The 174,739-nt window shown below is 63.6% G+C and carries 146 protein-coding genes and 4 pseudogenes; 79 read left to right on the forward strand and 71 right to left on the reverse strand.

From position 1 onward, the window contains the following. Positions 1-11,084 (forward strand): non-ribosomal peptide synthetase (locus NCS00_RS31135; protein WP_502801615.1); only part of this gene is annotated, 11,084 nt, incomplete at its 5' end. Between the two features lie 103 nt (positions 11,085-11,187). Here the strand turns inward: NCS00_RS31135 and NCS00_RS31140 are convergent. Beyond that, entirely contained in the window at positions 11,188-11,847 is a 660-nt protein-coding gene (locus NCS00_RS31140; protein ID WP_250442089.1) for a hypothetical protein, read from the reverse strand. 154 nt (positions 11,848-12,001) lie between these two features. Between NCS00_RS31140 and NCS00_RS31145 the strand changes: the two genes are divergently transcribed. From NCS00_RS31145 to NCS00_RS31155, 3 genes and pseudogenes are all read left to right on the forward strand, one after another. Further along, positions 12,002-12,877 carry an alpha/beta fold hydrolase gene (locus tag NCS00_RS31145; protein ID WP_250442090.1) on the forward strand — a complete coding sequence of 292 codons (876 nt, stop codon included), beginning with the start codon at positions 12,002-12,004 and terminating at the stop codon, positions 12,875-12,877. Continuing rightward, positions 12,877-14,568, forward strand: coding sequence for a cyclic peptide export ABC transporter (locus NCS00_RS31150; protein ID WP_250442091.1), 1,692 nt, complete (start codon positions 12,877-12,879; stop codon positions 14,566-14,568). Before NCS00_RS31145 ends, NCS00_RS31150 begins: the two co-directional genes overlap by 1 nt. 131 nt (positions 14,569-14,699) lie before the next feature. Further along, a pseudogene (locus NCS00_RS31155) lies at positions 14,700-14,857 on the forward strand (NAD-dependent epimerase/dehydratase family protein); the annotation flags it as partial. A 15-nt stretch (positions 14,858-14,872) separates the two neighbouring features. Here the strand turns inward: NCS00_RS31155 and NCS00_RS31160 are convergent. Then, complete coding sequence (locus tag NCS00_RS31160; RefSeq protein WP_250442092.1) at positions 14,873-16,426, reverse strand: methyl-accepting chemotaxis protein; 1,554 nt, start codon at positions 16,424-16,426, stop codon at positions 14,873-14,875. A gap of 1,000 nt (positions 16,427-17,426) precedes the next feature. Between NCS00_RS31160 and NCS00_RS31165 the strand changes: the two genes are divergently transcribed. The 3 genes from NCS00_RS31165 (at position 17,427) to NCS00_RS31175 (ending at position 21,854) form a co-directional block, all read left to right on the forward strand. Then, positions 17,427-18,605: a porin gene (locus tag NCS00_RS31165; protein ID WP_250442093.1), complete on the forward strand. Its 1,179-nt coding sequence runs from the start codon at positions 17,427-17,429 to the stop codon at positions 18,603-18,605. 1,122 nt (positions 18,606-19,727) lie between these two features. Then, positions 19,728-20,795: a hypothetical protein gene (locus NCS00_RS31170; RefSeq protein WP_008345468.1), complete on the forward strand. Its 1,068-nt coding sequence runs from the start codon at positions 19,728-19,730 to the stop codon at positions 20,793-20,795. A gap of 804 nt (positions 20,796-21,599) precedes the next feature. Beyond that, positions 21,600-21,854 (forward strand): hypothetical protein, encoded by a 255-nt coding sequence (locus NCS00_RS31175; protein WP_081851829.1) that lies wholly within the window; start codon positions 21,600-21,602, stop codon positions 21,852-21,854. A gap of 72 nt (positions 21,855-21,926) precedes the next feature. On the opposite strand, the gene NCS00_RS31180 is transcribed toward NCS00_RS31175, so the two are convergent. The 3 genes from NCS00_RS31180 to NCS00_RS31190 are packed head-to-tail and all read right to left on the reverse strand — an operon-like array spanning position 21,927 to position 26,373. Then, positions 21,927-23,861 carry a putative bifunctional diguanylate cyclase/phosphodiesterase gene (locus NCS00_RS31180; protein WP_008345467.1) on the reverse strand — a complete coding sequence of 645 codons (1,935 nt, stop codon included), beginning with the start codon at positions 23,859-23,861 and terminating at the stop codon, positions 21,927-21,929. After that, positions 23,858-24,379 carry a YfiR family protein gene (locus NCS00_RS31185; protein WP_250437712.1) on the reverse strand — a complete coding sequence of 174 codons (522 nt, stop codon included), beginning with the start codon at positions 24,377-24,379 and terminating at the stop codon, positions 23,858-23,860. Before NCS00_RS31185 ends, NCS00_RS31180 begins: the two co-directional genes overlap by 4 nt. Before the next feature lie 2 nt (positions 24,380-24,381). Then, positions 24,382-26,373, reverse strand: coding sequence for a TonB-dependent receptor plug domain-containing protein (locus NCS00_RS31190; protein ID WP_008345465.1), 1,992 nt, complete (start codon positions 26,371-26,373; stop codon positions 24,382-24,384). Positions 26,374-26,717: 344 nt separating this feature from the next. Here NCS00_RS31190 and NCS00_RS31195 point away from each other — a divergent pair, with 344 nt between their 5' ends. Then, positions 26,718-29,117, forward strand: a complete 2,400-nt coding sequence (locus tag NCS00_RS31195) for a hybrid sensor histidine kinase/response regulator (protein ID WP_250442094.1) — start codon at positions 26,718-26,720, stop codon at positions 29,115-29,117. Between the two features lie 176 nt (positions 29,118-29,293). Here NCS00_RS31195 and NCS00_RS31200 read toward each other — a convergent pair whose 3' ends face one another. Further along, complete coding sequence (locus tag NCS00_RS31200; RefSeq protein ID WP_250442095.1) at positions 29,294-30,661, reverse strand: LLM class flavin-dependent oxidoreductase; 1,368 nt, start codon at positions 30,659-30,661, stop codon at positions 29,294-29,296. 211 nt (positions 30,662-30,872) lie between these two features. On the opposite strand from NCS00_RS31200, the gene NCS00_RS31205 reads away from it, so the two are divergent. The 5 genes from NCS00_RS31205 to NCS00_RS31225 are packed head-to-tail and all read left to right on the forward strand — an operon-like array spanning position 30,873 to position 36,791. Further along, positions 30,873-31,307, forward strand: a complete 435-nt coding sequence (locus NCS00_RS31205) for an SDR family NAD(P)-dependent oxidoreductase (RefSeq protein WP_250442096.1) — start codon at positions 30,873-30,875, stop codon at positions 31,305-31,307. Positions 31,308-31,347: 40 nt separating this feature from the next. After that, the gene (locus tag NCS00_RS31210) at positions 31,348-33,012 is read left to right on the forward strand and encodes a rhodanese-like domain-containing protein (protein ID WP_250442097.1); all 1,665 of its coding nucleotides are present in this window, start codon (positions 31,348-31,350) and stop codon (positions 33,010-33,012) included. Beyond that, positions 33,009-34,202 carry an LLM class flavin-dependent oxidoreductase gene (locus NCS00_RS31215; RefSeq protein ID WP_008345460.1) on the forward strand — a complete coding sequence of 398 codons (1,194 nt, stop codon included), beginning with the start codon at positions 33,009-33,011 and terminating at the stop codon, positions 34,200-34,202. Before NCS00_RS31210 ends, NCS00_RS31215 begins: the two co-directional genes overlap by 4 nt. After that, positions 34,199-35,536, forward strand: coding sequence for an LLM class flavin-dependent oxidoreductase (locus NCS00_RS31220; RefSeq protein ID WP_250442098.1), 1,338 nt, complete (start codon positions 34,199-34,201; stop codon positions 35,534-35,536). Before NCS00_RS31215 ends, NCS00_RS31220 begins: the two co-directional genes overlap by 4 nt. Before the next feature lie 22 nt (positions 35,537-35,558). Beyond that, on the forward strand, positions 35,559-36,791 hold the full coding sequence (locus NCS00_RS31225) for an SfnB family sulfur acquisition oxidoreductase (RefSeq protein WP_250442099.1): 1,233 nt from the start codon (positions 35,559-35,561) through the stop codon (positions 36,789-36,791). Between the two features lie 49 nt (positions 36,792-36,840). Here NCS00_RS31225 and NCS00_RS31230 read toward each other — a convergent pair whose 3' ends face one another. The 3 genes from NCS00_RS31230 to NCS00_RS31240 form a co-directional block, all read right to left on the reverse strand. Further along, entirely contained in the window at positions 36,841-37,809 is a 969-nt protein-coding gene (locus NCS00_RS31230) for an ABC transporter substrate-binding protein (protein WP_235366136.1), read from the reverse strand. 61 nt (positions 37,810-37,870) lie between these two features. Then, positions 37,871-38,644 (reverse strand): ABC transporter ATP-binding protein, encoded by a 774-nt coding sequence (locus NCS00_RS31235; RefSeq protein WP_250437720.1) that lies wholly within the window; start codon positions 38,642-38,644, stop codon positions 37,871-37,873. Then, positions 38,631-39,539, reverse strand: coding sequence for an ABC transporter permease (locus tag NCS00_RS31240; RefSeq protein ID WP_175982464.1), 909 nt, complete (start codon positions 39,537-39,539; stop codon positions 38,631-38,633). The genes NCS00_RS31235 and NCS00_RS31240 overlap by 14 nt, the downstream gene beginning before the upstream one ends. 443 nt (positions 39,540-39,982) lie before the next feature. Here NCS00_RS31240 and NCS00_RS31245 point away from each other — a divergent pair, with 443 nt between their 5' ends. The 11 genes from NCS00_RS31245 (at position 39,983) to NCS00_RS31295 (ending at position 51,309) form a co-directional block, all read left to right on the forward strand. Next, positions 39,983-41,680, forward strand: a complete 1,698-nt coding sequence (locus tag NCS00_RS31245) for a 5-guanidino-2-oxopentanoate decarboxylase (protein WP_250442100.1) — start codon at positions 39,983-39,985, stop codon at positions 41,678-41,680. Then, on the forward strand, positions 41,677-43,152 hold the full coding sequence (locus NCS00_RS31250) for an aldehyde dehydrogenase family protein (RefSeq protein WP_250442101.1): 1,476 nt from the start codon (positions 41,677-41,679) through the stop codon (positions 43,150-43,152). The genes NCS00_RS31245 and NCS00_RS31250 overlap by 4 nt, the downstream gene beginning before the upstream one ends. Positions 43,153-43,311: 159 nt before the next feature. After that, positions 43,312-44,409, forward strand: a complete 1,098-nt coding sequence (locus NCS00_RS31255) for an ABC transporter substrate-binding protein (RefSeq protein ID WP_250442102.1) — start codon at positions 43,312-43,314, stop codon at positions 44,407-44,409. A gap of 5 nt (positions 44,410-44,414) precedes the next feature. After that, a complete protein-coding gene (locus NCS00_RS31260; protein ID WP_250442103.1) occupies positions 44,415-45,335 on the forward strand; it encodes an ABC transporter permease in 921 nt (306 codons plus the stop codon). Further along, on the forward strand, positions 45,332-46,174 hold the full coding sequence (locus tag NCS00_RS31265; protein WP_250442104.1) for an ABC transporter permease: 843 nt from the start codon (positions 45,332-45,334) through the stop codon (positions 46,172-46,174). Before NCS00_RS31260 ends, NCS00_RS31265 begins: the two co-directional genes overlap by 4 nt. Before the next feature lie 13 nt (positions 46,175-46,187). Continuing rightward, entirely contained in the window at positions 46,188-47,270 is a 1,083-nt protein-coding gene (locus NCS00_RS31270; protein WP_250442105.1) for an ABC transporter ATP-binding protein, read from the forward strand. Between the two features lie 39 nt (positions 47,271-47,309). After that, positions 47,310-48,122 carry a transporter substrate-binding domain-containing protein gene (locus tag NCS00_RS31275; protein WP_250442106.1) on the forward strand — a complete coding sequence of 271 codons (813 nt, stop codon included), beginning with the start codon at positions 47,310-47,312 and terminating at the stop codon, positions 48,120-48,122. Positions 48,123-48,165: 43 nt separating this feature from the next. Further along, on the forward strand, positions 48,166-48,930 hold the full coding sequence (locus NCS00_RS31280; protein ID WP_008345443.1) for an amino acid ABC transporter permease: 765 nt from the start codon (positions 48,166-48,168) through the stop codon (positions 48,928-48,930). Beyond that, on the forward strand, positions 48,927-49,583 hold the full coding sequence (locus tag NCS00_RS31285) for an amino acid ABC transporter permease (protein ID WP_008345442.1): 657 nt from the start codon (positions 48,927-48,929) through the stop codon (positions 49,581-49,583). The genes NCS00_RS31280 and NCS00_RS31285 overlap by 4 nt, the downstream gene beginning before the upstream one ends. A gap of 44 nt (positions 49,584-49,627) precedes the next feature. Further along, positions 49,628-50,353, forward strand: coding sequence for an amino acid ABC transporter ATP-binding protein (locus NCS00_RS31290; protein ID WP_250442107.1), 726 nt, complete (start codon positions 49,628-49,630; stop codon positions 50,351-50,353). 65 nt (positions 50,354-50,418) lie between these two features. Beyond that, positions 50,419-51,309 carry a LysR substrate-binding domain-containing protein gene (locus tag NCS00_RS31295; protein ID WP_250442108.1) on the forward strand — a complete coding sequence of 297 codons (891 nt, stop codon included), beginning with the start codon at positions 50,419-50,421 and terminating at the stop codon, positions 51,307-51,309. 61 nt (positions 51,310-51,370) lie between these two features. On the opposite strand, the gene NCS00_RS31300 is transcribed toward NCS00_RS31295, so the two are convergent. Both NCS00_RS31300 and NCS00_RS31305 read right to left on the reverse strand, forming a co-directional pair. After that, positions 51,371-52,072, reverse strand: coding sequence for a sterol desaturase family protein (locus NCS00_RS31300; protein WP_250437727.1), 702 nt, complete (start codon positions 52,070-52,072; stop codon positions 51,371-51,373). Positions 52,073-52,972: 900 nt separating this feature from the next. Beyond that, complete coding sequence (locus NCS00_RS31305) at positions 52,973-54,286, reverse strand: Gfo/Idh/MocA family protein (protein ID WP_008345437.1); 1,314 nt, start codon at positions 54,284-54,286, stop codon at positions 52,973-52,975. Positions 54,287-54,459: 173 nt separating this feature from the next. Here NCS00_RS31305 and NCS00_RS31310 point away from each other — a divergent pair, with 173 nt between their 5' ends. Next, positions 54,460-54,834, forward strand: a complete 375-nt coding sequence (locus tag NCS00_RS31310; RefSeq protein WP_008345436.1) for an ester cyclase — start codon at positions 54,460-54,462, stop codon at positions 54,832-54,834. Here NCS00_RS31310 and NCS00_RS31315 read toward each other — a convergent pair. The 6 genes from NCS00_RS31315 to NCS00_RS31340 all read right to left on the reverse strand — a co-directional run bounded on the left by NCS00_RS31315 (position 54,831) and on the right by NCS00_RS31340 (position 60,420). Then, positions 54,831-55,601, reverse strand: coding sequence for an ABC transporter ATP-binding protein (locus NCS00_RS31315; protein WP_033535709.1), 771 nt, complete (start codon positions 55,599-55,601; stop codon positions 54,831-54,833). The two genes, NCS00_RS31310 and NCS00_RS31315, sit on opposite strands and share 4 nt — an antisense overlap. A gap of 13 nt (positions 55,602-55,614) precedes the next feature. Further along, complete coding sequence (locus tag NCS00_RS31320) at positions 55,615-56,397, reverse strand: ABC transporter permease (protein ID WP_008345434.1); 783 nt, start codon at positions 56,395-56,397, stop codon at positions 55,615-55,617. 9 nt (positions 56,398-56,406) lie between these two features. Further along, positions 56,407-57,180, reverse strand: coding sequence for an ABC transporter permease (locus tag NCS00_RS31325; RefSeq protein ID WP_239295339.1), 774 nt, complete (start codon positions 57,178-57,180; stop codon positions 56,407-56,409). Positions 57,181-57,231: 51 nt separating this feature from the next. Further along, positions 57,232-58,317: an ABC transporter substrate-binding protein gene (locus NCS00_RS31330; RefSeq protein WP_250442109.1), complete on the reverse strand. Its 1,086-nt coding sequence runs from the start codon at positions 58,315-58,317 to the stop codon at positions 57,232-57,234. A 66-nt stretch (positions 58,318-58,383) separates the two neighbouring features. Next, positions 58,384-59,322: a TauD/TfdA dioxygenase family protein gene (locus NCS00_RS31335; protein WP_008345425.1), complete on the reverse strand. Its 939-nt coding sequence runs from the start codon at positions 59,320-59,322 to the stop codon at positions 58,384-58,386. Between the two features lie 267 nt (positions 59,323-59,589). Further along, complete coding sequence (locus NCS00_RS31340) at positions 59,590-60,420, reverse strand: CmcJ/NvfI family oxidoreductase (RefSeq protein WP_008345423.1); 831 nt, start codon at positions 60,418-60,420, stop codon at positions 59,590-59,592. Between the two features lie 322 nt (positions 60,421-60,742). Here NCS00_RS31340 and NCS00_RS31345 point away from each other — a divergent pair, with 322 nt between their 5' ends. From NCS00_RS31345 to NCS00_RS31370, 6 genes are read left to right on the forward strand one after another with little or no spacing between them, the layout of a single operon-like run. Beyond that, positions 60,743-61,987, forward strand: a complete 1,245-nt coding sequence (locus NCS00_RS31345; protein WP_175982452.1) for an acyl-CoA dehydrogenase family protein — start codon at positions 60,743-60,745, stop codon at positions 61,985-61,987. Between the two features lie 27 nt (positions 61,988-62,014). Then, the gene (locus NCS00_RS31350) at positions 62,015-63,412 is read left to right on the forward strand and encodes an LLM class flavin-dependent oxidoreductase (protein WP_250442110.1); all 1,398 of its coding nucleotides are present in this window, start codon (positions 62,015-62,017) and stop codon (positions 63,410-63,412) included. Further along, entirely contained in the window at positions 63,409-65,115 is a 1,707-nt protein-coding gene (locus NCS00_RS31355) for an ABC transporter ATP-binding protein (RefSeq protein WP_250442111.1), read from the forward strand. Before NCS00_RS31350 ends, NCS00_RS31355 begins: the two co-directional genes overlap by 4 nt. After that, a complete protein-coding gene (locus NCS00_RS31360; protein ID WP_250442112.1) occupies positions 65,051-66,772 on the forward strand; it encodes an ABC transporter substrate-binding protein in 1,722 nt (573 codons plus the stop codon). Before NCS00_RS31355 ends, NCS00_RS31360 begins: the two co-directional genes overlap by 65 nt. Positions 66,773-66,777: 5 nt before the next feature. Beyond that, positions 66,778-67,770 carry an ABC transporter permease gene (locus tag NCS00_RS31365; protein ID WP_008345414.1) on the forward strand — a complete coding sequence of 331 codons (993 nt, stop codon included), beginning with the start codon at positions 66,778-66,780 and terminating at the stop codon, positions 67,768-67,770. Then, positions 67,767-68,645 carry an ABC transporter permease gene (locus NCS00_RS31370; RefSeq protein WP_008345413.1) on the forward strand — a complete coding sequence of 293 codons (879 nt, stop codon included), beginning with the start codon at positions 67,767-67,769 and terminating at the stop codon, positions 68,643-68,645. Before NCS00_RS31365 ends, NCS00_RS31370 begins: the two co-directional genes overlap by 4 nt. Before the next feature lie 23 nt (positions 68,646-68,668). Here the strand turns inward: NCS00_RS31370 and NCS00_RS31375 are convergent, their stop codons facing one another. Next, positions 68,669-69,481, reverse strand: coding sequence for a MetQ/NlpA family ABC transporter substrate-binding protein (locus tag NCS00_RS31375; protein WP_175982446.1), 813 nt, complete (start codon positions 69,479-69,481; stop codon positions 68,669-68,671). 179 nt (positions 69,482-69,660) lie between these two features. On the opposite strand from NCS00_RS31375, the gene NCS00_RS31380 reads away from it, so the two are divergent. The 3 genes from NCS00_RS31380 to NCS00_RS31390 all read left to right on the forward strand — a co-directional run bounded on the left by NCS00_RS31380 (position 69,661) and on the right by NCS00_RS31390 (position 72,084). After that, positions 69,661-70,836, forward strand: coding sequence for an acyl-CoA dehydrogenase family protein (locus NCS00_RS31380; RefSeq protein WP_175982445.1), 1,176 nt, complete (start codon positions 69,661-69,663; stop codon positions 70,834-70,836). A gap of 16 nt (positions 70,837-70,852) precedes the next feature. Continuing rightward, positions 70,853-71,146, forward strand: coding sequence for a peptide ABC transporter substrate-binding protein (locus NCS00_RS31385; RefSeq protein ID WP_008345409.1), 294 nt, complete (start codon positions 70,853-70,855; stop codon positions 71,144-71,146). A 119-nt stretch (positions 71,147-71,265) separates the two neighbouring features. Continuing rightward, positions 71,266-72,084, forward strand: a complete 819-nt coding sequence (locus NCS00_RS31390; protein ID WP_250442113.1) for a MetQ/NlpA family ABC transporter substrate-binding protein — start codon at positions 71,266-71,268, stop codon at positions 72,082-72,084. 297 nt (positions 72,085-72,381) lie between these two features. On the opposite strand, the pseudogene NCS00_RS31395 reads toward NCS00_RS31390, so the two are convergent. Beyond that, positions 72,382-73,818, reverse strand: a pseudogene (locus tag NCS00_RS31395) (MFS transporter). 24 nt (positions 73,819-73,842) lie between these two features. Continuing rightward, entirely contained in the window at positions 73,843-74,316 is a 474-nt protein-coding gene (locus NCS00_RS31400) for a nuclear transport factor 2 family protein (RefSeq protein ID WP_250437739.1), read from the reverse strand. Between the two features lie 234 nt (positions 74,317-74,550). Here NCS00_RS31400 and NCS00_RS31405 point away from each other — a divergent pair, with 234 nt between their 5' ends. The 3 genes from NCS00_RS31405 (at position 74,551) to NCS00_RS31415 (ending at position 77,066) form a co-directional block, all read left to right on the forward strand. Beyond that, entirely contained in the window at positions 74,551-75,177 is a 627-nt protein-coding gene (locus NCS00_RS31405) for a TetR/AcrR family transcriptional regulator (RefSeq protein ID WP_250437740.1), read from the forward strand. Positions 75,178-75,638: 461 nt separating this feature from the next. After that, entirely contained in the window at positions 75,639-76,520 is an 882-nt protein-coding gene (locus NCS00_RS31410; RefSeq protein WP_250442151.1) for an NmrA family NAD(P)-binding protein, read from the forward strand. Between the two features lie 84 nt (positions 76,521-76,604). After that, complete coding sequence (locus NCS00_RS31415; RefSeq protein WP_008345403.1) at positions 76,605-77,066, forward strand: MarR family winged helix-turn-helix transcriptional regulator; 462 nt, start codon at positions 76,605-76,607, stop codon at positions 77,064-77,066. A 75-nt stretch (positions 77,067-77,141) separates the two neighbouring features. Here NCS00_RS31415 and NCS00_RS31420 read toward each other — a convergent pair whose 3' ends face one another. Beyond that, complete coding sequence (locus tag NCS00_RS31420) at positions 77,142-78,323, reverse strand: MFS transporter (protein ID WP_250442114.1); 1,182 nt, start codon at positions 78,321-78,323, stop codon at positions 77,142-77,144. 144 nt (positions 78,324-78,467) lie between these two features. Between NCS00_RS31420 and NCS00_RS31425 the strand changes: the two genes are divergently transcribed. Next, a complete protein-coding gene (locus NCS00_RS31425; protein WP_284508234.1) occupies positions 78,468-79,337 on the forward strand; it encodes a LysR family transcriptional regulator in 870 nt (289 codons plus the stop codon). 34 nt (positions 79,338-79,371) lie between these two features. On the opposite strand, the gene NCS00_RS31430 is transcribed toward NCS00_RS31425, so the two are convergent. Continuing rightward, positions 79,372-80,178 carry a phytanoyl-CoA dioxygenase family protein gene (locus tag NCS00_RS31430; RefSeq protein ID WP_250442116.1) on the reverse strand — a complete coding sequence of 269 codons (807 nt, stop codon included), beginning with the start codon at positions 80,176-80,178 and terminating at the stop codon, positions 79,372-79,374. Between the two features lie 103 nt (positions 80,179-80,281). Between NCS00_RS31430 and NCS00_RS31435 the strand changes: the two genes are divergently transcribed. From NCS00_RS31435 to NCS00_RS31460, 6 genes are all read left to right on the forward strand, one after another. After that, positions 80,282-81,190, forward strand: a complete 909-nt coding sequence (locus tag NCS00_RS31435; protein ID WP_008345399.1) for a LysR family transcriptional regulator — start codon at positions 80,282-80,284, stop codon at positions 81,188-81,190. A 234-nt stretch (positions 81,191-81,424) separates the two neighbouring features. Further along, positions 81,425-82,324, forward strand: a complete 900-nt coding sequence (locus tag NCS00_RS31440; RefSeq protein ID WP_175982437.1) for a LysR family transcriptional regulator — start codon at positions 81,425-81,427, stop codon at positions 82,322-82,324. 186 nt (positions 82,325-82,510) lie between these two features. Then, complete coding sequence (locus NCS00_RS31445) at positions 82,511-83,857, forward strand: MFS transporter (protein ID WP_033535663.1); 1,347 nt, start codon at positions 82,511-82,513, stop codon at positions 83,855-83,857. Next, positions 83,854-84,894: an amidohydrolase family protein gene (locus tag NCS00_RS31450; RefSeq protein ID WP_250442117.1), complete on the forward strand. Its 1,041-nt coding sequence runs from the start codon at positions 83,854-83,856 to the stop codon at positions 84,892-84,894. Before NCS00_RS31445 ends, NCS00_RS31450 begins: the two co-directional genes overlap by 4 nt. Then, a complete protein-coding gene (locus tag NCS00_RS31455; RefSeq protein WP_008345394.1) occupies positions 84,891-85,559 on the forward strand; it encodes an RraA family protein in 669 nt (222 codons plus the stop codon). Before NCS00_RS31450 ends, NCS00_RS31455 begins: the two co-directional genes overlap by 4 nt. Positions 85,560-85,624: 65 nt before the next feature. Further along, positions 85,625-86,017 carry a hypothetical protein gene (locus NCS00_RS31460; protein ID WP_033535664.1) on the forward strand — a complete coding sequence of 131 codons (393 nt, stop codon included), beginning with the start codon at positions 85,625-85,627 and terminating at the stop codon, positions 86,015-86,017. Between the two features lie 52 nt (positions 86,018-86,069). On the opposite strand, the gene NCS00_RS31465 is transcribed toward NCS00_RS31460, so the two are convergent. Beyond that, positions 86,070-87,641: a S53 family peptidase gene (locus NCS00_RS31465; RefSeq protein ID WP_250442118.1), complete on the reverse strand. Its 1,572-nt coding sequence runs from the start codon at positions 87,639-87,641 to the stop codon at positions 86,070-86,072. Positions 87,642-87,734: 93 nt separating this feature from the next. Further along, positions 87,735-88,058: a DUF4148 domain-containing protein gene (locus NCS00_RS31470; protein ID WP_250442119.1), complete on the reverse strand. Its 324-nt coding sequence runs from the start codon at positions 88,056-88,058 to the stop codon at positions 87,735-87,737. Positions 88,059-88,253: 195 nt separating this feature from the next. Between NCS00_RS31470 and NCS00_RS31475 the strand changes: the two genes are divergently transcribed. From NCS00_RS31475 to flhC, 4 genes are all read left to right on the forward strand, one after another. Further along, on the forward strand, positions 88,254-89,189 hold the full coding sequence (locus tag NCS00_RS31475) for a cation diffusion facilitator family transporter (protein WP_033535665.1): 936 nt from the start codon (positions 88,254-88,256) through the stop codon (positions 89,187-89,189). Between the two features lie 195 nt (positions 89,190-89,384). After that, complete coding sequence (locus NCS00_RS31480) at positions 89,385-91,745, forward strand: putative bifunctional diguanylate cyclase/phosphodiesterase (protein WP_250442120.1); 2,361 nt, start codon at positions 89,385-89,387, stop codon at positions 91,743-91,745. 193 nt (positions 91,746-91,938) lie between these two features. Continuing rightward, positions 91,939-92,256 carry a flagellar transcriptional regulator FlhD gene (flhD, locus tag NCS00_RS31485; protein WP_250437747.1) on the forward strand — a complete coding sequence of 106 codons (318 nt, stop codon included), beginning with the start codon at positions 91,939-91,941 and terminating at the stop codon, positions 92,254-92,256. Then, positions 92,253-92,822, forward strand: coding sequence for a flagellar transcriptional regulator FlhC (gene flhC, locus NCS00_RS31490; RefSeq protein ID WP_008345386.1), 570 nt, complete (start codon positions 92,253-92,255; stop codon positions 92,820-92,822). Before flhD ends, flhC begins: the two co-directional genes overlap by 4 nt. Positions 92,823-92,832: 10 nt before the next feature. Here flhC and NCS00_RS31495 read toward each other — a convergent pair whose 3' ends face one another. From NCS00_RS31495 to NCS00_RS31525, 7 genes are all read right to left on the reverse strand, one after another. Next, complete coding sequence (locus tag NCS00_RS31495) at positions 92,833-93,735, reverse strand: type VI immunity family protein (protein ID WP_250442121.1); 903 nt, start codon at positions 93,733-93,735, stop codon at positions 92,833-92,835. A 17-nt stretch (positions 93,736-93,752) separates the two neighbouring features. Next, positions 93,753-94,280 (reverse strand): SMI1/KNR4 family protein, encoded by a 528-nt coding sequence (locus NCS00_RS31500; RefSeq protein ID WP_144403556.1) that lies wholly within the window; start codon positions 94,278-94,280, stop codon positions 93,753-93,755. Positions 94,281-94,289: 9 nt separating this feature from the next. Next, the gene (locus NCS00_RS31505) at positions 94,290-95,273 is read right to left on the reverse strand and encodes a PAAR-like domain-containing protein (protein WP_051078947.1); all 984 of its coding nucleotides are present in this window, start codon (positions 95,271-95,273) and stop codon (positions 94,290-94,292) included. 15 nt (positions 95,274-95,288) lie between these two features. Further along, a complete protein-coding gene (locus NCS00_RS31510) occupies positions 95,289-96,359 on the reverse strand; it encodes a beta-ketoacyl synthase N-terminal-like domain-containing protein (RefSeq protein WP_250442122.1) in 1,071 nt (356 codons plus the stop codon). Beyond that, entirely contained in the window at positions 96,356-97,354 is a 999-nt protein-coding gene (locus tag NCS00_RS31515) for a DUF2169 family type VI secretion system accessory protein (RefSeq protein WP_250442123.1), read from the reverse strand. Before NCS00_RS31515 ends, NCS00_RS31510 begins: the two co-directional genes overlap by 4 nt. A gap of 61 nt (positions 97,355-97,415) precedes the next feature. Then, the gene (locus NCS00_RS31520; RefSeq protein ID WP_250442124.1) at positions 97,416-98,705 is read right to left on the reverse strand and encodes a TIGR02270 family protein; all 1,290 of its coding nucleotides are present in this window, start codon (positions 98,703-98,705) and stop codon (positions 97,416-97,418) included. A gap of 11 nt (positions 98,706-98,716) precedes the next feature. After that, positions 98,717-99,184 carry a DUF6484 domain-containing protein gene (locus NCS00_RS31525; protein ID WP_250442125.1) on the reverse strand — a complete coding sequence of 156 codons (468 nt, stop codon included), beginning with the start codon at positions 99,182-99,184 and terminating at the stop codon, positions 98,717-98,719. Positions 99,185-99,354: 170 nt separating this feature from the next. Between NCS00_RS31525 and NCS00_RS31530 the strand changes: the two genes are divergently transcribed. From NCS00_RS31530 to NCS00_RS31540, 3 genes are read left to right on the forward strand one after another with little or no spacing between them, the layout of a single operon-like run. Then, positions 99,355-99,924, forward strand: a complete 570-nt coding sequence (locus NCS00_RS31530) for a hypothetical protein (RefSeq protein WP_250437753.1) — start codon at positions 99,355-99,357, stop codon at positions 99,922-99,924. A 26-nt stretch (positions 99,925-99,950) separates the two neighbouring features. After that, on the forward strand, positions 99,951-100,529 hold the full coding sequence (locus NCS00_RS31535) for a hypothetical protein (RefSeq protein WP_250442126.1): 579 nt from the start codon (positions 99,951-99,953) through the stop codon (positions 100,527-100,529). A 33-nt stretch (positions 100,530-100,562) separates the two neighbouring features. After that, positions 100,563-101,102, forward strand: a complete 540-nt coding sequence (locus NCS00_RS31540; protein ID WP_008345376.1) for a hypothetical protein — start codon at positions 100,563-100,565, stop codon at positions 101,100-101,102. A 6-nt stretch (positions 101,103-101,108) separates the two neighbouring features. Here the strand turns inward: NCS00_RS31540 and NCS00_RS31545 are convergent, their stop codons facing one another. The 5 genes from NCS00_RS31545 to NCS00_RS31565 form a co-directional block, all read right to left on the reverse strand. Further along, positions 101,109-101,996: an ABC transporter permease subunit gene (locus tag NCS00_RS31545; protein WP_200889158.1), complete on the reverse strand. Its 888-nt coding sequence runs from the start codon at positions 101,994-101,996 to the stop codon at positions 101,109-101,111. A 10-nt stretch (positions 101,997-102,006) separates the two neighbouring features. Then, positions 102,007-102,822 carry a taurine ABC transporter ATP-binding protein gene (locus NCS00_RS31550; protein WP_008345374.1) on the reverse strand — a complete coding sequence of 272 codons (816 nt, stop codon included), beginning with the start codon at positions 102,820-102,822 and terminating at the stop codon, positions 102,007-102,009. A 49-nt stretch (positions 102,823-102,871) separates the two neighbouring features. Next, the gene (gene tauA, locus NCS00_RS31555; RefSeq protein ID WP_008345373.1) at positions 102,872-103,948 is read right to left on the reverse strand and encodes a taurine ABC transporter substrate-binding protein; all 1,077 of its coding nucleotides are present in this window, start codon (positions 103,946-103,948) and stop codon (positions 102,872-102,874) included. 209 nt (positions 103,949-104,157) lie between these two features. Next, entirely contained in the window at positions 104,158-105,405 is a 1,248-nt protein-coding gene (locus tag NCS00_RS31560; protein ID WP_502801616.1) for an ABC transporter substrate-binding protein, read from the reverse strand. Positions 105,406-105,445: 40 nt separating this feature from the next. Continuing rightward, a complete protein-coding gene (locus tag NCS00_RS31565) occupies positions 105,446-106,696 on the reverse strand; it encodes a DUF1479 domain-containing protein (protein ID WP_250442127.1) in 1,251 nt (416 codons plus the stop codon). 93 nt (positions 106,697-106,789) lie between these two features. On the opposite strand from NCS00_RS31565, the gene NCS00_RS31570 reads away from it, so the two are divergent. From NCS00_RS31570 to NCS00_RS31620, 11 genes are all read left to right on the forward strand, one after another. Next, positions 106,790-107,731, forward strand: a complete 942-nt coding sequence (locus NCS00_RS31570) for a helix-turn-helix domain-containing protein (protein ID WP_008345370.1) — start codon at positions 106,790-106,792, stop codon at positions 107,729-107,731. A gap of 353 nt (positions 107,732-108,084) precedes the next feature. Beyond that, the gene (locus NCS00_RS31575; protein WP_250442128.1) at positions 108,085-108,759 is read left to right on the forward strand and encodes a PIG-L deacetylase family protein; all 675 of its coding nucleotides are present in this window, start codon (positions 108,085-108,087) and stop codon (positions 108,757-108,759) included. Continuing rightward, positions 108,752-109,699: a glycosyltransferase family 2 protein gene (locus tag NCS00_RS31580; protein WP_008345368.1), complete on the forward strand. Its 948-nt coding sequence runs from the start codon at positions 108,752-108,754 to the stop codon at positions 109,697-109,699. The genes NCS00_RS31575 and NCS00_RS31580 overlap by 8 nt, the downstream gene beginning before the upstream one ends. Positions 109,700-109,883: 184 nt before the next feature. Next, a complete protein-coding gene (locus NCS00_RS31585) occupies positions 109,884-111,155 on the forward strand; it encodes a glycosyltransferase family 4 protein (protein WP_008345367.1) in 1,272 nt (423 codons plus the stop codon). Beyond that, positions 111,152-111,730 carry a D-glycero-alpha-D-manno-heptose-1,7-bisphosphate 7-phosphatase gene (locus NCS00_RS31590; protein ID WP_008345366.1) on the forward strand — a complete coding sequence of 193 codons (579 nt, stop codon included), beginning with the start codon at positions 111,152-111,154 and terminating at the stop codon, positions 111,728-111,730. The genes NCS00_RS31585 and NCS00_RS31590 overlap by 4 nt, the downstream gene beginning before the upstream one ends. Next, positions 111,727-112,887, forward strand: coding sequence for a glycosyltransferase family 9 protein (locus NCS00_RS31595; RefSeq protein ID WP_502801617.1), 1,161 nt, complete (start codon positions 111,727-111,729; stop codon positions 112,885-112,887). The genes NCS00_RS31590 and NCS00_RS31595 overlap by 4 nt, the downstream gene beginning before the upstream one ends. 3 nt (positions 112,888-112,890) lie before the next feature. Beyond that, positions 112,891-114,636, forward strand: a complete 1,746-nt coding sequence (locus NCS00_RS31600) for a carbamoyltransferase family protein (protein ID WP_033535668.1) — start codon at positions 112,891-112,893, stop codon at positions 114,634-114,636. Between the two features lie 32 nt (positions 114,637-114,668). Next, positions 114,669-115,685: a glycosyltransferase family 2 protein gene (locus tag NCS00_RS31605; protein WP_250442154.1), complete on the forward strand. Its 1,017-nt coding sequence runs from the start codon at positions 114,669-114,671 to the stop codon at positions 115,683-115,685. Beyond that, the gene (locus NCS00_RS31610; protein ID WP_250442129.1) at positions 115,682-116,737 is read left to right on the forward strand and encodes a glycosyltransferase family 9 protein; all 1,056 of its coding nucleotides are present in this window, start codon (positions 115,682-115,684) and stop codon (positions 116,735-116,737) included. The genes NCS00_RS31605 and NCS00_RS31610 overlap by 4 nt, the downstream gene beginning before the upstream one ends. Next, a complete protein-coding gene (locus NCS00_RS31615; protein WP_008345361.1) occupies positions 116,724-117,683 on the forward strand; it encodes a glycosyltransferase family 4 protein in 960 nt (319 codons plus the stop codon). Before NCS00_RS31610 ends, NCS00_RS31615 begins: the two co-directional genes overlap by 14 nt. A 27-nt stretch (positions 117,684-117,710) precedes the next feature. Continuing rightward, complete coding sequence (locus NCS00_RS31620; protein ID WP_250437773.1) at positions 117,711-118,703, forward strand: UDP-glucuronic acid decarboxylase family protein; 993 nt, start codon at positions 117,711-117,713, stop codon at positions 118,701-118,703. Positions 118,704-118,764: 61 nt separating this feature from the next. Here the strand turns inward: NCS00_RS31620 and NCS00_RS31625 are convergent, their stop codons facing one another. The 3 genes from NCS00_RS31625 to NCS00_RS31635 form a co-directional block, all read right to left on the reverse strand. Continuing rightward, complete coding sequence (locus NCS00_RS31625; RefSeq protein ID WP_008345359.1) at positions 118,765-121,428, reverse strand: ATP-binding cassette domain-containing protein; 2,664 nt, start codon at positions 121,426-121,428, stop codon at positions 118,765-118,767. Further along, positions 121,425-121,724, reverse strand: a complete 300-nt coding sequence (locus NCS00_RS31630) for a hypothetical protein (protein WP_008345358.1) — start codon at positions 121,722-121,724, stop codon at positions 121,425-121,427. Before NCS00_RS31630 ends, NCS00_RS31625 begins: the two co-directional genes overlap by 4 nt. A 397-nt stretch (positions 121,725-122,121) precedes the next feature. Beyond that, positions 122,122-122,391, reverse strand: a complete 270-nt coding sequence (locus NCS00_RS31635) for a hypothetical protein (RefSeq protein WP_250442130.1) — start codon at positions 122,389-122,391, stop codon at positions 122,122-122,124. 353 nt (positions 122,392-122,744) lie between these two features. Here NCS00_RS31635 and NCS00_RS31640 point away from each other — a divergent pair, with 353 nt between their 5' ends. Together NCS00_RS31640 and bamA are read left to right on the forward strand one after the other, a co-directional pair. After that, positions 122,745-123,134: a hypothetical protein gene (locus NCS00_RS31640; RefSeq protein ID WP_008345356.1), complete on the forward strand. Its 390-nt coding sequence runs from the start codon at positions 122,745-122,747 to the stop codon at positions 123,132-123,134. Between the two features lie 36 nt (positions 123,135-123,170). Beyond that, a complete protein-coding gene (gene bamA / locus NCS00_RS31645; protein ID WP_250442131.1) occupies positions 123,171-125,465 on the forward strand; it encodes an outer membrane protein assembly factor BamA in 2,295 nt (764 codons plus the stop codon). A gap of 54 nt (positions 125,466-125,519) precedes the next feature. Here the strand turns inward: bamA and NCS00_RS31650 are convergent, their stop codons facing one another. After that, on the reverse strand, positions 125,520-126,272 hold the full coding sequence (locus NCS00_RS31650) for a winged helix-turn-helix domain-containing protein (protein ID WP_250442132.1): 753 nt from the start codon (positions 126,270-126,272) through the stop codon (positions 125,520-125,522). 2 nt (positions 126,273-126,274) lie between these two features. Beyond that, the gene (locus NCS00_RS31655; RefSeq protein WP_051078953.1) at positions 126,275-126,568 is read right to left on the reverse strand and encodes a DUF2866 domain-containing protein; all 294 of its coding nucleotides are present in this window, start codon (positions 126,566-126,568) and stop codon (positions 126,275-126,277) included. A 206-nt stretch (positions 126,569-126,774) separates the two neighbouring features. On the opposite strand from NCS00_RS31655, the gene NCS00_RS31660 reads away from it, so the two are divergent. Further along, positions 126,775-128,382: an ATP-binding protein gene (locus NCS00_RS31660; RefSeq protein WP_250442133.1), complete on the forward strand. Its 1,608-nt coding sequence runs from the start codon at positions 126,775-126,777 to the stop codon at positions 128,380-128,382. A 3-nt stretch (positions 128,383-128,385) separates the two neighbouring features. Continuing rightward, positions 128,386-129,078, forward strand: coding sequence for a response regulator (locus NCS00_RS31665; RefSeq protein WP_250442134.1), 693 nt, complete (start codon positions 128,386-128,388; stop codon positions 129,076-129,078). A gap of 8 nt (positions 129,079-129,086) precedes the next feature. Here NCS00_RS31665 and NCS00_RS31670 read toward each other — a convergent pair whose 3' ends face one another. Next, the gene (locus NCS00_RS31670; protein ID WP_034471160.1) at positions 129,087-130,391 is read right to left on the reverse strand and encodes an ATP-binding protein; all 1,305 of its coding nucleotides are present in this window, start codon (positions 130,389-130,391) and stop codon (positions 129,087-129,089) included. A gap of 11 nt (positions 130,392-130,402) precedes the next feature. After that, positions 130,403-131,122, reverse strand: coding sequence for a response regulator (locus NCS00_RS31675; RefSeq protein ID WP_008345349.1), 720 nt, complete (start codon positions 131,120-131,122; stop codon positions 130,403-130,405). Positions 131,123-131,509: 387 nt separating this feature from the next. On the opposite strand from NCS00_RS31675, the gene NCS00_RS31680 reads away from it, so the two are divergent. Beyond that, positions 131,510-132,655 carry a porin gene (locus NCS00_RS31680; RefSeq protein WP_008345348.1) on the forward strand — a complete coding sequence of 382 codons (1,146 nt, stop codon included), beginning with the start codon at positions 131,510-131,512 and terminating at the stop codon, positions 132,653-132,655. Between the two features lie 63 nt (positions 132,656-132,718). Here the strand turns inward: NCS00_RS31680 and NCS00_RS31685 are convergent. The 3 genes and pseudogenes from NCS00_RS31685 to NCS00_RS33760 form a co-directional block, all read right to left on the reverse strand. Then, positions 132,719-133,117 (reverse strand): annotated as a pseudogene (locus NCS00_RS31685) (fumarylacetoacetate hydrolase family protein); the annotation flags it as partial. Then, a complete protein-coding gene (locus tag NCS00_RS31690) occupies positions 133,060-133,611 on the reverse strand; it encodes a shikimate dehydrogenase family protein (protein WP_250442135.1) in 552 nt (183 codons plus the stop codon). The pseudogene NCS00_RS31685 and the gene NCS00_RS31690, both read right to left, overlap by 58 nt. Beyond that, positions 133,608-134,799 (reverse strand): annotated as a pseudogene (locus tag NCS00_RS33760) (CoA-transferase); the annotation flags it as partial. The gene NCS00_RS31690 and the pseudogene NCS00_RS33760, both read right to left, overlap by 4 nt. A 146-nt stretch (positions 134,800-134,945) precedes the next feature. On the opposite strand from NCS00_RS33760, the gene NCS00_RS31700 reads away from it, so the two are divergent. Together NCS00_RS31700 and NCS00_RS31705 are read left to right on the forward strand one after the other, a co-directional pair. Further along, positions 134,946-135,287, forward strand: a complete 342-nt coding sequence (locus NCS00_RS31700) for a helix-turn-helix transcriptional regulator (RefSeq protein WP_250442136.1) — start codon at positions 134,946-134,948, stop codon at positions 135,285-135,287. After that, positions 135,287-136,618 carry a type II toxin-antitoxin system HipA family toxin gene (locus NCS00_RS31705; protein ID WP_250442155.1) on the forward strand — a complete coding sequence of 444 codons (1,332 nt, stop codon included), beginning with the start codon at positions 135,287-135,289 and terminating at the stop codon, positions 136,616-136,618. Before NCS00_RS31700 ends, NCS00_RS31705 begins: the two co-directional genes overlap by 1 nt. Before the next feature lie 9 nt (positions 136,619-136,627). Here NCS00_RS31705 and NCS00_RS31710 read toward each other — a convergent pair whose 3' ends face one another. The 10 genes from NCS00_RS31710 to NCS00_RS31755 form a co-directional block, all read right to left on the reverse strand. Continuing rightward, positions 136,628-137,935, reverse strand: a complete 1,308-nt coding sequence (locus NCS00_RS31710) for a chloride channel protein (protein ID WP_250442137.1) — start codon at positions 137,933-137,935, stop codon at positions 136,628-136,630. A gap of 48 nt (positions 137,936-137,983) precedes the next feature. Further along, positions 137,984-138,382, reverse strand: coding sequence for a MarR family winged helix-turn-helix transcriptional regulator (locus tag NCS00_RS31715; protein WP_008345341.1), 399 nt, complete (start codon positions 138,380-138,382; stop codon positions 137,984-137,986). Positions 138,383-138,431: 49 nt separating this feature from the next. Then, entirely contained in the window at positions 138,432-138,833 is a 402-nt protein-coding gene (locus NCS00_RS31720) for a hypothetical protein (RefSeq protein ID WP_250442138.1), read from the reverse strand. An 11-nt stretch (positions 138,834-138,844) separates the two neighbouring features. Further along, positions 138,845-142,105, reverse strand: coding sequence for an adenylate/guanylate cyclase domain-containing protein (locus NCS00_RS31725; protein ID WP_250442139.1), 3,261 nt, complete (start codon positions 142,103-142,105; stop codon positions 138,845-138,847). 70 nt (positions 142,106-142,175) lie between these two features. After that, positions 142,176-142,940, reverse strand: coding sequence for a bestrophin-like domain (locus NCS00_RS31730; protein ID WP_008345338.1), 765 nt, complete (start codon positions 142,938-142,940; stop codon positions 142,176-142,178). A 10-nt stretch (positions 142,941-142,950) separates the two neighbouring features. After that, positions 142,951-143,385, reverse strand: coding sequence for a hypothetical protein (locus tag NCS00_RS31735; protein WP_250442140.1), 435 nt, complete (start codon positions 143,383-143,385; stop codon positions 142,951-142,953). Positions 143,386-143,565: 180 nt separating this feature from the next. Then, positions 143,566-145,104: a purine-cytosine permease family protein gene (locus tag NCS00_RS31740; protein WP_250442141.1), complete on the reverse strand. Its 1,539-nt coding sequence runs from the start codon at positions 145,102-145,104 to the stop codon at positions 143,566-143,568. Between the two features lie 85 nt (positions 145,105-145,189). After that, a complete protein-coding gene (locus tag NCS00_RS31745) occupies positions 145,190-146,140 on the reverse strand; it encodes a LysR family transcriptional regulator (protein ID WP_250442142.1) in 951 nt (316 codons plus the stop codon). A gap of 10 nt (positions 146,141-146,150) precedes the next feature. Next, the gene (locus NCS00_RS31750) at positions 146,151-147,617 is read right to left on the reverse strand and encodes an NAD(P)/FAD-dependent oxidoreductase (RefSeq protein ID WP_250442143.1); all 1,467 of its coding nucleotides are present in this window, start codon (positions 147,615-147,617) and stop codon (positions 146,151-146,153) included. A gap of 33 nt (positions 147,618-147,650) precedes the next feature. Beyond that, positions 147,651-147,998: a cupin domain-containing protein gene (locus NCS00_RS31755; protein ID WP_008345333.1), complete on the reverse strand. Its 348-nt coding sequence runs from the start codon at positions 147,996-147,998 to the stop codon at positions 147,651-147,653. A gap of 201 nt (positions 147,999-148,199) precedes the next feature. On the opposite strand from NCS00_RS31755, the gene NCS00_RS31760 reads away from it, so the two are divergent. The 3 genes from NCS00_RS31760 to NCS00_RS31770 all read left to right on the forward strand — a co-directional run bounded on the left by NCS00_RS31760 (position 148,200) and on the right by NCS00_RS31770 (position 151,595). Then, a complete protein-coding gene (locus NCS00_RS31760; RefSeq protein ID WP_008345332.1) occupies positions 148,200-149,045 on the forward strand; it encodes a helix-turn-helix transcriptional regulator in 846 nt (281 codons plus the stop codon). Between the two features lie 113 nt (positions 149,046-149,158). Continuing rightward, positions 149,159-150,109, forward strand: a complete 951-nt coding sequence (speB, locus tag NCS00_RS31765) for an agmatinase (RefSeq protein ID WP_175982400.1) — start codon at positions 149,159-149,161, stop codon at positions 150,107-150,109. Between the two features lie 16 nt (positions 150,110-150,125). Beyond that, positions 150,126-151,595 carry an aldehyde dehydrogenase family protein gene (locus NCS00_RS31770; protein WP_250442144.1) on the forward strand — a complete coding sequence of 490 codons (1,470 nt, stop codon included), beginning with the start codon at positions 150,126-150,128 and terminating at the stop codon, positions 151,593-151,595. Between the two features lie 69 nt (positions 151,596-151,664). On the opposite strand, the gene hfq is transcribed toward NCS00_RS31770, so the two are convergent. Together hfq and NCS00_RS31780 are read right to left on the reverse strand one after the other, a co-directional pair. Further along, positions 151,665-151,943: an RNA chaperone Hfq gene (gene hfq, locus NCS00_RS31775; RefSeq protein ID WP_008345329.1), complete on the reverse strand. Its 279-nt coding sequence runs from the start codon at positions 151,941-151,943 to the stop codon at positions 151,665-151,667. Between the two features lie 225 nt (positions 151,944-152,168). Further along, entirely contained in the window at positions 152,169-152,834 is a 666-nt protein-coding gene (locus NCS00_RS31780; RefSeq protein WP_008345328.1) for a TetR/AcrR family transcriptional regulator, read from the reverse strand. 188 nt (positions 152,835-153,022) lie between these two features. Between NCS00_RS31780 and NCS00_RS31785 the strand changes: the two genes are divergently transcribed. From NCS00_RS31785 to NCS00_RS31795, 3 genes are read left to right on the forward strand one after another with little or no spacing between them, the layout of a single operon-like run. After that, positions 153,023-154,150: an HlyD family secretion protein gene (locus NCS00_RS31785; protein ID WP_008345327.1), complete on the forward strand. Its 1,128-nt coding sequence runs from the start codon at positions 153,023-153,025 to the stop codon at positions 154,148-154,150. Continuing rightward, positions 154,143-155,717: an MDR family MFS transporter gene (locus NCS00_RS31790; RefSeq protein WP_250442145.1), complete on the forward strand. Its 1,575-nt coding sequence runs from the start codon at positions 154,143-154,145 to the stop codon at positions 155,715-155,717. The genes NCS00_RS31785 and NCS00_RS31790 overlap by 8 nt, the downstream gene beginning before the upstream one ends. Before the next feature lie 3 nt (positions 155,718-155,720). After that, positions 155,721-157,190, forward strand: a complete 1,470-nt coding sequence (locus tag NCS00_RS31795) for an efflux transporter outer membrane subunit (protein ID WP_372492611.1) — start codon at positions 155,721-155,723, stop codon at positions 157,188-157,190. Here NCS00_RS31795 and NCS00_RS31800 read toward each other — a convergent pair. The 7 genes from NCS00_RS31800 to NCS00_RS31830 all read right to left on the reverse strand — a co-directional run bounded on the left by NCS00_RS31800 (position 157,187) and on the right by NCS00_RS31830 (position 161,854). Further along, complete coding sequence (locus tag NCS00_RS31800; RefSeq protein ID WP_008345324.1) at positions 157,187-157,357, reverse strand: hypothetical protein; 171 nt, start codon at positions 157,355-157,357, stop codon at positions 157,187-157,189. The genes NCS00_RS31795 and NCS00_RS31800 overlap by 4 nt on opposite strands. 20 nt (positions 157,358-157,377) lie before the next feature. After that, the gene (locus tag NCS00_RS31805) at positions 157,378-158,127 is read right to left on the reverse strand and encodes an IclR family transcriptional regulator (protein WP_008345323.1); all 750 of its coding nucleotides are present in this window, start codon (positions 158,125-158,127) and stop codon (positions 157,378-157,380) included. A gap of 18 nt (positions 158,128-158,145) precedes the next feature. Further along, the gene (locus NCS00_RS31810) at positions 158,146-158,898 is read right to left on the reverse strand and encodes an amino acid ABC transporter ATP-binding protein (RefSeq protein WP_350029747.1); all 753 of its coding nucleotides are present in this window, start codon (positions 158,896-158,898) and stop codon (positions 158,146-158,148) included. Beyond that, complete coding sequence (locus NCS00_RS31815) at positions 158,895-159,539, reverse strand: amino acid ABC transporter permease (RefSeq protein WP_008345321.1); 645 nt, start codon at positions 159,537-159,539, stop codon at positions 158,895-158,897. Before NCS00_RS31815 ends, NCS00_RS31810 begins: the two co-directional genes overlap by 4 nt. Positions 159,540-159,560: 21 nt before the next feature. Then, a complete protein-coding gene (locus NCS00_RS31820) occupies positions 159,561-160,277 on the reverse strand; it encodes an amino acid ABC transporter permease (RefSeq protein WP_008345320.1) in 717 nt (238 codons plus the stop codon). A gap of 51 nt (positions 160,278-160,328) precedes the next feature. Then, on the reverse strand, positions 160,329-161,183 hold the full coding sequence (locus NCS00_RS31825; protein WP_250442146.1) for an ABC transporter substrate-binding protein: 855 nt from the start codon (positions 161,181-161,183) through the stop codon (positions 160,329-160,331). A gap of 362 nt (positions 161,184-161,545) precedes the next feature. Continuing rightward, entirely contained in the window at positions 161,546-161,854 is a 309-nt protein-coding gene (locus tag NCS00_RS31830) for a hypothetical protein (protein WP_372492612.1), read from the reverse strand. A 116-nt stretch (positions 161,855-161,970) separates the two neighbouring features. Here NCS00_RS31830 and NCS00_RS31835 point away from each other — a divergent pair, with 116 nt between their 5' ends. After that, positions 161,971-162,426, forward strand: coding sequence for a YaiI/YqxD family protein (locus NCS00_RS31835; RefSeq protein WP_250442147.1), 456 nt, complete (start codon positions 161,971-161,973; stop codon positions 162,424-162,426). Between the two features lie 10 nt (positions 162,427-162,436). Here the strand turns inward: NCS00_RS31835 and NCS00_RS31840 are convergent, their stop codons facing one another. The 3 genes from NCS00_RS31840 to NCS00_RS31850 all read right to left on the reverse strand — a co-directional run bounded on the left by NCS00_RS31840 (position 162,437) and on the right by NCS00_RS31850 (position 164,739). After that, on the reverse strand, positions 162,437-163,081 hold the full coding sequence (locus NCS00_RS31840) for a DsbA family oxidoreductase (RefSeq protein WP_008345316.1): 645 nt from the start codon (positions 163,079-163,081) through the stop codon (positions 162,437-162,439). 39 nt (positions 163,082-163,120) lie between these two features. Further along, positions 163,121-163,288, reverse strand: coding sequence for a hypothetical protein (locus NCS00_RS31845; RefSeq protein ID WP_160172928.1), 168 nt, complete (start codon positions 163,286-163,288; stop codon positions 163,121-163,123). A gap of 71 nt (positions 163,289-163,359) precedes the next feature. Beyond that, positions 163,360-164,739 carry a replication initiation protein gene (locus NCS00_RS31850; RefSeq protein WP_175982394.1) on the reverse strand — a complete coding sequence of 460 codons (1,380 nt, stop codon included), beginning with the start codon at positions 164,737-164,739 and terminating at the stop codon, positions 163,360-163,362. Positions 164,740-165,510: 771 nt separating this feature from the next. Between NCS00_RS31850 and NCS00_RS31855 the strand changes: the two genes are divergently transcribed. Then, positions 165,511-166,719 carry a ParA family protein gene (locus tag NCS00_RS31855; RefSeq protein WP_033535672.1) on the forward strand — a complete coding sequence of 403 codons (1,209 nt, stop codon included), beginning with the start codon at positions 165,511-165,513 and terminating at the stop codon, positions 166,717-166,719. Beyond that, positions 166,716-167,687 carry a ParB/RepB/Spo0J family partition protein gene (locus NCS00_RS31860; protein ID WP_008345313.1) on the forward strand — a complete coding sequence of 324 codons (972 nt, stop codon included), beginning with the start codon at positions 166,716-166,718 and terminating at the stop codon, positions 167,685-167,687. The genes NCS00_RS31855 and NCS00_RS31860 overlap by 4 nt, the downstream gene beginning before the upstream one ends. A 1,637-nt stretch (positions 167,688-169,324) precedes the next feature. Here NCS00_RS31860 and NCS00_RS31865 read toward each other — a convergent pair. Then, entirely contained in the window at positions 169,325-170,068 is a 744-nt protein-coding gene (locus NCS00_RS31865) for a hypothetical protein (RefSeq protein WP_175982393.1), read from the reverse strand. Between the two features lie 273 nt (positions 170,069-170,341). On the opposite strand from NCS00_RS31865, the gene NCS00_RS31870 reads away from it, so the two are divergent. Continuing rightward, positions 170,342-172,843 carry a glycogen/starch/alpha-glucan phosphorylase gene (locus tag NCS00_RS31870; protein WP_250442148.1) on the forward strand — a complete coding sequence of 834 codons (2,502 nt, stop codon included), beginning with the start codon at positions 170,342-170,344 and terminating at the stop codon, positions 172,841-172,843. Here NCS00_RS31870 and NCS00_RS31875 read toward each other — a convergent pair. Together NCS00_RS31875 and NCS00_RS31880 are read right to left on the reverse strand one after the other, a co-directional pair. Beyond that, a complete protein-coding gene (locus NCS00_RS31875; RefSeq protein ID WP_008345310.1) occupies positions 172,840-174,246 on the reverse strand; it encodes a sugar porter family MFS transporter in 1,407 nt (468 codons plus the stop codon). The two genes, NCS00_RS31870 and NCS00_RS31875, sit on opposite strands and share 4 nt — an antisense overlap. Positions 174,247-174,547: 301 nt before the next feature. Next, positions 174,548-174,739: hypothetical protein (locus NCS00_RS31880; RefSeq protein WP_250442149.1), on the reverse strand; the 192-nt coding region annotated here is incomplete at its 5' end.

Raw genomic sequence — 174,739 nt, forward strand, 5'->3', positions numbered from 1 at the left:
CGGGTCTCGCGAGCGGCTATCTGCGGCGCGCGGCGCTCACCGCGCAGCGCTTCGTCGCCGACCCCTTCACTTCTGGCGATCGCATGTACCGCACAGGCGATCTCGCACGTTATCGTGCCGATGGCAACATCGAGTTCCTCGGCCGCAACGATCATCAGGTGAAGGTGCGCGGCTTCCGTATCGAGCTCGGCGAGATCGAAGCGCAACTCGTGGATCATGCCGCCGTGCGTGAAGCGGTCGTCATCGCGCGGGCCCGCAGCGAAGCCTCCCAGGATCAGCAACTCATCGCTTATGTCACGCTGCTCGCCGATGTCGATGCCAGTGTCTTGCGCGAGCATCTCGCCGAGCGCTTGCCCGATTACATGGTGCCCTCAGCGATCGTCATGCTCGATGCACTGCCGCTCACGCCCAACGGCAAGCTCGACCGTCACGCGCTGCCCGATCCGCACGCCGATGCCTTCGCGTTGCGTCCCTTCGAAGCGCCTTTGGGCGAGACCGAATCGTCGCTCGCCGATCTGTGGGCCGAATTGCTGGGCCTCGATCGCGTCGGCCGGCAGGATAACTTCTTCGCGCTCGGCGGCCATTCGCTGCTGGCCGTCACGCTCATCGAACGCATGCGCCGCATCGGCCTGCACGCCAATGTGCGCGATCTCTTCGCCACGCCCGTGCTCAGCACGCTTGCCGCATCGATCGAGCGCGGTGCGATTGCGCACGATATCGTCGTGCCGCCCAATGTCATCACGCGCGACACGACCGCGCTCACCCCTGCCATGCTGCCGCTCATCGCCTTGACGCAAGCGGATATCGACTCCATCGTCGAACAAGTCCCGGGCGGCATAACGAACGTGCAGGACATTTACGCGCTCGCACCGCTGCAGGAAGGCATTCTGTTCCATCACATGCTGAGCACCGAGGGCGACCCGTATCTGCAAACCGCGCGCATCGCCTTCGATAGCCGCGAGCGTCTGGATGCCTGGCTCGATGCGCTGCAACGGATCATCGCACGGCACGACATCCTGCGCACCGCCTTCATCCACGACGGCATCAGCACGCCCGCGCAAGTCGTCTGTCGCCAAGCGCCTGTCACCATCGATGAGATCGAGCTCGATCCCGCACACGGTCCGGCTGTCGATCAACTCGCGCGTCTGTTCGATGCGCGCTCGCAACGCCTGCCTCTGCATCGGGCGCCCCTGCTTCGGCTCACCATCGCGAAGGAACACGATTCGCCGCGCTGGCTCGCGCTGCTCGTGTGGCATCACCTGATCGGCGATCACGTTACGCTCGAAGTGATTCAGAAAGAGATCAGCGCATTGCTCGAGGGCCATGCCGATGCGCTCGATGTGGCGCAACCGTTTCGCGATCTGGTCGCGCAGGCGCGGCTCGGCGCCACTCAGCAGGAGCATGAAGCGTTCTTCCGCGACATGCTCGCCGCGCTCAGCGAGCCCACGCTGCCCTTCGGCTTCACCGATGTGCATCACGACGGCTCCTCGGTCGCCGAAGCTCGCGTGACGTTGCCCGCGGCGTTGAACACGCGTCTGCGCACGCAGGCGCGAGAACTCGGCGTCAGTCTCGCCAGTCTCTGTCATCTCGCATGGGCGCGTGTGCTCGACGCGGCAAGCACCGGCGATGGCCGCATCGTCTTCGGCACCGTGCTGCTCGGGCGCATGCAGGCAGGTGTCGATCAGGCGCTCGGGCTGCTCATCAACACCTTGCCGATTCGCCTCGATGTGAACGATGTCTCTGTTGTCGATAGCGTGCGTGACACGCATCAGCGTCTCGCGGCCTTGCTGCAGCATCAGCATGCCCCGCTCGCACTCGCTCAGCGATGCAGTGGCGTGGCCGCGCCCGCGCCGCTCTTTAGCGCGCTGCTGAACTATCGCCACAACCAGGCCGTCGCCGATGAACAATATGCCTTCGAGGGGATCGAGCTGCTGGGCGCCGAAGAGCGCACCAACTATCCGCTCATGCTCGCTGTCGAAGACAACGGCGAGAGCCTTGGCTTGACCGCGCAAACGCTCGCGCCGCTCTCGCCCGATCAGTTGTGCGGGTACATGGAGCAAGCGTTATCGAGCCTCGTGCAGGCACTCGAGCAGGCACCGCAGACGCCCGTCGACCAACTCGATGTGCTGCCGCCCAAGACGCGTCAGTTACTGGTCCAGACGTGGAACGATACGGCTGCGTCGTACCCTGTCGATCTGTGCATTCATCAGTTGTTCGAGCAGCAGGTCGAGCGCACGCCCGATGCGATCGCGCTGATCTTTGGAGATCAGACGCTCACGTATGCGCAACTCAATGCGCGCGCCAATCGGCTCGCGCATCATTTGATCAAGTTGGGCGTGCGTCCGGAAGATCGCGTGGCGCTGTGCGTGGAGCGTGGCATCGGCATGGTGGTGGCGTTGCTCGCGATACTCAAAGCGGGCGGCGCCTATGTGCCGCTCGATCCGGCTTACCCCGGCGAACGCCTGACTCACATCCTCACTGACTCGACGCCGCGCCTCTTGCTCGCCGATGCCATCGGCCGTGAAGCACTCGGCGATACGGGTACGTTGAGCGTGCTCGATCCGGATGCATCGCTCGATGCATCAGAGGACAATCCTCAAACCAGAATCGAACCACATCATCTCGCATACGTGCTCTTTACATCGGGCTCCACAGGCAAGCCCAAAGGCGTGATGATCGAGCATCGCCAGATGCTGAACTTCCTGTGCTCGATGCGCGATATCACCTCGATGAACGCCGCCGACACACTGCTCGCTGTCACGACGATATCCTTCGATATCGCGGGCCTGGAGTTGTATTTACCCTTGAGCGCCGGCGCGCGCATCGTGCTCGCATCGCGCAACGATGCAGCCGATCCGCTCGCGTTGCAAGCGCTCATCGATGCACACGCCATCAGCTTCATGCAGGCGACCCCGGCCACCTGGCGCATGCTGCTCGACACGCAGTGGAACGGCAGCGCGAAGCTTACCGCGCTGTGCGGCGGCGAAGCGTTGTCCGCGAACCTCGCGGCGCGTCTGAACGAGAAGGTCAAGGCGCTGTGGAATCTCTACGGTCCGACTGAAACGACGGTCTGGTCCTCGTGCTATCGCACGGGCCGCGACGCGCATAGGTCATCCACGGTATCGGTCGGCCGGCCGATTGCCAACACGCGTCTGTACGTGCTCGATGCGCACTACCGGCTCGTGCCGCCGGGTGCCGTGGGCGAGTTGTATATCGGTGGCGCGGGGGTGGCGCGTGGTTATCTCAATCGTGCCGAGCTCACCGCCGAGCGCTTCCTCGACGATCCGTTCATTGCCGATGCGCGCATCTATCGCACGGGCGATCTCGCGCGCTATCGCGCCGATGGCAATCTCGAGTTCCTCGGACGCAACGATCATCAGGTCAAGATTCGCGGCTTCCGGATCGAACTCGGCGAGATCGAAGCGCAGCTCGCGAGTCATCCGGCCGTGCGCGAGGCCGTCGTCATCGCACGGGCGCGGCGTGAAGAGACGCAGGACCAGCAGCTCATCGCCTATGTCACTGGCGCCACCGCTATCGATACGAACGCGCTTCGCGAGCATGTGACTGCGCGCTTGCCGGATTACATGGTGCCATCGGCGTTCGTCACGCTCGATGCGCTGCCGCTCACGCCCAACGGCAAGCTCGATCGGCGCGCATTGCCCGATCCGCAGTGGCAGGATCTCGCCGCTTATGTCGCGCCGCGCACCTCGCTCGAACATACGCTCGCGCAGTGCTTTGCCAGCGTCCTCGGACTCGAGCGCGTGAGTGTCTTCGACAACTTCTTCGCGCTCGGCGGGCATTCGTTGCTGGCCACGCAACTCGTATCGCGCTTGCGTCAGGCGCTTTGCATCGAATTGCCATTACGAACATTGTTCGATGCGCCGACCGTGGCTTCGCTCGGCGAAACCTTACAGCAGGAAACGGGTCGCGTGAGCGCAATCCCGACACTGCAAGCACGCACGCCGCCGCAGCATTTACCGCTGTCTTTTGCGCAGGAACGCTTGTGGTTCCTCGAACAGCTCAACCCCGGACAGTCGGCCTATAACATTCCGGTAGCCGTGCGCCTGAGCGGGTCGCTCGATGTTCCGGCGCTCGACACTGCGTTGAATGCCCTCGTGGAGCGTCACGAAAGCCTGCGTACTTCCTTCGTGCAACAAGACGGGCAGGCGGTTCAATGTATCGCGACGCAATTGCGGATCGCACTGCCTCTCGTCGAACTCGGCACGCTCGCCTCCGACGCGCAAGCCGCCGAAGTCCGCCGGATCACGCAAGCCGAAGCCACGCGAGCCTTCGATCTTCAGCACGGGCCGCTTCTTCGCGCGCGGCTGCTTCGCCTCGCCGAAGACGAGCATGTGCTGCTCTTCGCGATGCATCACATCATCTCCGATGGCTGGTCCATCGGCGTGCTCGTGCGTGAACTCGGCGCGTGCTATGAGGCCGCGTTGCATGACGAAGCGCTCGCTTTGCCGCCATTGGCCGTGCAGTATGCCGACTTTACGTTGTGGCAGCGCGATTGGCTCACCGGCGCGGAACTCGATCGACAGACGCAATACTGGCGCACTCAGCTCGCCGAACTCGCACCGCTCGATCTGCCGACTGATCGCCCTCGCCCTGCGCGGATCAGCGGACGTGGCGCAACATTGCCCTTTTCGCTGAGTCCCAACCTGTCGGAGCGCGTGACCACGCTCGCGCATCGAGAAGGCGTGACGCCATTCATGGTGCTGCTCGCCACACTCCAGACGCTTCTTGGTCGTCTCTCCGGGCAATCGCAAGTGGCAGTCGGCTCGCCGATCGCCAATCGCACGCATGCACAGATCGAACCGCTCATCGGTCTGTTCGTCAATACGCTCGTATTGCGTGCGGATCTGTCGGGCGCGCCCAGCATGCGCGAATTGCTCAGGCAAGTGCGCGATACGACGCTCGCCGCTTACGCACATCAGGACCTGCCTTTCGAAAAACTCGTCGAAGCCCTCGCGCCGGCGCGCGACACGAGCCGTACGCCGCTCTTTCAAGTGATGCTCGTCTTGCAGAATGCGCCGCTCGAGGCGCTTGCTTTGCCCGGTCTCACGCTGGAACTTCTGCCCCCGGCCGAAGCCGGCGCCAAGTTCGACCTCACGCTGAACCTGACTCACACGCACGACCGCTTCGCGGGCAGCATCAGCTACGCAAGCGATCTTTTCGATAGGCAGACTATCGTGCGTTTCGGCGAACGCTTCACGCGCTTGCTGGATCAGGCGCTCGCGCGGCCCGATGTACCGTTACATGCGCTCGAACTCGTGTTGCCTGAAGAGTATGCGCTGTTCGATCGATGGAACGACACGGCAGCCGCCTACCCCGAGCACCTCTCCATGCATCAGCTTTTCGAGCAACAGGTTCGACGCACGCCCGATGCCACCGCGCTCATCTTCGAAGACGAATCCCTCACGTATGCGGAGCTGAATGCGCGTGCTAATCGGCTTGCTCATCGACTGATCGCGCTGCGCGTGCGTCCGGAAGATCGCGTCGCGTTATGCATGGAGCGGCGCGTCGGCATGATCGTCTCGTTGATAGCCACGCTCAAGGCGGGCGGCGCATACGTGCCACTCGATCCTGCGTATCCGGGTGAACGGCTGAATCACATTCTTGCCGATGCCGCGCCTCGATTGCTGATCGCCGATGCAGCCGGCCGTCATGCGTTGGGCGACACGGGCACTCTGACGGTACTCGATCTTCATACATCCGACGACGAAACGCTCTCGCAGGCCGATCCGCAAGCACCGGTCGCGCCGCACAACCTCGCGTATGTGATCTATACGTCGGGATCGACGGGCAAGCCGAAGGGCGTCGCCATCGAACATCGAAACGCCGTCAACTTCCTGAACTGGGCGCAGAACGCCTTTACATCGAAAGAGCTTTCACACACGCTGTTTGCCACATCGATCAATTTCGATCTTTCGATCTATGAATGCTTCGCACCGTTGACCTGCGGCGCCACCGTGCATCTCGTCGACAACGTCCTCGCACTTTCCAGAAAGCCGCACGATGTGAGCCTCGTCAACACGGTGCCTTCGGCGATCACTTCCCTACTCGATGCAGGTGCATCGCTCGCATCCGTCGAGACTATCAACCTTGCGGGCGAGCCGCTCAGGCTCGCGCTGATGAAACGCATCTTCGCCGAGACCGATATCGAACGATTGTGCAATCTGTATGGCCCGTCCGAGACGACCACTTACTCGACGTGGATCGAGATGCATAGGGGCGATCACCTGAAGGAGACCATCGGCAAGCCGATCGCCAACACCCGCGTCTATCTGCTCGATGCGCGATGCAAGCCGGTGCCGCTCGGCACGGTGGGCGAAGTGTATATCGGCGGCGCGGGTCTCGCGAGCGGCTATCTGCGGCGCGCGGCGCTCACCGCGCAGCGCTTCGTCGCCGACCCCTTCACTTCTGGCGATCGCATGTACCGCACAGGCGATCTCGCACGTTATCGTGCCGATGGCAACATCGAGTTCCTCGGCCGCAACGATCATCAGGTGAAGGTGCGCGGCTTCCGTATCGAGCTCGGCGAGATCGAAGCGCAACTCGTGGATCATGCCGCCGTGCGTGAAGCGGTCGTCATCGCGCGGGCCCGCAGCGAAGCCTCCCAGGATCAGCAACTCATCGCTTATGTCACGCTGCTCGCCGATGTCGATGCCAGTGTCTTGCGCGAGCATCTCGCCGAGCGCTTGCCCGATTACATGGTGCCCTCAGCGATCGTCATGCTCGATGCACTGCCGCTCACGCCCAACGGCAAGCTCGACCGTCACGCGCTGCCCGATCCGCACGCCGATGCCTTCGCGTTGCGTCCCTTCGAAGCGCCTTTGGGCGAGACCGAATCGTCGCTCGCCGATCTGTGGGCCGAATTGCTGGGCCTCGATCGCGTCGGCCGGCAGGATAACTTCTTCGCGCTCGGCGGCCATTCGCTGCTGGCCGTCACGCTCATCGAACGCATGCGCCGCATCGGCCTGCACGCCAATGTGCGCGATCTCTTCGCCACGCCCGTGCTCAGCACGCTTGCCGCATCGATCGAGCGCGGTGCGATTGCGCACGATATCGTCGTGCCGCCCAATGTCATCACGCGCGACACGACCGCGCTCACCCCTGCCATGCTGCCGCTCATCGCCTTGACGCAAGCGGATATCGACTCCATCGTCGAACAAGTCCCGGGCGGCATAACGAACGTGCAGGACATTTACGCGCTCGCACCGCTGCAGGAAGGCATTCTGTTCCATCACATGCTGAGCACCGAGGGCGACCCGTATCTGCAAACCGCGCGCATCGCCTTCGATAGCCGCGAGCGTCTGGATGCCTGGCTCGATGCGCTGCAACGGATCATCGCACGGCACGACATCCTGCGCACCGCCTTCATCCACGACGGCATCAGCACGCCCGCGCAAGTCGTCTGTCGCCAAGCGCCTGTCACCATCGATGAGATCGAGCTCGATCCCGCACACGGTCCGGCTGTCGATCAACTCGCGCGTCTGTTCGATGCGCGCTCGCAACGCCTGCCTCTGCATCGGGCGCCCCTGCTTCGGCTCACCATCGCGAAGGAACACGATTCGCCGCGCTGGCTCGCGCTGCTCGTGTGGCATCACCTGATCGGCGATCACGTTACGCTCGAAGTGATTCAGAAAGAGATCAGCGCATTGCTCGAGGGCCATGCCGATGCGCTCGATGTGGCGCAACCGTTTCGCGATCTGGTCGCGCAGGCGCGGCTCGGCGCCACTCAGCAGGAGCATGAAGCGTTCTTCCGCGACATGCTCGCCGCGCTCAGCGAGCCCACGCTGCCCTTCGGCTTCACCGATGTGCATCACGACGGCTCCTCGGTCGCCGAAGCTCGCGTGACGTTGCCCGCGGCGTTGAACACGCGTCTGCGCACGCAGGCGCGAGAACTCGGCGTCAGTCTCGCCAGTCTCTGTCATCTCGCATGGGCGCGTGTGCTCGACGCGGCAAGCACCGGCGATGGCCGCATCGTCTTCGGCACCGTGCTGCTCGGGCGCATGCAGGCAGGTGTCGATCAGGCGCTCGGGCTGCTCATCAACACCTTGCCGATTCGCCTCGATGTGAACGATGTCTCTGTTGTCGATAGCGTGCGTGACACGCATCAGCGTCTCGCGGCCTTGCTGCAGCATCAGCATGCCCCGCTCGCACTCGCTCAGCGATGCAGTGGCGTGGCCGCGCCCGCGCCGCTCTTTAGCGCGCTGCTGAACTATCGCCACAACCAGGCCGTCGCCGATGAACAATATGCCTTCGAGGGGATCGAGCTGCTGGGCGCCGAAGAGCGCACCAACTATCCGCTCATGCTCGCTGTCGAAGACAACGGCGAGAGCCTTGGCTTGACCGCGCAAACGCTCGCGCCGCTCTCGCCCGATCAGTTGTGCGGGTACATGGAGCAAGCGTTATCGAGCCTCGTGCAGGCACTCGAGCAGGCACCGCAGACGCCCGTCGACCAACTCGATGTGCTGCCGCCCAAGACGCGTCAGTTACTGGTCCAGACGTGGAACGATACGGCTGCGTCGTACCCTGTCGATCTGTGCATTCATCAGTTGTTCGAGCAGCAGGTCGAGCGCACGCCCGATGCGATCGCGCTGATCTTTGGAGATCAGACGCTCACGTATGCGCAACTCAATGCGCGCGCCAATCGGCTCGCGCATCATTTGATCAAGTTGGGCGTGCGTCCGGAAGATCGCGTGGCGCTGTGCGTGGAGCGTGGCATCGGCATGGTGGTGGCGTTGCTCGCGATACTCAAAGCGGGCGGCGCCTATGTGCCGCTCGATCCGGCTTACCCCGGCGAACGCCTGACTCACATCCTCACTGACTCGACGCCGCGCCTCTTGCTCGCCGATGCCATCGGCCGTGAAGCACTCGGCGATACGGGTACGTTGAGCGTGCTCGATCCGGATGCATCGCTCGATGCATCAGAGGACAATCCTCAAACCAGAATCGAACCACATCATCTCGCATACGTGCTCTTTACATCGGGCTCCACAGGCAAGCCCAAAGGCGTGATGATCGAGCATCGCCAGATGCTGAACTTCCTGTGCTCGATGCGCGATATCACCTCGATGAACGCCGCCGACACACTGCTCGCTGTCACGACGATATCCTTCGATATCGCGGGCCTGGAGTTGTATTTACCCTTGAGCGCCGGCGCGCGCATCGTGCTCGCATCGCGCAACGATGCAGCCGATCCGCTCGCGTTGCAAGCGCTCATCGATGCACACGCCATCAGCTTCATGCAGGCGACCCCGGCCACCTGGCGCATGCTGCTCGACACGCAGTGGAACGGCAGCGCGAAGCTTACCGCGCTGTGCGGCGGCGAAGCGTTGTCCGCGAACCTCGCGGCGCGTCTGAACGAGAAGGTCAAGGCGCTGTGGAATCTCTACGGTCCGACTGAAACGACGGTCTGGTCCTCGTGCTATCGCACGGGCCGCGACGCGCATAGGTCATCCACGGTATCGGTCGGCCGGCCGATTGCCAACACGCGTCTGTACGTGCTCGATGCGCACTACCGGCTCGTGCCGCCGGGTGCCGTGGGCGAGTTGTATATCGGTGGCGCGGGGGTGGCGCGTGGTTATCTCAATCGTGCCGAGCTCACCGCCGAGCGCTTCCTCGACGATCCGTTCATTGCCGATGCGCGCATCTATCGCACGGGCGATCTCGCGCGCTATCGCGCCGATGGCAATCTCGAGTTCCTCGGACGCAACGATCATCAGGTCAAGATTCGCGGCTTCCGGATCGAACTCGGCGAGATCGAAGCGCAGCTCGCGAGTCATCCGGCCGTGCGCGAGGCCGTCGTCATCGCACGGGCGCGGCGTGAAGAGACGCAGGACCAGCAGCTCATCGCCTATGTCACTGGCGCCACCGCTATCGATACGAATGCGCTTCGCGAGCATGTGACTGCGCGCTTGCCGGATTACATGGTGCCATCGGCGTTCGTCACGCTCGATGCGCTTCCGCTCACGCCCAACGGCAAGCTCGATCGGCGCGCATTGCCCGATCCGCAGTGGCAGGATCTCGCCGCTTATGTCGCGCCGCGCACCTCGCTCGAACATACGCTCGCGCAGTGCTTTGCCAGCGTCCTCGGACTCGAGCGCGTGAGTGTCTTCGATAACTTCTTCGCGCTCGGCGGGCATTCGTTGCTGGCTGTTCAGTTGATGGCATCGATTCACGCGAAGCTCGGCCAGGACATTTCGATTCGCGTTCTCTTCAATGCGCCATCGGTCGCGGAACTCGCCGATCAACTGAACGCCGCGCCTTCGAACAACGAATTCGATCCGATTCTGCCTATCCGGGCATCGGGGAGCGGCGCACCGCTCTTCTGCATTCATCCGGTCGGCGGACTGGCGTGGAGCTATGCGGGTCTCGCGAAGATCATCGATGACGACCGGCCCCTCTACGCCGTCCAGACGCCGGCGTTGAAGGAGCCCGGCTACCGTCCCGCGAGCATCGTCGACATGGCGGCGGACTATATCGCGCGCATCCGCACGGTTCAGCCTCACGGTCCCTATCACCTCCTCGGCTGGTCCTTCGGCGGACTGCTCGCGTACGAAATGGCGACGCAACTGCAAAACCTTGGCGAGAAGATCGGCGAGCTCGTGTTGCTGGATTCGCGTCTTCCGGACGGACTCACTGCATCCGAAGTCGATGAATGGGCGCTGTTCGCCGCGACGTTCCCGGACATGTCGCCCGATCTCACGCTCACGCTTCAGGCAATGCAATCGACCACCGAGCGCGTGGTCGCGCTGCGTGAGCATCGGCTGATACCGGCGTATATCACGGACGAGCACGTCACAACGCTGATTGGCACGACGCAACGGAACATGCAGTTGCAATCGATGTACACGCCCCGGTCGTTCCATGGCGATATCGTCTATTTCACGGCGACGCGCTCCGAAGCGCCCGGACAACCCCGACGTAGCGCGCAATGGCGAGCGTGTGTGAACGGTTCGATCGTGAACTACGACATCGACTGCATGCATGGCGAGATGTGCCTGCCATCGTCGCTCGCGTTGATCGGACAGAACCTCGCATCGATGAATGTGATTGGTGCATCAGCGAAGTAGAGAACGAACAGCGCCACGGGCTTATAGGCCGGTGGCGCTGCCATCTAACGAAGCAATGGAAGGAGTGAAAAGAGTGCGCCGAGGCCGCCGATATGACGATCGCTCAACCTGCGCGCCGCTGCTTGCGATCGGTATGCTTGCGCACGTTGCTGGCGAGTTCCGAAATGATTTCGGTGGCTGCGCCGATGATCTGACCGAAGTCGAATCCCGCGCGCGTCATCTCCCGATAGAACGATCGTGCAAGCATCTTCGAGAGCTGGCTCGGGTTTTGTACGGATTGCGCGACGATGTCGCCGATCGTCTGATCCGAGGATCGCTTGATCGTTGCCTGAGCGAACGGCGAGGCGACGAGCTTCTCAAGCCGGTCCGCCTCGACGGATCGCGTGACGAACGTGCCGAGAATGCGAAGCAGCTTCAGATCATGTTCATCGAATTGCCGTCCGAGCCGCGGTCCCGATACTTGCACGACGCCTATCGTCTTTCCGTTCAGCGCGAGGACGGCGAACATCTTGTCGCGCGCGTCCGAGTATTCGACGATGGCCGTCTTCTCCCCGATATGCACTTCGCCGAATGCCTCCGTGCGGGCCGCGCACAACTCGACAACGCGATCGTCGACGGGTATCGAAACGACGCATCGCTTCACGCGCATTGCCTCGGCGACCATCGCTGCGAGTGCTTCCGGCGATACGTCGGTCGTCTCGGTGTCCGCAAACTCGACGAGCAGCGAATCCTGCGCTTCATAAACATGTTCGGCGCTTTTCATGAGCACTCCACCGGTAGGTTTGGATGTGCGTCAGGGTATGCGTCGAGAGTTAGTTCGCAGTTAGCCCATGACCGTGATTCGAACCGATCCGCGTCCTCATCCCACGCTAACTTTCGAAAGACACACTAAGCGTCATTCCTGACAGGTGCTCACGATGAAACGTCCCTTATTCATGCAGCGTCGCAGCATCAAGGTTCGCGACGGCCGTCTAAATATTTCCGTCGAAGAGTCCGGAAGTATCGGCACGCCCTGCGTCTTGCTGCACGGCCGCGGCGAGTGCAGCGGCGTATGGCGAACATTGACCGACGCAGCGTCGGCCGAACATCGTTTCGTGTCGATCGATCTGAGGGGCCACGGAGATTCGAGCTGGGACCCGGAGCGCGCTTACGATTCGCCAACCCTCGCGGGCGATGTATTGCAGGTTCTGCTTGCAATGAACATAAGAAAGCCCGTTCTTATCGGTCATTCGCTCGGCGGCAGTGTCGCACTGCAATTGAACGCACTGCTCGGACACCATGTTTCCGGACTGGTCATGGTGGACTTCGGACCGGAATCCGATGCATCGGGTTCACAACGCGTTCGTGCCGACATACGCGAGACGCCGGCTACATTCGACACGGTCGACGGATATGTCTCGTGGTTGCTCGAACGGCGTCCGCTGGCCAACGGCCGTGCGCTTCGCAATCTCGCGCTGCATGCGTTGCGCCGCACGCCGGCCGGAGTGTTCGAGCCGAAGCTGGACCGGCGCGTCGCCGATGAGTCGCCGCAAAAGAGGGAGCCGCAGGCGGAACAACTGTGGCAGATGCTGGCGTCCGTGCGCTGCCCGACGCTCGTCGTGAGAGGCGTCGGGTCAGCGGTGCTAAAGCCGCAGGTTGCGCAACGCATGGCGCATCACGCGCTATGTGAAGGGCAACTCGCCACGATATCCCGCGCCGGCCATGCGGTGATGACCGATAACCCCGACGAATTCAATCGTACGATCGACGCCTTCCTTGCTTCGCTGCCGGATGCCGTGAGCCGAGGTCAGTGATGTTCTCGATCATTCCCGCGCAGCTTCGCCGACAGTCGATGCCGCGACTGGTCATTGCAGTCATCGCCGGGTTCGCCGGGGCGCTGTGCAGCGCGGAGATCGCGCGTCTCATCGGCCAGGTCGCCGCCGGCCAGATCGAAACGCGCGGACTGGTAATCGTTTTCTTCGCGGTGTGCGCGGCGCAATTGCTGTTCAGAACGAGTTCGCAGATCATCGTGCTCGATTTCGGTCAGCAGGTGATCTGCAGTCTTCGAATCGAGCTATGCCGCAAGATCCTGCGCACGCCCTACAAGAAGCTGCAATCGCTCGGGAAGCCGCGCCTGCTTGCCATTCTTACCACGGACATCAACACGTTCGCGCAGGCATCGCAAATGCTGCCGCTCGCGTTCGGCAACGTCGTGCTCATTGTCGTATGCCTCGTGTATATGGCCTGGCTTTCGTGGCAGGCGTTCGCGTGCTTTTTCGTCTTTCTCGTCGTCGGGGGGGCGATCTATCACAGTATCGAACGCTGGCCCTTGCGCGAAATGCAAGCGGTGCGAGATCAGCTCGATGTCATCTTCCGGCACTTTCGTTCCTTGCTGGAAGGGACGCGGGAATTGCAACTCAACGACGCGCGAGCCCGATACTTCACCGAACACGTCGTTCATTCGACCGCACACGCATTCCGCCGATCGTTCACCCGCGCGATGCTCATCTACTCGCTCGTCGCCAACGCCGGTGGCATGCTCTTCTATGTGGCGATCGGCCTGATCCTGCTCGTCGTGCCGCACTGGTTTCCACAATCCCACGGCGTGCTCGTGACGCTCACCCTCCTGCTTCTTTTCCTGATCCATCCGGTCAGCGAAGTCATGACGATCTTGCCGATTCTTCGTCAGGCGTCGATTGCGCTTCAGCGCATCCGCATTCTCGATGCCGAGCTCACGCAGCAAGCGGACGATGACGGTCATGGGTCCGCAGACGATCCCTTCGGGGCCGCAGTCGAAGGCGTGCCGCTGATCCGGTTTTCCGCCGTATCGCATCGCTATCCGGGGCTGACGGAAGATCATCCGTTCACACTCGGACCGATCGATCTGTCGATTCGTCAGGGCGAAGTCGTTTATCTGATCGGCGGAAACGGCAGCGGCAAGACCACGCTCGCGATGCTGCTGCTCGGACTGTACGAGCCCGAGCAAGGGCACGTAGAACTGAACGGTGTAAAAGTCGAGAGAGACAACCTTGCGCATTATCGCGAGCGCTTCTCGGCCGTGTTCGCCGACTTTCATCTGTTCGATGAAGTGCTGTGTGAAGACCAGTCGCAAATCGCGAAGCAGGCGGCACAGTATCTTCACAAGCTCGAACTCGACCACAAGGTCAGCATGAAGGGCAACCGGTTCAGCACGGTCAATCTCTCTTCCGGACAACGCAAGCGCATGGCGCTCATAGCGTCGTATCTGGAAGACCGCCCGATCTATCTCTTCGACGAATGGGCCGCCGACCAGGATCCCGTATTCAGGCGCGTGTTCTACACGCAGTTGATTCCCGAGCTCAAGCGCAAGGGCAAGACGGTCATCGTCATTTCTCACGACGATGCCTATTTCGAATGCGCCGATCGTCTCGTTCAGGTTGCGAACGGGCGCCTCATCGACGTCTCTTCCGAAGCACTGAAAGAAGGCCTCTTCGCCGGACGCAGCGGCTCGGAAGTGGCCGAATAACTTCGCCGTTCGCTCGAACAAGACGTCCCCACCTACGGCGTTCGACAGCGACGCCGGCAAAGTCAGCGCCGACCAAGCAAACGTTTGGCGCGTAATTCCTTCCGGAAAAACTTAGGGTTGCGCAACCAGTGGAAGGCAAGCGCGCCGCGGAACGCTGTGCTTCGCCTATCGCCGCATGTACGGCACCGATGTGCGCGTCGCGCGCATCTTCAACACCTACGGTCCGCGCATGGACCCTCAGGACGGACGCGTCGCGTCGAACTTCATCGTGCAGGCGCTGCGCGGCGATCTAGGACCGCGCGGCTCACTCCACTTGAAACACCGCGACCGCCCGACGCAACGCTTCGGCCTGCTCGGCGAGCGATTGAGCGGCGGCGGACGCCTCTTCGACGAGTGCCGCGTTCTGCTGCGTGACCTCGTCCATCTGCGCGACGGCCACATTCACCTGATCGATGCCCATGCGCTGCTCGCCAGATGCCGCCGCCACTTCGCTCATGATGGCCGTCACGCGATTCACTGACGCGACCAGGCCTTCGATCGTGCCGCCGGCATGCTCGACGAGCGCCGAGCCGTTCGACACGCGCGCGTTCGAAGCATCGATGAGCGTCTTGATCTCCTTGGCGGCCACGGCGCTGCGTTGCGCCAGTGCGCGCACTTCGCCGGCGACGACCGCGAACCCGCGGCCCTGATCGCCTGCCCGCGCGGCCTCGACGGCCGCATTGAGCGCGAGGATGTTGGTCTGAAAGGCGATGCCTTCGATCACGCCGATGATGTCGGCCATCTGCGACGAAGCCTGCGCGATGCTGCGCATGGTCGCGACCACGTCGTTGACCGTGTCGCCGCCCTGAGTCGCGTCGCCGCATGCTTTCGTCGCGGCGTGCGTGCCCTCGGCGGCGTTGTCGGCATTCTTCGCGACCGTGCTCGCGAGTTCTTCCATGCTCGCCGCCGTTTCTTCGAGCGATGCCGCCTGAGACTCCGTGCGTTTCGACAGATCGACAGTGCCCTGCGCGATTTCGCTGGCCGCTTCGGCAATCGCCATGCTCGATGATTGAATGCCAACCACGATCGTGTTCAGACGCGCGCGCATCGTCTCGAGCGAGACCATCAGGCTGTCGGGGCTGCGGCCTTCGAGCGGGATCGCATCGCGTAGATTGCCTTGAGCGATGCGTGCCGCAAGCGCCATCGCTTCGCCCGGTTCGCCGCCGAGCGCGCGTGTAAGACCGCGCGTGATGACAAGCGCGGCTACGATGCCGGCAAGCAAGGCTGCTACGCCGAGCGCGAGCATGATCGCTTGGGCGCGGGCGTAGGCGGCGTCGGCGTCGCGGTTGGCGATATCGTTCTGTTCATCCTGCAGCGCGATCATGTCCTTCGTGGTACTCATCCAGTCCCGTTGCACAGGCCGCAACTCGTCGATCAGCACGCGAATTGCCGCCTGTTGCTCGCGCGCTTCGGCAAGCGAGATCGCCTTTTCGATGATCGGCGCGGCGGCGGCTTCGTTCGCGCGAAGCTTCTCGAATACCGCGCGTTCGCTTGCGGAGGTCTGATCGCTTTCCTTGAAGCGCGTGCCGAGTGCGTCGTAAGCCTGCGCGTAGCCTTGCGCCTGCGTACGGATGCGCGCTTTCTCCGTCTCGACCGCGGCCGCATCGGTCAGGAGCGCGATGTTGCGCAGTGCAATCATCCGGTCGCTCACCGACAGGCTCAGCACGTGCGCGAGCTTCGCCTCCGCATTGTTGACTTCGACCACTTCATCGAAGCGCGCCTGGATTTGCGACATGCTCACGAGACCGAAGACGAGCACGGCGAACAACGTTGACAGCACGATGCCGAAGCCCAGACCCAGTTTGGTGACGACCTTCATGGTTGTGATTCTCCGTAGACAGATGCGAGCGGGTTTCCCAGGATGAGAAATCCACTGCTTTCATACTGTTTACGGATAGCATTCGGTTTACTTTACGGTGCTTTCGGCGTCTTTTGACGAGTGTGCCGCGCAAAGCAACGGGCTAGCGCATCGCCTTGGTTTTGCCGTCGCTTGTACTTCCTCATTCGGGCAAATCACACCCTCAGGCATCGGGCGTCTCAAGTCTTGCGCTTCCACTGCCGATATGGCGAGATCGCTTTCGCCTCTTTAGCTCCGGACGCCACCGCTGCGCGCGAAGTAGAAACTCGAGAAGATAACTGAATGCGCTACAAAATATGCGATACATGCGGCGCCGAAGTAAGCGCTATGGCCTCTCTATGCAAACGCTGCCAGACACATTTGCCGCCGAATCCGCCTCCGGATGAAGCGACAGGAGAATCTCTGACGTCCTCGTCACAAAGCGTCAGCCGGCAGATGTTGCTCGCGTCGAGCATCGCCATCATCGGCGCGATCGCTGTTGGAGGGGTTCTCGCAACCGCTCCACGCGACGGGAGTCGAACGCAGCACAGAGCCGACGCGACCTCGGTAAGCGGTCGTGTGATTCCGGCTGAGCAGGCCGAACACCCGTCTTCGGAAAGCACATCGAAGTGAAGTCGGACCACGACGACGCAGGCCGACGCCCACCGTGTCGTGACGTTACGGAATGACGGTCCCGATCGTACGAAGCTCGTCGGATTGCCCATCTGCGCAGTAGTCAGTCCGTTGGTCGCGGGCGTTAGTTAGCTGCGTGCCTGTTGTTCCAGAACGGATGTCCCGACATCTGTGTCTGCGTAGGTTTTGAGTTGGCAGATCTGACCGCGATCGCATAAAGTCAGGTAAAGCACATCGCGCCTTTTCGTATCGATGACTCGCAAGGCTAAGCACCCGTAAGACATCTAGCTCCGTGTAGAAAGCGTTCCCAGAGAATGTATCTCCCGGTCTTGGCTGCTGGAGCAGGCACATGAACAAGATGCTTAAGATAGGTGCGACGACGATCCTCACACTCGGCGGGGCAGCGCATGCGCAAAGCAGCGTCACGCTCTACGGGCTAATCGATGCGGGTTTGACCTATACGAACAGCCAGATCAGCGGGACGGGCGGCGGGCACAGCAACTGGGAAATGACGAGCGGCGCGGTCCAGTACAGCCGCTGGGGTTTGCGCGGGGCCGAGGACCTCGGCGGGGGCGTGAAGGCAATCTTCACACTGGAAAGCGGCTTCAATTTGAATACCGGGCAGTACTCGGCAAACATGCGCCTCTTCAATCGCCTGGCGTATGTCGGCTTGTCGAGCCGCGATTACGGCGCGCTCACGCTAGGCCGCCAGACCGACAGCATGGTCGATTTTGTCGCGCCGCTTTCATTGACGGGTACCGAGTTCGGGGGCACGCACTTCGCGCATCCGCTAGACAACGACAATCTGAACGACTCGTTTCAGATCAACAACGCGGTGAAGTACCTGAGCCCGAACATCGCAGGCTTTCGTTTCGGTGGGCTGTACGGCTTCTCCAATCAGGCGGGCGGATTCGCGAACAATCGTGCGTATAGCTTCGGCATCTCATACGTCGCGGGCGCGTGGAACTTCGGTGCGGGTTATCTCGCGCTCAGCAGTTCTGCGCGCACGCCGGCACAGTTGAATACGAACGGCGCAGTCACCGATACAACCGGCGCGTCCCTGCAAGGCGCGCTGACGCCGACGGGTGTGCCTTTGGGCGTGCTGGCCAGCAGTCAGAAGACCTTCGGCGCCGGTGTGAACTACACCTTCGGTCCGGCTGTGGCCGGCTTCGTGTACTCGCAGACCAAGCTCTCCCAATTCTTTCAGACTGGGCTGAGCGGAACTTTCCAGAACTTCGAAGGAAACATTCGGTATGCGCTGACGCCGGCGGTCGAACTTTCGGGCGCGTACACCTATTCGCGCGCAGGCGGAAACGGCGGCGGCGGCATTCCACATTGGAATCAGGTAAGCGCGATGGCCGATTACCGCTTCTCTCGGCGCACCGATGTCTACATTCAGGGCGCGTGGCAACGGTCGAGCCCGAGCGGCACTTCGCCCTTGGGCGTGGCATGGATTAACGGCGTGACCGCCCCGGCTTCCACGACGAATCAGCTCGAAGCGGCCGTCGGCTTGAAGCATCGCTTCTGACGCCCTCGAAACAGCCTTAAGCGTCAAACCGGACGAAGGACACTATCCAACGATGAATCTATCGATGACGGATGACCGCGCAAAGCGGTCCTCCCGGTCGTGTGCGGCCACCGATCGCCAAGAACGGTGGAACAACGGCGCACTGTGCGCTAATTGCATCGTCGCGCGCGGAGCCACTAACACATTGCGAGGCCGCATCGTAGCGATCGGAACGGATGAAGAACAGCCGCGCGCCTTTAGGCCCCATCCTTGTCGCCACCGGCACCTGAATAAAGCGGCGTGACGCTCAAAAGAAGAGAGACCACAATGTCGAGCAAGCGACGCATGCGTATCTCCTTCGAATGACAGCGCCGCGTATGGCGCGCGGCTCACCTTCAGTTAAGGAGAGCAGATTCGCAATGCGTCCAATTCAAGAAGCGTCGGTCGACGTCAAGAATACAGCGGCGAAACCTCTATCGCGCCGGACCCAGGAAGCCACGAAAGCCGGCGCCACTTTATTTATTAGGATCGCTTACTTGATACTCGACGGTGGCGCCGCCTTATTTGCAGGCCAGGCCAGGCCCGGCCGACTAGTCACATTCAGATCTGACGTGTAGTGCACCACTTCCCGCGCTGCTTCCGCGACCGTCGGCTGAGTCATTGCCAGGCTGGCGTCGATCCGCGGAATGTGCAATAGATTTCCCGGCGCATCAGCAATTATTACCTCTTACGCAGATTCAAAGCGACTGCGTTTCGGTATCCCGTTCCGAATAACCTAAAGAACGCACAAAGCTTGCCGTAAAACTGTTTATAAGGCTCATCCATTCGGTAATTTTGGCTAGCCCTTATGCGTCCTCAAAGGTCGACGGGGTAGCAACATCGCGGAGCGACATTGCGGCCGATTTGCGAACCCGGCTCCCTTGCCGTGCAAGTCGTCCTCATTAATCCCCTAACGCTCCGGTCCATACAGCGTACCGACCGAACTGCAGCAACCGGGCGTTTCAGTCCGAAACCTGCATTCCATCGCGGTCTGACTACCGACTTAGAGAAATAGGCGTCATCAGTCCGCACGCCCACGGCTTCGGAACACATCAATTCGTATTGCTAACTACCATGACAAACCACAGAAAACCTGGCCATTGCTTGCGTGACCGTTTCCGCCTCGTCAATATCTCGGCGGCCGTCGTTGCCGTCGCCACGAGTCTGATGCTCGCGGCATGCGGCGGCGGCGGCGAAGGCGCCGTCGAGGCCGCCACGGCGAAAGCCACCGATATGCCGGAGGCGACCGCAAAGGCGGCCACCACGGCTTCAATCTTTTACGGCATGAACGGTCACATTACCAACGGCGGCGCCTATGACAACACGCCCTACGCGACACAGCTCTCGCAGCTCCAAGACCTTGGCGTGAAGATTTTCCGCAACGACGTGTACAACTTGGCATCCGCCAAAGTGCTCGCTACCGTTGCCAAACAGTTTGCGGCAGGAGGGGTTCAGGTGTATCCGGTGATGCTGCTCGGGCTGGGTTTTGACAGCGAGGAAGCGGCTTACAATGCGGGCTTCGTAATGGGTCAGCAAACGGCACAGACTTATAAGTACACGTACTACGAAGTCGCCAACGAATTGGATTCTGCCGCGCTGGCCGGAAACTACGACGGCAACATCTGGTGGCAATACAGCAACCGGCCGTTCACGATCGCGCGCGGCGTGATCCGTGGCATGATCGCGGGTGTGAAGTCGGTCGACAGTTCAGCGAAGATTATCGTCGATGGCACATGGAAGCACATTGCGTTTTTTCAGATGCTTCTCGACGGCTCACAGCCCGACGGAACACACGGTCACCCGACCGTCAGCTGGGACATCACCGCATGGCACTGGTACTCCGACCAGGGCGACATGACGAATGCGTGCGGGGGCACGGGGTGTCACGACATTCTCGGTATCATCAGTTCCTTTGGCAGGCCCGTCTGGATCAACGAGTTCGGCGTGCGTCCGGAATATGGCGCGAATGACACTATCGCTTCTTACCTGACCGGTAACCTGATGATGCAGCAGTACTACACCCAGGCGTCGAAGTACAACATCCAGTCGATTCAAGGTTTCGAGTTGTACGACTCCCAGGAAGGCAACTACGGCATGCTGCAAAGCGATGGCAAGACGAAGAAGGCCTCGTACATGGCAGTCAAGAATTTCATTGCGAGCCACCCGAAGTAATAAGCGGCAGGGCGGTCGCCAGCTGAAATTCGCCGCGTCGGGGCTTTCGATGACGCGGTCATCGAAAAACCCGGCGAACAAGGGAATCGCTCACTTCGAAAGATATTCGATTCCCTCGGATCCTCCACCGACTATTAACGGCTCGAGTTGGCCGGCTAAGACCGTCTAGCAAAACCTCTCGATCTTTCGCCAAGGCAACCATCGGTCCAGCGCTTACGAACCGGCGACAACAACCTCGGCGACATCCCACTGTCGAGGCGTCTGCGGTCTCAACAACATTCTCCGAGTGGGCAAGGACGTCTGGCGCACAAGTGCCCCTCAGCCCCCTTTGCGGTATCACCGATTCCACTCAAGAACTGCCGATGCGATCGGAAGAATTTCGCAGACTCGTGCAAGCGCGCTCACCACGGGCTTAGCGCCGCAGCGGTCCACGCGCCGTTTCCATCACTTCCCGACCGTCGGGCCTCGGCGCGGCGAGCAGGAATCGCCTATGCCGCGAAATACTGGTTTTCCCGTATTAACTCGTCTCGTCAAATTGCCGTTATCCGCTGCAAGCAACAGGCCATAACGCCACGCAAGAGCGCCAACGTTTGCGTGACCAGGCGTTTCGAGCAGCCGTACATGGCGCTTTGATGCGTCGCATAGCCCGAATTGGGATTGCAGAAGCCGGTCCGAATCGATGCGCCGGACTTGGCAAAAAGATGACTGATTCGATGAGAAAAGTACCGCTTTCCGATGCAAACGCTACCTCGGTAGTACGTTCGGGGACGCGGTTTGAGTTCATGCACATGGCAGGAGGCCGGGGTGATCCTCGAAAATGAAATTCGGCAACTTGAACGGTCCGTCAACACCCTGATATGCCGACCCACATTGATCCGCCGTGAATACTGGGCTGCTCAGACGGAAAAGCTTCTGGTGTTTCCGGGACTGTCCGCCCGCGATCGCCGTCGCTTGATCGCGTTACTGGATCTTCTTGGAATTTCAACCCGCGAAGAAGTCGCTCCGTTAGGCCCGCCGTCGATGGTCTTCAGTATGTCCGGAGAGCCGACTGCGACGTGATTGATCCGCTTGCACCCTCTTCCGGTCTCTCAACGAAACGACAAGACGGACAATTCTCCTGAGCTGCCCGTGTTATGCCGATTGCGGGTGTTCATCATTGGCGATGATCCCGGACGTACCTGTCTGTTGCGCCAATGCATGCTCTCGTAGAAGGGCACGAAATCTGTCGATCGACATGGGCGTGCCGGTGAAATAACCCTGGACGACGTCGCATCCCGCCTCCATCAGCCACGCGAGCTGTTTCGCGTCTTCCACCCCCTCGGCAACCGCGTCAAGCCCGAAGCTATGAGCCATCGACAGGATCGCCGTCACGATGGGCTGTCCATGTTCTGGAAGCCTTTCGATGAATGAACGGTCGATCTTGATCGTATTGACAGGGAAGGCATGCAGATACGAGAGCGACGAATACCCTGTGCCGAAGTCATCGATGGATAACAGCACACCCGCAGTGCGCAGACGATTCATCACGTCGAGCGCCGTCTCGCGGTTGGCAATGAGGTGGCTCTCGGTAAGCTCGAGCTCGAGCAGCCCGGGTGCGAGGCCGCTCGCCGCGAGCGCCGCGAGGACGTCGTCGACAAAGGCCGGATGCCGCAACTGCCGCGCCGACACGTTCACCGCAACGCGAACGCTCACGTTCTGATGGTCGGCGCACCACGTCGCCGCTGCAACGCACGCGCGCTGCAGCACCGAACGCCCGAGCCGCACGATCAGATCGCTGTTCTCTGCGATCGGAATGAACTCTGCCGGCGATACGACGCCTTCGTCCCTATGCGTCCACCGCGTCAGCGCTTCTGCACCGACGAGCGAACCGTTGCGGCAGTCGAACTGCGGTTGATAGACGAGATCGAGCGCACCGCCGTCGACGGCCTTGCGCAATTCCGCTTCGAGATACGCACGGCGATGCGCTGCATTCATCAGTTCACGAGAGAATCCCACGACCATGTTCTTGCCGCGCGTTTTCGCTTCGTATAACGCGATGTCCGCGCTGGCGACAAGGCTTCCGCTGTCGTGCCCGGCCTCCGGAAAGCTCGCATAGCCGATGCTCGCCGTCACGCTGATCTCGTCGCCGTCGATTATCGCGGGCTGGCAGAGTGCGTGTCCGACTTCATTCGCGACTTCCTCAACCGCGCTCCGTTTCCAGGAGCACTCTACCGTTACGGCGAATTCGTCGCCGCCCATCCGGCTCACGATCCCACGACCGCGCACGGCACTCGTCAGCACGCGCGCCACATGCTGCAGCAGTTCGTCGCCGGCCCCGTGACCGAGCGTGTCGTTCACCGTCTTGAAGTCATCGAGATCGATCAGCACGAGACCAAGATGGCGATGCGGGTCCTTTGCCGCCCCGAGCCGCGCCTCCAGCGTTTCATAGAACGTACGCCGGTTCGACAGGCTCGTGAGCGGGTCCGTGCGCGCCAGGTGCTCCAACTCGCGTTCCGCTTCCGTCACTCGTCGCCGCATCCGGCGCATGACGAGTGTCGAAACCCAGAGCGCACCCAGACACGCGACGCCGAGAAAGCACGCATATTGCAGGAGTTGTCGACGCACCAGGTCGCTCGTTGCTACGAGCACCACATGTCCCAGCTTGTGGCCTTTATGCTCGATCGTCGCGCGCACGTAGACGTCACCGAGCGAGAGTGTCGTGCGATGCTCCGTCGACGCGAGCGTACCCTCGTCGATGTGCTCCGCGCTAATTCCTGCGCGCGCGTAGCGAGTGAAGATCCGGTTGTCGTCGCGATATACGCTGACACTCTCGACGTAGGGAACCCGGCGCAGCGATCGCAAGACGTCTGTCATCGACGCTTCGTCATCGAACATCAACGATGCGCTGACGTTCTCTGCGATGACGGACGCTTGCAGCGACGCATCGTCATAGAGAGCGCTGCGGAATGCCACCGCCTGGTACACGAGAAGCACGATGCTCGCGACCACCAGCGCAATGCCGACGCTCACGAGATTCGCGTGCACCGTCAGACGCTCGGCGCTCCGACTGCTGCTCCGCATGGTCATTTGAGTCTCCTTGCAAGCCGCAGCAGTTTCGAGCTAAGAACCAGCTTTCGGCGTAAGGCCTCGGTGTTGCTGATGTCGAAGCGCAAATGTTCGTCCTCCGCGATCAGCTTGATGACCGCCTCACCAGGTGCGGTCGCGCCGGCGCCAGCGATGACGAGCACTGCATCGTCCGACCGCAATGCCTCGCGCATCTCCGCGCTCGTGCTGTCGCCGTCGTCCAGGGCAAGCACGTCGCATTCGCCGGCCCCCTTGCTGCCCACGGTCATAAAACGCCACACGCGCGCACCCACCAGTCGCCCATTGAGTCCAGCCAGCGCGTCGCGCAACGAACTGCGCTCGCTCGCACAGACGCGCAATTCGACACCGCGAGCGCGCTCAGCCGGCCATTGCGTGAATTGCGTGAAGTTGAAGATGTAGGCGCTCTCGAGCTTTGGCAGATCTACCTGCGCGTGCGCACACCATGCCGCGAGCGAACCGGCCGTGCACAAACAGAGCGCTATGCCTCGACGGATCCACATCTTCAGAACCCGTAGACCATTTTCGCCAGCAGCGTGCGGCTCTGCTGCACGATGACGTTCTGAGCGAAGCCGGGGCCGGCCGGATCCGCATATCGGCGGTCGAAGACGTTATAAACCGACAGCGACACATCTGCCGGCGCGATAAGTTTCCGGCTGTGGAGCGACACGTTGACGACGCAGTAGCCCCCCGCCGAACCCGCTTGTGCGAGCCGGGACGACAGACACTGCGCTTCGGAACCTGCGCGCGCCGACATGGCAAACAGCGGGACGCTCACGTTGACCTTGGCCATGTGGCGCGGCGAGTTTTGAAGCGCGCCGCCCGACACGGAATCGCGCGAGAACTGATAGGCGTAACTGGCCCGCGCGCGCACGCCCGAGGCAAACTGCTGCTGCCATGAGAGTTCCGCGCCGCGTGCCTGCGCGCGATCGACGTTGCGAAACACATAGAGACCCGAATCCGGGTCGATGGACTCGGTGATGAGGTCCCGAAGCGAGTAACGGAACAACGAGAGGGTCACGCGTCCCGTGCCGCCCAATGCACGCTCGTAGACGAACTCCTGCGTGCCGATACGTTCCGACTTCAACCAGGGATTCGCAAGCTGCCCGCCTTCGCCGGGAATTGCGTAATACATCTCGTAGGCATTCGGCGCGCGATATGCGGTGCCGTAGACGAGCTTGAACGTATCGCTTGCGGTCGGCCGCCAGATCAACGCGATACGGGGACTGAAATTGCCGCCGATGCGCGTCTCGCTATCGAAGCGGCCGCCGATGTCGAGCGTCAGCGGCTCGGCGAGTTTGATTTCGTCATCGACATACACGCCGACGCGCTGACTGACGCGATGGTCGTCGAGCAGGCGCTCATACGGCCCAACGTTGTAGTTCCACTGGTCGCGTGCCGTGTTTATCGTGTAATCGACGCCGGCCACGATGCGATTGCGCGGCACCGTGCGCACGGTCGCATGCACATCGCCGCCGTACCACACGGCATGATCGCCATCGACGTTGCTGATGCCCGGCGCGGGCGAGACGAGCTGACGGCTCGTGTAGTCGTAACGCCCCGAATAAAGCTCATAGTCGATCGCAATGTCGTTGCGCAAATGATGCGTGTACGTGGCATCCACGAAGGAATGCGTGTCCGTTACGCTGAAGGGTGCGTTGAAGACAGCGTCGTAAGGCGCGCCCGGAACGTCCTTCGTGCGGTTGCCGTAGCCCGCGCTGATGCGCAAGCCGCCGATGCCGAACTTCGCGAACAACTTCTGGTTGCGCTCGCCATCGAGTCCGTTTGCTACGCCGTTGTTGTTGTCCGGCGTATCGAACTCGGGAAAAAAGAGGTCTTGGCCGTGGCGCTCGTAGGCCGTCGCGGACAGCACGAGGTCCGCGCCGTGCGCGCCATGCCAACCATACGTCGCTCGAGCTTGTTTCTCACCGAAGCTGCCGACAGCGCCGGCGAGTTGAACGCCACCGATCTCGCTGCCCTTCTTTGTGATTACGTTGATGGTGCCAAGCAACGCATTGGAACCATACACGGCCGAGCCGGGGCCGGGTATGTATTCGATACGCTCGACGAGATCCATGTCGATCGGAAAGTCGGAGCCGACGGGCGCCTGATCATAGACTCCGTCGTTCAAACGCATTCCGTCGACGAGCAGCAGGAAGCGGCTGTTGTAATCACCCGGGCGCTGGAAACCGCGCGCGCCGAGATACGAGTACATGCGATCGGAGGTGATATACAGTCCCGGCAGCGTTGCAAGCGCATCGGCCAGCGTGCGCCAGCCGTAGTCGCGTATGTCACGGGCGGTCAGAACGATGACGGCGGCAGGCGCGCTCGCCGCGGACTGTGCGACCCGCGTCGCACCACTCACGGTCATGCTCATCAGCGACTCGAGCGGCATCGAAGCAAGGTCTTCGTTCTCCGGTTGGAGCGATGCGCGCGCGAGCGACGGAGCGGTAGCCGCACACGCGGGCGTCACGCACGCGCCGACGAACGCGGCCATGAAAAGTCCGGCGACAAAGTGCAGCGGTGCATCAGCGGAACAAAGACTTGGCGGCTGGGTGAAGATCGACATCTGTACGGCATGTTCTAATGAATTCGAGGGTTCTTTTCTTATCGGCATCCGCACCCGGCCGCTTGAGTCGGACTCCATGCGTCGGCGCGCTTCAGCGGCCGCGTGTCGGTAATATTTTCGCGGCACCCCGCACCGCGCTGTGTGCCGGCGTGAGCGCACGCCAGCGCCGTCGTCTGATTGCTTACCCGGAAGCATGGCGGCACGGATGTTGCGCAACTGCCTTCTCCATCCTCCGGAGAATTCAAGGCGTCTCGTGCCGCGCCTCCGTCCCCATGGCCTCCCCTGAGATCTTCGCAGAAATTTTCAACACGGCGCCCGTCGGGAGCTACTTGCTCTCCCCCACACGGGACGCAATCATCCTTGCGGTCAACGATGCTTTCCTCAAGGCCTCGACGCTTCGCAGAGAAGAGATGGTCGGACGGAGCCTTTTCGATGTGTTCCCCCACAATGAAGCTGATCCGGAAGACACAGGGGTCGAAGCGCTGCGCCAATCGATTGCTCGTGCAATCGAGACGGGTGAACCTCAGACATTGCCGCTACAGCGATTCCCGCTCTGGGTGACCACCGACGACGGGAAGACACGTTACGAAGAACGCTTTTGGAGTGCTGTCAACACGCCGATTTTCAATTCAGAGGGCACGCTGCTCTGCGTCTCTCATACCACGACCGATGTCACGAATGCGCATTTGACCCGGCAAGCGCTCGCCGCAAGCGAACAGAGATTCCGAAGCCTCTTTGATGCGATCAACCAGGCGTTCTGCGTCATCGAGCTATCGTTCGATGAGGGCGCGGAGCCAATGGACTACAAGTTCGTCATGGTGAATCCCGCATTCCAGGCGCACACGGGGTTGGTGGACGTCGTGGGAAAGAACGTTTCCAAAGTGATTCCCGGCCACGACCGCCACTTCTTCGATATCTATGGCGCCGTCGCCAGGAATGGCCTCCCGATTCACGCACAGAGGGAGGCGTCGCAGCTAGGACGCTGGTTCGACATCTATGCATTCCGCCCTGACGCTGCAACGCCTCATCAGGTGGGAGTCCTCTTTTCTGACATTACCGAGCAGCGAGAAGATGAGCAACGTCTGGTCGCCAGCGAGCGGAACGCAAGAAGCGCCGCGCGCGAAGCACTGGACGCTACCCGCCGCCTGGACGCAGTATTGGAAGCCGCGCCGATCGGCATTGTCGTCAGCGACAAAGGCGGTGCGATCGAACGAGTGAATCGATCGTTTGCTCAGTTTTGGGGCGAGAATCATCCGCGCCCACAAAACATCGAAGACTTCGAGATGTGGAAAGGACGCTGGGCCGATCATTCAGACAGACACGGTCATCCACTCACCGCCCATGAGTGGACTACGGCGCGCGTTTTAAACGGTGAAGCCGCCGCCAGGGATATCGTCTCCATCGAAAGCTTCGATGACCCGCCCAATCGACGGACATTACTGAGCACGGGGGCCCCCATCAGGGACGATCATGGCGCCATCGTCGGCGCCGTTGTCGCACAGTTGGACATCACCGATCGCGTCAACGCCGAAGAGGAGTTGCGTCTCGCCGATAGACGGAAGGACGAATTCCTCGCCATGTTGTCACATGAACTCCGCAATCCGCTCTCGCCTATCGCAAGCGCGGCAGAACTGATGAGGGTCGCACCTAACGATGCGCGACGGGTCAGCAAGTCGTGCGAAATCATCTCGCGACAAGTAAAACACATGACGGGACTCATCGATGACCTTCTCGATGTGTCACGGGTAACGCAGGGACTGATCAACCTCAACGTCGAGGTGCTCGACGCAAATCGGGTTGCGGCTGACGCAATCGAGCAGGTCAGACCGATCATCGAGAGGAAAAGGCATCGTCTTTCGCTGCGTACGTCGTCGACGGCGGCGCTGGTACGGGCAGACGAGAAGCGGCTGACGCAAGTCTTCGTCAATCTGCTCAATAATGCAGCCAAGTACACGCCGGAAGCAGGCGTTATCGACTTAACCGTGAGCTTGAACGACGACTGTGTCAAAGCCGTCGTAGCTGACAACGGCATCGGGATGACGCCGGAAATTGCCGCGCGCGCCTTCGACTTGTTCGCGCAAGGCGAACGCAGTTCCGATCGCTCTCAAGGTGGACTGGGGATAGGACTCGCACTCGTCAAGAGTCTGGTCCAACTCCATGGAGGTACCGTCACCGCGTACAGCGCAGGTCCCGGCGAAGGCAGCACGTTTGTTGTATGCATGAAGCAGGCTGAAACCTCGAATGTCCAACGAAATGACAAGACGGACAATTCTCTTGAGCTGCCTGTGTTATCCCGATTGCGGGTGTTGATCGTTGACGATAACCCGGACGCGTCGGAGACGCTTGCCATGCTGATGCAAACCTTGGGAAATGAAGTACGTGTCGCGGCAAACGGCAATGGAGCCCTGAAGGAAGTCGAACAGTGGAATCCCGACGTATGCCTTCTCGACATCGGCTTGCCCGACATGGACGGATATCAGTTGGCGTCCAAACTCAGGTGCCGCCCCGAGACCGCGCGCAAAGTTCTCATCGCAGTAACTGGATACGGCTTGCAACAGGACAAAGAGAAGGCGATCGCCGCCGGGTTCGATCATCACTTTGTCAAGCCCTTGGACGTGCGGAGACTTTTTTCCCTGCTTGGCGATGTCGCTTCGCGCGCGGATCGCGAATAGAACACCATCGCCCGACAGGCGAATTGCGTTGACAGGCAGGCGTCTGCCGACCCGTAATGGCGGATCTGGCGAAGTTGGTAGATCAAGTCCTGCGCTCCTCCCGATAACGCTGTGCGGAGTTCGGTACTCGGCCCATGCTGTCTATGAAATCGGCACCGCATCGCGGGCGGCGCTTCTCAGCCCGCGCGATAACGCGCGCCGGGATGCGTGTCACGCAGATGCGGCCCGCGTCCCGCGAACAGCTTCTCGCGCAGGGTGCCGTCCGCATACGCCGTGCGGTATCGGCCACGGTTCTGCAACTCCGGCACGACCAGATCGACGAACGCATGCAGGCTCTCCGGCATGACCGTGCGACGCAGATTGAAGCCATCGACGCCGGTTTCATCGGCCCACGCGACGAGTTGATCCGCCACTTCTGCGGGATCGCCGACAATGAACGGCCCGCGCCCGCCGATCTGATCGAAGCGCGTCATGTCGCGCGGCGTGATCGGCCGCCCGGCGCGCTTCGTCAGGTTTTCGACGGTCGATTGCAGCGCATTGCTTTTGACATAGCGGATCGGTTCGTCGAGATCCATCGCCGCGAAGTCGATGCCGGTCCATCCCGACACGAGCACGAGCTGGCCGAGCGTGTCGACATATTCCGCGTATTCGGCGTGGAGTGCCCGAGCTTCCCTGGACGTGCGCGCCACCACGACGGTCGCGCCGAGATAAAACAGCACGTCGTCAGGCGCGCGGCCGGCATCGACCGCATGCTTGCGGATGTCACGCGCCGCCGCCGCGACGATGGCAGGCGTCTGGCCTTCGAGGAACACGCATTCGGCATGCTTGCCGGCGAACGCCTTGCCGCGTCCCGATGCGCCGGCTTGATACAACACCGGCGTGCGTTGCGGCGACGGCTCCACGAGATTGAAGCCATCGACGCGAAAGTACGGCCCTTCGTGCAACACGCGGCGGATCTTCGACGGGTCCGTGTAAGGCTTGCCCGCGCGCCTGTCATGCACGACCGCGCCCTCCGTCCAGCTTCCTTCCCATAACTTGTAGACGGCTTCGAGGAAATCCTCCCCCGCCGCATAGCGCTCGTCGTGCTCGCGCGCCTTCTCCAGTCCCATGCCCCGCGCCGCGCTCTCCAGATATCCAGTGACGACGTTCCAGCCAGCGCGCCCGCCCGTCAGATGATCCAGCGTCGAGAAACGCCGCGCGAACTGATACGGATGCTCGTACGTCAAATTGGCGGTCACGCCGAAGCCTAGGTGCTTGGTCGCATGCGCCATCGCGGGCACGGTCAGCAGCGGATCGTGCGATGGCGATTGCGCGGCGGAGAACAGCGTCGCGTCGACGCCACCGCCGTAGACATCGTAGATGCCGAAGACATCGGCCAGAAAAACGCCGTCGAACAGGCCGCGTTCGGCAGTCTGCGCAAGTTCGATCCAGTAGCCGAGCGTGTTGTGTTCGAGAGAACGGTCGCGCGGATGCCGCCAGAATCCGGCCCACGAATGCGCGGGCGCGTTCATGTGGAACGCGTTGAAATGCAGAAGTCTGTTCATGGTGCGCGCGCTTTCTCGCGGCCGGCATTTCGGAGCGATACACACTAGGAGAGAGGCCGCGTCGCGCCAACCAAGTTAATCAGCTAAGCAAATTGACCGGTCGCTGGCAAGCCCATTACGCCCATTGTGCAGAGCTTTCGCGAAATGATCCGTTCGTCCTGACGACACGAGGAATCAACATGGAGAGCTTCCATCCCATGTGCATCCTTCCATGTCCAGTCACGATCAGTTCAATGACCGGGTTTTCTGGGTCACAGGCGCATTCGGCGCGCTCGGCGCGGCCGTCGTGCGAAGACTCGCTTGCGCAGGCGCGCATGTGGTCGCGTCCTCGCGCAACATCGATAATCATTTCCCCGGTTCGAGCGTCAACGCCGCGCTGGACCTGCTCGTGCAAGGTCTCGGACGCAAGTACGGGCCGCATGGCGTGCGCGTCAACGCGGTCGCGCCCGGTCTGATCGAATCGCCGCGCTTCGCGTCGATGACGACCGGCCAGGTCGATGCCGAACCCACGCGTCTCACCGCGCTCGACGGCCCCGGCACGCCCGACGACGTCGCGGCGGCGGTCACGTATCTGCTCTCCGACGATGCCCGCTTCGTCACCGGGACGCGTCTCTATGTGGATGGCGGCGGCCCGCCGTACGCCTGATTTCTCGATTCCGCTTCCTACTTTCAAGGACTTCTCTCTCATGTCCCGTTCCGTATCCGCCTCGCAGTTGCGCACGCTCATCGCTCAACGCTCGGAACTCGCCGTGCTCGACGTGCGCGAGGAAGGCGTCTCCGCGCGAAAGCGTCTGTTCTATTCGTCGGTTGCGCCGGTGGGCCGGCTCGGACTGCTGATCGATCGCCTCGTGCCGCGCCGCGGCACACCCATCGTTCTCCTCGATACCCACGGCGAGTACACGCCGCGCGCAGCCGCCTTGCTCGAACGCTGGGGTTATACCGACGTCGCAATCCTCGAAGGCGGCGTCGAAGGCTGGGCGCAGGCGGGCTTCGAAGTTTTTTCGGGCACCAATGTGCCGGGCAAGGCATTCGGCGAAGTCATCGAGCACAAGCTGCATACGCCCAACATCGACGCCTCGACGTTGAAGGCCCGCCAGGATGCCGGCGACGATCTCGTCGTGCTCGACTCGCGTCCGTTCGGCGAATTCAACACGATGAGCATTCCCGGCGGCATCGATTGCGCGGGCGCGGAACTCGTCTATCGCGCGCTCGCTGCCGTGCCGTCGCCGGATACGCTGATCGTCGTGAACTGCGCGGGCCGCACGCGCAGCATCCTCGGCGCGCAGTCGCTCATCAACGCGGGCGTGCCGAACCCGGTCGCCGCGCTCACTGGCGGCTCCATGTCGTGGCTGCTCGAAGGCTTCGAACTCGAACACGGCAAGATCCGCACCGCGCCGCGCCCCGAAGGCGAGGCGCTCGCGACCGCGCGCGAGCTCGCCGCCGCCGCCGCGCGCCGCGCCCGTGTGCCGGTCATCGACCGCGACACGCTCGCCGCGCTCGAACGCGAAAGCGGGGAACGCACGCTGTATCGCTTCGACGTGCGCGATCCGCTCGAATACGAAGCGGGTCATCCGGCAGGCTGGCAAAACGCGCCCGGCGGACAGCTCGTGCAGGCAACCGACGAATACGTCGGCACGCTGCATGCGCGCGTCGTGCTGCGCGACGACGACGGGGTGCGCGCGCGCATGACGGCGTCGTGGCTCAAGCAACTCGGCTATCTCGATGTCCGCGTGCTCGACGATGCGGGGAGCGCATCGCTCGTCGCCGAGCACCTGGAAGCCGGTTCGCAGGCCGTGCGCGTGCGTCCGCACGGCGCGCGCACGCGCTGGATAGAAGCCGATGCGTTGTTGCGCGAGATCGAAGCGGGCGCCGTGCAGACCATCGATATCGACAGCAGCCTCGCGTTCCGCCGCGCCCATGTGAAGGGAGCGCGCTTCGTCGCGGCGAGCGCCGTTCTCGCGCATCTGAGCGACTTGCCGCGCGACACGCCGATCGTGCTCACGTCAGAAGACGGCGTGCTCGCGGGACTTGTCGCGGCGGAAATCGCGCAGACGCGCGGCGGCGTATCCGCGCTCATCGGCGGCACGCGCCGCTGGCTCGCGCTCGGACTGCCCCAGGACGCCGGCGACGCGGGCAACCTGACCGGCGACGACGACGCGTGGTACAGCCCGTATCACGCAAAGGCGGATCAGGTCGCCGCGCAGATGAACGCGTATCTCGCCTGGGAGCTGCAACTCGTCGAACAGGTGGACCGCGATGCGATCGCGTCCATCGACGTGCTCGACTTCGAAACGCCCACCGCGCGGCGCAGCCGCGAACGGCTCGCCGACATCGCGGGGCGCGCGGAATGAGCCCCACGTTCGACGGCGCATCGAGCCCGGCGGACATCGAAGGCAGTCCGCTGCACGCGGCGTTCCAGCAACCGCTGATCCTCGGCCTCTTCCTGCCGATCCAGAACGGCGGCTGGTCCATTTCGACGCTGCCGCGCGGCACCGACTGGCGCTTCGACTACAACGCGCGTCTGACGAAGCAGGCGGAAGCGCTCGGCTTCGATCTCGTCTTCGGGCTCGCGCAATGGCTCGGCAAGAACGGTCACGGCGGCGAGATGAAGTATCGCGAGCAGTCGCTCGATGCATTCATCGCGACGAGCGCGCTCGCCGCGATCACCGAGCGCATCCTGCTGATCTCGACGGTTCATGCGCTCTATGGGCCGTGGCATCCGCTGCATCTCGCGAAGTTCGGCGCGACGCTCGATCACATTTCGAACGGGCGCTGGGGCATCAATCTCGTGACCGGTCACGTCTCCACCGAATGGGCGATGTTCGGCCAGCCGATGATCGAGCACGACGAGCGCTATGCGCGCGCGGCGGAATTCGTCGGCGTGCTCGACACGCTCTGGCGCAGCGACGCGAACCTGACGATCCGCACGCCGCGCTGGCAGCTCGACGATGCCTTCGTGAGCCCGCGCCCGCGCTATCGCCGTCCGGTACTCGTCAACGCGACCGGCTCCGATGCCGGCATCGACTATGCGGTGCGCCATTCGGACCTCGTCTTCATCACGAGTCCGGCGGGCGCGGATTTCGACGACGCCATCGGCGCCTTGCCCGCGCATACCGCAAAAATTCGCGAAGGCGCGGCGCGCGTCGAACGGCGCGTACGCACGCTCATTAACCCGACGATCGTATGCCGTCCGACCGAGCGCGAGGCGTATGCGTATCGCGACGCCATCGTCGCGCACGCCGATGAAGGGGCGCTCGACGGCTTCGTCGCGCAAGGCAGCCGCAGCGACGCGAAAGCGTGGTCGAAGCACAAGCGCGAGCAGCGCATCCTCGGCGGCAATCTGCATCTGATCGGTTCGCCCGAGCAGATCGTCGACAAGCTGCTCGCGCTGAAACGCGCCGGATGCGACGGCGTGCAACTGACCTTTTTCGACTTCGAACCCGATCTCGCCTATTTCGGTGAAGCGGTGCTGCCTTTGCTCGTCGAAGCGGGCCTGCGTCGCGACTTCGCCGGATCCAACTCTCCGCACACGACGACATGACCACCACGCGGCCACGGCAACTCCATCTGAACACGAACGTGACCGGCACCGGGCGGCATCCGGCGGGCTGGCGCACGCTCGACAATCCACGTTCGATCATCGATCTGAGCTTCTTCAAGGCGATCGCGGCGACGGCCGAGCGCGGCAAGCTCGATGCGGTGTTTCTCTCCGATACCCTGTCGCTGCGCAATCACGCCGAAGGCCCGTCGCAGGCGCTGGAACCGACCGTGCTGCTGACCGCGCTCGCGGGCGCGACGCAACATGTCGGCCTGATCGCGACGGCATCGACCACGTTCAACGATCCGTTCAATCTCGCGCGCCGCTTTGCATCGGTCGATCATCTGAGCGGCGGACGCATCGCGTTCAATGCGGTGACGACTTACGACACGCACGCCGCCGCGAACTTCAGCCACGAGATTCCGCTCTCGACCGAAGAGCGGTATGCGCGCGCACAGGAGTTCGTCGAGGTCGTGACGAAGCTCTGGGACAGCTGGGAAGACGATGCCTTCGTCGCCGACCGCCCGTCGGGCCGCTATACCGATCCCGCGCGCGTGCATACGATCGAGCATCGCGGCAAGTACTTCTCCGTGCGCGGGCCGCTGTCCGTGCCGCGCAGCCCGCAAGGGCGGCCCGTGCTCGTGCAGGCCGGCTCCTCGGAAGGCGGACGCGCGCTTGCCGCACGCTTCGCCGACGCCGTCTTTACCGCGCAGACGACGCTGCCGACGGCGCAGGCTTTCTACGCGGAGATGAAAGACCGCGTGCGCGCGCATGGCCGCAATCCCGATCATTTCCTGCTGCTGCCGGGGCTGTATCCGGTCGTCGGCGGAACCGAGCGCGAGGCGCGCGAACGCAAGGCCGAACTCGACGCGCTGCTCGATACCGATCGCGAAATCGCGCGGCTTGCAGGCGCACTCGGCCTCGCGCCCGACGATCTGTCGATCGATGCGCCCTTGCCCTACGAGCTCATCGGCAAGGTCGCGCGTTCGGACCTGCCGCGCGGTTTCATCGACTCGACGGTCGCGCTCGCGAAGAGCGGGAACCTCAAGGTGCGCGATCTGCTCGACCGCAACCCCGGCGCCCACCGGATGATCGTCGGCACGCCCGAGCAGATCGCCGACGATATCGAGCAATGGTTCCAGGCACGCGGCGCGGACGGCTTCAATCTCAACGCCGACGTGTTTCCTTCGGGCCTCGCCGCCTTCGTCGATCACGTCGTGCCGATCCTGCAGCGCAAAGGCATTTTTCGCCGCGACTACGAAGGCACGACGCTGCGCGACCATCTCGGCCTGCCGCGACCGGCCAGCCAGTATGCATCGTCGGCGCATGCCGCATGAACATCGAGAGGACAGGAACCGCATGACACAGGACAAGCAACTCACGCGCGCGGCGCTCATCCGCTCGGACGACGAAGCCCTCGACACCGCGCGGCGTCTGGCCGCCGAATTCGCCGTCGACGCCGCCGCGCGCGATCGCGATCGCCGGCTGCCGCTCGACGAGATCGAAGTGTTCAGCGCGAGCGGCTTATGGGGCATCGGCGTGCCGCGCGCATTCGGCGGCATCGATGTCTCCGTGCGCACCATCGCGCAGGTGTTCGATACGATCTCGGCGGCGGATTCGTCGCTCGGGCAAATTCCGCAGAATCACTTCGCGACGCTCGAACGTCTGCGACACGACGGCACGCCGAGTCAGCAGGACTTCTTCTTTTCACGCGCGCTCGCCGGAGAACGCTTTGGCAATGCGACCGCCGAACCGGGCGACCGTCTGCCCTCGGAGCACGAGACGCGCGTGCGCCGCCGCGCCAATGGCAACGGCTTCGTGCTGACGGGCCGCAAGGTGTATTCGACGGGCGCGCTTTTCGCCCACTGGATTCCTGTCGCCGCGCGCGATGACGACGGTCTTCCCGTGACCGCTTTCGTCGCACGGCATGCGCGCGGCGTCGAAGTCATCGACGACTGGTCGGGATTCGGTCAGCGCACGACGGCGAGCGGTCAGGTGCGGCTCGACGAGGTCGAACTCGATGCGCTGCAGATCGTCGCGCGCGGGCGCCGTCCGTATATCGATGCGGCCAATGCCGTGTCGCAGGTGCTCCATGCGGCGATCGATCTCGGTATCGGCCGGGCCGCGCTCGATGAGACGAAGCGCTTCCTGCACGCGTTCGCGCATCCCGCGCGCGGCAGCGGCGCATCGCATGCGACGGACGACCCGTACACGCTGCGCGACATCGGCGCACTGACGGTCGATTTGCATGCGGCCGAGGCGCTGACCGCACGCGCCGCCGAGTCGATCGACCGGGCGCGCGACCCAAACCCGCCGCGCGAGGCCGTCGCCGCTGCCATCGTCGCGACGGCGGAAGCGAAGATCGTCACGACGCGATTCGCGCTCGATGCATCGAACAAGCTGTTCGAACTCGCGGGGACGCAATCGACGCGCTCCGAACACAATCTCGACCGGCATTGGCGCAATGCGCGCACGCACACGCTGCACGACAGCGTGCGGTGGAAATATCACGCGGTCGGGCAGTATGCGTTGAACGATCTACTCTGCGATCCGTTCACTTACGCGAATCCTTATACGAAGCTCGACGTGTAAGTCAAACGGCGTGCCTTCAGCACGAAAGGCACGCCGTTTCCGCGAAGCTTCAGTGCGATGCGACGGCCTGCCTGTCGAACACCGGGTTGAACTCTACGTCCACCTTGATCTGATTCTTGATGTCGCCGGATTTATAGAGCGTGTCCGCGATCTTCTGCTCGCGCGCCACCAGTTCCTTGTCGAGCGGATAGAACCGGGAACGTCCGTTTTCGGCGGAGAATTTCGCGCGCGCCGGGCTTTGCTTCATCTTCTCGAGATAGATCTTCTCGACAGCCGGCACGTTCTGCGCCCACCACGTCCACGAGTTCTTCAGGCGGCCGAGGAAGTCGCCGAGCGCCTCGCTCTTCTTCGGATCGCGCAGCACGTCGGTGCGGGCGGTGAACACGGACAACGCCGGTATGTCGAGTTCGTCGCTCCTGATGATGACGCGCGCATCGCCCTTGTCCACCGTTTCCTTGACCGGGCCGTAGCCGCCCGAATAGACCGCGACCTGCCCCGCATTGAACGCGGACGCGGACACGTTGCCGTCGCCGAACTTGACGGCTTCGAAGTCCTTCGGCTTGAGTCCGGCCTTCACATACGAGAGCACGTATTGCAGATAGTTGAAGCCGCCGAAGTTATAGCCCCACGTTTTGCCCTTGAGATCGGCGAGGTCCTTGACGTCGGCGCTCTTGCGCACGACCGTGACGATAGGCGGATAGCTGCTATCCGGATTGCGCCAGCCCGCGATGATCTGCAAGGGCGCGGTGTCCGCGGTCCACGGCGTGCGTGCGTTGCCCTGTTCGATGATGAGCGACGTATCGCCCATCAGCCCGACATCGAGCACCTTCGAATACAGCGCGGACAGTTGCGCCGCCGGACCGGTCAGCACGGCCCATTTGACTTTGTACGGCGCGCCGTCGAGCACGTGCGACGCTTCGACGATCAATGGCCATGCGGCGTCCTGCGTGCCGATCGTGAGCGTCAGCGGTTCGCCTTGCGCGAACGATGCCGACGACCCCGCGACGAAACTCGTCACGAAAAAAGCGATGAAGCGTTTCCTGATGCGCATGAACGTGTGGTCTGAGTGAATGAAGTCTTCATGCCGCGTTTCGGGACGCGGCTTGCAATGCAGCGTCGTCGACGCCGAGTTCCGCGAGCAGCCGCGCGCGCAACGCGATGGCGTGCTCGTCGCCGCGCGAACGCGGACGCGGAGAATCGACCGTCACATCCGCGCTGATCTCGCCTTGCGATAGCACGACGATGCGATCGGACAGCAGAATCGCTTCGTCGATGTCGTGCGTCACGAGCACGACCGCAGGCGTATGCGCGCGCCACAGACGCGCGACGAGTTCGTACATGCGGATGCGCGTCAACGCATCGAGCGCGGCGAAGGGTTCGTCGAGCAACAAGAGCTTCGGCTCGCGCACGAGCGCACGCGCGAGCGCGACGCGTTGCGCCTCGCCGCCGGAAAGCGTCTTCGGCCAGCCTTGCGCGTGGCGCGACAAGCCGACTTCGTCGAGCGCGGCGAGCGCGGACTGCTTCGCCGCGCCCAGGCGGTCGTGGCCGATGACGACGTTTTCCCATACGCGCTTGGCGGGCACGAGACGCGGCTCCTGAAACACGACGGAACGCGCGCCCGCGACGCGCACGCGACCGCTGTCGGCGCGATCGAGCCCGGCGAGGATGCGCAACAGCGTCGTCTTGCCCGCGCCCGATGCGCCGAGCATCGACACGAACTGGCCGCGCCTGATGGTGAGCGAGACGTCCTTCAGCACCGCGCGCCCGGCGAACACGCGGCTCACGCGGTCGAGTTCGAGCGCGGCTTCGCGCTGTTGCAACGCGTCGAAGCGTTCGATGTCAGGCGAGTTCAAAACGCGGCCTCCACGGCAGGGCGAGATGTTCGAGCGCGCGCATCACGAGATCGGTGACGATGCCGAGCGCCGCATACACCAGAATGCCCGCGATGATGATGTCCGCGCGCTGATTCTGGTTCGCATTCACGAGGATGTAGCCGATGCCGTTCTGCGCGTTGATCTGCTCCGCGACGACGAGCGCGAGCAAGGCGACGGCGCTCGAATAGCGCACGCCGACGAGGATCGATGGCAGCGCCGTCGGCAGAATGATGCGCAGCGCCATCTGCCGGCTCGACAGCCCGAAAACGCGCGCCGCTTCGAGCAGCTTCGGATCGACGCCGCGCACGCCGGCATACGTGTTGAGATACATCGGAAAGATGGTGGCCGCGAGGATCACCGCGACCTTCGCGCCTTCACCGATGCCGAACCAGGTGATGAAGAGCGGAATCAGGGCAATGAACGGAATGGTGCGCAGCATCTGCAGCGGCGCATCGACGATCTCTTCGCCGACGCGCCACAGGCCCGCAAACAGGCCCGCCAAAAGACCGATGCCGCCGCCGATGGCCAAGCCCGTCGCCGCGCGCACGAGCGACACGCCGATCGCGCTTTGCAGTTCGCCGTCCGCGATCAGTTCCTTCAGTGCCGCGACGATGACGGTCGGCGGCGGCAAGGTTTCGGGCGCGACGAGTTGCAGCGAGGATGCGAGCTGCCACAACACGATCAACGCGAGCGGAACGCCGATGCGCAAACCCCGCGAGCGCAGCACGCTCAACGTGCGCGCGCGTGCCTGCGCCGCTTCGCGTGTGGGCAGGTCGACTAGCGCGCGCGTATCGTTTGTGCGCTTGTCGTCCCGTTCGGGGGGCGCGCCGGCATCGAGCCGTAGCGCGGCGGAAGGATAGCGGGGAACGTTCATGGGCAGGCGGGCGGGAATGACCGGGAGCGGGTTGAACGAATGATGGTACGTTCGCCCCCATTGCGAGCAAACGAAGCGTTTGCCGGATGCTATGCGCGCTTTCCCGAATAACTATTGCAGTCGAGGGACTATCCGGATCCGGCGAGCCGCGCTGTTCCACCTCTTCATCTGTCAGGCCGATGCGGATCGGTCCGCCGACCAGCGCGAGCGTCGCATTTCACGCAGCCGCGTGTCCCGAGCTGAAGATCCGCGATGCGCTTCCGAAGCACGGAGCACGAGCCCGCCGCGGGGCTGCCATCCATCCACGCGCGGCCTGCCTGACCCATGCCGAAATCTGATGCGCCTCATGAGATCTTTTCGATTGGCTTCGCGACGGAGCCGCGTCGAGAATGATTGCACCCCAGCCGCCTCCGCAGTCCAACCAATCAGGAATGCAACGACCGATGAACCTTCGTGAATCCACCAGGCACTTCGACGATCGCAACGTGAGAACGGCAAACGGCCAGGCCGGCTCGCGCCATCGAACCTGTGGCGAATCCCTCGTCACCTTGCTCGAGATTTACGGGGTCCAGTATGTCTTCGGCATCCCGGGGGTGCACACAGTAGAGCTCTATCGCGGTCTTGCGCGCTCGTCGATCCGGCACGTGACGCCCCGTCACGAACAGGGCGCGGGCTTCATGGCCGACGGATATGCGCGTGTCACCGGCAAGCCCGGCGTGTGCTTCATCATCACCGGTCCGGGCATGACCAATATCGCGACCGCGATGGCACAGGCCCATGCCGATTCCATCCCGATGCTCGTGATATCGAGCGTCAATGCGCGCAGCGAACTCGGCAGCGGCGACGGACGCCTGCACGAACTGCCCTCGCAGCGCGAAGTATTCAACGGGCTCGCCGCGTTTTCGCACACCTTGCTCGATGCCGCCGATCTGCCTCAGGTGCTGGCCCGCGCGTTCGCGGTGTTCGAGAGCGCCCGGCCGCGGCCGGTGCATATCGAGATCCCGCTCGACGTCATCGTGTCGCCGGCGGGCGTCATCGAGGCGTCGTGCGCCGTGCGTGCGGCGAAACCCGCTGCACACCCCGCCGCGCTCGCCGCCGCCGCGGAACTGCTCGCGGAGGCGCGCCGCCCGCTGATTCTCGCTGGCGGCGGCGCGGCCGACGCTGCCGCCGAACTGCGCGAACTCGCCGAGCGGCTGCAGGCGCCGGTCGCGCTCACGACCAATGCGAAAGGACTGCTGCCGTCCGGACAGCCGCTTCTCATCGGGTCCACGCAGTCGCTGCCGCACACCCGCGCGATGATCCGCGAAGCCGACGTAGTGCTCGCGGTCGGAACCGAACTGGGCGAAACCGATTACGACGTCGTCTTCGACGGCGGCTTTGCGATCGCAGGCAAGCTCATCCGCATCGATATCGATGCGCAACAACTGATGCGCAACGTTCGTCCGGATGTGGCCATCGTCAGCGACGCGCGCGAGGCGTTGAGCGAGCTGTCGACGAGACTGCACGAGCGTCCCGTTCGCCCGGCCGCGACGGACTGGGGCGCGGCGCGCGTCGCCGCGGTGCGGGCCGCCAACCTGGCCGGCTGCGACGCCGCGATGCGCTCGCAACAGCGCCTGATCGACACGATCGTCGGCACCTTGCCCGGCGTCGTCATTGCAGGCGATTCGACGAGCCCGGTCTACGCGGGCAACTTTCTCCACGATGCACCGGCGCCGCGCTCATGGTTCAACTCGTCGACCGGCTACGGCACGCTCGGGTATGGACTGCCCGCCGCCATCGGCGCGAAGCTCGCCGCGCCCAGGCGGCCGGTCGTCTGCCTGATCGGCGATGGCGGTCTGCAGTTCACGCTGCCGGAACTGGCGAGCGCGGTGGAGGCGCGCGTGCCCGTGATCGTGCTGGTGTGGAACAACTTCGGCCACGGCGAGATCCGCAAATACATGGCGCAACGCGATATCACGCCCGTCGGCGTCGATATCTACACGCCCGACTTCGCCGCGCTCGCCAAAGCCTTCGGATGCGAGGCCGCAAGAGTCGACGACCCGCGGACCCTCGAAGCCGAGCTGCGGCGCGCAGTATCGCGCGACGTCCCGACCGTGATCGAGGTCCGCGAAGCCGACTGGTTTGCACGGGTGCCGTCATGAACGCGAACGCACGCCCCGTCTTCGACTTGCCGCTGCGCACCCAGCTCTTCATCGACGGCTGCTGGTGCGCGCCCGAAACGCGGCAACGCTTGCCCGTCATCAATCCATCGACCGAAGAGACGATCGCCGAAGTGGACGCGGCCGGTCCCGCCGACGTCGATCGCGCGGTGCGCGCCGCGTCGCACGCATGGCGCGCCTGGAAACAGACTTCGGGCGCCGCGCGCGCCGCCTTTCTGCGAGCGATCGCACGCGGCGTGGAAGCCAGTGCCGAGCATCTCGCCGCGCTTCAGTCGCTCAACAACGGCAAGCCGATCGCCGAATCCCGCATCGATGTCGGCGACGTGGTCGCCACCTTCGACTACTACGCCGGGCTGGCCGAACGGCTGGATGAACCGGGCGAAGCGATCGCCATCCCGAGCGACCGGCATCGCGCGGTGATCCGCCGTGAACCCGCGGGCGTGGTCGGCCTGATCGTGCCGTGGAATTTCCCGATGGTGACCACGGCCTGGAAACTCGCGCCCGCGCTCGCCGCGGGATGCACGGTCGTGCTCAAGCCTTCCGAATTCACCCCGCTGCCGGAACTGGCGCTGGCCGCGATCGTCGAGCAGGCCGGCCTGCCACCCGGCGTGTTCAACATCGTGACCGGCACCGGCACCGATGTCGGCGCGGCGCTCACCACGCATCCGCTCATCGCCAAGGTCTCGTTCACCGGCAGCACGGCGGTCGGCGAGCAGGTCATGAAGGCGGCGGCGCAGTCCATCAAGGGCGTGAGCCTCGAACTGGGCGGGAAGTCGTCCATCGTCGTTTTCGCGGACGCCGACCTCGATCTCGCCGTCGATCTCGTCATCGGCGGTGCGTTCTTCAATGCCGGACAGATGTGCTCGGCCACGTCGCGCGTGCTGGTCGAACGGCCGCTCGCGCAGGCGCTGATCGCTCGCCTCGCCGACCGGGTCGCGCGCACCGTCGTCGGCGATCCGTTCGCCGCCGCCGTGCAGATGGGGCCGCTCACGAACCGCGCGCAGCACGAACGCGTGCAACGCTTCATCGCGCGGGGCAAGGCGGACGGCGCGAGCCTCGTGGTCCAGGGCCAGGCGCCCGACGGACCCGGATACTTCGTGCAGCCAACGATGTTCGTCGACGTGCCCGCCGGCAGCGCCGTGTGGCGCGAAGAGATCTTCGGACCCGTCTTGTGCGTGCGCAGCTTCGACACGGAAGACGAAGCGATCGCCACCGCCAACGACACCGAGTTCGGGCTGGTCGCAAGCGTCGTCACGCGCGACGCGGCACGCGGACAGCGCGTGGCGGCCGCGTTGCAGGCGGGCGTCGTCTGGATCAACGCGCCGCAACTGATCTTTCCTCAGACATCCTGGGGCGGCTTCAAGAAGAGCAGCATCGGCCGCGAACTCGGGCCGTTCGGACTCGCGGCCTTCCAGGAAATCAAGCAGGTGCTGACCGCGACCGATCCCGACTGAAAGCTTTTGTTAAGGCCGAGCCATGCGTTCGGCTCATGGCAACCATGCCGAGATTTCGATTGTTGCCGAAATTTTGCGTCCCTAGAGTGCTCTCACAACGCCGCTGTTGATCGACCGACCGCATTGACCGACTGCTGCACGTTCAGCGAGGAGTGAACCATGCATGACATCAAACGAGGCAGAAGGCAGGCCATCAAGACCATCGGCATGGCGCTCGCCGCATCGAGTCTGCCGATGCCGTTCATCAGCACCGCGAAGGCGCAGGAGAAGAGCTTCGCCGGCAAGACGCTGCGCCTGCTCACATGGTCCGACGACACCGGCGCGGCGGCCTTGCGCAACATTGCCGCGACGTTCAGCCAGAAGACCGGCGCGCAGGTCATCGCCGATCGCGCCGACGGCACCTCCGGCATGGTGGCGAAAGTGAAAGCGGCCGGAGACCGCCCGACCTACGACGTCATCACGCTCGCGGGCGTGGGCGCCTCGGGTCTCGCGGATGCCGGTCTGCTGATGAAGCCCGATCTGAACAAACTCCCCAACCTGAAGGATGTCGCCGCGCGGTATCAAACGGGCGCCAACGGCTTCGGCATCGGCTATCTGTTGTGGTCGGACGGTCTCGTCTACAGCACGTCGTCGGTCAAGACGGCGCCCACGACCTACGAAGCGCTTTGGGATCCCAAGTATGCGGGGCGGATTTTCCTGCCGCCGCCGGAATGGGCCGAAGCGGTCGATCTCGCGATCATCGCCGCCAAGATGGCGGGCGGCTCGCAGCAGAACATCGAACCGGGCTTCGCGAAGCTCGCGCAACTCAAGGACCGCGTGCTCACGCTCGGCGAGAATCCGAATCAGGTCGCCGACCTGTTCCGCACGGGTTCGCTGGATATCGGCGGCATCTACTCGCCGGCGTTCTTCCCCGATCAATTGCGCAAGCCCGAGTACAAGATGGCCGTCACGTATGGGATGAAGGAAGGCTTCGCCACCCAGCTGATGTTCACGGTCATACCGAAGGCGCACCCGGGCGACATCGACCTGATCCACGCGTTCATCAACCATTCGCTCGACGCAGGCGTGCAAGGCCGCATGGCCGCCGACGTGCTGAACGGTCCGGTGAACTCGAAGGCGGCGATTCCCGCCGAAAGCCGCGCGTTCGTGCCGTCTCCCCAGCAAATCGCGGAGAACGCCGTGCTGCACGACGACAAGGCATTGGCGGCGGTGCAACCGGCGTGGATCAAGCGCTATACGGAAATCTTCTCGGCCTGAGCTCCATGTCCGCACTCTCTTTCCGCCGCAGGACGGCAGCGCTGGCAGGCGCCGCCTCCGGACAGACGTCGGCTCCCGCGCTGCCCAGGGTGCCGCCGTGGGTGCTGCTCGCGCCGATCCTCGCGTTTCTCGCCGTGCTCGTCGCGGCGTCGCTCGCGGTGCTGCGCATGAGCTTCGGCGTGCCGGGGAACGAGTGGCGCGCACTCACGCTTCACAATTACGCGGACCTCGCCGATTCGTACTTCCTGCGTTCGCTCGGGCTGACGCTCAAGCTCGCGTTTGAGAGCATGGTCTGCGCGGTGGCGCTGGCGATTCCGGTGGCGCTCGCGATGGCGCGCACCGAATCGCGGCTCGCTCGCCGGCTCCTTCTTGCCGGCGTGCTGCTGCCGCTGCTCGTCAATCTGCTGCTGCAGGGTTACGGCTGGCTCGTGATGCTCGGGCCGGCGGGCATGCTGAATAACGCGCTGCTCGCGGCCGGCGTCGTGCGGCGTCCGGTGCAGTGGCTTTATCGCGAGAACGGCGTGCTGCTCGGCCTGATCCAGACCGCGTTCCCGCTCGCCGTGCTGCCGCTCGCGAGCGCCATGCGCGCCATCTCGCGCTCTTACGAGGAAGCGGCCGCTACGCTCGGCGCGACGCGCTCGCAGACGCTGCGCCACATCGTCCTGCCGCTCGCGATGCCCGGTCTCGTTTCCGGCGCGCTGCTCGTCTTCGCCTACAACGCGAGCGCGTTCGCCGTGCCGCTGCTGCTTGGCGGCCGCCGCGTGCCCATGCTCGCCGTGCTCGTGCACGACCAGGTGGCGCCGCTTCTGAACTGGCCCGCCGCGTCGGCATCCGGCGTGGTGCTGATGGTGGCGACGCTCGTCGTCATGTCGGTATCGCAACGGCTCGTACGCGGCATGCAAAGCACGGAGGAAGCCCGTTCATGAGCGCCCTGCGCCTTTCCGCGATCATGCCGGGACGCCTGAGCCGCGCCGCCAGCCTGCTCGCGACCGTCGTGCTCTTTCTCGCCGCCCTGCCGATCCTCACGATGGTGACGATGTCGTTCGGCAATTCGGATACGCTCCAATTCCCGCCGCCGGGCTTCGGGCTGCGCTGGTATCGGGCCGCGTGGCACACGTTCGTATCGCCCGACGCAAGCGATGTGCTCTCGATGGGCACGGCCCTCACGACGAGCCTCGTCGTCGCGGTATCGACGATGATCATCGCCACCGCCGTCTCGGTGCCCGCCGCCTACGCGCTCTCGCGCTATCGCTTCCGCGGCAAGGCGGTTATCGAGCAGCTCGTCGCGCTGCCGCTGGTCTATCCGCTCGTGATGCTCGGGCTCTCGCTGCTGCTCGTGTTCAACGTGCTGCCCGTCGAGCTCGGCATTCTGCGGCTCATCATCGCGCACGTGATCCTCGCCTTGCCGTTCACGGTGAAGAACTGCGCCGCCTCGGTCGCGGCGATCGGCCCGGAGTTCGAGGAAGCCGCGTGCCTGATGGGCGCGAGCCCGCGCCGCGCGATCGTCGATGTGGTCCTGCCGCTCATGCGGCCCGGCATTCTCGCCGGCATGCTGTTCGCCTTCATCGTCTCGTTCAACGAGTTCACGGTCACGTTCTTTCTGTACGGCATCGACACGATGACGCTGCCCATCTGGCTGTACAGCCGCACCGTGTCCTCGCTCGATCCGACCGTGTTCTCGTTCGCGGTCGTCATCGTGCTCATCGACTTTGCGTTGATCTGGCTGCTCGAAAAGCTGGTCGGCGACGAAGGCGTCGCGCTGTAACCGGGGAACCCTCATGACTCATCTGACACTTCAGGCGGTAACGAAGCGCTTCCACGCCGCATACGCCGTCGATCATGTCGATCTCGCCGTGCCCGACGGCAAGCTGGTGTGCTTTCTCGGGCCGTCCGGCTGCGGGAAGACGACGCTCTTGCGCATCATCGCGGGGCTGGAAACGGCGTCGTCCGGAACGGTCGCCTTCGCCGGCCGCGATCTGACTGACGTGCCCGCGAACCGACGCGATTTCGGCATGGTGTTCCAGTCGCTCGCGCTCTTTCCTCACATGACGGTCGCGCAGAACATCGCCTATCCGCTGCGTCTTCGCCGGGTCGGCAAGGAGGCGGAAGCCAGCCGCGTCGCCGAGCTGCTCGATCTGATCCGGTTGCCGCACATGGCGGACCGGCCGGTCTCGCGGCTGTCGGGCGGACAGCGCCAGCGCGTGGCGATTGCGCGCGCCATCGCGTCGTCGCCGAAGCTCTTGCTGCTCGACGAGCCGCTCTCCGCGCTCGACGCGAAGCTGCGCGAGGCGATGCAGGTCGAGATCCGTCTCCTGCAGCAGCGCCTCGGCATCACGACGATCATGGTGACGCACGACCAGCGCGAAGCCATGACCATGGCCGACGAGATCGTCGTCATGGAAAAAGGACGCATCGCGCAGGTCGGCAAGCCGCTCGACATTTATCGCAATCCCGTCAGCGAATTCGTCGCCGACTTCATCGGCCTCGGCAACATCCTGCCCGTCACGCTCGAAGGCGGAGACCGGATCGCGCTTCCGGGCGGCCAGCAGATCGTCGTCGATGCCGCACCGCCCGCGCGCGGCGCGGCGGGCGACGTCCGCCTGCTGATTCGTCCCGAAGACGTCTGCATGCGGACAGCCGTAAACGGCGCCGTCGATCCCGGGCCCAACGTGCTCGCCGGAAAGGTGGCGTTCATCCGGGATGTCGGCGCGTCGCTCGAAGCGACCATCGATTGCGCGGGCTTCACGCTCACCGCCGCCACGACGCCGCGCGAGACGCCGGACCTGCGAATCGGCATGCCCGTCTTCGCGGAACTTCCGCCGCACGCCTGCAAGCTCATCGCGGCACGCACCGCGCACTGAATTCACGCCGCCCACCGTATCGACACAGGAGAGACCTTCATGCACACGACGACTTCCGCGCAGCGCTTCCTCGCCCGCACCGCCGCCCTCCTCGCCTTCTCGGGCATCGCGGGCCTCGGCGCATTCGCGCCGCTGGCGCACGCCGACGCGCTCGACTCGATCAACAAGTCCGGCGTCGTCCGGATCGGCGTCTTCGAGGACTATCCGCCGTTCGGCTCGATCGGGCCGGACATGAAGCCGCAGGGCTATGACATCGACGTGTCCAGCCTGATCGGCAAGACCCTCAACGCGAAGGTCGAACTGATTCAGGTCACCGGCGACAACCGCATGGCGTATCTCGTCGACCATAAGGCCGACATGCTGCTCTCGGTCGGCAAGACGCCCGAGCGCGAAAAGGTGATCGACTTCTCGCAGGCCTACGCGCCGTACAACCTGGCCGTATTCGGTCCGAAGTCGCTGCCCGTGAAGAACGCGGGCGACCTTGCCGGCAAGAGCGTGGCCGTCGCGCGCGGCACGCTGGAAGACCTGAGCGTGAGCAAGGTCGCGCCGCCGTCCGCGTCGATCAAGCGATTCGACGACCCGAACGGCGCGATCTCCGCGTTTCTGGCCGGGCAGGCGCAACTGCTCGTGGTGGGCAACGACGTGGGCGCGACGATCATCGCCCGTCAACCGTCGAACGATCCCGAGCAGAAGTTCTCGCTCTTCAGCTCGCCCGATCACGTGGGCCTGAACAAGAACGAGCCGCGCCTCAAGCAGAAGGTCGACGAAGCCATCGCCGCGGCGAAGAAGGACGGCACGATGAACGCGATCTCGCAGAAGTGGCTGCGCGCACCGCTGCCGGCCGACCTGTGATGCGCGGAGCGCTCCGTTCACTCGCACGCGGGAGGATCGCTCGATGACCTACACGTTCGACTTCAGCGACGTCGGCCTCTATGTCGATGTGCTCGCGCATGGCGTCGCGGTGACGCTCGGCCTGACCGCCATATCGACGCTGCTGGGCGGCCTGGTCGGCATCGGCGGCGCGTGTCTCGCCGTGACGGGCCCGAAGCCGGTCCGCGCGGCGATCACCGCATATGTCGAGCTGATTCGCAACACGCCGTTTCTCGTGCAGCTCTTCTTCGTATTCTTCGGGCTGCCCAGCCTCGGCGTGCATATCGGCGAAATCGAGGCCGCCGTGCTGGCGATGACGGTGAACCTCGGCGCGTACGCCACGGAAATCGTCCGGGCGGGCATCGACTCGATACCGCGCGGACAGCTCCAGGCCGCGATGGCGCTCGGCCTGCGGGGACCGCACGTGTTCCGCCACGTCGTGTTGCCGCAGGCGCTCGCCAACGTGTTTCCCGCACTGCTCGGGCAGGTGCTGATCGTGATGCTCGGCTCCGCGGTCGTATCGCAGATTTCGGTGCCTGACCTGACGCACGCCGCCAGCTTCATTCAGTCGCGCAACTTCCGTTCGTTCGAGTGCTACGTGATCGTCACCGCGATCTATCTGCTGCTGTCGATCGTGCTGCGCATGCTGATCAACCGACTCGGCAAGCGGCTGTTCGCGGGACGGGCCGGCCGCGCGGCCGCGACCACTTCCCGGCGCGGTCTGCGCAACCTGTTGTCCCTGCGCATCGGCGCGGCCGAACCCGGCCTTCCGAAGGAGCGTTCACGATGATCGAGTTCACGCTGTGGGATATCGCCCGCAACCTGACGCTGGCCGCGCGCTGGACGGTTGTGCTTTCGGTGATCGCGTTCGTCGGAGGCGGCCTCACGGGACTGGCGCTGCTCGCCATGCGCGTGTCGCCGCTGCCGTGGCTGCGCCGGACGGTGGTGCTGTATGTCGAGGTGTTCCAGGGCACGCCGCTTCTGATGCAGCTTTTCCTCGGCTTCTTCGGCTTGCCGCTGCTGGGCGTCGAAGTGTCGCCCTGGGCTGCCGCGACCGTCACGCTCACGCTGTACACGGGCGCCTGTCTCGCCGACATCTGGCGCGGCTGCGTGGAGGCGGTGCCGCGCGGCCAGTGGAGCGCCGCGGCGAGCCTCGGCATGACGTGGACGCAGCAGTTGCGTTACGTCGTCTGGCCGCAGGCATGGAAGATCGCCGTGCCGCCCACCGTGGGATTTCTCGTGCAGGTCGTGAAGAGCACGGCGCTCACGTCGATCATCGGTCTCACGGAGCTGACCAAGACCGGCACCATGATCACCAACGCAGTGTTCCGTCCCTTCCCGATCTACGCCCTCGTCGCGTTGCTCTACTTCGCGATGTGCTTTCCGCTGACCTGGTATGCGCGCGCGCTCGAGCGCCGGTATCGCGTCGGCAGACATCGCTAAAAGCCGCGTCTCAATGGCTAACGCACTTTCAAAAAGGTTTGCGCATGATTTCCATCGGTAACGTGTCGAAGTGGTACGGCCAGTTCCAGGTTCTGGCCGACTGCACCACCACCGTCGGCAAAGGCGAAGTGGTCGTGGTCTGCGGGCCGTCCGGGTCCGGCAAGTCGACGCTCATCAAGACCGTCAACGGGCTCGAGCCGTTCCAGAGCGGCAGCATCACGGTCAACGGGGAGTCCGTCCACGACAGGCGCACCAACCTGTCGAAACTGCGCTCGAAAGTGGGCATGGTGTTTCAGCATTTCGAGCTGTTTCCGCACATGTCGATCACGGACAACCTCACGCTCGCGCAGACGAAAGTGCTGGGGCGCTCGAAAGACGAAGCGTCCGACAAGGCGCTGCGTCTGCTCCAGCGCGTCGGCCTGCGCGCGCACGCCGACAAGTATCCCGCGCAGCTTTCAGGCGGCCAGCAGCAGCGCGTGGCGATTGCGCGCGCACTGTCGATGGACCCGGTCGCGATGCTGTTCGACGAACCCACTTCCGCGCTCGATCCGGAGATGATCAACGAGGTGCTGGACGTGATGGTCGAACTGGCACAGGAAGGCATGACGATGATGTGCGTCACGCACGAAATGGGCTTCGCCAGAAAGGTCGCGCACCGGGTGATCTTCATGGATCACGGGCGCATCGTGGAAGACGACGATAAGGACGCGTTCTTTGCGCATCCGCGGTCCGACCGGGCGAGGGATTTTCTGGGCAAGATACTGCATTAGCACCGCGCCCGGCTTGCTACACTATTTCCGGCTGACGTGATTTTCATGATCGGAGACACGCCCCGATGCGACGACTTCCTCCGCTCAACGCACTGCAGATCTTCGAGACCGTCGCGCGTCACCGCAGCTTCACGCGTGCGGCGGAACATCTGTGCCTCACGCAGGGGGCGATCAGCAGACAGATTCTCGCGCTGGAGGAATACTTCGGCTTTCCCCTTTTCATCCGCGGCGCAAGGGGCCTGACCTTGACGGCGGAAGGCGACGTGCTGTTGCCCGTCGTGAGAGAGAGCTTCGGGCGCATCGAAGAGGTATCGCTGCGTCTCACGCGCCAGCGCACCGATCTCGCGCTGAAAGTGCCCACCTGCGTGATGCGATGGATGCTGCCGAGGATCATGCGCTTCCAGAGCGAGCATCCCGAACTGCAATTGCAGATCACGACGACCTGGCAGCACGATGTCGATTTCGAGGTCGAATCGTTCGATGCGGCGATCATCTACGGCTCGTCGCCCGGTGCGGACGTGCACGCCGTGCCGCTCTTCGACGAGCAGCTCACGCCCGTGTGCTCGCCCGAACTGCTCAATGAAAGTCCGCTCGCCGCCGCGGCTGATCTCGCGCATCATGCGTTGCTGCATCCGACGCGCGATCACCGCGACTGGAAGCTCTGGCTCGATTGCGCGGGTGCGAGCGAGATCGACGCGACGCTCGGACCGACATTCGAAACGCTCGATCTGGCGACCAACGCCGCCATGCAAGGGTTCGGCGTCGCGATCGGCGACCGGACGCTGGTCAGCGAAGACGTGGCGGCCCGGCGGCTCGTCATGCCGTTCGACATCGTGCTCGAAACGGGCTCACGCTATTACTTCGTCTATCCGGAGTGCGTCGCGAGTCAGCCGAAGGTCAAACTCTTCAGCGAATGGATCATGCGCAACCGTGAGGCGGCTGCGACGGCCGGGTAGTTCGAGGCCGCCGTACGCAACGCCACGTCGCGAGCGATTGTGTTTTGCGGAAACAAGCGCCTTAGTGGCCGCGTTCCAACGGTTCGCGCGCACGACCGGGAACGTCGCTGCGTGTGCCGAACAGCGTGTCGCAGATCGGGAACGTGAGGTTGAAATTCTGTGTCGCCATCACTTCGGGATCGTGGTGTGTAGCGTGCAGGCGCCGCACTGTGTTCACGAACGGAACGCGGTCGAGGAACGGGCTGTCGGTGACGTGCGAGAGCGTATGCAGGCCCTCGTACATCAGAAAGTATGCCGCCATCGTGAACAGCGCGATGTAGCCTGCGTTGCGGGAGAATACGAACCCGATCAGGAGCGCGAACGGCACGGCGGCCAGCACGAATGCAACCGGCGCGAAAGGCGGAAACAGCAGCGCGCGCCAGTGGCGGTGACCCTTGTATTCAAGCGTCACATGCGTGAAGAACCGGTGATGAACCGCGCAATGGCGCTTGTAGATCATGCTGAAATACTTCGTCGGACGATGCAGCACATAGCGGTGCGCCGCCCATTCCGCCCAGTTGCCGAACAGAAAGAGCGGAATGACGGCCATCCATTCGGCGAGCGTCGGCGCATGAAGCTGCATCAGGCAAAAGACGATCACGCCGCCCGTGAAGAGCAATGTGAAGCCGAGGTGCATTTCGCCGCGATACCACCATGGCGTGGCATCGACATACTCGTCGCGGAACTTGTAGGAACGCGCACGAACGTCATCTTCGTATTTCATCAATGTCTCCGGCTGTTGTGAAAGGCGTGTGCCCGTTGGCGTCCGCCGTTATGCGCAATGATTCGGGAGGGAGTCCGCGCGCAGCCGTCTTCGAGCTTGTCGAGCGTCTCCGACACCACGAATAACGCTGATCCCGAAGCCGATGCGCGCGCTCGTTCTGGAAGATCAGCACGGGCGCATGATCGGCGCTGCCGCGCGCGGACGACAACACCGGCTAGACGAATGCGGGATTGCCGTTCGCTGCGGCAGCGCGTGTTCATCAGCGTCTCCATCTGTGCGCGCCGACTGTGGTAAGCGAGCGCATTGGATGAAGCGTAGCGAGATCGCACCATAACGCCTAATACTGTTTATTGATGCGCCGGATAATTCGGGCTTATATCGGTGCTAGCCCGGATGACACCGTCCTTACGGTTCCGTATCAATGGGACGCGCGGGAATGGGCGGTTAAGCAGCAAGCCTGAATGAATGCCCGGCGCGCCCCGTCAAATCGATCTGATAACGGCGTCTTCGGCTATTAGCATCGCTGATGCCGCGAGGGACGGCTGATGTACCGCCCGTCTTTGCCGATCGTGCGAGAGTTGGCGCACGCGCGGGGCGGGCCACGGCGAAAGTGCTTCTTTTTCTGCGGGGGATCGACCTGTTGTTTCAGAGGGGCGCGTTCACGCCGAAGGACACCGTCGCTGTGACGAAACTGTTCCGCTGCGGACTCGCGAATCAGTTCGCGACCGAAACGCGCTATCGCATGATCTCTGAGGCTTCGCGGTTAAGATTCTCGCCAACGTCGTGCTGGCCAATCCTTACCGCGCACAAGGCGTCCACCTCGCGACGGGCGTCAACGCGGCGAGCGTGCTCGTGCGCTATCTCTTCCGCACGCGCCACATGCCACCCGTTCGCAACCGATCAGAAAGTCTCTTCCTGCGGCTCCGGCCCGCGCGTCGGCGCATCCGGCTGGGCGAGCTTCACGGCGCGGCCGGTGCGCGCCGATTCGTAGATCGCGTCGATGATCCGCTGATCCTGCAAGCCTTCCTCGCCCGGCGTGTGCGGCACGAGATCGTCCTTCACGCAGACCGACATGTGATCGATTTCGCGCGCGAACTGGTTCTGCGGATCGATCTGCACTTCGGTCGTCGCGCTCTTGCCGTCGACGAGCATGCCGTGACGCAAGCGCAATCCGTTATAGCCGAACGCCGGATCCATCTCGACCCAGCCTTGTGCGCCTTGCAGCCTGAAGAAACGCGATTCGTGGCTTGCATAACTCGACATGCACGTCGCCGTGAGTCCGCTCGGAAAGCGCAGGATGAAGTGCACCGATTCCTCGACCTCGGCAAAGCGCGGATCGCCTTGCGGGCGATGCACCGTCGCGACGACTTCCATCGGCTCTTCGTTCGACAGAAAGCGCGCCGCGTTGAGGCAATAGAGGCCGATGTCGGGCATTGCGCCGCCGCCCGCGAGCGCCTTCTTCAAGCGCCATTGCGATGGATCGCCCACATTCTGCGAATTTCCCGCGATGAACTCGCGCAATGTGCCGAGCTTCTTCTCCTTGACCATCTTCGCAACCATGCGATCCATCGGCTCGTACTGGCTGCGATACGCGATCATCAGCTTGCGATTGGCGCGCTTCATCGCTTCGACCATCGCCTCGCAGTCGGCGGCATTGTTCGCCATCGGCTTCTCGCAGAGCACATGCTTGCCGATCTTCGCCGCGCGCAGCGTGAACGCCTTGTGCATGCCGTTCGGCAACACGATATACACGACGTGCACGCGCGGATTGTCTGCAAGACGCTCGAAGTCCTGATAATCGTGGATGTCGGCATCGGCGATGCCGTATTGACGCGCGACGCGCCGCGCCTTTTCGCGATCGCCGGAAACCAGCGCCGCCACCTTCGAGTATTTGCATTGCGCGAGCGCGGGCAGAATCTGATTCAACGAAAGACGTCCGAGCCCGACGATCGCATAGCCGATGCGCGCGTCGGGCGGCAGATTCGCGTCGGGCGTTTCTTCCTTCTGCTCCGTGTTCGGATCTTGAATCAGCGGCAGCTTGACCTGATTGGCATCGGCACCTGAAGGACCGGCGGCCCATGCGCTGCCGGTTCCGGCCGCGAGCGCGACTGCAATGCCCGCGCCGCCGCGTGTCAGAAACGAACGGCGCCCCGCTTCCGGTTCGGCGGGCGCGGCGTTGGGCAAAAGCTGATCGGGTTGGCCGCGAAAAGGCATGGAGAACTCCGGCGGGGAAATGTGATCCCTGCGTTCAGCATTGCGCGTGCCATCCGAAGTAAGCTTGTTGGTTAGCGAGTCGTCGATGAGAATTGAGCGCTGCGCGCGTCGGTTCACCGCCGAACGCACAACGCTACGATAAGCGCATCACCATTCCTTTTGGAGCGCACACGATGCTTTCAGATATTTACAGGCAATACATCGCTTGCCTGAATGCGCGCGACTGGCCGAATCTCGGCGCGTTCGTTCACGATGCGCTGCAGTACAACGCGCGCGCGCTCACGCTCGATGACTATCGCGAGCTCCTGAAGAAAGATGTGCGCGAAATTCCGGACCTCCGCTTCGATATCGAGCTGCTGATAGCGGAGCCGCCGCGCGTCGCTTGCCGGTTGCGCTTCGAATGCACGCCGAAGGCTGACTTCCTCGGCCTGCATATCGATGGAAGACGCGTCGTGTTTTGCGAGAACGTCTTCTATGAGTTCCGCGATGGCAAGATCGAGCGCGTGTGGTCCGTTATCGATAAAGCGGCGATCGAAGCGCAGCTTTAGGCCGCTTCGGTGAAGAAGCTGTCCACGATATCGTCGCGCAACCTGGCGACCTTGCTATCTCCAACCTTTCGCGGCCGCGGCAGCGATACATCCACCACTTCCCCGATGCGTCCCGGCCGCGCCTGCATCACCACGATCCGGTCCGACAGCAGCACGGCTTCCTCCACATCGTGCGTGACGAGCACCATCGTGATCCGTTCATGCTCCCATATCCGCTGTAATTCGAGCTGCAAGCGGCTTCGCGTAAGTGCGTCGAGCGCACCGAAGGGTTCATCCAGCAACAGCAGACGCGGCCGGTTCACCAGTCCTCGCGCAATCGCAACGCGCTGCGCCATGCCGCCCGATAACTGATGCGGATAAAGCCGCTCGTAGCCCTTCAATCCGACGAGCTCGATATGCTCGGCCACCGCGCGCGCCTTCTCGGCCTTCGATAACGGCGCGTTGCGCAACGCGACCGCGACGTTCTGCGCGACATCGAGCCACGGAAACAGCCGATGATCCTGAAACACGATGCCGCGCGACAGATCCGTCGTCACGACGCGTTCGCCGCCGAAATCGATCTCGCCGTCGTAATCGCCATCGAGGCCCGCGATGAGCCGCAGCAACGTCGACTTTCCGCAACCGCTCGCCCCGACGATGCTCACGAACTCGCCGCTCGCAATCGACAGCTCGATGCGATCGAGCACCGGCGGCCCCGCATCGCCAGCGAAGCGCTTGCTCACGTGCCGCAGCGTCAGGCCACTGTCTTGCTCTATTTGCGTCGTCATATCCGGATTCTCCTCAAGCCGCGCGCGACGCGCCGAACCAGCGCCGCTGCACGCCGCGCGCGAAAGCATTCAACGCCCACCCCGTCAAACCGACCACGATCACGCCGAACACGACGAGATCCATACGAAACTGTTCGCTGCCATCGACGAGCGTATTGCCTATGCCGCTGCCCGCAACGAGCAGATACTCCGCGCCGAGCGTCGCGAGCCACGAATAGATGAGCGCCAGATACACGCCCGTGAAGATGGACGGCAACGCTGCGGGCACCACGACATAGGCCACGGTTTGCAGCCTGCCATAGCGATATGCGCGCGCCACGTCGAGCCAGTTCGCGGGAACGGCGCGGATGCCGTCGCTCGTATGCATCACGACGGGCACGAGCGCGGCAAGCGACAGGAACACGACCTTCGCGACATCGCCGAGTCCGAACCACACGGAGATCAACGGAATCCACGCGAACAGCGACACTTGCTTGAACGTGTTGAAGCTCGGTGCGATCGCGCGATTCGCGAGCTTCGATATGCCGAGCAATGCGCCGAGCGCGAGGCCGAGACTGGTGCCGATCGCAAAGCCCGTCAACTCGCGCGCAAGCGATGCCGACAACGCGCGCGCGAGCGCCCCGCTGCGGACCTGATCGACCGCCGTACTCCACACGTGTGCAGGCGAAACCATCACGCCTCGCCCCACTTGCGCATCGCGCGACACGTACCACCACACGGCGAGCGCGGCTATCGGCAGCACGAGTCCGCGCCACGATCCTTTGACTGTTCCCGCTTCCCAATCCAGAGTCGACATGGCTGATCCTCAATTGACGCGGCCGCGTTGCAGCTTGCGCTCGAATGCATCGAGCAGGCGATCTGCCGCATAGCCGATTGCGCCGACGATCAGCACCGCGGCCAGCACGAGATCGAGCTGAAAAAGCTGACGTCCATACACGATCAGATAACCCAGCCCTTCCGACGACGCGACGAGCTCGACGACGACGAGCGTCAGCCACGCTTTCGTGAACGCGAGCCGCACGCCCGTGCCGATGACCGGAATCGCGGACGGCAAAGTCACGCGCGTGATGACTTGCCAGCGCGTATAGCGATACACCGACGCAACTTCCTGCAACGCACGCGGCGTGCCGCGAAAGCCTTGCAGTGTCGAGAGCGTGACGGGCACGAGCGCCGCATGCCCGATCAGCAGATACTTCAGCGGCTCGCCGATGCCGACGACGATCATGAGAAACGGCAACCAGCCGAGCACCGGCACTTGCACGATCGCGTTGAAGCTCGGCAGGACGTAGGCTTCCAGCGTGCGCGACAGGCCGAGCAATCCGCCGAGCGCGATGCCGAGCAGCACGCCGCCGCCGAATCCGACAGCGGCGCGCGTCGTGCTCGCCAGCAGATGCGTCCACAACTCGCCGCTCTTCGCGAGTGCGCCGAGCGTTTCGAAGACGAGCGCGGGCGCCGGCAACACTTGCGCGGAGATCCAGCCGTAGTGCGAGCCGAGCACCCACAGCAACGCGCAGACGCTGGGCACGATCCACGGCAACGCAGTCCAGCCGATCGTGCGCCACGCATCAGTCGATGACATTCCGCGCGCACGATCCGCGGGCTGAAACACACGCGTCAGTGCATTGGCCATTTATCTGTTCTCCGCGAGACGTTCGCCGGAAGGCTTGCCCGTTGCATCGAAACGCGGCCAGTAGGCTTCGAGCTTCAGCGACTTCAGCGCCTGATCCAGATACTTCGGCTCGAACCATCCATTCACGCTGACGGGCTGACGAATCAGATTCAGACGCAACGCATCGTCGGCGACGGCCTGATAACGCGCGACCAGAAACGGATCGATGAGCGGCGACATGCGGTCCTTCATCGATTGATTCGCAAACTCGGACGACCACGATTCGACCGGCACGCCGCTCTTCGCCCACAACGCGAAGAGTGCATTGCGATGGGTTTCATCGGACGACCATTGCGCGGCCTGCACCACGGCGGTCACGACCTTCTGCACCGTGTCGGGATGCGCGCGCTCGTAGTCTTCGAGCACGAGAAGATGCGCCTGGCGCGTGAACTGCACGCCGTCATCGCGCGATGCATAGACGATCTTCGCGAGCCCCTGACGTTGCAGCTTGAAGAGCGAGTAGTCGAGGAACACCGCATCGACGCCCTTCGACGCCAGCGCGGCCTGCGAGGCAGCGGTATCGAGATTGATGACGCGCAGATCGCGTTCGCTGAGGCCGTTTTGCTTCAGCACGTTATCGGCGACGAGTTGCAGATTCGTCCCGCGAAAGATGCCGACGCGCTTGCCCTTCAGATCCTTGACGCTCTTGATGTCCGAATCGGGAGGCACCGCGAGGTACACACCCGTCCGGACGTTCGACGCCAGCAGCAGATGCGTCTTCAATCCGTTCGCGCGGCCGAGCACGGAAGGCAAATCGCCCTGATACGCGAAGTCGAGCTGTTTGTTCGCGAGCGCCTCGTTGACGGCGGGCCCCGCGCCCTTGAAGAAGATCCACTCGACCTTGATGTGCTCGGGCTGCAACGCATCTTCGACGCGATGCTGCAAAAGCGCGGTCGCCGCGGGCGAGCCGCCGAAAACGGGCGGATCGCCGGTTCCCTGCTGCGCGACGCCGATGCGCACCACGGCCGGATCGGCGGCCTGCGCGGGACCGATGAGCGCAGCGAACAGCGTCGCCGCGCCGACGAAGAGCTTGAATCGTAGTGTCATCGTGCAATGAGAAAGAGTGGATCGCCGGCGATGCGATCGCCGGTGCATGGGGTATCGCGCCACGCGTCAGGCGGTGCGCGTTTCCTGCTTGACGATGCGGCTCTTGCGCCCGTCGATGCCTACGGGCACATCGCCGTGCACGGTCGCGCGACGCACGACGCGATGCGCATCGGCGTAATCGGCCACCGCGTAATGCTGCGTCGCGCGGTTGTCCCAGATCGCGACATCGCCTTGCGTCCAGCGCCAACGCACGGTGTTTTCGAGGCGCGTGACGTGATCGTGGAAGATTTCGGCGAGACGGTCCGAATCGCGCTGCGAAAGACCGATGAAGCGCTGCACGAAGTGACCCAGTACGAGCGTGCGTTCGCCCGTTTCCGGATGCACGCGCACGACCGGATGCTCCGTTTCATAGAGCGTCGAGGTGAATTGCTTGCGGTACTCGCGCTCGGATTCCGTATCGGGCACGTTGCGCGTGGCGGCATAGTCGTAGGCGTTCGAATGCAGCGCCCAGAGTTTGTCGGCGAGATCGCGCAGCGCTTCCGGCAGGTTCGCATATGCGGCGGCCGTGTTGGCCCATACCGTGTCGCCGCCGGCGGGCGGGATCACGACGCCGCGCAGAATCGAAATCTTCGGATAAGCATCGACGAACGTGACGTCCGTATGCCATGAATTCGCGCGCGTGCCATGCTTCGAATCGAGTTCGAGCAGACGGCTTCCACTCGAAAGCGACGGCACGGTCGGATGCGCGACGGTCTCGCCGAAACGCGCGGCGAAGGCTTCCTGCGCGGCGTCGTCGAGATGCGACTGGCCGCGGAAGAACAGAACCTTGTGTTCGAGCAGCGCATTGTTGATCGCGGCGATGGCGTTATCGTCGAGATCGGCGGAAAGCGTCACGCCGCGCACTTCGGCGCCGATGCGCCCGCCGATCGGGCGCACCTGGAACGGTTCATTCGACGTGACGGGAGACAGCGTGGATTCGGCGGCGAGCGTGGAAAGTTCGGACATCGAAAATCTCCGTTGTGGTTTGCGTTTGTCGGATGCAGGCCGCATTCAATGCGACGGAACCATTGAAGCATCGACAAGACGCGTCGCCAACGAAGCGTTTCGACTATGCATATCGCTGCAATCCCGCGATGCTTTCCCGCAGCTCGCCCATTGCGCGCCGTAGCCGAATTCGTTCGTTGCTTTCGCGGCCGCGTGCGATGCCTTCCTCTGCGATACCGAGTTACCTTTTCGTATTTGCAGCGCGTACCAGGCTTGCTCGGCAGTACCTCAGAAGAACAGCAGGCTGCGCAACTCGATGCTGCGGCGTGGCCGTGCATCGGGCGGCGATGCGGGATCGTCGAAGGCCGTGTGCGCGGTGAAACGCGCGACGCCGTCGCCGGCCGAGTCGTAGATCTTGATGAGCAGCGCCTCGTCGGGCGACATCAGCGGGAAGTAGTACCAGCGATGCAGCGGGTTATGCACGAACGCGTAGGTTTCGCCCGTCATCGTCGGATAGATGAAGTCCTGCGCGACCGCATCGCGTTCGTCGATGCTGCGCGAATCGCACAGTGCGAGCGGTGACGATTCCACGACCTCGCCCACCGGCCGCCACAGATTGACGATCGCAAAGCGCCCTTGCAGCAGGCGGGCGGCTTCATCGGCGGGAAGATGATCGCGCACCCGGCGCGGCCCGGAAACGAAGGTCTGATCGTTGTGGATCAGATGCACCGGCTCCTTCACGCCGTTCGCGCGTGCCGCCGCGCCATCCCGCAGTGTGTGATCGAAGATGACGACGCGCTTCGCCCCCGTCCATTGCTTCAGCAGGCGCTCGGATTGCGGGTAGTAGACCGAACGAATCGCGGCATCGTCGGAGAAATCGCTGAGCGCGCTCGCTTCGCGATGCAACTCGAAACCATTCCGGTCCAGCGACAGGCCGCCCGGCGGCGGTCGCAGCCGCGCATTCGAAATCCTCACCGCGTGCGTGCGATATTCGCCGGTGCGGCGCGGCACGCCGGGCGGCGGATCGTAGGCGTAGGAGGCGGGCTTCACGCCCGTAGGCACGAGATAGTTCAACCCGGCCTCGACTTCGACCGGCTGCTCGATCACGACATCGCTCATGATTGCACGCCCCGCTGGCTAGGTTCGACAGATCGAATCTAGGCTCGCCGGAACGGTTCAACAACGAAGCTTTTCTGCAATGCATTGCACGCGAGGAACCCGCGGCATCGTCAGACGGTCGATCAGCCCGAGCGCAAGCGCGACCAGCGGTGGCTCGAGGTTATAGCTGCTCGCCTGGCCCACGCGCCTGCCGCGAAGATGGCCGTCGACACCAGATAACGGCGAATAGCGGCGATTGCGCTTAGCTTCTGATGATTCATCGTTTAGCGTTGGCGCACGGGTTGCAGATAATCGACGCTTTCACGAATCACATCGGAGCGCCATGCCTTTCGATCGCAATGCTCCCCTGCCTTCCGGCGTCGAAGTCGGCGCAGCGTGGGGTCCCGGTCCCACGGAACGGTACGCCGCGCTCGCCGCGCGCTTTCGGCCCGTGTTCGCTCGCATCCGCGCACAGAGCGTCGCGCGCGAGCTCGAACGCCGTCTTCCCACCGACGAAATCGCCTGGCTGCGCGACGCCGGCTTCACGTCCTTGCGCGTGCCGGCCGACTATGGCGGCCAGGGCATCCGCCTCGTCGAATTGTTCGAATTGCTGATCGAGTTGTCGGAAGCCGATTCGAACATCACGCAGGCGCTGCGCGCGCACTTCGGCTTTATCGAGCACGCGCTCGACAGTCCCGTCGAACGACGCGAGCGATGGCTCGCGCGGCTCGCGAAGGGCGTCATCGTCGGGGCGGCTTGGTCCGAGACGGGCGAAGCGCCGCGCAGCCAGTTCGCGACGCGTCTCACCCGCGACGCGAACGGCTGGCATCTGAACGGCACGAAGTTCTATACGACCGGCTCGCTCTTCGCCGACTGGATCCACGTCGGCGCAACCGATGCGGACGACGAGGCCGTGTCCGTCACGGTCGATCGTCGTGCGGACGGCGTCGAAGTGATCGACGACTGGGACGGCATGGGCCAGCGCCTCACCGCGAGCGGCACGAGCCGCTTCGACAACGTGAAGGTCGACGAACGCGAAATCGTCGCGGGCCGCGCGCCGTTCCCGTACTCCGAAGCGTTCTATCAGCTCGTGCATCTGGCGACGCTCGCGGGCATCGGCCGGGCCGTCGCGAGCGACGCGGCCGCCGCCATCGCCGCGCGCACGCGCAGTTACAGCCACGCGGTCAGCACGCGCGCCGCGGACGATCCGCAATTGCTGCAAGTAGTCGGCCGCGCCCGCGCGCACGCCTGGACGGCCGGCGCGATCGTCGCGCAGGCGGCGCGCGCGCTCGAACGCGCGGCGGCGTCGTTCGACAGGCCGGATGCGCTCGCCGTCATCGCGGAAACGGAGATCGAGATCTGGCAGGCGCAGACGGTCGCGTCGCAACTCGTTCTCGACGCGAGCGCGAGCGTGTTCGACGCGCTCGGCGCATCCGCGACGCTGCGCACCGCCGGGCTCGACCGCTACTGGCGCAACGCGCGCACCATCGCGTCGCACAATCCGCGCATCTACAAGGACCGGATCGTCGGCGATTTCGCCGTGAACGGCACGCTGCCGCCGGGCCAATGGCGCATCGGCGTGGCCTGACTTTTTCTTCGTTCGCCCCGCCCTTTCATGAGCAAGAAGCACATCATTCTGAACGCGTTCAACATGAACTGCGTCGGCCATATCAATCATGGCCTCTGGACCCATCCGCGCGACCGTTCGACGGACTATCGCAAACTCTCCTATTGGACCGACCTCGCGAAGCTGCTTGAGCGTGGCCTCTTCGACGGGCTGTTCATCGCGGATATCGTCGGCGTGTACGACGTTTATCAGCAATCGGTCGATGTCACGCTGAAGGAGTCGGTGCAGTTACCCGTCAACGATCCGATGATGCTCGTCTCCGCGATGGCCGCCGCGACGCAGAACTTGGGCTTCGGCATCACCGTCAATCTCACCTATGAAGCGCCGTATCTGCTCGCGCGGCGCTTCTCGACGCTCGATCATCTGACCGAGGGACGTATCGGCTGGAACATCGTGACCGGCTATCTCGACAGCGCCGCCCGCGCGATGGGCGCAACCGAGATGATCGCGCACGACGAGCGCTACGATCGCGCCGACGAGTATCTGGACGTGCTCTACAAGCTGTGGGAAGGAAGCTGGCAGGACGATGCCGTGCTGCGCGACCGCGAGGCGCGCGTGTTCGCCCATCCCGCGAAGGTGCGCAAGGTGCGGCATCGCGGCCGTTATTACGACGTCGACGGTTATCACCTGTGCGAGCCGTCGCCGCAACGCACGCCGGTGCTGTTCCAGGCCGGATCGTCGGGGCGCGGCCAGGCGTTCGCCGTGCGTCATGCCGAATGCGTGTTCGTGTCGAGCCAGAGCAAGGAAGGCACGCGCAAGCTCGTGAGCGCGCTGCGCGCGCAAGCCGTCGAAGCCGGACGCGATGCGGGCGATCTGAAGATCATCATGGGCTTCACCGTGGTAGTCGGCCGCACGCAGCGCGAAGCCGAAGAGAAGTTCGCCGAGTACGCGCGGTATGCGAGTCCTGAAGCGGGTCTCGCGCACTTCGCGGCGGGCAGCGGCATCGACTATTCGACCTACGCGCCCGATGACGAACTCGCGCCGCCCGGCGGCCACAAGGGACGCGGCATCGAATCGTCGGTGCAGCGCGTGACCGACGGCAAGCGCGGCGTCACCGTGCGGCATCTGCTCGACCAGATGCAACTGGGCGGCCGCTACACGACGATCGTCGGCGACCCGGTTCAGGTGGCCGACGCGCTGCAATCCTGGGTCGACGAGGCCGGCATCGACGGCTTCAATCTCACGCGGACCGTGACGCCGGAAAGCTACGAGGACTTCATCGATCTCGTCATTCCGGAATTGCAGTCGCGCGGCATCTACAAGACGGCGTATGCAGAAGGCACGCTGCGCGAGAAGCTCTTCGGCGGCGGCGCGCGGCTCGGCGCGCGTCACACGGCCGCCGGCTTCCGCGATCCGTCCGGGCCGGCCGACAGGCAGGCGACATGAGCGCCGCGACGCCCCTGCTCGAGATCGACCAGTTGAGCGTGTCCTTCGGCGGCCATGCGGCGGTTCGCCCGTTCGATCTGACGATCGCGCGTGGCGAGATCGTCGCGCTCGTCGGCGAATCGGGCAGCGGGAAATCGACCGTCGCGCTCGCGACGATGGGACTGCTGCCGGAACGTGCGCGCGTGCAAGGCGCGATCCGCTTCGAAGGGAAACCGCTCTTCGCGCAAAGCGAGCGTGAATGGAGCGCGCTGCGGGGCGATCGCATCAGCATGATCTTTCAGGAGCCGATGACCTCGCTGAATCCGCTTCAGCCCGTCGGCAAGCAGGTCGCCGAAGCGCTCACGCTGCATCGCCCGATGTCCGCTCAGGCCGCGCGCAAGGAAGCGCTCGAGCTGCTCGAACTCGTGCATCTGCCGGAGCCGCGCCGGCGCTTCGCGCACTATCCGCATCAACTGTCGGGCGGACAGCGGCAACGCGTGATGATCGCCATCGCGGTCGCGTGCCGCCCCGGCCTCCTGATCGCCGACGAGCCGACCACCGCGCTCGACGTCACCATTCAGGCGCAGATTCTGGCGCTGATCGACCGCCTGCGGCGCGAACTGTCGATGGCCGTGCTGCTCATCACGCACGATCTCGGCGTGGTCGGGCGCTGGGCGGATCGCGTGGTCGTGATGAAGGACGGCGCGAAGGTCGAGGAAGCATCGAGCCGGCAACTGTTCACGCAGCCCGCGCAACCGTACACGCGCGCGCTGCTCGGCGCGTCGCTGCATTTCGGCGCGGGACTGCATTATCGCGACGCGCGGCTCACCGACGCGCCGCGCGCCAAGCCGCGATCCACCGCCGAAACGCCCGCGCGCGTGTTGCTGGACGCCCGCGACGTGCGCGTCGACTACGACGGCGTGCGCGCCGTGGACGGCGTCAGCTTCGAGATTCGCGCGGGCGAGACAGTGGGCCTCGTCGGCGAATCGGGATGCGGGAAGTCATCGCTGTCGCGCGCGCTGACGCGTCTCGTGGAGCCCACGGGCGGGCGCATCGTCTTCGACGGCGACGATGTCACGCATCGTGGACGGCGTGCGTTGCGGCCCTATCGCCGCCGCGTGCAGATGATCTTTCAGGATCCGTACGGCTCGCTCAATCCGCGTCATACCGTCGAACGCACGCTCGGTCATGCGCTCGCCATTCACGGCGTCTCGAACCGGCGCGAACGGCACGACAGGATTCGCCGCATCGTCGATGCCGTCGGTCTGCCGGAATCGGCGCTGCGGCGCTATCCGCACGAGTTCTCGGGCGGGCAGCGGCAGCGCATCGGCATCGCGCGCGCGCTCGTGCTGCGGCCGGAACTCGTCATCTGCGACGAGCCCGTGTCCGCGCTCGACGTCTCCATTCAGGCGCAGATTCTCGACCTGCTCGCCGACCTCAAGCACGAGCTGGGCCTCGCGCTGCTCTTCATTTCGCATGACCTGTCGGTAGTCCGCTATATCGCCGACCGCGTGCTCGTGATGCAGGCGGGACGCATCGTCGAGAGCGGGGATCACGCTTCGATCTGGACTTCGCCGCAACACACCTACACGCGCGCGCTGATCGACGCGGTGCCGTCATCGCATGCGCCATTCTTATTCGATACAAGGAAAATTGATCGTGACTTTCAAGCGCAAGCCGCAGCCGACCTCGACCTCGACCTCGACGCTTCTGTTCCGCGATGATCCGCTGGGCGCCGCCGTGGCCGATCTGAAGCGGCGCAGGCTGCTCAAGGGCGCGGGCGCGCTCGTCGCGGGGGCGGCGACGCCGTTCGTGTTCACGGGCAACGCCTGGGCCACGACCGAAACGACGCCGATCACGCTGAACGGCGCGAAGCGCGGCGGCACGCTCACGGCGGTCATCCATCCGGAACCGCCGACGCTCGCCTTCTTCGTCAATTCCGCGACGATGATCGGCGCGGTCGCAAGCAAGATCTTCGACGGCCTCGTCGAATACGGCCCGGACCTCAAGCCGCGCCCGCAGCTCGCGGAGAGCTGGACCGTCTCGCCCGACGGCCTCGCATGGACCTTCAGGCTGCGCCGCCATGCGCTGTGGCACGACGGCCAGCCCTTCACGTCCGCCGACGTCAAATTCTCAGCCGAGGAAGTGTGGTTGAAGATCAGCCCGGCGTCGCGGCGCGTGCTGCAATACCTGACGAAGATCGATACGCCGGATGCGCATACGGTCGTGCTGCATCTGTCGAAATCGACGCCCGCGACCTTCGGCATTCTCGATTCGCTCGGCACGCCGATCCTGCCGAAGCATCTCTATGAGAATACGGACATCCGCAACAATCCGTACAACAACAAGCCGGTCGGCACGGGTCCGTTCAAGTTCACGGAATGGGCGCGCGGCGACCGCATCGTGCTCGACCGCTTCGACAGGTATTGGGCGCCGGGTCAGCCGTATCTCGACCGCATCACATGGAAAATCACGCCCGACGTTTCCGGCCGCGCGACCGCGCTGGAAACCGGCGCGGCGCAATATGGCGAACGCAATCCGGTGACTTTCGCCGATGCCGACCGGCTCGCGAAGCTGCCCCATCTCGTCGTTTCGCGTGCAGGCTATAACGGCTACGCGGCGTGGCTCTGGCTGGAACCGAATCTGCGCGATCCGATTCTCGGCAAGCTCGAAGTGCGTCAGGCGATCGCGCACGCGATCAACCGCGACGTGCTCGTCAAGACCGTGTGGGGCGGCTACGCGGTGCCCGCGACGGGGCCGGAGTCGTCGCTGGTGAAGTCTTTCTATACGGCGGATACGCAGCAGTATCCGTACGATCCGAAGCGCGCCGAGGTCTTGCTCGACAAGGCCGGATTCCCGAAGAAGGCGGACGGCTGGCGCTTCAAGCTCGATCACGATTTCATTCCCTACGGCGACGACTATCGGCGCACCGGCGAGTTCGTGCGTCAGGCGTTGCGGCGCGTGGGCATCGACGTGAATCTGCGCGGACAAGACTTGCCGACGTGGATCAAGAACGTCTTCACCGATTACAACTTCCAGCTCATCAGCAGTTGGGGCACGGACGGCCTCGATCCGCAGATCGGCATCGAGCAGCATTACTGGTCGAAGGCGGCTTCGAACGGCACGCCGTGGTTCAACGCGTCCGGCTATGCGAGCACCGAGATGGACCGCGTGATCGAAGCGGCGCAGACGGAAACCGATCCGGCCAAACGGCGCGACCTGTACGTCGAGTTGCAGAAGATCGCGCAGCGCGACCTGTCGCTCATCAATCTGTTCGAGTTCCGCTGGTTCGGCGTGTGGGCGAAGGACTTGCGCAACGTCACCGACACCGCCAGCCATTCGCGCGCCAATTTCGCGCGCGTCTGGTTCGACAAGGCGTGACCGTCATGCGGCTTACATCGGCGCTCGCGGGACGCAGGATCGGGCACAGGCTGATTCAGCTCGTGCTCGTGCTGCTCGGCACCACCGTGCTCAACTTCGTGCTGCTCAAGCTGATGCCCGGCGATCTCGTCGATGTCATCGCGAGCGAGAGCGGCAACGTGTCGCCGCAATACGTCGCGCAGTTACGCGAAGCATATGGCTTGAATCACGGCGTCGGGTGGCAACTGCTGCATTACATCGAACATGCGCTGCGGCTCGATCTCGGCTTTTCGTTTCGCTTCGGCGAACCGGTCGCGTCGCTGATCTTCGCGCGCCTGCCCGCCACGCTCGCGCTGATCGGCACGGCGCTCGTCGTCTCCGTCAGTCTCGGGCTCATGCTCGGCGTGCTCGCCGCGCGCCGCCCGCACGGCGTCGTCGATACGCTCGTCTCCACGCTCGCGACCATCGGCTATTCCGCGCCGATGTTCTGGACCGCGCTGCTCCTGATCGTCGTCTTCGGCGTGCATCTCGACTGGCTGCCGATCGGCGGTGTCGCCGATACCAACGTTGCGCATCGCGGCGTTTCGCGCCTGCTCGATCATCTGCGCCATCTCGTGCTGCCCGCCGCGACGCTCGTGCTGTATTACGTGGCCATTTTCGCGCGGCTCGCGCGGGCTTCGATGATCGAGACGCTGCAGGAAGATTTCATCCGCACCGCGCGCGCGAAGGGCGGCCGGCCGTGGTACGTGACGACGCATCATGCGCTGCGCCATGCGGTGCTGCCCGTGCTCACGATGCTCGGCCTGCAGGGCAGCGCGCTGATCGGCGGCTCGGTGATCGTCGAGACGGTGTTCGGCTGGCCGGGGCTCGGGCAACTGTCGTTCGAGGCCATCAAAAGCCGCGACGTCAACCTGCTGGTCGGCGTGCTGCTGCTCTCGGCGTGTCTCGTCGTCCTGCTCAATCTGATGGTCGATCTGCTCTACGGACTCGTCGATCCACGCACGAGGTCGAACCGATGAAGCCGCTCACTTTCCTGCGCCAGCCTTCCGCGTTCGTCGGCGCGCTCCTGCTCGCGCTGGCGCTTGTCGCGGCGCTCTCGGCCAACTGGCTCTTTCCCGGCGATCCGCTCGACATGGTCGCCGCGCCCTATCAATGGCCCGGCGCCGATCGCGCGTTTCCGCTCGGCACCGACCTGATGGGCCGCGACCTGCTCGCCGGTCTCTTTCACGGCGCGCGCGTCTCGCTGTCCGTCGGCGGGACGGTCGCCGTTATCGCGCTCGTGCTGGGCGTGCTGATCGGCGGCGTCGCGGGTTACTTCGGCGGCGCGATCGACCGCGTGCTCATGGCGATCACCGAGTTCTTCCAGACCGTGCCGCCGTTTCTGCTCGCGATCATCCTCGTGGCGATTCTCACGCCGTCGCTTTCGACGATCGTGTTCGCGCTCGGCGTGACCGCGTGGCCGGGCATCGCGCGGCTCACGCGTGGCGAGTTCATCGTGCTGCGCGAGCGCGAGTTCGTCCGCGCGAGCATCGCGCTCGGCGCAAGCGATGCGCATCTGATCTTCATCGAGATCCTGCCCAACGCGCTCACGCCGATTCTCGTTTCGACCGCGCTGCTCGTCGCGAACGCGATTTTGTCGGAGGCGGCGCTGTCGTTTCTCGGGCTCGGCGATCCGAACGTGGTGAGCTGGGGCTCGATGGTCGGCACCGGGCGCGAAGCCCTGCGCACCGCGTGGTACATGATCGCGGTGCCCGGCTCGGCGATCGCCCTGACGGTGCTCGCGCTCAATCTGCTGAGCGATGCGCTGCACGCCGCGTTCAATCCGCGTCTGTCGAGAAGCCGCCGCGACGATGCGGCGTCGCGGCTCGAAGCCGTCGAAGGGCTGCGGCCTTGAGCGTTGCGCCGCAGCGTTCCCGCTTACTGCGCCGGCTTGGAGAATCCCGCGAAGCGCTGCTCGATCACGCGCGCGAAATCCGCCGACCGGTACGCGTTCGCGATGTCCGTCACATACGGCTTGTTCAGATCGGCCGTGCGTACCGCAACGAGATTCAGGTAGTACGGCGGAATCTTTTCGAGCAGGAGCGCGTCATTGAGCTTGAGGCCGGCCGCGAGCGCGAAGTTGCCGTTCACGAACGCATAGTCGACGTCATCGAGCGAGCGCGGCAGTTGCGCGGCTTCGAGCGGCACGAGCTTGATCCTGTGCGGATTCGACGCGATATCCCGCTCCGACGATTTCACCGGATCGACGCCAGACTTGAGCGTCACCCAGCCGAGTTGCTGCAACAGAATGATCGCGCGCGCCTGGTTGGTGACGTCGTTCGGCAGCGACACGGTCGCGCCGTCCTTCAGCTCGTCGAGGCGCTTGTGCTTGTGGCTGTAGAGTCCGATCGGCGCGGTGGGCACCTTCACGAGCTCCGAGAGCGCGAGCTTGTGATCCGCCGAGAACTTCTTGAGATACACCTCGTGCTGGAATGCGTTGGCGTCGAGCGCGCCGTCGGCGAGCGCGAGGTTCGGCTGCACGTAGTCGCTGAACTCGACGATCGTCACCTTGTAACCTTCCTTCTCCAACTGTGGCTTGATACCGTAGCGAATCTGGTCCGAGTACGGACCGGCCGTCGCGCCGAAGCGAATCTCGGGCTTGTTCGGATCGGCGGCCTGCGCGAGCGATGCGATCATTGCGCTCGATGCGATGGCCAGCACGCCGGCCCGCAACGGATGGAACTTCTTCATTGGGTTCTCCTCTTGCTTCGCGCGCGCGAGGCAGCGAAGCGGTTATCGTCGATGGTGCGCGACAAGCTTACAAATCGGCCCATCCAAGCCAAACCAATGTATTTATCTATGGTTTTCCGGTTTGACGCCAAAGCCGGGCATCGAACACGGCGCACCCTTCATCGACAGGAGACACTGCAATGAGCCGCACTCAAGACGCCCCGTGGGCCGAGCCTTTGGAAGCGGTGCTGCGCGAATGGGCGAAAACCGCCGCGGCACGCGACAAGGCCGGCGGCACCGCCTTTCATGAGCGCCGCCTGTTGCGCGAGAGCGGCCTGCTGCGACTGTCGTTGCCGGTGGAGTACGGCGGCGACGGCGCTCCGTGGTCGACGACGCTCGATGTCGTCAGACGGATGGCACGAGTCGACAGCTCGCTCGCGCATCTGTTCGCGTTCCATCATCTGCAACTCGCGACGATCCGCCTCTTCGGCAGCGATGCGCAGATTCGCCATTGGTCGCGTGAGACTGTCGCGCAGGGCTGGTTCTGGGGCAACGCGCTCAATCCGCTCGACAAGAGCACGCGCGCGCTGCCAGGCGACGCCGGCGGCTATGTCTTCGATGGCCGCAAGAGCTTTTGTTCCGGCGCCCGCGATTCGGACCAGCTGCTCGCGTCCGCGTTCGATGGCGACGGGCGGCTGCTGATCGGCATCACACCGACGAATCGCGCGGGCATCACCGTGCTCGACGACTGGGACAACATGGGGCAGCGCCAGACCGACAGCGGCACGGTGATCTTCGAGCGCGTGCCCATCGCGGCGGACGAATTGCTGCTCAATCCCGGACCGCTTTCCAGCCCGTTCGCGACGCTGCGGCCGCTGCTCGCGCAGTCGATCCTGTGCCATATCTATCTCGGCATCGGCGAAGGCGCATTGCAGGCGGCGCGCGACGCGACGCTCGCGCAGACGCGGCCGTGGATTGCCTCGCAGGCCGAGCGTCCCGCCGAGGATCCGTATGTGATCGCGCACTACGGCGACTTCTTTGTCGCGCTCGAAGGGGCGTGTCTGCTAGTCGAACGTTCGATGCAGGCCTTCGATCGCGCGTGGGCGCGCGGCCTTTCCCTCACCGAAAGCGAGCGCGGCGAAGTGGCCGTCGCAGTCGCCACGGCGAAGGTGGCGGCGGCGCGCGCGGGGCTCGACGTCGCGCATCGCATGTTCGAAGTGACGGGCGCGCGCTCGACGACGGCGGCGTTGCGGCTCGACCGCTTCTGGCGCAATGTGCGCGTGCATACGCTGCACGATCCGCTCGATTACAAGGTGCGCGAACTGGGCGACTGGGCGCTCAACGGACGAATTCCGAAGCCGTCGTTCTATTCGTGAGACGACGCGCCGCGCCATGCGCTTTCGCCATGGCGCGCGGCCATTCCAGCAAACTGCGCGCGATCTTCAGGCCGCGCACTATTCGAATCCGGAAGTGGACCGACTGCTCGAAGCGGCCTCGGTGGAAACCGACGAAAACAGGCGCCGTCAGCTATTCCGGCAGTTCCAGCAGATCGTGCACGACGATATTCCGTCGATCGAGTTCGGCGCCAATCCGAACATCACGATCGCATCGACCAAAGTGAAGAACCATGCATCCACAGGCGAAGGTCTGAGAGGCAATTTCGCGGACCTTTACATCCTGCCGTGACGCGCGCCGAAACCGAAGGCAGGCCGGCATAAGGTTATGCCAACGGATTGGTTATCGGAACGGGATCGGGTCCATAGAATGACCGGGTTCGCCATCCTCACGACAAGGACACAGCTCTCGTGCAACGACTCTCCCTTTCCCTTCTGCGCGCGCTGCTATGCGCATTTTTTGCCGTGGTCGTGAGCGCGACCGCGCATGCGGAAACGCCCTTGCTCAAGATCGGCGTGACGAGCGGACCTCATGAGGAAATCTTCGAGGCGGTGAAAAAGGTCGCGGAGCGCGACTACGGTCTGCGCATCAAGATCGTGTCGTTCAACGACTATATTCAGCCCGACGCGGCCCTCGACGCAGGCGATCTCGATGCCAACAGCTACCAGCACCGGCCTTTCCTCTCCTCGCAGATTCGCGCGCGCGGCTACAAGCTGGTCGGCATCGGCCGCACGTGGATCGGGCCGATCGGACTCTATTCGAAGCGTTACCGGAAGTACTCGGACCTGCCGGACGGCGCGACCATCGGCATACCGAACGATCCCGCCAACGAGAGCCGGATTCTCCTGCTGTTGCAGAAGGCGGGCAGCATTCGGCTGCGACAGGGCATCGATCCTGTCACGGGCGTCAACGCGACGCCCCTCGACATCATCGACAATCCCAGGCACTTCCGATTCAAGGAAGTGGATGCGGCGCAGCTTCCGCGCACGCTCGACGATTTCGACGCCACGACGGTCAATGCGGACTATGCGATCAAGGCCGGACTCAACCCGGCGAAGGACACGATCCTGCGCGAGGACGGCTCCGGGGTCTACGCGTGTCTGATCGCCGTACGCGAGCAGGATGCGAACAAGCCGTGGGTGCAGCAGATCGTCGCCGCCTATCAGTCTCCCGAAGTCAGGCAGTTCATCCTGTCGCGCTATCGAGGCGCGATCATTCCGGCGTTCTGAGGGGCCGACAGACGCGCCTTCGCCGACCGATGCAAACCGCGGATAAGACACGATATCGCGCCGGACGGACTTCGCGCTCAGCGCGACAGAGACTGCGGAGCGTGCCCTCGCGGATGTGTATCGAGCGCGGGGGAGGCGTCGTCTTCCGGCTCGGCGGACAGGTCCCGCTTGAAGGTGCCCGAGCGCCGGTCCTGGCGCATTGGCGCTCGAACCGACGATGGTGCTGGCCGAAATGGCACGGGGTCGCCATCGACATGTCCACGGCCCTGCAATGCCGTGAGTGATGGCGCGCCGGACTCAACGAGGCGCCGCCCTCGCAGCGGCATGAATGCTCGATCTCGAAGCGACGATAGACAGGACGGCCGAAACGGTCAGACTGCCGCCGACGCACATCATGGCGACGACCAGTGCCTTGGCCAAGGTCACCGGATCCGGCGAAGTCCCCGCGACACTGAAGAAGACACCGCCGATGACCGCGACACCCAGTGCTGCGCTGATTTGCAACGCCGAATTCGTGATGCCCGCGATCATCCCGGAACCGGTCGCCGGTGCGCGATTGATAACCGAGCGCACCAGCGTCGGCAGCGCCCAGCCCTGACCGAATCCCAAGAGCGCTACTGCTCCTATCAGCGGAAACTGAGCCGGCATCTGTCCGGGCGCGCCGGCCACGAGGGCGGCGAGGAGTATGCAGCCGGCGACCTCCAGCATCATGCCGATGGCGGGGACGCGGTCGCCGAAGAGGCGAATGGCCAGCGGGGTCGTCAGCGGCCCGATGAAGGCGCCGACACCGAACGGCAGGAAGACCAGCCCTGTCTCGAATGGGCTCATCCCAAGCGCCGCCTGGAGGTAGACGGAGAACGTCAGGAAGAATGCAGAGACGACGTAGAAGAAGAGGACGCCCGTAAGCCCGCTCATCAAGCCGGGCCTGCGGATCAGCTCCACGCTGATTAGAGGCACGCCGCCTCGGCGGGCGTAGGCCATCTCATATCGGCAGAAGCCCGCCCCGGCGACGGGGGATGCGATCAGCATTGCGCAGGCCCACCACGGCCAATCCAGCTCCCGCCCTTCGACCAGAGGCACGATGAGCAAGGCCAGCGTGAGTGCGCAGAGCAGCACGCCGATTCGGTCTACAGGTGCCGGGCTGTCACCGCGGACGTCGGGTAGCAACGGCAGCCCGAAGATCAGAACAGCGGCGACGACGGGCAAGTTGATGAGAAAGACGACGCGCCACTCAAGGTGAAAGACGTCCGCAGAGATCAACGCGCCCCCGAGCGCCTGCGCGGCTACGGCGGCCAGACCCACCGCCGCGCCGTATAGGCCCAAGGCGCGCGCACGCTCTCTCTCTGGAAACAGGGCGTGAATGGAGGCCAGTCCTTGCGGCGCCATGGCGGCGGCGCTCAGACCCTGCAGCACTCGCCCGAGGATCAGTATGGCGGGCGACGATGCGAGCCCGCAGATCACCGATGTCAGTCCGAAGCCCGTGACGCCGATCAGAAAGATACTTCGTCATCCGAATAGATCGCCTAGCCGTCCGCCTGTGATAAGGAAAACCGCGTAGGCCGCGGCATATCCGGAAATGACGAGTTGCAGCTCCGCAGCGCTCGTGTGGAGCGTGCTTTGGATGGACGGCAGGGCGACGTTCACGATGAAGAAGTCCAGCGGCGGCAGAAATGCGCCCACCAGCAACACCGCGAACGCCGACCATCGACGTGTGGAAGAGGTTGTCATATGCATAAGTCCCGGCGGCCGCGGGCCGCATCAAGCCGGACGGCCGAAGCGCTCCGTTCCCGCGATGGGGTGCCAGTTCTGGAGCGGCGTCGCGTAGTGCATGGTGAAGGTGCGCTCCACGAATGCCCAGCGGCCTTCGCGTCGCTGATAGATGTCGCGGTATTGGCCGCTCACCTGTAGCGTGCCCTGATCGACGTCGTAGAAAAGACAGTCCGCCGCTACAAGGCCGTGGCCGTTGTCACCGTCCACCGTGATTAGCGCGTTCGCCATCCAATGATGCATGTGGGGCATGCGCTTCATGTTGATGCGCGCTTGCGCCAGGATCGCCTCCAGGCCATCGGAGTTGCCGTTCGCGCCCAGGTGCAGTCGCGAATCGGGATGCCAGAGCGTGGCCAGCAGCTCGATATTCATGGTGTCGAACGCCTCGGCGTAGTTGGCGATCAGCGCCTCGATGGCGAAGCGGCTTTCGATGGCGTCAAGACGTGCTTCGAGTTCTTTGGACATTGGCTTATTCCATACCGAATGGTACACAAATAGCTAAAAAAACGCGGGATTCGTGTGATGACCCCGCGCGGCTCCGGCTTTACATACCGAATGGTACATATTTAAAAGAATACGGAAGGCTGTGTCAACCGCTTTCTTGAACGGCCCGCTGACATGCACCAGAGGTGCCAGCTCGCGACTTGCAACGAAATTATGTATCGACTAGTATGTATATTTCGACTGAAGGAGATGTTCATGGTTCAGCGGGGTCGGCCACGCACGTTCGACCGCGATGCGGCAATCATTTCGGCGATGCATCTGTTCTGGGAACATGGCTATGAATCGACGTCTTTGTCGCAGTTGAAGGCCGCGATCGGCGGGGGCATCTCCGCGCCCAGCTTCTATGCGGCCTTCGAGTCCAAAGAGGCGCTGTACAAGGAGGCGCTGGAACGATACATGGAGATTTACGGCAAGGTGACGCGCAGTCTCCATGACACGTCGCTTCCGCCACGGGAGGGCGTGTTTCTGGCGATGCTTCGGTCGGCAAGGATGCAGACCGAGAGCGGCCACCCGAAAGGCTGTATGGTCGCGCTAGGCGTTGTGGGGGCCAGTTCCACCGGCAGCGAAGCCGTCACTCAGTTGCTTCGTGAGGTGCGCAATCGCACGCGCGCTGGCTTCCGCGCCTGCGTGGCACGGGGCATCAAGAGTGGGGAGCTGCGCAGCAGCACGGATCCGGCGTCGCTATCCATCGCGCTCGACTGCTTTTTTCAGGGGTTGTCCGTGCTCGCCCGCGATTCAGTCCGGCATGCCGTCATCGAGAAGGCCGTGAACGACGCGATGGGGATCTGGGATGCCGCAGTAGACCGGCCGATGCCGCAGTAGTAGCGCGTGGTGCCGTGGAAGGCACCGATGCATATCATCACGATCGCCCATTCCCGCCGCCGCGCATGTACCGCTGTTAGCACCGGCAACACGCGGCCGGCCTCGTATATGTCGCGATACTGCTTCCGCTGTCCGTTCACGCGCTTCCAGATGACAAGGTAATCGCCCGCGTCATTCCGTAGGGACTCGGCCATCGGCCTTGCCGTCGCATGCGAATGAGGATGACCGGAAACTGGCGGGGATAGCGCTCTCCGCGCTGTATTCGACGGGGCGCATGGCGCATGGCGAGCGGCAGAGCGCGTCGTCTCCCTGCTTTCGTTTGAAGGATGTCTGTTGGCCGAATTTGCGCCGACGCTCCGCTCTGCGTGAAAGAGCCGACAAAAAACTTGACTATACGAGCATATGCACCTAATCTCCATCTCAAGAGAGCATATGCTCTCACTTTCAAACGGAGCGATGCGATGAACGAGCCTGAGATTCTTGTGAGCGGTGCAACCGGACGGACCGGAGGCAATGCTATTGACGAACTGCTCGAGATGGGCAAACGCGTGCGGGCATATGTGCGTACGGATGACGATCGAGCGGAAGCGCTGAGGCAGCGCGGCGTCGATGTCGCGGTCGGGGACTTTACCGACATCGACGATATTCGGGCAGCGATGGAAGGCATCCGATCGGCCTATTTCCTTCATCCGATTGCGCCGGGAATCATCGGGGCCGCGGCCTATTTCGCGCAGGCAGCAAAGGAAGCGGGCGTCACGGCGATCGTCAACATGTCGCAGATTTCCGCGCGTCGGGAATCGATGAGCCACGCAGCACAGGATCACTGGGTCTCCGAGCGAGTCTTCGATTGGTCGGGTGTCGCGACTACGCATTTGCGCCCGACGTTCTTTGCCGATTGGCTCGTCTATCCGCATTTCGCGCGGGAAATCTGGGCCACGAAGAAGATCGAGTTTCCGTTCGGCAACGGCCGTCACGCGCCTATCTCCAGCGACGATCAGGGACGCGTGATCGCCCACATCCTCGCCAACCCCGAAGGCCACGAGGGCAGGACCTACACGCTCCACGGCCCCGTCGAGATGAATCACGTCGAGATCGCAGCCAAAATGAGCGAGGTTCTCGGCGCCCGGATCGAATACGCGCCGACTTCCATCGAGGAGTTTCGGATCAAGATGGAAACCCTTTACAAGTTTCCGCCGTTCCTCACGCAGCATCTGGTCGAAGTCGCGCAGGACTATCGCGACGGCATTTTCTCGGGCACTAACGACGCCGTCGAGAAGATCACCGGGAAGCCGCCGCTGTCGGTCCAGGAGTTCGTCGCGAAGTATCGGGACGCCTTCGTGTGAACAGGTCCTTGAATAGCTATCGCCGCACTTTCGCACGACGCGCGCGTAAGCTTCTAGCAATTAACCGAATGAGGAGTGCAACGGATGTTGCCAGTAAATAAGCCGCTCGGCATCGATCAATGCAACTGCTTCGCCGTGAGGAAGGCGAGCAGGCAGATCTCCCGACTCTACGATAGCCATCTCGAGCCCTCGGGTCTGCGCATCACGCAATTCCTCACCCTGGCCGCCCTGCGCGAAGTGGGAAGTACCCCGGTCAACGCGCTTGCCGAACGGCTCGATATCGAACGAACCGCGATGGGGAAGATGGTGGGCTTCCTGGAGCGCGACGGTTTCGTCACGATCAAGCCCTCGCCCACCGATGGCCGAAGCCGCCTTGTCGAACTCACCAAGGAGGGACGGCGCCTGCATGAAAGAGCAGCCCCTCTCTGGCAGGAAGCGCAACGGGAGTTCGAGCAGTTGAACGGTGCGGACAACGTTCTCGCGTTACGAGAACGGTTGAGAGGGGTACTCATCGGCGACGTGTCGATGCGTTCGTCGGAAGACTGAGCCTTCCGATGCATTGCGGCAAGAACGTCATTCGTCAAGCACGTGTTCCGCAACCAGATCACCGCACATGTCGAATCAATCGCGCAAACATCTTTCCTGCACGCCGGCACCGGCCACCCCCGGTCCGGCCTGCAACGCCAAAGACCCGCACGCGAGAATGAGGCCGACACCACACACTCCCGGCCATTGCCATACGCTCCACGCCCACACGCCCAGCAACGAACCGAGCGCGCCGCCCGCGAAGCGAATCGTCATATACAGCGTGTTAATGCGGCTCATCGCATCGCTCCTGATGCTCATGCTGCGTGCCATGTTCGCGACGTGTGCGCTTTGCAGCCCGAAATCGAGAAGGATCACACCGGCGATCAGACCGGCGATACCGTAGCCCACCCACGCGAAGATTGCGAACGCCATGAAGAAAATTGCGGAGCTCGCCAAAACCACAAGACGCGGATTGCGCTTGTCTATCAGCTTGCCCGCTCCCGTCGAGGCCAGCGCTCCGACCACGCCCACAAGTCCGAACAGACCGGCGATCTCGCTGCCGTAATGCGCATTCATGCTGCGCAAATGAAACGTCAGCGTGACCCAGAATGCGCTGAACGCAGCGAACTGAAGGGCCGCGATCGCCGACGTCCGGCGCAAGAGCGCCTCTTCGCGGATAAGCGTCCATAGCGAACCCATCAGGCGTCGGTACGTGCCCGACCAAGTCGGCGTCGAGCGAGGCAGCCTGTGCGACAGTGCGGCGGCCGTGACAAGCATCGCTGCGGATGCAAGCCAGTACACGGTCCGCCATCCCCAATGCTGGGCGATCGATCCGGATACCGCGCGCGACATGAGGATGCCGGATAGCAATCCGAACATCACGATGCCGACCGCTTCGCCGCGTCGCTCGGGTCCTGCAATTTGCGCCGCGAAGGGTGTGAGCAACTGCGGCGCGACGCTGGTAAGCCCGGTCAGGAAACTGGCGGCCACGAGCCAGTCGAGTGTCGGTGACACTGCCACTGCGGCGAGTGCGAGGCTCGAGATGCACAGCAGCGTGCCCAGTATCGAACGTCGATCGAGCTTGTCGCCCAGCGGAACGAAGAGCAGAAGTCCGAGCGCATAGCCGGTCTGCGTCGCAACCGATGCTGCACCGGCTGCGCGCTCGGTGGTGTGAAACGTGAGCGCGAAGTCGGCGAGCAAGGGCTGGTTGTAGTAGTTGTTCGCGACCACGATGCCCGCCGCCGCGGCCATCAGCCAATACACCGACCGTTTCATCTCTGTGCTCCTCAGGCTGCGCCCCGCCTTTGCTATTCCGTTTCCGACGAATGTAGACTACTCCGGATTTCGCCAGTATCCCTCTGATGCGGCAATCACCCTTGCTGAATACGGAAGAGCCGAATCATGGACCGCCTCGAAGCAATGAACGTCTACGTGCGGGTCGTCGATGCCGGTAGTTTGTCGGCCGCCGCGCGCGCGATTCCGATGTCGCTAACTTCGGTCAGCAGGCACATTTCGGCGCTGGAAGAGCATTTCGGCGCGCAACTGCTTCGACGCACCACACGCCATCTCGCGATGACCGACGAAGGTCGCATCCTGTACGACCGCGCGAAGGCAATCCTTGGCGAAGTGGATGAACTCGGCAGTGCGATGTCGGCGGGGCGTGGCAAGCTCTCTGGCCGCCTACGGCTCAGCGCGCCGAACCTGCTCGGCCGGCTGGTGATCGCGCCACTTTTGCCGCGCTTTCTCGAGCTTCATCCGGACGTGGCTGTTGATCTCCTGCTCGTCGATCGTGCGGTCAATCTGGTCGACGAGGGTCTGCATCTCGCCGTGCGCATCGGGCGTCTGCCGGATTCGAGCCTCGTCGCGCGCAAGCTCGGCGACATTCAGATGGTGACCTGCGCAGCGCCCGCGTACCTCGCGCATCGCGGCACGCCTCATACTCCCGGCGATCTGCGCAAGCACGACTGCCTCGTCTTTTCAGACGCACCTGGGGCCGTTGACTGGCGCTTCGAGTCGCGTGCGATGCGCACGCGCGTCAGCGTAACGGGCCGTCTGTGGATGAATAGCCTGGACGCGCTGGTACTGGCGTCGATTCAAGGTGCCGGGATCGTGCGCGCGCCCACATGGCAGGTCGCGGAGCACGTCCAGTCGGGTCGCTTGCGGCCCGTCCTGGAGATGTACGCACCGCCCGCAACGCCGGTCCACGTGCTGTTTGAACGCGTGAAATTGTCGTCGCCGAAAATCCGGATCTTCGCCGACTATCTCGTCGAACATTGGCCATCCGCGTGACCGTCTTGCGCCAGGCAAGCGACGCCGCGCAAGTTCAACCGATCCGAACGCTGTCGAGAATCTCGTCTGAACCGGCCTCGAGCGGAGCGAAATTGGTCGAGCGCACATAATCCGGTCGCGGCTGCTCTACTTCTTCAGGCTTGTTCTTCACCTGGTTGTAGACGATATAGGCCTGCCATCGATCGTCACCGGACAGGTTATGACCCGACGCATGCACAATGTTCGCGTCGAAAAACACGACTGTTCCCGGGCGGCCGATGATAGGCACGGCCTTGGGATGGCTCGACAAAATATCGAGCATGGTCGGCTTCGGTACCACGTAGAAGCGATAACCGGTTGCCTCGTCGAACGTCGGATCGAGCGAACCCAGTTTGTGGCTCCGCGGGATGAAGTAGAGACATCCGCCCATTTCGGTCGGCTGGTCGAGCATGACCAACGCGGTTGTCATCCGCGGCTCTTTCACGCCGTCGATATGCCAGGTGCCGAAGTCTTGATGCCATTGCCAGACGGAACCGTCGATTGCCGTCTTCAAATTGCACTTCGTGTGATAGACGTAGAGCTGGTCATCGTCGATCAGTTGTTGTGCCGGCCCGAGCAATCTGGGAGAGCGCACTGCGGCGTGAAAAACCGCCGATGCCGTCGGACTTTCTGTCTCGTGAACCTTGTAGATGGTTTTTGCAATGCCGCCCGTTTTTTCCCGGACAAGATGGTCGGTGTCAATCTTCTGGATTCGGCGCAACTCGCTCTTCATATGCGCAATTTCTTCTTCTGAGAAAAGCTCCGGCAGAACAACGAATCCATCGCGCTCGTATGCTTCCAACTGTGACGCGGTAAGTTCCATGAGGGCTCTCCTGACTTGTCGGCGCAATGTCATGATCGTAAGACCGGTCACGTCCAATGTAAAAGATATAATAAGTTGCGTATCGATACCTCAGAGGTTCCACATGGAACTGCGTCATCTACGCTACTTTCTGGTGGTGGCACGCACACTCAACTTCACGAAAGCGGCGGATGAACTGCACATGGCGCAGCCGCCGTTGAGCCGGCAGATACGCGATCTGGAAGAAGAACTCGGCGTAGCGCTTTTTGAGCGACGGGGCAAACGAGTGTTTCTTTCGTCGGCGGGCCAGGTCTTCGAAGAACGGGCCAAGCGAATCCTGATGGAAACGAACTCCGCGATCGTGGATTCGCAACGCGCGGCACGAGGGGAAGTCGGCCGGGTGGCGGTGGGGTTCTTCGAGCACATCGCGTATACGCTGCTGCCGCCGCTCTTGCGCGAATTTCAGCAGCGTTATCCCGCGGTGACAGTCGAGCTTCGATGGTTTTCCTCCGCGGAACAGATCAATGCGCTCGACCGAGGGGACATCGATCTGGCGTTCGTCCGCTCTTTGCCGCCTGATACGCGACTGAACAGCGTCTTGTTGCTTCAGGAGCCGTTTTACGTTGCTATCGCCAAGGACAACCCACTCGCAGCAAAACGGCGGATTTCCATCAAGGACTGCAGGCAGTTGCGCGTCATCAATTACCGGAAAGATGTCGCGCCGGACTATCACGCCACCATCAACCAGTTGTGCGCGCTTGCCGGATTTTCCCCATCCACGAGCTTTGAAATGGGGCAGATCTACGCTTCGCTTGGCCTCGTAAGCGCCGGGTTTGGCGTGACGCTCGTACCGGCGTCAGTTCAACGAACGCACATGGACAACGTCGTCTATCGTCCTCTGCGCGAACAGCACGCGAAAAGCGAACTCTACCTCGCGTGGAAGGAACCCGGTCCGCCCCCCGCGCTAGGCTCTTTTGTTCAACTAGCGCGCGAGATAGCCGCGCACTACCCGCGAAAAGCGAAGGTCGAGTAAGCGCGAAGCGGTACGGCGTCAATGGCGATGAACAGGTTGGTTTTGAAAAAGGGAAAATGTCGGCGAACCTGCTCTGCTGTGCGGCCACCCTATGCGACGCTGATGCGATTGCTCGATCGCCACGCATTCGGCAAGATTCGGTGATCGCTTCGCCCGACGTCATCCAGCACACCGCCTGCATCGGCGCGCACTCATGCGTTTGCAACGTTCGCCATCGTATCCAAGAAGGTCGACATGAATTTCAGGTCCTTACAGTGCTTCGTCATTCTCGCGGAGGAACTGAACTTCAGCCGCGCGGCCGAGCGGCTGCATATCGCGCAACCGGCGTTGAGCCAGCAGATCCGGCTGCTGGAAGAGCGGCTCGGCACGCAACTCGTCGATCGCGCGAGACGCCCGCTGCGGCTCACCGAGGCGGGCCACTATCTCTGCACCGAAGCGCGTCAGATTCTCGGCTCGTGGGAACAAGCCAGTCTGGGCGCGCAGGAAATCGGCATCGGGCGGCGCGGCTGGCTGTCGATCGGGTTCACGCGGTCCGCGATGTACAGCATCCTGCCGCCCGCGCTGAAGGCGTTCCATCACTCGTATCCGGAAGTCGAGCTCAAGCTCTTCGAGATGCTGACCGAAGAACAGACCGATGCACTGCGCGACCTGCGCATTCATGTCGGCATCGGACGTCAGCCGCTCGACATCCCCGGTTGCACGTCGTATCCGCTGCTGCGTGAACATGTGGTGGCCGTGCTGTCGCCGGATCATCCGCTGGCGGGCAGGAAGAAGGTGCGTATCGCCGAACTCGAAGATACGCCGCTCATCGTGTATCCGAAGCATCAGAACGCGCAGTTCAAGCGCACCGTGCAGTCCTTGTATCGCGATGCGGGCGTCACGCCTTTCATCGCTCATCAGGCTTACGAAATCCAGACGGCGATCGCGCTCGTCGCGGCGGGGCTCGGCGTGACCTTCGTCGGCGAATCGGTCGCGCGGCATGGACGCACCGACGTCGTGTTTCGTCAGCTCTCAGGCCCGGGTGCGTCGCGCTGGTCGACGCTCGCCGCCACATTCCGCACGGACGACGATTCGGCGCATCTGCGTGCCTTTCTCGCATGCCTTCCTCCGCCGCTGACCGGCGCCGCACTATAAGAGAACGCTTATAGAAGCATAAGGAACGCGTCTTGGACGCGGGCCGGCGCGCTACTTATCATCGATTTTCATGTCCTGGGCCGGCATGCCTTACGCGCAGCCGAACGGACAGACGAGCGGCGCAGGCCGTTTGTAAAGCGAGGCCGCAGAGCCTCGCGATCCGATGAAAAAGAACGTGGAGACGGCATGGCCCCATTCAACGAAGCAGCAACGATGCGAAAGGTATACGGGCGGCTCATGCCCCTGCTCTTCGCGATGATGTTCTTCAACTACCTCGATCGCATCAACATCGGCTTTGCCGCGCTCGACATGAACAAGGCGCTCGGCTTCAGCCCCGCCGTGTTCGGCTTCGCAGGCAGCATCTTCTTCGTCGGCTACATGGTGCTCGAGGTGCCGAGCAATCTGCTGCTGCATCGCGTGGGCGCGCGCCGCTGGATCGCGCGCATCCTGCTCACGTGGGGCGCGGTCGCGGCCGTCACCGCGTTCGTATTCGACGACAAGAGCTTCTACGTGCTGCGCTTTCTGCTCGGCGTCATGGAAGCGGGTTTCCTGCCGGGCGTCGCGGTGTATCTGACGAAGTGGTTCCCCGAGCGCTATCGGGCGCGCGCGGTCGGCGGCTACATCATCGCGGGATCGTTTTCCGCCGTGCTCGGCGGCCCGATCTCGACCGCGCTGATGACCTACGCGAACGGCATCCTCGGCCTGCAGGGATGGCAATGGATGTTCATCCTCGAAGGCATTCCGGCGATGCTGCTCGGCCTGCTCACGCTGCGCATCATGACGGAGCGCCCCGCCGACGCCGACTGGCTCGCCGACGACGAAAAGCGCTGGCTCGAAACGACGCTCGCGGCAGAGCGCGAAGCGGTCGGCGGCAACGCGCACTTCCCGCTGCTGCGCGTGGCGGGCGATGTCCGCGTATGGAGCCTCGCGTGTCTCTTCGGCTGCGCGCTCGTCGGCATCTACGGGCTCTTTCTGTGGCTGCCGCAGATCGTCAAGAGTCTCGGTCATCTGAGCAACATCGAAGTCGGCTTTCTTTCCGCCGCGCCGCCGCTTCTCGGCGTGCTCGGCACGTTCATCATCAGCCGCAGTTCGGACCGCACGGGCGACCGCAAAAAGCATCTCGCGTTCGTCTACGGCATGAGCGCACTCGCGATCGCGGGCAGCGCGTATGCGCCGAATCCGGTCGTCGCCTATGCGCTGCTGTGCGTGACCGGCCTCTTCATCTACGCAGGCAATCCGCTGTTCTGGAGCCTCGCCTCGTCGTTCAGGACCGGCGCGGCGGGCGCGGCGACCATCGCGCTCATCAACACGATCGCGCAGTTCGGCGGCCTCGTCGGGCCGTGGAGCATCGGGCTCGTGCGCAACGCGACGGGCAACTTCAAGCTCGCGTTGCTGACGATCGCGGCGTTCCTCGTCGTCGCGACGATCATCGCGCTCGTCATGCGCGTGAAGCCCGCCGACGACGAAGACACTTCGCTGCCCGCATCCGATTCGCACGAAGCGGGCGCACAACGACAGGAAAACCACGCATGATCATCGATTGTCACGGTCACTACACGACCTCGCCGCCGCAGCACGAAGCATGGCGCGCGCAGCAGATCGCCGCGCTGAAGGACGGCGCATCGGCGCCGCCGCGCCCCGCCATCTCCGACGATGAAATCCGCGAAAGCATCGAGAACGGCCAGCTTCGCATCCAGCGCGAGCGCGGCACCGATCTCACGATCTTCTCGCCGCGCGCCGCCGGCATGGGCCATCATCTGGCGACGGCGGAGGCCAACGCGGTCTGGTCGGAAGCATGCAACGACCTCGTGCATCGCGTCGTCGACCTGTTTCCGCGTAATTTCGTCGGCGTCTGTCAGTTGCCGCAAGCGCCGGGCGTGGCGCCCGAGAATTGCATCGCCGAACTGCGCCGCTGCGTGGAAGAACTGGGTTTCATCGGCTGCAATCTGAATCCCGATCCTTCGGGCGGGCACTGGTCCGGGCTGCCGCTCACCGACCGCTCGTGGTATCCGCTCTACGAAGCGATGGTCGAGCTCGACGTGCCCGCGATGATCCACGTTTCGTCGTCGTGCAATCCGAACTTTCATGCGACCGGCGCGCATTACATCAACGGCGATACATCGGCGTTCATGCAATTGCTCCAAGGCGATCTGTTCGCGGATTTCCCGACGCTCAAGTTCGTCATTCCGCACGGCGGCGGCGCGGTGCCGTATCACTGGGGACGATATCGCGGACTCGCGCAGGACATGAAGCGGCCGCTGCTCACCGAATATCTGCTGAACAACGTGTTCTTCGATACCTGCGTCTACCATCAGCCGGGCGCCGAGCTGCTCGCAAAGGTGATTCCGGCGAAGAACATCCTGTTCGCGTCGGAGACGATCGGCGCGGTGCAGGGCATCGATCCCGAAACGGGTCATTACTTCGACGACACGCGCCGTTATATCGACGCGATCGAATGGCTCAGCGACGCGGATCGCCAGCGCATTTTCGAGGACAACGCGCGCGCGGTGTACGGACGGCTTTCCGCGCAACTGGAACGGCAACCATCGAACGAAGGAGCGACCGCATGAATCCGGCCGGATGGCGTGAATACGAATCCGCGGCTCAGGCGAGCCCCGCGACGCTCGCCGCGTTGCGCGAGCTGGCGGTATCGCTTCTGAGCGACAACATGGCCCGCGTGAGCGGCACGACCGGACTGCGTCCCTATCATCGTCCGAAGCCGATGGCCGGCACGGCCGTCACGGTACGCACGCGCGGCGGCGACAATCTCGCGATCCATCGCGCGTTCGACTACTGCCGCCCCGGCGACGTGCTCGTCATCGACGGCGCCGGCGAGCTCACGCAGGCGCTCATGGGCGACATCATGGCGAGCTTCGCGCAGAGCATCGGCGTGCAGGGTCTCGTCATCGACGGCGCGATCCGCGACGTCGGCGCGCTCGGCCAGCGCGACTTTCCCGTGTACGCGCGCGGCGTCACGCATCGTGGGCCGTACAAGAACGGGCCGGGCGAGATCAACGTGCCGGTGACGGTCGGCGGGATGGTGGTGAATCCGGGTGATATCGTCGTCGGCGATGAAGACGGCGTGCTCGCCATCGCGCCCGCCGACGTCGAAGCGGTGATCGAAGGCGCGCGCAAGCAGGCGGCGAAGGAAGCGGCGGCGCTCGAGTCGATCGCGGAAGGCCGTTTCGATCGTGCGTGGGTCGCGGTTCAACGCGACCGCATGATGAACGGCTGACGCCTTGCCGAACCGCCGCGAACGCACGCATGATGGCGCGTTCGCTTCATCGACTATCGACCGCCATGCCCGACTTTCTCGACGCCGCCGCGCTCATCGACCTCGCGCGACGCGCGCAAGCCCGCGCGCCGCAACCCTGCGCGTGCACGAAAACGCCGCTCGACGGCTGGCAATCGCAGCCGCTGTCGCTCGACGAATCGCAGTTCCGCGAGATCGGCACGCTGTTACCGGAGCACGATCCGGAGCCGACCTTCGCCGAATATCTGCCAGGCAAGACGAACTACTGGTCCGCCGATGCGCCCATCGCGCCGCGCTTCTTTCCGTATAACCGCTGCGGCGTCTGGGAATGCTCGTCCTGCGGGCGGCTGTATCTGCGCTACACGGAAGGCGGCGGCTACTTCGTCGATCGCAGGATTCGCGCGGTGCGCGCGGATCTGATCGAAGACGTCTCGCCGTGACAATGCGCGCTCGCGCAGGAACGTCCGTTTCGCGCGAGCACGCATTTCAGCCTCAACTCACCGCATCCTTCACCTTCTTGCCATCGGGCCGTCCGAGGCCGGTGCAGGCGTCCCATCCGGCTGTCGCGTGGAAATCGTCGTTATTGCCCTTTGTGATGTCGACGAGCGCCAGCGGGTCCTTGTAGAGATGCGGATTGATATACCCCACCGGCGCGCCCTTGATCGCGTTGATGCGCGCGATCAGTCCGGCCCATAGCGGCGCGACCGCGCTCGTTCCGCCGATCACCATGTCGTGACCGTCGACGCGCACTTCGTAGCCGGTCACGGGATCGGCATTGCCGGCGACATCGGGCACGCCGCGCATCGCGAGCGGACTGTGTGCGCCGCCCGCGCGCGTGACCCGCAGCCCTTCCTGCCACGCGGGCAGCGCGAAGAACGAGCTCACGCCGCCGCCGGTCGCGCCGCCGTTGGCGCCGTCGTTCCATACGGTCTCGCTAGCGATTCCGTTGCCGCTCGCCTGCAGCGACGTGCCGCCGCAGCCCAGCGCATACGGACTGGACGCCGGGAAATCGACGTGATCCGCGCCATCGCCCACGCCGTCGCCGGAACCGTTGTCGCCGGATGCCGCGCAAATCGTCACGCCGAGCGCCGCCGCCGACTGGAACGCCTGATCGAACGCGTTCATCGCCTGCTGCGTCCATGCCGATTCCGGACCGCCCCAGCTGATCGAAATCACCGACGGCTTGTTCTTCGTGTCATGAATCGCGGTGCCGATGGCGTCGATAAAACCCGCGTCGGTGTTGGGCGCGAAATAGACGACGATCTTCGCGCCCGGCGCGACCGCGCCCGCGACTTCGATATCGAGCATCACTTCGCCATCGGGACCGTTCGGATCGCCGGTCGGATGATTGCGTCCGTGATCGACCGAAACCGCGGTCACGGACGGCGCCTTCATATTCAGCGACGCGAAATACGTCTTGAGATCCGCGGGACGGTAGCCGCCGCCCAGCTCGATGATCCCGATGCATTGATTCTGACCGTCGCCTTGCGGGAATTCATAGAGCGACGCGAGCTGCACCGGCGTGAACGTCGACGCGCCCGCTGCGCGCGCTGTCCAGCGCACGTTGCCCTGCGCGCGGGTCCGGAAGCTGGGCCGCGCCTGCGGACGGTTGTCGAGACCCATGACGGCATCGACGACGCCGTTCAGTTCATCGGGCAGATGGATCGGTCCCGTGCGGCCGCGATAGGTGCCGCCGTCATGTTCGTACTGTTGCAGGCTCACGCCGAAGGCCGCGTCGAACTGCGCGACCGTGCCGGAGAGCACGACCGCGCGCCGCGCCTCGTGACTCTCGACGACCGACAGTCCGTGCTTTTGCGCGAACGCATGGACCGCCGCCAGGTCCGCGCTGTCCGCGCCGAAATGCTTCGTGAACTCGTCGTGATCGATATGCTTCGCCGACGCGCCTTGCGCCGCAAGCGCGCTGATGTGCTTCTCGAACGCATCGTGCGAGCGCCGTCGCACGAGCATGGTGACCTCCAGACGTTCGTTCGGGTCTGCCTTGCCGATGGGCTGCGCGTCCTTTAAACACTCGCGTTCGCTTCCATTGAGCGGATGGTTTGCCATGTCTCAACACTCCTGAGAAACGCCGCCGTCGTGGGTTGCGTTTTCGATGCCTCGCGGGCGGCGGGCGGGCATCGGATGCCGTGCGATACGCGCTTATTGACCGCCGAAATAGATCTGCTTCATCTCCTGCGCTGATGCCGGGCGCATGACGGCGCGAGCGCCCGTCGCCGACGCGCCCGACATCGCGCCGCCATAGCCAGTCGCGTCGTTCCGGCTCGATACGCGCGCCTCCGCTGCCTGGATCGCCGCCGGATAGCCGGGATCCTCGCCTCTGCCCGGGTAGTAGCCGGCCTGCTCCAGTTGCTCGAGCTCGGCGCGCACCTGGGCGCGCGTGAGCGCCGCGTCCGTCTGCGCGAGCGCGGCAATCGGCAGCGCAAGCGCGGACGCCGCCGCGAGCGCCATCAAAATCGGTTTCATGATGATCTCCTTGATGATGCGAAAGTCCGTGACGCGGACGTGCTCGTCCGCAGATGAAAGACGATCACCGATGGAAAAAATCGCATTCTTCGTTGCGCGATATGAACGCGATGCGCGCGAAGGGCAACGCCTTCGCGAATCGTCCGTAGAATCGCGTCAGAATAATGCTGCGCGAAAAGCTGCAAGGAGCTAACGATGTCACAACGAAACACTGACGAGGCGCTTCGTCGCATGGCGTCGATCGTCGCGCTGGTGTTCGCGCTGGTGCTCGTCGTGTTGAAGGTGTGGGCCTGGTTCGCGACCGGATCGATTTCGCTGCTCACCGCCGCAGCCGATGGCCTCGTCGATGTCGTCGCGTCTTCGGTGACGTTCATGGGTGTGCGCTATGCCCTGCGCCCGGTCGACGAGGGGCACCGCTACGGTCACGGCAAGGCCGAAGCGGTGGCGGCGTTCGTGCAGGCGCTGCTGCTCACGGGCGTGGCTGTCGGACTCGGCATCGAATCGGGGCAGCGCGTCGTGAATCCCGAACCGTTGAATCAGACAGACTTCGGGATCGCGGTCATCGTCGTGAGTACGCTTGCGGCCATCGGACTCGTGCTGATGCAGACGTGGGTCGTGAAGCGCACGGGATCGACCGCCATCGCCGCCGACCGCGCGCACTATGCGACCGATATCGCCGTGAATATCGCCGTGCTCGTCGCCCTGCTGCTCGATCACTTGCTCGACTGGCCACGCGCCGACGCAATCGGCGCGCTGTGCATCTCGCTCTACATGCTGTGGAACGCGCGCGGCATGGCGGTGGCTGCGCTCGTGCAACTGCTCGATCGCGAACTGGACGATCCCGAACGCGCGCGCATTGCGGCGGCCGTGACGGCGGTCGAAGGCGTGCAAGGCGTGCACGACATCCGCACGCGAAACGGCGGCGATCGCGTATTCGTCGAGTTCCATCTCGAAGTGGCCGGCGAGCTGACCGTCGCGCAGGGCCACGCCATCGCCGATGACGCGGAAAGAGCCGTGCAGCGGCTCTTTCAGGCATCGGACGTCACCGCGCACGTCGAACCGGCGGGCATCGTCGACGATCGTCTGGACGACCGCGTGCTCGGCACGGCATCCACCGCCGGCCACAAGTGATTGCATCGGTTCGTCGTGGCGCGGCGCACGCGGCATCGGCTGGACAAAATTACCGCGTCGGCGCGTCGGCCGACGCCCGCCGGCTTCCGGGCGCCTAAAGCTCCCGAATCCGGCTGACGTAAACAAGGCGTGATCTTCGCTAAAAGCAACGCCGAGCCCGCTGCCCGTTCATCGAGAGCCCGCGTCATCAACGTAATGTCCCAGTCTCCCCAATCCGGATCGTCCAGCACCGTCGCCAGCGGCGATCGCTCGCGACAGGGGCACAAGACCGCGCGAAATCAGGAATTTCTCGCTTTCTTTCTGTCCACGCGAAGCGACCGCGCGACGCTCTCCTGGACCGTTCTCACGCAGATCGGCCTCGCGGGCCTGGGCGTCGGCGCGCTCTGCTACCTCGCACTGTCGCTCGTGTCCGAAGGTGCGGCTTCCTGCGCGGGCGTCGTCTCGGGCGCGATCGCGTTCGCGTTCTTTTTGCGTCTTGCACGCCGGAGCGCCGCGCGCGCGAACGCCACGACCGCGCTCGCAAAAGCGCTTCTCGACGCCAATCGCGAATGCCTGAAACTGCTCGACGCCGATGGCCGCATGGTCCGCATTTCCGAATATGGCGCCGAACTCATGGAAGCGAGCGCGCCCGAACAACTCGCCGGTTCGAACTGGCTCGGCTTCTGGTCCGGTGAAGACGCGACCGCCGCGCACGATGCGTTTCATGCCGCCATGAGCGGCGCACGCGCGACATTCCGAGGCAGTTGCCCGACCACGTCGGGCGCGCCCAAGACCTGGCATTCGCGCCTCATTCCGATAGAGAACGGCGACGGCGGCGTGGAAGGCGTGATTTGCGCCTCGCAGGACATGACGCAGCAGGCGGAACTCGCCGCCGCGCTCTGCGCCAGAGAGACGCTGATGTCGGAGATGGAGGCGCACGTCGGCCTTTGCTTCTATTCCTATAACGCCGATTTCACGGGCTTTCATCACATCAGCGCGGGATGCGCGGCCGTCTTCGGCCTGGATGCGCAAACGTTTCGCGAGTCGCCCCAGGCCTGGATGGCGCTCGTGCTGCAGGAAGACCTGCCGCAACTCACGGCCGCGATGCGCCGGATCGCCGAATCGAAAGTCAGCCAGAAGGCGCTATACCGCATCCGCCGTCTGGACGGCAATGTGCGCTGGATTCAAAGCACCGGATCGCCCGTTCTGGACAGCGCGGGCAATGTGGCGCGCATCGTCGGCATCAGCGAGGATGTCACGGCGGAGCAGGACCGCCTCGCCGAACTCGACCGCCTCGCCTTCACGGATTCGCTGACCGGTCTCGCGAATCGCGCCGCGCTCATGTGCAGGATCGACGAGCGATGCCGCAAGCAGGCGCCCTTCGCGCTGATGTTCATCGACCTGGACCGTTTCAAGGTGCTCAACGACACGCTCGGTCACACGGCGGCGGACCGGCTGCTCAAATCGCTGAGCAGGGTCATCCGGGCCGCGTTGCCGGCCGATGCATTTCTCGCACGTCTCGGCGGCGACGAATTCGCCGTGCTGATCGACGGCGCGAAGCACAAGGACCCGCTCGCCGAGATCGCGCGCGCCACGCTCGATGCGCTCGTGCAGGCGGATCAGGCACACCGCGCCGGCACGATCACGGCGTCGATCGGCATATCGGTCTTTCCCGAAAACGGGGCGAATCGCGAGACGCTTCTGACGAGCGCCGATATCGCGATGTATGCGGCCAAGAAAGCCGGACGCAACGGCTACCGTTTCGCCGACAAGGATTCGAGCGAACGCATCGTCGATTTCGAACTCGAGCGCGACCTGCCCGCGGCGCTCGCCAAGAAGGAGTTTCAGCTTCACTACCAGGCGATCCACGAGCCGCACACGCGCGAGGTCCGCAGCGTCGAAGCGCTCATTCGCTGGCGGCATCCGGAGCGCGGGCTCGTCTCGCCGGGCGTCTTCATACCCATTCTCGAAGAGAGCGGCTTCATCGCCGAAGTCGGCGCATGGGTGATGGACGACGCCCTGCGTCAGCTCGCGCTATGGCGGCAGGCCGGCGCGCGCGCGCTCGGCGTTTCGGTGAACGTGTCGGCGCGACAGTTGCGCGACGCGACCATCGTCGATGTCGTCGACGAAGCCTTGCGCCGCCATGCCCTGCCCGCCTCGACGCTGCAACTCGAACTCACCGAGAGCGCGCTGATGGACGACCCGAGCCTTGCACAGCGCACGCTCGGTGCGTTGAAGAAGCTGGGCGTGCGCATCGCCATCGACGACTTCGGCACCGGCTATTCGAGTCTGCGCTATCTGGCTGATTTCGCACCGGACTGCGTGAAGATCGACCGCTCCTTCATCACGCGGATGGAATCGGATCAGGCAACGCGCAGCATCGTGTGCGGCATCATCCAGATGTGTCACACGCTGGGCCTGAGCGTGACGGCTGAAGGCGTCGAGGAAACAGCGCAACTGGAATTGCTCAGGCATGCGCAATGTGACTTCGTGCAGGGCTTCCTGCTGAGCCGGCCGGTCGCCCCCGACGACGTGCTCGGGCTCCCGATCGCCACGCCGTCCGCATTGATAGATTAGGAAAGGAACCGCGAAATTCGCGCGCTTGCTTTTCCTTTCGGTGAACCCTAACCTTACGCCGAAGTTGTGACTAAATGTAACGTTTGTATCAAGATGATCGCGAACGTCGATCGAGTCGCAAACGACGCACAAGAAAATTGCACGGCAAGAATGCCGGCATGAACCACGGGGTTTTTCCGAAGAGCGGGAAACCATGAATAGCAGTGAATCGCTTGACTCGATCCGCGAGATCAATCTGTCGTACGTGATCCTTGCACAACGCATGTTGCTCGAGGACAAGTCCGTCGCCATGTTCCGGCTCGGGCTTTCGCCGGAAATCGCCATGATTCTGGCCAGTCTCACGCCCGCGCAAACAATCAAGCTTTGCAGTTCGAACCAGTTGTTGTGCGCGTTTCGCTTCAACGATCATTCGTTGCTGTCCGCATTGACGCAACCGGCCACGCACGTCGACGTCGGCGCCACTCACGCCGCCATCCTGCTGGCCGGACAGCCGGCGGAACAGTTCGCATGAGCATGGAAACCACGCTTCGCAAAAGCGTCAGCGACGACGCGCAGGAAGTCTATCGCGCGATTGCTCTCATCGAACTGGGCGCTCGCATGCAGTTGCTCGAAACCGAGTTGACGTTATCGCGCGACCGCATGATCCGTCTGTATCGGGAATTGAAGGGCATGCCGCCGCCCAAGGGCATGCTGCCGTTCTCGGCGGACTGGTACATGACGTGGATGCCCAACATCCATTCATCGCTCTTCTACAACATCTATCTGTTTCTCAAGGAGCAGACACGCTGTTCGCGTCTCGATGCGTTGACCAAGGCTTATCGACTGTATGTGGAGCACTGCGGGCAGAACCGGCTCGAAGTCGTCCTGAGCCTGACGCGTGCATGGACACTGGTGCGCTTCTTCGAAGCGGACATGCTGCAGCAGACGCCATGCTGCCGCTGCAAGGGCAAGTTCGTCGCGCACAGGCACGATCTTCAGGCGCATTTCGTGTGCGGCGCGTGTCAGCCGCCGTCACGCGCGGGGCGGACGAAGAAGGCTGCGAGCAGCAAGGCCGAGTGCGGTTCGCTGGCGGCGTGAGTGGATGAACTCAGGTCGGCCATCCATGTGTGAAGCGCTGTAGCCACGCCATGGTCTGGCCGCCTTCCCATCGAGTGCTCCAGAACGGTTCGTGGCTTTTGATCTGCATCGGCAACAACGCATGTGCGACATCGAAATACGGTTTCAGATCCGCTTGAACGTTGCGGTCGCCGAGCGTCGGGCTGTCCGACACCTGCAAAAGCGTCGCGAAAGGCCCATCGACGAAATCGAAAGCAGCAAGCTTCGCCTGCGCTAATTCCTTTTGAAATTGCGTTCGAAAAGGTTCGCCGATGACCGTCAGCCAGCTCAGGCACTTGTAGCCTCGCTTGAGTTCCCTCGCGCTCAGTTCGATCTCCTCCACATCGCAGCCCCAGTATCGGCGCGCCAAAGCATAGATGCGCTCGAACGAAACTTCTTCGTATTTCGAAGACGGACGTCCCTGCAGCAGATAACCGCCATAGCCCGAGCAAACCGGAAACATCGACATCATGTCGAGTGCGAGTGAACGGAGGAATGCGGCATCGACTTGCCAATCGAATTCGAAGCGAAAGAAGCTCGCCATTTCGGGTTCCGTAAAAGGCCGAAAGCCGTGAAACATGAAGACCCGCGAATCGACGGGCTTTGCGTCCGAAAACCCATAGCCCCAATGCACCGTCTTGCGCAGTTCGGGAAGCAAGACGGTTTCGAAGCGAATGCGCGCCGCCGCATCCCACGCTTCGAGCCTCGCCCACGAAACGGTCGACCTGTAGTTCCTGAAGACATCGCCGACCGCGCGAAGGTACGCGTCATACACGCGTCTCGCCGTGACCGGACCGGGCGGATCGGGCACATAGAACACGAGATGCTGTTTCAATTCGACCAGCGGCATGGGCGACGAAGGATCATCCGTGAATTCGAGGATGGGGTTTGCCATCGCGTCGGACTTCCCGGTCAGGGTTTGAGGTTTTTCCGGTCTTTCTGCTGAGCGGCAACACGACGCTCCAGCACTGAAAGATAGCCCTTCAGGAAAGCCTCGAAGTTATCGTGACGCCATTGCTCCCCGATGCTGGAAATCCACACAACCTCGTAGCCATGCTTAGAGGGCGAAGTGTCCACGTCGAACGAAACGCACTCCGGCGTGTTCCCCGCACCGATGACGAACTGGCTGCACGCCGGGTACTCGTCGACCATTTCCGGAAGGAGACCGTGGTCGTCGCGCGCGACCTCGAGCGCCGAAAGCAGTGACAATTCATCATTCATCAAGCTGGATACGCCATTGCTCGTGGACAGAAACAATCGATAACTCGCCGGCATGACGAGGTTGCGCGCTTGCAAGAAGGCATCGAGCGCCGCCAGGTCGCCTCCGCTCGCCGGCGGGCGCAGTTGAGGCCGCACGGGATCGTCGCTGAAGTAGCCGTTGAGCTTGAACTTGGTATCACTCAGCTTCTGCAGCAGGTCTTGCATCTGTTGGGTGTTCACGCGACCTCCTTAATCACAGTTACAAGAGGGATGCGCTTTCATGCGCTTGGGGGCGGGTTTGAGCCGGTTCATGCTGCCGCCGACCGTGTAATTCACGCGGGCGTCGGCCCATCGCATATTGGCGCTGGTGAGTGGCCCGCTAAGAGAAGCCGGGTGCATGTGATCCGGATTCATTGCGCCCCGGCCGCTGCGAGCGGGGTCCGCCAATCCTCCCGCCTGCTTCCATTTTTCGTGCTGACAGTCCGGCGGCTTCACGTTCTTCGGACTGTAAAACATGCGCTTGATGGCCGGATGATCGGGATTGCCGGCGGCCGCGGTCACTGCGTCGGCGAAGTCCTTCGCGAATTGCTTGAGGCTCGCCTGATACGCATCGTAGTGGTCGGAACCGGGATTGCTGGGACTATCGCTCAGCCTCGCCTTCTTGCTCTTCGACTGGTTGTAGGCCTTGACCATCTCGCAGACCTGACCGCACATGCAATCGTCCCATTTGCGCTTTTTCTTTTTCTTCTTTTTCCCGCAATCCGGTCCGACCTGAGTCGCCGGCGGACGTTTCGATCTTTTCTGCTTCACGCCTGTCATCGTCGCGCCGGTATTGGGCGGAGAACCGTTCGGGCCGCAGTTGTTGAGCATCGGCTCGGCGAGAAGATGAACGCTCTTGCCCTCGATTTTCACCGTCATCGATCCCGGCGTGATGAATCTGGCCGGCCCGTGCGTGTTGCTCGAAAGCAGACCGCCGCCCGTGCCCTTGCTGGCCATGTCGCCGAAGCTGTTGAACATCGCGCCCCGGATAGCCACCTCGTCGCCCTCGATCTTGACGCTCGTCGAATAGCCGTCCGGCGAATCCCCCGATTTGGCGGTATTGGGCAACGCAGCCGGAACGAACGGAGCGGGCGGCCCCGGCATCTTGCACATGTTCGGGAGCGTGGCCCGAGCAGTGCCGGAACTGCCCTTGGTGACAGGCGTCTTCGGAGGATGGATTCCAACGCTGGTCATGGCGCGTCGAGCAAGTCAATGGCGCGAAGCGGCCGGCATCGTGGCCGATTCGAAAAGCGCGCAGGCCCGCAAGCCCGCCTCCGAACTCGACCAGATCAATGTTCTCGGGCCTGCCGCATAGCCACGCGACGCCGCCTGATGAGCCAGCATCGCGAACAATGGCCCGGACGCCGCGCCCACATCGCCCCAGACGTCCGCTGGCGACAGATAGCCGGTGGCATCCTTGAAATGCCGGCCCAGTCTCAGGCAGACGAACCCCCACTCTTCGCCTCGATAACGCTCGCCGTTGATATCGCAGATGACATGATCGATCGTCTTCCGCGCGCCCGGCGCGCTCGTCAGCGCGTCTCGCACGACCGCGGTCAGACCCTTGCCGACGCACACCTCGCGCGTTTTGATGAGGCAGCGCTCCGATCCTGTCTCAGCGGCGACGAGGTGCATCGTTTCGGCAACGCCGAGCCGCCGGCACGCGGCGTCGCTCATCAACAGGCAGAATGCCGCGCCCTCGCCGGGGACGAAGCCGCTCCTCGATCCTTCGCCTGCGATCTGCCTGCGCCCGTCGAGCCAATTCAGCGTCTCAGGATGCAGATAGCTGTCGATGCCGCCGACGACGCACGCGTCCAGTTCGCCGCTTCCGAGCGACTCGCTCGCCTTCCTGAAGGCCGCTACTCCGGCTGCGTGCCCCTGCGCATGCACCGAGACTTGTATCGGATCGATCGTCGATCCGCCCAGCCGCCGCAATCCCTGCATGACGGCGCTCGCGTCTTCATGCGTGAAGCCAGGGCGGATTTCCGGCAGCGCGACCATCATCGGCGATCGAAGCGGCGCTTCGCCCAGGTGAGCGAGGGCGCGCGTCAGGTCGCGCCACGCGAAACCTGCCAGCGCAAGCAGACGAGACGGACCGTGCAGCCCCGGGTCGAGTTCGGCGTCGAAGGCCAGGTTCACGTAGTTGCCGAGCCTGTCGACGATGAACGGATGCTCGCGCGCCGCCCCTATACCCGCCCGCACGGCCGCCGCGCTTGCCTCTGCCCCGAGACCGAGCGGCGTGCGCGCACCGGCGGCCGCCATGACGACGCGTGCGCTCATGACAGGTAATCCTTCTCGCGGACCAGCGTGCTCTCGAGATAATCGGGTTCGTCTTCGACCTTCAGAACCGTGACCCACACGAGCATCAAACGCAGCGCATCGGGTTCCAGTATCACCGACGAAAGGCGTGCGCGATGCTCCTCGTCGCGGGTGTCGATGCGCGTCGTGAAAGCCAGGCGCACCTTCGGCAGCGCGAAGGACATCGACCCTGCGGGCGTGAGGTTGATCAGTTCGACCGGCTCTCCGCCCTGCAGAGGGCTTGCGGGTTGCTGATCGGGTGGAGCGCACTGCAAGGAGTGCGGACTCCAATCCTCGGGCAACAGCGGCGAGCGATCGCGCATCCACGCATCGTCGTAAGTGCCGGCGCGTTCCCGCCTCGGCGACCAGAAGCTGTCGATGGCGCCGAACCCGGCGGGGCCATCCTTGTCCAGACGTCCGCTCGGGTATTCGAAATTGGGCATCGCCATGCCTTCCCGGCTCTGCCCGGCGCCGACTACGCCTCGCCCGACCGGATTTCGGGCGTCATAGCCGTGTCTGGCGGGGTCGTCGCCGGGCGCATCGTAGCCGCCATAAGCGAGCTCGTAGATGACCGGCAGACGGACGACCGGCTCCGCCAGCATGCGTCCGGGCATCCCTTTTCCCCATTTACGATGTCCGCGAACACGCAGCGTCTTGCGAACCGGCCCAACCCGCATGCCGACCAGAAAGTCGTCGCTGGGCCTGCCGCCGGGCGCGTAAGCGGTACCGTTGAGCACGATGTCGGTCGTCGGCTTGGGCCCGAGCAAGTCCGAGTCGTAGCGAAGGCTGGACCGTCCGGGCGTGCCGGTGTATTCGGCGGTCTCGACCGGCGGCGCCTGCTCGTCCGCGAGCCGCGGTCCCGCCGGCGTGATGTCATAGGTCGCCTTTACCGCGACGATCCATTCGTGCGTGCCCTCCTTGTCGCGCGTCCATGACGTATCGACTTCGTAGGCAGTCCGATTCTCGATGCTCCACATTGACGACCCCCTATCGCGAACAGTGTTAAGACGAAGCACGAAGAATCGTTTTGAAAGAGCGTCAATCCATCGCCTGCAATGCGCGTCGCTGACGCCAAGCAGGCGCTGCGCAATTGAAGAGCACGCTGCGCGGATCGGCGAGGCGCAGTTGAATGGCCGCCGCGGCGCGCTGCCGCTGAGCGCCATTGCGCAACACGTCGATGCACTGCGCTTTCGACGACAACGCGCCCATGAGATAGCGCCCGCTGCCCGGCATCCGCGCCTTGTTGGCGTGCCACCATGTGCGCGTCTTGTCGGGGTCCGGCCAAGGCGCGCCGTCGTCCTCTTCCTCGGCGGCATCGGCATCTTTTTCGCCGCCGGAATTCCCCGATGCCAACGGCGCGCGTTCCAGCCCGAGACGAACGAAATCGGCTCCCGTGATGAGACTGAAGCTCTCGCCCGCGAGCCGCGCCACGCGGTCATCGTCCATACGGCCGATCAGCCACTGCGCATAACGTGGATCGCCGGTGAAACCGACGGCGCGAATCAGCCTGCGCGCACTCTCCGGTTTAGAAGCGAATCGCTCCAGCCATCGATGCGCATCGGCGGGCGCGAGCACGCTCGCCGCGAGCGCGAGCGCGATGTCGCCGAACATGGATGGCGTAGCCGCTATATCGCGTATGACCTCGAGCGCCTCGTCGCGATCGCCGAACAGCAGCGCGGATCGCGCGGCATGAAACCGGCATGACGCATCCGCGTGATCGAGATGGGCCTGACATGTTCCGAGCAGATCGACGCGGCCGATCTCACCCGCGCAGCGCAGCGCCCGGGCGCGCAGCACAGCGTCGTCGGAAACGACCGCCGCGTCGAGATGCCGCTTCGGATCGACGCGATGCTGCGCACATCCCTCGATGCCGGCCAGTCGCGCGGCGGGGTCGTCGCACGCGAGCAGGATCGAGACGACACCGGCGAGACGGCCCGGACTCACCCAGCCGAACGCCGACTGAAAGCCCGCTCTGGCATTGGGCGTGGCCTGACTCAAAGCGAGCAGCCGCATGATCGCCGGGTCCGAACGCGCCTCGATGCAACCGACGGCGGCGGTGAACAGTTCGCCCTTGCCCGCGTGCTCCAGCGCCCGAATGCTCGAACGCAGGCCGGCGCGTCCCGCCACGGCGATGCCGTCGAGATGCGCCGCGATGCGTTCGTCGAGCCGTGTCAGATCGGAGAGCCTCACATGCGGCGCGCGCACGAGACGGGAGCGAATTCGCCGCAAGGCGGCGGCGTCTTCGACATGTTGCTCCAGCACGCGGAAAAGCACGCCGCTCGCCGAGTCGGCGACCGGTTCGGCTTCGTCGGCTTTCGTCGTGTCCACGGCGACATGCATCAGTTGATCTGCACCGATCCGCCGATGATGCGATTCAGTCCTGACGCACTGCTCGACACGCTGCTTCCGCGTATGCGCACATGTCCGTCGCGCGTGAGCGTGATGCTGGCTTTTCCGCAACGCAGCACCATCTGCTCCTTCGCCGTCACGAGAAGCCGCTTGCCATCGGCGTCGACATCGATCTGTGCGGGCGCATCGTCGAACGGCCAGGCTTCGCATCCGATCAGACAGCCGATGACGATCGGGCGCGTCGGGTCTCCGGCTTCGAACATCAGCGCGACTTGACGGCCGATATGCATGCCGCGCAGATCGACGACCGTGCGCGCGACGAGCGCCGCGCTCCCCGGCTGGCCAGGGTAGACGACGAACGGGGACGCAGCGTCGCCATCGAGTCCGATCAACTCGCCGATCCTCACCCCGTCGATGGCCGCAAGAGGGCCTTGTTCGAGAAAATCGCGTCCGCTCATCGCGTGCTCCTTCGGGTCTCATTCAAAGACGAACGAGCCGACGGCGATTTGCAAAGCTATCCATGACTTCGCGGCGCTTGAAATAAGCGCATCGCGAACCTATGCTCATTGAACAGTCGAATCCGGTCCGCAAGCCCCATGCGGACGTCGTCAGTGGAAGGAGACGCCTCATGCGTCTGTCGCTTATCTTCGTGGTCCTGTCAGCCGTGAGCGCAATGTCCCTGCATGCGGACGCAGACGACAGGCAGGACTGGCGACGACATCGCGACCAGCCCGCCCTGAAAGTATTCGATGCACAAGGCAAACTTATCGGACGCCTTGCTTCTTACGGCGGCTACGACGGCGTGTTCCTCACGATCGACCGCGCGCTCGTCTTCGCGCAGATCACGCGCCTGAACAACAACGGCGAAGCGTACGACTCGGCGAAATTCCAGTGGTCGACTTACGGACCATTCGACTACTCGACCGCCGATTGCAGCGGCTCGCCGATCATTCCTCCCGGCAGCGGCCCACGACCGTCGATCGCGATGAGAACGGGCGCGGACGTCACGCTCCTGATCGCGGGCGATACGGACTCGTCGCCCGCTCAGGTCGTCGCGGTCTTCGACGGCAAGCAGTGCACGCCGCCGCCGACTATCGGGCACATGCCGCCATCGACCGCGCCCGTGCCCGCATTCACGGCCGAGACGAACTATCCGCTGACGGCTCATTATCCCGAGCCGCTCACCATCAGATATTGATCGGGCACGATCGACGGAGACGCTTCATGTGTCGAATGCTTGTTGTGCTGCTCGTCCTGTGCGCGAGCGTGAGCGCCGCCGATGAACGCGATAAACGCGATAAACGCGACGATCGCGCGCATTCCGGCGAGAACACACTGCGCCAGCCGATGGTGTACGACGCACAGGGAAAGCGCGTCGGCCCGCTGGAGGTTTATTCGGGCGTCAACGGCGTGTATCTCGCGATAGACGGCGAGCCCGTCTTCGTGGCGGTGAATCACAAGCGCGTCGGTCCGTTGCAGTATTCGGCCTCGCAATACGAATGGGTCGGCTATACGTTCGTGCCGTACCCATCGCGCGATTGCACCGGAAGCGTCGCCGTCGCGGATGCCGGCAGCCCCGCTCCGGCGATGCCGCTCAGAGAAGGCGCCGACGTGACCGTCTATATCGCGGGCAAGCAAATGTCCGGCAACGTGCAAGTGTGGTCGTTCAGGCAGACAGATCCGTCTACCGGGGCGACGACCTGCCTGACGAGTCTGTCTGACCAAGGCGCCAACTACTGGGCCATCGAGCGCACGTATCCGCTGACGCAGCATTATCCCGAGCCGTTGCGCGTGGCTAATTGACGGAAGACGCGCACGGACCGCACGGAGACCGACATGAGGCACTGGCTGATCGGAGCGCTGATCGCGCTATACGCAACAACATCGCCCGCCGATGACTTCGCGCATCAGGCAAGGCATCGCCCTGTCAGGGTGTTCGATGCGAACGGTCACGTCATCGGCGATCTCACGATCTTCGCCGCGCAAAACGGCGTCGCGCTGACGGCCGGAGACGCAACCGCCGTGATTCCCATTGCACGCGTACAGGACGCGACCTTTCACTTTTCCGCGACCGACTTCAACTGGCTCGCGACGAAGGTCGTCGATTTCGCATCGCCCGATTGCAGCGGCGATCCGATCCTCGACTCGCTCAACGGACCGCGCGCCGCGCTCGCGGTCAGACGCGGCAACGACGTCACCGTGTACTTCGCGGCCGAAGGCGTCACGCAGTCGTTCCAGGCGAATTCGGCGCTCGATCCGAACGCGGCGAACGGATGCCGTCCGTTCACGGCATCCATCACGCTTTCGGGCTTCAAGGTCGGCGCGACGCTCGCGATCAGCCGCACGCATCCCGAGCCGCTCAGGATCGGCTATTGAAAGGCATCACACGCGGCCTTTCCACGGCACCATCGCTTTTTCCAGATACCGCATCAGCAGATCGAAGCAAAGCGCGAAGAAGCCGATCACGATGATGCCCATGATGACGACATCGCTCGCAAGAAACTCGGCCGCGTTGAGCACCATGAAGCCGAGACCGCGCGTCGAAGCGACCATCTCCGCCGCGACGAGCGTCGTCCAGCCGACGCCGATGCCGATACGCATGCCCGTGAAAATCTCCGGCAGCGCGGACTTGAGGATCACATGCGTGACGACCTGCGTGCGCGACGCGCCCATCGAATACGCGGCGTGGATCTGCTCGATCGACACCGAGCGCACGCCCGCGCGCGCGGCGATCGCGAGCGGCGCGAAGATCGCGAGATAGATCAGGAAGATCTTGGAGAACTCGCCGATGCCGAACCAGATGATGATGAGCGGCAAATACGCGAGCGGCGGCAGCGGCCGGTAAAACTCGATCGGCGGATCGAACACGCCGCGCGCGTGCCGGGAGACGCCCATCATCACGCCGACCGGAATCGCCGTCGCACACGCGAGCGCGAATGCGCCGAACACGCGCAGCAAGCTCGCGACGACGTGTTCCGCGAGCGTCGAGTTCGCGAAGCCATCGCTCGCCACCGCGATGAACTTCGCATAGACCGCTTGCGGCGACGGCAGAAAGAGCGGCTTGACCCAGTGCATGCCGGTGATCAGAAACCAGCCGGCCACGAGCACGGCGACGGTCGCGATGCTCATCGCGAAGCTGCTGCCGTAGCCTGGCACGCCGAACGTGTCGCCCGGCTTCACCGGCTTCTTCTTCGATTGCCGCGCGGGCCGGCCCGGCGGACGCCGCGATGCGCCGATGCCGCTGTCGATCGCGGGACCGGGCACCGTCATCGATGCGCGCTTAACCATGATGAATCTCCTCCGCATGATGAGCGGCGCGCTCGTCGCCGTAGATGATGCCGAGCACCCGCTCGCGCATCTCGATGAAATCGGGGCTGGACTTGATCGCGCGCGCATCGCGTGTGGCGAGGAAGCGGCGGTTGAAATCGAGATCGTAGCTATGCGTGATGCGGCCCGGACGCGGCGACATCACGATCAGCCTGCTCGCCAGAAAAAGCGCCTCCTCGACGCTATGCGTGATGAAGAACAACATCTTCTGCGTGCGCTGCCAGACATCGAGCAGCAGCTCCTGGATGGTCTCGCGCGTAAGGGCATCGAGCGCGGCCATCGGCTCGTCCATCAGCAGCATCGCCGGATCGCAGGTCAGCGCGCGCGCAATGCCGACGCGCTGCTGCATGCCGCCCGACAGCTGATAAATCATGTGCCGATGAAAATCCTGAAGGCCGACGAGCGCGAGATTGCGCTTCGCGATGTCCTCGCGCTGCGCCTTCGGCACGCCTTGCAGCTTCAGGCCGAAGGTCGCGTTGTCGAGCACGTTGAGCCACGGCAAGAGCGCGTGCTTCTGGAACACGACGCCGCGATCGGCGCCCGGCCCTTCTACCGGCCTGCCGTTGAGCAGCATCTCACCCGATGACGGCGCGATGAAACCCGCCATCAGCGATAAAAGCGTCGTCTTGCCGCAACCCGACGCACCCAGCGCGACGACGAATTCGCCATCGCCGATGGTGAGATCGATGCCGTCGAGCGCTTGCACGCGCTCGCCCGGGCGTCGGCCCGGAAACACCACGCTCACGTTCTTCACCTGCATGCAACCCATATGTCCTCCGGACTCGGATGTGCCAAGGGCAAGCGGCGCGCGGCCGGGCTTATTTCAGTTTTTCCGCGGCTTCGACGTATTCCGCCGTCACGAACTTCGAATAGTCCGGCAGCACGGCGTCGACGCGCTTCTGCTGCTTCAGGAAGTCCGCCGTGTCCTTGAGCGCGAAGGCCGCGCGGCTCGATGCGCCGCCGCCGAGCCACTGCTTCGTCGCCTGCTCCTGCGCCGACGGATAGCCATACAGCGAAAGCGAGCCCGGCACGTCGGCCGGCGCGCCGCCGATCGTCTTCGCGATGGCCGCGGCCTGCTGCGACTGCGCGGTCCATTTGGCCGGATCGTTGCGGTATTGCGCATCGAGATCGGAGATGGCCTTGACGAACTTCGCCATGAAGTCCTTGTGCGCTTCGCCCCACGCACGATCGACCGCGATGCCGTCGAACGTCGGCTTGCCGAGCTTGGACAGATCGCCCGACGTAATCAGCACCTTGCCGCTCTTCTTGAGTTGCGAGAGCGCCGGATCCCACACGTAGGCAGCGTCGATATCGCCGCGCTCCCACGCCGCCGCGATCTGATTCGGCTGCATGTTGAGAATCTTCACCGACGACGGATCGATGCCCCAGTGCTGCAGCGCGAACATCGTGTGATAGTGCGTCGTCGAGACGAACGGGACGCCGATGGTCTTGCCCTTCAGATCCGCCGGCTTGGCGATGCCCGAGCCGTTGCGCACGACCATCGCCTCGGCTTCGTTGATGTTGTCGAGAATCCAGAAGAGCTGCGCGTCCACGCCCTGGCTGACGGCGGCGGCGAGCGGGCTGGAGCCGATCACGCCGATCTTGATGTCGCCCGAGGCCATCGCGGTCGCCACCTTCGCGCCGGATTCGAACTGCCGCCAGTTGATCTTGTAGCCGGTCGCCTTGGCGATGGAGCCATCGGCGATGCCGACGACCCAGGGATCGACGATCTGCTGATACGCGATCGTCACTTCCTTGTCTTCGGCGTTCGCGGCCTGCGCGCCGCCCCACGCGCACACGGCGACGGCGAGTGTCGCCAGCGCGCGCGCCGGCGAGAACTTTCTAAGCAACTTGCCCGGCAGGCGTTTCAAGCCACAGACGCGGATCGTGTTCATGACGGTTCCTGGAGAAGTGGAAAATCGGGCTCGCCGGCGCGGCATTCCCCGTTTCGGTGCGGTCCGTCGCGCAAGCGGCGAACCGATGACCGAGTATCCACAGCGAAAAATCCAGGAAGTTAGTGCCAGACGGGAACAATCGTTGAGTCCACATTCCGTCGGGCGGCGGGAAGGCTCCTATGAAGGCGTCGGCGCTGCGGATGCGCCTTTTATTTGATCTTCGCGGCGGCGGCGAGCTTGCGCACGCCTTCCTTCGCATCCTCGTTCGAGTTCATGAAATTCGTCACGACGTCGGTGATCGCGCCCGCCGTCACCGGCGATTGAAGTTCGCCGAAAGCCAGCGAAGGCAGGAAGCCGCCCGACTTGATCGTCGCCTGCTCGTCCGCGCGAGACTTCTTCGCGCAGCTGTCGAACTTGTCCATCGGCACATCGAGGCGAACGGGAATCGAACCCTTGTTGAGGCTGAACTGTTCCTGGAATTCGGGCGACATGATCGTCTTCGCCATCGCGATCTGTCCCGGCGTCGCATCCTTCTTGCCGTTCTGCTGGAAGAACACGAAGGCATCCGCCGTGTACGTGTAGGCGTTCGACGTGCCCGGAGCGGGCGCGCAGACGAAGTCGACGTCCGCCTTCTTGCTCGCGTTCGCGAATTCGCCCTTGGCCCAGTCGCCCATGAACTGCATGCCGCCCGAGCCCGAGATCACCATCGCGGTGGCGAGATTCCAGTCGCGGCCGTGATAGGCCTTGTCGAAGTAAGTGCGTATCTTCTGCACCGTCTCGAAGACCTGAATCATTTGCGGCGACGTGAGCGTCTTCTGATCGAGATCGACGAGCGCCTTGCGATAGAAGTCCGTGCCTTGCGACAGCACGACCGTCTCCCAGATGGTCATGTCCTGCCACGGCTGACCGCCATGCGCGACAGGCGTGATGCCCGCCGCGCGAAATTTGTCGGCAAGCGCGAAGAACTCCGGCCACGTCGTGGGCGGCTTGCCGCCGACCTTGTCGAGATCCGCCTTGTTGATCCACAGCCAGTTGATCCGATGCACCGAGAACGGCGCGGCGACGTAATGTCCGCCCGACTTCATCGCGTTGTCGATCTGCGCGGGCGTGTGGGCTTTCCAGTCGGCCGCGGCCTGATCGATCGTGACGACCACGCCCTGATCGGCCCAGTCCTGAATCAGCGGTCCTTTGATCTGCGCGGCGGAGGGCGCGTTGCCCGAGATCACCTGTGTCTTCAGCGCGGTCATGGCCGCCGTGCCCGATCCGCCCGCGACGGCGAAGTCCTTCCATTCGTATCCTTGCTTGCTCATGTCGTCCTTGAGCACGCGGATCGCTTTCGATTCGCCGCCGGAAGTCCACCAGTGCAGGACCGAGATCTGTTCGGCGGCCGTTACCGCGTGCGTGCCGGCGATGAACATCGCGACGGCTGCCGCAACCGACATCGTTGATCGTTTCATTGCTTGTCTCCGGGTTTTATTTATTTATGAAGCGACGCGTTCACGCGCGCTGTTCGAATCCGAGTTGCGACTTGCCGAGCGGCGTCAGGTCGTCGGGCGTCGCGCGGCCTTCGAAATCGACTTCGAAATGATCGCCTGGAAAATCGGGCGGGCTTTCGCCCTTCAGGAAGCTCGGCAATTGACGCTTCAGATACGCGTCGTTTTTGGCGCATCCGGGCGCGGAAGCGATGTACATGACGTTGCTGTAGCCGGCGCCCTTGTGTTCGTCTTCGACCGCGTGAATGACGTCGCTATGCCAGAACACGGTGTCGCCCGCATCCATCTTCGGGATCGACGACAGCGCCTCGAACAGCGGCGCGTGATACTCCGGCCTGATCGACAGCGCGCGTCCGGGCATCGCGCCGCACAGGTCGTCGTCGGCGACGTCGTTCTGAAGCGCGCGCAGCAGGATGTACGCCATCGCGTTGGCGATGGGCACGAGCTGCAGCGTGCCGTCGCCCGGACCTTGCGGCGTCAAGGCGGTCCAGCCCTGGAACGTGCGGAACATCGAGCACACGGCCGGCGATGCGATCTCTTCGACATCGGGACGGAAAGCGGCATCGAACGCATCGTAATCGCGCCAGTTGCCCGCGAAGACGTGGCGATACACCTTGCGGAAATTGCCTTCGATCCAGCGCTCGACCGAGCCGCCATCGCAATGCGCCGACAAGCCGAGCGACGCGGAACCGGGCGGCCGCCGGCGCAGACGGTCGGCATAAACCGGCACATGTTCCGGGTCGAAGTGAACGCGTCCTTCGCTCTCGTTGCGCCAGAGCTTGTTGAGAAACACGCGCGCCGCGGTCAGCGACTCCGACTGGCGCGCCAGCACTTGAGGCTTCGACCAGTACACGCCGTAGATTTGCGGCTTGCTCGACGCGAGCTGACCGAAGTACTTGTCTTCGGCGCGGTTTTCGAGGCGCTTGTCGAGGCGATTTCGTTCGACGTAATGCGCGATGTCTTCATCCCATTGCTGTACCTGTGCGCGTGGAAAGACATTGCGGATCACGCACGCGCCGCTCGACTTGACGAGCGCGATCTGCTCGCCGCTCACGCGCCCTTCGGTGATGTCGGCGAACTGAATTTCCGGAATGACGTCTTCGCCGCGATCGCGCCGCGCGGCGATCCGCTTCGCTTCCTCGCCGATCGTCTGCTCGACTTGCGCGAACACTTCGCGGTAGTTCGGCAGCGCGGCGCGCAGTTCCTTTTTTGCTTGCCGGATCGCGCCCGGCAAGTCATCGATTTTCAGCGCCATGATCGTCTCCACATGAATTGCCGTGGACACAGCATAAGATGCGTCCGTCTGCGGCGGTGATACGATTCAGGCAATTCATTTGCGTTTTCGGCCATGAAACCAGCCTACGAGCATGTCGAATTCGGCGCGGACTGTTCGGTGCGGGTTTACCATCGGCGGCTCGCGCGTATTCCATTCGAATGGCATCACCATCCGGAATACGAGCTGACGCTGACGATGAACAGTCACGGCAAGCGCTATATCGGCGATTCGGTGAACGACTATCAGGCCGAGGATCTCGTCCTCGTGCCGCCTGATTTGCCGCATACGTGGTCGTCGAACCGGTCGATCGACTCGTCGTTGCCGCAAGTCGCCATCGTCATCTGGTTCGACGGCGACTGGGCGCGGCGCATGGCGGACTGCTGCCGCGAATACGAGCCGCTTCGCAAGCTCCTGCGCCGTGCGGCGTGCGGGCTGGCGTTCGAGCCTCCCGCCGGCGAACGGATGCGCAGCCGTCTCGAACAGTTGCTCTCGACCGCGCCGCGCGAACGCCTGAGCGCCGCGCTCGATGTCCTGTGCACGCTCGCCGATGCGCCGGGCCATCCGCTCGCGTCGCCGAGCGCTTTCAATCAGACGAACGCGGGGCCGTCCGGTCACGAGCCCGAGCGCATCAATCGCGTTCTTTCGATGATCGATGCGCGCTTTGCCGAACCGCTCCGGCTATCGGAGCTATGCGAAGCGGCGAGCCTTTCGGAGCGCACCTTGACGCGCTATTTCGTGCAGCACATCGGCGAGAGCGTCGGGCGATACATCGCTCGGGTTCGAATCGGCCATGCGTGCCGGATGCTGGGCGACACGTCCCTGCCGATATCGGTCATCGCCGCGCGCTCGGGATTTGCGAACGTCGCCAACTTCAATCGGCAATTCAAGGCCGCGAAGCAAACGACGCCGGCGGAGTACCGGCGTCAGTTCATCGATGCAGGCGCGCTCGTCAAGGACACGGCGAACAGCCTGACCGAACGGCCGCCTTCGCTTCAGCAGAAGCGGCGGCGTTGAAGTTATCGCGATGCGCTGAGCGTATGCCCTGCATCGCGCGACAATCTCAGATAGCCCACGATCGTCCGGCTCGCCTTCTTGTGCGCCGGCGTGCTCACGCTCTTGTTAAGCGTCGGTCGCGGCCGATGCGCCTGGGTCGGAGCGGACCCCGGCGGTGCCTTCATGCGAATGGGCTGAAGTCGTCTCCGCGTTGCGATTAGCTTGGGTTCCTAATCAATCGACACACGCGCCGACCGCGCACGATCAGACGATTACCTGCAGACCGGCGCGTCGAGGCACGCTCATTGCGCAGTGGCTTCGGATCGATTCATCGAAAGCAACCGGCCATGCCTCTCTCCGCTCAAAGAACCCTGGTGATTTCCCCGCATCTCGACGATGCCGTCTTCAGTTGCGGCGCCCTGCTCGCCGCGTCGCCGGGCGCATCCGTCTGCACGATATTCGCGGGTGCGCCGGACACGGCGCTCGCCACCGACTGGGACGCGCAGTGCGGCTTCGCGGACGCACATCAGGCGATGCGCGAGCGCCGTGTCGAAGACAAAGCCGCGCTGCACGTCCTGGGCGCTCGCGCCGTGCATCTCGGCTTTCTCGACTCCCAATACACGCAAGGCGGAACGAGCGCGACCACCGCCAAGATCGCCTCGGCCATTCGCGACGTGATGCGCGAGACGGATGGCACCACGCTCCTCATCCCGCTCGGCCTCTTTCATTCCGACCACGCGCTGGTTCATACGGCCGCGCGCGAGGCGTGCCTTTCGGACGCGACGGCATGCATTGCGTACGAAGACTGTCTATATCGGCGCATGGATGGCCTCGTGCAGCAACGGCTCGTCGAACTCATCGGAAGCGGCATCGAAGCGACGCCGCTGCTCGATCCGATCGATGCCGCCACGCTCTCGCGCTGCATCGAAGCGAAGCAACGCGCGGTGCAATGTTATGCGAGTCAGCTCAAAGCCTTCGGGCCCCACGGCTATGACGACGTGCTCGCGCCCGAACGCTTCTGGACTCTGCGAGCCGTCGACCATGGCTGAACCGGCGACACTTTCCGAGCCCGATCGCGCGCGGCTCACCGTCGTCGTGCTGACGTACAACCGTGCCGATCAGGTGCTCGACACGCTCGCAAGACTTGCCGCGCTGCCGGACCGCATTCGCATCGTAGCGGTCGATAATGCGTCCACCGACGGCACGGCCGAGCGCATTGCGGCGCAGTTTCCATCGGTCGAACTCGTCGTGGCGCCGGACAATCTCGGTGCGGCCGGACGCAATCTCGGCGTCGCTCGCGTCGCGACGGAGTACGTCGCATTCTGCGATGACGACACCTGGTGGAGCGCCGGATCGCTGTCGCGCGCCGTCGCGATCCTCGACGCGGCGCCGCGCGTCGCGGTGCTCAACGCGCGCGTCGTCGTCGGTGCCGACGGCGCGGCGGACGAGACCTGCCAACGAATGCGCGAAAGCCCGCTGCCGCATCGCGGCTTGCCCGGTCCCGCGCTCGTCGGCTTCATGGCGGGCGCGTGCGTGTTCCGCACCGACGTCTTCCGGCAAGTCGGCGGCTACGAGCCCAGGCTTTTCATCGGCGGAGAAGAAACGCTCGTCTCGCTGGATGTCCTGTCCGCCGGCTACGAGATGGTCTATATGGATGACCTCGTCCTTCATCACCATCCCTCACCGCTGCGCGACAGCGCACAACGGCGCAGGCTCCTCGCGCGCAACGCCGCGTGGGTCGCATGGATGCGCCTGCCATTCGACCAAGCCCTTCACGCCACCGGAAAAGCCTTCCTCGTGGCATGGCGCGAGCGCACGTTGATGCGCGATTTACCGATCCTCGCAAGCGGCATCGCATGGGCGATGACCAGGCGCCGCGTGATCCCCTCGCGCGTCCAGGACATGCGCCGCGTCGTGCGCGAAGACGATTTGCGCCGCGCCAGGCAGACGAAATCGTCGGCGTCTTTCGGTTCTACACGCCCCACGTAAAAACGCGTGCGTCGCGCGACGAACCAAACGAAATTTGGTTCGTCCCGCATCGAACCGCAAATCGTTTCGCAGTTCTCGCCAGTTCGACAACGAGTGGCACAGGGAATGCTGAACGCTGGTGACTGATCCACGCGATGGCGCGCCGCGCACACGCACATTGGGATCGCAAGATAAGGGGACTTCCGTGAAAATCGCATTGATCAGTGAGCACGCATCGCCGTTGGCGATCGCGGGTGGCGTAGACAGCGGCGGGCAAAACATCTATGTGGCGAATGTCGCGCGTCAGCTCGTCCGCATCGGTCACGACGTCGATGTGTTCACGCGTTGCGACCGTTCGTTATTGCCGCTCGTCTCGCGCTTCGAAAACATCCGCGTGATAAATGTACCGGCCGGTCCGCCCGTGCAGTTACCGAAGGAACAGCTTCTGCCGCATATGGATGCGTTCGCCGGCTTCATGATCGACTTCATGAAGAAGGAAGCGCAACCGTATGACATCGTGCACGCGAACTTCTTCATGTCGGGCCTCGTGGGCCTGCGCATCAAGGACGCGCTCGGCGTGCCGCTCGTCACGACGTTTCATGCGCTGGGGCGCGTGCGACGCCTGCATCAAGGCGAATCGGACGGCTTTCCCGATGCGCGCTTCGATATCGAAGACGAGCTCGTCAGGCGCTCCGATTCGGTCATCGCCGAATGTCCCCAGGACGAGAACGATCTGATCCATCTGTACGACGCCGATCCCGCGCGCATCGACCTCGTGCCGTGCGGCTTCGATCGCGCGGAGTTCCATCCGTTAGACAAGGCGGCAGCGAGAGAACGTCTCGGCTGGCCGCAAGACCGGTTCATCGTGCTGCAACTCGGGCGCATGGTGCCGCGCAAGGGCGTCGACAATGTCGTGCGCGCGCTCGGCATGCTACACGGCGAGCATGGCGAAAGTGCCGAGCTTTATGTGGCGGGCGGCAATTCCGACGAAGCGAACGAGAACGCGACGCCGGAGATCGGCAGGCTGCGCGGGGTCGCGCGCGAATGCGGCATCGAAGAGCATGTTCACTTCGTGGGCCGTCATGGACGAGGTGAACTGAAGCACTTCTATAACGCAGCCGATGTCTTCGTGACGACGCCGTGGTATGAGCCGTTCGGCATCACGCCGCTGGAGGCGATGGCTTGCGGGCGGCCCGTCATCGGTGCTGCTGTCGGCGGCATTCGCTACTCGGTGGCGCACGGAGAAACCGGCTTGCTCGTGCCGCCGAAGAATCCGGCCGCGCTCGCGGATGCGCTCGTCGCGCTCAAGCGAGATGCCGCGCTCGCCACGCGAATGGGCGAAGCGGGCCTCGCCCGCGCGAACGCAATGTTCACATGGTCGAGCGTCGCGCAGGCGCTCGCACAGGTCTACGCGCGACTTGCGGGCGAGGAAGGACAAGCCGCCGCGCGCGTTGCCATGGGCGGAGCCGCACGATGACGCAACCACTGCGGCCTGCGATCTTCATCGACAAGGACGGCACCTTGCTCGACGATGTGCCCTGGAACGTCGATCCGCTGAAGATGCGCCTCGCGCCGGGCGCGCTCGACGCGTTGCGCCTGTTTTCGTGGCTCGAACTGCCGATCTTCGTAATCAGCAATCAGAGCGGCGTCGCGCTCGGCAAGTTCGACTTGCAGGCACTCGATCGCGTCGAAGCGCGTTTGCGTGAACTCGCAGCCGAAGCGGGCGCGTCGTTCGCCGGCATTTACTGGTGCCCGCATCATCCGCGGGGCGTCGTGCCTGAATTCACGCGCGCGTGTGAATGCCGCAAGCCCGCGCCCGGCCTGCTGTTGCGTGCGGCGCGCGAGCATGGCATCGATCTTTCGCAGAGCTGGTTCATCGGCGACATTCTCGATGACGTCGAAGCCGGTCATCGCGCGGGCTGCCGCAGTGCGCTGATCGATAACGGCAACGAAACCGAATGGCTCAAAGGCGTTGGACGCGAGCCGGATATCGTCGCGAAGGACCTGTACGAGGCGGCGATTGCAGTCGTCAATGCGGAGTGTCCCGCATGAAGCCCATGCTTGCACCCGTCGTCGAAGCGCATGCGCGCAAGAGCGCCGCGAGCCAGGCGCGCGAATGGGGCGCGGATGTCAAGCGCATTCTCTGCATCCGTCTCGACAATCTCGGCGACGTGCTGATGACGACGCCCGCGCTGCACGCGTTACGCGCCGCGCAGCCGGGCAGGCATCTGACCTTGCTCGCATCGCGTGCGGGCAAGGCGACGGCGCCTTTCATCGATGCAATCGACGATGTGATCGAATACGACGCGCCGTGGGTCAAGCAGGATGCGCCCATCGACGCCCTCGCCGATCTCGCCATGCGTGCGCGCCTTGCATCGGCGCATTTCGATGCAGCGGTGATCTTCAGCGTCTACAGCCAGAATCCGCTGCCCGCGGCCATGTTGTGTCATCTCGCCGGCATTCCGCTGCGGCTCGCGCATTGCCGCGAGAATCCGTATGGTTTGCTCACCGACTGGGTTCAGGAGACTGAACCGCAGCACGGCACACGGCATGAAGTGGAGCGGCAACTCGCTCTCGTCGCAAGAGTCGGTGCGAAAGCCGACGATACGCGCATGCGCTTCTCCGTGCGCCCCGCCGATATCGACTCGCTGACGCAAAAGCTCATCGCCCGCGATGTCGATGTGGACGCACCGTTCATCGTCGTGCATCCGGGTGCGAGCGCGGAATCGCGCCGCTATCCCGTCGAACGCTTCGCCGAAACGATCGAACGTCTCGGCGCTCAATTGGAATGGCCGATTCTCGTGACGGGCTCGCGAAGCGAAAGTCACTTGTGCCGCGCCGCCTGCGGCACGAGTCCCTACGCGCACGATCTGTCCGGCGTGCTCGAACTCGGCGAACTCGCCGCGCTCATCCAGCGCGCTCGCGTTCTCATCTCGAACAACAGCGGACCGGTGCATCTCGCATCCGCGCTGGGCGCGCCCGTCGTGGATCTCTACGCACTCACGAATCCGCAGCACATGCCGTGGCAAACGTCGCATCGCGTGCTGTATCACGATGTCTCGTGCCGCTGGTGCTATCGCAGCGTGTGTCCCGAAGGCCATCACGCGTGCCTTGTCGGCGTCGAGGTAGACGAGGTTGTCTCCGCCGCGCTCGAGCTCATCGAAGAAGAACATGCATCGCCCGTCCATCCGATAACACAGGCAAGCTAAGCTATGTACACACTTGGAATCAACGCGGTTTATCACGACAGCGCCGCGGCGCTGGTCAAGGACGGCGTCGTCATCGCGGCGGCCGAGGACGAGCGCTTCACGCACGTCAAGCATGCGAAACGGCCGGTGCCGTTTTCCACATGGCAGCTTCCGTTCGATGCAATCGACTATTGCCTGAAGGAAGCGGGCATCGAACTCGCGGATGTGGATCACATCGCGTATTCGTACGATCCGCATCTGTTTTCCGGCATGCCGAAGGACGCAAACGCGAACATATCCCTGCCGATGATGCCCTCGGCGCAAGCGATGACGAACCCGTCCGAATCGCCCTGGGATCCGCTGTTCCTGAGCTATATCGTCAATGCGAAAGGTCAGTTGATCGACGGCGCGCCGCATCATCTGAAGCGGCGTTTCCTAAGCGGCGGACGCGCCCCGCGCTTCGCGTGGCATAACGTCGATCATCATCTCTGTCACGAAGCGAGCGCGTTTCTCGCCGCGCCTTTCGACGACACGGCCGTACTCACGATGGACGGTCGCGGCGAAGGCGTCACGACGAGTCTCGGGCAATTCGTGAATGGCGAATATACGCGCATCAAGCAAGTGGAACTGCCGCACTCGCTCGGCCTGCTCTATGAAACGGTGACGGGCTATCTCGGCTTCCTGCACTCGTCCGACGAGTACAAGGTGATGGCGCTCGCGTCGTTCGGCAAGCCCGCGTATGTCGATCAGTTTCGCGAGATCGTGAAGTATCGCCGCGACGGCAGCTATACCGTCGATGCGCCGCGTCTCGTCGAGCGCTTCGGTCCCGCGCGCGAACGCGGCGGCCCGCTCACGCAGCATCATTTCGATATCGCGCATTCATTGCAGGTCGTTCTGGAAGAGACCGCGCTCGAACTCGCGAAGTGGCTGCACGAACGTACGGGTCTGAAGAATCTCGCGATGGCGGGCGGCGTCGCGCTCAACTGCGTGATGAACGCGCGCCTGCGCGATCGCGGACCGTTCGATGAAATCTGGGTTCAGCCCGCCGCCGGCGATGCGGGCACGGCGCTCGGCGCTGCCTTGTGGACCGACTATCAGCAACGCGCGAAGACCGGCGATCGCGGTCGAAAATGGCGCATGGATCACGCATATCTCGGACCGTCGTTCGATGACGACGAGATCGAAACCTTCCTCAAGTGGACGCGCGCGCCGTATCGCAAGCTCACGAATATCGCCGAAGAAACGGCGGACATTCTCGCGCAGAACCGCGTCATCGGCTGGTATCAGGGACGCACCGAGTTCGGCCCGCGTGCGCTCGGCGCGCGTTCGATTCTGGCATCGCCCATCGATGCGTCCATGCAGGCGCGCCTCAACGAGATCAAGGATCGCGAGGACTTTCGTCCGGTTGCGCCCGTCGTGATGGAAGAGCACGCAGCCGACTGGTTCGTCGATGCACGCGTCGCGCCGTTCATGCTCTTCGTGTTCGACGTGCGCGACGACATGAAGACGCGCATTCCGGCGGTCACGCATATCGACGGCACCGCGCGCGTGCAGACCGTCAATCGCGCGCAGCATCCGCTTTACTACGATCTGCTCGCGGCGTTCAAGGCGCGCACGGGCGTGCCGGTTCTCGTCAATACATCGTTCAATACGCGCGGCGAGCCGATGGTGAATACGCCGCGCGACGCACTCGAATCGTTCTGGACGTCGCCGCTCGATGCGCTCGTGATCGGCTCGTTCCTTGTCGAAAAGCCGGGCGCGCACGCATGAGCACCTACGCCGAACTCTTCGATCACGGCGCGATGAGCGCGGCCGATGCACCCGCGATACCGCGCGGCGATTTCATCCCGGACGTGACCGTGGTCGTGCCGACGTATCGCCGCCCCGCGATGCTCGAACGCTGCGTGCTGGCGCTCGCGGCGCAGACCTACGATCCGGCGCGCTACGAGATCATCGTATGCGACGACGGCCCCGACGAAGCGACGAAGGCATGCGTGCAGCGCCTGTCGCAATCGCGTGCGCGGCGCGGCCCGTTGATCCGCTACGTTCCCGTCACCGCGACGCAGGGTCCGGCGGGCGCGCGCAACGCGGGCTGGCGCGCATCGCTTGCGCGGCGCATCGCCTTCACCGACGACGACACCATTCCCGATCCGAACTGGATCGCCCATGGCATGCGTGCGCTCGATGCGGGCGCGGATGCCGTGTCGGGCCGCATCGTCGTGCCGCTGGGACCACGCCCGACCGATTACGAACGCGACGCCGCCGGACTCGCCAGCGCCGAATTCGCGACGGCGAACACCTTCGTCACGCGCGCCGCACTCGAACGTACGGGCGGCTTCGATGCGCGCTTTACGGCGGCGTGGCGCGAGGATTCGGATCTGCAATTCGCGCTGATGAAGGCGGGACTCGTCATCGCGCGTGCGGAAGACGCAACCGTGCTGCATCCGGTGCGCCCTGCGCGCTGGGGCGTGAGCATATCGCAGCAGAAGAAGAGCCAGTTCGATGCACTGCTCTACAAAAAGTATCCCGCGATGTTTCGCACGCGCATCCGCCGCAATCCGCCGCTTTTGTACTACGCGATGCTCGCGGCGCTCGTCGTTGCGATCGGATCGTTCGCAGCACACGCGCCGCGCACCGGGTCGCTCGCATTGCTTGCCTGGGCCGCGATGACCATATGGTTCAGTATGCAACGATTGAAGACGACTGCGCGCACGCCGTCGCACGTCGCGGAAATGCTGTGGACGTCGGCGATCATTCCGTATCTGTCGATCTACTGGCGCATACGCGGCGCGTTCAAGTTCAGGGTCTTCTTTCTATGAACGTCGAGCGCATCGTCATCTTTCGCGCATTGCAGCTCGGGGACATGTTGTGCGCCGTGCCTGCGTTGCGTGCATTGCGCCGCGCCTATCCGCAAGCACATATCGCGCTTATCGGTCTGCCTTGGGCGGCGAGTTTCGTCGAACGATACGCGCATCTCGTCGATGAACTTATCGTGTTTCCCGGCGCTATCGGTTTTCCCGAGCAGCAGGAAACAGATGCACATCTGCCTCGTTTTCATCAAGCGATGCGCGCACGTCGCTTCGATCTCGCGATTCAACTGCATGGAAGCGGCGGCGTGGCGAACGATATCGTCGAAGGCATCGGCGCGCGTCTGAACGCGGGCTTTCTGAAGCCGGACGAAGCCATGCGTAAAGGCGTCTTCATGCCATGGCCCGACGATCTGCCCGAATCCGCGCGATACACCGCGCTCATGCAGCGGCTCGGCATCGACGCAGGCGATCTCGATCTCGAGATTCCGCTGACCGATGCCGACAATCGCGAATGCGATGCGCTGATCGAAGCGTGCGCGCTCGATAGCGAGCGGCTCGTGCTCGTGCATCCGGGCGCGCAGCTGCCTTCCCGTCGATGGCCCGTCGAGCGCTTCGCCGACGTGGCGCGCGCGTTGTCGCGGCGCGGCTGGCAAGTCGCCGTCACAGGCAGCGCGGGTGAAGCCTCGTTGACGGCGTGCGTTGCGCAAGGTGCCGGCATCGATCTCGCCGGCCGCACGTCGCTCGGCTCGCTCGCGGCGCTCGTCGCGAAGGCGCGGCTCATCGTATGCAACGACACGGGGCTTTCGCATGTCGCCGCAGCGATGCGCACGCCGAGTGTCGTCGTCGCGTCGGGCAGCGATACACGTCGCTGGGCGCCGCTCGATCACGCGCGTCATCGCGTGCTCGCGGACTGGCCCTCGTGCCGTCCGTGCGCGTTTCGCGAGTGTCCTTACGGTCATGAATGCGCGGTGAACATAAGCGTGCAATCCGTGATCGACACGGCATTCGCCCAGCTTGAATCGACCGTCCGAGAGGAGACGCTTCTTCATGCCCACGACTAGTTCCCGGCGTCTGCGCGTGCTTACCTGGCATATTCACGGCAATTATCTTTACTATCTGAGCCAGGCGCCGCACGACTTCTATCTCGTCACGCGCCCCGGTTATCCGCCGGGCTATGCGGGCACGGCGGGTGCGTTGCCCTTCGGCCCGAACGTGCATGAAATTCCGGCGAGCGAAGTGCAGTCGCAATCCTTCGATGTCGTGCTCTTTCAGCACAAGCGTCAATGGGACGACGACCGCATCAATCTGCTGAGCGACGCGCAACGCCGGCTGCCGCGCGTCTACATCGAGCACGATCCGCCGCAGGAAAACCCCTTCGAACAGAAGCACTGGGTGCAGGAACGCGACACGCTGCTCGTGCACGTCACGCACTTCAACAAGCTGATGTGGGACAGCGGCGAAACGCCGACGCGCGTCATCGAACACGGCGTGATCGTGCCCGAAGGCGTGCGCTATAGCGGCGAACTCGAACGCGGCATCGCGGTGATCAATCATCTGCGCCAGCGCGGCAGGCGGCTCGGCAACGATGTCTATGCACAAGCGGCCGCGCGCGTGCCGCTCGATCTCGTCGGCATGGATGCGCAGTCGGCGGGCGGCATCGGCGAGATCGGCAACCTGGAGCTTGCGGCGTTCAGCGCGCGCTATCGCTTCTTCTTCAATCCGATTCGCTGGACGAGCCTCGGGCTCGCCATCGTCGAAGCGATGACGATCGGCATGCCGATCATCGGTCTCGCGACGACCGAACTCGCCACCGTGATCCGCAACGGCGAAAGCGGCTACGTGCATACCGACACGCAGGCGCTCATCGACGCGATGCAGCACCTGCTGCGCGATCCCGCCGAAGCGCGGCGTCTCGGCGAAGGCGCGCGGCGCACGGCGCTCGAACGATTCAATATCGCGCGCTTCGCCCGCGACTGGGACGAAACGCTGCGCTTCGTATGCAGTTAGCACACACATCGAAAGGATGAAGGCGACATGAGAGAAGCCTATAGAAAGCGAATTCTGGTGACGGGCGGCGCGGGCTTTCTCGGCTCGCATCTGTGCGAGCGGCTGCTCGCGCTCGGGCACGATGTGCTGTGTGTCGATAACTTCTACACCGGCACGAAGGACAACATCGCGCATCTGCTCGACAGCCCGAATTTCGAACTGATGCGGCACGATGTGACATTTCCGCTTTACGTCGAAGTGGACGAGATTTACAACCTCGCCTGCCCCGCTTCGCCGATTCATTACCAGCACGATCCGGTGCAGACGACGAAGACCAGCGTGCACGGCGCGATCAACATGCTCGGGCTTGCGAAGCGCGTGCATGCGCGCATCTTCCAGGCATCGACGAGCGAAGTGTATGGCGACGCGCATGTGCATCCGCAACAGGAAGCGTACTGGGGCAACGTGAATCCGATCGGTCCGCGCTCGTGTTACGACGAAGGCAAGCGCTGCGCCGAAACGCTCTTCATGGATTATCGGCGGCAGCACGGACTGTCGATCAAGATCGCGCGCATCTTCAACACGTACGGGCCGCGCATGCATCCGTCGGACGGACGCGTGATCTCGAACTTCATGATGCAGGCGCTCTCGGGCGAGCCGATCACCGTGTACGGCGAAGGCTCGCAGACGCGCTCCTTCTGCTATGTCGACGATATGGTCGACGCATTCATCCGCCTGATGGACACGCCCGATGAACTCACCGGACCCGTCAATCTCGGCAATCCGCACGAGCTTTCGATGCTCGAGATCGCGCGGCGCATCATCGAATTGACGGGATCGTCATCGGAGATCGTGTTCAAGCCTTTGCCGATGGACGATCCGTGGCATCGTCAGCCGGATATCGCGCTCGCACGCGATGCCCTCGGCTGGACACCGACGACGCCTCTCGACGAAGGCCTGCGTCGCACGGCGCAGCATTTCCGTGGCGTCATCGAGGCGATGCAGGGACGTCACGCGCTCACTATCGCCACGTCAGGTTGATGCTTCCGTTCAACGGCGCAGCATTGCATCGGTCACATTCGAACGCGCGCTCGCGCCGCCCTCATCGAAGCGATGTGCGCGCCGTCACGTCGCCGATCGTCGCGATCAGCTTCGGCGCGGCGACCGGCTTCGTCAGATGCGCCTGAAAGCCCGCGGCCTGTGCGCGCGAACGTGCATCCGCCTGCGTGTGTCCCGTCAGCGCGATCGCGGGCATGCGTTCGGACAGCGACGCGCCGCGGCGCGACTCTTCCTCGCGAATGAGTCGCAGCACGTCGTAGCCGTTCTGTTCGCCGCCTAGCACGATGTCGCACAGAAGCGCATCCGGCCACTGCGCGCCGGGCAGTTCGCGCAGACGCGCAAGCGCTTCATCGCCCGATGCGCAAGACATGACGCGCGCGCCCACCGATTCGAGCACGGCTTCGAGCGCATCGCGCGCGTCTTCCTGATCGTCGAGCACCATCACGGTGATGCCGGCCAATGCATCGTCATGCGTGGCTTCGGACGCTTGCGGATCGTCGAGCACGGGACGCAGCGGCATCGTCGCGACATACGCGACATGCTCGTCGATATAGCGCACCGTGAAGCCGCCGCCCATTTCGTTCAATGCGGATTCGAGCCGCCGCATCTGCTGCGAAGACAGATCGGCGGGACTCGCGCGCTGACCGATCACCGTGAGATTCGCGTGATTGTCTTCGCGGAACACGCGCAGTTCGATGCGCTCGCCGCGCGCCGCCGAGCTCATGTGCGAACGGCACAGATCGGCCACGATCTGCTGCAGCACGCTGGCATCGCCCGAGACGCGCAAACCCGGATCGCTGATGACCGTGTAGAGATTCACGCCGCGCGTGACGATCTCGTCGTGCAGCGCATCGACCACGCCTGCGACGAGCGCATCCAGTCCGAGCGCCGTCGCGGACACCTTGCGTTGCGCGTGCTTCAGCTCGCCCTGCTGCCATTGCAGCGACCACATGCGCGCGTACACGCCATCGCGCGCGAGCAGTTCGTCGTGCTGTCCCTGCTCGACGATGCGTCCATGCTCCATCACGAGAATCCAGTCGGCATCGACGACAGTGGACAGCCGGTGCGCGATGACGATCGACGTGCGGCCCTCCGCGAGCCTGTCGAGCTCGTTCTGGATCGCGCGTTCGGAGCGCGTATCGAGCGCGGACGTCGCTTCGTCGAACACGATGATGCGCGGATTCTTGAGTATCGCCCGCGCAATCGCGATGCGCTGACGCTCGCCGCCGGAGAGCCGCACGCCGCGCTCGCCGACGCGCGTCTCGTAGTCGTCCGGCAGACGCTCGATGAAGCCGTCGAGTTGCGCCGCGCGGGCCGCCCGCGCGATGTCCGCGCGCGTCGCGCCGGGACGCCCATAGCCGATGTTGTAGGCGATCGTGTCGTTGAAGAGCACGGTGTCCTGCGGCACGATGCCGATGGTCGCGCGCAGGCTGTTCTGCGTGACCTGCGAGATGTCCTGACCGTCGATGCGTATCGCGCCCGCCGTCGGCTCGTAGAGCCTGAACAGCAGCTTCACGAGCGTCGACTTGCCCGATCCGCTGCCGCCGACGACCGCGAGCTTCTTGCCCGGATGCGCGCGAAAATCGACATCGCGCAAAATCTGCCGCGCCGGATCGTAACCGAACTCGACATGATCGAACTCGATCTCGCCCGCCGTCACGACGAGCGGCTTCGCGTGCGCTTCATCGACATCCTCGCGCACGCGGCCGCGCGACAGCAGAATGTTGAACATGCGCTCGACGTTGACCATCGCGTCGTTGGTCTCGCGAAACACGAAGCCGAGCGTGTTGAGCGGATTGCACACCTGCACGATATACGCGTTGACGAGCACGAGATCGCCCACGCTCATCGTGCCCGCGACGACGTGTTGCGCCGCGCGCAACATCACCGCCGCAATGCCGATCGTGATGATCGTGCTCTGCCCGACATGCAGCAGCGTGAGCGCGCGCTGATTGGCGATGCGCGCATGCACCCACTGCTCCAGCACGCTCGAAAGACGCCGCGTTTCGATGCTTTCGCTCGCGAAGAACTTCACCGTTTCGTAGTTGAGCAGGCTGTCGACGAGACGGCCGTCCGATTGTGCTTCGAGGCCGTTCACCGCGCGCTGGAAGCGCATGCGAAAGCGCGTGAAGATGACCGTCCACACCGAATACAGCACGAACGTCGCGCCGATGATCGCCATGAATTCCAGCGAATACGCATGCACCATGACGGCGACGATCGTGCCGATCTCGATCATCACCGGCACGATCGTGAAGAGCGATGTGCCGAGCAAAAAGCCGATGCCGTCCGCGCCCTTCTGCACGTCGCGCACGACCGCGCCGGTTTCGCGCCGCGCATGAAAGCGCGCGCCGAGCGCATGAAGATGCGCGAACGTGCGCTCGGTGAACGACGCGACCGTGCGCTGCGTGACGATGCTGAAGACGACGTCGCGCGCTTCGTTGAGCACATCGCCGAGATAGCGCAGCAGCACGTAGGCGAGGACGAGAAAGACCGGAAAGACGACGCTCGATGCGGGATGGCTGAACTCGTCGATGACGCGCTTGAGCATCAGCGGCACCCCGACCACCGCGAGCCGCGCGCCGATCATCAGCGCGACCGCCGCGGCGGTCTGATAGCGCCAGGCCCACACCGCGCGCCACAGATCGGCGCCGATGCGCCTGCGCACACGCGCGCGCTCCTGATCCTCCGTTACGCGGGCCGTCACTCCTTCCAGTCCTTGCGCTTGCCCGCGCCGGGACTCGATGCGCCCTTCGTCGCGGATTGCGCGTTGTTCTTCTGCACGCGCTCTTCTTCCATGCGGCTAAGCGTGGCCGGGTCCGTGCCCGACTGGCCCGCGGCGCCCGCGCCGCCGGCGACACCCGCGGATTTCCCGGACGCCTGGTTTCCCGATGTGGAATGGCCTGGCGGCGCACCGTTTTGCTGGGCGTTTGCGAGCGTGACGCCCGACAGCGAGACGCACGCGAGCGTGTGGATCATTCCCGATCGTAATTTGCGATTCATGGCGTTCTTCCTGCAACAGGGAGTGGTCGGCACTGGTGTGTCGATCAGCAACCCGTGCGCCCGGGACCGCGATGACGGACCGAATGGGAAGCGTCAAAGGGCCTGAATCCAGCATGAACCCACGTCATCATCGGGGCGCCCGAAGTCTTGTCCGACAGCGAATCGATATCGCCGGAGGCATCTCAGGCTGTTTTGCAATTCGTGAAGCAATGCCATGCACTCTTTACTATTGCAACCGATCTGTCGTAGACGAATCTGACGCCATTCCTGTTCGGAAACTCTACGCTCGAATTGCGTGAGCGTGAGGTCGATCCTCGAGAGAGTCTGCCTATCCATCTTGTCGTAGTGGGATTGAGATCGAAAAGACTCGACCCAGTACGTTTGCAGGCAATTGCCTTCAATGAGCCTTGCGCGCCGCCTCTTCCAGCCGCAAGGACGATTCGAGAACTTCGCTCGAAGACGTGACGAATTCGCGTGCCCATTGCGTGGCGGCGCGCTCGGCGGCGCTCCGTGTTCCATACGCCAAGTTGGTCGGAAAGGTCGCTTTGGGCACTTCGTCGTGCTTTCGATAATCTCGCTGGCGCGAGAACTGTGCGATCGCGGTCCAGCCGTCATCCGGTACGTGTTCTGGAATGATCTCGACAAAAAAACCGCTCATGGAGTACATGATGTCCTTCGTTTAAAAGCACATCTGCTGATGCGAGGTCCGAACGCCCGGAGAAACGCCCGACCGCTCGAGCGCTGCCTTGCCGCGCCGCTTTCGACGGCCACGCAATGCACGTTTTTCCAGACATGCGATGTAAATCAGGCATTCGGATAGCTTAGCCCTTATCGAGCAAATATCGGACCGCGACGCCTAAAAAATCACGCGCATTTCATGATGTGGTTATAGGAAAGCATTCGATTGAATGCGCCGCTTTCTTGGCCGCATCCCGGGCAACATCCGGTAAGAGGCGCGTAACCCAATGCGCGTCGTGCCTTCATAGACTGTGCGCTTTCGATAACCCGCTTCGAACGCACATGCGCCCGGCTCTCACCATCGATTCGCTCGCGAGCTTCCGGCTTAGCGAAGACGGCGGCTATCTCGTCGTCGACGCGCGCTCGGGCTCGTCGGTCGCATTGCATTGCTCCGTCATGCACGAGTTGATCGCCGCGCTCGCGCACGCCATCGCGTGCTCGGAAAGAATCCGCAAGAAAAATCGCGCGGCCAAATTCACGATGCATTGCGCAGGCTGGGAAGTCGCGCTCGATGCGGATGGCACCGGCGCGCTGATTCTCTCCTTCGTCCTTCAGGGCGGCGCGCAGCTCTCCTTTCGCATACGCCGCGAAAGCGCGCTGCAGATCCATGAAGTCATCGGCGCGGCGACCGGCCAGTCCCTGCCTGCCATCGGCGATGCACCGATCCAGTAAGCCCGCGCCGCTCTCTCCACTTTTCCCGATTCCCGCATGAAGCATCACATCTATCGCTCGCTCGCAGTCGCGGCGGGCGCCCTCGTCAGCGCGCACGCGCATGCCGGCAGCAGCTTCATCGTGCGCGACATTCGCGTGGAAGGCGTGAGCCGCGTCGATCCGTCGACGGTCTTCGCCAATCTCAAGATACGGCGCGGCGACACCTTCACCGAGACGGGAGCCACCGATGCGATCCGCGCGCTCTACGACACCGGCCTCTTCACCGACGTGAGCGTGTCGACCGAAGGCGACGTGCTCGTCGTGCGCGTCGTCGAAGCGGCGGCCATCGCCGGCGTTCAGTTCGCGGGCGTGCATGAATTCGACAAGGACAATTTGTCGAAGGCGTTGAAATCGGTCGGACTCGCGCCGGGTCAGACCTACAACAAGGCGCTCGCGAACCGCGCGGAACAGGAACTCAAGCGCCAATATCTGATGCGCGGCTTTTACGCCGCCGAAGTCACGACCACGGTGACGCCGCTCGATCGCGGCCGCGTGCAACTGCTTTTCTCGGTCGCCGAAGGACCGAGCGCGAAGATCAGGCAGATCAATTTTCTCGGCAACACCGCGTTCGATGAAAAGACGCTGCACGACGAGATGCAGCTCTCCACGCCCAACTGGTTTTCCTGGTACACGAAGAACGATCTTTATCAGAAGGAAAAGCTCACCGGCGATCTGCAAAACCTGCGCTCGTTCTATCTCGATCGCGGCTACCTCGAATTCAGCGTGGAATCGACGCAGGTTTCGATCTCGCCCGACAAGAAGGACATGTTTCTGACGATCATGCTGCACGAAGGCAAGCCTTACACCATCACGAGCGTGAAGCTCGCGGGCAATCTGCTCGGGCGCGATGCGGAATTGGCGCGGCTCGTGAGCATCGAGCCGGGCGAGCTGTTCTCGGCTAACAAGCTGCAGCAAGTGACGCAGACGCTCGTCGACAGGCTCGGCGGATACGGCTACGCCTTCGCGAGCGTGAACGCGCAGCCGGACATCGATCAGGCGCATCACACGGTCGCGCTCACGTTGCAGGTCGATCCGGGCAAGCGCGTGTATGTGCGCCGCGTCGAAGTGATCGGCAATACGCGCACGCGCGATGAAGTCGTGCGCCGTGAAATGCGCCAGTTCGAAAGCGCATGGTTCGACAGTCAGGCGCTCAAGCTCTCGAAAGACCGCATCAGCCGTCTCGGCTATTTCACCGATGTCGATGTGACGACCGTGCCCATCGAAGGCGATCCGGATCAGGTCGACGTTCAGATGAAAGTGACAGAGAAACCGACAGGGGCGATCACGCTCGGCGCGGGCTTTTCATCGACGGACAAGGTCGTGCTGTCCGCCGGCGTCACGCAGGACAACGTGTTCGGCTCGGGCACGAGTCTCGGCGTGAACGTCAATACGGCGAAGACGTATCGCACGCTGAGCATCACGCAGACGGACCCGTACTTCACCGTCGACGGCATTCAGCGCATCACCGATGCGTATTACCGGACGACGTATCCGCTCTACTATTCGAGCGATTCGAGCTTTCGTATCGTGAGCATGGGCGTCGACACGAAGTTCGGCATTCCGTTCTCCGAGTCGGACATGGTGTACTTCGGCGCGGGCGTCGAGCAGGATCGCTTCAATACCGATTCGGATACGCCGCAATCGTATCTGGACTACGTGAGCGAGTTCGGCCGTGTGGTGAACAACGTGCCGCTCACGGCGAGCTGGAAGCGCGACCATCGCGACAGCGCGCTGGTGCCGAGCCGCGGCTATTATTTGCAGGCCAACGCGGAAGTGGGCACGCCGCTCGGCAACACCGAGTACTACAAGACCGATTTCACCGCGCAGTATTACCACTCGTTCTCGCGCGGCTTCGTGTTCGGCGTGAATCTTCAGGCGGGCTATGGCTCGGGTCTGGGTGGCAAGTCGTATCCGATCTTCAAGAATTACTACGCGGGCGGCATCGGTTCCGTGCGCGGCTACGAGTCGAGCTCGCTCGGTCCGCGCGACAAGACGACGAACGATCCGATCGGCGGCTCGAAGATGGTCGTCGCCAACATCGAGATGACGTTCCCGTTGCCGGGCACCGGCTACGACCGCACCTTGCGCGTGTTCACCTTCGTCGATGGCGGCAACGTCTGGGGCGACGAAGGCAACAGCACCGGATCGAACGGCCTGCGTTACAGCTACGGCATGGGCCTCGAATGGATTTCGCCGATCGGCCCGCTGAAGCTGAGCCTCGGTTTCCCGATCGTGCATCACAGCGGCGACACGTATCAGAAGTTCCAGTTTCAGATCGGCACCGCGTTTTAAGGCTCGTTACGTGAATCTCCGGCGAAGAGCCCGGCCCCGTCCGGGTTCGGCGATCTACGCATGAGCGGGCATGACCGCGCCGAGCTTCGCGCCATTCGGACTGAAGGCGTAGCCGCGCCCGCGTATCGTCTGAATGAGGCGCGGCTCTGCGGGATCGTCCTCGACGATCTGTCGCAAACGGCACACGAGCGCATCGACCGAGCGCTCGGACAGCGCGCAGCCCTGCTCGCTCAACTGACGGGTGAGGCGCAGGCGCGACATCACCGTCATCGGATTGCGCGCGAACAATGCGAGCAGTTCGATGAGCCTGTCGTGTACGTCGATGGCCACGCGCTTGCGCTTCAGCGTGCGCTTCGCCGGATCGAGCACGAAGTCGCCGAGGCGCAGCTTGCCGTCGCCGGGCGTGACCGGCAATGCACGCCCCGCGCGATGACGCAACAGATTGCGCATCCGCGAAAGAATCTCGCGCTCGTTGCAGGGCAGTTGCACGAAGTCGTCGGCGCCGAGATCGAGACAGGTGATGGCGTCCATCCAGCCGTGCGGCGCGCCGATGACGAGCACCGCGATATCCGGATGCAGCGTGCGCAGATCGCAGAGCACGGCTGCCGTGGGCGTGTCGGTCAGTTCGTTGCTGAGCAGGATCAGCGAAGGCTTCGTGTGCTCGATCTCGACGGCGAGCGTCTCTGCATTCGAGATCGTTCGCATCGCCGGGTAATAGCTCGAAAGAAATGCGCGCAGTTTTTGCCGAACGCCGTCATCCGGCTCGACGATGACGATGCGATGCGGCTCGTGCGTACCGGACATCATCGTTACGCCCTCCGCAGCTTCGGACGGCCGAGCGCGGCCGCATCGAGCGCGACGTGACGTTCGCCGTTGGCGTGCAGGCGCATGCGCTCGCGGATTTCCGGTTCCGTCGCGCTCACGTGCACCGCGATGAACGAGCGTTCGCCGCGAAAGTTGATCCATTCGACGACACGGCAGGACGCGCCCCACGGCTGCACGATCGGCGCGGAAAGGCGGCAGCCGCGCAGTTTCGTCGCGGGTTCGTCGGCGATCTGCGCTACATCGGCGGAACTTCGTCCGGGCCAGGACGGGCGCTTCATATCGGCCTCCTTTCGTTCGGTGCGTGGCATGGCGTAACTCCGTGGTTTTCCCTTGAGATTGCCAGCGACGTTAGCGATCAATGCCGCATCCAGCATGGAGAAAAAGTGGAGAAGTCGTGGAGATTCGCGAGGAAACTGCGTGACGAAGGCCGCATCAACTAGAATCGGCCGTCATTCAATCTGCCTGCCACGCGAAGGGTTCCTCATTGAAGTTTCGTTTTGGCATCGCCTCGAAGATCTTTCTGCTCGTGCTGGTCGCGTGTCTCGTCATCACGTTGACGATGGGCTACGCCGTGCGCGTCAGCTTCGAGAACGGCTTTCTGCATTACGTGCGCGAACGCGATGCGGGGCGCGAACGCGCCGTGATGGCGAAGGTCGCGAGCGAGTACGCCGCGCACGGCAACTGGGCGTTCCTGCGCGGCAACGACGATGCATGGCTCGCGCTGCTCGACGACGCACAGGAGCAGTTCGTGCGGCGCGAGATCGAAGACATGCGCGCGACCGTGCCGAGCGCGTGGCGCAGCTTTCCGGGCAGCGGGAGCGTGGCGCGCATCCTCGGGCCGCTCGGCGAGCCGTGGCACGGTCCGCACTGGGGCATGCGTCCTTCGAACGCGTTGCCGAACCCGTCGCCTTTCGCGCCGCCTGAATCCGCACGTCTGCGCGATTCGCTGAATACAGCGCCCGAAATCGAATCGCCGGATCGCGTGCGCGGGCATAGACGGGAACGTCCGCCTGCCGCGCTGTTCGATGCGGATCGCGCGCTCGTCGCATCCACCAACGAGCCGCCGCCGCCGGATGCGCCCGCGTCGCCCGTGCGCGTGCATGGCAAGATCGTCGGCTGGCTCGCAACCGCCGGGCCGACGCCGCTCACCGACGCCGCCGACATCGCGTTTCAGGCGCAGCAGATGCGCGCGACCTGGCAGATCGGCGGCGTCGCCGTGATACTCGCCGCCGTCGTCGCGATGGTGCTCGCGCGCCTCGTGCTCGTGCCGGTGCGCCGCGTGATGGCCGCGACGCATCGGCTCGCGAGCGGTGACTATTCGATTCGCGTGCCCGCGAAGAATCGCGACGAGCTCGACAAGCTCGCATCGGACTTCAACTCGCTCGCCGATTCCCTGGAGCGCGCGGAACGTTGCCGGCGCGAGTTCATCGCGGACGTGTCGCACGAATTGCGCACGCCGCTCGCCGTGCTGCGCAGCGAACTCGAAGCGATCGAAGACGGCGTGCATGTATTCGATGCCGCATCGCTCGCCTCGCTGCAGACGGAAGTCGCGGCGCTGAACAAGCTCATCGAAGACCTGTACGACCTGTCGCTGAGCGATGTCGGCATGCTGCGCTATCGCAAGGCGCCCGCGCAGGTGAACGCGCTCACGCGCGCGTCCGTCGATGCGATGCGTCAGTCGTTCCGCGCGAAGCGGCTCGCCATCGATGTCGAATGCAGCAATGCGCTCGCCTCCGCCGATGTCGATGTCGACGCCGCGCGTTTCGTGCAATTGCTGAAGAACCTGCTGCAGAATTCCCTGCGCTACACGGATCCGAACGGGCGCGTGCGCGTCGCGCTCGCGGGCGCACCCGACGACTGGACGCTCAACGTGCAGGACTCGTCGCCGGGCGTGCCGACGTCCGCGCTGCCGCATCTCTTCGACCGTTTCTATCGCGTCGACGAATCGCGCAGCCGGCAAAGCGGCGGCGCGGGACTCGGGCTCTCGCTATGCAAGGCGATCGTCACGGCGCATGGCGGCAGCATCCGCGCGGACGATTCGGCGCACGGCGGCGTGTCGATCACCGCGCGCTTTCCTTCCCACCGCGAGTAAGCGATGCCCGTAACTTCTCCCGCCCATGTCCTGATCGTCGAGGACGAGCCGAAGCTGGCCGCCGTGCTCGCCGACTATCTGCGCGTCGCGGGTTACATCGTGACGACGCTCGCCGATGGCGCGCAGGTCATCCCGTTCGTGCGTCAAACGCCGCCTTCGCTGATGCTGCTCGACCTGATGTTGCCGGGCCGCGGCGGACTCGATATCTGCCGCGAATTGCGGACGTTTTCGGAGCTGCCGGTCATCATCCTGACGGCGCGCATCGACGAGATCGATCGTCTGCTCGGACTCGAAACCGGCGCGGACGACTACGTGTGCAAGCCGTTCAGCCCGCGTGAAGTGGTCGCGCGCGTGAAGGCGATCTTGCGTCGCGCGGGCGGCGCGAACGCAACCGCGATCGGTACGGCGGCCAGTGCCCTGCAAATCGATCCGCAGTTTCATCGCGTGACGCTCGACGGCCACGAACTGCGCCTCACGCCGATCGAATTCCGATTGCTGCATCTGCTGCATGTGTCGATGGGCCGAATACTGCCGCGCTCGTTTCTGCTCGATAACGTCTACGCGGATCATCGCGTGGTGACGGATCGCACGATCGACAGCCACATCAAGAATCTGCGCCGCAAGCTGCAGGACGTCCGGCCCGAGGGCGAGATCATCGTCTCGGTCTACGGCGTCGGATACAAGCTCGAAATCTGAGCGAACGTTCAGTTCGATGCGGGCATCGTCACGCGCGCGATCAGGCCCGAAGGCTCGCGATTGATGAGCGCGAGCGTGCCGCCGTGCGAACGCACGATGTCATCGACGATCGACAGCCCGAGGCCCACGCTGCCGGGCCGCTGCGCGCGCGCCGGGTCCAGGCGCACGAACGGCTCGATCACGTCCTGAAGGCGATCGGCGGGAATGCCCGGCCCGTCGTCGGTCACGTCGATCACCACGTTGCCTGCATCGAGCGCCGCCGTCACGACGATCTCCGTGCCGAAGTGAATGGCGTTGTCGATGAGATTCGTGAGCACGCGCTGGATCGCATCCGGCTTGCAGAAGAACGGAATCTGATCCGGCCCGTCGTAGCGGATCGCCGCGCCCGACTCCGCGTATTCGTCGCATAGCGTGCCGAGCAGCGCGCCGAGATCGAGCCACTCTTTTTTCTCCGCGCCCGCATCGCTCGTGAGGAATGCGAGGGCGGAACTCACCATTGTCTGCATCAGATCGATGTCGCGCAGCAGCTTGGCGCGCTCGATCTCTTTCTTCTCGGCGTCGAGCTGCAGGCGCATGCGCGTGAGCGGCGTGCGCAGATCGTGGCTGATCGCGGCGAGCATGCGCGTGCGGCTTTGCATCGAGCGCGCGATGCGTTCCTGCATGCGGTTGAACGCATGCGCGGCGCGGCGGATTTCGAGCGGTCCTTCTTCATCGATCGGCGCAACGGTGATGTCGCGGCCGAACGCATCGGCTTTCTCGGACAATCGCCGCAACGGGCGAATCACGCGCGACACCGCCCACGCCGACAATCCCGCGACGCCCACGCACAGAAACGCGAGCGCGCCGAAGAACGGAATCGTGAAGCGATCGGGCTCGCGTTCGTTGCGGTCGGTGCGAATCTCCAGCGTGCGCTGGCCGAGGGGAATCAGCACTTGAAGATTCTGCGTCGGCTGACGCGCATCGCACGTTCGCACCGTCAGCGCCGCGCCCGCGTGCAGTTCCGCTCTGAGCGCGGCTTCGAGATCGTGCGTGTCGAGCGTCGAGCCTTTGCAGATGACGGCATCGTCGACGAGCTTCGCCGTCATGCGCGCGCGACCGGCGGCGGCCAGCACGCGCACGCGGTCCGCGTCGGGCGTCGCGCTCAGCATGTCCACCAGCGCGACGATGCGATACGACGTCTGCCACGGCCACGGCGGGCTCGGCGGCGCGCCGGGATAGAACAGCAACACGATGAAGAGCAACAGCGTCGCCGCCGACGAGCCCGCGACGATCGCGAGAATCTGCCCGAGCGTGGTCGCGAAAACGCGCGGCATCAGGCGGCGCATCACTGGGCGGTCACTTCGGGCTGGAACGCGTAACCGTCGGCGCGCACGGTCCGGATCGGATCATCGAGCGGATCGTCGCCCGCGAGCTTGCGGCGCAGCCGGCTCACGAGCAGATCGACGGAGCGCGTCGCGATCGGGAAGTTTTTGCCGCGCGTGAGACGGATGAGTTCTTCGCGCGATAGCACTTGCCGCGGATGCTGGCACAGTACGAGCAGCAAGTCGGTTTCGGCGCCCGTCAACGGCACGCGCAAGCCGGCGGGCGAGCGTAGAAAGCGCCGGTACGGATAGAACGTGAAGCCGGAGAACGTCATCACGATTTCGCTTGCCGGCGCGCGCGCGGCGGCCTCGTTCGTCTGGCCGCGGCGCAACACGACGCGGATGCGCGCGAGCAGCTCGCGCAGATCGAAGGGCTTCGACACGTAATCGTCCGCGCCGAGTTCGAGGCCGACGACCTTGTCGGTCGGTTCGGACAGCGCGGTCAGCATGATGATGGGCGGCCCGCCCGATGCACGCACGCGACGGCAGAAGCTCAGGCCGTCTTCGCCGGGCAGCATCACGTCGAGCAGCACGAGGTCGAAGCCGCCGCGCGCGAGCAGTTCGTGTCCGGCTTCCGCGCTTCCGGCGACCTGCACGCGAAAGCCCTTGCCGCGCAGATAATCCGCGAGCGATTCGCTGATTTCCGGGTCGTCTTCCACGAGCAGCAGTTGAGATTCGTTCACTTCGTTGCACCGGTTCGAGAGCGGGCGGCGTCGCGCCTCAAGACGAGATTGTCCATCAATCCGGACCTGAACTTGATGTCAATCCGGACACACTCAGCCATCTTACTCAGTACGCGGATGTCGCGCGCAGACCACAACGTCCTTCCGATTCGCACAAGGCATTACCGCAGGTAATCGCGATTCGCGCCGCATTGCGGCATCGCGCGCACGCGAACGCATTGATGCTCAAGGGATTCCTCTTTCGCTGTGCTCCGCAGGCGCACGCGTTACACAACATTCGGTAACTCGCGTCCAACGAAAGCACGTCATGTGCCGTGATTTAATCCGCCGTCCGATGCGTCGACCGATCGATCGGAAAGAACCTCAAGCTCTCTTGGAGATACCACAGTGAAGAAATCCCTATTCACGCTGAGCGCGCTGGCCGCGCTCGGCACCGTCGCCGGCACGGCGCACGCGCAAAGCAGCGTGACGCTCTATGGCCTCATCGACGCGGGCCTCACCTACACGAACAATCAGGGCGGCGCGCATAACGTTCAGGCGACGAGCGGCGCCGTCAACGGCAGCCGCTGGGGCCTGCGCGGAACCGAAGATCTCGGCGGCGGCCTGAAGGCGATCTTCACCCTCGAAAGCGGCTTCAGCATCATGAACGGCAAGCTCGGCCAAGGCGGACGCGAGTTCGGCCGTCAGGCGTTCGTCGGACTGTCGAGCGATCGCGCGGGCGCACTCACGCTCGGCCGTCAGTACGATTCCGTCGTCGATTATCTCGGCCCGCTCGCACTCACGGGCACGCAATACGGCGGCACGCAGGCCGCGCATCCGTTCGACAACGACAACCTCGACAACTCGTTCCGCGTCAGCAACTCCGTGAAGTACCAGAGCCTGAACTACGGCGGCTTCAAGTTCGGCGGCCTGTATGGCTTCTCGAACGATGCGGGCGGCTTCGCGACGAATCGCGCGTATAGCGTGGGCGCATCGTACAACTACGGTCCGTTGAACGTAGCGGCGAGCTACATGCAGCTGAACAACGCGGGCGCGACGCTGAATTCGAGCGGCGCAGTCAGCGATGACGCCACGTTCAGCGCAAGCCGTCAGCGCACGTTCGGCGCGGGCCTGAGCTACACGTTCGGCGCGGCGCAAGCGGGCTTCGTCTTCACGCAGACGCGACTCGACGGCGCGACGGGCATCGGCGCATCGGCATCGGGCACGACCAACGGCATCACGCTCGATGGCGGCAGCGCGCGCTTCACCAACTACGAAGTGAACGGCCGCTACAACCTGACGCCCGCGTGGTCGGTGTCGGGCGCGTACACCTTCACCGACGGCCATCTCGAAGGCGTCGATCCGAAGTGGAATCAGTTCAGCCTGCAAACGGCGTACGCGCTGTCCAAGCGCACCGACGTGTATCTGCAAGGCGTGTATCAGCACGTGAGCGATACGGGCGATTCGGGCATCACGGCGGCGATCAACGGACTGTCGGCATCGTCGACGAACAGCCAGGTCTCGGCGACCGTGGGCTTGCGTCACCGCTTCTGATCGAAGCGTGAGCGAACGGCGGACGCGTATGTCCGCCGTTTTTGCGTCGCATGGGTTGCGGCGTTACTGATCGTCCCAGCGCGCGACGGTCTGTTCCTGAACGCCGAGCCCTTCGACGGATAGCTTCATCACGTCGCCCGGTTTCAGGTATTGCTCGGGCTTCATGCCGAGGCCGACGCCCGGCGGCGTGCCCGTCGTGATGACATCGCCCGCTTCGAGCACGACGAACTGGCTGATGTACGAAACGAGCTTGCTGATCGGAAAGATCATGTCGGACGTCGATGAGTTCTGGATGCGCTTGCCGTTCAGTTCGAGCCACAGCGGCAGATTCTGCACGTCGCCGAGTTCATCGGGCGTGACGAGCCACGGACCGAGCGGACCGAAGGTGGGCGCCATCTTGCCTTTCACCCATTGACCGCCGTGTTCGAGCTGGAACGCGCGCTCGGACACGTCGTTGCAGACTTCGCGCGATCGATATCGCAGAGCGTGATGTGCGCGACGCCTGCATCCGCGAGCGATACCGCGATGGCCGCGCCCGCGCCGCCGCATCCGAGCACGAGCGCGCGCTTCGCTTTCACGTCGTGGCCCTTCGCGAGCAGGCCGCGCACGAAGCCTTCGCCGTCGAACATGTCGGCGTGCCAGCGGCCTTCGTCATCGCGACGCAAAGCGTTCGCCGCGCCGATGCGCCGTCCGCGCGAATGCACTTCATCGGCGATGGCGAGCGCACGTGTCTTGAACGGCGACGTCACGAGCAGGCCGTCGAGGTTCTTCAGGCGCAGCAGCGCGGGCAGAACCGCATCCATCTCGCTTGCCTCGATGTGCATCGGCACGAGCACCGCATCGATGCCCGCATCGGCGAACTTGCGCGTATAGACTTCGGGCGAGTGCACCTGCGCGATCGGATCGCCGATGATGCCGTACAAGCGCGTGCGCCCCGTGATCGACGCGGCGCTCATGCGCGGCTCCCGTACCACTCGGCGATGCGTTGCGAACGATGCCTACGTTCCCGGGCCACCGTTTCATCCTTGATGCCCATGAGTTGCGGCGCGAAGATGCGCGCATCCATCTCGTGCACGTCGGTGGCGATGGCTGGACGGAAATCCATCTGCGCGAAGACATCGCGTTCGATATCGATGCCCGGCGCGACTTCGATCAACTCCAGCCCTTTATCGCCGACACGAAACACCGCGCGCTCGGTGATGAACAACGCGGAATTGCCGCGCTCGTGCGCGAGCGGCGCGCTATAGCAGATCTGTTCGAGCGAACGCACGAACTTGCGATGCCTGCCTTCCTGCAGGATCCGCGTCTTGCCGTTCTCCCATTGCACGTCGAGCCCGCCCGCGGTGAGCGTGCCGCTGAAGATCACGCGCTTCGCGTTCTGGCTGATGTTGATGAACCCGCCGACGCCGACGATCTTGTCGCCGAAGCGGCTGATGTTCACGTTGCCGTGCGCGTCGACTTCCGCGAACGAGAGGAACGCGAGATCGAGACCGCCGCCATCGTAGAAGTCGAATTGCGACGGCTGCTCGATCATCGCGGCGAAGTTCTGCGCGCCGCCCGAATCGCGGCCTGTGATGGGCGCACCGCCGATCAGCCCTTGCTCGTTGGTGAGGATCACCGAGTCGAGCAGGTCTTCTTCCGCGGCGACGGTCGAGAGTCCCGTCGAAATGCCTGCGCCGAGATTGCACACGGCATGCGGATACAGCTCCATCGCCGCGCGCCGCACGATCAGTCTGACGCTGCTCCGGCTCGACGACGACGAAGTCCACGAGAATGCCGGGGATCTTCACTTGCTTGGGCGGCAGCGTGCCGCGCCGCGCCATGCGTTTCACCTGCACGACGACGATGCCGCCCGCGCGCCGCGTCGCCTGCGCCATCGCGAGCATTTCGCCGAGCACGGCTTCCTGTTCCATCGTGACGTTGCCGTCTTCGTCGGCGGTGGTGCCGCGCAGGAACGCGATATCGATCGGGAACGGCTTGAAGCGCAGCCATTCCTCGCCGTCGATATACATCAGCTCGACGAGCATCTCTTCCGTCGACGGACTCTGACGCGCGCCCTGCTGACGCGGATCGACGAACGTGCCGAGCCCGGTCTTCGTGATGAGGCCGGGACGCCCGCCCGCCATTTCGCGCATCAGTTGCGACCTTGACGACGAGGCCATTGGGACAAACCCAAAGGACGAGGTATCGACGGGGCACGCATCGATTTACAGGCTATGATCTGTTTTAATGCTTAACAACTCAGAGGCTGTAAAATGACATTACAGATCAAAACCTGTAGGAGCACGCGATGGACTATTCGCTGAAAACACTGAGCCAGCTCAGGCCGATCCTGATCGGCTTTCGCAAGGCGGCGGGCCTTACGCAAGCGGCGGTCGCGGCGCGTCTCGGCGTTACGCAGCAGACGTACGCGCAACTCGAAGCCAATCCGGCAGCAGTGAGCGTCGAACGTCTCTTCAAGGTTCTACGCGTGCTCGACGTGGAACTCGCGCTCACGCGAGCGGAAAAGGCGAGCGAAGCCGCGCCGATACACCCGCCGCCGCCCATCGCGGCCAAGGCCACCGCCGCGCGCCCGGCACGCAAGCGCGCCACGGCCGCCGCTGCGGCCTCGAAGAAACGGGAGAACTGGTAATCATGGCGCGCCGCACGCAATCCGGCCGACTCGACCTGTGGATGAACGGCCTGCCCGTCGGGCATTGGGAAACAGGCGCGGCCGGCGAACGCCTCGTCTATCGCGACGACTGGATCGCCGATCCTCAAGGCCGTCCGCTATCGCTGTCGCTGCCCTTCACGCCGGGCAATCAGCCGTGGCGCGGGCAAGTCGTCACCGACTTCTTCGACAATCTCCTGCCCGATAGCGAGCCGATCCGCCGCCGCATCGCCACGCGATTCCGCACCGGCGGCACGGCGCCGTTCCAGTTGCTCGCGCAGTTGGGCCGCGATTGCGTCGGCGCCCTTCAAATGCTGCCGCCCGGCGAAGCGCCCGTCGATCTCGACACCATAAAAGGCCGTGCGCTCACCGCATCGCAGATCGCGCGTCTGTTGCGCGAGACCACATCGGCGCCGCAACCCGGCCAGCACGAAACGGTCGACGACCTGCGCCTGTCCATCGCCGGGGCGCAGGAAAAGACCGCGCTTCTGCGTCACGGCAAGCGCTGGCTTCTGCCCGAAGGCAGCACGCCGACCACGCATATCTTCAAGCTGCCGCTCGGGCTCGTCGGCAACATGCGCGCCGACATGCGTACATCGGTCGAGAACGAATGGCTCTGCTCGAAGATCGTCGCGGCGTTCGGCCTGCCCATCGCGCGATGCGAAATGGAACGCTTCGACGATCAGAAGGTGCTCGTCGTCGAGCGCTTCGATCGCCGTCTGTCGAGCGACAAATCGTGGATCCTGCGCCTGCCGCAAGAGGACATGTGTCAGGCCACCGGCACGCCCGCGCTGCTCAAGTACGAGTCGGACGGCGGTCCCGGCATCGAACGAATCATGGAGGTGCTCGCCGGATCGACGCACGCCGCACAGGACCGTCTTCGCTTCTTTCGCACGCAGATGATCTTCTGGATACTCGCCGCCACCGATGGTCACGCGAAGAACTTCAGCATCGCGCATCTGCCCGGCAACCGGTATGAATCGACGCCGCTTTATGACGTGCTCTCGGCGCATCCGGTCATCGGTACGCGGGCCAATCAATTCGCCGCGCAACGCGTGCGCCTCGCGATGGCCGTGCGCAGCAAGAACGCGCACTATCTGATCGGCGAGATTCAGCGGCGGCACTGGATCGCGCAGGGGCGGCGCGTCGGCCTTGCCGCGAACGATGTCGAAACGATGATCGATGAACTCGGCGCGCGCACGCCGCACGTCATCGATGAAGTGGCCGCACGCTTGCCACGCGATTTCCCGATGGACGTCGCCGAGACGATCTTCGACGGCATGCGCCGCCTCGCGCGCAAGCTCGCATCGTGACGCGCGGCGTCACTTGCCCATGTACTTCTGCGCGAGCGCTTCGTAGAGCGGCGGTGCGAAAAGCTTCGACACCTGGCTCGCAATCAGCGCGGTGGCCATCAGCGACAGCACGAGCGCGTGACCGTTGATCATCTCGATGACGATCACGAACGCCGTGATCGGACTCTGCGTGACGGCGGCGAGATAGCCGACCATGCCGAGCGCGATCAGCATCGGCAATTCCATGTTGCCGAACACGAGATGCAGCGCATTGCCGATGCCCGCGCCGATCGCGAGCGACGGCGCGAAAAGTCCGCCCGGCGCGCCCGGCAGATACGACCCGACCATCGACGCCATTTTCAGCAACGGATAGCTCGCGCCGACTTCCGTGTGGCCTTCGAGCATGCCGCGCGCTTCCGCATAGCCGCTGCCGAAGGTATGGCCGCCCGCCACCACGCCGATGACCGCGATGACGAGCCCGCACGCCGCGCCGAACGCCACCGGATGCGTCTGACGCCAGCTCACGAGACGGCCCGGCATCCAGCGCTCCGTGTTGAGCAACAGCCAGCAGAAGATGCCGCCCGCGATGCCCGTCACCACGCCGAGCAAAACGACGGCGAGCGCGAGCGATTCGGGGAAGTGTCCGGTGAGATCGATCGTGCCGAAGTAGACGTAGTTGCCTTGCAGCGCCAGCGAAACGATGCCGGCAAAGATGATCGCCGTAATCAGCACGCCGCTCGTGCGCTGCTCGAAGCTGCGCGTGAGCTCTTCGATGGCGAACACCACGCCGGCGAGCGGCGCATTGAACGCCGCCGACAATCCCGCAGCCGCACCCGCGAGCGCGAGATTGCGTTCCAGCGCGCCGCCGCGCATGTTGCGCAAGCGTGTGGGATAGAAGCGGCGCAAGCTGAACATGAGCGCCGCGCCCACATGGATGGTCGGCCCTTCGCGTCCGATGGTGAAGCCGCCGAGAATCGACAGAAACGATATGGCGATCTTGCCGACGAGAATGCGCAGCGTGAGCAGGCGCGGCCCGAGCTCGCGCTTGTCGTGCAGCATCGCGATGACCTGCGGAATGCCGCTGCCTTCGGAGCCGGGAAAGAAGCGGCGCGTCAGCCAGACAGCGAGCGCGCCGATCGCGGGCGTGAGCAGCAGCGGCAACCACCAGTAGACGGCGACGACGCGCAGAAAAGCGTCGTACCCGAAGTCGATCAGCCGTGCATACATGACCGCGACGAGCCCGGTCGCGATCGCGCCGAGCCAGAACACGCCGTAATGCAGCCACAGTCTGCGCGCGCGCAGGATGGTGCGCCGGTCGATGAATCCAGGAATGTGCATCGGGGAAGCCGCCTAAAATTTAAGGCACATTGTGACATAAAAGTTGCATCACACTTCCTGCGGACCGAACACCCAGCCGAACGATCCATAGTGCGCCTTGTGTTCTGCAGCGAGCCTGAGCAGGCACCGCTCGCCCTTCGCGGTGAGGTGAACCTGCACTTGACGGCGATCGGTTTTGTCGGTTTTGCGCGTGACGAGTCCCGCCGTCTCGCATCGCGACACCAGCGCCGCGGTGCCGTTCGGCGCGGCCTGCAGCCGCTCCGCGAGCTCGCCCACGGTGGCCCAGCGCCGTTCGGGAAATCCGCGTACATGCAGAAGCAACTGGTACTGAAGCGTCGTGATGCCGGCCGCGTTGCAGACTTCCTCCGACACGCGCAGGAACTTGCGCAGCTCGTAACGGAAGCTCGACATCGCTTCCAGATCCTGCTTGTTGATGCTCGATGACATTGGCGATCCTGATTCGAGATTGGCTTGCTCGCGGATCATACGACGCCGGCTACCCGAACACGCGTCGCCACGCCACCCGAAGGCGCCGCGCGCGGTCCTCGAACAGATACGAAGCGAGCAGCGCGAGAAGCATGGAGACGGCGCCCGTCAGCACATGCTCGACGCAAGGCAGACGATAGTGGCCCGGATGCGCATACGCGTCGCCGATCGCGGTGAGCACGCCGACGAGCGCTGCATTACCGTACCGGTTTCCGTAGAGTTTCGCGGCGGGCGTGAAGGTCAGAAGCAGCGCGAGCAGTCCGGTCAGAAGGCCGGTCTTGAACGCCACCATCCAGTGCGCGGCGCTGGCGATATTGCCCCAGCTGCCGGGCATGCACGTCATGCATGCGCTCGTCGGCTGCCAGAAGCGTTGAACGAAGACCTTGATTCGACGCGTCCATTCGTTCCACATGATCGCCGTCCTCATCGACGCAGCGCGTCATCGATTGCTGCGAGCGCGTAAAGCAAGCCGCGCTTCCTGCCCTCTTGCGCGAGCCGCTGTAGCGCATCCGTCGACGCCGCTTTCCGGTCGCCCTTGCCATGCGCGACGAGCGCGCGCGCCCGCGCCACGACGAATGCCGAAAACGGCGATGGCTCGCGTCGCGCGTAATCTTCGAGCGCCGCAGCGTGATGCGCGGCCGCGTCCAGAAGTCCGCGATCGAGGCACGCGTCTATCGCGTCGCGCCGAAAGAGAAAGTGGTTGTGGCTCACCGCGCCGCTGGCGAGCAGAGCTTCGCCTTCCGCGAGCGCGCTGTCGAAGACCGCGACGTCGTCCGTCGAACGCGCCAGCACGCCGAGATACGCGGCGCCCAGATACGTCATGCCGGTCTCGCGGCTGATCGACAGCGCCTCTTCGATATCGTCGAGCGCGTCGCGCCGGCGTCCCGCGACACGATGCAATTCCGCGCGCAACGCGAGCGCCTCGCCTTCGAAGCGCCTCGATTTCAGTTCGCGCGCACAGCGCAGCGCCGGGCCGACATGCTCCCACGCGCGATCCCACTGCGCGAGATCGTGCAGGCAGTGAAACGCCGCATGATGCGCAACCGCGAGCGCCCGCAACTGCCCGACCTTCTCCGCCGCGGCCACGCTCGCGAGCGCCGCATCGAGCCCCGCGTTCGCCGCGCCCGCGAACCATGCGGTGATCGCGTGCATCGGCAGATTGGCGACTTCGATCCGTCCGAATCCGTGGCGCCGGCACAGCTCGATGCAGCGGCTGAAGGCGTCGTTCGCGCTGATCATCCGTCCGCGCATGTACTGCGCGTCGCCGATTCCGCCGAGCGCGGCGGCCTCCAGTTCCGCGTCGCCCGCTTGCTGCGCGAGCGCGAGGCTGCGTTCGTGTTCGCGCACGCAGCCTTCGATATCGCCGCGCGGAAAACACAGGTTGCCGCGCAGGAAATGGATGCGCGCTTCCTCGCGCAGCAGTCCTTGCGCGGTCGCGGCCGATGCGGCGCGATTCAGATCGGCCCACGCGCCATCGAGATCGTCGATGACGCGCTTCACCGTCGCGCGCCCGATCCACGCGTGACAGCGCGCCGTGTCGGTCGTGGCGAAGCCGAGCGCGGTTTCGAACGCCGCGAGCGCCGATGTCATGTCGCCCGCGTCGTGCAGGATCGTGCCGCGCAGGCATTCGAGCGCGGCGCGGTCGCTGTCCGCATCCGCGATTTCGAGCCCGCGCGCGACGAGCCGAAGCGCCGCTTCATGCCGATACGCCGACGCCTGCACGCGCGCCGCGTCGCAATAGGCGAGCGCCGCTGCGCGATCCGCGGCGCGATCGAGATGCTCGGCGCGCAGAACCGGATCGCGCTCGCCGAACCACTGCGCCGCGCGACGATGCAACGCGCGGCGACGGCTTTTCAGCAGCCCGTCGTAGATCGCGTCGCGGATCAGCGCGTGGTGGAAGATGAAGCCGGCGCCCTGGCGTCGCACCAGGCGATCCATCGACGGCGATTCGAGCGCGGCGCCCGCGCCGGTTTCATCGACGAGAAAATCGACTGCATCCTTCTCGACGAGCTGCCCGAGCACCGACGCCGCCTGCAAAGCGGTCTTGCCGGCGGAATCGAGCCGGTCGAGCCGCGCCTGCACGAGACTGCGCACCGAGCCGGGCACGCCGGATTCCGCGCCGTCCTGCGCGTGGTTCAGCAACTGTTCGAGAAACAGCGGATTGCCCGCCGCCCGCGCGATGCAGCGCTCCGCGAGATCCGCCGTCGCGCCGGGAAACGATTCGGCCATGACGCGCGCCTCGCTTGCGCTCAACGGTCCGAGATCGATGAGCGAATACGGCGCGCCGTGCGCGGCGTGCCAGGACGCGTCGAAGGTTTCGGATAACGGGCGCGCGGTCAGTACGAGCACGGCCGCGCAATCCGCCGCCGTCGCGGATAGCGCCGCGAGGTCCGCCAGCGTCGGCGCATCCGACCAGTGAATGTCTTCGACGGCAAGAAACCGCGGATGCCGGCCGCTCGCGCGACGAACGAGCCGCGCCACGACATCGCGCCGGCCGCGAACGCGCATCGCGTTGTCCATTGCCTCGAAGACCGTGCGATCCGCGAGCGGCATGGGCATGTCGAGCAGGTCTTCGAGAAAGAGCGCATCGCCTTCATCGATCGAACCGGCGGCGATCGCCTGGGCGATGCCCTGCCCTATCGTTGCGTCATCGTTCGGATCGTCGAGCGCGAGCAGTCCGCGCACGAGCGATTGAATCGCGCCTCGTCCGGTCGCCGCGCCGAAGTCGAGCACGAGCCCGCCGTGACAGACGAATCCCGCATCCCGCGCGGCGCTTTCGAACGCTTCGACGAGGCGCGTCTTGCCGATGCCCGCCTCGCCGCGCAGCACGATCGTGCGTCCATGGCCCGTCGCGCGGCACGAGCCGAGCACGGTCCGGAACGCGAGCAGATCTTCGCAGCGGCCGACCATCGGCCGGATCGGCGGCGCGTGTCGAATGCCGGCGATGCGCCATGCCGGAACCGGACCGGCGAATCCCTTGACGGACAGCGCGCCGCGTTCGACGCAATCGAGACGCTCGGCCAGATGACGCCGCACGGCCTCCGATATGAGGATTTCTCCCGTGCCGGCCGCGTCCGTGAGACGCGACGCGAGATTGACGGTGTCGCCGGTGACGGTGTACGCCCGATGCGTCGCGCTGCCCGTGCCGCTCGCGACGACCTCGCCGCCCGCAATGCCGATGTGCACGCAAACCGCGCGACCGAGCGCGCGCGACAGGCCGGGCATCGCATCGTCGATTGCGAGCGCGGCGCGCACTGCGCGTTCGGCATCGTTTCCATGCGAGACCGGCGCGCCGAAGACCGCCATCACCGAGTCGCCGACGTGCTTGTCGACATGGCCGCCATGCAGCTCCACGATGCGATCGACCTGCTCGAAGTATCGATCGAGCACGTCGAGCACTTCTTCCGCGTCGATTTCCCGGCTCATCTGCGTGAAGCCGCACAGGTCGGCGAAAAGCACGGCGACTTGCCGCCGCTCTCCTTCATCGCCCGGTTTGATGGACGCATGCGGCAGTCCGGCCAGCGCATGGAGCAGCTTGCGCCGATGCCCGACCGGCGCGACGCCGAGTTCCTTCAGGTCGTCGGTGGTGAGATTGCGCAGCACGTCGGCGTCGATGGCGTTCTCGCGAAACACCGGCTCGTACCGTTCCATTCCGAGGCTGCGCAGCCAGGCGGCGACGTCCACGATCTCTCCTGGGCGGAAGATCTGCTTCCACTCAAAAAGATAGCACGCAGCCGGACGCGCGCCATGGCTCTCACGCTCCGATCGACTGCAGCAACCGCGTGAGATCGCGCGGCTCGACGCGGATCAATCCGCCTTTCGGACTGTCGATGTCGGCGATCAGCGCGAGCGACAGCGCGACCGTCGCCGGAAGAATCGTGATGAGCAGCCCTTTGGTCAGCTTGCCCTTCGCGCCGTAGCCCTGCATCACGCAGCCGAGCAGCGCGATGATGATCATCAGATACCACGCGCCCAGCGGAATATGGTTGATGCGCGCTGCCTCCGAGTAGTCCTGCGAGTTCAGCACGTCGTTCATGCCGGCGACGACGAGCGCGCCGATGGGCGTCGGCTGATCCTTCGCCACTTGCGTCGCGAGCTGCCACAGCTCCGTTTCGACATTCGACGTATCGCGGACGATCGTCGCGAGCGCATCGGGCGCGCGCGTCGTGTAGTTCGCCAGTCTCAGCTTCGTATAGCGGAGCAGCGCGGACTTGATCTTCGCGCCGGTCGCGGCATCGACGAGATCGGCGCGCGCATATTCGGTGCCGATCGCGTTCGCCTCGCTTTCCTCCAGCGTCTTGCGCAAGTCGTAGCGATTCACCGCCATCGACAGGCTGAAGCCGACGAGCAGCGCAAGCAAGGTCAGCGTGGAAGTCTGGATGATGTTGAAGTCTTCGCGATCCTCCGGCGGCAGCACGGCGAAGCGCCGCAATACGTGCGCGCCGCACGCCACCGCGCCGATGAACAGCGCGAGCAGCACGACGAACAAACCTTCCGGATGATCGACTAAAACCGTCATCGGCGCTCCTTCAGCGCGCGTCGGCCACGGAAGATTCGGCGCTCGCGAGCATCGTCGCCAGCGTCGTTCCGGCGAGCGCCGGCGCGTCGACGTGAAAGAGCGCATCGCCGAGCGCCGCGCGCGCGCCGATCCGTCCGGCGAGCCATGCGCGCAAGCCCGCCTCCGGCATCACGACGATGTTGCTGCGCCGCGATACGTCGGTTGCGTCCTCGAAGTCCTGTGCATCCGCGAAGTTAAGGAAGTTGGCGTACTGCTGATTGATGTCGAGCGTCGCGCGCGTCGCCGGCTTCCACGCCGCGCCCGTCCCGCCCGATGGCGACGCGTCGGCCTGCGCCAGCGCATCGCCGACGACGCCCGACAGGCCCGTCGCCATGCCGGCGACCGCAACGTTCTTTAGAAAGACTCGACGCGCTTCTGCACCGGCTGGATGTTTCGGCTCGGACATCTCGTCTCCTGTCGGGGAATGCCGGAACGCGATGTATTCCGTCTCGGATCGCCTTTGCGATCCGCACTGAAACACACGCGTGAATAACGTCCATGTGTTGAACCGATACTGGAAAAGCGCTGGATCAACGGTGGATTAAATCTATCGTCCGAATGTTCGAATAGACGAGCGTTATGAAAGTCAATCCTCGCGCACGCGCGCCGTGATCGGAACGTGCGCGCTCGTGCGTGAAGATTCGCGCGACGCGCCGACGAGACGGCGCCCTTGCGGACCGTGAACGGCGTCGGGTTCGGGAAAGAGCCGCAGCATCGTCAGATACAGCGCGCCGCCCACGACGAACGAAACCGGCACGCTGAGATCGCAGCCGCCCGCGAGCGCGCCGAGCGGCCCGGCGAACTGTCCCGGCAGATTCACGAACGTCAGCCCGATGAACGCGGCCGGCAGCCATGCGCCCATCGCGCGCCAGTTCCAGCCGTGGCTATACCAATAGTGGCCGCCGCGCCCGCCGCGATTGAACACTTGCAGATCGTCGGCCAGATAGAAACCGCCGCGCTGCACGAAGCCGATCACCATGATCGCCATCCACGGGCAACTGAAGGTGCAGATGAGCGTCGAGAACGTCGCCACGCTTTCCACGAGGTTGAACGCGAAACGCCCCACGAAAATGAAGCCGATGGCGAGCAGGCCGATCAGCGCCGTCGCGCGCACGCGGTTGAGGAACTTCGGGAACATGCTCGACGTGTCGAGGCCCGTGCCGTAGAGCGCGGTCGTGCCCGTCGACAGTCCGCCGATGATCGCGATCAGACACATCGGCAACAGGAACCAGCGCGGCGATACCGCAAGCAAGCCGCCCACGTAGTCGTTCGAGCTGATGAAGCTCGGCGCTTGCGTCGCGATGATCGTCGCGGTGACGAGGCCGAAGAGGAACGGCACGAACGTCGCGATCTGCGCGAGAAACACGGCGCCCATCACGCGGTGGCGCGGCGTCGATTGCGGAATGTAGCGCGCCCAGTCGCCGAGCGTCGACGCGAACGAAACCGGATTGCTCAACGCGACCAGCGCCGCGCCGACGAACGCCGCCCAGAAGCCCGCGCTGCCGTGCTGAAGCGTGCCCGCGTAGTGGACGTCGAAAGGCTCCGCGAACGCGAATGCGCCGAGCACGAACATGAGGCTCGCCGCCCACACGGCGATCTTGTTCACCCACAGCATGAAGCGAAATCCGTAGATGCAGACGATCAGCACGAGCACCGCGAACACCAGATACGCCGTGCCGAGCGTCCACGGATTGACCGGCAAGCCGATCATGTCGTGCGCGCCGCCGACGAGCGCATCGCCCGAACTCCATACGGCGAGCGAGAAGAACGCGACCGATGTGAGCACCGCGAGAAACGATCCGACGATGCGGCCATGAATGCCGAAGTGCGCCCCCGACGACACCGGATCGCTCGTGCCGTTGCGCGGCCCGAAGAGGCTCATCGGCGCGAGCATGCAGGTGCCCGCGAGCACGCCGATCACGATGGACCACACGCTCGCTTCGAACGAAAGGCCGACGAGCACCGGAAAGCTGCCGAGCACCGAAGTCGAAAACGTATTGCAGCCGCCGAACAGCAGGCGGAACAGATCGATGGGCCGCGCGTATCGCGAAGCGTCGGGAATGCGCTCGAAACCGTAGGTTTCGATCTTCGTGATGCTGGTGCTGTCGCTGGTGTTGTCTGCCATGTTGTCTCGCTCCATTGTTATCGGCGGTCATTCCGTTGCGTCGGAATGCGCGCCGTAATGCGTCATCAAGGCGTCGTCAAGGCGTTCACATCGGGCACGTTGCTACCGCGCGTTCAGGCTCATCGTGATGAATCTCGCGCGCGCCATAGACGCCGAAAAGGTCTTCACAGAAGGATCGAACGATGGCTTTGTCGGCCATGTCGCGCTTCATCGCGAGATGCAGCGGCACGTCGAAGCCGAACGCGGTGCGTCCCAGCACGCGGATCAGTCCGCGCTGCTCGAAGGCGTCCGCGTGATGCGCGGGCAAATAGCCGATATGACTGCCCGACAGGATCAGCACGGTGGCCGCGTCGATGCTGTCCGCGATCGCCGTCACGCGCCGCTCGCCGATGCCCGCGAGTTCTTCCGGCACCGGATAGCTGCGCCAGATCCAGTCGTGCGCGCGCAGATCGTCGAGCGTCACGAGCGGGTCCGCATGAAAGAGCGGATGTCCGCGCCCGCAACAGATCACTTGCCGCTCGTTGAACAGCCTGCTGTACGACAGCCCCGCGACGCGATGCCAGAAATAGCCGATCGCCAGATCGAGTTCGCGATTGACGAGGCTTTCTTCGAGTTCCTGCGGCGGCGCGACGTGCATCGCGAAACGCACGGCCTGATCGCGCTTGCGAAATGCGCCGATAGCTTCCGCGAGCCGCGCGTTCTCGACATGCGATGCCTGTCCGATCAACCCGATCGACAGCGTGCCGACCAGCTTGCGATCGATGTCGCGCACCTGCGCGACGAATTGCGATGTGGCGCCGATCAGCGCCCGCGCCGACATCACGAAACGCTCGCCTTTGGACGTCAGCCGAAAGCCGCCGCGTCCGCGTTCGCACAGCCTGAAGCCGACGCGCGCCTCCAGCGCGGAAAGCTGCGAGCTGATGGTCGACTGGCGCACGCCGAGCGACGCTTGCGCGGCGGTGATGCCGCGCGCATCGACGACCGCGAGAAAGACGCGCACGAGGCGAAGGTCGAGATCGGATGTATTGGAGAACATGTCGTCGCGCTCACATCGGGAAGCCCATCGCCTTGATGCCCTTGATCCACGCGCGCTTCCAGCCGCCCTCGGCATCGGCGCCGTCGAATGCGTGGAACGTGACTTTCGCGGCGAGCCATCGCACCGGCTCGGGCGGAATGTAGGTCGGGCTTCGATTGGCGATGTCGAGCGCGCGCTCGGGACTGTCGCGATCGAAAAGGATGTTCAGGCCCATGAACGCGCCGAAGCGGCTCGCGGCCACGCCGAAGCCGGTGTAGCCCGCGACGAACACGGCTTTGTCGCCGAGATAGCGCTTCGCGAATACCGATCCGCGCGAGCAGTAGTCGATCGGACCGCCCCACGCGTGCGAGAAACGCACGTCGCTCAGTTGCGGGAACGTCTTGTAGAACGCCTCCGCGAGACGGTAGTACGTGTCGCGCTGCCGATCGCGCGGCGGATTCGGATCGCCATCGAAGTGATAACTCACGAGGCCGCCGAAGATGATGTTGTTGTTCTTCGTGAGGCGGAAATAGTTGAGCTGCGTGCGCGTGTCGTAGATGCCCTGACGCTGCCTCCAGCCGATGCGCGAAAGTTGCTCGCCGGTGAGCGGCTCGGTCGCGAGTACGTGATCGCGCACTTGCAGGACGCGCCGGTTGATATCCGGAATGCCGACTTTCGCGGTGCCGCTGCCCAACAGCACGCGCGGCGCGCGCACGCTGCCCGCGGGCGTCGTCACGAAGACGGTCGCGCCTTCGTCGATCACGTCGATCAGCGGACTGTGCTCGTAAAGCCGCACGCCGAGTTCGAGCGCCGCGCGTTTCAAACCCCACGCGAGCTTCGCCGGATGCACGATGCCGCTGCGATTGCGCGACCACAGCGCACCCGCGAACAGCGGCGAATCCAGTTGTTCGCGCGTGGCCGCGGCGTCGAGCAGCGTGACGTCGTGGCCATACGATCTGTGCAGATCGTAATCGGCACGCAGATGGTCGATATGCTCGGGATCGACGGCGACCGTCATCTCGCCGTTCCATTCGATATCGGCGTCGATGCCGTAGCGTTCGAGCGTCTCTTCGAAGCCGTCGAGATTGCGCTGGCCGAAGGCTTCGAGCTCGGCGATATCGTTCGGAAAGACCCGCACGGCGTTGGGCAGGCCGTGCATCACCGATGTCGAGATGATGCCGCCCGCGCGCCCCGATGCGCCGTGCGCGACCCGTCCTGCTTCGATCAGCACGACGTCGAGTTCGGGCATCTGCTCTTTCGCCTGCACGGCGGCCCACAAGCCGGTGAAGCCGCCGCCGACGATCAGCAGATCGGCGCGTGTTTCGCCCGCGAGCGACGGTTCGGCGGGCGGCTCGGCGGGATTGTCGAGCCAGTAGGGAGAGAGCTTCGTGCGGGCGAGCGCTTCTTCGACGGTCAGTCGGGCCGGCTTGCGGCGCACATCGCGCGATGCGCCGGGTGCGGCGAAGTCGGCTTCGAACAGTTGCGCGCTTTCGTTCATGACGTGTCTCCTCCTCGGGCGCGGTGCGCGACGTTATTGCTGCGGTTCGAGCACGACGTAGAACTTCTTCGCGTCCTCGATCGTTTCCCAGCGGCCCGCGAAACCGGCCGGCAGCAGATAGCCCTCGCCCGCCGCGAACTCGCGGCGCGCGCCGTTCATATCGGTCAGCGCGATGCGGCCTTCGACGAGCCAGACGGCTTCGTCGGCGGTGGTCGCGGGGAAATCGACGGCGCCGACCTTGCCTTCCCACCAGCCGATCACGTAGTTGCCGGTCTTGCCTTCGGCCGCGCGCCAGTCGCTTTCGTCCATGCCGTAATCGAGTTGCGTGAATTGCCCGATGCCAGCGCCCAGCGGCGCGATGTCCTGAATCAGCTTGCTCATGTGTTTCCTTCGGTGCGTCGTTTTCAATGAATCGGTGCGCCAAAGTTACCGGGTCGACATGCCCCGGTATGCCCCCCCGCAGGGGGGACAAGCCGCGTTTCAGCGGTCTGCGGGTAAATACCTAGTTACCTCGAAATCCCCGTCTGGCGGGCGATATGGCGCTTGATCTACAATCGGACAGCCTTTTCTTTGGGGCGCGCCATGCTGCTCAACGTACCCCCGCTCAATCAGGATCAAGCCGCGTTTCCGCTGTCTTTCAAGACGCTCGGCAAAGTCATCGAAGCTGTCGGCACGCCGGATTTCGTGCCGCGTCTCACGCTGCTTCTCAATGAAGTCGTGCCGCTCAATGTCGTGCACATCGAACGTTCGCGCGTCGATCGCAGCAAGCCCACGGGGTTTCGCTGCGAGTGGATCGGCAGCAGCGGCGTCGGCATGGACACGAGCGTCATCTCCGATGTCATGACGCTGTACTACGACCGCTTCTACGACAGCGATCCGCTCTTCGCGGGCATTCGCGGCAAGGTCGGGACGATGCTCGTCGTGCGCGATATCGGCGCGATTCCGCCGGGCGAATTCCGTCAGCGGCTCTTCGACGAAGCGTCGATCGCGCACGAATGCGTGCTCGCGCGCGGCACGCCGCACGCGCAGGATTCCATCGCGCTCGAACGCGCGCTCGATGCGCCGCCGTTCACGCTCGCCGAGATGAACCGCTTTCGCAACGTGAGCGAGTTCCTGTTTCCGCTGCTGGAGCTGCATGCTTCGACGAGCGCCGCGAAACGCGTCGCGCATCCGACGTCGTTCCTGCATCCGCTCGCTCAGTTCGATGCGCGCATCGCCGAGGATCGCGTGCGTCTGTCGAAGCGCGAATACGAGATCTGCACGCATCTGATCACGGGCCGCACGGTGCCCGAAGCGGCGGAAATCATCGGTGTGCGAATCGGTACGGCCGAGTCGTATGTCAAGCGCGCGTTCGCGAAGCTCGGCGTGCGGACCAAGCGCGATCTGATCGCGTGGGGGCAGGAGCATCCTCGTCTGCACGCCACCTGAAGCCGCGTTCACATCGAACCGGCTCGATGTGAACATCTCCATTTCGTGATTCGCGCGGCGCTCGCCTCGCCTAACATCGCCCCGTCCTTACAACGATGACGGGAGACGTATCGATGCAGCGCGAACTCAATCAGCCGCTCGGCGGCAACGACATGCCGCGCTTCGCCGGCATCGCGACCATGATGCGGCTGCCGCAGGCGGCGAGCACCGTTGGTCTCGACGCGTGTTTCGTTGGCGTGCCGCTCGATATCGGCACGTCGAACCGTTCGGGCGCGCGTTTCGGGCCGCGCCAGATCCGCGCGGAATCGGTGCTGCTGCGTCCGTACAACATGGCGACGCGCGCCGCGCCCTTCGATTCGCTGCAAGTGGCCGATATCGGCGACGTCGCGACGAATCCCTACGACCTGAAGGATTCGATGCGGCTGATCGAATCGGCGTACGACGAGATCGTCGCGAGCGGCTGTCGCCCGATCACGCTCGGCGGCGATCACACGATCGCGTGGCCGATCCTGCGCGCGCTGCACAAGAAGTACGGCAAGGTCGCGGTCGTGCACGTCGATGCGCACGCGGACGTCAACGACACGATGTTCGGCGAGAAGATCGCGCACGGCACGCCGTTTCGACGCGCGGTCGAGGACGGCCTGCTTCGCTGCGATCAGGTCACGCAAATCGGTCTGCGCGGCACGGGCTATCACGCCGACGACTTCGACTGGTGCCGCAAGCAGGGCTTCACCGTCGTGCAGGCCGAAGCGTGCTGGAACCGGTCGCTCGCGCCGTTGATGGAAGAAGTCCGCGCGCGCGTGGGCGACGCACCGGTGTATCTGAGCTTCGATATCGACGGGCTCGATCCCTCGTTTGCACCCGGCACCGGCACGCCGGAAATCGGCGGCCTTTCCGTGCAGCAAGGCCTTGAAATCGTGCGCGGCATGAAGGGCCTGAATGTCGTGGGCGCGGATCTCGTCGAGGTCTCGCCGCCTTACGATCAGGCCGGAACGACGGCGCTCGTCGGCGCGAATCTCGCATTCGAGATGCTCTGCGTGATGCCGGGCGTCGCGTACCGTTGAACCATCGAGGACGATCATGAATATCCGCGACAATCACTCGATTCTTCTGCCCGCCGCGACGCTCGCGGGCACGCGCTACGGCGCATCGGTTCTGGAAGCGGGCAACGCGATCCACAACGCGTCGACGGGCGCGGTCATCGGCTGGCAGGAACATGCCGACGCCGCGCAAGTCGATGCCGCCGTGCGTGCCGCGCACGCCGCGCTCGATGCATGGCGCAACCGCACGCCCGCATCGCGCGGCGAGGTGCTGCGCAAGATCGCGCAGTCGCTCGCTGCGAACCGCACGCGTCTTTCGTCGATGCAGCAAGAAGTCAGCGGCAAGCCTCCGCTCGAAGCCGACACCGACGTCAGCGACGCCATCGCCACGTTCGACTACTACGCGGACCTGTGCGCGGACGCATCGCTTTTTGCGACCGAGACGCTGACATTGCCCGACGACGCCGTGACGGGCGAGCGCCATTACGAAGCGGTCGGCGTGGCCGCGCTGATCGTGCCGTGGAATTTCCCGATGGTCACGACCGCGTGGAAGATCGCGCCCGCGCTCGCGGCGGGGTGCACGGCCGTGCTGAAGCCGTCGGAATTGACGTCGCCGGTCGAGCATCTGCTCGCGGAAATCATGACGGCGGCGGGCGTGCCAGATGGCGTCGTGAATATCGCGAACGGCAGCGGCGCAGTCGGCGCGCTGCTCGCGGCGCATCCGCTCATCGACAAGATTTCGTTCACGGGCAGCACGGGCGTCGGCCGCAAGGTGATGCAGACGGCGGCGCAGGACATGAAGCGCGTGACGCTCGAACTCGGCGGGAAATCGGCGCTGATCGTGCGCGCCGATGCGGACATCGGGCACGCGGTCGCGCTCGCAATGGGCGGCGCGTTCACGAACGCCGGGCAAATGTGCTCGGCGACGTCGCGCATCCTCGTGCACGACGAGGTCTATCGCAAGTTCGTGGCCGCGCTCGAAGCGGCCGTGCGTGCGCTCGTGGTTGCCCCGCCGCACGTCGAAAATGCCGCGATGGGCCCGCTCGTATCGCATGCGCAGCGTGCGCGCGTGCAGGCGCTCGTCGAGCAGGGCGTGGCGGACGGCGCGCGCATCGCGTTCCGCGGCGCGCTCGACGGCGCTTGCGCGGACGGCTTTTTCATGGCGCCGGTCGTCGTCGCCGAACCGGATGCCGCCAACGTGCTTTGGACGGAAGAAGTGTTCGGGCCGGTCGCGTGCGTGAAGTCGTTCCGCACCGACGATGAAGCCATCGCGCTCGCCAACGGCACGCGTTATGGGCTCGTCGCAACCGTCGTGACGCGCGATGAAGAAGCCGCACGGCGCTTTCGCCATGCGCTGCGCGCGGGCCTCGTGTGGATCAACACACCGCAGTTGATCTTCCCGCAGGCGTGCTGGGGCGGACTCGGACTGAGCGGAATCGGCCGCGAGCTCGGCGTGGCGGGATTGCGCGGCTATCAGGAATTGCGCCACGCGATCGCGGCGCGCGGATAGTCGGCCCGTCGACGCGCGTGAGCAAGCTCACGCGCGCGTCGCTTGGGCCAACTCGCGCGCGAGACCGGACTAGCTGCGCGGCGGACGCGGCGGACGGTCGCCCGGACCACGGCTCTCGCGATGATTCGGCCGGCCGGGCGCGCCGTGATCTTCGCAAATGGTGGAAATCGCGTGCTTGAAAAGAACCTGGTTTCCGCTCGTCGAATTGAGATAGACCATATACGTGTCGAACGACTGGATATGGCCCGTCAGCTTGATCCCATTAACGAGATAAATGGAAACCCGCTTGCGTTCTTTGCGCAGCGCGTTGAGAAAATCGCCTTGAATGCTGGCTGGACTGTTGGACATTTATGACCCGTGTTTAACCGAGCGCAGGCACCCCGACCGACCCTCGTCATTCGTGGAGCCTGCTTTTTGTGCTCGGCATGTTTTCTTTGGACAAGTCATTATCCCGTTTCCGCGCCGTTGTTGCGATGAAAAGATAATCGCCCTATATGGCGCATGGCCGTTTCCGTCGAATCGTCGGACAAAATACGACGAATCATGGCCGATAGAGACTGGAAGGCCCGTCCATCATTTGAGCACCGCCGCCTCCACGGCGGCGAGATACGCGGCGAGCGCCCGCTTGACCTCGCGCAGATAACGGCGCGCCAGTTGCACGTCGCCCATTGCGGGACGCAGCTTGACGGCCAGCGCGCCGCTCGCGAGCGCGTGCAGCATGTCCACGTACAGTTCGCGCTCGGACGCTTTCACGCCGGGCATGCGTGCGTCGATCACCTTGCGCATCATGCTGGACTTGCGCTTTTTCTTCGCTTCATCGTGCGGCATGACCGACATCAGAATCAGGAGATCGGTCTTGCGGTCGAAATATTCGATATGCGGCGACATGATCCGATCGATCACCGCTTCCGCCGACAACGCCCGCCAGGTCTCGCTGTCGACCCGCGCAAGTTCGTCTTCGAGTTCCTGCAGCGCCGCCGCGTGGCGGTCCCACAACGCGGCGAGCAACGCGTCGCGATCCGGAAAGAAGTGATACATCGAGCCGATCGGCGTTTGCGCACGCCGCGCGACGCCGTGCATCGTCACGCCTTCCAACCCCTTTTCGACGATCAGCTCGGCGGTCGCATCCAGCACCGCCTCGATGCGCGCGCGCCCGCGCGCCTGCAAGGGCGAACGAGCCGTGCTGGCGCGCTCCGGATCCTGCAATTCGCTTTCATTGTCGGCGCGAGCCTTCTTCATTGTCTCTCCTCGAGCAAGGTCAAACTAGACGCTCGCGTCTAGATTCGTGCATACTAGACGGCATCGTCTAGTTTGGCGAGCGCGTCGCGGTGACATCGTAGTCATTTCTGGCCGCAACGCCCTCGCCGTCCCGCAATCATCGAAGGCTACCGCACCCGCGCGGTGGCGCGAAAGCTCCCGGAGAACACATGTCAGTCACAGCGCCCACGCACGGCGGCCAACCCGCCGACGCCGTCGAACGCAAACCGTCACGCAAACGCCTGCTGATTGCAATCGGCATCGTCGCGGTCGTCGCCGGCATTGCATGGGGCGTGCGCTGGTGGACGGTCGGCCGTTTCGTCGAAACCACCGACGACGCCTATCTCAAGGCCGACAGCGTCACCATCGCGCCGAAAGTAAGCGGCTATATCACCGAAGTGCTCGTCGCCGACAATCAGGCGGTCGAGGCCGGCGCGCCGCTCGCGCGGCTCGATACGCGGCAGTATCAGGCCTCGCTCGATCAGGCGAAGGCCGCGCTCGATGCGCGCGCCGCCGACATCGACCGCGCCGAAGCCGAGCTGAAGCAGCAGCACGCCAACGCCGATCAGGCGAAGGCGCAGGCCGAAGTGTCGCGCGTAAGCCTCGCGCATGCGGAAGACGACGTGAACCGTTATCGTCCGCTCGTCGCGACGGGCGCCGAAACCGCCGAGCGTCTCGCGAGCCTCGTCTCCACGCGCGATCAGGCGCGCGCCACGCTTGCCGCGAATCTCGCCGCCGCGCGTTCGGCATCGACGCAGATCGGCGCGACCGAAGCGCAGATCGCGCAGGCGCGCGCGCAAGTCGAAGCGGCGCAGGCGCAACTGAATCAGTCGAAGCTCGATCTGAGCGACACGACGCTCGTGAGCCCGGTCGCGGGGCGCGTCGGCGATCGCACCGTGCGCGTCGGCCAGTATGTGCAGCCGGGCACGCGCTTGATGACGGTCGTGCCGGTCGAGGCGCTCTATCTGGAAGCGAACTTCAAGGAAACGCAGGTCGGGCGCATGCGCGTCGGCCAGCCGGCGACGCTGCACGTCGATGCACTCAAGGGCACCGAGTTGCACGGCGTCGTCGAAAGCTTCGCGCCCGGCACCGGCGCGCAGTTCGCGCTGCTGCCGCCGGAGAACGCGACAGGCAACTTCACGAAGATCGTGCAGCGCGTGCCGGTGCGCATTCGCGTCGATACGGGTCCGCAAACGCGCAAGGTGCTGCTGCCGGGCCTCTCGGTAACGGTCGATGTCGACACCAAAACCGCCACCGACGACAGCCATCGCATCGCGGCGGAAAATCGCCATGACTGAGGCCGCCGCGCATCCGCATCGCGCGAGCGCGACCGACTGGATCGCGGTCACGGCCGGCGCGCTCGGCGCGCTGATGGCCACGCTCGACATTTCCATCACCAACTCCGCGCTGCCGCAGATTCAAGGCGAAATCGGCGCGACCGGCACCGAAGGGACCTGGATCTCTACCGGCTACCTGATGTCGGAAATCGTGATGATCCCGCTCGCCGCGTGGCTCACGCGCGTGTTCGGGCTGCGCAATTTTCTGCTCGGCAACGCGGTGCTCTTCACGCTGTTCTCGGTGATGTGCGGCTTCTCGACGTCGCTGTCGATGATGATCGTGGGCCGCATCGGCCAGGGCTTCACCGGCGGCGCGATGATTCCGACCGCGCAGACCATCATCCGCACGCGGCTGCCGCGCGAGCAGATGCCCGTCGGCATGACGATCTTCGGCCTGATCGTGTTGCTCGGGCCGCTGCTCGGACCCGTGCTGGGCGGCTGGCTCGCGGAGAACATCTCGTGGTCGTGGTGCTTCTTCGTCAACGTGCCGGTCGGCTTCGCGCTCGTCGCATTGCTCATCACCGGCTTGCCGGCGGAGAAGTCGCATTGGGAATCGTTCTTCAAGGCCGACTGGATCGGCATAGCGGGACTCGCCATCGGCCTGAGCTCGCTTACCGTCGTGCTCGAAGAAGGCCAGCGCAATCAGTGGTTCGAATCGCATGAAATCGTGATGCTCACGTGCGTCACGGCGTTCGGCTTCCTGCTTATCGCGATCTCGCAATTCGTCGCGACGAAACCAATCGTGCGGCTGTCGCTGCTGCGCAATCCGCGCTATGCGAGCGTGATTCTGATCGTGTTCGCCGTCGGCGCGGGGCTGTATTGCGTGTCGTTCCTGCTGCCGCAGTTTCTGAGCGTCGTCGCGGGCTATAACGCGCTGCAATCCGGCGCGATCATGCTCGTGTCGGGCGTGCCCGCGTTTCTCATCATGCCGGTGCTGCCGCGTCTGCTCGGCAAGGTGGATTTTCGCGTGCTCGTCATCTCGGGCCTCCTGTGCTTCGCCGCGAGCTGCCTGCTCGATATCTCGCTCACCGCGCAAAGCGTCGGCCACGATTTCTTCTGGTCGCAGATCTTGCGCGGCTTCGGCCAGATGCTCGCGATGATGCCGCTCAATCAGGCGTCGATGGCCGCCGTTTCGCGCGAAGAATCCGGCGATGCGGCCGGCCTCTACAACATGGCGCGCAATCTCGGCGGTTCGGTCGGGCTTGCGATCATCGGCACCGTGATCGACCGTCGCAACGACTTTCACACCGCATCGATCCGCGAATCGCTGACGGCGAATTCCGTCATCGGTCAGGAACGCATGGCCGCGAGCGCCGCCAGCTTTTTCGCGCAGGGCGGCGACATGGCGCACGCGAAGATGCAGGCGCTCGGCCAGTTGTCGATGCAAATCGGTCAGCAGGCGATCGTCATGACTTACTCCGAAACCTTCTACGTGCTGGCGATCGCGCTGCTCGCGTGTCTGCCGCTCGCACTCTTGCTCAAGACGCCGCGCGGCCAATCCGGCGACATGTCTTCTGCCGGCCACTGATTCATGAATTCATCGACGATGTTCCCTCGCACGCTTCGCCTGACCGCCCTGCTTCCGCTCGCTGCTTTCGCGCTCGCCGCGTGCACGGTCGGCCCCGACTATCGCGGCGCGCCGGAAATCGCGCCCGACGCCGCGAAAAGCGCCGCCTTCGTGCGCGCGCCGGCGCAGGGCGTCGTCGCGACGCACGCGCCCGCGACGTGGTGGCAAGCGCTCAACGATCCGCAACTGAACGCGCTCATCGATGCCGCGTTCGCCCACAATCCCGATCTGAAGATGGCGCAGGCGCGCTTGCGTCAGTCGCGTTCGCAACTGCGCGGACAGCGCGCCAACGAGTTGCCGAAAGTGTCGGGATCGGCGGCGGCGTTGCGCATGCGCTCGCCGGATACGTCGATCTTCGGTTCGTCGGGCGATGACGGTTCGTCGGGTTCGACGGGACGCGGTCCGGTCGATTTCTACACCGTCGGCTTCGATGCCTCGTGGGAGCTCGATCTCTTCGGCGGCACGCGCCGCGCGATCGAAGCGGCATCCGGCGAAGCCGAAGCCGTGCACGCCGATCTTTCGGACGCGCAGGTGTCGCTCGCGGCGGAAGTGGCGTCGGTGTACATCGACTTGCGCGATCAGCAGGAACGCCTTGCGCTCGCGGAACGCACGGCCGAGTATCAGCAGCAGATGCTGACGCTCACCGAGCAGCGGCGCGCGCGCGGCACGGCGGCGGAAGTCGATGTCGAGCGGCTCACGACGCAGGTCGACACGACGCGTGCGACGCTCGTGCCCTTGCAGACGCAGATCACCGATTCGCTGGATCAACTCGCCGTGCTGACGGGCCGCGCGCCCGGCGCGCTCGATGCCGAACTCGGCGCGCGTGCGCCGTTGCCCGCGTTGCCGTCGTCGGTGCCGATCGGCGATCCGGCGGCCATGCTCCAGCAGCGTCCGGATATCCGCGCGGCCGAGCGTCGTCTCGCATCGAGCAATGCGCAGATCGGCGAGCATATTGCCGATTATTTTCCGAAGGTGACGCTGCTCGGCGATATCGGTTTCTCGGCATCGGAGCCGAGTCACCTGCTGCGCAAGCAGAATTTCTCGTGGGTCGGCGTGCCGTATCTGCAATGGAATCTGTTCGACTTCGGGCGCACGGCGGCGAATGTCGATGCCGCCAAAGCCGCGCGCGACGAAGCCGAAGCGCGCTACGAAAAGACCGTGCTCGGCGCGCTGAAGGACGCGAATTCGTCGCTGTCGCGTTACGGCAACCAGCGCGAGCATGTCGTGCGGCTGCAGCAGGTGCAGGCGTCGGCGGAGCGGTCGGCCACGCTCGTGCGGCAACGTTATACGGCGGGCGTATCGACGCTCATCGATCTGCTCGACGCACAGCGCACGCAATTCGCCGCGCAGCAGGACGTGGTCGCCGCGCAGGCCGAACTGCTGAAGGACTTCGTCGCGTTGCAGAAGAGTCTCGGACTCGGCTGGGCGACCTAAGCGTCTTCGGTCGATTGACGCTGCGACGCCATCTCCCGCTCGAACATCGGCGCATAGAACGCGACGGCCTTGCGCAAGATGTCGTTCACTTCCCTTAGCGCGACATTCTCTTCTTCGAGTTGCGCGATGCGTCGAAGCGGATCGTCGTCTGCGGCTGGCGTCGTCATGTGCGTTCGCGTGATGTGCGCTATCGATGCGACAGCGCCTTCGCCGATTGCAGAAGGTCGTCGAGCATCGACTGGCGTCGCTCCGGATCGGTGTCGCGGCCCGTCATGAAGCACAGCGCCGCGATCGGCAGTCCGGCGCGATCGCGCACGGGCGCGGCCATGCACAGGCGAAACGCGTTCGACAAGCCTTCGGTGCAGCAATAGCCCTGATTCTTCGCGGCTTGCACATCGCGCATGAATTCATCGAAGTCGATGCGCACGCCGTTGTCGAGCGCGAAGTCTTCGGCGGGAATCAGGGCGCGGATTTCATCGGCGTTCAGGTGGCCGAGCAGCAGGCGTCCGGTCGCCGTCCACGGAATCGGCACGCGCACGCCGATATCCGAGCTGATGTTGAACGGCCGCGCGCTGTTTTCGGACAGCACCACGGTGTACTTGTTTCCTTCGAGCATGCAAAGCTGCGTGGTCTCGTCGTACTTGCGCACGAGCGCGAGTATCGACTGATGCGCGCGGCTGATGAGGTCGTTGTGCGTCGCGTAGTCGGAGCCGTAGTAATGCATCTCGCGTCCGAAGAACACGCTGCCATCGGCCGATGTCTCGAGCCAGCCCACTTCCGCCAGGATCGCGACCAGCTCGTAGATGCTCGAACGCGGCGCGCCGGTCGCTTCGATCAGCTCGCGCATCGTCATCGGGCGCTGCGCGAGATGCAATTGCCGGAACATGGCGATGACCCGATCGACTCCCCTCGCTCGCGACGATTCCGTGACTGCCATTCATTCGCTCCGTGTGCGTCAGTGGTCGAGCACGCGATGCAGGAACTGCCGCGTCCGCTCGTTGGATGGATTCACGAAAATCTGCTCCGGCTCGCCCTGCTCCGCGATCACGCCTTTGTCCATGAAGACGACCCGATCGGCGGTCTTGCGCGCGAAACCCATCTCGTGCGTGACGACGACCATCGTCATGCCATCGCGTGCGAGTCCGCGCATCACTTCGGTCACTTCGCCGACGAGTTCGGGATCGAGCGCCGAAGTCGCTTCGTCGAAGAACATGATGCCCGGCTCGACGGCGAGCGCCCGCGCAATCGCGACGCGCTGCTGCTGTCCGCCGGATAACTGGCTCGGATAATGATCCGCGCGGTCGGCAAGCCCGACGCGGTCGAGCACGTCCATCGCGCGCTCGCGGGCATCGGCGGGACTCATCTTGCGCGCCTTGATGAGCGCGAGCGTGACGTTGCCGAGCGCGGTCTTGTGCGGAAAAAGATTGAACTGCTGGAACACCATGCCGACGTGGCCGCGAATATCGCGCGCGCGTTTCGGGTCGTGCAGCGGCACTTCGTTGACCCATACTTCGCCGGAATCCGTCGTTTCGAGCCCCGCCATGATGCGCAGCACCGTGCTTTTGCCCGAACCGGACGCGCCGATCAGCACGAGCACTTCGCCCGCGCGCACGTCGAGATTGATCTCGTTGAGCACGCGCGTCGCGCCGAATGCTTTGCTGACGCCCGACAGCGAAATAATGGGCCTGGTCTGACTTTGATTGCTCACGACAGTCTCCTGCGGTCATGGTGGCGCACCCATTGCGAAAGCGGGAAGCACACGACGAAATAAATGAGTGCGACGAGTCCGTAAATCTCGACCGGCTTGCCGATGCGATCGACGATCGCCTGGCCGCCGTGCATCAGCTCCGACATGCCGATCATGCTGACGATCGACGTATCTTTGATAAGCGAAAGATATTGGCCGATGAGCGGCGGCAACACGATCCTGCCGGTCTGCGGCAACACGACGAACGCGAACGCCTGCGTGCGCGACAGACCGAGAATCTGCGAGACTTCCCACTGGCCTTTCGGCACCGCTTCGATCCCGGCGCGAAAAACTTCGGCGATATACGCGCCTTGATAAACGCTCAGGCCGATCACGCCGGCGGCGAAAACATCGATCGCATAGCCGAAATACGAGACGCCGAAGTAGATGAACATCAGCGTGATGAGCACGGGCGTGCCGCGAAAGAGCTCGGTATAAAGCCGCGCGATGCGGTCCGTGCCCCACGGTCCGAACGATCGCAACACGGCGGCGAAAAGGCCGATCAGCGTGCCGCCGACGATCGACGCGACGGACAGCAAAAGCGTCGTCACGAGACCTTGCAGCAGGATCGACAGACTGGTTCTCAGCAGTTCAAATGACATGATCCGACTCCGGTTCGGGCATCAGGCGCGATTGGCGCGGCGCAACGCGAGGCCGCCGAAGCGTGCGCGCGGCCGGACGACGAGCGGCGGATGAAACATGCGCGCGCCGAGCTGACCCGCGATCCACGACAGCACGTTGCTCAGCACGAGATACGCGACGAGCACGACCGAAAACGTCTGCACGTAGAGCAGCGTGCGCGAATTGATGACGGTCGCGGTGCCGGTGAGTTCGGGCAGCGCGATCGCGGAGAGCAGCGACGTGCCGAGCAATAGCTGGATCAGATAGTTGACGATCGCCGGATAGACCGCGCGCGCGGCCTGCGGCAAGACGATTTCGGTGAAGATCTGCCCGCGTTCGAGGCCGAGAATGCCCGCGGCTTCGAGCTGTCCGCGCGGCACCGACTGAATGCCCGCGCGAAACACTTCCGACAGATACGCGCCGACGTTCAGGCCCAGCGCGATCACGCCGGCCCAGTAGGCATCGAGCGCAATGCCCGCCGACGGCAAGCCGAAGAACACGATGAATATCTGCAAAAGAACCGGCGTATTGCGGATGACTTCGACATACGCCCGCGCGACGAAGCGGATCGCGGCCATCGGCGACAGGCTCGCCAGCGCGGCCAGCAAGCCGAGCACCAGCGACAGCACGAACGCGAGAAGCGTCACCTGCAGCGTCAGCCATCCGGCTTTCAGGAACTCGGGGACGTAGCCCCACAAGGTCAGCCATTCGTAGTTCATCTCGGCCTCCGCATCCGTCCGGTCTCGTGCGATATCGACATCACTTCATCCTCAGAACTGCGGATTGAGCGGGAAATGCGGATCGGTGCCGAACCACTTCTTGTAGAGCTGCGCGTTGAGCTTCGACGCGTTGATGTTGAAGAGGAACAGGTTCAGATAGTTGAGCCAAGCCTGATCGCCGGCCTTCACGCCGAAGCCGTTGTATTCGAGCGGCACGAGCGCTTCGTTCGTGACGGTCAATTCGGGATCGAGCTTCGCCTGATACGCGAGGAAGTTGTTGTCCTCGATCATCGCGTCGGCCTGGCCTTGCTTGACGGCGAGAATCGCGGCCTGCGAGCTGTCGTATTCCTGGATCTTGATCGGGATGTTCAGCGAGCGGACTTCATCGCCGTTGGTCGAGCCCTTGACGGTCGCGATCGTGCGGTTGCCCATGTCCTGAACCGACTTGATGCCGCTGCTCTTCTCGACCAGCAGCGCCTCGCTCGCGACGACATACGGCGTCGTGAATTCGATGACCTTCGCGCGCTCCAGATTGCGCGTGAAGTTGCAGAACACGACATCGACGTTGCTCGTCTGCAGGTTCGGGATGCGGTTCGCGCTCGTCGTGTTCACGACTTCGAGCTTCACACCCATCTGCCTGGCGAGTTCCTTGGCGAGATCGACGTCGTAGCCGTCGGGCTGACCATCCTTGTCGTAGAAGCCGAACGGCGCGAACGTCAGACAGTCGCCGACCCGCAACGTCCCGCGCTGCAGAACCGCCTGGAGCGTCGACGAACCTGCCGCCGCCCCGGCGTTTGCGCCGCCGCCTTCGGCCGGCGTGGAAACCTTGGTGCAGGCGGCCAACGCCAGCGCGCCGGCGATGACGAACAGCGAAACGGTTCTGACGCCTATGTTCGAGAGTTTCATGAGCAGGTCCTTTCGAAGGATGTTTAGGAGGAACCGGTTCCAGAACCGGCTCAGAGCGAAACGCGAAAGTTCGTCTATGTCCGATATACCGGACAGACATCTGGCGTATCGGATCGAACTGCAGTGTTGGATGAGAAAATTCCGAGCACAAGCGGCCCGAACCCTAATTGGCGAGGGTTTTTTGATGAGATAAAGGGATGCGGCTACAGACGCAGCCGGCTGACGAGCCGCCAGGACGCGCGAGCGGCGCGGCGGAATCACGGGAGCGATGGTTCGACGTTCGGCCGCGCGGCCCGACCCGGAGAAACCGGGCCATGGATTTTGCGTTCTATGTCTCGCGAGCCGGAACGTCGCGTCGGAAGCTACTGGCTGGCGCCCGCTCCGATCCCCGCTTTCTTCTGAGCGTTCTGCAAGTCCTGGGGATAGTTGGGATCATTCGCGCGGCCGGGGTTATAGCCCGCGTCCTCGAGTTTCTTCAGCTCGGCGTTCTTCTTGTCGCGCGCCTGTTTTCGTGCGGCTTTTTTCTCGGCTTTCGTCATGGACGCAGCTTGCGTCGCGCCGGTTGCGGTCGAACCGGTATCCTGCGCATAGGAAAGCGAGGCCGCGGATGCGCCCGCCACGCCCAGGAAGAATGACACGGCAATGCTTGCTAGCTTCGTTCTCACGGTGATTCTCCGTTCGCCTGGAGGACTTGCGTTGAGGAAAGTATAGGGCGCGCGTTTCGGCACTGCGCCCGTCGAGCATGCGACTTTCATTCGTCACGACATAACTTATCGGAAGCCAACGGATGCAAATCATCGTCGATGCCGACGCCTGCCCCGCCGTCGTGAAGGATATTCTCTTTCGCGCAGGCACACGCATGAAGGTGCACGTGACGCTCGTCGCGAATCAGTTTTTGCGCACGCCGCCCTCGCCGTGGATACGCGCGATTCAGGTGCCCGCCGGTTTCGATGTCGCCGACGCGCGCATCGTCGAGATGGCGCAGGCTGGCGATCTCGTCATCACGGCGGACATTCCGCTCGCGGCGGCGGTGATCGCAAAGGGCGCGTTCGCGCTCGATCCGCGCGGCGAATGGATGAACGCGGAGAACATCGAGGAACGTCTGTCGATCCGCGCGATGATGGATCAGTTGCGCGGCTCCGGCGTGCAGACCGGCGGGCCGCCGCCGTACGCGCCGCGCGACGGCAAGAACTTCGCCGCGCAGCTCGACCGTTTTCTCGCGAAGCAGCGGACGCCCGAATGAGCAGGCGGCTTCAGGCGGTCCCGTCGATGATCTTCCGGATCGCTTCCTCGAACGCCTCGGAAGGCTGCCCGCCGCTCACCAAATACTTCTGGTCGAAGATGATCGCCGGCACGGACTGAATGCCGAGTTGCTGGAACTCGCGCTCTTCGGCGCGGACTTCGTCGGCGTACGCACCGCTTTGCAGCACCGTGCGCGCCTCGTCGCCATCGAGCCCGGCGCTGCGAGCCGCTTCGATCAGGACGTCGGGGTCGCTCGTATCCTTGCCGTCACCGTGATAAGCGCGCAGCAGCGCGAGCTTGAGCGGCAGTTGCTTGCCTTCGATGCGCGCCCAATGCAGCAGCCGATGAGCATCGAACGTGTTGTAGACCCACTTGCGTTCGCCGAACGCGAAGCCTTCGCGCGCGCCGCGCTCGCGGATCATCGCCTGCGTCTCGCCGATCTGTTCGGGCGTGCGGCCATATTTGCGGCCGAGATAATCGACGATGCGCTCGCCTTGCGGACTCATGTCCGGATTCAGCTCGAAGGGATGAAGGGTGATGCGCGCATCGACGGTATCGCCGAGACGCTCCAGCGCGCGTTGCAGCGAAGAGAGTCCGACGGCGCACCACGGGCACGCGATATCGGAGACGAAGTCGATTTGGAGAGTGCGGGACATGAGGTTCGTGAAGATTGGAATCGAGTCGGACAGACTAGCTCAAATCGCCGATATCGGTTTGCGCGTGCCCTTCGCGGCATCCGCGAACAGGTCGAAGACTGGATTCACGATTTCGACGCGCTCCAACGGGAGCCGGGCGAGCGTCAGGGCGGAACTGGCGTAGAGCCGATAGTGCAAATGCCCAATGTCGTTCTTGCCGTCGGGCATGGGGATCGCGAAGCGAATGATGGCGCGGTTGCTAAAGACCGTTAGTTGCGATCGATGCGATTGCGTAATGGTCAGTCCCTGCCCTTCGCGCTTTTCGACTTGTTGAAGACGTACCCCGAGAAGCCGTCTCTCAGATCGGGATATTTCTGAATGATGGTTTCGACGAGCTCGCTCGATGGATCGATGCCCAATCTGCGCAGCGTCAGCTTTCCCGCCGGACTCGTCTTGTAGGTGCGCCGCCAGTCTTCGCGCTGCCGCGGCGTCGCGGCTTCGTACATCTCCCAGCCGCGACGGACTTCATCGACGATCCGGTTCTGAGCGTTCACATCCTGTGCCGCGACCTGCAATGCCCGGCGCGCCTCGGCCTGTTGCTTCGCTTCGGTGTCGCGTTGATCGGTCAGCGCCAGATTCTCCTGAATCTGAACCATCTGGCGTTCCGCATCCGAGACGATCCAGCCTTCCTTCAGCGCTTTCATGAAGAAGCCCGCCGGACTCTTCGACACCTTGCCGAGCTTGAGGCTGAAACGCGTACGCTCGATTGCCTGCTCCAGACGTTCGTCGGTAAAGGTATCGCGGTCGGAAGCGATCTGATTCAACTGCGCGCTGGACAGACCGATTTCCTGTTTCAGCGTCAGATACAGCGCCTGCGCGTGCTCGTGCGTATGCAGCAGGCGCTCGGCCATTTCCTTGCGCTCGACGCGAAATCGCATGCGTCCGATCTTGCGTGAACCCGGTTCATTGCGCGTCTCATACGAGAGGGAAAGATCGGATACCTCATTAATTTGATCCACCGCCGGAGCGAGCCAGTCGCGCTTGAAGTATTTGAATTCCTGCGCTTTTGCGCCCATCGTCCCCTGCCAGGCACGCAATTCGTCGAGCGTGAACCAATCGGTTATACCCTCGGACGCGTAGGGAAGCAGATGGTCGTACATCACGCGCGCATAGCTGAGCGTGAAAAGCGAAGTGATGCGCAAGCTCAGCCAATGCGATTTCCCGGGACCGCGAATGATTCCGATGAGATCGGGCGGAACGCGGAACTGAAACCGTCCGCCGACGTATGAGATGCGTCCAATCAGTTGAACCGATCCGAACGGCTTGGAGCCATCGGCGTCGGCTTCCGCGGTCGCCTGAATGAGCGCCCTCTGCGCCTCGGTGATCACCTGTTCCAGATGCGCGTTGTTCCGGCTCGAGTAGCGCATGAGCCACTTGAAATAGTCGAGCTCGACGTCGTACAGGTCGTGAATCTTTTCTTCTTGCGCGACGATGAAATAGGCCGCGTCAATCAAGCGACGAGCCGCCACGCCAAGATCGACGATGCGGATCAGGACGTTCTTGCGCGAAAAGCCGATGTCCGAGCGGGCGGCGTCGACGGGCAAGCCCTGCGCATTGGCATCGTCGAATAGGGCCAGCGCCAGTTGTCTGGACGTGGCCACCTGCCCTGCTGTCGTCATTCCGTCTCCGTGTCCGGCGCTAGTTCATTGTGTCGAGCGGTACGTTATCGGCTGCAAGGTGAGCTGTCAACACAAACTACCTCACCTTTTGCAGGCGCGGACACAGGAAACCTCACCATTGCGTCGCAACCTACACAAATTTCCTCACCATCCTTGCCTGGACGCCTCACCTTGGGGTCCACTTCATCTCACCTTGACGGGGTAAACACAGCACCTTGACGCTCAATCAACATCACTTCAAGCACACTTTTCCTCACCTTATGGGTGTAAGTCGTTGATTTCATGAGCGTGCGCGAGAGACGTTAGTGGTGGTGAGTCTTTGTGTTTACAAAAATAAATAACCAACGGCCTTACTCATATAGACGGTGCATTTGATTTTTAACCAGCGGGACTATGGCGTTTCGCGCGCTTCGTTTAGGTGAAGTGAATTGTGACCAGCCGTCGAGACGCTGGAATCCAACTGCGCCGACGTTCGCAGAGGTGAGGTTTTTTGTGATGGGAGCCGGCGTTCCACTGAGCTCACGATGCCATGGAGCGTTTCGCTGTCCTCTGAGCGTGTCGGGAATCACTGAAGATTGCTTGTATAAGTGGTTGATCTTATTGATAGTCTTGCACCTCCGCCCCAGTGCTTGCAAATTTCGATCAATTCCAATAGCTATTCATCACTGCGGCGAGTATTCTACGGTTCGACATCTAGTTACACCAAAACCGTGGAAACATCGGCGAGCGTGAAGAAAACGCCTCACCGTGGACTAAAAAAGGAAGCACCGAATGAATTTGAGCGAACTGCCAGGGATTAATCGAAGGGTGAAGCTCTCCAACCTAGGAGAGTTCGCAGAGCGTTTGTCGGTCATGACGAACGAACTGCGTGATCAGATCTTGGCACCACGGCCAAGGAAGACAGCGCCCGTGTTTACGATAGGCGAGCTGTCGGACATGTGCGGGATCGACCGGCAGAAGATCAATTATCTGGCGACAAAGGAAGGTACTGACCTCCCGCCGGGTGAAACGCACGGAACCGGGCGTGCGCGTATTTTCTCTCTGAAGGATGCCCGAACGTGGGTTCAGCAGGTCTCGGACATTTATCAGACGCCGCTTGTCACTGGTACGCGCGAGCATCGCGGTCGCGTGTTAATCACGGCGAACTTCAAAGGCGGATCGTGCAAGACGACGACGTCGATGTGCATCGGCCAAGGATTGAGCTTGCGTGGTCGCAAGGTTCTCATGATCGACCTCGACCCACAAGCGTCGCTTTCGGAGTTGTGCGGCCTGTACGCGGAAAAGGACGTGACTTGGGAGGATACGGTCCTGCCATACATTTACGATCCGGACATGGAAGGCGGTCTCGCGTCGAAAGTGCAAAGCACGTATTGGGACGGACTCGATGTGATTCCGGCACACAACTATCTTCACGACGCCGAATTCCATCTGCCTACTGCGCAGAAGACGAACGCGAACTTCGAGTTCTGGTCGGTGTTGCGAAAAGGGATTGAGCCGCTGCGCGCGGAGTACGACTACATCATCCTGGATACCGCGCCTTCGCTCTCTTACATGACGCTGAACGGATTGATGGCGGCCGATTCGATGGTCATGCCGCTCGTACCCGAAAGTCTGGATTTCATTTCGTCGGTGTCGTTCTGGTCGTTGTTCGCTGAAGTCGCGAATGGTTTCGTCGAACACGAAGTCGACAAAACATACGACTTCGTTTCGGTGCTTCTCTCGCGGGTCGACTATGGCAATACATCTTCGGCGCCGGTCGTGCGCTCATGGTCTCAGCGCGCGTATGGCGACTGGTTGCACACCACTGAGATTCCGGCGAGTTCGGTCATGAGCAATGGCGCGTTGGCTTTTTCTACTGTCTTCGATCTTTCACGGGCCGAGACAGTCGCGAAAACTTTGGCGCGCGTAAAACAGCCGATGGTCGACTACTGCAAATGGATCGATGACCAGTACGTTGAGCAATGGAGGGCGGGACAATGAGCAGCCTTCGCGACCGAATGATGAGCAAGACCGCGGAAGTGCGTGCGGCAAAGGACATCCAACTCGATCCGCAGCAAGAGAAGGCGACGAGTCCGCGCACCGCGCCCGGAATGGCAGCGGCGTTGGCCTCGGCGCAGCAGCGCATCGCGCAACTCGAGCAGGCGGGTCCCGCGTCGGAAGCGCCGGTGTCGGAGATCGTTCCGAATCCCTGGCAGCCTCGGCAAGTATTCAACGACGCGAAGCTTGTGCAACTCGCCGAGTCGATCCGCGAAGCGGGTCTCGTACAGCCGATCGTTGTACGGCGCATCGGCACCGGATACCAGATCGTGGCGGGTGAGCGGCGCTGGCGCGCGCATAAGATGATCGGTAAGGAATCGATCAAGGTTCTTGTCGTCGATCTTTCTGACGAAGAGATGGCGATGCTTGCCCTCGTCGAAAACGTAGCGCGTGAAGATCTGTGCGACTACGAGATCTCGCGATCGATTCGACGGACCGAAAAGGAATTTCCTAACCGCAAGCGCATGGCTGAAGCGTTGGGCATCTCGCGCTCCGAGTTGTACCGGTATCTTTCGTTTGGCGAGTTGCCGGATTTCGTCGTGCAGGATCTAGATGTGCAACCTCGCCTGTTGGGAGCCACCGCCGCGGAGAATGTCGTCTCGGTACTGCGCGGGCGGAATGCGGCGGCGTTCGACGTTGCCAAGGGCCTTTGGGCGCGCGTCGTTTCGGGCGATCTGGATCAGTCGAAATTTGGCAAGGCGATCAAGCAGGCTTTGGATGACGAGCGCAAGCCGGCGCCGGCCGTAAGCGATCGCAGTATCGACAAGATTTTTGCGGGTGGATCGCAGGCAGGGTCGATCACGAGAGACTCAATGGGGCTCACGGTCAAGATCAAAGCCGGATTACTGACCGAAGAAAAGGAACGGCAAATTCGGGAGTTGGTGACACAATTGTTTGCCGATAACAGCTAGTTGATTCCCTCCAGCAATTGGTCTTGATGCGGTGCGCTCAGCATCTGGGTCAATTTCCGAAGCTCCAAGAGTGTCTCAACTTGGGACACGCGCAGCGCGAAGTCACGCTCGTGCACTTCTAGATTGATCTAACGAGTGTCCCGACTTGGGACACTCGGTCTCCGCAGCAGCCTCCGCCGTTCACGCCCGGGGCGCAAACTTTCCCACACGCGCGCATCGAAAGGACTCCCACGGTTGTTTGCACGCCAACTCGTGAACTGATGCTATTTCCCAGTGGGAACGAGCTGTCTCAACGGCAGGACAATTGATGGCAAAGCACCATCGATGCAGATGAGGCGCGCGAAGTGTCTCATTCCCGCTCCCGCGTCTGGGCGTTCCATTTGGCGCCGAGACGACGCAGCTACTACCTCCTGGGCGCGTCGATGCGGGTAGCTTTCAGTGTGGGTGAATACCAGCTTGGGAAAGGCGGAGCCCGCCAGAGCGTCCAAAGCTTAACGGAAAGCCTGAACATCCTCCTAGCGACGGGGAACCCGACGGAGAAGCCGGTCACCGCCAGTCGAGCAAGTACCTCGCCTAGATAGCCGCAGAACAATGTTCGCTCCGATCGTTCGTGAAACAATCGACGCCGCGTTTCCACTCCTGCGATCGCTAGACAGGACGGGCTTGCCGGCCATTTTTTACGCTGTTCTGGGAAGATGTTTCACGAAATCGTCGGCGTGAACACAGGGTATCGGCATAAAAGGAACCGGCGAGCGGTCCGAAATGCGCATAACGGCCGCATCGTGACGAACAAGACGAAAAATGTAGCGCTCGATACGTCCGCAGTGAGGCGTCGAAGCTGCGTTAGACGGCGTTTCGCTGGTCGCGGCGAAGAACACCCGTCGCGAATCCGGATGGGGCGACGGAAGACATCGATCCGCCAGCTAATCTTCGTAAAACGCTGCGCGGATCAGCAAACTTTCCGCTTGCTCCCTCGTCCATTCAGACTGCTTGCCGCCCGCGTGCTGGTGAAAAAGCTCGGACGGAACATGCGCGAGCCGCAGGTATCTCAAAGTTAGGTTCAGCGTCCCCGCGCGTTCGCTCTCGCGAACTTCCGCGCGCGCGACAATCCCGAAGAGCGCTCATCATGCGCGACCGGGATCAGTCGCGGGAAGAAAATGTCGAGCACCGCGACCATCGAGAGCAATACGACGGCAACGAAGACCATCGCGCCAAGAAACTCGAGCAAAGACATATTCACCTCGTCCGGTCGCATAGTTTTGTATTGGAGATCTACTGGACTCAGTGTGAGCGAGGCATGGCAAAGTCGATGTCGCGATCAGCCGGGACAACAGGCATCTGTTCGACGCTTCAAATTTCCGTCCGCGCTTAATGTCTGGAATGCGCGCGGGCTGACCGAAATGCGTCCGCGGGCGTCCGGCGCGTCGAAATTCAAAGTCAGACGCAAGTGGCGAGTTGTCGGCGGAAAGGCCCCTGCGCAACGCCTACCTTGTATATTTCTTCGGTATCCGAAATAATGTGGCCGTGAAAATGCGCGCGGGATGCTTAGCGCAAATAAATCCGGACGGGCAAAGCTCAACAGGCCGCCGGCAATCCGATCCGCAACTGGCAGTGCGCGACGCGCACTCCACGCGACATCACTTCGTAGCGGCCACCACGAAGGCGTCTGATCTGTCAGGTAGCGTCAAAGCTCCTAATACCTGACTGTTGCTGAAAAAAACGACGCCCGTAAGCTTCGCACCCGGATATATGCAGGGCGCGGGTCCAAACGTGATCGTGGCGTCCAGCACGTCTTTGTCGCCATGAGGCGTGGCGGCTCCGCTGAACGTGCAGCCGCTCAAGCCTTCACCCTTGATCGAGCCGTCCTGCCCGATTACAAAAGTGGCGGTCTCGCCGTCCTTCGTCGATCCGGCCGCGCCCGAATACGTCCCGGCAACGGACGACAGCGCCACCGGACGTTCATAGTTGGCGTCATAAACCACGTTGAACTTGATGCTGTTCTGCTTCGCCGTGCTCGTATAGATCACGCCCTGAACGCTGTTCTTCGCGTTGTAGCCCGCGAGGACGGGCGTATCGGTCGCCGCCTTGCCGCTTATGTCGAAGGTGCGCGCATTGTCCGACTGAAAAGTGCCATGAGATGCGGATGCCGCACCCTGTACCAGACCTAGCGCGTTTGTCGTCGTGTTCGCATACACGAAATAGAAAGCGCCAGTCTCGAGCACTACGCCGCCCACGACGTTGCCGTTCGCATCGGTTCCGGAATAAAGGCCTTGTGCAGCGTTAGCCTCGGGCGCGCTCGGCGCATTATCGGAACTGCCGCCGCCCCCACCGCATGCGGCCAAAACGACTGTAACTGCAGATACTGCGACGACGCGTTTCATATTTTTCTGATGTCTGAACTTGCGCTAGCGGCAAGCGAATGAAATAAGCGATGACCGGAATCTTGAACGGGTCCGACAGCCTTTGGAGCGGCAGGCCATCGCGGTCCCGCGATTGCCGAATTTGGCCTTCCCCTTGGGGATAACGGCATGGAAGCGCACGACTTGAGGGCGTATGCTATTCATCGATGCGCCATGACGCAGCACTGTCAACGGCCGGACATAGAGCCGGCACATTCTTGTCGAAGCCCGCTACGCAGGGAGAGAGGACAGATCATGGATGACACGCCCACCATCGAATCGCGGATCAGCGCCGAGCCCGCGCGCAGCGGACTTGGCGTCGAGGCGCTGCAGCGCGATATCGTCGATAACCTCATCTGTCTGCAGGCGCGCTATCCGGAGATCGCCACGCCGCACGACTGGTACATGGCGCTCGCCTACGCCGTCCGCGACCGGATGATGACCCGCCGAGTCGCCACCACGCACACCTATGTAGCGCGCGACGCAAAAGTCGCGTGTTATCTGTCCGCTGAATTTCTCATCGGCCCCCAACTCGGCAACAACCTGATCAATCTCGGCATCGAAAGCAACGCGCGCGAAGCGTTGCAGGCGCTCGGACTCGACCTCGATACGCTGCTGTCGATCGAAGAGGAACCGGGCCTTGGCAACGGCGGCCTCGGACGCCTGGCCGCGTGCTATCTCGACTCGCTTTCCACGCTCGAAATCCCGGCGATCGGGTACGGAATCCGCTATGAGTTCGGCATCTTCGATCAGGAAATCCGCGACGGCTGGCAAGTGGAAATCACCGACAAATGGCTGCAGAAGGGCAACCCGTGGGAAATCCTGCGCACGGACGTCGCGTTCTACGTGAACTTCGGTGGCCGCACCGAAAGCTCGACCGATGAAGCGGGCCGCTTTCATGTGCGCTGGATTCCTGCCTATACGGTCAAAGGCGTGGCCTGCGATACGCCGATCCCCGGTTTTCACGTCAATACATGTAACTCGTTGAGGCTCTGGAAAAGCGAGGCAGTCGAGTCGTTCGATCTTCAGGATTTCAATGCCGGCGACTATTACGAAGCCGTGCACGAGAAGGTGCTTTCGGAGACGCTGTCGAAGGTGCTTTATCCAAATGACGAGCCCGAAGCGGGTAAGCGCTTGCGGCTCGCGCAGCAGTACTTCTTCGTTTCGTGTTCGTTGCAGGATATGTTGCGCCTGCTTGCGCTCAAGGGCGAGCCGATCAATCGCTTGCCGGACATGTTCACGGCGCAATTGAACGACACGCATCCGTCGATAGCCGTCGCCGAGTTGATGCGCCTGCTCGTGGATGAGCGGCAACTGCCTTGGGACGACGCCTGGGACATCACGCAGCGCACGCTCGCCTATACGAATCACACGCTGTTGCCCGAAGCGCTCGAGACGTGGGGCTTGCCATTGTTTCAGGGCTTGTTGCCGCGATTGATCGAGATCATCTACGAGATCAATCGCCGCTTCCTCGATGATGTCCGCCAACGATATCCCGGCGACGAAGCGCGGATCGCGCGCATGTCGCTGATCGACGAAAGCGGCACGAAGCGCGTACGCATGGCGCATCTTGCGACGGTCGGCAGTCACGCGATCAACGGTGTGGCCGCGCTCCATTCGGCACTGCTCGAAAAGACGGTGCTGCGAGATTTCGCCGAGCTATGGCCCGAGCGCTTCCATAACGTGACCAACGGCGTCACGCCGCGCCGCTTCATGATGCTCAGCAATCCGGGTCTCGCGAAACTGCTGGACGAGGGGCTGGGGGAAGGTTGGGCGACCGATCTCGGCAGACTGCGCAAGCTGTCCGAATACGCCGACGATGCCGCATTTCAGGAACGCTGGCGCAACGTGAAGCAGGCGAACAAGCAGATCCTCGCGGATAAGATCAAGAGCGCGACGGGCATCGTCGTCGATCCTGCGGCGCTGTTCGACATACAGGTCAAGCGAATCCACGAGTACAAGCGGCAACATCTGAACGCGCTATACATCGTGACGCAGTACATGCGTCTGCGCCGCGATCCACAACTCGCGCTGACGCCGCGCTGCTTCGTATTCGGCGGCAAGGCCGCGCCGGGCTACGCGATGGCCAAGCTCATCATCCGGCTGATCAACGGCATCGCTGAAGTCGTGAACGACGATCCCGCGATGAACGGCCGCCTGAAAGTCGTATTCTTCCCGGACTTCAACGTCAAGAACGCACACTTCATTTACCCGGCTGCGGACCTGTCCGAGCAGATCTCGACCGCGGGCAAGGAGGCTTCGGGCACCGGAAACATGAAGTTCATGATGAATGGCGCGTTGACCATCGGTACGCTCGATGGCGCGAATATCGAGATGCGCGAAGAAGTCGGCGATGAAAACTTCTTCCTGTTCGGCCTGAATGCGGACGAAGTGGAACGCGTGAAGCGCGAAGGGTATCGTCCGGCCGACTATGCGGATGCGAATCAGACGTTGCGGGAAGTGCTGGAGTTGATCGGCAGCGGGCACTTCTCGCGCGGAGATCGAGAGATGTTCCGTCCGCTGGTCGACAACCTGCTGCACCACGATCCGTTTCTGGTGCTTGCCGACTATGCCGCGTACGTCGCGCGTCAGGAAGATGTGAGCGCCGCCTGGCGCGACGAGCGGCGCTGGACTCGCATGTCCATCCTGAATACCGCCTATGCAGGCAAGTTCTCTTCGGACCGCGCGGTTCACGAATATTGCGAGCGGATCTGGAATATCCGCCCCGTGAAGATTTCCATCGAACGACGAAACTAGTTTTTCTTCCCGAGATCGCGCAGACGCTTGCCGGCCATCAGATCGTTGCCGAGTTTCTCGAGCGAAACGCCGCGCGTCTCGGGCACGTAGAAGAACACGACGACCGCAAAGATGACGTTGAGGATCGCATAGAGCACGAAGGTGTTCGCTTCGCCGACGGTCGACAGCAAGCTCAGGAACGTGGCCGCGACCGCCATGTTGGCGACCCAATTGACGAGCGTCGAAACGGCGATGCCGAAGTCGCGCCCTTGCTGCGGCTGGATCTCCGAGCACAGGATCCAAACGAGCGGGCCGGCAGACATGGCGAACCCCGCGATGAAAAGCAGCAGCGACGCGACCGCCAGAATCTGTGCCGTGAGGCCGGCGACTCCGGCATGCAGCAGGAACCCGAGCGAACACATGCCGATTGCCATGATGGCGCATCCCGCATAGAGGATCGGCTTGCGGCCCCAACGGTCGACGAAGGCAATCGCGCCGAAGGTCGCAATGACGTTGACGAGGCCGACGATGACTGTCGCCCACAGTTGCTGTTCATGAGTCGCGAAGCCGGCCAGTTCGAAGATGCGCGGAGCGTAGTACATCACGACGTTGATGCCGGTGAGTTGCTGGAACACCTGCAGCACGACTCCGAGCAGTACCGAGCGACGGAAGTTCGCGTTTTGCCGCAACAGGCTCCATCCTCGCTGGGGCCGCGTGTTGTCTTCGTTGACCTGTTCGAGTTCGGCTTGCACGTCGGCGGGATTGGCGTAGAAGCGTTGAAGGACGGCGCGCGCTTCGTCGGCGCGGTTGCGCTGAAGCAGCCAGCGCGGGCTATCGGGAAGGGCGAGCACGCCTGCGAGGAAGAAGACGGCGGGAATCGCGATGACGCCGAGCATCCAGCGCCAGTCGGCCACGTACGACAGTCCGATGTTCGACAGGAAGGCGGCCAGGATTCCGACGGTAATCATCAACTGATACGTCGAGATCATCGCGCCGCGTACTTGTCGCGGCGCAACCTCCGAAAGATAAAGCGGCGCGGTGAAGGACGCCATTCCGACCGCGAGGCCCAGCAGCAAGCGTGCGCCGATCAGATGAGCCGGACTCGCCGCGAACCCGGACCATAGCGATCCCGCAATGAAAAGTATCGCCGCCAGCACGAGCGCATAGCGGCGTCCGAGACGCCACGATAGCCAGCCCGCACCCAGTGCGCCGATCGCCGCGCCTACCATCATCGAGCTGACGATCCATTCCTGTGCGCGATCGCTCAGAACAAAATGCTTCGCGATGAAAGGCAGTGCGCCCGAGATCACCCCGATGTCGAGGCCGAACAGCAGGCCGGCGAGCGCCGCCATCAGGCAGACGAAGAGACCATATCGTCCGGTTTTCGTGGATGTCGGGACGCTGCGGTCGGCGAGGGTGCTCATCTGAGTTGTCTCCAGGTTGCGCTTCAAACCGGTCACGGTGGCAGTCGGGCGGCTTTGCTTCGACCATGCGACTGCGCACATGATCGAAGATGAGAATTAGCGCGGGATGAGCGCGCGATGAAGGACGCCTGAATCGTGTGACCGGCCGACATCGTACCGGTGAGCGTCAATTGCCGCCCAATGCCATCGCCTCGTTGTTGTGCCTGGTCAATTCTTCGTGCGCGCGTGCGATCTGACGTGCACAGACGCCGGTGACACGCGCCGCTGCTCGGCTTCGAATTTGCCGCCCGAAATGACCCGATTATTTTTTTGGAAAAGGCGCTTGACGTCGTCGAAATAGCCCCGCATAATTCGCCTCCCGTTGAATGACGGCGCGCAACAAAGCAAGCGAATAGCGAAGCAAATAACTGCGCAAATGCTCTTTAAAAACTAACAGCCGATAAGTGTGGGCGCTTGATGGCGAGTGCGGCTGGTTCTTCGGAATCGGCGATAG

It is taken from the genome of Caballeronia sp. AZ1_KS37 (assembly GCF_023631165.1).
Taxonomy (GTDB): Bacteria; Pseudomonadota; Gammaproteobacteria; order Burkholderiales; family Burkholderiaceae; genus Caballeronia; species Caballeronia zhejiangensis.

Bases quoted from the DNA above. Each gene is read 5' to 3' on its own strand.
- NCS00_RS31140 (WP_250442089.1), bottom strand. From the start codon at position 11,847: ATGAAAAGCGCCGAACATGTTTATGAAGCGCAGGATTCGCTGCTCGTC.
- NCS00_RS31145 (WP_250442090.1), top strand. From the start codon at position 12,002: ATGAAACGTCCCTTATTCATGCAGCGTCGCAGCATCAAGGTTCGCGAC.
- NCS00_RS31150 (WP_250442091.1), top strand. From the start codon at position 12,877: ATGTTCTCGATCATTCCCGCGCAGCTTCGCCGACAGTCGATGCCGCGA.
- NCS00_RS31160 (WP_250442092.1), bottom strand. From the start codon at position 16,426: ATGAAGGTCGTCACCAAACTGGGTCTGGGCTTCGGCATCGTGCTGTCA.
- NCS00_RS31165 (WP_250442093.1), top strand. From the start codon at position 17,427: ATGAACAAGATGCTTAAGATAGGTGCGACGACGATCCTCACACTCGGC.
- NCS00_RS31180 (WP_008345467.1), bottom strand. From the start codon at position 23,861: ATGACCATGCGGAGCAGCAGTCGGAGCGCCGAGCGTCTGACGGTGCAC.
- NCS00_RS31185 (WP_250437712.1), bottom strand. From the start codon at position 24,379: ATGTGGATCCGTCGAGGCATAGCGCTCTGTTTGTGCACGGCCGGTTCG.
- NCS00_RS31190 (WP_008345465.1), bottom strand. From the start codon at position 26,373: ATGGCCGCGTTCGTCGGCGCGTGCGTGACGCCCGCGTGTGCGGCTACC.
- NCS00_RS31195 (WP_250442094.1), top strand. From the start codon at position 26,718: ATGGCCTCCCCTGAGATCTTCGCAGAAATTTTCAACACGGCGCCCGTC.
- NCS00_RS31200 (WP_250442095.1), bottom strand. From the start codon at position 30,661: ATGAACAGACTTCTGCATTTCAACGCGTTCCACATGAACGCGCCCGCG.
- NCS00_RS31205 (WP_250442096.1), top strand. From the start codon at position 30,873: ATGTCCAGTCACGATCAGTTCAATGACCGGGTTTTCTGGGTCACAGGC.
- NCS00_RS31210 (WP_250442097.1), top strand. From the start codon at position 31,348: ATGTCCCGTTCCGTATCCGCCTCGCAGTTGCGCACGCTCATCGCTCAA.
- NCS00_RS31215 (WP_008345460.1), top strand. From the start codon at position 33,009: ATGAGCCCCACGTTCGACGGCGCATCGAGCCCGGCGGACATCGAAGGC.
- NCS00_RS31220 (WP_250442098.1), top strand. From the start codon at position 34,199: ATGACCACCACGCGGCCACGGCAACTCCATCTGAACACGAACGTGACC.
- NCS00_RS31225 (WP_250442099.1), top strand. From the start codon at position 35,559: ATGACACAGGACAAGCAACTCACGCGCGCGGCGCTCATCCGCTCGGAC.
- NCS00_RS31240 (WP_175982464.1), bottom strand. From the start codon at position 39,539: ATGAACGTTCCCCGCTATCCTTCCGCCGCGCTACGGCTCGATGCCGGC.
- NCS00_RS31245 (WP_250442100.1), top strand. From the start codon at position 39,983: ATGAACCTTCGTGAATCCACCAGGCACTTCGACGATCGCAACGTGAGA.
- NCS00_RS31250 (WP_250442101.1), top strand. From the start codon at position 41,677: ATGAACGCGAACGCACGCCCCGTCTTCGACTTGCCGCTGCGCACCCAG.
- NCS00_RS31255 (WP_250442102.1), top strand. From the start codon at position 43,312: ATGCATGACATCAAACGAGGCAGAAGGCAGGCCATCAAGACCATCGGC.
- NCS00_RS31260 (WP_250442103.1), top strand. From the start codon at position 44,415: ATGTCCGCACTCTCTTTCCGCCGCAGGACGGCAGCGCTGGCAGGCGCC.
- NCS00_RS31265 (WP_250442104.1), top strand. From the start codon at position 45,332: ATGAGCGCCCTGCGCCTTTCCGCGATCATGCCGGGACGCCTGAGCCGC.
- NCS00_RS31270 (WP_250442105.1), top strand. From the start codon at position 46,188: ATGACTCATCTGACACTTCAGGCGGTAACGAAGCGCTTCCACGCCGCA.
- NCS00_RS31275 (WP_250442106.1), top strand. From the start codon at position 47,310: ATGCACACGACGACTTCCGCGCAGCGCTTCCTCGCCCGCACCGCCGCC.
- NCS00_RS31280 (WP_008345443.1), top strand. From the start codon at position 48,166: ATGACCTACACGTTCGACTTCAGCGACGTCGGCCTCTATGTCGATGTG.
- NCS00_RS31285 (WP_008345442.1), top strand. From the start codon at position 48,927: ATGATCGAGTTCACGCTGTGGGATATCGCCCGCAACCTGACGCTGGCC.
- NCS00_RS31290 (WP_250442107.1), top strand. From the start codon at position 49,628: ATGATTTCCATCGGTAACGTGTCGAAGTGGTACGGCCAGTTCCAGGTT.
- NCS00_RS31295 (WP_250442108.1), top strand. From the start codon at position 50,419: ATGCGACGACTTCCTCCGCTCAACGCACTGCAGATCTTCGAGACCGTC.
- NCS00_RS31300 (WP_250437727.1), bottom strand. From the start codon at position 52,072: ATGAAATACGAAGATGACGTTCGTGCGCGTTCCTACAAGTTCCGCGAC.
- NCS00_RS31305 (WP_008345437.1), bottom strand. From the start codon at position 54,286: ATGCCTTTTCGCGGCCAACCCGATCAGCTTTTGCCCAACGCCGCGCCC.
- NCS00_RS31310 (WP_008345436.1), top strand. From the start codon at position 54,460: ATGCTTTCAGATATTTACAGGCAATACATCGCTTGCCTGAATGCGCGC.
- NCS00_RS31315 (WP_033535709.1), bottom strand. From the start codon at position 55,601: ATGACGACGCAAATAGAGCAAGACAGTGGCCTGACGCTGCGGCACGTG.
- NCS00_RS31320 (WP_008345434.1), bottom strand. From the start codon at position 56,397: ATGTCGACTCTGGATTGGGAAGCGGGAACAGTCAAAGGATCGTGGCGC.
- NCS00_RS31325 (WP_239295339.1), bottom strand. From the start codon at position 57,180: ATGTCATCGACTGATGCGTGGCGCACGATCGGCTGGACTGCGTTGCCG.
- NCS00_RS31330 (WP_250442109.1), bottom strand. From the start codon at position 58,317: ATGACACTACGATTCAAGCTCTTCGTCGGCGCGGCGACGCTGTTCGCT.
- NCS00_RS31335 (WP_008345425.1), bottom strand. From the start codon at position 59,322: ATGTCCGAACTTTCCACGCTCGCCGCCGAATCCACGCTGTCTCCCGTC.
- NCS00_RS31340 (WP_008345423.1), bottom strand. From the start codon at position 60,420: ATGAGCGATGTCGTGATCGAGCAGCCGGTCGAAGTCGAGGCCGGGTTG.
- NCS00_RS31345 (WP_175982452.1), top strand. From the start codon at position 60,743: ATGCCTTTCGATCGCAATGCTCCCCTGCCTTCCGGCGTCGAAGTCGGC.
- NCS00_RS31350 (WP_250442110.1), top strand. From the start codon at position 62,015: ATGAGCAAGAAGCACATCATTCTGAACGCGTTCAACATGAACTGCGTC.
- NCS00_RS31355 (WP_250442111.1), top strand. From the start codon at position 63,409: ATGAGCGCCGCGACGCCCCTGCTCGAGATCGACCAGTTGAGCGTGTCC.
- NCS00_RS31365 (WP_008345414.1), top strand. From the start codon at position 66,778: ATGCGGCTTACATCGGCGCTCGCGGGACGCAGGATCGGGCACAGGCTG.
- NCS00_RS31370 (WP_008345413.1), top strand. From the start codon at position 67,767: ATGAAGCCGCTCACTTTCCTGCGCCAGCCTTCCGCGTTCGTCGGCGCG.
- NCS00_RS31375 (WP_175982446.1), bottom strand. From the start codon at position 69,481: ATGAAGAAGTTCCATCCGTTGCGGGCCGGCGTGCTGGCCATCGCATCG.
- NCS00_RS31380 (WP_175982445.1), top strand. From the start codon at position 69,661: ATGAGCCGCACTCAAGACGCCCCGTGGGCCGAGCCTTTGGAAGCGGTG.
- NCS00_RS31385 (WP_008345409.1), top strand. From the start codon at position 70,853: ATGCGCTTTCGCCATGGCGCGCGGCCATTCCAGCAAACTGCGCGCGAT.
- NCS00_RS31400 (WP_250437739.1), bottom strand. From the start codon at position 74,316: ATGTCCAAAGAACTCGAAGCACGTCTTGACGCCATCGAAAGCCGCTTC.
- NCS00_RS31405 (WP_250437740.1), top strand. From the start codon at position 74,551: ATGGTTCAGCGGGGTCGGCCACGCACGTTCGACCGCGATGCGGCAATC.
- NCS00_RS31410 (WP_250442151.1), top strand. From the start codon at position 75,639: ATGAACGAGCCTGAGATTCTTGTGAGCGGTGCAACCGGACGGACCGGA.
- NCS00_RS31415 (WP_008345403.1), top strand. From the start codon at position 76,605: ATGTTGCCAGTAAATAAGCCGCTCGGCATCGATCAATGCAACTGCTTC.
- NCS00_RS31420 (WP_250442114.1), bottom strand. From the start codon at position 78,323: ATGAAACGGTCGGTGTATTGGCTGATGGCCGCGGCGGCGGGCATCGTG.
- NCS00_RS31425 (WP_284508234.1), top strand. From the start codon at position 78,468: ATGAACGTCTACGTGCGGGTCGTCGATGCCGGTAGTTTGTCGGCCGCC.
- NCS00_RS31430 (WP_250442116.1), bottom strand. From the start codon at position 80,178: ATGGAACTTACCGCGTCACAGTTGGAAGCATACGAGCGCGATGGATTC.
- NCS00_RS31435 (WP_008345399.1), top strand. From the start codon at position 80,282: ATGGAACTGCGTCATCTACGCTACTTTCTGGTGGTGGCACGCACACTC.
- NCS00_RS31440 (WP_175982437.1), top strand. From the start codon at position 81,425: ATGAATTTCAGGTCCTTACAGTGCTTCGTCATTCTCGCGGAGGAACTG.
- NCS00_RS31445 (WP_033535663.1), top strand. From the start codon at position 82,511: ATGGCCCCATTCAACGAAGCAGCAACGATGCGAAAGGTATACGGGCGG.
- NCS00_RS31450 (WP_250442117.1), top strand. From the start codon at position 83,854: ATGATCATCGATTGTCACGGTCACTACACGACCTCGCCGCCGCAGCAC.
- NCS00_RS31455 (WP_008345394.1), top strand. From the start codon at position 84,891: ATGAATCCGGCCGGATGGCGTGAATACGAATCCGCGGCTCAGGCGAGC.
- NCS00_RS31460 (WP_033535664.1), top strand. From the start codon at position 85,625: ATGCCCGACTTTCTCGACGCCGCCGCGCTCATCGACCTCGCGCGACGC.
- NCS00_RS31465 (WP_250442118.1), bottom strand. From the start codon at position 87,641: ATGGCAAACCATCCGCTCAATGGAAGCGAACGCGAGTGTTTAAAGGAC.
- NCS00_RS31470 (WP_250442119.1), bottom strand. From the start codon at position 88,058: ATGAAACCGATTTTGATGGCGCTCGCGGCGGCGTCCGCGCTTGCGCTG.
- NCS00_RS31475 (WP_033535665.1), top strand. From the start codon at position 88,254: ATGTCACAACGAAACACTGACGAGGCGCTTCGTCGCATGGCGTCGATC.
- NCS00_RS31480 (WP_250442120.1), top strand. From the start codon at position 89,385: ATGTCCCAGTCTCCCCAATCCGGATCGTCCAGCACCGTCGCCAGCGGC.
- flhD (WP_250437747.1), top strand. From the start codon at position 91,939: ATGAATAGCAGTGAATCGCTTGACTCGATCCGCGAGATCAATCTGTCG.
- flhC (WP_008345386.1), top strand. From the start codon at position 92,253: ATGAGCATGGAAACCACGCTTCGCAAAAGCGTCAGCGACGACGCGCAG.
- NCS00_RS31495 (WP_250442121.1), bottom strand. From the start codon at position 93,735: ATGGCAAACCCCATCCTCGAATTCACGGATGATCCTTCGTCGCCCATG.
- NCS00_RS31505 (WP_051078947.1), bottom strand. From the start codon at position 95,273: ATGACCAGCGTTGGAATCCATCCTCCGAAGACGCCTGTCACCAAGGGC.
- NCS00_RS31510 (WP_250442122.1), bottom strand. From the start codon at position 96,359: ATGAGCGCACGCGTCGTCATGGCGGCCGCCGGTGCGCGCACGCCGCTC.
- NCS00_RS31515 (WP_250442123.1), bottom strand. From the start codon at position 97,354: ATGTGGAGCATCGAGAATCGGACTGCCTACGAAGTCGATACGTCATGG.
- NCS00_RS31525 (WP_250442125.1), bottom strand. From the start codon at position 99,184: ATGAGCGGACGCGATTTTCTCGAACAAGGCCCTCTTGCGGCCATCGAC.
- NCS00_RS31530 (WP_250437753.1), top strand. From the start codon at position 99,355: ATGCGTCTGTCGCTTATCTTCGTGGTCCTGTCAGCCGTGAGCGCAATG.
- NCS00_RS31535 (WP_250442126.1), top strand. From the start codon at position 99,951: ATGTGTCGAATGCTTGTTGTGCTGCTCGTCCTGTGCGCGAGCGTGAGC.
- NCS00_RS31540 (WP_008345376.1), top strand. From the start codon at position 100,563: ATGAGGCACTGGCTGATCGGAGCGCTGATCGCGCTATACGCAACAACA.
- NCS00_RS31545 (WP_200889158.1), bottom strand. From the start codon at position 101,996: ATGACGGTGCCCGGTCCCGCGATCGACAGCGGCATCGGCGCATCGCGG.
- NCS00_RS31550 (WP_008345374.1), bottom strand. From the start codon at position 102,822: ATGGGTTGCATGCAGGTGAAGAACGTGAGCGTGGTGTTTCCGGGCCGA.
- tauA (WP_008345373.1), bottom strand. From the start codon at position 103,948: ATGAACACGATCCGCGTCTGTGGCTTGAAACGCCTGCCGGGCAAGTTG.
- NCS00_RS31560 (WP_502801616.1), bottom strand. From the start codon at position 105,405: ATGAAACGATCAACGATGTCGGTTGCGGCAGCCGTCGCGATGTTCATC.
- NCS00_RS31565 (WP_250442127.1), bottom strand. From the start codon at position 106,696: ATGGCGCTGAAAATCGATGACTTGCCGGGCGCGATCCGGCAAGCAAAA.
- NCS00_RS31570 (WP_008345370.1), top strand. From the start codon at position 106,790: ATGAAACCAGCCTACGAGCATGTCGAATTCGGCGCGGACTGTTCGGTG.
- NCS00_RS31580 (WP_008345368.1), top strand. From the start codon at position 108,752: ATGGCTGAACCGGCGACACTTTCCGAGCCCGATCGCGCGCGGCTCACC.
- NCS00_RS31590 (WP_008345366.1), top strand. From the start codon at position 111,152: ATGACGCAACCACTGCGGCCTGCGATCTTCATCGACAAGGACGGCACC.
- NCS00_RS31595 (WP_502801617.1), top strand. From the start codon at position 111,727: ATGAAGCCCATGCTTGCACCCGTCGTCGAAGCGCATGCGCGCAAGAGC.
- NCS00_RS31600 (WP_033535668.1), top strand. From the start codon at position 112,891: ATGTACACACTTGGAATCAACGCGGTTTATCACGACAGCGCCGCGGCG.
- NCS00_RS31605 (WP_250442154.1), top strand. From the start codon at position 114,669: ATGAGCGCGGCCGATGCACCCGCGATACCGCGCGGCGATTTCATCCCG.
- NCS00_RS31610 (WP_250442129.1), top strand. From the start codon at position 115,682: ATGAACGTCGAGCGCATCGTCATCTTTCGCGCATTGCAGCTCGGGGAC.
- NCS00_RS31615 (WP_008345361.1), top strand. From the start codon at position 116,724: ATGCCCACGACTAGTTCCCGGCGTCTGCGCGTGCTTACCTGGCATATT.
- NCS00_RS31620 (WP_250437773.1), top strand. From the start codon at position 117,711: ATGAGAGAAGCCTATAGAAAGCGAATTCTGGTGACGGGCGGCGCGGGC.
- NCS00_RS31630 (WP_008345358.1), bottom strand. From the start codon at position 121,724: ATGAATCGCAAATTACGATCGGGAATGATCCACACGCTCGCGTGCGTC.
- NCS00_RS31635 (WP_250442130.1), bottom strand. From the start codon at position 122,391: ATGTACTCCATGAGCGGTTTTTTTGTCGAGATCATTCCAGAACACGTA.
- NCS00_RS31640 (WP_008345356.1), top strand. From the start codon at position 122,745: ATGCGCCCGGCTCTCACCATCGATTCGCTCGCGAGCTTCCGGCTTAGC.
- bamA (WP_250442131.1), top strand. From the start codon at position 123,171: ATGAAGCATCACATCTATCGCTCGCTCGCAGTCGCGGCGGGCGCCCTC.
- NCS00_RS31650 (WP_250442132.1), bottom strand. From the start codon at position 126,272: ATGATGTCCGGTACGCACGAGCCGCATCGCATCGTCATCGTCGAGCCG.
- NCS00_RS31655 (WP_051078953.1), bottom strand. From the start codon at position 126,568: ATGAAGCGCCCGTCCTGGCCCGGACGAAGTTCCGCCGATGTAGCGCAG.
- NCS00_RS31665 (WP_250442134.1), top strand. From the start codon at position 128,386: ATGCCCGTAACTTCTCCCGCCCATGTCCTGATCGTCGAGGACGAGCCG.
- NCS00_RS31670 (WP_034471160.1), bottom strand. From the start codon at position 130,391: ATGCCGCGCGTTTTCGCGACCACGCTCGGGCAGATTCTCGCGATCGTC.
- NCS00_RS31690 (WP_250442135.1), bottom strand. From the start codon at position 133,611: ATGAGCGCCGCGTCGATCACGGGGCGCACGCGCTTGTACGGCATCATC.
- NCS00_RS31700 (WP_250442136.1), top strand. From the start codon at position 134,946: ATGGACTATTCGCTGAAAACACTGAGCCAGCTCAGGCCGATCCTGATC.
- NCS00_RS31710 (WP_250442137.1), bottom strand. From the start codon at position 137,935: ATGCACATTCCTGGATTCATCGACCGGCGCACCATCCTGCGCGCGCGC.
- NCS00_RS31715 (WP_008345341.1), bottom strand. From the start codon at position 138,382: ATGTCATCGAGCATCAACAAGCAGGATCTGGAAGCGATGTCGAGCTTC.
- NCS00_RS31720 (WP_250442138.1), bottom strand. From the start codon at position 138,833: ATGTGGAACGAATGGACGCGTCGAATCAAGGTCTTCGTTCAACGCTTC.
- NCS00_RS31730 (WP_008345338.1), bottom strand. From the start codon at position 142,940: ATGACGGTTTTAGTCGATCATCCGGAAGGTTTGTTCGTCGTGCTGCTC.
- NCS00_RS31735 (WP_250442140.1), bottom strand. From the start codon at position 143,385: ATGTCCGAGCCGAAACATCCAGCCGGTGCAGAAGCGCGTCGAGTCTTT.
- NCS00_RS31740 (WP_250442141.1), bottom strand. From the start codon at position 145,104: ATGGCAGACAACACCAGCGACAGCACCAGCATCACGAAGATCGAAACC.
- NCS00_RS31745 (WP_250442142.1), bottom strand. From the start codon at position 146,140: ATGTTCTCCAATACATCCGATCTCGACCTTCGCCTCGTGCGCGTCTTT.
- NCS00_RS31750 (WP_250442143.1), bottom strand. From the start codon at position 147,617: ATGAACGAAAGCGCGCAACTGTTCGAAGCCGACTTCGCCGCACCCGGC.
- NCS00_RS31755 (WP_008345333.1), bottom strand. From the start codon at position 147,998: ATGAGCAAGCTGATTCAGGACATCGCGCCGCTGGGCGCTGGCATCGGG.
- NCS00_RS31760 (WP_008345332.1), top strand. From the start codon at position 148,200: ATGCTGCTCAACGTACCCCCGCTCAATCAGGATCAAGCCGCGTTTCCG.
- speB (WP_175982400.1), top strand. From the start codon at position 149,159: ATGCAGCGCGAACTCAATCAGCCGCTCGGCGGCAACGACATGCCGCGC.
- NCS00_RS31770 (WP_250442144.1), top strand. From the start codon at position 150,126: ATGAATATCCGCGACAATCACTCGATTCTTCTGCCCGCCGCGACGCTC.
- hfq (WP_008345329.1), bottom strand. From the start codon at position 151,943: ATGTCCAACAGTCCAGCCAGCATTCAAGGCGATTTTCTCAACGCGCTG.
- NCS00_RS31780 (WP_008345328.1), bottom strand. From the start codon at position 152,834: ATGAAGAAGGCTCGCGCCGACAATGAAAGCGAATTGCAGGATCCGGAG.
- NCS00_RS31785 (WP_008345327.1), top strand. From the start codon at position 153,023: ATGTCAGTCACAGCGCCCACGCACGGCGGCCAACCCGCCGACGCCGTC.
- NCS00_RS31790 (WP_250442145.1), top strand. From the start codon at position 154,143: ATGACTGAGGCCGCCGCGCATCCGCATCGCGCGAGCGCGACCGACTGG.
- NCS00_RS31795 (WP_372492611.1), top strand. From the start codon at position 155,721: ATGAATTCATCGACGATGTTCCCTCGCACGCTTCGCCTGACCGCCCTG.
- NCS00_RS31800 (WP_008345324.1), bottom strand. From the start codon at position 157,357: ATGACGACGCCAGCCGCAGACGACGATCCGCTTCGACGCATCGCGCAA.
- NCS00_RS31805 (WP_008345323.1), bottom strand. From the start codon at position 158,127: ATGGCAGTCACGGAATCGTCGCGAGCGAGGGGAGTCGATCGGGTCATC.
- NCS00_RS31815 (WP_008345321.1), bottom strand. From the start codon at position 159,539: ATGTCATTTGAACTGCTGAGAACCAGTCTGTCGATCCTGCTGCAAGGT.
- NCS00_RS31820 (WP_008345320.1), bottom strand. From the start codon at position 160,277: ATGAACTACGAATGGCTGACCTTGTGGGGCTACGTCCCCGAGTTCCTG.
- NCS00_RS31825 (WP_250442146.1), bottom strand. From the start codon at position 161,183: ATGAAACTCTCGAACATAGGCGTCAGAACCGTTTCGCTGTTCGTCATC.
- NCS00_RS31835 (WP_250442147.1), top strand. From the start codon at position 161,971: ATGCAAATCATCGTCGATGCCGACGCCTGCCCCGCCGTCGTGAAGGAT.
- NCS00_RS31840 (WP_008345316.1), bottom strand. From the start codon at position 163,081: ATGTCCCGCACTCTCCAAATCGACTTCGTCTCCGATATCGCGTGCCCG.
- NCS00_RS31845 (WP_160172928.1), bottom strand. From the start codon at position 163,288: ATGCCCGACGGCAAGAACGACATTGGGCATTTGCACTATCGGCTCTAC.
- NCS00_RS31850 (WP_175982394.1), bottom strand. From the start codon at position 164,739: ATGACGACAGCAGGGCAGGTGGCCACGTCCAGACAACTGGCGCTGGCC.
- NCS00_RS31855 (WP_033535672.1), top strand. From the start codon at position 165,511: ATGAATTTGAGCGAACTGCCAGGGATTAATCGAAGGGTGAAGCTCTCC.
- NCS00_RS31860 (WP_008345313.1), top strand. From the start codon at position 166,716: ATGAGCAGCCTTCGCGACCGAATGATGAGCAAGACCGCGGAAGTGCGT.
- NCS00_RS31865 (WP_175982393.1), bottom strand. From the start codon at position 170,068: ATGAAACGCGTCGTCGCAGTATCTGCAGTTACAGTCGTTTTGGCCGCA.
- NCS00_RS31870 (WP_250442148.1), top strand. From the start codon at position 170,342: ATGGATGACACGCCCACCATCGAATCGCGGATCAGCGCCGAGCCCGCG.
- NCS00_RS31875 (WP_008345310.1), bottom strand. From the start codon at position 174,246: ATGAGCACCCTCGCCGACCGCAGCGTCCCGACATCCACGAAAACCGGA.